General features: G+C 68.4%; 218 protein-coding genes, 4 tRNA genes, 1 other RNA gene and 7 pseudogenes (2 of these 230 only partly in view). 139 read left to right on the plus strand and 91 right to left on the minus strand.

Annotated features, from left to right (window positions below; translation table 11 throughout):
- The 3 genes in view from G6N25_RS11165 to G6N25_RS11175 are tightly spaced (at most 4 nt apart) and all read left to right on the plus strand, a layout consistent with a single transcriptional unit that may run on beyond the window.
- Nucleotides 1-14: the 3' end of an ABC transporter permease gene (locus G6N25_RS11165; RefSeq protein WP_083077463.1), read on the plus strand. It extends 673 nt beyond the left edge of the window; only the last 14 of its 687 coding nucleotides appear in the window; the start codon falls outside the window, past its left edge; the stop codon is at nt 12-14.
- Nucleotides 11-757: an ABC transporter permease gene (locus G6N25_RS11170; protein ID WP_083077461.1), complete on the plus strand. Its 747-nt coding sequence runs from the start codon at nt 11-13 to the stop codon at nt 755-757. Before G6N25_RS11165 ends, G6N25_RS11170 begins: the two co-directional genes overlap by 4 nt.
- A gap of 4 nt (nt 758-761) precedes the next feature.
- A complete protein-coding gene (locus G6N25_RS11175; RefSeq protein ID WP_083077459.1) occupies nt 762-1,361 on the plus strand; it encodes a putative glycolipid-binding domain-containing protein in 600 nt (199 codons plus the stop codon).
- Here G6N25_RS11175 and G6N25_RS11180 read toward each other — a convergent pair.
- Nucleotides 1,324-2,268, minus strand: coding sequence for a prephenate dehydrogenase (locus tag G6N25_RS11180; RefSeq protein ID WP_083077458.1), 945 nt, complete (start codon nt 2,266-2,268; stop codon nt 1,324-1,326). The genes G6N25_RS11175 and G6N25_RS11180 overlap by 38 nt on opposite strands.
- A gap of 143 nt (nt 2,269-2,411) precedes the next feature.
- On the opposite strand from G6N25_RS11180, the gene G6N25_RS11185 reads away from it, so the two are divergent.
- The 6 genes from G6N25_RS11185 to G6N25_RS11210 all read left to right on the plus strand — a co-directional run bounded on the left by G6N25_RS11185 (nt 2,412) and on the right by G6N25_RS11210 (nt 5,724).
- Nucleotides 2,412-2,933, plus strand: a complete 522-nt coding sequence (locus G6N25_RS11185) for a tRNA adenosine deaminase-associated protein (protein ID WP_083077457.1) — start codon at nt 2,412-2,414, stop codon at nt 2,931-2,933.
- A 163-nt stretch (nt 2,934-3,096) separates the two neighbouring features.
- Entirely contained in the window at nt 3,097-3,555 is a 459-nt protein-coding gene (locus G6N25_RS11190) for a nucleoside deaminase (RefSeq protein ID WP_142272892.1), read from the plus strand.
- A gap of 29 nt (nt 3,556-3,584) precedes the next feature.
- Nucleotides 3,585-3,674 (plus strand) — tRNA-Ser (locus tag G6N25_RS11195).
- Between the two features lie 146 nt (nt 3,675-3,820).
- Nucleotides 3,821-4,033 (plus strand): hypothetical protein, encoded by a 213-nt coding sequence (locus G6N25_RS11200; protein WP_083077452.1) that lies wholly within the window; start codon nt 3,821-3,823, stop codon nt 4,031-4,033.
- Nucleotides 4,030-4,824 carry a hypothetical protein gene (locus tag G6N25_RS11205; RefSeq protein WP_083077450.1) on the plus strand — a complete coding sequence of 265 codons (795 nt, stop codon included), beginning with the start codon at nt 4,030-4,032 and terminating at the stop codon, nt 4,822-4,824. The genes G6N25_RS11200 and G6N25_RS11205 overlap by 4 nt, the downstream gene beginning before the upstream one ends.
- A gap of 282 nt (nt 4,825-5,106) precedes the next feature.
- Entirely contained in the window at nt 5,107-5,724 is a 618-nt protein-coding gene (locus tag G6N25_RS11210; protein ID WP_142272890.1) for a DUF6088 family protein, read from the plus strand.
- A 206-nt stretch (nt 5,725-5,930) separates the two neighbouring features.
- Here G6N25_RS11210 and G6N25_RS11215 read toward each other — a convergent pair.
- Nucleotides 5,931-7,246: pseudogene (locus G6N25_RS11215) on the minus strand (IS256 family transposase).
- Between the two features lie 128 nt (nt 7,247-7,374).
- Between G6N25_RS11215 and G6N25_RS11220 the strand changes: the two are divergent.
- Nucleotides 7,375-8,220 carry a nucleotidyl transferase AbiEii/AbiGii toxin family protein gene (locus G6N25_RS11220; RefSeq protein WP_083074956.1) on the plus strand — a complete coding sequence of 282 codons (846 nt, stop codon included), beginning with the start codon at nt 7,375-7,377 and terminating at the stop codon, nt 8,218-8,220.
- A 51-nt stretch (nt 8,221-8,271) separates the two neighbouring features.
- Here G6N25_RS11220 and G6N25_RS11225 read toward each other — a convergent pair whose 3' ends face one another.
- The 3 genes from G6N25_RS11225 to G6N25_RS11235 all read right to left on the minus strand — a co-directional run bounded on the left by G6N25_RS11225 (nt 8,272) and on the right by G6N25_RS11235 (nt 10,994).
- The gene (locus G6N25_RS11225; RefSeq protein WP_083074955.1) at nt 8,272-9,429 is read right to left on the minus strand and encodes a cellulase family glycosylhydrolase; all 1,158 of its coding nucleotides are present in this window, start codon (nt 9,427-9,429) and stop codon (nt 8,272-8,274) included.
- A gap of 276 nt (nt 9,430-9,705) precedes the next feature.
- The gene (locus tag G6N25_RS11230; protein ID WP_083074953.1) at nt 9,706-10,527 is read right to left on the minus strand and encodes a class I SAM-dependent methyltransferase; all 822 of its coding nucleotides are present in this window, start codon (nt 10,525-10,527) and stop codon (nt 9,706-9,708) included.
- On the minus strand, nt 10,524-10,994 hold the full coding sequence (locus G6N25_RS11235) for a GbsR/MarR family transcriptional regulator (RefSeq protein WP_083074951.1): 471 nt from the start codon (nt 10,992-10,994) through the stop codon (nt 10,524-10,526). The genes G6N25_RS11230 and G6N25_RS11235 overlap by 4 nt, the downstream gene beginning before the upstream one ends.
- 210 nt (nt 10,995-11,204) lie before the next feature.
- Here G6N25_RS11235 and G6N25_RS11240 point away from each other — a divergent pair, with 210 nt between their 5' ends.
- On the plus strand, nt 11,205-11,591 hold the full coding sequence (locus G6N25_RS11240; protein WP_083074950.1) for a DUF2237 family protein: 387 nt from the start codon (nt 11,205-11,207) through the stop codon (nt 11,589-11,591).
- Here G6N25_RS11240 and G6N25_RS11245 read toward each other — a convergent pair.
- Nucleotides 11,581-12,480, minus strand: coding sequence for an IclR family transcriptional regulator (locus G6N25_RS11245; protein ID WP_083074948.1), 900 nt, complete (start codon nt 12,478-12,480; stop codon nt 11,581-11,583). The two genes, G6N25_RS11240 and G6N25_RS11245, sit on opposite strands and share 11 nt — an antisense overlap.
- Before the next feature lie 54 nt (nt 12,481-12,534).
- Here G6N25_RS11245 and G6N25_RS11250 point away from each other — a divergent pair, with 54 nt between their 5' ends.
- The 5 genes from G6N25_RS11250 to G6N25_RS11270 are packed head-to-tail and all read left to right on the plus strand — an operon-like array spanning nt 12,535 to nt 17,337.
- A complete protein-coding gene (locus tag G6N25_RS11250) occupies nt 12,535-13,815 on the plus strand; it encodes a sulfotransferase family protein (protein WP_083074947.1) in 1,281 nt (426 codons plus the stop codon).
- A gap of 27 nt (nt 13,816-13,842) precedes the next feature.
- Complete coding sequence (locus G6N25_RS11255; protein WP_232065767.1) at nt 13,843-15,099, plus strand: MBL fold metallo-hydrolase; 1,257 nt, start codon at nt 13,843-13,845, stop codon at nt 15,097-15,099.
- Nucleotides 15,096-15,845 (plus strand): SDR family NAD(P)-dependent oxidoreductase, encoded by a 750-nt coding sequence (locus G6N25_RS11260; protein ID WP_083074945.1) that lies wholly within the window; start codon nt 15,096-15,098, stop codon nt 15,843-15,845. Before G6N25_RS11255 ends, G6N25_RS11260 begins: the two co-directional genes overlap by 4 nt.
- A gap of 20 nt (nt 15,846-15,865) precedes the next feature.
- Nucleotides 15,866-16,354 carry a VOC family protein gene (locus G6N25_RS11265; protein ID WP_083074944.1) on the plus strand — a complete coding sequence of 163 codons (489 nt, stop codon included), beginning with the start codon at nt 15,866-15,868 and terminating at the stop codon, nt 16,352-16,354.
- A gap of 11 nt (nt 16,355-16,365) precedes the next feature.
- The gene (locus tag G6N25_RS11270; RefSeq protein ID WP_083074941.1) at nt 16,366-17,337 is read left to right on the plus strand and encodes an LLM class flavin-dependent oxidoreductase; all 972 of its coding nucleotides are present in this window, start codon (nt 16,366-16,368) and stop codon (nt 17,335-17,337) included.
- Between the two features lie 18 nt (nt 17,338-17,355).
- On the opposite strand, the gene G6N25_RS11275 is transcribed toward G6N25_RS11270, so the two are convergent.
- Nucleotides 17,356-18,006 (minus strand): GntR family transcriptional regulator, encoded by a 651-nt coding sequence (locus G6N25_RS11275; protein WP_142272717.1) that lies wholly within the window; start codon nt 18,004-18,006, stop codon nt 17,356-17,358.
- Between the two features lie 69 nt (nt 18,007-18,075).
- Between G6N25_RS11275 and G6N25_RS11280 the strand changes: the two genes are divergently transcribed.
- Genes G6N25_RS11280 through G6N25_RS11290 form a run of 3 tightly spaced genes read left to right on the plus strand, consistent with a single transcriptional unit; the run spans nt 18,076 to nt 21,551 of the window.
- A complete protein-coding gene (locus G6N25_RS11280) occupies nt 18,076-19,443 on the plus strand; it encodes an LLM class flavin-dependent oxidoreductase (protein ID WP_083074938.1) in 1,368 nt (455 codons plus the stop codon).
- A complete protein-coding gene (locus G6N25_RS11285) occupies nt 19,436-20,620 on the plus strand; it encodes a CaiB/BaiF CoA transferase family protein (protein WP_083074936.1) in 1,185 nt (394 codons plus the stop codon). Before G6N25_RS11280 ends, G6N25_RS11285 begins: the two co-directional genes overlap by 8 nt.
- A gap of 19 nt (nt 20,621-20,639) precedes the next feature.
- Nucleotides 20,640-21,551 (plus strand): HpcH/HpaI aldolase/citrate lyase family protein, encoded by a 912-nt coding sequence (locus G6N25_RS11290; RefSeq protein WP_083074935.1) that lies wholly within the window; start codon nt 20,640-20,642, stop codon nt 21,549-21,551.
- Here the strand turns inward: G6N25_RS11290 and G6N25_RS11295 are convergent.
- The 4 genes from G6N25_RS11295 to prpD are packed head-to-tail and all read right to left on the minus strand — an operon-like array spanning nt 21,548 to nt 28,530.
- Nucleotides 21,548-24,931 (minus strand): pyruvate carboxylase, encoded by a 3,384-nt coding sequence (locus G6N25_RS11295; protein WP_083074933.1) that lies wholly within the window; start codon nt 24,929-24,931, stop codon nt 21,548-21,550. The genes G6N25_RS11290 and G6N25_RS11295 overlap by 4 nt on opposite strands.
- Before the next feature lie 26 nt (nt 24,932-24,957).
- Nucleotides 24,958-26,094 (minus strand): bifunctional 2-methylcitrate synthase/citrate synthase, encoded by a 1,137-nt coding sequence (locus G6N25_RS11300; RefSeq protein WP_083074932.1) that lies wholly within the window; start codon nt 26,092-26,094, stop codon nt 24,958-24,960.
- Nucleotides 26,095-26,122: 28 nt separating this feature from the next.
- Nucleotides 26,123-27,025, minus strand: coding sequence for a methylisocitrate lyase (gene prpB, locus G6N25_RS11305; RefSeq protein ID WP_083074930.1), 903 nt, complete (start codon nt 27,023-27,025; stop codon nt 26,123-26,125).
- Complete coding sequence (gene prpD, locus G6N25_RS11310) at nt 27,025-28,530, minus strand: 2-methylcitrate dehydratase PrpD (RefSeq protein ID WP_083074929.1); 1,506 nt, start codon at nt 28,528-28,530, stop codon at nt 27,025-27,027. The genes prpB and prpD overlap by 1 nt, the downstream gene beginning before the upstream one ends.
- 110 nt (nt 28,531-28,640) lie before the next feature.
- On the opposite strand from prpD, the gene G6N25_RS11315 reads away from it, so the two are divergent.
- The gene (locus G6N25_RS11315; RefSeq protein WP_083074927.1) at nt 28,641-30,065 is read left to right on the plus strand and encodes a short-chain fatty acyl-CoA regulator family protein; all 1,425 of its coding nucleotides are present in this window, start codon (nt 28,641-28,643) and stop codon (nt 30,063-30,065) included.
- Between the two features lie 23 nt (nt 30,066-30,088).
- Here the strand turns inward: G6N25_RS11315 and G6N25_RS11320 are convergent, their stop codons facing one another.
- From G6N25_RS11320 to G6N25_RS11330, 4 genes and pseudogenes are all read right to left on the minus strand, one after another.
- Nucleotides 30,089-30,694, minus strand: a complete 606-nt coding sequence (locus G6N25_RS11320; protein ID WP_083074926.1) for a TetR/AcrR family transcriptional regulator — start codon at nt 30,692-30,694, stop codon at nt 30,089-30,091.
- A pseudogene (locus G6N25_RS11325) lies at nt 30,691-30,912 on the minus strand (SDR family oxidoreductase); the annotation flags it as partial. The gene G6N25_RS11320 and the pseudogene G6N25_RS11325, both read right to left, overlap by 4 nt.
- A pseudogene (locus tag G6N25_RS23845) lies at nt 30,911-31,044 on the minus strand (VOC family protein); the annotation flags it as partial. The pseudogenes G6N25_RS23845 and G6N25_RS11325, both read right to left, overlap by 2 nt.
- A 14-nt stretch (nt 31,045-31,058) precedes the next feature.
- Complete coding sequence (locus tag G6N25_RS11330) at nt 31,059-32,141, minus strand: NAD(P)H-dependent amine dehydrogenase family protein (protein ID WP_083074924.1); 1,083 nt, start codon at nt 32,139-32,141, stop codon at nt 31,059-31,061.
- A gap of 155 nt (nt 32,142-32,296) precedes the next feature.
- On the opposite strand from G6N25_RS11330, the gene G6N25_RS11335 reads away from it, so the two are divergent.
- From G6N25_RS11335 to G6N25_RS11350, 4 genes are read left to right on the plus strand one after another with little or no spacing between them, the layout of a single operon-like run.
- Entirely contained in the window at nt 32,297-33,652 is a 1,356-nt protein-coding gene (locus tag G6N25_RS11335; RefSeq protein ID WP_083074922.1) for a WS/DGAT/MGAT family O-acyltransferase, read from the plus strand.
- Between the two features lie 17 nt (nt 33,653-33,669).
- Nucleotides 33,670-34,155, plus strand: a complete 486-nt coding sequence (locus G6N25_RS11340; protein WP_083074921.1) for an NUDIX domain-containing protein — start codon at nt 33,670-33,672, stop codon at nt 34,153-34,155.
- 2 nt (nt 34,156-34,157) lie between these two features.
- Nucleotides 34,158-35,063, plus strand: a complete 906-nt coding sequence (locus G6N25_RS11345) for a haloalkane dehalogenase (protein ID WP_083074919.1) — start codon at nt 34,158-34,160, stop codon at nt 35,061-35,063.
- Nucleotides 35,064-35,093: 30 nt separating this feature from the next.
- Nucleotides 35,094-36,326, plus strand: coding sequence for a cytochrome P450 (locus tag G6N25_RS11350; RefSeq protein WP_083074918.1), 1,233 nt, complete (start codon nt 35,094-35,096; stop codon nt 36,324-36,326).
- 88 nt (nt 36,327-36,414) lie between these two features.
- On the opposite strand, the gene G6N25_RS11355 is transcribed toward G6N25_RS11350, so the two are convergent.
- A complete protein-coding gene (locus tag G6N25_RS11355; protein WP_083074917.1) occupies nt 36,415-37,503 on the minus strand; it encodes an ATP-dependent DNA ligase in 1,089 nt (362 codons plus the stop codon).
- 37 nt (nt 37,504-37,540) lie between these two features.
- Between G6N25_RS11355 and ligD the strand changes: the two genes are divergently transcribed.
- Nucleotides 37,541-38,581 carry a non-homologous end-joining DNA ligase gene (gene ligD, locus G6N25_RS11360; protein WP_083074915.1) on the plus strand — a complete coding sequence of 347 codons (1,041 nt, stop codon included), beginning with the start codon at nt 37,541-37,543 and terminating at the stop codon, nt 38,579-38,581.
- Between the two features lie 77 nt (nt 38,582-38,658).
- Here the strand turns inward: ligD and G6N25_RS11365 are convergent, their stop codons facing one another.
- The 3 genes from G6N25_RS11365 to G6N25_RS11375 form a co-directional block, all read right to left on the minus strand.
- Nucleotides 38,659-39,021, minus strand: a complete 363-nt coding sequence (locus G6N25_RS11365; RefSeq protein ID WP_083074914.1) for a DNA-binding protein — start codon at nt 39,019-39,021, stop codon at nt 38,659-38,661.
- On the minus strand, nt 39,009-39,248 hold the full coding sequence (locus G6N25_RS11370; RefSeq protein WP_232065771.1) for a hypothetical protein: 240 nt from the start codon (nt 39,246-39,248) through the stop codon (nt 39,009-39,011). The genes G6N25_RS11365 and G6N25_RS11370 overlap by 13 nt, the downstream gene beginning before the upstream one ends.
- A gap of 211 nt (nt 39,249-39,459) precedes the next feature.
- Nucleotides 39,460-40,311, minus strand: a complete 852-nt coding sequence (locus G6N25_RS11375; RefSeq protein WP_179961664.1) for a rhomboid-like protein — start codon at nt 40,309-40,311, stop codon at nt 39,460-39,462.
- A 234-nt stretch (nt 40,312-40,545) separates the two neighbouring features.
- Between G6N25_RS11375 and G6N25_RS11380 the strand changes: the two are divergent.
- A pseudogene (locus G6N25_RS11380) lies at nt 40,546-43,811 on the plus strand (helix-turn-helix transcriptional regulator).
- A gap of 10 nt (nt 43,812-43,821) precedes the next feature.
- On the opposite strand, the gene G6N25_RS11385 reads toward G6N25_RS11380, so the two are convergent.
- The gene (locus G6N25_RS11385; protein WP_083074910.1) at nt 43,822-44,382 is read right to left on the minus strand and encodes a PaaI family thioesterase; all 561 of its coding nucleotides are present in this window, start codon (nt 44,380-44,382) and stop codon (nt 43,822-43,824) included.
- 94 nt (nt 44,383-44,476) lie between these two features.
- Between G6N25_RS11385 and G6N25_RS11390 the strand changes: the two genes are divergently transcribed.
- Both G6N25_RS11390 and G6N25_RS11395 read left to right on the plus strand, forming a co-directional pair.
- The gene (locus G6N25_RS11390) at nt 44,477-45,064 is read left to right on the plus strand and encodes a TetR/AcrR family transcriptional regulator (protein ID WP_083074970.1); all 588 of its coding nucleotides are present in this window, start codon (nt 44,477-44,479) and stop codon (nt 45,062-45,064) included.
- 142 nt (nt 45,065-45,206) lie between these two features.
- Nucleotides 45,207-46,412, plus strand: a complete 1,206-nt coding sequence (locus G6N25_RS11395; RefSeq protein WP_083074909.1) for a cytochrome P450 — start codon at nt 45,207-45,209, stop codon at nt 46,410-46,412.
- A 3-nt stretch (nt 46,413-46,415) separates the two neighbouring features.
- Here the strand turns inward: G6N25_RS11395 and G6N25_RS11400 are convergent, their stop codons facing one another.
- Nucleotides 46,416-46,970: a TetR/AcrR family transcriptional regulator gene (locus G6N25_RS11400; protein WP_083074968.1), complete on the minus strand. Its 555-nt coding sequence runs from the start codon at nt 46,968-46,970 to the stop codon at nt 46,416-46,418.
- 138 nt (nt 46,971-47,108) lie between these two features.
- On the opposite strand from G6N25_RS11400, the gene G6N25_RS11405 reads away from it, so the two are divergent.
- Nucleotides 47,109-47,495, plus strand: coding sequence for a PPOX class F420-dependent oxidoreductase (locus tag G6N25_RS11405; protein WP_083074907.1), 387 nt, complete (start codon nt 47,109-47,111; stop codon nt 47,493-47,495).
- Here the strand turns inward: G6N25_RS11405 and G6N25_RS11410 are convergent.
- From G6N25_RS11410 to G6N25_RS11420, 3 genes are all read right to left on the minus strand, one after another.
- The gene (locus G6N25_RS11410; protein WP_083074906.1) at nt 47,479-48,642 is read right to left on the minus strand and encodes a zinc-binding dehydrogenase; all 1,164 of its coding nucleotides are present in this window, start codon (nt 48,640-48,642) and stop codon (nt 47,479-47,481) included. The two genes, G6N25_RS11405 and G6N25_RS11410, sit on opposite strands and share 17 nt — an antisense overlap.
- Before the next feature lie 236 nt (nt 48,643-48,878).
- Nucleotides 48,879-49,865, minus strand: coding sequence for an SDR family NAD(P)-dependent oxidoreductase (locus tag G6N25_RS11415; RefSeq protein WP_083074904.1), 987 nt, complete (start codon nt 49,863-49,865; stop codon nt 48,879-48,881).
- Between the two features lie 19 nt (nt 49,866-49,884).
- A complete protein-coding gene (locus G6N25_RS11420; protein WP_169924621.1) occupies nt 49,885-50,571 on the minus strand; it encodes a cutinase family protein in 687 nt (228 codons plus the stop codon).
- A 110-nt stretch (nt 50,572-50,681) separates the two neighbouring features.
- On the opposite strand from G6N25_RS11420, the gene G6N25_RS11425 reads away from it, so the two are divergent.
- Together G6N25_RS11425 and lipL are read left to right on the plus strand one after the other, a co-directional pair.
- Nucleotides 50,682-50,834, plus strand: a complete 153-nt coding sequence (locus G6N25_RS11425) for a hypothetical protein (protein ID WP_163672320.1) — start codon at nt 50,682-50,684, stop codon at nt 50,832-50,834.
- 84 nt (nt 50,835-50,918) lie between these two features.
- Nucleotides 50,919-52,208 (plus strand): esterase/beta-lactamase LipL, encoded by a 1,290-nt coding sequence (gene lipL, locus G6N25_RS11430; protein WP_083074903.1) that lies wholly within the window; start codon nt 50,919-50,921, stop codon nt 52,206-52,208.
- A 7-nt stretch (nt 52,209-52,215) separates the two neighbouring features.
- On the opposite strand, the gene G6N25_RS11435 is transcribed toward lipL, so the two are convergent.
- Nucleotides 52,216-53,274 carry an NAD(P)H-dependent amine dehydrogenase family protein gene (locus tag G6N25_RS11435; RefSeq protein ID WP_083074901.1) on the minus strand — a complete coding sequence of 353 codons (1,059 nt, stop codon included), beginning with the start codon at nt 53,272-53,274 and terminating at the stop codon, nt 52,216-52,218.
- 122 nt (nt 53,275-53,396) lie between these two features.
- Between G6N25_RS11435 and G6N25_RS11440 the strand changes: the two genes are divergently transcribed.
- Nucleotides 53,397-53,774 carry a hypothetical protein gene (locus G6N25_RS11440; RefSeq protein WP_083074965.1) on the plus strand — a complete coding sequence of 126 codons (378 nt, stop codon included), beginning with the start codon at nt 53,397-53,399 and terminating at the stop codon, nt 53,772-53,774.
- A gap of 19 nt (nt 53,775-53,793) precedes the next feature.
- Nucleotides 53,794-54,534: an enoyl-CoA hydratase/isomerase family protein gene (locus G6N25_RS11445; protein ID WP_232065773.1), complete on the plus strand. Its 741-nt coding sequence runs from the start codon at nt 53,794-53,796 to the stop codon at nt 54,532-54,534.
- Between the two features lie 7 nt (nt 54,535-54,541).
- Here the strand turns inward: G6N25_RS11445 and G6N25_RS11450 are convergent, their stop codons facing one another.
- A complete protein-coding gene (locus tag G6N25_RS11450; protein WP_083074898.1) occupies nt 54,542-55,315 on the minus strand; it encodes a hypothetical protein in 774 nt (257 codons plus the stop codon).
- 114 nt (nt 55,316-55,429) lie between these two features.
- A tRNA-Ser gene (locus G6N25_RS11455) sits at nt 55,430-55,518 on the minus strand.
- Nucleotides 55,519-55,583: 65 nt separating this feature from the next.
- Here G6N25_RS11455 and ffs point away from each other — a divergent pair.
- From ffs to G6N25_RS11470, 3 genes are all read left to right on the plus strand, one after another.
- Nucleotides 55,584-55,678, plus strand: an RNA gene (gene ffs, locus G6N25_RS11460) — signal recognition particle sRNA small type.
- Nucleotides 55,679-55,782: 104 nt separating this feature from the next.
- Nucleotides 55,783-57,075: an aminotransferase class I/II-fold pyridoxal phosphate-dependent enzyme gene (locus tag G6N25_RS11465; RefSeq protein ID WP_142272713.1), complete on the plus strand. Its 1,293-nt coding sequence runs from the start codon at nt 55,783-55,785 to the stop codon at nt 57,073-57,075.
- 181 nt (nt 57,076-57,256) lie between these two features.
- Nucleotides 57,257-59,098, plus strand: coding sequence for a DNA polymerase III subunits gamma/tau (locus G6N25_RS11470; RefSeq protein WP_083074964.1), 1,842 nt, complete (start codon nt 57,257-57,259; stop codon nt 59,096-59,098).
- Between the two features lie 9 nt (nt 59,099-59,107).
- On the opposite strand, the gene G6N25_RS11475 is transcribed toward G6N25_RS11470, so the two are convergent.
- Nucleotides 59,108-60,418, minus strand: a complete 1,311-nt coding sequence (locus G6N25_RS11475) for a class I SAM-dependent methyltransferase (RefSeq protein WP_197745676.1) — start codon at nt 60,416-60,418, stop codon at nt 59,108-59,110.
- Nucleotides 60,415-61,818 (minus strand): FAD-binding oxidoreductase, encoded by a 1,404-nt coding sequence (locus G6N25_RS11480; RefSeq protein ID WP_083074961.1) that lies wholly within the window; start codon nt 61,816-61,818, stop codon nt 60,415-60,417. The genes G6N25_RS11475 and G6N25_RS11480 overlap by 4 nt, the downstream gene beginning before the upstream one ends.
- Nucleotides 61,819-61,890: 72 nt before the next feature.
- On the opposite strand from G6N25_RS11480, the gene G6N25_RS11485 reads away from it, so the two are divergent.
- On the plus strand, nt 61,891-62,328 hold the full coding sequence (locus G6N25_RS11485) for an SRPBCC family protein (protein WP_083074895.1): 438 nt from the start codon (nt 61,891-61,893) through the stop codon (nt 62,326-62,328).
- Here G6N25_RS11485 and G6N25_RS11490 read toward each other — a convergent pair.
- Complete coding sequence (locus G6N25_RS11490) at nt 62,325-63,086, minus strand: Rv3717 family N-acetylmuramoyl-L-alanine amidase (protein ID WP_197745677.1); 762 nt, start codon at nt 63,084-63,086, stop codon at nt 62,325-62,327. The two genes, G6N25_RS11485 and G6N25_RS11490, sit on opposite strands and share 4 nt — an antisense overlap.
- A 98-nt stretch (nt 63,087-63,184) precedes the next feature.
- Here G6N25_RS11490 and G6N25_RS11495 point away from each other — a divergent pair, with 98 nt between their 5' ends.
- From G6N25_RS11495 to G6N25_RS11505, 3 genes are all read left to right on the plus strand, one after another.
- Nucleotides 63,185-63,526: a YbaB/EbfC family nucleoid-associated protein gene (locus tag G6N25_RS11495; RefSeq protein WP_083074892.1), complete on the plus strand. Its 342-nt coding sequence runs from the start codon at nt 63,185-63,187 to the stop codon at nt 63,524-63,526.
- A gap of 12 nt (nt 63,527-63,538) precedes the next feature.
- Entirely contained in the window at nt 63,539-64,150 is a 612-nt protein-coding gene (gene recR, locus G6N25_RS11500) for a recombination mediator RecR (RefSeq protein WP_083074890.1), read from the plus strand.
- A 99-nt stretch (nt 64,151-64,249) separates the two neighbouring features.
- On the plus strand, nt 64,250-65,080 hold the full coding sequence (locus G6N25_RS11505; RefSeq protein ID WP_083074889.1) for an endonuclease domain-containing protein: 831 nt from the start codon (nt 64,250-64,252) through the stop codon (nt 65,078-65,080).
- On the opposite strand, the gene G6N25_RS11510 is transcribed toward G6N25_RS11505, so the two are convergent.
- Together G6N25_RS11510 and G6N25_RS11515 are read right to left on the minus strand one after the other, a co-directional pair.
- The gene (locus tag G6N25_RS11510) at nt 65,077-65,781 is read right to left on the minus strand and encodes a type 1 glutamine amidotransferase (RefSeq protein ID WP_142272716.1); all 705 of its coding nucleotides are present in this window, start codon (nt 65,779-65,781) and stop codon (nt 65,077-65,079) included. The genes G6N25_RS11505 and G6N25_RS11510 overlap by 4 nt on opposite strands.
- 4 nt (nt 65,782-65,785) lie before the next feature.
- On the minus strand, nt 65,786-67,015 hold the full coding sequence (locus G6N25_RS11515) for a Mur ligase family protein (RefSeq protein WP_083074886.1): 1,230 nt from the start codon (nt 67,013-67,015) through the stop codon (nt 65,786-65,788).
- 208 nt (nt 67,016-67,223) lie between these two features.
- Between G6N25_RS11515 and G6N25_RS11520 the strand changes: the two genes are divergently transcribed.
- The gene (locus G6N25_RS11520) at nt 67,224-68,216 is read left to right on the plus strand and encodes a DEDDh family exonuclease (protein WP_083074884.1); all 993 of its coding nucleotides are present in this window, start codon (nt 67,224-67,226) and stop codon (nt 68,214-68,216) included.
- Here the strand turns inward: G6N25_RS11520 and leuA are convergent, their stop codons facing one another.
- Nucleotides 68,217-70,022 carry a 2-isopropylmalate synthase gene (gene leuA / locus G6N25_RS11525; RefSeq protein WP_083074882.1) on the minus strand — a complete coding sequence of 602 codons (1,806 nt, stop codon included), beginning with the start codon at nt 70,020-70,022 and terminating at the stop codon, nt 68,217-68,219.
- Nucleotides 70,023-70,308: 286 nt separating this feature from the next.
- On the opposite strand from leuA, the gene G6N25_RS11530 reads away from it, so the two are divergent.
- From G6N25_RS11530 to G6N25_RS11540, 3 genes are read left to right on the plus strand one after another with little or no spacing between them, the layout of a single operon-like run.
- Entirely contained in the window at nt 70,309-71,574 is a 1,266-nt protein-coding gene (locus G6N25_RS11530) for an aspartate kinase (RefSeq protein ID WP_083074880.1), read from the plus strand.
- Nucleotides 71,575-72,621, plus strand: coding sequence for an aspartate-semialdehyde dehydrogenase (locus G6N25_RS11535; RefSeq protein ID WP_083074879.1), 1,047 nt, complete (start codon nt 71,575-71,577; stop codon nt 72,619-72,621). It abuts the gene before it with no gap.
- Nucleotides 72,622-72,662: 41 nt separating this feature from the next.
- Entirely contained in the window at nt 72,663-73,772 is a 1,110-nt protein-coding gene (locus tag G6N25_RS11540) for a DUF4185 domain-containing protein (protein WP_083074959.1), read from the plus strand.
- Nucleotides 73,773-74,042: 270 nt separating this feature from the next.
- Here G6N25_RS11540 and G6N25_RS11545 read toward each other — a convergent pair whose 3' ends face one another.
- From G6N25_RS11545 to G6N25_RS11560, 4 genes are all read right to left on the minus strand, one after another.
- Entirely contained in the window at nt 74,043-75,317 is a 1,275-nt protein-coding gene (locus tag G6N25_RS11545; protein ID WP_142272712.1) for a hypothetical protein, read from the minus strand.
- A gap of 1,039 nt (nt 75,318-76,356) precedes the next feature.
- Entirely contained in the window at nt 76,357-76,674 is a 318-nt protein-coding gene (locus tag G6N25_RS11550) for a hypothetical protein (RefSeq protein ID WP_083074876.1), read from the minus strand.
- Nucleotides 76,675-76,863: 189 nt separating this feature from the next.
- Entirely contained in the window at nt 76,864-78,078 is a 1,215-nt protein-coding gene (locus G6N25_RS11555) for a hypothetical protein (protein ID WP_142272711.1), read from the minus strand.
- Nucleotides 78,079-79,700: 1,622 nt separating this feature from the next.
- A complete protein-coding gene (locus G6N25_RS11560) occupies nt 79,701-80,921 on the minus strand; it encodes a hypothetical protein (RefSeq protein ID WP_142272710.1) in 1,221 nt (406 codons plus the stop codon).
- A gap of 1,410 nt (nt 80,922-82,331) precedes the next feature.
- On the opposite strand from G6N25_RS11560, the gene G6N25_RS11565 reads away from it, so the two are divergent.
- The 9 genes from G6N25_RS11565 (at nt 82,332) to egtE (ending at nt 90,114) form a co-directional block, all read left to right on the plus strand.
- Nucleotides 82,332-82,724, plus strand: coding sequence for a hypothetical protein (locus G6N25_RS11565; RefSeq protein ID WP_142272709.1), 393 nt, complete (start codon nt 82,332-82,334; stop codon nt 82,722-82,724).
- Between the two features lie 171 nt (nt 82,725-82,895).
- Nucleotides 82,896-83,354, plus strand: a complete 459-nt coding sequence (locus G6N25_RS11570; RefSeq protein WP_083074871.1) for a hypothetical protein — start codon at nt 82,896-82,898, stop codon at nt 83,352-83,354.
- An 82-nt stretch (nt 83,355-83,436) separates the two neighbouring features.
- Nucleotides 83,437-83,865, plus strand: coding sequence for an organic hydroperoxide resistance protein (locus G6N25_RS11575; protein WP_083074870.1), 429 nt, complete (start codon nt 83,437-83,439; stop codon nt 83,863-83,865).
- Between the two features lie 10 nt (nt 83,866-83,875).
- On the plus strand, nt 83,876-84,523 hold the full coding sequence (locus tag G6N25_RS11580) for a sensor domain-containing protein (RefSeq protein ID WP_083074868.1): 648 nt from the start codon (nt 83,876-83,878) through the stop codon (nt 84,521-84,523).
- A gap of 156 nt (nt 84,524-84,679) precedes the next feature.
- Nucleotides 84,680-85,957, plus strand: a complete 1,278-nt coding sequence (gene egtA, locus G6N25_RS11585) for an ergothioneine biosynthesis glutamate--cysteine ligase EgtA (RefSeq protein ID WP_083074867.1) — start codon at nt 84,680-84,682, stop codon at nt 85,955-85,957.
- A gap of 44 nt (nt 85,958-86,001) precedes the next feature.
- Entirely contained in the window at nt 86,002-87,297 is a 1,296-nt protein-coding gene (gene egtB, locus G6N25_RS11590; RefSeq protein WP_232065942.1) for an ergothioneine biosynthesis protein EgtB, read from the plus strand.
- Nucleotides 87,297-88,010: an ergothioneine biosynthesis protein EgtC gene (gene egtC / locus G6N25_RS11595; RefSeq protein ID WP_083074864.1), complete on the plus strand. Its 714-nt coding sequence runs from the start codon at nt 87,297-87,299 to the stop codon at nt 88,008-88,010. The genes egtB and egtC overlap by 1 nt, the downstream gene beginning before the upstream one ends.
- Complete coding sequence (gene egtD / locus G6N25_RS11600; protein ID WP_083074862.1) at nt 88,007-88,972, plus strand: L-histidine N(alpha)-methyltransferase; 966 nt, start codon at nt 88,007-88,009, stop codon at nt 88,970-88,972. Before egtC ends, egtD begins: the two co-directional genes overlap by 4 nt.
- 47 nt (nt 88,973-89,019) lie before the next feature.
- The gene (egtE, locus tag G6N25_RS11605) at nt 89,020-90,114 is read left to right on the plus strand and encodes an ergothioneine biosynthesis PLP-dependent enzyme EgtE (RefSeq protein WP_232065943.1); all 1,095 of its coding nucleotides are present in this window, start codon (nt 89,020-89,022) and stop codon (nt 90,112-90,114) included.
- A gap of 70 nt (nt 90,115-90,184) precedes the next feature.
- Here the strand turns inward: egtE and G6N25_RS11610 are convergent, their stop codons facing one another.
- Nucleotides 90,185-90,874: a class I SAM-dependent methyltransferase gene (locus G6N25_RS11610; RefSeq protein ID WP_083074859.1), complete on the minus strand. Its 690-nt coding sequence runs from the start codon at nt 90,872-90,874 to the stop codon at nt 90,185-90,187.
- Nucleotides 90,875-90,892: 18 nt separating this feature from the next.
- Nucleotides 90,893-92,377 carry a glutamate--cysteine ligase gene (locus G6N25_RS11615; RefSeq protein ID WP_083074858.1) on the minus strand — a complete coding sequence of 495 codons (1,485 nt, stop codon included), beginning with the start codon at nt 92,375-92,377 and terminating at the stop codon, nt 90,893-90,895.
- Nucleotides 92,378-92,559: 182 nt separating this feature from the next.
- Here G6N25_RS11615 and G6N25_RS11620 point away from each other — a divergent pair.
- Both G6N25_RS11620 and glpK read left to right on the plus strand, forming a co-directional pair.
- Nucleotides 92,560-92,688 (plus strand): annotated as a pseudogene (locus tag G6N25_RS11620) (type II toxin-antitoxin system VapC family toxin); the annotation flags it as partial.
- Between the two features lie 11 nt (nt 92,689-92,699).
- Nucleotides 92,700-94,226, plus strand: a complete 1,527-nt coding sequence (glpK, locus tag G6N25_RS11625; protein WP_083074856.1) for a glycerol kinase GlpK — start codon at nt 92,700-92,702, stop codon at nt 94,224-94,226.
- Nucleotides 94,227-94,364: 138 nt separating this feature from the next.
- Here the strand turns inward: glpK and G6N25_RS11630 are convergent.
- A pseudogene (locus G6N25_RS11630) lies at nt 94,365-95,076 on the minus strand (PadR family transcriptional regulator).
- Nucleotides 95,077-95,252: 176 nt separating this feature from the next.
- Here G6N25_RS11630 and G6N25_RS11635 point away from each other — a divergent pair.
- Nucleotides 95,253-95,636, plus strand: a complete 384-nt coding sequence (locus tag G6N25_RS11635; protein WP_083077164.1) for a hypothetical protein — start codon at nt 95,253-95,255, stop codon at nt 95,634-95,636.
- Between the two features lies 1 nt (nt 95,637).
- Here the strand turns inward: G6N25_RS11635 and G6N25_RS11640 are convergent, their stop codons facing one another.
- Nucleotides 95,638-96,519, minus strand: a complete 882-nt coding sequence (locus tag G6N25_RS11640) for an RDD family protein (protein WP_083077166.1) — start codon at nt 96,517-96,519, stop codon at nt 95,638-95,640.
- A 77-nt stretch (nt 96,520-96,596) separates the two neighbouring features.
- Between G6N25_RS11640 and G6N25_RS11645 the strand changes: the two genes are divergently transcribed.
- Nucleotides 96,597-97,598: a stage II sporulation protein M gene (locus tag G6N25_RS11645; protein ID WP_083077167.1), complete on the plus strand. Its 1,002-nt coding sequence runs from the start codon at nt 96,597-96,599 to the stop codon at nt 97,596-97,598.
- Between the two features lie 70 nt (nt 97,599-97,668).
- Here G6N25_RS11645 and G6N25_RS11650 read toward each other — a convergent pair whose 3' ends face one another.
- The 5 genes from G6N25_RS11650 to G6N25_RS11670 are packed head-to-tail and all read right to left on the minus strand — an operon-like array spanning nt 97,669 to nt 102,995.
- A complete protein-coding gene (locus G6N25_RS11650) occupies nt 97,669-98,991 on the minus strand; it encodes a DUF58 domain-containing protein (RefSeq protein WP_083077169.1) in 1,323 nt (440 codons plus the stop codon).
- Nucleotides 98,992-99,001: 10 nt separating this feature from the next.
- Nucleotides 99,002-100,099 carry an AAA family ATPase gene (locus tag G6N25_RS11655; RefSeq protein ID WP_372506754.1) on the minus strand — a complete coding sequence of 366 codons (1,098 nt, stop codon included), beginning with the start codon at nt 100,097-100,099 and terminating at the stop codon, nt 99,002-99,004.
- A complete protein-coding gene (locus tag G6N25_RS11660) occupies nt 99,994-101,145 on the minus strand; it encodes a DUF4350 domain-containing protein (RefSeq protein WP_232065777.1) in 1,152 nt (383 codons plus the stop codon). Before G6N25_RS11660 ends, G6N25_RS11655 begins: the two co-directional genes overlap by 106 nt.
- Nucleotides 101,145-101,798 carry a DUF4129 domain-containing protein gene (locus tag G6N25_RS11665; protein ID WP_083077174.1) on the minus strand — a complete coding sequence of 218 codons (654 nt, stop codon included), beginning with the start codon at nt 101,796-101,798 and terminating at the stop codon, nt 101,145-101,147. The genes G6N25_RS11660 and G6N25_RS11665 overlap by 1 nt, the downstream gene beginning before the upstream one ends.
- A 24-nt stretch (nt 101,799-101,822) precedes the next feature.
- Complete coding sequence (locus G6N25_RS11670) at nt 101,823-102,995, minus strand: hypothetical protein (RefSeq protein WP_276004647.1); 1,173 nt, start codon at nt 102,993-102,995, stop codon at nt 101,823-101,825.
- Between the two features lie 127 nt (nt 102,996-103,122).
- On the opposite strand from G6N25_RS11670, the gene G6N25_RS11675 reads away from it, so the two are divergent.
- The 5 genes from G6N25_RS11675 (at nt 103,123) to G6N25_RS11695 (ending at nt 106,326) form a co-directional block, all read left to right on the plus strand.
- The gene (locus G6N25_RS11675; protein ID WP_083077178.1) at nt 103,123-103,587 is read left to right on the plus strand and encodes a GatB/YqeY domain-containing protein; all 465 of its coding nucleotides are present in this window, start codon (nt 103,123-103,125) and stop codon (nt 103,585-103,587) included.
- A 95-nt stretch (nt 103,588-103,682) separates the two neighbouring features.
- Nucleotides 103,683-104,669: an LLM class F420-dependent oxidoreductase gene (locus tag G6N25_RS11680; RefSeq protein ID WP_083077179.1), complete on the plus strand. Its 987-nt coding sequence runs from the start codon at nt 103,683-103,685 to the stop codon at nt 104,667-104,669.
- 84 nt (nt 104,670-104,753) lie between these two features.
- Entirely contained in the window at nt 104,754-105,308 is a 555-nt protein-coding gene (locus tag G6N25_RS11685; protein WP_083077181.1) for a type 1 glutamine amidotransferase domain-containing protein, read from the plus strand.
- Nucleotides 105,309-105,421: 113 nt separating this feature from the next.
- Complete coding sequence (locus G6N25_RS11690; RefSeq protein ID WP_083077203.1) at nt 105,422-106,111, plus strand: HemK2/MTQ2 family protein methyltransferase; 690 nt, start codon at nt 105,422-105,424, stop codon at nt 106,109-106,111.
- Nucleotides 106,108-106,326 carry a CDGSH iron-sulfur domain-containing protein gene (locus G6N25_RS11695; protein WP_083077182.1) on the plus strand — a complete coding sequence of 73 codons (219 nt, stop codon included), beginning with the start codon at nt 106,108-106,110 and terminating at the stop codon, nt 106,324-106,326. The genes G6N25_RS11690 and G6N25_RS11695 overlap by 4 nt, the downstream gene beginning before the upstream one ends.
- On the opposite strand, the gene G6N25_RS11700 is transcribed toward G6N25_RS11695, so the two are convergent.
- The 6 genes from G6N25_RS11700 to G6N25_RS11725 are packed head-to-tail and all read right to left on the minus strand — an operon-like array spanning nt 106,323 to nt 111,941.
- Nucleotides 106,323-107,342 carry an iron-containing redox enzyme family protein gene (locus G6N25_RS11700; protein WP_083077184.1) on the minus strand — a complete coding sequence of 340 codons (1,020 nt, stop codon included), beginning with the start codon at nt 107,340-107,342 and terminating at the stop codon, nt 106,323-106,325. The two genes, G6N25_RS11695 and G6N25_RS11700, sit on opposite strands and share 4 nt — an antisense overlap.
- Nucleotides 107,343-107,394: 52 nt before the next feature.
- Nucleotides 107,395-109,611, minus strand: a complete 2,217-nt coding sequence (locus G6N25_RS11705; RefSeq protein ID WP_083077186.1) for a SpoIIE family protein phosphatase — start codon at nt 109,609-109,611, stop codon at nt 107,395-107,397.
- Nucleotides 109,608-110,234 carry a SpoIIE family protein phosphatase gene (locus tag G6N25_RS11710; RefSeq protein WP_083077187.1) on the minus strand — a complete coding sequence of 209 codons (627 nt, stop codon included), beginning with the start codon at nt 110,232-110,234 and terminating at the stop codon, nt 109,608-109,610. The genes G6N25_RS11705 and G6N25_RS11710 overlap by 4 nt, the downstream gene beginning before the upstream one ends.
- A complete protein-coding gene (locus tag G6N25_RS11715) occupies nt 110,227-110,646 on the minus strand; it encodes an anti-sigma regulatory factor (protein WP_083077189.1) in 420 nt (139 codons plus the stop codon). Before G6N25_RS11715 ends, G6N25_RS11710 begins: the two co-directional genes overlap by 8 nt.
- Nucleotides 110,636-111,025, minus strand: coding sequence for an STAS domain-containing protein (locus tag G6N25_RS11720; RefSeq protein WP_083077190.1), 390 nt, complete (start codon nt 111,023-111,025; stop codon nt 110,636-110,638). Before G6N25_RS11720 ends, G6N25_RS11715 begins: the two co-directional genes overlap by 11 nt.
- Before the next feature lie 22 nt (nt 111,026-111,047).
- A complete protein-coding gene (locus tag G6N25_RS11725) occupies nt 111,048-111,941 on the minus strand; it encodes an STAS domain-containing protein (RefSeq protein ID WP_083077192.1) in 894 nt (297 codons plus the stop codon).
- 174 nt (nt 111,942-112,115) lie between these two features.
- Between G6N25_RS11725 and G6N25_RS11730 the strand changes: the two genes are divergently transcribed.
- Both G6N25_RS11730 and G6N25_RS11735 read left to right on the plus strand, forming a co-directional pair.
- A complete protein-coding gene (locus G6N25_RS11730; protein ID WP_142272866.1) occupies nt 112,116-112,478 on the plus strand; it encodes an STAS domain-containing protein in 363 nt (120 codons plus the stop codon).
- 94 nt (nt 112,479-112,572) lie between these two features.
- Nucleotides 112,573-112,791, plus strand: a pseudogene (locus G6N25_RS11735) (DUF6328 family protein); the annotation flags it as partial.
- A 9-nt stretch (nt 112,792-112,800) separates the two neighbouring features.
- On the opposite strand, the gene G6N25_RS11740 reads toward G6N25_RS11735, so the two are convergent.
- Nucleotides 112,801-113,514 (minus strand): HAD family hydrolase, encoded by a 714-nt coding sequence (locus G6N25_RS11740; RefSeq protein ID WP_083077195.1) that lies wholly within the window; start codon nt 113,512-113,514, stop codon nt 112,801-112,803.
- Nucleotides 113,515-113,731: 217 nt separating this feature from the next.
- On the opposite strand from G6N25_RS11740, the gene G6N25_RS11745 reads away from it, so the two are divergent.
- The 3 genes from G6N25_RS11745 to G6N25_RS11755 all read left to right on the plus strand — a co-directional run bounded on the left by G6N25_RS11745 (nt 113,732) and on the right by G6N25_RS11755 (nt 116,153).
- Nucleotides 113,732-114,034: a DUF4193 domain-containing protein gene (locus tag G6N25_RS11745; RefSeq protein WP_083077196.1), complete on the plus strand. Its 303-nt coding sequence runs from the start codon at nt 113,732-113,734 to the stop codon at nt 114,032-114,034.
- 44 nt (nt 114,035-114,078) lie between these two features.
- Entirely contained in the window at nt 114,079-115,458 is a 1,380-nt protein-coding gene (locus G6N25_RS11750) for a cytochrome P450 (protein ID WP_142272867.1), read from the plus strand.
- Nucleotides 115,459-115,550: 92 nt separating this feature from the next.
- A complete protein-coding gene (locus tag G6N25_RS11755; RefSeq protein WP_083077198.1) occupies nt 115,551-116,153 on the plus strand; it encodes a restriction endonuclease in 603 nt (200 codons plus the stop codon).
- 1 nt (nt 116,154) lies between these two features.
- On the opposite strand, the gene G6N25_RS11760 is transcribed toward G6N25_RS11755, so the two are convergent.
- The 4 genes from G6N25_RS11760 to ponA2 all read right to left on the minus strand — a co-directional run bounded on the left by G6N25_RS11760 (nt 116,155) and on the right by ponA2 (nt 120,836).
- A tRNA-Pro gene (locus G6N25_RS11760) sits at nt 116,155-116,228 on the minus strand.
- Nucleotides 116,229-116,288: 60 nt separating this feature from the next.
- Nucleotides 116,289-117,395, minus strand: coding sequence for an L-cysteine desulfhydrase Cds1 (gene cds1 / locus G6N25_RS11765; protein ID WP_083077199.1), 1,107 nt, complete (start codon nt 117,393-117,395; stop codon nt 116,289-116,291).
- Nucleotides 117,392-118,351: a metallophosphoesterase gene (locus G6N25_RS11770; RefSeq protein WP_083077201.1), complete on the minus strand. Its 960-nt coding sequence runs from the start codon at nt 118,349-118,351 to the stop codon at nt 117,392-117,394. Before G6N25_RS11770 ends, cds1 begins: the two co-directional genes overlap by 4 nt.
- A 55-nt stretch (nt 118,352-118,406) precedes the next feature.
- Entirely contained in the window at nt 118,407-120,836 is a 2,430-nt protein-coding gene (gene ponA2, locus G6N25_RS11775) for a transglycosylase/D,D-transpeptidase PonA2 (protein ID WP_163672436.1), read from the minus strand.
- Between the two features lie 372 nt (nt 120,837-121,208).
- Between ponA2 and G6N25_RS11780 the strand changes: the two genes are divergently transcribed.
- Nucleotides 121,209-121,559: a WhiB family transcriptional regulator gene (locus G6N25_RS11780; RefSeq protein ID WP_083073784.1), complete on the plus strand. Its 351-nt coding sequence runs from the start codon at nt 121,209-121,211 to the stop codon at nt 121,557-121,559.
- Between the two features lie 214 nt (nt 121,560-121,773).
- On the opposite strand, the gene G6N25_RS11785 is transcribed toward G6N25_RS11780, so the two are convergent.
- Together G6N25_RS11785 and G6N25_RS11790 are read right to left on the minus strand one after the other, a co-directional pair.
- The gene (locus tag G6N25_RS11785; RefSeq protein WP_083073783.1) at nt 121,774-122,919 is read right to left on the minus strand and encodes an ArsA family ATPase; all 1,146 of its coding nucleotides are present in this window, start codon (nt 122,917-122,919) and stop codon (nt 121,774-121,776) included.
- Nucleotides 122,916-123,941: an ArsA-related P-loop ATPase gene (locus G6N25_RS11790; RefSeq protein WP_083073782.1), complete on the minus strand. Its 1,026-nt coding sequence runs from the start codon at nt 123,939-123,941 to the stop codon at nt 122,916-122,918. Before G6N25_RS11790 ends, G6N25_RS11785 begins: the two co-directional genes overlap by 4 nt.
- Nucleotides 123,942-124,010: 69 nt before the next feature.
- Here G6N25_RS11790 and G6N25_RS11795 point away from each other — a divergent pair, with 69 nt between their 5' ends.
- Genes G6N25_RS11795 through G6N25_RS11805 form a run of 3 tightly spaced genes read left to right on the plus strand, consistent with a single transcriptional unit; the run spans nt 124,011 to nt 125,435 of the window.
- Nucleotides 124,011-124,172 (plus strand): DUF4177 domain-containing protein, encoded by a 162-nt coding sequence (locus G6N25_RS11795; protein WP_142272602.1) that lies wholly within the window; start codon nt 124,011-124,013, stop codon nt 124,170-124,172.
- Between the two features lie 10 nt (nt 124,173-124,182).
- The gene (locus G6N25_RS11800) at nt 124,183-124,638 is read left to right on the plus strand and encodes a RidA family protein (protein ID WP_083073781.1); all 456 of its coding nucleotides are present in this window, start codon (nt 124,183-124,185) and stop codon (nt 124,636-124,638) included.
- Nucleotides 124,639-124,643: 5 nt separating this feature from the next.
- Nucleotides 124,644-125,435 carry an MBL fold metallo-hydrolase gene (locus G6N25_RS11805; RefSeq protein ID WP_083073780.1) on the plus strand — a complete coding sequence of 264 codons (792 nt, stop codon included), beginning with the start codon at nt 124,644-124,646 and terminating at the stop codon, nt 125,433-125,435.
- Between the two features lie 99 nt (nt 125,436-125,534).
- On the opposite strand, the gene crp is transcribed toward G6N25_RS11805, so the two are convergent.
- Together crp and G6N25_RS11815 are read right to left on the minus strand one after the other, a co-directional pair.
- Nucleotides 125,535-126,209 (minus strand): cAMP-activated global transcriptional regulator CRP, encoded by a 675-nt coding sequence (gene crp, locus G6N25_RS11810; protein WP_083073779.1) that lies wholly within the window; start codon nt 126,207-126,209, stop codon nt 125,535-125,537.
- A 98-nt stretch (nt 126,210-126,307) separates the two neighbouring features.
- The gene (locus G6N25_RS11815) at nt 126,308-126,703 is read right to left on the minus strand and encodes a hypothetical protein (protein WP_083073778.1); all 396 of its coding nucleotides are present in this window, start codon (nt 126,701-126,703) and stop codon (nt 126,308-126,310) included.
- A gap of 173 nt (nt 126,704-126,876) precedes the next feature.
- Here G6N25_RS11815 and nth point away from each other — a divergent pair, with 173 nt between their 5' ends.
- From nth to marP, 4 genes are read left to right on the plus strand one after another with little or no spacing between them, the layout of a single operon-like run.
- The gene (gene nth / locus G6N25_RS11820; protein ID WP_163672608.1) at nt 126,877-127,557 is read left to right on the plus strand and encodes an endonuclease III; all 681 of its coding nucleotides are present in this window, start codon (nt 126,877-126,879) and stop codon (nt 127,555-127,557) included.
- Between the two features lie 18 nt (nt 127,558-127,575).
- Entirely contained in the window at nt 127,576-128,250 is a 675-nt protein-coding gene (locus tag G6N25_RS11825) for a TlpA family protein disulfide reductase (RefSeq protein ID WP_083073777.1), read from the plus strand.
- Nucleotides 128,247-129,017 carry an NUDIX hydrolase gene (locus G6N25_RS11830; protein ID WP_083073776.1) on the plus strand — a complete coding sequence of 257 codons (771 nt, stop codon included), beginning with the start codon at nt 128,247-128,249 and terminating at the stop codon, nt 129,015-129,017. The genes G6N25_RS11825 and G6N25_RS11830 overlap by 4 nt, the downstream gene beginning before the upstream one ends.
- 8 nt (nt 129,018-129,025) lie before the next feature.
- On the plus strand, nt 129,026-130,219 hold the full coding sequence (gene marP / locus G6N25_RS11835) for an acid resistance serine protease MarP (protein ID WP_142272609.1): 1,194 nt from the start codon (nt 129,026-129,028) through the stop codon (nt 130,217-130,219).
- Here the strand turns inward: marP and G6N25_RS11840 are convergent.
- Together G6N25_RS11840 and G6N25_RS11845 are read right to left on the minus strand one after the other, a co-directional pair.
- Nucleotides 130,212-131,177: an alpha/beta fold hydrolase gene (locus tag G6N25_RS11840; RefSeq protein ID WP_083073774.1), complete on the minus strand. Its 966-nt coding sequence runs from the start codon at nt 131,175-131,177 to the stop codon at nt 130,212-130,214. The two genes, marP and G6N25_RS11840, sit on opposite strands and share 8 nt — an antisense overlap.
- Nucleotides 131,178-131,693 (minus strand): phage holin family protein, encoded by a 516-nt coding sequence (locus G6N25_RS11845; RefSeq protein WP_083073773.1) that lies wholly within the window; start codon nt 131,691-131,693, stop codon nt 131,178-131,180.
- A 468-nt stretch (nt 131,694-132,161) separates the two neighbouring features.
- Between G6N25_RS11845 and G6N25_RS11850 the strand changes: the two genes are divergently transcribed.
- Complete coding sequence (locus G6N25_RS11850) at nt 132,162-132,857, plus strand: S1 family peptidase (RefSeq protein ID WP_142272600.1); 696 nt, start codon at nt 132,162-132,164, stop codon at nt 132,855-132,857.
- Nucleotides 132,858-132,880: 23 nt separating this feature from the next.
- Here the strand turns inward: G6N25_RS11850 and acs are convergent, their stop codons facing one another.
- Nucleotides 132,881-134,833: an acetate--CoA ligase gene (gene acs / locus G6N25_RS11855; RefSeq protein ID WP_083073772.1), complete on the minus strand. Its 1,953-nt coding sequence runs from the start codon at nt 134,831-134,833 to the stop codon at nt 132,881-132,883.
- A 170-nt stretch (nt 134,834-135,003) separates the two neighbouring features.
- Between acs and G6N25_RS11860 the strand changes: the two genes are divergently transcribed.
- Genes G6N25_RS11860 through G6N25_RS11880 form a run of 5 tightly spaced genes read left to right on the plus strand, consistent with a single transcriptional unit; the run spans nt 135,004 to nt 140,881 of the window.
- Complete coding sequence (locus G6N25_RS11860; protein ID WP_083073771.1) at nt 135,004-136,653, plus strand: peptide ABC transporter substrate-binding protein; 1,650 nt, start codon at nt 135,004-135,006, stop codon at nt 136,651-136,653.
- Nucleotide 136,654: 1 nt separating this feature from the next.
- Nucleotides 136,655-137,581: an ABC transporter permease gene (locus G6N25_RS11865; protein ID WP_083073770.1), complete on the plus strand. Its 927-nt coding sequence runs from the start codon at nt 136,655-136,657 to the stop codon at nt 137,579-137,581.
- Nucleotides 137,574-138,449, plus strand: a complete 876-nt coding sequence (locus G6N25_RS11870; RefSeq protein ID WP_083073769.1) for an ABC transporter permease — start codon at nt 137,574-137,576, stop codon at nt 138,447-138,449. The genes G6N25_RS11865 and G6N25_RS11870 overlap by 8 nt, the downstream gene beginning before the upstream one ends.
- The gene (locus tag G6N25_RS11875; protein WP_083073798.1) at nt 138,446-140,104 is read left to right on the plus strand and encodes a dipeptide ABC transporter ATP-binding protein; all 1,659 of its coding nucleotides are present in this window, start codon (nt 138,446-138,448) and stop codon (nt 140,102-140,104) included. Before G6N25_RS11870 ends, G6N25_RS11875 begins: the two co-directional genes overlap by 4 nt.
- Before the next feature lie 6 nt (nt 140,105-140,110).
- Nucleotides 140,111-140,881 carry an oxidoreductase gene (locus tag G6N25_RS11880; protein WP_083073768.1) on the plus strand — a complete coding sequence of 257 codons (771 nt, stop codon included), beginning with the start codon at nt 140,111-140,113 and terminating at the stop codon, nt 140,879-140,881.
- Between the two features lie 439 nt (nt 140,882-141,320).
- On the opposite strand, the gene G6N25_RS11885 is transcribed toward G6N25_RS11880, so the two are convergent.
- Entirely contained in the window at nt 141,321-142,178 is an 858-nt protein-coding gene (locus G6N25_RS11885) for an HAD-IB family hydrolase (RefSeq protein WP_083073767.1), read from the minus strand.
- A 492-nt stretch (nt 142,179-142,670) separates the two neighbouring features.
- On the opposite strand from G6N25_RS11885, the gene ssd reads away from it, so the two are divergent.
- Genes ssd through G6N25_RS11920 form a run of 7 tightly spaced genes read left to right on the plus strand, consistent with a single transcriptional unit; the run spans nt 142,671 to nt 147,140 of the window.
- Complete coding sequence (ssd, locus tag G6N25_RS11890; protein ID WP_083073797.1) at nt 142,671-143,720, plus strand: septum site-determining protein Ssd; 1,050 nt, start codon at nt 142,671-142,673, stop codon at nt 143,718-143,720.
- Complete coding sequence (locus G6N25_RS11895; RefSeq protein WP_083073765.1) at nt 143,717-144,880, plus strand: TadA family conjugal transfer-associated ATPase; 1,164 nt, start codon at nt 143,717-143,719, stop codon at nt 144,878-144,880. The genes ssd and G6N25_RS11895 overlap by 4 nt, the downstream gene beginning before the upstream one ends.
- Nucleotides 144,877-145,677, plus strand: coding sequence for a type II secretion system F family protein (locus tag G6N25_RS11900; RefSeq protein ID WP_083073764.1), 801 nt, complete (start codon nt 144,877-144,879; stop codon nt 145,675-145,677). Before G6N25_RS11895 ends, G6N25_RS11900 begins: the two co-directional genes overlap by 4 nt.
- Nucleotides 145,674-146,264, plus strand: a complete 591-nt coding sequence (locus G6N25_RS11905; protein ID WP_179961666.1) for a type II secretion system F family protein — start codon at nt 145,674-145,676, stop codon at nt 146,262-146,264. Before G6N25_RS11900 ends, G6N25_RS11905 begins: the two co-directional genes overlap by 4 nt.
- Before the next feature lie 27 nt (nt 146,265-146,291).
- Nucleotides 146,292-146,483: a DUF4244 domain-containing protein gene (locus G6N25_RS11910; RefSeq protein ID WP_142272606.1), complete on the plus strand. Its 192-nt coding sequence runs from the start codon at nt 146,292-146,294 to the stop codon at nt 146,481-146,483.
- 35 nt (nt 146,484-146,518) lie between these two features.
- Complete coding sequence (locus G6N25_RS11915) at nt 146,519-146,809, plus strand: TadE family type IV pilus minor pilin (RefSeq protein ID WP_142272607.1); 291 nt, start codon at nt 146,519-146,521, stop codon at nt 146,807-146,809.
- 31 nt (nt 146,810-146,840) lie between these two features.
- Nucleotides 146,841-147,140: an Rv3654c family TadE-like protein gene (locus tag G6N25_RS11920; protein ID WP_308204525.1), complete on the plus strand. Its 300-nt coding sequence runs from the start codon at nt 146,841-146,843 to the stop codon at nt 147,138-147,140.
- Here the strand turns inward: G6N25_RS11920 and G6N25_RS11925 are convergent.
- Nucleotides 147,137-148,174, minus strand: a complete 1,038-nt coding sequence (locus tag G6N25_RS11925) for a PAS domain-containing protein (RefSeq protein ID WP_083073761.1) — start codon at nt 148,172-148,174, stop codon at nt 147,137-147,139. The genes G6N25_RS11920 and G6N25_RS11925 overlap by 4 nt on opposite strands.
- A 152-nt stretch (nt 148,175-148,326) precedes the next feature.
- Nucleotides 148,327-150,651, minus strand: a complete 2,325-nt coding sequence (locus G6N25_RS11930; RefSeq protein ID WP_083073760.1) for a DEAD/DEAH box helicase — start codon at nt 150,649-150,651, stop codon at nt 148,327-148,329.
- A gap of 259 nt (nt 150,652-150,910) precedes the next feature.
- On the opposite strand from G6N25_RS11930, the gene cspA reads away from it, so the two are divergent.
- The 3 genes from cspA (at nt 150,911) to topA (ending at nt 154,898) form a co-directional block, all read left to right on the plus strand.
- Nucleotides 150,911-151,114 (plus strand): cold shock protein CspA, encoded by a 204-nt coding sequence (cspA, locus tag G6N25_RS11935; RefSeq protein ID WP_007166602.1) that lies wholly within the window; start codon nt 150,911-150,913, stop codon nt 151,112-151,114.
- Between the two features lie 182 nt (nt 151,115-151,296).
- Nucleotides 151,297-151,896, plus strand: coding sequence for a hypothetical protein (locus G6N25_RS11940; protein ID WP_083073759.1), 600 nt, complete (start codon nt 151,297-151,299; stop codon nt 151,894-151,896).
- 194 nt (nt 151,897-152,090) lie between these two features.
- Nucleotides 152,091-154,898, plus strand: coding sequence for a type I DNA topoisomerase (topA, locus tag G6N25_RS11945; RefSeq protein WP_083073758.1), 2,808 nt, complete (start codon nt 152,091-152,093; stop codon nt 154,896-154,898).
- On the opposite strand, the gene G6N25_RS11950 is transcribed toward topA, so the two are convergent.
- The gene (locus tag G6N25_RS11950; RefSeq protein WP_142272599.1) at nt 154,895-156,541 is read right to left on the minus strand and encodes an adenylate/guanylate cyclase domain-containing protein; all 1,647 of its coding nucleotides are present in this window, start codon (nt 156,539-156,541) and stop codon (nt 154,895-154,897) included. The genes topA and G6N25_RS11950 overlap by 4 nt on opposite strands.
- Nucleotides 156,542-156,654: 113 nt before the next feature.
- On the opposite strand from G6N25_RS11950, the gene G6N25_RS11955 reads away from it, so the two are divergent.
- Complete coding sequence (locus G6N25_RS11955; RefSeq protein ID WP_083073795.1) at nt 156,655-157,872, plus strand: DNA polymerase III subunit delta'; 1,218 nt, start codon at nt 156,655-156,657, stop codon at nt 157,870-157,872.
- Nucleotides 157,873-157,917: 45 nt separating this feature from the next.
- Nucleotides 157,918-157,993: transfer RNA gene (locus G6N25_RS11960), tRNA-Thr, on the plus strand.
- An 80-nt stretch (nt 157,994-158,073) separates the two neighbouring features.
- Here the strand turns inward: G6N25_RS11960 and G6N25_RS11965 are convergent.
- The gene (locus G6N25_RS11965) at nt 158,074-159,900 is read right to left on the minus strand and encodes a hypothetical protein (protein ID WP_232065779.1); all 1,827 of its coding nucleotides are present in this window, start codon (nt 159,898-159,900) and stop codon (nt 158,074-158,076) included.
- Between G6N25_RS11965 and G6N25_RS11970 the strand changes: the two genes are divergently transcribed.
- The gene (locus G6N25_RS11970) at nt 159,866-160,810 is read left to right on the plus strand and encodes an NAD-dependent epimerase/dehydratase family protein (RefSeq protein WP_083073793.1); all 945 of its coding nucleotides are present in this window, start codon (nt 159,866-159,868) and stop codon (nt 160,808-160,810) included. The two genes, G6N25_RS11965 and G6N25_RS11970, sit on opposite strands and share 35 nt — an antisense overlap.
- Before the next feature lie 30 nt (nt 160,811-160,840).
- Here the strand turns inward: G6N25_RS11970 and G6N25_RS11975 are convergent, their stop codons facing one another.
- The 3 genes from G6N25_RS11975 to G6N25_RS11985 are packed head-to-tail and all read right to left on the minus strand — an operon-like array spanning nt 160,841 to nt 163,166.
- Nucleotides 160,841-161,188 carry a DUF2304 domain-containing protein gene (locus tag G6N25_RS11975; protein WP_083073756.1) on the minus strand — a complete coding sequence of 116 codons (348 nt, stop codon included), beginning with the start codon at nt 161,186-161,188 and terminating at the stop codon, nt 160,841-160,843.
- Nucleotides 161,185-161,883, minus strand: a complete 699-nt coding sequence (locus tag G6N25_RS11980; protein WP_083073755.1) for a glycosyltransferase family 2 protein — start codon at nt 161,881-161,883, stop codon at nt 161,185-161,187. Before G6N25_RS11980 ends, G6N25_RS11975 begins: the two co-directional genes overlap by 4 nt.
- 23 nt (nt 161,884-161,906) lie before the next feature.
- Entirely contained in the window at nt 161,907-163,166 is a 1,260-nt protein-coding gene (locus G6N25_RS11985; protein ID WP_083073754.1) for a hypothetical protein, read from the minus strand.
- A 135-nt stretch (nt 163,167-163,301) separates the two neighbouring features.
- Between G6N25_RS11985 and G6N25_RS11990 the strand changes: the two genes are divergently transcribed.
- A complete protein-coding gene (locus tag G6N25_RS11990; protein WP_083073753.1) occupies nt 163,302-164,369 on the plus strand; it encodes a DUF475 domain-containing protein in 1,068 nt (355 codons plus the stop codon).
- A gap of 135 nt (nt 164,370-164,504) precedes the next feature.
- Here G6N25_RS11990 and G6N25_RS11995 read toward each other — a convergent pair whose 3' ends face one another.
- The gene (locus G6N25_RS11995) at nt 164,505-164,993 is read right to left on the minus strand and encodes an inorganic diphosphatase (RefSeq protein ID WP_083073752.1); all 489 of its coding nucleotides are present in this window, start codon (nt 164,991-164,993) and stop codon (nt 164,505-164,507) included.
- 115 nt (nt 164,994-165,108) lie between these two features.
- Here G6N25_RS11995 and dacB point away from each other — a divergent pair, with 115 nt between their 5' ends.
- Genes dacB through hpt form a run of 4 tightly spaced genes read left to right on the plus strand, consistent with a single transcriptional unit; the run spans nt 165,109 to nt 169,175 of the window.
- Complete coding sequence (dacB, locus tag G6N25_RS12000) at nt 165,109-166,494, plus strand: D-alanyl-D-alanine carboxypeptidase/D-alanyl-D-alanine endopeptidase (protein WP_083073751.1); 1,386 nt, start codon at nt 165,109-165,111, stop codon at nt 166,492-166,494.
- Entirely contained in the window at nt 166,491-167,573 is a 1,083-nt protein-coding gene (locus tag G6N25_RS12005) for a zinc-dependent metalloprotease (protein WP_083073792.1), read from the plus strand. The genes dacB and G6N25_RS12005 overlap by 4 nt, the downstream gene beginning before the upstream one ends.
- Nucleotides 167,552-168,520: a tRNA lysidine(34) synthetase TilS gene (gene tilS, locus G6N25_RS12010; RefSeq protein WP_083073750.1), complete on the plus strand. Its 969-nt coding sequence runs from the start codon at nt 167,552-167,554 to the stop codon at nt 168,518-168,520. The genes G6N25_RS12005 and tilS overlap by 22 nt, the downstream gene beginning before the upstream one ends.
- Nucleotides 168,521-168,563: 43 nt before the next feature.
- Nucleotides 168,564-169,175 carry a hypoxanthine phosphoribosyltransferase gene (hpt, locus tag G6N25_RS12015; RefSeq protein ID WP_083073749.1) on the plus strand — a complete coding sequence of 204 codons (612 nt, stop codon included), beginning with the start codon at nt 168,564-168,566 and terminating at the stop codon, nt 169,173-169,175.
- A 7-nt stretch (nt 169,176-169,182) separates the two neighbouring features.
- On the opposite strand, the gene G6N25_RS12020 is transcribed toward hpt, so the two are convergent.
- The 5 genes from G6N25_RS12020 to G6N25_RS12040 all read right to left on the minus strand — a co-directional run bounded on the left by G6N25_RS12020 (nt 169,183) and on the right by G6N25_RS12040 (nt 174,776).
- On the minus strand, nt 169,183-169,914 hold the full coding sequence (locus G6N25_RS12020; RefSeq protein ID WP_083073748.1) for an SIMPL domain-containing protein: 732 nt from the start codon (nt 169,912-169,914) through the stop codon (nt 169,183-169,185).
- A 12-nt stretch (nt 169,915-169,926) separates the two neighbouring features.
- Nucleotides 169,927-171,540, minus strand: coding sequence for an HNH endonuclease signature motif containing protein (locus tag G6N25_RS12025; protein WP_083073747.1), 1,614 nt, complete (start codon nt 171,538-171,540; stop codon nt 169,927-169,929).
- 73 nt (nt 171,541-171,613) lie between these two features.
- Nucleotides 171,614-172,627, minus strand: a complete 1,014-nt coding sequence (locus G6N25_RS12030; RefSeq protein ID WP_083073746.1) for a zinc-binding dehydrogenase — start codon at nt 172,625-172,627, stop codon at nt 171,614-171,616.
- A complete protein-coding gene (locus G6N25_RS12035) occupies nt 172,627-173,814 on the minus strand; it encodes an LLM class flavin-dependent oxidoreductase (protein ID WP_083073745.1) in 1,188 nt (395 codons plus the stop codon). Before G6N25_RS12035 ends, G6N25_RS12030 begins: the two co-directional genes overlap by 1 nt.
- Entirely contained in the window at nt 173,811-174,776 is a 966-nt protein-coding gene (locus G6N25_RS12040) for an alpha/beta fold hydrolase (RefSeq protein WP_083073791.1), read from the minus strand. The genes G6N25_RS12035 and G6N25_RS12040 overlap by 4 nt, the downstream gene beginning before the upstream one ends.
- 390 nt (nt 174,777-175,166) lie before the next feature.
- Between G6N25_RS12040 and ftsH the strand changes: the two genes are divergently transcribed.
- The 17 genes from ftsH to G6N25_RS12125 all read left to right on the plus strand — a co-directional run bounded on the left by ftsH (nt 175,167) and on the right by G6N25_RS12125 (nt 191,714).
- On the plus strand, nt 175,167-177,554 hold the full coding sequence (ftsH, locus tag G6N25_RS12045) for an ATP-dependent zinc metalloprotease FtsH (RefSeq protein ID WP_083073744.1): 2,388 nt from the start codon (nt 175,167-175,169) through the stop codon (nt 177,552-177,554).
- Between the two features lie 15 nt (nt 177,555-177,569).
- Nucleotides 177,570-178,190, plus strand: a complete 621-nt coding sequence (gene folE, locus G6N25_RS12050; RefSeq protein WP_083073743.1) for a GTP cyclohydrolase I FolE — start codon at nt 177,570-177,572, stop codon at nt 178,188-178,190.
- A complete protein-coding gene (gene folP, locus G6N25_RS12055) occupies nt 178,187-179,020 on the plus strand; it encodes a dihydropteroate synthase (RefSeq protein WP_142272597.1) in 834 nt (277 codons plus the stop codon). The genes folE and folP overlap by 4 nt, the downstream gene beginning before the upstream one ends.
- Complete coding sequence (gene folB, locus G6N25_RS12060) at nt 179,013-179,414, plus strand: dihydroneopterin aldolase (RefSeq protein ID WP_083073741.1); 402 nt, start codon at nt 179,013-179,015, stop codon at nt 179,412-179,414. The genes folP and folB overlap by 8 nt, the downstream gene beginning before the upstream one ends.
- Nucleotides 179,411-179,929 carry a 2-amino-4-hydroxy-6-hydroxymethyldihydropteridine diphosphokinase gene (gene folK, locus G6N25_RS12065; protein WP_083073740.1) on the plus strand — a complete coding sequence of 173 codons (519 nt, stop codon included), beginning with the start codon at nt 179,411-179,413 and terminating at the stop codon, nt 179,927-179,929. Before folB ends, folK begins: the two co-directional genes overlap by 4 nt.
- Nucleotides 179,929-180,405, plus strand: coding sequence for a DUF3180 domain-containing protein (locus G6N25_RS12070; protein WP_083073739.1), 477 nt, complete (start codon nt 179,929-179,931; stop codon nt 180,403-180,405). The genes folK and G6N25_RS12070 overlap by 1 nt, the downstream gene beginning before the upstream one ends.
- Nucleotides 180,406-180,504: 99 nt before the next feature.
- Nucleotides 180,505-181,818, plus strand: coding sequence for a DUF6779 domain-containing protein (locus tag G6N25_RS12075; RefSeq protein ID WP_083073738.1), 1,314 nt, complete (start codon nt 180,505-180,507; stop codon nt 181,816-181,818).
- 116 nt (nt 181,819-181,934) lie between these two features.
- Nucleotides 181,935-182,846, plus strand: a complete 912-nt coding sequence (locus G6N25_RS12080; RefSeq protein WP_083073737.1) for a Rossmann-like and DUF2520 domain-containing protein — start codon at nt 181,935-181,937, stop codon at nt 182,844-182,846.
- Nucleotides 182,843-183,781, plus strand: coding sequence for a pantoate--beta-alanine ligase (gene panC / locus G6N25_RS12085; protein WP_083073736.1), 939 nt, complete (start codon nt 182,843-182,845; stop codon nt 183,779-183,781). Before G6N25_RS12080 ends, panC begins: the two co-directional genes overlap by 4 nt.
- Entirely contained in the window at nt 183,781-184,212 is a 432-nt protein-coding gene (gene panD / locus G6N25_RS12090; protein WP_083073735.1) for an aspartate 1-decarboxylase, read from the plus strand. The genes panC and panD overlap by 1 nt, the downstream gene beginning before the upstream one ends.
- 2 nt (nt 184,213-184,214) lie before the next feature.
- Complete coding sequence (locus G6N25_RS12095) at nt 184,215-185,039, plus strand: type III pantothenate kinase (protein ID WP_083073734.1); 825 nt, start codon at nt 184,215-184,217, stop codon at nt 185,037-185,039.
- Between the two features lie 141 nt (nt 185,040-185,180).
- Nucleotides 185,181-186,698 (plus strand): lysine--tRNA ligase, encoded by a 1,518-nt coding sequence (gene lysS, locus G6N25_RS12100; RefSeq protein WP_083073733.1) that lies wholly within the window; start codon nt 185,181-185,183, stop codon nt 186,696-186,698.
- Nucleotides 186,699-186,821: 123 nt separating this feature from the next.
- A complete protein-coding gene (lsr2, locus tag G6N25_RS12105) occupies nt 186,822-187,160 on the plus strand; it encodes a histone-like nucleoid-structuring protein Lsr2 (protein WP_083073732.1) in 339 nt (112 codons plus the stop codon).
- Nucleotides 187,161-187,445: 285 nt separating this feature from the next.
- Nucleotides 187,446-189,980 carry an ATP-dependent protease ATP-binding subunit ClpC gene (clpC1, locus tag G6N25_RS12110; RefSeq protein ID WP_083073731.1) on the plus strand — a complete coding sequence of 845 codons (2,535 nt, stop codon included), beginning with the start codon at nt 187,446-187,448 and terminating at the stop codon, nt 189,978-189,980.
- Between the two features lie 148 nt (nt 189,981-190,128).
- Complete coding sequence (locus G6N25_RS12115) at nt 190,129-190,356, plus strand: CbtB domain-containing protein (RefSeq protein WP_083073730.1); 228 nt, start codon at nt 190,129-190,131, stop codon at nt 190,354-190,356.
- 9 nt (nt 190,357-190,365) lie between these two features.
- Nucleotides 190,366-191,157 (plus strand): CbtA family protein, encoded by a 792-nt coding sequence (locus G6N25_RS12120; protein WP_083073729.1) that lies wholly within the window; start codon nt 190,366-190,368, stop codon nt 191,155-191,157.
- Nucleotides 191,154-191,714 carry a histidine phosphatase family protein gene (locus G6N25_RS12125; protein ID WP_083073728.1) on the plus strand — a complete coding sequence of 187 codons (561 nt, stop codon included), beginning with the start codon at nt 191,154-191,156 and terminating at the stop codon, nt 191,712-191,714. Before G6N25_RS12120 ends, G6N25_RS12125 begins: the two co-directional genes overlap by 4 nt.
- Before the next feature lie 12 nt (nt 191,715-191,726).
- Here the strand turns inward: G6N25_RS12125 and G6N25_RS12130 are convergent, their stop codons facing one another.
- Nucleotides 191,727-193,100 carry a serine hydrolase gene (locus G6N25_RS12130; protein WP_083073727.1) on the minus strand — a complete coding sequence of 458 codons (1,374 nt, stop codon included), beginning with the start codon at nt 193,098-193,100 and terminating at the stop codon, nt 191,727-191,729.
- Complete coding sequence (mhuD, locus tag G6N25_RS12135) at nt 193,075-193,395, minus strand: mycobilin-forming heme oxygenase MhuD (RefSeq protein ID WP_083073726.1); 321 nt, start codon at nt 193,393-193,395, stop codon at nt 193,075-193,077. Before mhuD ends, G6N25_RS12130 begins: the two co-directional genes overlap by 26 nt.
- 144 nt (nt 193,396-193,539) lie before the next feature.
- Between mhuD and G6N25_RS12140 the strand changes: the two genes are divergently transcribed.
- The 8 genes from G6N25_RS12140 (at nt 193,540) to G6N25_RS12175 (ending at nt 201,776) form a co-directional block, all read left to right on the plus strand.
- Nucleotides 193,540-194,310, plus strand: a complete 771-nt coding sequence (locus G6N25_RS12140) for an alpha/beta fold hydrolase (protein ID WP_083073725.1) — start codon at nt 193,540-193,542, stop codon at nt 194,308-194,310.
- A gap of 107 nt (nt 194,311-194,417) precedes the next feature.
- Nucleotides 194,418-194,753: a lsr2/espR transcriptional regulator gene (locus G6N25_RS12145; RefSeq protein WP_083073724.1), complete on the plus strand. Its 336-nt coding sequence runs from the start codon at nt 194,418-194,420 to the stop codon at nt 194,751-194,753.
- A gap of 5 nt (nt 194,754-194,758) precedes the next feature.
- Nucleotides 194,759-195,238: an NADH-quinone oxidoreductase subunit B family protein gene (locus G6N25_RS12150; protein WP_083073723.1), complete on the plus strand. Its 480-nt coding sequence runs from the start codon at nt 194,759-194,761 to the stop codon at nt 195,236-195,238.
- Nucleotides 195,239-195,276: 38 nt separating this feature from the next.
- Nucleotides 195,277-197,211: a proton-conducting transporter transmembrane domain-containing protein gene (locus G6N25_RS12155; RefSeq protein WP_083073722.1), complete on the plus strand. Its 1,935-nt coding sequence runs from the start codon at nt 195,277-195,279 to the stop codon at nt 197,209-197,211.
- A 5-nt stretch (nt 197,212-197,216) separates the two neighbouring features.
- On the plus strand, nt 197,217-198,167 hold the full coding sequence (locus tag G6N25_RS12160) for a respiratory chain complex I subunit 1 family protein (protein ID WP_083073790.1): 951 nt from the start codon (nt 197,217-197,219) through the stop codon (nt 198,165-198,167).
- Entirely contained in the window at nt 198,164-198,835 is a 672-nt protein-coding gene (locus G6N25_RS12165) for a hypothetical protein (protein WP_083073721.1), read from the plus strand. Before G6N25_RS12160 ends, G6N25_RS12165 begins: the two co-directional genes overlap by 4 nt.
- Nucleotides 198,835-200,301 carry a proton-conducting transporter transmembrane domain-containing protein gene (locus tag G6N25_RS12170; RefSeq protein WP_083073720.1) on the plus strand — a complete coding sequence of 489 codons (1,467 nt, stop codon included), beginning with the start codon at nt 198,835-198,837 and terminating at the stop codon, nt 200,299-200,301. The genes G6N25_RS12165 and G6N25_RS12170 overlap by 1 nt, the downstream gene beginning before the upstream one ends.
- A complete protein-coding gene (locus G6N25_RS12175; protein ID WP_083073719.1) occupies nt 200,298-201,776 on the plus strand; it encodes a hydrogenase large subunit in 1,479 nt (492 codons plus the stop codon). Before G6N25_RS12170 ends, G6N25_RS12175 begins: the two co-directional genes overlap by 4 nt.
- 11 nt (nt 201,777-201,787) lie before the next feature.
- Here G6N25_RS12175 and G6N25_RS12180 read toward each other — a convergent pair whose 3' ends face one another.
- Nucleotides 201,788-202,684 (minus strand): HhH-GPD family protein, encoded by an 897-nt coding sequence (locus G6N25_RS12180; protein ID WP_083073718.1) that lies wholly within the window; start codon nt 202,682-202,684, stop codon nt 201,788-201,790.
- A gap of 30 nt (nt 202,685-202,714) precedes the next feature.
- Between G6N25_RS12180 and G6N25_RS12185 the strand changes: the two genes are divergently transcribed.
- Both G6N25_RS12185 and G6N25_RS12190 read left to right on the plus strand, forming a co-directional pair.
- Entirely contained in the window at nt 202,715-203,332 is a 618-nt protein-coding gene (locus G6N25_RS12185; RefSeq protein WP_083073717.1) for a carbonic anhydrase, read from the plus strand.
- 105 nt (nt 203,333-203,437) lie between these two features.
- A complete protein-coding gene (locus tag G6N25_RS12190; RefSeq protein WP_142272595.1) occupies nt 203,438-204,247 on the plus strand; it encodes a hypothetical protein in 810 nt (269 codons plus the stop codon).
- 6 nt (nt 204,248-204,253) lie between these two features.
- Here G6N25_RS12190 and disA read toward each other — a convergent pair whose 3' ends face one another.
- From disA to G6N25_RS12205, 3 genes are read right to left on the minus strand one after another with little or no spacing between them, the layout of a single operon-like run.
- Nucleotides 204,254-205,327 (minus strand): DNA integrity scanning diadenylate cyclase DisA, encoded by a 1,074-nt coding sequence (disA, locus tag G6N25_RS12195; RefSeq protein ID WP_083073715.1) that lies wholly within the window; start codon nt 205,325-205,327, stop codon nt 204,254-204,256.
- Nucleotides 205,328-205,353: 26 nt separating this feature from the next.
- Nucleotides 205,354-206,754: a DNA repair protein RadA gene (gene radA / locus G6N25_RS12200; protein ID WP_083073714.1), complete on the minus strand. Its 1,401-nt coding sequence runs from the start codon at nt 206,752-206,754 to the stop codon at nt 205,354-205,356.
- 52 nt (nt 206,755-206,806) lie between these two features.
- Complete coding sequence (locus G6N25_RS12205) at nt 206,807-207,370, minus strand: hypothetical protein (protein WP_083073713.1); 564 nt, start codon at nt 207,368-207,370, stop codon at nt 206,807-206,809.
- A gap of 301 nt (nt 207,371-207,671) precedes the next feature.
- On the opposite strand from G6N25_RS12205, the gene carD reads away from it, so the two are divergent.
- From carD to G6N25_RS12235, 6 genes are all read left to right on the plus strand, one after another.
- Nucleotides 207,672-208,160, plus strand: a complete 489-nt coding sequence (carD, locus tag G6N25_RS12210) for an RNA polymerase-binding transcription factor CarD (RefSeq protein WP_007166539.1) — start codon at nt 207,672-207,674, stop codon at nt 208,158-208,160.
- A complete protein-coding gene (ispD, locus tag G6N25_RS12215) occupies nt 208,111-208,851 on the plus strand; it encodes a 2-C-methyl-D-erythritol 4-phosphate cytidylyltransferase (protein ID WP_083073712.1) in 741 nt (246 codons plus the stop codon). Before carD ends, ispD begins: the two co-directional genes overlap by 50 nt.
- The gene (ispF, locus tag G6N25_RS12220) at nt 208,848-209,327 is read left to right on the plus strand and encodes a 2-C-methyl-D-erythritol 2,4-cyclodiphosphate synthase (RefSeq protein ID WP_083073711.1); all 480 of its coding nucleotides are present in this window, start codon (nt 208,848-208,850) and stop codon (nt 209,325-209,327) included. Before ispD ends, ispF begins: the two co-directional genes overlap by 4 nt.
- 155 nt (nt 209,328-209,482) lie before the next feature.
- Nucleotides 209,483-210,889 carry a cysteine--tRNA ligase gene (gene cysS / locus G6N25_RS12225; RefSeq protein ID WP_083073710.1) on the plus strand — a complete coding sequence of 469 codons (1,407 nt, stop codon included), beginning with the start codon at nt 209,483-209,485 and terminating at the stop codon, nt 210,887-210,889.
- Nucleotides 210,890-211,819: a 23S rRNA (guanosine(2251)-2'-O)-methyltransferase RlmB gene (gene rlmB, locus G6N25_RS12230; RefSeq protein WP_083073709.1), complete on the plus strand. Its 930-nt coding sequence runs from the start codon at nt 210,890-210,892 to the stop codon at nt 211,817-211,819.
- A gap of 5 nt (nt 211,820-211,824) precedes the next feature.
- On the plus strand, nt 211,825-212,796 hold the full coding sequence (locus G6N25_RS12235; protein WP_083073708.1) for a glycerophosphodiester phosphodiesterase: 972 nt from the start codon (nt 211,825-211,827) through the stop codon (nt 212,794-212,796).
- A gap of 115 nt (nt 212,797-212,911) precedes the next feature.
- Here G6N25_RS12235 and G6N25_RS12240 read toward each other — a convergent pair whose 3' ends face one another.
- The 3 genes from G6N25_RS12240 to G6N25_RS12250 are packed head-to-tail and all read right to left on the minus strand — an operon-like array spanning nt 212,912 to nt 215,836.
- Nucleotides 212,912-214,153: an SLC13 family permease gene (locus tag G6N25_RS12240; RefSeq protein ID WP_083073707.1), complete on the minus strand. Its 1,242-nt coding sequence runs from the start codon at nt 214,151-214,153 to the stop codon at nt 212,912-212,914.
- 13 nt (nt 214,154-214,166) lie between these two features.
- A complete protein-coding gene (locus G6N25_RS12245; protein WP_083073706.1) occupies nt 214,167-215,084 on the minus strand; it encodes an MBL fold metallo-hydrolase in 918 nt (305 codons plus the stop codon).
- Nucleotides 215,078-215,836 carry a LamB/YcsF family protein gene (locus G6N25_RS12250; RefSeq protein ID WP_083073705.1) on the minus strand — a complete coding sequence of 253 codons (759 nt, stop codon included), beginning with the start codon at nt 215,834-215,836 and terminating at the stop codon, nt 215,078-215,080. Before G6N25_RS12250 ends, G6N25_RS12245 begins: the two co-directional genes overlap by 7 nt.
- Before the next feature lie 116 nt (nt 215,837-215,952).
- On the opposite strand from G6N25_RS12250, the gene G6N25_RS12255 reads away from it, so the two are divergent.
- On the plus strand, nt 215,953-217,032 hold the full coding sequence (locus G6N25_RS12255; protein WP_083073704.1) for a LacI family DNA-binding transcriptional regulator: 1,080 nt from the start codon (nt 215,953-215,955) through the stop codon (nt 217,030-217,032).
- 13 nt (nt 217,033-217,045) lie between these two features.
- Here the strand turns inward: G6N25_RS12255 and kstR are convergent, their stop codons facing one another.
- Nucleotides 217,046-217,645 carry a cholesterol catabolism transcriptional regulator KstR gene (gene kstR, locus G6N25_RS12260; protein WP_163672610.1) on the minus strand — a complete coding sequence of 200 codons (600 nt, stop codon included), beginning with the start codon at nt 217,643-217,645 and terminating at the stop codon, nt 217,046-217,048.
- Nucleotides 217,646-217,958: 313 nt separating this feature from the next.
- On the opposite strand from kstR, the gene G6N25_RS12265 reads away from it, so the two are divergent.
- Nucleotides 217,959-220,100, plus strand: coding sequence for an acyl-CoA dehydrogenase (locus G6N25_RS12265; RefSeq protein ID WP_083073702.1), 2,142 nt, complete (start codon nt 217,959-217,961; stop codon nt 220,098-220,100).
- Nucleotides 220,101-220,108: 8 nt separating this feature from the next.
- Here G6N25_RS12265 and G6N25_RS12270 read toward each other — a convergent pair whose 3' ends face one another.
- Nucleotides 220,109-220,642: a hypothetical protein gene (locus tag G6N25_RS12270; protein ID WP_083073701.1), complete on the minus strand. Its 534-nt coding sequence runs from the start codon at nt 220,640-220,642 to the stop codon at nt 220,109-220,111.
- Nucleotides 220,643-220,702: 60 nt separating this feature from the next.
- On the minus strand, nt 220,703-221,785 hold the full coding sequence (locus tag G6N25_RS12275; protein WP_083073700.1) for a ferredoxin--NADP reductase: 1,083 nt from the start codon (nt 221,783-221,785) through the stop codon (nt 220,703-220,705).
- A 158-nt stretch (nt 221,786-221,943) separates the two neighbouring features.
- Here G6N25_RS12275 and hsaA point away from each other — a divergent pair, with 158 nt between their 5' ends.
- The 4 genes from hsaA to hsaB are packed head-to-tail and all read left to right on the plus strand — an operon-like array spanning nt 221,944 to nt 225,472.
- The gene (hsaA, locus tag G6N25_RS12280; RefSeq protein WP_083073699.1) at nt 221,944-223,128 is read left to right on the plus strand and encodes a 3-hydroxy-9,10-secoandrosta-1,3,5(10)-triene-9,17-dione monooxygenase oxygenase subunit; all 1,185 of its coding nucleotides are present in this window, start codon (nt 221,944-221,946) and stop codon (nt 223,126-223,128) included.
- Nucleotides 223,129-223,131: 3 nt separating this feature from the next.
- Nucleotides 223,132-224,004, plus strand: coding sequence for a 4,5:9,10-diseco-3-hydroxy-5,9,17-trioxoandrosta-1(10),2-diene-4-oate hydrolase (gene hsaD / locus G6N25_RS12285; RefSeq protein WP_083073698.1), 873 nt, complete (start codon nt 223,132-223,134; stop codon nt 224,002-224,004).
- On the plus strand, nt 224,004-224,906 hold the full coding sequence (gene hsaC, locus G6N25_RS12290) for an iron-dependent extradiol dioxygenase HsaC (RefSeq protein ID WP_083073697.1): 903 nt from the start codon (nt 224,004-224,006) through the stop codon (nt 224,904-224,906). Before hsaD ends, hsaC begins: the two co-directional genes overlap by 1 nt.
- Before the next feature lie 2 nt (nt 224,907-224,908).
- Nucleotides 224,909-225,472 carry a 3-hydroxy-9,10-secoandrosta-1,3,5(10)-triene-9,17-dione monooxygenase reductase subunit gene (gene hsaB, locus G6N25_RS12295; RefSeq protein WP_083073696.1) on the plus strand — a complete coding sequence of 188 codons (564 nt, stop codon included), beginning with the start codon at nt 224,909-224,911 and terminating at the stop codon, nt 225,470-225,472.
- Nucleotides 225,473-225,671: 199 nt separating this feature from the next.
- On the opposite strand, the gene G6N25_RS12300 is transcribed toward hsaB, so the two are convergent.
- Nucleotides 225,672-226,115 (minus strand): YybH family protein, encoded by a 444-nt coding sequence (locus G6N25_RS12300; RefSeq protein WP_083073695.1) that lies wholly within the window; start codon nt 226,113-226,115, stop codon nt 225,672-225,674.
- A 110-nt stretch (nt 226,116-226,225) separates the two neighbouring features.
- Between G6N25_RS12300 and G6N25_RS12305 the strand changes: the two genes are divergently transcribed.
- On the plus strand, nt 226,226-226,621 hold the 5' end (the start) of the coding sequence (locus tag G6N25_RS12305) for an arylamine N-acetyltransferase family protein (protein ID WP_083073789.1). 447 nt of this gene lie beyond the right edge of the window; only the first 396 of its 843 coding nucleotides appear in the window; it begins with the start codon at nt 226,226-226,228; its stop codon lies off the right edge, out of view.

The raw sequence follows: 226,621 nt of genomic DNA on the forward strand, positions 1-226,621 counted from the left end.
GCGGCGCCCGATGAACTTCGTGCAACACGCGGTCTCCTACCTGCTGACCGCCGACAACTGGACCGGACCGGTCGGCCTGGCCGCGCGCACCCTGGAGCATTTGGAATACACCGCGATCGCGGTCGGCGCGTCGGCGCTGATCGCTGTGCCGGTCGGGCTGATCATCGGGCACACCGGCCGCGGCACGCTGCTGGTGGCGGGCGCGGTCAACGGCCTGCGCGCGCTGCCGACGCTCGGGGTGCTGTTGCTTGGGGTGCTGCTGTTTGGGCTGGGCGTGGGCCCGCCCCTGGTTGCCCTGATGCTGCTGGGCATCCCGTCGCTGCTGGCCGGCACCTACGCCGGCATAGCCAATGTCGAGCCGACGGTGGTCGACGCCGCCCGGGCGATGGGCATGACGGAGGCGCAGGTGCTGCTGCGCGTCGAGGTGCCCAATGCGCTGCCGTTGATCCTGGGTGGCCTGCGCAACGCGACGTTGCAAGTGGTCGCCACCGCGACCGTGGCCGCCTACGCCAGCCTCGGCGGGCTGGGCCGCTACCTCATCGATGGGATCAATGAGCGCCAATTCCACCTCGCGCTGGTCGGTGCGCTGATGGTGGCCGCGTTGGCGCTGATCCTCGACGGCCTGCTGGGGCTGGCCGTGTGGGTGTCGGTGCCGGGCACCGGCCGGTTAAGCAGGGCCGTTGCCGGGCGCAACCACGTGACGCCGACCGCACTTGCCGACAAACGCGTCGCCGCCGATGGACACGTCCTACGGTAGAAGAGTGAACGCAGCCCCCTCTGATCCCGCCCGGCGCGTGTGGCCGGCGATGTTGACCTGGCGCGCACAGGACGTTTCCCGCATGGAGTCGGTGCGAATCCAATTGTCCGGCAAGCGGATCCGGGCTAATGGACGCATCGTGGCCGCGGCCACCGCGGCCAACCCGGCGTTCGGCGCCTACTACGACGTGCAGACCGACGAGACCGGTGCCACCAAGCGGCTCGGATTGACCGTGACGTTGGCCGAGCGCGAACGCGTGCTCTCCATCGCCCGGGACGAGGAAAACATGTGGTTGGTGACCGACCACCAGGGCGAGCGGCGCGCCGGGTACAACGGCGCCCTCGACGTCGACGTCGTGTTCAGCCCGTTCTTCAACGCGCTGCCGATCCGGCGCCTCGAGCTGCACGAACGGGCCGACATGGTCACGTTGCCGATGGTTTATGTGAACGTGCCGGACATGTCGGTCACCGCGGCGACCGTGAGCTACGCCAGCGAGGGGCGTCTCGACGGGATCAAGCTGCGCTCCCCGGTCGCCGACACCACCGTGAGCGTCGACGAAGACGGGTTCATCGTGGACTATCCGAGCTTGGCAGAGCGGATCTGATCACCCCGCCGGCCCGCCCCGCGGCGGCCAGTTCCTCGCGCCAGTTCTCCGCGCCGACGACGACGGTGAAGATGTCGGAGCGCGGGAAGCTGTCATAACGCGTTCGCGCGGCGTGGCCCGCGTCGACGAGCTCGGCCACCGAGTCGTGGCCGGCCAGCGACTCCCGGGCATGGCTGAGCAGCTCGATGGCGCGGTCGACGGCCGGCAGCAGCTGCCCGGAATTGCCCTCGCACATCGCCCGCACCAGGTCCGGGGCGGTTGCCGCCACCCGGGTGCCGTCGCGGAACGAGCCCGCGGCAAGGGCGAAGGCCAACGGGACTTCTCCGGCGGTGACGGCCAGCGCCTCCGCGAGCAGGTGGGGCAGGTGCGAGATGGCGGCCGCGGCGGCGTCATGCTCGTTGGATCTGGCCGGTACCACAAACGCGCCGCAGTCCAGCGCCAGCGTCGTCACCATCGACCACACCCGGGGGTCGACGTGGTCGTCCACGCTGACCACCCACGGGGTCCTGGTGAACAACCCGGCGTAGCCGGCGGCCCACCCCGACTGCGCGGTGCCGGTCATTGGGTGCCCGCCGACGAAGCGTTCCAGCAGGCCGGCCGCGGCGACCGCGTCGAGCACCGCGCTTTTGACACTGGTGACGTCGGTCAGCGGGCAGCCGGGGGCCAATTCGCTGATGTGGGCGAGCATGCTCCCCAGCGCGGGCATCGGCACGGCCAGGACGATCAACGCGCCGGTGTGGGCGGCACGGCTGAGAGTGTGGGTGAGATCCGTCGTGGCGTCGAAGCCGTCGGCGACGGCCGCTTGGGCGCCTTCCACCGAGCGGTTGTAGCCGAACACCTCGCGGCCGACCGCCTTGGTGGCCCGCATTATCGAGCCGCCGATCAGGCCGAGCCCGAGCACGCACACCGGTGTGTGAGCGACGGGGCGAGTAACGGGGCGAGCCACAGTCCAAGGTTGGCATAGTTTGCGGGCCGCGACGCTTTCAGGTGCCGCGCGTCGGCTGTGCGCATCTGGTCAGGGGGCCTGGTCAGCGACTAGCGTAGGCGCCCATGGGAGCACAGCGGGCGTCTGCGCAAGACCCGTCCGCGGACACACCGGATGGTTTCGGTGTTGCGGTCGTGCGTGAAGAGGGCCGATGGCGCTGCTACGCGATGGCCCCGAAGTCGCTGACGAGCCTCAGGGCCGCCGAGACGGAGCTGCGCGAGCTGCGCAGCGCGGGTGCGGTCTTCGGGCTTCTCGACATCGATGACGAATTCTTCGTCATCGTGCGTCCGGCACCGTCCGGAACGCGGCTGCTGCTGTCGGACGCGACCGCGGCGCTGGACTACGACATCGCCGCCGAAGTGCTGGACAACCTGGACGCTGACATCGATCCCGAGGACCTCGAGGACGCGGAACCCTTCGAGGAAGGCGACCTCGGGTTGCTGTCCGACATCGGGCTGCCCGAGGCGGTGTTGGGCGTCATCCTCGACGAGAGCGACCTGTACGCCGACGAGCAATTGGGTCGCATCGCGCGGGAGATGGGCTTCGCCGACGAGCTGTCGGCGGTGATCGACCGCCTCGGTCGGTGACCGCAAGCGCGGCCGTGGCGATCGCAAGCGCGGCAGAGCCGGGCGCAGCGGGTCGCCACAAGTGACCGAGCCGGGCGAAGCGGGTCGCCGCCATCAGGCTCGGTCGGTGAACGCAAGCGCGGCGGAGCCGGGCGAAGCGGGTCGCCGCCATCAGGCTCGGTCGGTGATCATGGATGAAGAGCTGATCCGTGCCGCGCTGTCGGTCGCCGCGACGGCGGGCCCGCGTGACGTTCCGATCGGCGCGGTGGTCGTCGGCGCGGACGGAACCGAGCTGGCTAGGGCGGTCAATGCCCGTGAGGCGCTCGGCGATCCGACCGCCCACGCCGAAATCCTGGCGATGCGGGCGGCGGCCGGTGTGCTCGGCGACGGGTGGCGGCTGGAGGGGACGACGCTGGCCGTGACCGTCGAACCATGCACCATGTGCGCGGGTGCGCTGGTGCTGGCGCGCGTCGCGCGGCTGGTGTTCGGGGCGTGGGAACCCAAGACCGGAGCGGTCGGGTCGCTGTGGGACGTGGTCCGCGACCGCCGGCTCAATCATCGCCCGGCGGTGCGCGGCGGTGTGCTCGCGCGGGAGTGCGCCGCGCCGCTGGAGGCTTTCTTCGCCCGGCAGCGATTGGGGTGAGCGCCAGCTGGTTCGGTAAGCTTTCCGGCGGTGGCGTGTCCGAGCGGCCTAAGGAGCACGCCTCGAAAGCGTGTGACGGCTAACACCGTCCGAGGGTTCAAATCCCTCCGCCACCGCCAAAGCCCTGATACCTGCGATGCAGGTCCAGCGGGCCGGTACGGCGTTCTTGGAGATCAGTCCACCTGGCGGTTGCACGTGAATGCCGCTGCCGCGATTTGTCTAGGCAAACTGGACTTGATGTGTCTAGCTTGCCTAGACTAATCTGGTGACCAAGCGTCGGGACATCCTAAAGAAGCTCCGGAATGGAGCTAAGGACGCCCATGTCCACGTCGAAGAGAAAGAAGGCGGTCGTCACACACTGTTGATTTTCGACGGGCTGCGCATACCAGTGCCGCGCCATAACGACATCCCTGACAGGGACGCGCAGAAGATTTACAAAGAGGCAGAGCCCAAACTCGGAAAGGGCTGGTGGAAGTGACTGAATACAAAGCGATCGTCACGCGGTCGGACCCTGGCTGGTCCATCTATGTCCCCGAGGTTGATCGGCACACGTACGCGGCTCACCTTCGCGAGATCGAATCAATGGCTCGCGACCTCGTTCAAGTTATGACCGACCTTCCTCTCGAAGACATCACTGTGGCCGTCCAGTTGCCTCCCGACCTAGCCGACGCAATAGCAGCAATGCGCAACGCTCGCGATGGTCTTACGGCTGCAGAGACCGCGGCGCGCACAGCACAGCAGACTGCAGCGGCAGCCCTACGCAAAGTCGGCGCGCCGCTTCGCGACATTGCTTTGACCCTTGGTGTGTCACACCAACGAGTGCATCAGGTCTTGGAAGAGGCGGATGAACGTAGTCGACAGCTTGAGCAGTTTCGACGTGAGGTAGATCTGAACCTGGAGCGCGGTGCGCTTGTAGATTTTGAGCTACCAGTCACGGGTGACGATGGCGGCTTCCCCATTGTTGTCGTGTTTGCCGATGAGCCTGTATCAACGCTCACCGCACATATTCAAGCGGCCGGCGGTTACGCAAACGTCTTCGTTAAGGATAGCCGGGGTGTTGTGCACTTCGTCTCTGTTATCGAAGAAGCCTGCGCCATCGGTGATCCTGGCGACAGGATGGTTGGCGATGAAGCGCCCGGAGCCACCTCGACGGTTGGCATGCTTCTCGCCTACGTCGAGCGGCACCCCAACGGAGTCACCATCTCAGCGGCGCTGGGGCATCCCGCGTGCGCACGTGATGCCCGTAAGGTCGAATTCCAGCCCTCCTAGTCGCGCATCGTGACCACGTTCTGCCCACAAGCTGCCCACAGTTACAGATATGTGGACTGAACTACATTGACGAGTTTTAGCAGCTCAGCAGGGTGCCAGCACGTCGGTGGTCCCTGAAATCAGGGTTCAAATCCCTCCGCCACCGCCACAGCTCCCGGCGAGGAATCGCCGGTAGTAGTACACGGTGATTCGGAATTGTGCCGACTGCGTCGAGTCCCGCCATCACTTCATGACGGAAACCTCAGTGCGCTTTGTGACAGGTTCTCGACATACTTTTATGTCATGGTGGATGTTGTAGAGATGAGTCCAGGCAGGGCGCTTGCGGAGATCCCAAGCGGCACCTTCGTGCGCCCTGGTGATTTGCCCGGTACCCCAGGAGCTAGGAGTTCCGCGCTGTCGCGTGCGCAGAAGGCAGGAAATGTCCTGCGCATCCGCAAGGGCCTCTACTTCAAAGGGGTCAAAACCCGGTACGGCATGACGCGACCAATGTCCGAGGAGGTTGCAGCTGAGATACTTGGCAAAGAAGGCGTCGGTCCTTCCGGTGTGTCGGCCGCGCGCGCACTCGGACTAACTACCCAGGTTCCGGCCCAGCCGGCCCTCACCGTGGCTGGACCGGTTCCTACGGGCGTTCCGGGTGTGAAGATTTCCAGGCGCAATAACATGCGCCGACGCGGTCTGCAGTACACCGAAATCGCGCTGTTGGAATTGCTGCGCGGCGCTTGGGAGACGTCGGTAGACGGAGGCTGGCCGGCGCTGGTCGCAGCCTCTGATACGGCGGTTCGAACACAAAAGATTCGACCTGAGAAGATCCAAGAGGCCATCGGATGCGAACCGCCAGCTGCACGGAATTACTACGGGCGGCTCCTGGCGGAATTACGCGATCGAGGCGTGCTTATCTAATGGCGCTACTGCGCGAAGCGCGGGATGATCTGCGTGCCCTGATCGGTGCAACGGCAGCCCATCTGGGTATAGACCAGATTTTCGTAGAGAAAGATTTCTTGGTGACAGAGGTGTTGCGTGCTGCCACAGTGCCTGTGGACGTGGTCGATCAGGGTGGCGCCCGGCACGCGGTTGAGAAATTGTCAAGACTTGTGGATCGGGGTTTTTCAGGCGACCTCCGTTCCGGTGTGCTGGTCGCTGTCTGAGGACGGTGTCGGTGGGGTGATGTCGGTGGGGCGTTCGAGCAGTTTGCCTTTGTGGAAGACCGCTCCGGCGCGCACCAGGGCGACCAGGTGCGGGGCGTTGACGGCCCGCCAGCGGGCCTGGGCGGCGTCGATCAGCTTGTAGGCCATGGCAATACCCGCCGCGCGTGATCCCGGCCCCTTGGTCACCTTGGTCCGCAGCCGCACCGTGGCGAACGTCGATTCGATCGGATTCGTCGTCCTCAAATGGATCCAGTGTTCGGCCGGGTACTTGTAGAACTCCAGCAAGGTGTCCAGGTCGTCGGTGATCTTGGCGACCGCCTTGGGGTACTTGGCGCCGAAGTCGGCCTCGAAGGCCTTGACTGCGACTTGGGCCTTGTCGATGTCCTCGGCGTTGTAGATGTCCTTGAGCGCCGCCAATGCGCTCGGATGCGCTGACTTCGGCAGTGCAGCAAGGACATTGGCCTGCTTGTGAAACCAGCAGCGCTGCTCCTTGGTGGCCGGGAAGACTTCCCGCACGGCCTTCCAGAATCCGAGCGCACCGTCACCGACCGCGAGCACCGGGCGGCCATCCCGCGGCGGCGGCAATCACGCAGCAGATCAGCCCACGACTCGCCCGACTCCCGATACCCGTCGGTGAGCGCGACGAGTTCCTTGCGGCCATCAGCACGCACACCGATCATCACCAGCAGGCACAGCTTGGTCTGCTCGAGGCGGACCTTGAGGTGGATGCCGTCGACCCACAGGTAGACGTAATCGGTGCCGGACAGATCGCGGCGGCCGAACGCGGCGGCTTCGTCTTGCCACTGCGCGGTCAGGCGGGTGATCGTCGAGGCCGACAACCCCGCGCCCGAGCCGAGGAACTGCTCCAGCGCCGAGGTGAAGTCACCGCTGGACAGCCCATGCAAGTACAGCAGCGGCAACACCTCGCTCATCTGCGGAGACTTACGTGCCCACGCGGGCAGGATCGCCGAGGAAAACCGCTGCCGTTCACCCGAATCGGGATCGACACGGCGGTCGTTGACCCGCGGCGCTTTGACCTCGACAGCGCCAGCCGCGGTCAACACCTTACGGGCCTGGTGATAGCCGTTGCGCACCACCAGCCGGCGGCCGTCCCCGTCGCACTGATCGGCGAACTGCTCCACATAAGCAGCGACCTCGGCGGCCAGCGCCGCGGCCAGCATCTGCCGGGCACCATCGCGGACAATCTCATCCAACAACGACCGCCGGCCGGCCTCGTTGCCGTTGGCCTCTACGGCATCGTGAACTACGGTGAGCATGGGCGTACCTTCCCAACCAGCGCGCCAACGCCGGTCTTGATCAGAGCTACTGGACTTTCAGATCATCCTCGGGAAGGTGCGCCCACTTTCACGCCCCCACACCGAGGCTCATCCACAAGTTCTGATCATTGCTCCACGCGGTTAACGCGATCTTCAAGGGCGGCACCAGCTTAAGCCGCGTTTACGGTCTGATCGAACGCTTCTCCGAAGACGTTGATTTGCTGATCCGTTTTCCTTCGGCCACTATCGGGAAAGGCGCCCGGGACAAGGTTCTGAAACACATCCGCGATGTGGTGGCGCAACATCTCCAGCTCGACTCGGAGAACGTCGTACAGCTGGAAGCTACAACGGGTGTGAAACGCAATGTGCGCTACTCATATCCCACTTTTGAACGCCGGCAGAGCAGCATAATCGCCCCAAGTGTGTTGTTGGAGATGGGATGTCGCGGCGGTACACATCCAACGCATCGGAACGAACTGCGATCGATGGTTGCCGAGTTCGCTATCGATGAACTGGGTGAGGCGCCAGGAACGTGGGATGAGTTCGCGGCAGTGTCCGTGGAGGTCCTAGCTCCCGAACGCACTCTACTTGAAAAGCTTGCGTTACTGCATGATTGCGCCGTCCGTCAGCTAGACGAAAGGACCAGCGAGCGATTACGAAAGGCGGGCCGGCATGTCTATGACGTGCATTGCCTTCTTCGCCCGGAGCGGGTCACCGCGGTTCTCAACGAGCTTGGTCCGGCGGGGATTGCCGAATTGTGCGCTGATATCGACGAACACAGCACCGACGCGGGATTCCCCTCTACACCCCGTCCGTCTGGCGGGTATGGCGACAGTCCTCTGCTAGATCCGTCTGCCCCATGTCAATCTTTGCTCGGGGAAAGCTACCAAGTTGCGATGCAGTTCGTTTATGGCCATCGGCCAACCATCGAGGAGTGCCTCCAGACGATTCGCGACAGCACCAGCCGGCTCTGACCGTCGGCGCCGCGACAGTGTCCATCGCGGCCGGGCTTAGATCTGCTGGTTTTATGTGGGCTGCCGGCCGCCCAGCGTCCGGACCGCTTGGAATTCACTGTCCCGATAGGGCCGCCCGTCGGGTTGTAGCAGGTCGTGAAACCACACCTTCGGGGGCGCCGTATACGGGTGATCCCACGAGTCCCACGGGAAGTAGGTTTGGGTCTTTCCGGCGACCAGCCCCCAGTTGAATGCGCCGACGTTGTGCCGCTTCGCGACGGGCAGGATCCCCTCGACGGTGCTGCCCTGGGTCCGAGCCATGTACTCGGTGCAGATGACCGGTCGTCCCAGCGGGGCCAGCTCGGCGATCCGGGACTCAAAGCCCGCGGGCTCGGCGTAGGAGTGGAAGGTAATCACGTCGGCGTTGCTCAGTTGGATATCACTGATCGGGCTGCGGCCGGCTTGTTCTCCCTGGTCGCCGCCGCGCCACACGCCACTCGTCAGCGGTTGACTGGGATCGACTGCGCGCGCCCACCGGAACACTTGGGGGAGCAGGTCCGCGACGCGCTCCAGCTTGTCCTTCCGCTCCACCTTGGCGTAGACGCGCGCGGGGTTGTCGGGCTCGTTCCACAGGTCCCACCCCAAAACCCGGTTGTCGTTGCGGAATTGGGTCAAAACGCTGGTGACGTAGTCCTGCAGGATGCGGGCGTAGCGGGGATCGCCAAGGTGTTCGGCCCCGGGGCTCTGCACCCAGCCCGAGTTGTGGACGCCGGGCCTCGGCGCGCGCTGCGGCCCCGGTTTGGGGAGCGGGTCCCAGCAGGAGTCGAAGAAGACGAGCAGCGGCTTGATGCCGTGGTTGGCCGCGATCCCGACAAACTGCGCGAGGCGGCTCTGGAAGCCGCGCGGGTCCTGAGCCCAGAGCTGATCGTGCAGGAAGACCCGCACGCTGTTGAGCCCGTACGAACGGGCCCAGCCCAGCTCGGTGTCGATGCGCCGGGGATCGTAGGTGCCCGGCTGGAACATCTCGAGCTGGTTGATGGCGTTTGCGGGTATGTAGTTCGCGCCGACGAGAAATCCTTGCGCTTGATACCAGCGGTTGGCGCGGTCGGCCGACCACCGGGTTATCTCCCCGGAGGAGCGGGGTGGTCCCGCGGAGGCGCGAGGCGCGTGGGCCAGAGCCGAGCCCGCTGCCAGCAGCAGGGGTAGCTTCAGGGCCGTTCGACGGTGCACAAAATGACGATAAATTTCCCGGGGCGTTGTCCCCGGCATTTGCCTGGCGCGTCGCGCCGGCTTGGGGTGGGAATTGTTATCTCGTTGTCACCCGGCGGCATTCAGCGAGTTGGATCACGGTCAGACCGGGTTTGGTGCGCCCCTGGGGCGCGGGGGTGGATCAGTACGATAGGAGGCCGGTCCTCCCGGGTTGGCCAGCGGCACGGTTCCGCCTGGAGTCGGCACCCGATCAGCTTGGCGGTCAACGACGTTCGCGTTCCCCATGGGCCGCGCGACTTAGAACGCGAAGCGGTTGAGCACGTCGTAATTCCGCATCGGCGTGGCGGAGATCAGCCGCCACAGCCGCCGCACCGGCGCCGAGGGGATGCGTTCGTAGAGCGCCCCCGCGGGGGACCGCTCGAGGAAGCGCAGCCGCGGGTTCCATCGCTCGATGTCGCGGGCGTCACGGATGCCCCACTTGGTGATGCCCTTGGTGAGCACCTTGGACAGCCGCGGCCCCATCGGCGACACGGTGTCGAAGAGGAGCTCGCCGCCGCCGAACCGATCCGTGAGGCGCTGCAGCAGCGTGCGCACCTCGGGCTCGGTGAGATACATGACCAGTCCCTCCGCGACCATCAGCGCCGGACGATCGGTGGGTATCTCGTCCAGCCACGCGCCATCGGTCACCGACGAGCCGATCATCCGATAGCCGTCGCGGTCGTCGTAGAGCTTGCGCCGCAACGCGATCACGTTCGGTTGGTCGACGTCGAACCACTGCACGGTGTCCGGTGGATGCAGCCGGAACGCCCGGGTGTCCATGCCGCACCCGAGGTGCAGCACGACGGCGTTCGGGTAACGGCGCAGGAAGTCGGCGCTCCAGTCGTCGAGCTGTTTGGCGCGCATGGTGACCAGGTACTGATTGGACCCGGGCCGCATGGCGCGACGCATGCGGGCCCAGTCGTATTCGATGCGGTCCACCGCCTCGGTGGCCGCCGTGTCCCCGAGAATCGGTGTCGACGAACGGCTTTCGTATGCCCGTAGGTAGAGCGTGCACAGGTTCGTCCATTCCACCGAGCCCCACCGCACATCGGTGAAGTCGACCTTGTCTGTCGCGGTCATGGCTGTCTCCTTTTCGCCCGGTATTCGGTCCACATCCGCATGAGCTGGTCGCGGTAGGCCTGGGTGCAGAACTCGCAGAAATCGCGGAAGTCCTCGACGCGCTCCCGCTGTTCGGCGCGGTCCTCACCCAGCACGGACAGTGCGAACTCGGCGGGCTCGATCCCCAGCCGCATCAGCGACAGCTGCGTTTCCAGAACGCTGGTGAACCCGCCCGACCTGACCCGGTAGAGGTGTTGGCGGTTCGGGCTCGGCAACCGCTCCACCATGCCGCCTTCCAGCAGCTGCCGGGCAACGGTGCTGATCGACGCCTTGCTCACCGACAACGCGTCGGCCAGCTGGGTCAACGACTGCTGCGGCGGATCGCAGATCAGTAGCCACCCATACGCGCGGCCCATCGTGCGGGTGGCGCCGAGGAGCTCGAAGAACAGGCCCAGGCGGTCGACGAACTCGGCCTCTTCCGGCGACACACCAGCCTCCTCGCCAGTACGTTCAGTACAAACTGAACGTACTTTACATCAACCGCAACGGCTCACGGAATGGCGCCGGTGGGTTCCGCTCGGCCGCGCGTTGCGCCGCCGTGCGGACGCCGCGGAACTGATAGCCGGCAGCAAACTTGCCGCGACGCGATTTCGCGAAGTTCCTTCAAACTTCGTGCCGAGGGGCGCAATACTGAACGCGTGCCCGATCGCAACGTGCTGGGTGGCCCGCTGGAACCGTGCGGCACGGACCCCCTCACTGGTTACTATCGCGACGGTTGCTGCTCGAGCGGGCCCGAGGACCGCGGCCGGCACACCGTATGCGCCGTGATGACCGCTGAGTTCCTGGAGCACCAGCGTTCCATCGGCAACGACTTGTTGACGCCGGTCCCCGAGTACCGGTTTCCCGGCCTGTTACCCGGCGACCGCTGGTGCGTCACCGCGCTGAACTGGCTTCGGGCCCACCACGACGGTTGCGCCGCACCCGTGGTGCTGGCGTCCACGCACGAGCGCACCCTCGAGGTGGTGCCCCTCGAGGCGCTTCTGGAACACAAAGTCGACGTTCCCGACGACCTGGCTAACTTGTAGAGCTCGCGAGCTGCGCCTCGATCCGTCGCGCGGCGGCTCGTACCTGCTCGCCCAGCCGCTCGACCCCGTCGGCGGCGAGGGTGGCGAACGGCGCGGCGCTGATCGACATCGAGACGACCCCGTCCTCATCGAGGATCGGAGCGGAAACGGTGGCGACGCTGTGCGTGCCGTTTTCGGTCAGCTCCGCGCGCAGGACGTCGATCACCGTGAGGTCGGCGAGCGCGCGTGCGAGCCGGGCGGTGATGGCGTCGGGCTCCGCTTCTCCCCCGAGCGCCCGCAGCGCCGTGTAGACCCGAACGTATTCGCGGCTGAGCCGCTCGATGGCATATCCGCGTTCCCTGATCTCGTTGATTACCAAGTCGATTCGGCGGGATAGCGTGGCGGACGGCTTGCCGATGCCCTCCAGCCAGGCCCGCTGGGCGCCGGGGGCGCTCCACGCGATGTAATCGCGGCCGAACGGCGCGACCAGCGGCATGCGCAGTCCGCGGTCGATTCGCATTCCGGACGCCGACTCGCCGGCGCTGTCGACGACGACGATCGTGTTGGCATCGCGGCGTGCCAAAAAGACCTGTGTCGCCGTGGATTCGGCGAGCTGCCGAAGTATTCCGTGAAAGATCCGGTCGCTGGCCGGATTGGCCAACGACGCGATGCCCGGTCCCCAGCAGTACGCGGCCGTCGCGGTGTCGCGCACCACCCAGTGATGGGCGACCAGCGTCGTCAGGATCGCGTGGCCGGTGGCCCGGCTGATTCCCAATTCGCGGGTGATCTCCGCGAGGGAGAACGCGCGCGCGGGATGCGACCCGAGCAGCCGCATGATCGAGACCACGCGTTCCGTCGGTGGGGAAGTGGCTTGACGAGGGGTCTCGAGCCGGTCTAGCGTCTGTGTCACATTTCGAACACTACGTCGAATATTCGACACAGTAAATGTCGAGGAGGCGGTCGCGTGGGTTCTGCGGGCCTCGGCCTTACCGACGTGGACGACATCGACTTCGACGATCTGACATCACCCAGGCTGACCGACGTCCAGCGGCAAATTCTGGAATTCACCGAGGCCAAGCGCGTCGACTTCGACGTCGATCGGATGCTCGCCGAGGCGATCGAGCAGGCCGGTGTGGACGACCTCGACGACACCGACGGCTTCGGTGACCGGCTGGGCGCGCACCTGGCGGCGATCGAGGCGGACACGGGACTGACCCAGCTCACCCGCTCCTCGCTGCGGCAACGGGTGGTTCGCGTGCTGCGCAACCGGCTGTCGCTGACCGACCTCATCAAGCGATACCCCGAAATCGAGTCGACCCCGATCGAGGCGCCTTTCATCGTCGTCGGGATGCCGCGGTCGGGCACCACCCATCTGGTGAATCTCATTGCCGCCGACCCGCGCCGGCGGGCGCTGCCGTACTGGGAGAGCCAGGAACCGATACCCGCGCGCGGAGAGGGGCCCGGCATCCTCGGGGTCGATCCCCGCTACGCGCGAGCCAAGTCCGAGCACGACGCGCTCATGGCCAGCGCCCCCGTGGTGGCCGCCATGCACGACCGCTTCCCGGAGGCGATCGAGGAGGAAGTCGAGCTCCTTGACCTCGACCTGGCCGCCTACGTGCTGGAATGGCATGCGCGCGTGCCCGATTGGCGTGACTACTACTTGGGCCTGGACCAAACCCGGCACTACGCTTACATGAGAAAAGTGTTGCAGGCGTTGACATTCCTGCGCGGCCCGGGGACCTGGGTCCTGAAGAGTCCGCAGCACTGTGAGCAGCTCGGCCCGCTGATGGCGACCTTCCCCGACGCGACGGTGGCGTTCACGCACCGCGACCCGGTCGCGGTGATCCAGTCGGCGATCACGATGATGGCCTACTCCGATCGGCTGCGCCGGACGAGCATCGAACCCGGCTGGCTGCTGGACTACTGGAGCGACCGCGTGCGCCGGCTGCTCAGCGCCTGCGTGCGCGACCGCGATCTGGTTCCGGCCGAACGAAGCATCGACATCGGCTTTCATCACCTCAACGGCAACGAAATGCCTTGGTTGGAAAAGCTTTACGAGGTCGGCGGGGTCGAAATGACACCGAAGGTGCGCAAACGCTTCCAGCAATACCTGGACGGCAATCCGCGCGGCAAGCACGGCCGCATCCGCTACGACCTGCAGCGGCACTTCGGCATCTCGGCCGGCGAACTGCGCGGGCGGTTTGACTTCTACTTCGACAGGTTCGACGTCCGCCCCGAGACCTAGCCCACCCGAACGGAAGAGACGTCAGCGATGACCACCGATGCGCAACGATTCGAACCGGTCTATCGGAGCAGGCCGGGCGCCGACGCCATGCGCCCGGCGGCCGCCGAGAAGGCCGAGCCGATCGCCCCGGGGCTCTGGTGCTCGCCGGGCCTGTCGAATGCCTACCTGCTGACCACCGACGAGGGCCGGGTGATCGTCAACACCGGCATGGGCTTCGAGGGCCCGGTGCATCGCGCCAACTTCGACGCCGTCGACACCTCACCGGTGCGCTACATCATCTTCACGCAGGGCCACGTGGACCACGTCGGCGGCCTGGACAGCGTGCGCGACCCCGATACCACGGTTGTCGCACAAGCGAACTGGACCACCTGGCGGGACGACAACGAACGCCTCATCCCGTACCGCGCCGCCCGCAGCGCGTTCGCCTTCAAAGACACCCTGGCGACGGGAATCCACGCCATTCAGCGGCGCCTGGGCATCACGCGGCTCCCCGGCCAGAGCGTTCCCGTCGTCGACGTCGACTTCGAGGACACCCTGACCCTGGATGTCGGCGGCCGGCGGATGGAGCTGATCTCGGTGCCCGGCGGCGAGACTACCGATTCGCTGGTGGTGTGGCTGCCGGAGGAGCGAATCTGCCTGTGCGGAAACACCTTCGGCCCGTTGTTCGGGCACATTCCCAACCTTGTCACCATCCGCGGCGACCGGTACCGGGACGCCTTGACGGCCATCGCGTCGGTGGAGCGGGTGCGCGATCTGCGGCCCGAGCTCCTGGTGACCGGCCATTTCGACCCGATCGCGGGCGCCGACCGCATCGATGCCGAGTTGACCCGGCTGCGCAACGCGATCCAGTACATCCACGACGAGACGGTGGCCGGCATGAACGCCGGCAAGGACGTCCGGACCCTGATGCGCGAGATCGCCTTGCCACCCGAATACGACGTGGGGCAGGGGTATGGAAAGGTCGCCTGGGACGTGCGGGCCATCTGGGAGAACTACTCGGGTTGGTTCCACCACCGGTCGACCACCGAGCTCTATCCGGTCGGATTCGACGCCATCGCCGCCGACGTGGTCGAGCTGGCCGGCGCCGATGCGCTGGTGGACCGGGCGCGGGCGCACCTGGACGCGGGTCGCCCGCTGCAGGCCATCCACCTTGCCGAGCTCGTTCCCCGCGACCATGCGGGGGCGCGCGACGTGCTGAAGGCGGCCCATGAAAGGCTGCTGGCAGGCAGCACCAACTTCTGGGAAAGCGCCTGGCTGCGGCGCCAACTAGCGAGGAACTCATGACGGCGCGAGCCAGCTTCGATTTCACCGGGACCGCGGCGCTGATCACCGGCGGCACCAGCGGGATCGGGCATGCCATCGCGACGCTGTTCCGGGATGCCGGCGCCGAGGTCACCATCACCGGAACCAAACCGGCCGCAAAAGATTACGACGCCGACCTGTCCGGCATGGACTATCGCCGGTTACAGATCACCGACCACACATCGGTGGACGCGTTGGCGGCAAGTTTCACCCGCCTCGACGTGCTGGTGAACAACGCCGGCGCGAATTTCCCTGGAGGCCTTGATGAGTCGAAGCCCGAGGGATTCGACGCGTCGGTCGCGCTCAACCTCACGGGACCGTACCGGTTGACGGTCGGTCTCTATCGCGCATTGAAATCGTCGACCGCGCCCGGCGGTGCCAGCGTGGTGAATCTGGCGTCGATGTCCGCGCTGCGAGCCGTCCCGCTGGTCCCCGGGTACGGCGCGGCGAAGGCCGGGATCGTCTGTCTGACAAGAAACCTCGCCGTCAAGTGGGCGGGCAAAGGAATCCGGGTGAACGCGGTCGCGCCGGGGACGATCGACACCCCGATGACCGCGCCCATGCACGGCGCGGCCGAACTGGTGGAATCCGAGTTGGCTCACATTCCCTTGCGCCGCTTCGGATCCGCGAGCGAGATCGCGCCGACCGTCGCCTTCTTGTGCACCGAGCACAGCAGCTACACCAGTGGAGCGGTCTTCGTCGTCGACGGCGCGTCGGACTGCATCTGAGATCGCAAAGGACATCGACCATGGCATCGCTTGTTTCGGGGGCACTACGACCCGAGGACTTCTACCACACCGGGATCGTCGTGCCCGACCTCGACGCCGCGATGGCCCGCCTGAGCGCACTGGCCGGCTACCGGTGGATCACCCCGATGAGCTACACCCTGCCGTTTCGCACCGCGACCGGAACCCGCGAACTCACCTCGACGTTCGTCTACTCCCTGCAGGCCCCGCATGTCGAACTGATCCAGGAGGTGCCCGAAAGCCCGTGGACGGCGGCGCCCGGCAACTCCATCCATCACCTCGGCTACTTCACCGACAACCTCGCCGACACCGCCCGGGCGCTCGAGGACAACGGCTTCGCGTTCGAGGCCACCGCCGACGTGTCCAAATCGGATCTCGCGCTGTTCGCCTACTACATCGACGCGTTCGGCACCCGCATCGAGATCGTCGACCGCGCGCTGTTTCCCGACTTCCCCGCGTTCCTCAAGTCGGCGGCGCCGACCGAAACCTGACGGAGCCGAACATGTTACTGACGGTGCTGCGCTTCAACTTCGCCTCCCCACATGGCGAGCCCCGCACGCAGGGCGAGTTGATCCGTGCCGCACTCGAGCTGGCGCAGTGGGGCGAGTCCCACGGCATCACCTCGATCAGCGTCGACGAGCATCACGCCACCGGGCACGGGTGGAGCTGCAACCCGATCATGACCGCGGCGATGTTCCTGGCCCGGACCTCGACGCTGATCGCCAGCGTGGACTGCGCGCTCGGGCCGCTGTGGAATCCGGTCCGGCTCGCCGAAGACATCGCGCTCGTGGACAACATGAGCCGCGGTCGGCTGCACACCACGGTGGGCCTGGGCTACCGCACGGTCGAATACGACTCGCTGGGAATCGATTTCGGCCGGCGCGGCGCGCTGATGGACGCTCTCGTCGAGCGGATGCTGTCGGTGTGGTCGGGCGTCGATTCGGGTGCGGGGGTCTGCACCGGCACGTGGACCCGGCCGCACCCGCCGCTGTACGTCGGCGGCGGCGCGCGCGCCACGGCGCGGCGCGCGGCGCGTTTCGGGCTTCCGCTGAGCCTGGCCGATCACCTGCCCGACATCGCCGCCTACTATCGCGAGTTGTGTTCCGACGCCGGCATCAAGCCGCTCATCCTCATGCCCGGGCCGGTCAATCGCGGGATGATCTTCCTGCACGAGGACCCCGACCGGGCGTGGGCGGAGCTCGGTGAGCACATCCTTTGGGAGGCAGTCACTTACGGCGAATGGTCAACGGACCAACGTTCGCTGATGCACCTGCCCGGGGTCCAGACGCTGGACGAGGTCAAAGCCTCGGGCCGATACCGGTTCCTGACCCCGGACCAACTCATCGCCGAGGTCCGCGACGCCGACAACTACGGGCCGCTCGTCATGCACCCGCTGGTCGGCGGCATGCCCGTCGACGAAGCGTGGAAGTCGGTGCAGCTGCTCACCGACAAGGTCCTGCCCGCGCTGAGCTGATTGGGCGCGGGTCGGGCCTCAAGCGGTGCGAAGTTGCTGCAGCCACTCCGCGAGCGAGCGCCCGGCGTCCAGGACATGTCGCTCGGCGATCGCGCGGGCCCGCTCGGCGTCTTTGTCGCCGAGCGCATCGAGCAACTCTTGATGCTCATCGAGCGAATGCTTCTCGTGCTCGGGGAACAGGGTGAGGAAGTTGCTCGGCACCACGCGGGCCGCCTGTTTGATCTGGGTCAACAGTCGTGGGGAGTGCGCGGCGCGATGGATCCCCTGGTGGAAATGCCAGTTTGCCTCGCCGATGCTGTCGTCGCCGGATCGCGCTGCGACATCGGCGGCGAGGGCGCGCAGCATGTCGAGCTCGTCCGGGCCGATGCGTTCGGCCGCCCACGCCGCGGCCTGTCCGGTCAGCACGCCGAGAATCGTGAAGCTGTCCAGCACATCCTCGGGGCTGATGCCGATCACGGTCACGCCACTTCTCGGGGCGACCCGAACCAGGCCTTCGAACGAAAGCTCGAGCAACGCCTCGCGCACCGGGGTCCGGCTGGTGGCGAATTCCGCGGTGATGGCGTCCAGGTCGACCCGCGATCCGGCGGGCAGCGCGCCGGTGAGGATGCGGTCCCTGAGTTCGCGGGCGGCGCGCTCGCGCACCGTTCCGGAGATGTCGATCGCAGACATTGAAGCCATCCGGCAACCGTACCAAATGAAGCATTTGAAATCTGATATATCAGATGTTAGATTTTGCGGATGGGAGATCGGCGAACCGACAGGATGGCGCTCGTCGCGTTCATGCAGGCGGGCAGCACTTCGGTGTACGCGGGGTCGTGGCGGCATCCCGCGACCGAACACCGCTACCTCGACGCGTCGTACTACGCCAAGATCGGGCGGCAGCTCGAAGAGGGCTGCTTCGACCTGATGTTCTTCGACGATCGCCTGGCGATGCCGGGCGTCTACGGCGGCTCGGTGTCGGAGGCGGTGTCCTACGGCGCCCGCCCGGTCAAGCTGGACCTCGGCGTGGTGCTCGGGGTGCTGGCCCAGGCCACCTCGCGGATCGGGCTGGGGGCCACCTACTCGACGACTTACTACGCGCCGTTCCACGTCGCCCGAACCTTCGCCACGCTGGACCACCTTTCCGGTGGCCGGGCGGCCTGGAACGTGGTCACCTCCGTCAACGACAGCGAGGCGCAGAACTTCGGCGTGGACGCCCACCTGGGGCACGACGAACGCTACGACCGCGCCGATGAGTTCATGGACGTGGTCACCGGCCTGTGGGACACGTGGGAGGATGACGCGATCCTGCATGACCGGGCGTCCGGTCGCTACGCCGACCCCGCCAAGGTGCACGAGCTGGGACACGCCGGCCGGTATTTTTCGGCGCGCGGGCCGCTGACCGTGCCGCGTACCCCGCAGGGCCGCCCCGTCATCATCCAGGCCGGGTCGTCGGGCCGGGGCCGCGAATTCGCCTCGCGCTGGGCCGAATTGATCTTCACCGGGGATCCCGGGATCGAAATAGCGCGCAGCCACTACGCCGATCAAAAAGACCGCATCGCCGATGCGGGACGCGATCCCGCCGCGGTGCGGATCTGCCCGATGGCCTACGCGGTGGTGGGCGAGTCCGAGGCCCACGCCAAGGACCGCGAAGCCCTGTTTCTCAACGAGCTGGTGCACCCCATGGCGTCGCTGACCCTGCTGTCGGAGCTGATGAATTACGACTTCGCCCAACACGATCTCGACGATCCCGTCACCGACGAGCTCATCGCGTCGGCCTCCGGCATTCGCGGGCTGGTGCAGAACCTGCGCGCGCATATCGGTGGGGACACTGTCACCGTGCGCGATCTGGCCGGTCATCGCGCGACCCTGCTGCAGGGGCCCCGTTTCGTCGGCACCGGAGAGCAGGTCGCCGAACAGATGGCGGACTGGTTCCACAGCGGTGCCTGTGACGGTTTCGTGCTGGCCGCAACGCATTTGCCCGGCGCGTTCGAGGACGTCGTCCGCATGGTGGTCCCCGAACTGCAACGACGCGGCCTGTTCCGCACCGAATACGAGTCGGCGACACTACGGGGACACCTTGGGCTGCAACGACCTTCGAACGCACGCGTCGGGGCCCATGCTTGACGGGCTGCGGGTGCTCGACCTCGCAACGCTGGCGGCCGCTCCACTGGTCGCGACCTATCTGGGTGAGTTCGGCGCCGACGTGATCAAGGTCGAAGAACCCCGGCACGGCGATCCGATTCGCGCATGGGGTAGCCAGCGCGACGGCGTCGGGCTGATGTGGAAGTCCATCTCGCGCAACAAGCGATCGATCACGTTGGACCTGCGCTGTGCGGAAGGTCAGGCGCTGGTGCGCCGCCTGGTCGAGCGCGCCGACGTCGCCATCTTCAACACCCGGCCGCAGACGTTGCGCAAGTGGGGGTTGGACTACGAGAGCCTGCGGGCGGTCAACGACCGGATCGTGATGCTGCACATCACGGGTTACGGGTTGACCGGGCCGAAGAGCGAGCGCCCGGGCTTCGGCACGCTCGGGGAAGCGATGAGCGGGTTCGCCCATATCACCGGGCAGGCCGGCGGACCGCCGACGCTGCCGCCGTTCATGTTGGCCGACGGCGTCGCGTCGCTGAACGCCGCGTACGCGGTGATGATGGCGCTCTACCACCGTGACGTCCACGGCGGACCGGGGCAACTGATCGATGTTAACCTCATCGACCCGCTGGCGCGGCTGCTGGAGCAGACGCTGCTGGGCTACGACCAATTGGGATTGGTGCCGGAACGGGACGGCAACCGGTGGGACATTTCTGCCCCCCGCAACACCTACCGCACCGCGGACGGAAGGTGGCTGGCCATGTCCGGCAGCTCGCCCGCGTTGGCGCTACGGGTGTTCCGCGCGATAGGCCGCGACGACCTGCTGCGGGACGCCGACTTCCTGGACCCGCAGCGGCGGCTGGCGCGGGCCCGCGACGTCGACGCCGCGGTCGCGGATTGGGTTGCCACCAAGACGCTTTCGGAGGCGATGGCGGTCTTCGAAGCGCACGAGGTGGCCGCGGCGCCGGTCTATGACATCAGCGATTTGGTCGGCGACGAGCAGCTCGCGCATCGCGGGGTGTTCGTCTCGGTCGACGACCAACAACTCGGGCCCATGACCGTGCAGGCCCCGGTGCCGCGCTTCTCCTCAGCAGCCGGGACGGTCGACCGTTTGGGTCCCCGCCTCGGGGAACACAACGCCGAGGTCTATGGCGATTTACTCGGTTTGGCCGCCAACGAGATTGATGACCTGCGCGCTCGGGGCGTGCTGTAGCAGAAGGAACTTCGTACCGATGACCCCTCTTCTTCGCCGCTCCGAGCTGGCCGTGCCGGCGAGCAACGACGACATGTTCGACAAGGCCGCCGGGTGTGGCGCCGACCTGGTTTTCCTCGACCTCGAGGACGCGGTGCCCGCGGCGTTCAAGGAGGAATCGCGCGCCAAGGCGATCGGTGCGCTCAACGACATCGATTGGGGTCGCACCGCGCGCGCCGTGCGAATCAACGGCCTGGACACCCCGTGGTGCCACGACGATCTCATCGAAGTGGTGACCAAGGCCGGCGAAAATCTTGACACGATCATCGTCCCGAAGGCCCGCACGGCCCGCGACGTCTGGTGGGTGGACGTGCTGCTCAGCCAGCTTGAGTCAAAGCTCGGCCTGGGTAAGCGCATTCGGCTCGAAGTCCTCATCGAGGAGGTCGAAGGCCTTGCCAACGCCGAGGCGATCGCGGCGTCCAGCCCCCGGCTGGACGCTTTGATCTTCGGGGTGGGCGATTTCTCCTTGTCGCAGGGTGCGCGGGTGGACACGAACTTCGTCCCGCTCGGCGAATATCCCGGTGATTTCTGGCAGTACGCGCGCAACAAGGTGATCGTGGCGGCGCGTATCGCCGGCATCGACGCGATCGACGCGCCCTACCCCGACTTCAAGGACCTGTCGGGCTATGAGCGCGACGCCCGTCGCGCCTCGCTGATGGGATACACCGGAAAGTGGGCGATTCACCCCGGCCAGGTTCCCGTCGCCAACACGGTCTACTCGCCGACCGCGGACGAAATCGCGCGCGCCGAACGAAATCTCGCCGCCTACCGGGAAGCCGAGGCCAAAGGACGCGGCGCCGTCGGAGTCAACGGCGTCTTGGTCGATGCCGCGCACGTCAAGATGGCGCAGCAGACACTTGCGCGCGCCGCATTGATCAACGGCAGTTGTTAGCCGATCACCACCAAGAGGTCGCCGCCTTCGACCTGGGCGGTGCGCGCCACCGCGATGCGCGTCACCTTTCCGGCCTTGGGCGCGGTAACGGCGGCTTCCATCTTCATCGCCTCGATGGTCGCGATGGCCTGACCGGCCTCGACTTCCTCGCCGACATCCGTGGTGACGGTCACGACGCCGGCAAAGGGTGCCGGGATGTGGCCGGGGTTGGTGCGGTCGGCCTTCTCGGCGGTCGGCACGTCGGCGGCGATGCCACGGTCGCGAACCAGCACGGGGCGCAGCTGCCCGTTGAGAATGCACATCACGGTGCGCATCCCGCGCTCGTCGGGATCGGAGATGGCCTCCAGGCCGATCAGCAATTCCACGCCGCGCTCGAGTTCGACGCGATGTTCCTCGCCATGGCGCAGCCCGTAGAAGAACTGATTGGCGCTGAGCCGAGAGGTGTCACCATATGTCTCGCGGTGGGCCGCCAGCTCGTTGGCCGGTCCGGGAAACAGCAGCCGATTCAGCGCCGCCTGGCGGGTGGCTCCGGGCGCCGCCAACGAGCCTTCGTCCTCGACCGACAGCGTCTGCTCGGGCTTCGCGGGCCCACGGCCGTGTAATGCCTTGGTACGCAGTGGCTCCGGCCAGCCACCGGGTGGATCGCCGAGCTCACCGCGCAGGAAGCCGACCACCGAGTCCGGGATGTCGTAACGCGCCGGGTCGGCCGCGAAGTCCTGCGCGGTGATCCCGGCACCGACCAGGGCCAGCGCCAGGTCTCCGACGACCTTGCTCGACGGCGTCACCTTGACGAGATGCCCGAGGATGGCGTCGGCACCGGCGTAGGCATTTTCGATGTCTTCGAACCGGTCGCCGAGACCGAGTGCGATGGCCTGTTGCCGCAGGTTCGACAATTGACCGCCGGGGATCTCGTGGCGATACACCCGCCCGGTGGGGGCCGGTAGCCCGGATTCGAACGGCGCGTACACCTTTCGCAGCGCCTCCCAGTATGGCTCGAGGTCGCACACCGCGGCCAGCGACAAACCGGTGTCATAAGGCGTGTGGGCGGCGGCGGCCACGATGGAGGACAGCGCCGGCTGGCTCGTTGTCCCCGCGAGTGGGGCCGCGGCGCCGTCGACGGCGTCGGCCCCGGCTTGCCAGGCCGCCATGTAGGTCGCCAGTTGGCCACCCGGGGTGTCGTGGGTATGCACGTGCACCGGCAGGTCGAATCGCGATTTGAGCGCCGACACCAGGGTCGCGGCGGCCGGTGGGCGCAACAGTCCCGCCATGTCCTTGATCGCCAGCACGTGCGCGCCCGCCATGACGATCTGCTCGGCCAGCTTCAGGTAGTAGTCGAGCGTGTAGAGGTTCTCGGCCGGATCGCTGAGATCGCCCGTGTAGGACATCGCGACCTCGGCCACCGCCGTTCCGGTTTCCCGGACGGCGTCGATCGCCGGGCGCATGGAATCGACGTTGTTCAGCGCATCGAAGATCCGGAAGATGTCGATCCCGGTTTGCGTGGCCTCCTCCACGAACGCCGAAGTGACGATCCGCGGATAGGGCGTGTAGCCCACCGTGTTTCGACCGCGCAGCAGCATCTGCAAACAGATGTTGGGCATCGCCTCACGCAACGCGGCCAGGCGCTGCCAGGGGTCTTCCTTCAGGAACCGCAGCGCCACGTCGTAGGTCGCCCCGCCCCAGCATTCCACCGACAACAACTGAGGCGTCGTCCGCGCGACGTAGGGCGCCACCTTGAGCAGGCCGGTGGTGCGAACCCGGGTCGCCAGCAGCGACTGATGCGCGTCCCGGAACGTCGTGTCGGTGACTCCCAAGGCCTTTGATTCCCGCATCCAGCGCGCGAACCCTTCCGGCCCCAGCTCGGTCAGGCGCTGTTTGGACCCCGGTGGCGGCGGCACGGACAGGTCGAGGTGCGGCAGCTTGTCGTGCGGATACACCGTCGAGGGCCGGGGACCGTGCGGCTGGTTGACCGTCACGTCGGCCAAATAACTGAGGATCTTGGTGCCGCGGTCGGCGCTGGAGTGCGCCGTCAGCAGCTGCGGGCGTTGGTCGATAAACGAGGTCGTCGCCCGGCCCGCCACAAAATCGGGGTCGGCGAGCACCGCCTGCAGGAATGCGGTGTTGGTCGTCACTCCGCGGATGCGGAATTCGGCCACCGCCCGTCGGGCCCGGCGCACGGCGGCCGCGAAATCCCGGCCGCGGCAGGTCAGCTTGACCAACATCGAATCGAAATGTGCCGATACTTCCGCACCCAAATGCGCGCCGTCGTCCAATCGGACGCCCGCACCACCGGGTGTGCGGTAGGCGGTGATGCGCCCGGTGTCCGGTCTAAAGCCGTTGGAGGGGTCCTCGGTGGTGATCCGGCATTGCAGTGCGGCCCCGTGCGTGGTGATCGAACGCTGGCTCAAACCGAGATCGCTAAGGCTTTCGCCGGAGGCGATGCGTAACTGGCTCGCCACCAGGTCGACGTCGGTGATCTCCTCGGTCACCGTGTGCTCCACCTGGATGCGTGGATTCATTTCGATGAACACGTAACGGCCACGTTCGTCGAGCAGGAACTCGACGGTGCCGGCGCAGGTGTAGCCGATGCGCCGCGCGAACGCCACCGCGTCCGCGCAGATCCTTTGCCGCAGTTCAGGATCGAGGTTTGGCGCCGGCGCGATCTCGATGACCTTCTGGTGCCGGCGCTGCACGCTGCAGTCCCGCTCGTAGAGGTGGATGACGTTGCCGTGGGCGTCGGCCAGGATCTGCACCTCGATGTGGCGCGGATTGGTGACCGCCTGCTCCAGGAACACCGTCGGATCGCCGAAGGCCGACTCGGCTTCCCGCGATGCCGCCTCGATCGCCTCGGCCAGATCGGCGGGATCAGTCACGCGGCGCATCCCCCGGCCACCGCCCCCGGCGACCGCCTTGACGAACAGCGGAAACTCCATCGACGCGGCCGCCGACACCAATTCGTCGGTCGACGATGACGGTGCTGACGACGCCAACACCGGCAGCCCCGCCGCACGCGCCTCGGCTACCGCCCGCGATTTGTTTCCGGTCAGTTCGAGCACCTGCACCGAAGGGCCCACGAACGTGATCCCGGCCGACGCGCAAGCCGCCGCCAGCGCCGGGTTTTCCGACAAGAAGCCGTAACCGGGGTAAATCGCGTCGGCACCACAGGCTTTCGCCGTGGCGACGATGTCCTCGACGTTGAGATAGGCCCGGACGGGATGCCCGATCTCACCGATCTGATACGACTCGTCGGCCTTTGCCCGATGTGCCGAGTTGCGGTCCTCGTCGGGATAGACCGCCACGGTGCCCATGCCCAACTCGTAGGCGGCACGGAACGCCCGGATAGCGATCTCACCCCGGTTAGCGACCAGAACCTTGGAGATCATTAGCAATCACTGGCCCGGTTGGAACATCAGCGGGTCGAGGGGAGTTCGCGCTGCGGTGGGCCGACATACTCGCTCAGCGGGCGGATCAAGGCGTTGGACGCGGTCTGCTCGATGATGTGAGCCGTCCACCCGGTGATTCGGCTCATCACAAAAATCGGTGTGAAGGCGCCGATGTCGAAGCCCATCAGGTAGTAGGCGGGCCCGGTCGGGAAGTCCAGGTTCGGCTTGATTCCGTTGGCTTCGGCCATCCCCTTCTCGAGCACCTCGTAGATGTCAAGCCAGTTCTGGCCGTCGCGGGCGGCGGCGACTCGCTTGAGGGCTTCCTTCATCGTTGGCACCCGGGAATCGCCGTTCTTGTAGACCCGGTGACCGAAGCCCATGATCTTGTCTTTGCGAGTCAGCTTGCCCTGCAACCATTCCGACGCCTTGTCGGCGCTGCCGATCTCGATCATGTCGTGCATGACAGCCTCGTTGGCGCCGCCGTGCAGCGGGCCCTTGAGCGCCCCGATGGCCGCGGTGACCGCGCTGTAGATGTCCGACTGGGTGGAGGTGACCACCCGCGCGGCGAATGTGGAGGCGTTGAAACTGTGCTCGGCGTAGAGGACCATCGACTGCTCAAACGCGTCCACAACCACCTGCTCGGGGACGTCGCCAAAGCACATGTGCAGGAAGTTCTGCGCATAGTTCATGTGGCTGTGCGGGGCGATCGGGGCCAGGCCGCGCCGGCGGCGCATGTCGGCGGCCACGATGGTGGGCAGCACCGCGTACATGCGCAGGGCTTTGGCGTAGTTCGCCGCTTCGCTGCTGTCGTCCTCATCGGGGTCTTCGGCACCCATGAAGCTGATCAGGGTGCGCACCACGTCCATCGGATGGCAGCTGGTCGGCAGCTTCTGCAGCAGGTCCATCATCGAGCGGTTCAGCCGGCGCGCGGCGCGTTCCCGCTGGGTGAACAGCGCCAGCTGTTGGTCGTTGGGCAGTTCGCCGTGCCACAACAGATAGGCCACCTGCTCGAAGCTGCACTGGGTGGCGAGGTCCTGAACGGCGTATCCGCGATAGGTCAGGGAGTTGGTCTCCGGGACCACCTTGGAGATCGCGGTGGTGTCGACGACCACGCCGGCCAGACCCTTGTAGATGCGGGGCTTGTCTTCGATGTTGCTGCTCATGGCGTGACTCCTTCAGAGGACGAAAGTTTCAAATCGCGAAGTTGTAGACGTCGGAATCGAATTGGTTGTAGTCGGCGTAGCGGAGCAGTTCATACAGCCTGCTGCGGTGTTGCATCTGGTCCAGCAGTCCGGATTGCGTTCCGCTGTCGGCAATTTCACGAAGGCCGACCTCGACGGCGTACATGGCCAACCGCAGCGTGGTCACCGGGTAGATCACCATGTTGTAGCCGATGTCGGAAAGCTGCTTGGCCGCCAGCAGCTGTGACTTTCCGAACTCGGTCATGTTGGCGAGCAACGGTGTATCCACCGCGGCGCGGAATTGCTCGAATTCGGCTGGCGTGTGCAGGGCTTCGGTGAAGATCAGGTCGGCGCCCGCGTCGGCGTAGGCCTTGGCCCGGTCGATCGCCGCGGGAATTCCTTCGATGCCCGCGGCATCGGTGCGCGCGCAGATGATGAAATTCGGGTCCCGCCGGGCGGTTACGGCGGCGCGGAGGCGTTTGACCATCTCGCTCGTCGGCACCACCGCTTTCCCGTCGAGATGCCCACAGCGCTTGGGGTTTTCCTGGTCCTCCAGGTGGCAACCGGCCAGCCCGGCGTCCTCCAGCACCGTCACCGTGCGCGCGGCGTTCATCGGTTCGCCGAAGCCCGTGTCGGCGTCGATCAGGGTGGGCAGGTCGGTTGCCGAGGCGATCTGGCCACCACGGGCGCTGACTTCGGTCAACGTGGTCAATCCGATGTCGGGCAGGCCGAGATCGGCGGAGAGCGCCGCGCCGGACACGTATACCCCGTCGAAACCGACGTCGGCCACCAGCTTGGCCACCAGAGGCGAGAAGGCACCCGGAAGCCGTTGCAGCCGGCCACTTTCCAGCGCGGCCCGGAATCGGGCCCGCTTGTCGGCCGCCGGCAACGCGCCGCCGATCAGTCCACTCATCAGAAGATCCCGGGCGGAATCGTGGGCGCCTTGTCGAGCACCGAGGGATCGACGACGATGTTGAGCGCACCGAGGGCGCCGGCCTCCAGTCCCGAAAGGCCCTCGACCGCCGAGAGGAACCGCTGCTGCTCGGTGTCGTGAACCACGCCGTCGGCCAGCTCGGTGAACTTTCCGACGTACTGTTTGCGCTCAAATGGCCGGGCGCCCAGCGGGTGGGCGTCGGCGACCGCGATCTCGTCGACGATCACCTCGCCGCTCTTGAGGGTGACCTCGGCGCGGCCGCCGAATGCCTTCTCCGCCGGATCGGTGGAGTGGTAGCGCCGGGTCCACTCCGGGTCTTCGCGCGTGGAGATCTTGTGCCACAGCTCGACGGTGTCGGGCCGGTGCGCGCGCTCCGGTGCGTAGGACCGCTCGTGGTGCCAGGTGCCGTCCTGCAACGCGACCGCGAAGATGTACATCACCGAGTGGTCCAGCGTCTCCCGCGAGGCGTCCGGGTCGAACTTCTGCGGATCGTTGGAGCCCGTGCCGATCACGTGGTGGGTGTGGTGACTGGTGTGCAGCACGATCGTGGCGATCTGGTCCAGGTCGCCGATGCGCTCGCGCAGCCGACGGGCCAGGTCGATCAGCGCCTGGCTCTGGTATTCCGCCGAGTGCTCCTTGGTGTAGCTGTCCAGAATGGCGCGCTTGGGCTCGCCCGGTTCGGGTAGTGGGACGTGATAGGTGTGGTCGCGGCCCGACAGCAGCCAGGCGATCACCCCGTCCTCGCCTTCCCAGATCGGCGCGGGTGAGCCTTCTCCTCGCATGGCGCGGTCGACGGCCTCGATAGCGACCTTGCCGGCCCAGGCGGGCGCGAACGCCTTCCAGCTGGAGATCAGCCCCTTGCGGGACTGCCGGGTGGACGTGGTCAGGTGCAGCGCCTGGCCGATCGCGGAGTAAATGGTCTCCTTGTCCAGACGCAGCATGGTGCCCAGGCCCGCGGCCACCGACGGACCCAGGTGCGCGACGTGGTCGATCTTGTGCTCGTGCAGGCAGATTCCCTTGACCAGGTCGATCTGAATCTCGTAGCCGGTCGCGATGCCGCGGACCAGGTCCGCGCCGCCGATCCCAAGGTGCTGGGCGACGGCCACCAGGGCGGGGATGTTGTCGCCCGGATGGGAGTACTCCGCCGCGAGAAACGTGTCGTGGAAGTCCAATTCCCGCACCGCGACGCCGTTGGCCCAGGCCGCCCATTCCGGCGAGTAGCTGCCGCCGACGCCGAAGACCTTTGCGCCCTTGAACGAGTTGGGGTGCGCCAACGCCTGGGCTCGGGCGGCGGCTACCGGACGGCGGATGACCGAGGCGGCGGAGACGGCGGCGTTGTCGATGATGCGGTTGATCACCATCGCCTCGGTCTCCGCGGGCACGGCGACCGGGTCCGCGGCGACCTCGGCGATCTTCCAGGCCAGGTGCTCGCTACGGGGGAAGTCTTCGGCGCTGCGCCGAGTTCGAACGTCATGGATGCGCATAAGCCGCACGGTACGCAGACCGATTTGGGGAGTAAATCCCCTGTAAAAGCGTAATTTTGTGTCCTTATACGCACGATTTTGCGAATGTTGTGAAAGGCACTGGGCGTAGTGTGGGGCGGGTGGCGAAAACGTTCGCCGGCGCGCGGTTGCGGCGGTTGCGCGAGGAGCAGGGGCTAACCCAGGTGGCGCTGGCGCGCGTCCTGGGACTGTCGACCAGTTACGTCAACCAGCTCGAAAACGACCAGCGCCCGATCACCGTCCCGGTACTGCTGACCCTGACCGAGCGCTTCGACCTACCGACCCAGTACTTCGCTCCAGACTCCGACGCCCGCCTGATTTCGGACCTGCGGGAGGTCCTCGCCGAGACGTCCGCGACGGCCGGACAGGTCGAGGAACTCGTCGCCCGGATGCCGGCGGTCGGTCAGACGCTGGTCAACTTGCACCGGCGGTTACACGACGCCACCGCCGACCTCGAGGCGCTGCACAGCCGCGCCAACGTCGACGTATCGGCGGTCTCCCAGCAGCCGATGCCCTTCGAGGAGGTCCGGGACTTCTTCTACGACCGCAAAAACTACATCGGCGAGCTGGACGTCGCGGCCGAGGAACTGTTCGACCGCAACCGTCTGCGGATCGGCGGGCTCGACGGCCAGCTGGCGGAGTTCCTCGACGGCGAGCTCGGCGTCACCGTCGTCATCGACGACGGCCAGGTGTTAAATCCCAACTCCAAGCGCCTGTTTCGCGCCGACTCGAAGACGGTGTACCTCGCTCGCTGGCTGCATCCGGGCCAGCGCGCCTTTCAGCTCGCGACTCAGATCGCCCTGCTCACCCAGGCCGAGTTGATCGCCGGCATCATCGCCGGCGACGACCAACTCAGCGACGACGCGCGGGGCGTGGCCCGCATCGGCCTGGCCAACTACTTCGCCGGCGCACTGCTGTTGCCCTACCTGAGGTTTCTCGACGCCGCCGAGAGCGCCCGCTATGACATCGACCAATTGGCGCGACGATTCGAGGTGGGTTTCGAAACCATCTGCCACCGGCTGTCCACCCTGCAGCGCCCGAGCGCGCGCGGAGTCCCCTTCATCTTCGTTCGCACCGACAGCGCGGGGAACATTTCAAAGCGCCAGTCCGCCACGGCATTTCACTTTTCCCGCGTCGGCGGGAACTGTCCGCTATGGGTGGTCCACCATGCCTTTTCCCGGCCCGGCCAGTTCCTGACCCAGGTGGCGCAAATGCCCGACGAGCGCACCTATTTCTGGATCGCGAGGACCACGACGGCCGAGCCCAGCCGCTACCTCGGCCCGGATAAGAGCTTCGCCATCGGGCTCGGGTGCGATGTGGGCCACGCCGAGAAACTGATCTACTCGGTGGGCATCGACCTGACTGACATCGGGGCGATAGTACCGATCGGCGCCGGCTGCAAGATTTGCGACCGACCCTCCTGCCCGCAACGCGCGTTTCCCTACCTCGGTCGCCCGGTGCGCGTCGACCCGCACTCCAGCACCGATCTGCCGTACCCGCCGGCAATCACGCCTTAGTGGTCTGATCGGCCGATGCGCCTCTAAGGCTTGGGTTTCCTTTTCCAGTGGGGACTCTTGACCGCGTCGAGGGCCTCGGTGACGTAGCGGTCCAACGGCCAACGGTCGCCGGAGTGGCGCACCCACCGCTGAAAGCCGAAATCGGCTGCCGCAAAGGCGAGTTGGACCAGTAGGCCGGGACGCATGTCGACGTCGGGATTGGCGCCCATGCGTTCGGCGATCAGCTTCATCGTCCGTTCCTTGTCGGCGGGCGTGTGGATCGTGACCTTGTCGAGCAGGTCGGGCGCGACCAGCAGGGCCTTGCGCCACTCCTCGCAGTCGGCCCGGTCGAACGAGTGGGTCCGCGTGACGATGGCATCGATCAGCGCGACGTCGGGCGATTCGCTGGCCGGCCGGTCTTCGAGGAGGCCGACGATCGCGGCGCCGCCGTAGCGAACGGGCGCGAGAAGCAGCTCCTCCTTCGTCGGCACGTGCCGGAAGAAGGTGCGCGGTGAAACGCCTGCGGCGGCGGCGATTTCCTCCGTGGTCACCGCGTCGTATCCGCGCTCGACGAACAGCCGGAACGCCGCGCGCCGAATGTCGGCCCGGATCTGTGCGCGCTGCCGATCGCGCAGCGACTGCCCGGTCATCGGAAACAGCCGATTCCGCCGTCGACGTGAATGGTCTGCCCGGTGATGAACGTCGCGTCGCTGCCGAGCAGGAACGCCACCAGCGCGCCCACGTCCGCCCGAACATCGCCGATGCGCTTCATCGGAACGCGCCCCACCGCCTTCGCGTAATCGTTGGGCGCGAACTGCTTCCACAGTCTGACGCCGTCGAATTCGGCGAAGGGGCATATGACGTTGTCATTCGACGGGTCCCATTCGAAGCGGGACGCCGCGGTGCATCTCATAGGTGCTGCGTGCGCCGCCGGGAAGCTCCCGTCCGGGTCCTTGACGAAAAACATTCGGACTCCGCCGATCTCGAAGGGTTCTTGGTCGGCGGTGAGGACGGTCATGACGTTTCCGCAAGTTCGGGAGCCGGTCGCCCGGCGAACAGCGGCAGGTCGAGGTAGGTTTTGATGCCGGGCTCGGCGGCGCAGACGTCGGGGATGGCGTTGATGCAATGGTTGGCGGTGGCTACGACTCCCGGATTGCTTTGCAGCCCTTCGGCGATCGACGGTGGTTGAAGTCCCTTGAAGGTGAGGCTCACGGTGGGGTCGCCGGTGATCTCGACCTCGAAGCGTTCGCCGCGCCCACCGAAGTTCCATCCCGGATCCAGGTTTTCCTCGCCCATCAGCCAGTTGACCGCCGCCGTGATCACCGGCTCGCCGTCGGCGAGGGCCTGCCATCGGAACCTGCGTGCGGCCACGGTTCCCGCCGTGATCGGGAATGGCTCGTAGTCGATGTCGGAGGTCGCCACGGCGATCTCCTGGATGGTCCTGATATTGGGGTCGATGCGAAATCCCATGTGGTCGGCGACCATTCGCACGGACATCTTGAAGCCCGATTCGAGCAGGCCGGCCATCGGTCCCTGCATGGCTTCCTCGGGGGTGCCGCCGAATCCCATGATGTGGCGCACGACGTCCGGGGCGTTGTAGGTGCGGATGTCGGAGAACTCCTCGGCGCGCACGTGCGTGACCGCCGACGAAAGCGACGACAGCATGAGGGGGAATCGCTCGGTGATGCCGCCCGGGTGGATCCCGGAACCGTGCAGGGTTACCCCAGCCTCGAGTGCGGCGTCGGCGATGGCCTTGTGCCGCGGGTTCCTCGGGTCCGGGTACACCCAGCCGACCGGGGTGACGACGTTCTTGCCGGACCGCAAAATCGCGACGACCTCTTCGTCGTTGGGGATCAGGGGGCTGTACATGACGCAGTCGGCGTTCAGGGCCAGGACTTCGTCGATGCTGTTGGTGGCGGTGACACCCAGGTCCCGAGTTCCGATGATCCGACCGACGTCGACGCCGTTCTTGTCCGCGCTGTGCACCCAGCAGCCGGCCAGCTCGAGCTGCGGATGATTGAGCACGCATTCGATGGCCGCCTTGCCCACACCCCCTGTCGCCCATTGGATAACGCGAAGCTTGGACCGGCTACTCATCGATGACCTCCCGAGTGGATGGAGCGCGGCAGGGACCACGCATGGCACAGTATGACTGGTCGACAGTCACTGTCAACAACGCGCCGGCGGCGATGGTCGACCCCGCGACGTTCACGTGCTGGCGGGTTGCTTCCCGGCCGGGGTGTAATTGGTGGATGGACCTGATGCTGCCCACCGACGCGATCTTTCTACTGGGGGAATCGCGCGAGCATCCCCTGCACGTGGGCGGGTTGCAGTTGTACGAGCCACCGCCCGGCGCCGGCCCCGGCTTCGTCCGGGAATTCTACGACGGGCTGGTGGCCCAGCAGGATTTCCAGCCGATCTTCCGCAAGCGTCCGGCGACGTTCCTGGGCGGAATCGCGAATCTGGCCTGGACCTATGACAAGAACGTCGACATCGACTACCACGTCCGGCGCTCGGCTCTGCCCTCGCCGGGGCGGGTCCGCGATCTGCTCGAGCTGACCTCCCTGCTGCACAGCAGCCTGCTCGATCGTCACCGCCCGCTGTGGGAGGCGCACGTGATCGAGGGGCTGAAGGATGGCCGCTTCGCGGTGTACACGAAATTCCACCACGCCTTGATCGACGGCGTTTCGGCGCTCAAGCTGATGCAGCGGGCCTTGTCGAACGATCCGGACGACAAGGAGATTCGGGCGATCTGGACCCTGCCCAAACGCAAGCGCAAGCCCAGCCCCACCTCCCGCTTGGGCTCGCTGCTGAAGACGGCGGGATCGGTTGCCGCGCTTGGTCCGTCGACGGTGTCGCTGGCCCGTGCGGCGCTGCTCGAGCAGCAGCTGACTCTGCCTTTCGGGGCCCCGCGCACCATGTTGAACGTCAAGATCGGGGGCGCCCGCCGGTGCGCCGCGCAGTCATGGTCGGTGGACCGCATCAAGAGCGTCAAGCGGGCCGCGGGGGTCACCCTCAACGATGTCGTCCTGGCGATGTGCTCGGGTGCGCTGCGCTACTACCTGCTCGAGCAGAACGCGCTGCCGGACGCACCGCTCGTCGCGATGGTCCCGGTGAGTCTGCGCAAGGAGGACGAGGACGACGCCGGCGGCAACCTCGTGGGAGCCATCCTGTGCAACCTTGCCACCGACACCGACGATCCCGAGAAGCGACTGCAAACCATCAGCGAGTCAATGCGCAACAACAAGAAGGTGTTTTCCGAATTGCCGCGGATCCAGGCGCTGGCGCTCTCGGCGGTGAACATGGCGTCGCTCAGCCTCGCGGCGGTTCCGGGCTGGGTGGCGTCCACCTCGCCGCCCTTCAATCTCGTCATATCGAACGTGCCCGGACCCCACGAGCAAATGTATTGCGGGGGAGCGCGACTCGACGGCAACTACCCCCTGTCCAGCGTGCTGGACGGGCAAGCGCTGAACATCACCCTGGTCAGCAATGCCGGCAACCTCGACTTCGGTCTGGTCGGATGCCGTCGCAGCGTTCCGCACCTGCAGCGCCTGCTCGCGCACCTGGAATCGTCGCTCAAGGACCTGGAACGCGCCCTCGGAGCCTGAAAAGCCTTGGAAGACTGATGCCCAAACTCAGCGCGGGTGTGCTGTTGCACCGGACCCGCGACGGCGTCGTGGAGGTCCTGATCGCGCATCCGGGCGGCCCGTTCTGGGCGCGCAAAGACGACGGGGCCTGGTCGATTCCCAAGGGCGAATACGACGACGGCGAGGACCCCTGGACCGTCGCGCGGCGCGAGTTTTCCGAGGAGCTGGGGCTGCCGGTGCCGGCCGGGCCGCGCATCGAGTTGGGCGCGCTGAAACAACCCAGCGGCAAGGTAATCACGGCCTTCGCCGTCCGCGGCGACCTCGACGTCACCGACGCGCACAGCAACACCTTCGACATGGAGTGGCCGAAGGGATCGGGCACGATGCGGGAATTCCCCGAGGTCGACCGCGTGGGCTGGTTCGCGGTGGCGCAGGCGCGCGCGAAGCTGCTCAAGGGGCAGCGTGGTTTTCTTGATCGATTGTTGGCGCACCCCGAGTTGGCGGGGTTGAGCGAAGGGACTTGAAAATGCAGACAGTGCGCACCCCTGACGATCGGTTCGACGACGTTCCCGACTTTCCTTATGCGCCAAGGTATTGCGAGATACCCGACGGCGAGGGCGGTGCGCTGCGGGTCGCGTGGGTCCAGGACGGCCCGGAAGGCGCCGATCCGGTGCTCATGCTGCACGGCGAGCCATCGTGGTCGTACCTGTACCGCAAGATGATTCCGATACTGGTCGCCGCGGGGCATCGAGTCGTGTGCCCCGACCTGGTCGGGTTCGGCCGCTCGGACAAGCCGACCCGCCGCGAGGACCACAGCTATGCGCGCCACGTCGAGTGGATGCGGGCCCTGGCCTTCGACGTCCTCGACCTGCGCAACGTGACGCTGGTCGGCCAGGACTGGGGCGGGCTGATCGGATTGCGGCTGGCCGCGGAGCATCCCGAACGGTTTGCCCGCCTGGTCGTCGCCAACACCGGCCTGCCCAACGGGGAGCAGCCCATGGCCGAGGTCTGGTGGCGCTTCCGCGAGGCCATCACCACGGCGCCGAAGCTCGACATCGGCTGGTTCGTGCAGGGCGGGTGCCGCCAGCAACTCAGCGACGAGGTGCGCGCGGGCTATGACGCCCCGTTCCCCGCCGATGAATACTGCGCCGGGCCGCGCGCCATGCCCGGCCTCGTGCCGACCACACCCGACGATCCCGCGGCGGCGGCCAACAAGGCGGCGTGGGCGAAGCTCTCGGTGAGCCCGACGCCCATGCTGGTCGCCTTCAGCGACAGCGACCCCATCACCGGGCCGATGGCCGCGATCTTCGCGCGCGAGATGCGTGGCGCGCAGGGCATCGACCACCCGACGATCCGCGGCGCCGGGCACTTCCTGCAGGAGGACGCCGGCGAAGAACTGGCCAACCGCATCGTGGAGTTTCTGCGCCGCTGAGCCGGTCGGCGGTGCGGGCAGAATGTGGGGATGACGACCGCACCCGCGCAAGCCGAATCGCAAGGCCTGCTGCTGCAGCTGCTGGACCCGGCCAACCGCGCCGACCCGTACCGGCTCTGCGCTCAGTTCCGTGACCTCGGAGCCCTGCAACTGCCCGAGGCCAACCTGGCTGTCTTCGCGACGTACCGCGACTGCGACGACGTCCTGCGGCACCCGTCGTCGAGCAGCGACAACAGCAACTCGACGGTCGCCAAGCGGCAGATCGAGGCCGGCTTGGTGCAGCCCCGGCAGGCCCCGCCGGGATTTTTGTTTCTCGATCCGCCCGACCACACGCGGCTGCGCAAGCTGGTCGGCAAGGCGTTTGCGCCGAAAGTGGTGACCGCACTGCAACCCGAAATCGGCGCGCTGGTGGACGGATTGCTTGGTCGGATCGCCGACAAGGGCCGGTTCGATGTCGTCGAGGACTTCGCCTATCCGCTGCCCGTGGCGGTGATCTGCCGGCTGCTCGGTGTGCCGCTCGACGACGAGCCGCAATTCAGCCACGCGTCGGCGGTGTTGGCGCAGGCGCTGGACCCGTTTTCGACGATCACCGGCGTGCCACCCGACGTCATGGATGAGCGGATGCAGGCCGGCACGTGGCTGCGCGACTACTTCCACGATCTCATCGGCCGGCGTCGATCACGGCCCGGCGACGACCTGCTGTCGGCCCTGATCGCGGTGGACGAGTCCGGCGATCAGCTGACCGAGGAGGAAATCGTCTCCACCTGCAACCTGCTGCTGATCGCCGGACACGAGACCACGGTCAACCTCATCGGGAACGCCGTCTTGGCCATGCTGCGCGACCCCGTTCAGTGGACGGCCCTGGGCGCGGACGCCGGGCGAGCGCCGGCCGTCGTGGAAGAGACCCTGCGTTATGACCCGCCCGTGCAACTCGTGGGGCGAATTGCGGCGGCCGACATGACGATTGGGGGCGTCGACGTGCCGGCCGGTGACGTGATGATGCTGCTGTTGGCCGCGGCGCAGCGTGATCCGGCCGAATTCGACCGGCCCGACACCTTCGACCCGGATCGGGGGACGGTGCGGCACTTGGCGTTTGGCCGCGGGGTGCACTACTGCCTGGGCGCGCCCCTGGCGCGGCTGGAAGCCGGCGCGGCGCTGTCGGCGCTCACGGCGCGCTTCCCGGACGCGCGACTGGCCGGCGAGCCGCAATACAAGGCCAACGTCACGCTGCGCGGCCTATCGGAGCTGTCTGTCGCGATCTGACCTTTGGCGCGGCTCCTCCGGCGAGTGTGCGTGTTTGTACGGCGACACGCCGGTCGCGGCGTACAAATGCGCACCTTCGCGGGTTGTGTCAGCCGCGGTTGTCGCCCAGGCCGGGCACGATGTCGCCCAGGCTGAAGGTCACCGGCTGTTCGAGTTGCGCGTAGGTGCACGAGCGCGGGTCACGGTCGGGGCGCCACCGGCTGAACTGGGCGGTGTGGCGGAACCGCGCACCTTCCATGTGGTCGTAGCGGACCTCGACCACCCGCTCGGGTCGCAGCGGGACGAAGGACAGATCCTTGCCGACGTTCCAGCGGGAGAACTCGTTCTTGCGCGGCGTTCGTTCGCCGGCCTCGTGGGCGGCCCAGTTCCACGGATGGTCCTCGAAACTGGTGACCAGCGGCTGCAGCTCGGCGAACAGCCGCCGCCGCTCGGCCATGGGGAAAGCGCCGATCACGCCGACGGAGGCGAGCTGGCCCGCGGAAGGGCCCGAGTCCTGGTAGAGCCCCAGCAGCAGCGAGCCGATCGCCTCGTCCCCGGACTTATGTATCCGATAGCTGGCGACCACGCAGTCCGCGGTCCGCTCGTGCTTGATCTTGAACATGACGCGCTTGTCCGGCTGATAGGTGATGGTCAGCGGCTTGGCGACCACGCCGTCGAGGCCGGCTCCCTCGAACTCCGCGAACCAGCGCTGCGCGGTCCCGAGGTCGGTCGTTGCCGGCGTGACGTGGACCGACGGCCCGGAGGTCCCCAGGGCGCCGACCAGGGCGGCGCGCCGCTCGTTGAAGGGCCGGCCGGTGTAGTCGTCGCCGCCGAGGGCCAGCAGATCGAACGCGATGAACGAAGCCGGTGTCTTCTCCGCGAGCATCCGCACCCGCGAATCGGCCGGATGAATCCGCTGTTGCAGCGCCTCGAAGTCCAGGCCGTGGTCGGTGGCGACGACGATTTCACCGTCGATCACGCAGCGTTGCGGCAGCTCGGCCTGCACCGCCGCGACCAGCTCGGGGAAGTAGCGGGTCATCGGGCGCTCGTTGCGGCTGCCCAGCTCGACTTCACCGCGGTCGCGGAAGCAAATGGACCTGAATCCGTCCCACTTGGGCTCATAGGACGCGTCCGGCGGGATCGTCTTGACTGACTTGGCCAGCATCGGCGAGACCGGCGGCATGACGGGTAAGTCCATGGGTTCATTCTGGCGCCCGGCATGTTGGAATCCTGATATGGCTGCTGCAGCGGAAGAAATCGACGTCGACGGCATCGCGGTGCGGCTGACCAACCCGGACAAGGTGTACTTCCCCGCGCTGGGGTCGAACGGGACCAAGCGACGGCTCGTCGAGTATTACCGGGCCGTGGCCGGCGGCCCGATGCTGACCGCGCTGCGCGACCGGCCCACCCATCTGCAGCGCTTCCCGGACGGCATCGACGGCGAGGAGATCTACCAGAAGCGGATACCGCAGCACCATCCCGACTATCTGCAGACCTGCCGGGTGACGTTCCCGTCGGGACGCACCGCCGACGCGCTGAAGGTGACCCATCCCGCGGCGATCGTGTGGGCGGCGCAGATGGGCACGGTCACGCTGCACCCGTGGCAGGTGCGCTGCCCGGACACCGAGCACCCCGACGAATTGCGCATCGACCTGGATCCGCAGCCCGGCACCGGCTTCGAGCAAGCGCGGGCGGTTGCCGTCGGTGTGTTGCGGCCGCTGCTCGACGAACTCGGCCTGGCCGGGTACCCCAAGACATCCGGGGGCCGCGGGGTCCACGTGTTTCTGCGGATCGCCACCGACTGGGACTTCGTCGAGGTGCGCCGGGCCGGCATCGCGCTGGCCCGCGAAGTGGAGCGCCGCGCCCCGGACGCGGTGACCACCTCGTGGTGGAAGGAAGAACGGGGCGAGCGCATCTTCATCGACTTCAACCAGAACGCCCGCGACCGCACCATGGCGTCGCCGTACTCGGTGCGGCGCACCCCGATCGCGACCGTGTCGACGCCGCTGACGTGGGACGAGCTGGCCGGCGCCGATCCCGACGACTACACCATGGCGACGGTGCCCGACCTCGTGCAGCGCCGGGAGGACCCGTGGGCCGGCATGGATGCCGTGGCCCAGTCGATTGCTCCGTTGCTGCAGATGTCCCGGGCCGACGAAGAGCGCGGGCTTGGCGACATGCCGTACCCGCCGAACTACCCGAAGATGCCGGGCGAGCCGAAGCGGGTGCAGCCAAGCCGGGATACGGATCGGACCAGTAAGAACAAGCCGAAATGACGCCGTGCGCCCACGCTCATCCAGTGCTCGCGACGCGCCTTCGGCTGGTCCTTATCCGTGCGGCTATGCGATGGTCGTCAAGCCGTCTCGCGGTTGACGAACTCGTCGAGGACCTGCCGCGACAGCTTCGACACGCTCATCTTGCGCGCCTTGGCGATCGCCTCGAGCTTTGTCCGGGTGATCTCCGAGACGCGCACTTGGACTACCGGCGAGTGCTTCTGGCCGCCGGACAGTGACTTGCCGCCGGGGATCAGGCCGGCGGTGCGGGCTGTGCGGGTTTGTTCGGCCTCCCGGGCGGCGATGTCGCCCAGCTCCGCGGCGCGGGCCTCGGTGAGCCGTTCGCCCTTGTGGTAGATCTCGCGTTCGTCGAGATCGGCATCTTCGATGGTGGCGTCGGGTCCGATCACGTAGTCGGCTGGGTTCTTCTTCATCGTGTCCATTCCATGGGTTGTGCGTGGATGATGACGAGCACGGCCGAGCCTTCGACGGCTTCAATGACGGCGATTTCGGTGAGGCGGCCGGTAGCGTCGCGGCCGGTGTAGAGCATGCTGCCGCTGGGCTGGATCTCCGGGATGCCCGAGTTACGCATGGCGGCGATGGCGTTGCGTTTGTTGACGCCATGCTTGCGCCGAGCCGAGGCGGTGAGGATGATCGTCTGCTGCGGCACACAAACGAGCATAGATGACATGCCCGCTAAGCCAAGCCAGCATGCAATACATACCCGTATGCTACGTAGGCGGTGCACGGCAGTCAAAGGGCGGCCGGCGGATTTTTTCCTTAAATCCCGAGCCGCTGGTCACCGGCCAGCCGTGCGGCATGTTGCCGATACATGCGGGCGCACAACTCGGCGCGCCCAAATCATTTTCCGAGTGAGGCGGCTACGACAGCGCCGCTTGCGGCGCAAACGCGGGTTGCCTCGCGGGCGTGCGTCCCTCGCCGTCGCGAGGCTGCGATAGCCGGTCGGCGAGGAGCGCCACCAGCGCGCCGGTCAGTCCGCCCACCGTCGCCGGAACCGATGAGCCCGACAGCACCACATAGCCGAATGCGGCACCCACGGATAGCAAACCGAGCCGGATGGGACTCCAGCCGACCGTGGCGGGCAGCCGGAAGGACAGACCGATGCCGAGCAGCAGCGCCATAACGTGCCCGACGGCGGTGAAGTCCGCCCCCACGGCCGCCGTCGCCGCGATGCCAAGCCACCAACCGACCCACGCGAGCCGCCAGCGCGGTGGTATCGATGCCGTCAGCGCGCCCAGTACACACACCGCGCCGTAACTGACCCCGACGTCGCTCGCCCGTGCGACGGAGAACGGCAGCCATCCCGCCTTGAGCGCGGCGACCAGCCCCACCGCGACGATCAACGTGGCACCGATGTGGCCGACCGTGAACGCGATGATCAAACCCCTACCGCGCCAAAGCAGTTCGCCCAAAGCCAGCAGGCACGCCAGCCCCGGCAGCCAAACACAGACATCGCCGCCGTCGTCGACGAACGCGCTGCCGACCAACGTGCTCAGGCGGCCGTGCGCCAGATTGTGCAGGTTGGTGCTCATGCGACTCACCACGACCTCGCGTGCGTGCGGACCAAGCGCGGTGAGCATGAGTGAGACGGCGGCCAGGACGACGGCGTATGCCGCAGTGACGCGCACCGACGCCGCGGCGGACAACGTTCGCGCGGCGACGGCTGCCCAACGTCCGGTCTCGTCGCGGGTAGTCTTCGCGAACGGCGTCATGCAACCACGATGCTGGGGCGATCCGGGATCGGCCACCTTCTTAACGAAGCTTTCACACGCGTGTGATTAATCTTCACGGTTTTGCGCGCGGCGGCCTCTGAAGTCCGCGTTTCTGGCGCGCAATCTCCGCGTTTTCGCTGATGTTTCGCCGTCCGTGGCCGTTGCATGCTGGTTAACATGAGCGAGATTGATCCACGCGTGGACCTGCCGTTGGTGGACTGGAGCGATCTTGGCGTGAGCGGGCTTTTGCCGACGGGCACGGTGACGCTGCTGTTGGCCGATGTCGAAAACTCCACCGGGTTGTGGGAGAGCCAGCCCGAGCAGATGACGACGGCGTTCGCGCGGCTGGATCAGGCGCTGTCGGATCTGCTGGCCGCGTATGGCGGGGTGCGCCCGGTGGAGCAGGGTGAGGGCGACAGCTTTGTGGTGGCCTTCGCCCGTGCCAGCGACGCGGTGGCGTGTGCGCTGGAGTTGCAGCGCGCCCCGCGTTGGCGCCGATCAGCTTGCGGATCGGCGTGCACACCGGCGAGGTGCGGTTGCGCGATGAAGCCAATTACATCGGCCCGACCATCAACAAAACGGCGCGTTTGCGCGACCTGGCCCATGGCGGCCAGACGGTGCTCTCGGGCACGACCGAGGCATTGGTTGCCGACACGCCGCTCCCCGACACCTGGCTGACCGATCTGGGCACCCACGAGCTGCGCGGTGTTCCCCGTCCTGAGCGGGTCGTGCAACTGTGCCATCCCGATCTGCGCAACGACTTCCCGCCCTTGCGCACGGTCAAAAGCGTTGCTGTGCACCATTTCCCGGTGCAATTCACCAGCTTTGTCGGCCGCGGTCCACAGCTGGCCGAGGTGCGCAAGCTGTTGGCGGAGGGCCGGTTAGTCACCTTGACCGGGGCCGGCGGGGTGGGGAAAACGCGGCTGGCAGTACACGTTGCGAGCCAGTTAGCGAGCGAATATGCCGATGGTGTCTGGTATGTGGACCTGGCACCGATTACCGACCCTGATGTGGTGCCGGTGGTGATGGCCCGGGTGCTGGGCCTGCCCGACCAACCCGGCCGCTCCACCATGGACACATTGCTGCGGTTCGTTCGCGACCGTCAACTGCTGGTGGTGCTCGACAACTGCGAGCATCTGCTGGATGCGTGCGCGGCGCTGGCCGTCGCTCTGCTGGGTGGGGCGCCGGGGCTGAGCGTGTTGGCCACAAGTCGTGAGCCGATCGGTGTCGGTGGCGAGGCGATGTGGCGGGTGCCGTCGCTTTCGGTTTCCGATGAAGCGATCGAGTTGTTCGCCGATCGGGCTCGCCATGCCCGGCCCGATTTCGCCGTCACCGACGACAACACCGCTGTGGTCGCCGAGATCTGCCGGCGCCTCGACGGCATACCGCTGGCCATCGAGCTGGCCGCGGCGCGGGTGCGGGCGTTGTCGCTGGCCGAGATCCTCGACAGCCTGCATGACCGGTTCCGGTTGTTGACCGGGGGCGCGCGCGCCGCGGTGCGCCGCCAGCAGACCCTGCGCGCCTCAGTGGATTGGTCGCATGCGCTACTGACCGAACCCGAGCGGGTGCTGTTTCGTCGGTTGTCGGTGTTTCTGGGTGGATTCGACCTCGACGCTGCGCAGGCGGTCGCCGGCGCCGATGGGCTGCAGCGTTACCAAGTCCTCGATCAGCTCACTCTGCTGGTCGACAAATCGTTAGTCGTCGCCGAAAATGCCTGGGGCCGAACGCGATACCGGTTGCTGGAAACGTTGCGCCAGTACGTGCTGGAAAAACTCGGCGAGTCCGGCGAGGCGGACGCCATGCGTACACGTCACCGTGATTACTACACGGCGATGGCGGCCCTACTCGACGTCCCGGCGGGCAGTGATTATGAGCGACGCGTCGAGCAGGCCGAAATCGAGATCGACAACCTGCGCGCCGCGTTCGCGTGGAGCCGGGAGAACTCCGACGCCGAGTTTGAGTTGGAGCTGGCGTGTTCGCTGAACCCGCTGTGGCAAGCGCGAGGACGCATCCGGGAGGGATTGGCCTGGCTGGACGCCGCCCTCACAGATCTCGACTTGCGCGACGCCCGCGACACTGGAGTGGCGGCCGCGGTGCGCGCGCGGGCACTCGCCGACAGGGCCCTGCTCGCCGTCTTCATGGGTGCCGCGGACAGTTTCGACCAGGCTCGGCAAGCCCTGGCGATCGCGCGCGAGGTCGACGATCCGGCCCTACTGCTCCGGGCGCTGACCGCCTGCGGCCCTATCGCCGTCATCAGCGCCGAGCCGGCGGGGCCGTACTTCACCGAGGCGATCGGCCTGGCCCGGGCATTAGGCGATCCGTGGAGGTTGAGCCAAATCCTCGCCTGGCAGGCGCGCACGGCAACCACGGCGGGCGACCTGATCGCGGTCCGCGCAGCCGGTGAGGAAGGACGCGATCTCGCCGAGGCGATCGGCGACCGGTTCGCCTCGCGCCAGTGCCGCTGGTGCCTCGTCGTGGCACAGCACTTCCAGGGCGATCTGGCAGACGCCACCGCACAATTCGGCGCCGTGGCCGCCGAGGCCGAGGCAGCTCACGACGTGACCTATCAGGCGTATGGCTTGGCGGGACAGGGCATGGTGCTGGCCGCGCAGGGTGAGGTGTACGCGGCCCGGGCTGCCGCCGATGCGGCCGTTGAGGCTGCCGCCGAGCTGGGCGGGCTTGCCGCGGGCCTCGCCTACATGGCGTCGGCTTCCGCAGCCCTGGCCGCCGGCGATGCTGCGACGGCCCACGACGCGAGCGAGAAGGCCTGGCAGCACTGGCGTCTCCTGCCCGCGCAGGCTGCATGGCAGCGCGTGTTCCGTGCGCAGGCCGCGCTGGCGGGCGGGGATCTAGACGCGGCCCGCCGTGGCGCCGACGAGGCCGTCGCGACAACGACCGGCTGGTGGCTCATGGGCGCGCTGACCACGCGGGCCCGGGTGGCGATCGCGCGGGGGGAGCCGGCGCAGGCCGAACGCGACGCCCACGACGCGCTCGCACGCGCCGCTGACATGCAGGCCCGCACAGGCGTTGCCGACATTCTCGAGTGCCTCGCCGCCCTGGCCGGAGACGCCGGTAGTCACTGCGAAGCCGCTCGGCTGTTCGGAGCGGCACACGCCATCCGGCAACGTATCGGCGAGGTCCGCTTCAAAATCTATGACGCCGGCTACGAAGCGTCACTGGCTGCCCTGCGAGAAGCCTTGGGCGAGAAGGACTTCGAAACTGCGTGGGCCGAGGGCGCGGCCCTGTCCGCCGAGGAGGCGATCGCCTACGCGCAACGCGGTCGCGGCGAACGCAAACGACCCAGCAGCGGCTGGGCCTCACTCACGCCGGCCGAGCGCGACGTCGTGCGACTGGTGAGCGAAGGGCTCGCGAACAACGACATCGCCGCACGGCTTTTCGTCTCACCGCGCACCGTGCAAACCCATCTCACGCATGTCTACGCCAAGCTGGGTCTGACTTCCCGGGTGCAGCTGGCCCAGGAGGCGGCCCGTCGCGCATGAACGTGGAATCCTATGCGGCGCCAGGTAAATCGAAGATCAGCAGCGTGCTGCTGGCGGTGGCGACGAGCGCCCCCGATGCGTCGGTGACCGTCGCTTCGGTGAATCCGATCCGCGAACCCGCTTTGACGACCGTGCCCACCGCGGTCAGTGGGCCGCTGGCCGCGGTGACCGCCTTCAGGTAGTTGACCTTGATTTCGACCGACGTGTACCCGACCCCTTCGGGCAGCGTGGTGTGCAACGCACAGCCGGTCACGGTGTCCAACAGGGTGCACAGCATGCCGCCATGAACCATCCCCAGCGGGTTGTACATGGACCCGTCGGGCATGCAGCCGAAGGCGATTCGCCCGTTCTCGACGTCGAGAATGCTCATTCGCATCAGCTCGCCGATGGGCGGCGGCGGCAAGTGTCCGTCGGCGACCGCCTTCCAGTACGCGAGGCCGGACATCGACGCGGCGGTGGCCTTCGTGGTGTGCGGGTCGCGCCAGGTCACCAGCCGTGATTCCGCTTCACCCCAACCCGCCGTGTGTGCGACCCGAGTGTCACCGGCGGGAGCGCCCGGAGAAGCCGTCATGAGTCGACCTTTCGGGAAACTGGTCGGTTTACTTTACTGACCTAACATAGCGCCGCTCTCGCCGCTTGTAAACCGGTCGGTGTACTATCCGAATGTGAACGATGCCACCTCCCGGGCGCGTCCACCCGGTGGGCGGGGGGCGCGGGAGCGCATCGAGCGCGCCGCGGCCCGGCTGTTCTACCGCAACGGAATCCACGCGACCGGCGTGGAACTCATCGCACACGAGGCCAACGTCTCCAAACGCACGCTCTACCAACACTTTCCCAGCAAGAACGACCTGGTGGACAACTACCTCCGCGGCATCGCGGCTCGAGGCGGCCTGCCCACCGAGAAGCGCCTCGACGACACCGAGCTACCCGCCCGCGAACGCCTGCTGGGGATTTTCGACCTGCGCCGCTCCGACGTCGTGCGCGGCTGCCCCTATCACAATGCCGCCGTCGAATCGGCCGGGTCGCTGGCCAGCACCGACGAGATCGTGCGGACCCACAAGCAGGAATTCGTCCGCCGCCTCATCGCCGTCGCGCGCGAGGCGGGCGCCGCTGACCCCCACTTGCTGGGCCAGCAGCTCGCCGTGCTGTTCGAGGGCGCCACCGCGATGGCGACCTCGCTGAACGACACCGCACCCGTCGTGCACGCCCGTGCGGCGGCGGCCACGCTGATCGATGCCGCCCTGAGCCCTTGACGCGCTCCTCGTGATGCTGCTACACATGGCGTGCGCCACTAATTTGGGCGATCGCCCAAAAACTGGTGGGTGGAGGTGGCCGGATGGACGGCAAGGCGGCGTTCGTGACCGGCTCGGCGCGCGGACGGCAAGGAAAGCATCGATGACTGTCACAAACGACACCGACGTCTACTACGACCCCTACGACGTCGGCATCAACGCCAACCCGTATCCGACCTACGCGCGGCTGCGCGAGGAGGCGCCAATCTACCACAACGAGCGGTACGACTTCTGGGCGCTGTCACGGCATTCCGACGTCGAACGGGCATTGGCCAACTGGGAGGCCTTCTCCAACAAGCGCAGCGACATCCTCGAGCTGATCCAGTCCAAATTCGACATGCCCGGCGGCGTCATGATGTTCCAGGATCCGCCCGAACACTCGAGGCTGCGCGGCCTGATGTCGCGCGTGTTCACGCCGCGCCGGATGGCCGCCCTCGAGGATCAGATTCGGCAATACTGCGTGCGGTGCCTGGATCCGCTCGTCGGTTCGCAAGGCTTTGACATCATCGCCGAGCTCGCGTCGATGATGCCGATGCGCGTGATCGGGATGCTCCTCGGAATCCCCGAGTCCGAACAGATCTCGGTCCGTGACGCCAACGACGCCAACCTGCGCACCAAGCCCGGCGCGCCTCTTAAGGTCGCCGACGCCGACTCCATCGCCGACGGCCGGATCTACGCCGACTACGTCGAATGGCGATCCAAGAACCCGTCGGACGACCTGATGACGACGCTGCTCAACGTCGAGTTCGACGACGAGGATGGGGTGCACAGAAAGCTGACCCGCAAAGAGGTGCTGCATTACACCCAGGTGGTCGCCGGTGCGGGCAACGAGACGACCGGCCGGCTGATCGGCTGGCTCGCCAAGGTGCTCGCCGAGCATCCCGACCAGCGCCGGGAGGTCTACGAGGATCGGTCGCTGCTGAGCCGCACCGTCGACGAGACGCTGCGATTCGAACCCACGGGACCCCACGTCGCCCGGTGGCTGGCAAGGGATTTCGAGTGTTACGGCACGACGATTCCGGCCGGCAGCGCCATGCTGCTGCTGTTCGGCTCCGCTAACCGCGATCACCGCCGCTACGCCGACCCGGACACGTTCAACATCCATCGGGATAACATCTCGCACATCACCTTCGGAAAGGGCGTGCATTACTGCCTTGGCGCGAACCTGGCACGGCTCGAGGGCCGCGTCGCGCTGGACGAGATGCTCAACCGCTGGCCCGAATGGGACATCGATGACGACACGGCGCAATTGGCGTCGACGTCCACCGTCCGGGGCTGGGAGCGGCTGCGGGTCGTGCTGCCCACGTAATGGTCAATCGCGCCGGCTTTTCGGTGTCGGCATCTCGAACCGATCCAGGAATCGATTGACCAGCGCGACGGCCTCTTCGTGGCCGCTTTTGGTGCCGAGTGTCTGCTCGAGAATCAGGGTCCGCCCGACCGCGGCGATGATGACCGCGATGCCCGCGGGCGGGAATTGGCCTGTGTCGAGGCCGTGTTCGCGGACGACGAAGTTCAGGGCGGTGATCTGCATCTCGCGCCACCGCTCCTGCCAGGCCGCGATCTCGGCGCGAATCTCCTTGCGATGGTTGGCAAGTCCCATGAACTCCAGCAACAGTCGAGCGTCCTTGGGCTCGATCAGGGTGCCCCAGAAGGCGTGCAACGGTCGGTCGGAGGCCAACGCTTCTTGTTGCCGTTCCAGGTAGGCGGCCGCTCCGCGGCGGAAAACGTTGCGGTAGAGCTCGTCCATCGTCGGGAAGTAGTAGTGCACCAATGCCGGCTTCACACCGGCTTCGGCGGCCACCCGCCGCGACGTGGCGGCGGCATAGCCCTCGTCGACCATGATGCGAATAGTCGCGTCGATCAGCATGTCCCGAGTGGCGGAGTCCTTGGCCATCAACGGACCCTAAATTGGGCGTTCGCCAAAAATCAACCGCCCGCCACGATAGACACGTGACGGCTTGACCCCCGGGGTTAGGAAGTCCCGTCAACGGGGAACTATTCTGCCGTGCCTCTCCGCTTCCAGGACGTCATCACGTCCAAGTACCTGCTCCTGACCACCTTCACCCAGGATGGCCGACCCAAGCCGACACCGATCTGGGGGGTGCCGGACGGCGACAAGCTCCTGGTGATCACCGACGACGGATCGTGGAAGGTCAGGCGGATCAACAACACGCCCCGGGTGACGATCGCCCGCAGCGCGGCGCTGGGCAAGCCCAAGAGCGAATCGGTCGAAGGAATCGCCCGGGTACTGCCGAAGTCCGAGACGCGGCGGGTCTACAACGCCGTGCTCAAGCGGTACTGGTACCACGCGTGGTGGTTCTACGCCCACTCGATCGTGCGAGGCGGCATCGACAAGGTGCACGTGGGCCTGGAGATCACGCCGGCTGCGTAGCGTCGCTCTGGGGATCGATCAGGATCTTCGCGTGCGCCTCGGGATCACCGAGCGCGTCGAACGCGGCCTCGACGCCGGACAGCCCGACCGTCCCGGTGATCAGCGGCGTGACGTCGACCTTGCCGTCGGCGAGCATGTGCAGCGTGTCACGGAACTCGAGCGGCGTGTAGCCAAGCACGAACCGGAGGTCGATCTCCTTGTTGATCGCCATCGCCGGCCGGATGCGGTCCGAGCCCATGCAGACGCCAACCACGACGACGCGCGAGAACAGCGGCGCGCCCGCGATGATGCCGTCGACAATGCCTGGGACGCCGACACATTCGAAGATGACGGGGTGCTTTGGCGTTGCGGCGCCGGCCTTTTCGGCGGCGCGCCATATGTGCCACCAGGGCAACCGCAGCCTTTGCAGCTTCTCGATGGTGCCGACCGCCAGGTCGAACGCCTCGAGGATGCCCGCCAGGTGCTTGCGGCTCGCGTCCGTCGTGTAGGGCGACTCCTGCGCGGGATCGACGACGATGTCGGCCCCGCAGGCGGTCGCCAGCGCGCGCCGGCCCGGCGAGAAGTCGCTGGCGATCACGGTGCGCACCCCGTGCGCCTTGAGCATGCAGATCACCGCGAGGCCGATCGGCCCGCAGCCGATCACGATCGCGACGTCGCCCTTGCCCACCTCGCCGCGCCGGACTGCGTGCCACCCGACGGCCATCGGCTCGGTCAGGGCGGCGATCTCGGGGGACAACCCGTTGGGGACGGCAAGCGTGAGCGACTGCTCGACCAGGAGCCGCTCGGCGTAGGCGCCCGGCGCCATCGTCGACAACCCGATCCCGTGCACCTCCTTGCCGCGCCGCAGCAGCGGCAGGGCGACGACCGGGGTGCCGCGCCGCGGGGCCTTGCGCGTGCCGGGGCCGTAATCGAGCACCTCGCCGCAGAATTCGTGACCGAACACGACGTGCTGATCCGATCGCATGAAGGCGTCGTACCCCGATTCGGCCATCACGTCGGCGAGTTCGTCGCAGTGGTGGCGCGCGTGCAGGTCCGATCCGCAGATGCCGCACCTCAGAACCTGGATCAGCAACTGCCCCTTGGCCGGAACCGGGGTCGGCCGGTCGACGACCTCGAGCTTTGCGTTGGTGCAGGTGACGCTCTTCATCTATCGATCCTAGGCCCCCGCCGCGGCCGTCACGAAAGTGCAACTGGCAACGCATTTCCCAAGAACGGACGTCGGTAGTCGCACTTTCGCGGCCAAGGGCGGCACAAGCGCCCGCTCGTTCGACTGATGGGCAAGTTTCCATCGTGATAGCACCGGCGCTATCAGTTTGGGGAATCACCTTGGGGCCGGACCACGGTGCTCGCGTGGCTCATGTGATTGTTGATGCCGTCGATTGGCTAAGGGCCGGCAGCGCGAAGTGCCTCGAACGTGTCGGCCACGGTTTCCCGCGGCTCCCGATAGGTGATGCCGAGTTCTCGCTCGCTGGGCGAATCATCGGATGCCGGCATCTGCGTGTAGTACTGCATCCCCGCCGAGGTGAAGGGTGTGCCGAAGGGCAGAAACCGGCCCGCCCTGTCCAGGACAGCCCCCGCAACGCGCAGCGCGGTGTCCGGGATGGGGACGGCGACCATCGGAGTCCCCGCGACTCGACCGAGCATCGTCGCGAGCTCGGCCGCGGGCACCCGATGACCACCCGCGGTGTAGCGGCGCGGCCCGTGCCCCGGCTCCAAGAGCGCCGCGTGCAGCGCGGCCAGATCGCGGACGTCGACGACCAGCCATGCCGCGCTCCGCCCCGGGATCGCGTGCATCTGCAACGCCGCCCTCACGCCCTCGCCGGCCTCACCGAATTGGTCGCCGACCGGGGGACCGAGGACCATGCCGGGATAGGTGATGTTCACCGGTGCGCCGGCGTCCTGCAGCCCACGAGCATAGATTTCGACCTGCGCCTTGGACGTTCCGTATCCGTCCGCCCCACCGACCACCGGTAGGTCCGCCGTCAGCATCGCCAGGCCCGGATGAAATAGCGCGGTGAAGCTCGACACGTGGACGATCGGGTCCCGGCCCAGCTCCACGGCCTGGCCGAGGACGTTCTGCGCGCCCTGCATGTTCGTGGTGAGCATCTCGTTGGTCTGACGGGGGTCGACCGCCACCAGGGCGGCGCTGTGGACGACGGCGTCGCACCCGCGCAACGCGTCCCGTACCGAAACGCGATCGGTGATGTTCCCGACGGCGAAGTCCGACACGTCGACGTCCAGCTTGGCGACGGAGGTCTGCAGCCGATCGGGATTTCGCACCAGGAACCGGACGGAGTGTCCGACGTCGGCGATGGCCTTGGCGGTCCAGCCGCCCACGAATCCTGTACCGCCCGTGACCAGAACGCGCATGCTGCGATTCCGCAACGGACTACAGGTGACCGGCAGCGTAGGTCGCGGCCTCGCCCGTCATGCCGTTCGCGGAATACAAGGTATGCGCGGCAGGGCTGCCACCGTCGCTGCAGATCGGGTCGCCGGGAGCGCACAACTCGAGGGTCTTGGGCTGATACAGCGGGCCGATGACGAGCACGGGCGCGTGGTATTTCTCCAGGAAATCACCCGAGGGCGTTCCGAACAGCGTGACCGCGGCGACGTGGTTCGCTATGTCCGGCGGCATGGGCGGGGGTACCGCTGCAGCGGGCACGCCCGGCGGGACGGCGGCCGAGGTGACGTAACCGGCCACGGCGGCGCCCTGCGAGTATCCGCCGAGCACCTCCCTGGTCTTCGGGCAGTTCGCCGCCATCGACTCGATGTGTGAGGCGGCGTCACGGATGCCGTCGATGACGGTCACGGGGAAGTCGGGGTTCTGGAAGTCGGTGCTGGCTTGATAGTTGACCGGATACACGCCGAGCGACCGGGCACCAATCTGCCCGCGCAACGCGTCGACGAATGATCCGCCGATGCCGCCGAGGCCGGGCGGCTCACCGGAGCCGCGGGCGAACACCACCTCGACGTCGGGACACGGATCGGCAGGCGCCGAGGGGGCGGGCACGCTCACTAGGGCGGCGACGCCCGTCACCACCGCCGCCGCGAGCCGGCGCGTTCCGTTGAACCTCACTTGTCGACGCCGCTCATGATTCCTGCCCTCCTGCCGGTTCGGTGTGCTGGTTAACTACCCGTCGGCGGGCGATCCTGAAACCCGGGACCCGATCGGCCATCATGGACTTCGTGAGCACCGCAATCGTGGTGGCAATAGTGGTGGTGCTGATGCTGCTCGGCATCGGCATGGTGGTCAACCAGCTCATTCGGCTGAAGAAGTGGTTGAACGCCGCGCCCCCGGACCACGCGCCCGGCGACGACGCTCTCCCGCCCCCGGAGTGATCCGCCTGGACTTTGTTGGGGGCTTCGACCGGCTGATAGCTTCACTCTTGTGATGGCACCGAGCGCACGGGGCGTCACGGCACCGTGAAGCCGTCAACGCTTCTGGTCACCGACGACGGCTTGCCCCGCGGCGTGTCCGGCGCCGCCGACGCCCATTTCGCCAACGTCGTCAGGCTGTTCTCGAGGCTGTTCCCCGGCCGCCGGTTCGGCGGCGGAGCCCTGAGCGTCTACGTCGACGGCGTGCCCGTCGTCGACGTCTGGACGGGCTGGTCGGACCGGGCCGGCACCCAGCGCTGGACCGCCGACACCGGCGCGATGGTGTTCTCGGCGACCAAGGGTGTGGCGTCGACGGTGATTCACCGGCTGGCCGATCGGGGCCTGCTGTCCTATGACGACCCCGTCGCCGAGCACTGGCCCGAGTTCGCCGCTAACGGCAAGGCCGACATCACGGTTGGCGACGTGCTGCGGCACCGGTCCGGGTTGTCGCATCTGCGGGGCATCACCAAGGCGGAGTTGATGGACCACCTCCTCATGGAGGAGCGCCTGGCCGCCGCGCCCGTCGATCACCTGCGGGGGGTGCAGGCATACCACGCGCTGACCTACGGATGGCTGCTGTCCGGTCTCGCCAGGGCGGTGACGGGCAAGGGCATGCGGGAGCTGATCCGCCAGGAGGTCGCGCGCCCGCTCAACACCGACGGGTTGCATCTCGGCCGTCCCCCCGAAGGCGCCCCGACCAAGCCGGCGCAGATCCTGATGCCGCAGGCAAAGCTGCGCGCCCCGGTATTCAATTTCATCGCACCGAAACTGGCCGGCCTGCCCTTCTCCGGCGCGCTGGGGGCGATGTACTTCCCCGGCGTCGTATCCCTGATCAAGGGCGAGACCCCGTTCCTGGACGGCGAGGTGCCGGCGGCCAACGGCGTGGTGACCGGTCGCGGCCTCGCCAAGATGTACGCCGTGTTGGCCAACGACGGCCGGATCGACGGCAAAAAGTATCTGTCCAAGGAGTTGGTGCGCGGACTGACGGGGGAGTCGCGACGCAAGTGGCCCGACGCAAACATGGTGGTGCCCATGCCTTTTCACCTGGGCTACCACGAATCGCCGGTTCCCGGCCTGCTCAAGGGGTTCGGTCACGTGGGCCTGGGTGGAACCCTGGGATGGGCCGACCCCGAATCCGGCAGCGCCTTCGGGTTCATCCACAACCGGCTCTTGACGCCGCTGCTGTTCGACATGGGGTCGTTCGCGGGATTGGCCGGTCCGCTGCGCAGCGCCATCGACGCCGCCCGTCACCAGGGTCCGCTCGAGGTGCCCCCGCTCGGGGCGGCCTACCCCAAACCCGCTCGGCGACAGGCGAAGGCGGCGTCGGGCGGCGGTTAGCCGAGGGTTAGCCGACCTTGGCGTAGCCGCGGGGAAGTGTCAGCGGCAGATCGGCGTAGGTGACGATGCCCGGCGGCGCGGCGACGACGGCCGGGATCGCGTTGAGGGTCGGCATGGCCGTCATGATGTGCCCGAGCGTCATGAAGTCGGCGATCGTCTCGGCCTGGAAATACGGCGGCGGCAGAAAGCCGACTTTGGTTGTTACGGTGGGCTGCCCGTCGATCTGGATGACCCAGCCGTCCTGGTCGATCTTCCAATCGGGCTCCAGTGTCTGGCCCTTGCGCCACCGGACGTTGAGGTCGATCAAGGTCTTGCCGCCGACGATGCCCCGCCAGCTCGCGTAGACGCCCGCCACGCATCCCGCGGCTATCGTCCAGGAGCCGAGATCGAGATCGGCTGTCGTCTCGGCATATTCGGCCACGCACCGCACGTCGTCGAGCTCGACGCCCAGCGCGTCGGCCACCAGCCGGACCGCCTCGCCGAAGATGGCCGTCCCGCGCGCGGTCATCGCCTGCAGTTCCGGGTGGTCGATCGGCTGGCCGAAGCCCACCGGCTTTTCGGTCGCCGGTGAGTCGTAGAACGTGGTGTCGGCGGCTTCGGTGACGGTCACCTTGTCGATCCGATTGCACACCATCGCCGACACGATCGCCAACAGCTCGGCAAAGCCCGGGCTGACGCCGGATCCGAAGATCGTCGACCCACCTTTGCGGCAGGCTTCGGCGATTCGGTCGCGGCCATCGCCCAGGTTGTGCCCGGTGATGAAGGACGCCGTCGTCACCACGTTGACCCCGGCCGACAGGATGCGAACCAGCTCGTCGACGTCGATCCACATGGGGTTGTAGACGACGCAGTCCGGTGTGAGGGCGAGCAGCGCGTCGACGTCATCGGTGGCCGCCACCCCGAGCGGCGAAATGCCGGCCAGTTCGCCCGCGTCGCGGCCGACCTTTTCCGGCGACCAGGCATAACACCCCACCAGGTCGAGCGCGGGGTTGTCGGCGATGGATTGCAGCGAGCTCTTGCCGACGTTCCCGGTGTTCCATTGGACGACGCGATAGTTGTTTGGCACTCGCTCAGCATAGGGAATGCTGCGCGGCCGAGCGCCACCTCATGGGCGCCGGTACCGACCTGCCCCAATTTGTCGTCGAACCGGTAGGCTGCGTCGACACGGCCCACGAAGGGAGACAGGCGATGGCAGGCGTCCAATGGCTGGAAAAGCCTGAGGCCCACGACTTTCCGGCGGCGGCCGACTACCTCGCCTTGCTCGCGGACGCGCAGTCCGTCAAGAAGTTGACGAACAAGTTGAAGGCCGGAACCGTAGCGCACAAGAAGGCCAAGGACATTCTGCGGGCGGCGCGGCTGAGGTTGCTGGACGTCGACAATCCGCACGTCGCCGCGGATCTGTCCAAGATCAAGAAGGGCCAACCGTTGTCGCCCATCCTGCTGGTGCGCGGCGACTTCGCAAAGGGGGTTCCGCTGCAGATCGCCGACGGCTATCACCGGGTGTGCGCGAGCTATCACACCGATGAGAACACCGACATTCCGGTCGTTATCGTGTCGTCGAGCTGACCAAAGGGAGCGTGTCGCCGTGATTGATGTCCAAACCGTCGGGGCGGTGCGGGTGCTGACCCTGTCGTCCGGGCGCGTCAATGCCCTCGATGTCGAGCTGCTGGCCGAGCTGACGGGCGAGCTTCGCGAGCTGCGGAGCTCGGGCGCCGAGGCGCTCGTCATCACCGGCGCCGGCCGGGTTTTCAGCGCCGGCGTTGACCTCGAGAGCGTGGTGCAAGGCGGTGCGGGCTACACCGACCGGCTGGTTCCGGCGCTGTCCGAGGCGTTCGAGGCGATGTTCGGCTACCCGGGCCCGACGGTGGCCGCGATCAACGGCGCCGCCATCGCGGGCGGGTGCGTGCTCGCCTGCGCCTGCGACCGCCGGCTGATCAGCCCCGAGGCCCAGATCGGGGCGTCCGAGGTCCGCGTCGGAGTGCCCTTTCCGGTCGCCGCGCTCGAGGTGATGCGCTACGCGTGCGGGGACCATGCCGAGCGGGTGCTGCTCGACGGGCGCACCCACCGGGGGGCCGACGCCGTCGTCAACGGACTCGCCCACCGCGTTGTCGCCGAAGATCTTGTGGAGGCGGCGGTGGCGGAGGCCTCCGACCTGGGCGGCATCCCGGTCGACGCGTATCGCCATACGAAGGCCCAGCTGCGGGCGCCCACGCTGGCGCGGATGCGCGAGGCCGCCGCCATCGACGGCGAGGTCCGCCGGCTGTGGGGCGCGGACCAGACGCAGCGGCGCCTCGCCGCCTACCTCGAGGGCCTGCGGCGCCGCTAAGGCTGGTTTATTCGTCGAGCGCGACCCCGCCGCCGCGGGTGCGCCTGCGCCGAAGCCGATGAGACCCCTTCCCCGTCGGGCGGCGGTTACGCAAGCCACCCCGGGACTCCTCGGTGTCGTCCGTGGCCTCGGCGTCCTGTGTCGTCGGCGCTTCCTCGGTGGCCGGTTCGGCTGCTGCCGCCGGCTCGGCGTCGGCAGCAGTGGGCTCTTCCTCCGCCTGGTCCGGCTCTTCGGCCTCTTCGGTTTCGGTGGCTTCCTCAGCCTCTTCAGCCTCTTCAGCGCCCGCCTCGTCGCCCTTCTTGCGGCGAAGGCGTCGCCGTTTGGGCTTCTTCGCCTTGATCGGTTTCGGCGGTGGCGGCGGCAACTCGGCCACGAACGACAGATAAAACGCGAAGAACCCGAGCAGCCCGATCGCCGCGGCCGCGCCGTAGATCCCGAACAGCCACCGGCCGGCGGCGTCCAGGCTGAACCAGATCTCGCTGATCGCGGTGCCGATGATCAGCACGCCGGCCAGCACATGGGCCACGATCGACCAGACCCTGATGGACAGGGCCAGCTGCGGAGTCCCCAGCTCCGGCTTGCGGGTGCGCAACAGGGTGAACACGACGGGCAGCGCGGCCAGGCCGGTCAGCGCGCCCGCCACGATCCGAAGCGTCGTTCCCAACGAATGCGTGGTCTCGCCCATCAGCTCAGGCCAGCGGGGCAACACGAAATAGAAGTAGAGGACGCCGGCGGCAATCGAAAACGACGCGTGCCACGGTATGGCGACTTTGCGCCCCATACGCCTCCTCATGCTGGTGGTGAGCCTTGCTGGCTGGTACGCCAGCCTAAAGGCCGCCTAAACCGATTCCAAACGACGTCGCTGGTTGGTCGCGCCCCAATCGAGTACGACCAATGGCGGAGGATGCGGGATTTGAACCCGCGAGGGCTATTAACCCAACCCGCGTTCCAGGCGAGCGCCATAGGCCACTAGGCGAATCCTCCGTGGCCATGGTAGCCGAGTGTCCCGCGGCCGCCGCCGGTCGCTTCGGGCCGGGTATTACACTCGCGATGGACCCCGCGCGGCGTCTATCCTGTGAACTCCCCCAGGGCCGGAAGGCAGCAAGGGTCAATGGGCTCTGTCGGGTGCGCGGGGTCCCCTAGGCTTGACGAGTGGCGACCCGCAGCGCCCGGCTCCGCCGCGCTTGCGATCACCACCAGGGTTGGGCCGTGCACGATCCCCAGCGTTCAACAGCGAAAGGGCCCATGGTGTCGTTCGATTCCCTCAGCCCTGACGAGCTGGCGGCGGTCCACGCACGCAACCGGCAGGATTACGCGGAGCTCCAGGCCAAGAAGCTCGCTTTGGACCTGACCCGCGGCAAACCGTCCCCGGAGCAGCTCGACCTGTCCAACCAGCTGCTGAGGCTGCCCGGAGACGAGTACCGCGACGCCGAGGGCACCGACACCCGCAACTACGGCGGCCTGCACGGCCTGCCCGAGCTGCGGGCCATCTTCGCCGAACTGCTCGGCCTGCCGGTGCAGAACCTGATCGCGGGCAACAACTCCAGCCTGGAGCTGATGCACGACCTCGTCGCCTTCTCGATGCTGTACGGCGGCGTGGACTCGCAGCGGCCCTGGAAGGACGAGCCGGCCGTCAAGTTCCTCTGCCCGGTCCCCGGCTACGACCGGCACTTCGCCATCACCGAGACGATGGGCATCGAGATGATCCCGGTCCCGGTGCTGCAGGACGGGCCGGATGTCGACCTGATCGAAGAGCTGGTCGCCGTCGACCCGGCGATCAAGGGGATGTGGACGGTGCCGGTGTTCGGCAACCCCACCGGCGTCACCTACTCCTGGGAAACGACCCGCCGGCTCGTCCAGATGCGAACGGCGGCGCCCGACTTCCGGTTGTTCTGGGACAACGCCTACGCGGTGCACACCCTGACGCACGACTTCATCCGCCAGGTCGACGTGCTCGGGCTCGCGGCCGCGGCCGGCAACCCCAACCGGCCCTACGTCTTCGCGTCCACCTCCAAGATCACCTTCGCCGGCGCCGGCGTCAGCTTCTTCGGCGGATCGCTGGGCAACATCGCCTGGTATCTGCAATACGCGGGGAAGAAGTCGATCGGCCCGGACAAGGTCAACCAGCTGCGGCACCTGCGCTTCTTCGGCGACGCCGACGGGGTACGCCTGCACATGCTGCGCCACCAGCAGATCCTGGCGCCGAAGTTCGCGCTGGCCTTGGAAATCCTGGATCAGCGGCTGAGCGAGTCCAAGATCGCGTCGTGGACCGAGCCCAAGGGCGGCTACTTCATCAGCCTCGACGTGTTGCCCGGCACGGCGCGGCGGACCGTCGCCCTGGCCAAGGACGCCGGGATCGCGGTGACCGAGGCGGGCGCGTCGTTCCCCTACCGGAAGGACCCGGACGACAAGAACATCCGGATCGCGCCCACGTTCCCGTCGTTGCCGAACCTGCGCGACGCGGTCGACGGGCTGGCGACCTGTGCGCTGCTGGCGGCTTCCGAGTCGTTGCTCGTCTCCCCCGCATCGAGTGTGAGCTGATGGCGTCGAGTGTGTCCTGAGGGCGGAGAATCGCGCGGGATCCCACCCTGGACGCACACTCGATGCCACAGACGCACACTCGATGCCAGCCGCGCTCTAGCCACCGCGCCTACCGTCCGGCTCCTCAGCGGGACCTGCGGTGCCCGCATCGTCGTCGGACGGCGCCGGTAGCCTGCTGACCGTGGCCCTCTACCGCAAGTATCGACCGGCAACCTTCGCCGAGGTGGTGGGGCAGGAGCACGTCACCGAACCGCTGTCCATCGCGCTGGAAGCGGGCCGGATCAATCACGCGTACCTGTTCTCCGGGCCGCGCGGCTGCGGAAAGACCTCGTCGGCGCGCATCCTGGCCCGGTCGTTGAACTGCGCGCAGGGGCCGACGGCCAATCCGTGCGGGGTGTGCGACTCCTGCGTGGCGTTGGCCCCCAACGCTGCCGGCAGCATCGACGTGGTGGAGCTCGACGCGGCCAGCCATGGCGGCGTGGACGACACGCGCGAACTGCGGGACCGCGCGTTCTACGCTCCGGCGCAGTCGCGCTACCGGGTGTTCATCGTCGACGAGGCGCACATGGTGACCACCGCGGGGTTCAACGCGCTGCTCAAGATCGTCGAGGAACCGCCCGAGCACCTCATCTTCATCTTCGCCACCACCGAACCGGAGAAGGTGCTGCCGACGATCCGGTCGCGCACCCATCACTACCCGTTCCGGCTGCTGCCGCCGCGCACCATGCGGGCGTTGATCGGGCGGATCTGCGAGCAGGAGGGCGTCGTCGTCGACGACGCGGTGTACCCGCTGGTGATCCGGGCGGGCGGCGGTTCGCCGCGCGACACCCTCTCGGTGCTCGACCAGTTGGTGGCCGGAGCCGAGAACGACCACGTGACCTATCAGCGGGCGCTGGGCCTGCTGGGCGCCACCGACGTCGCACTGATCGACGACGCCGTCGACGCCCTTGCCGCGTCGGATGCCGCCGCGCTGTTCGGCGCGGTCGAGTCGGTGATCGACGCCGGCCACGACCCGCGGCGCTTCGCCATCGATCTGCTGGAACGGTTCCGCGATCTCATTGTGCTGCAAGCGGTTCCGGATGCCGTGAGCCGCGGCGTGGTCGACGGGCCGGAAGACGTGCTGGACCGGATGCGCGAGCAGGCGGCCCGAATCGGCACGGCGACCCTGACGCGGTACGCCGAGGTGGTGCAGGCGGGGCTGGGCGAGATGCGCGGCGCGACGGCGCCGCGCCTGCTGCTCGAAGTGGTTTGCGCGCGACTGCTGCTGCCGTCGGCCAGCGACGCCGAGTCGGCGCTGCTGCAGCGCGTCGAACGGATCGAGACCCGGCTGGACATGTCCATCCCCGCCGCCCAGGCCGCAGTCGCCGCGCCCCCGCCCAGGCCCGCGGTCGCGGAGCCGGCGGCGGCTCCCGCCCGGCCCCGCAAGGCGGCCGCCGAGCCCGTCCCCAAGCCCGAGCCCGGGCCCGTCGCCAAGCCCGAGCCCGTCGCCAAGCCCGAGCCGGTGCCCGAACCGCCGTCGGTGCCGGCCCCCGAACCCGAATCCGCTTCTGCCCCTGGCGAACTCAACGCGGCCGCGGTGCGAACCATGTGGCCGACGGTGCGCGACAAGGTGCGCCAGCGCAGCCGCACCACCGAGGTGATGCTGGCGGGCGCTACCGTCCGGGCGATCGAGGGCAACACCTTGGTGCTGACCCACGCGTCCGCGCCGCTGGCCAAGCGGCTGTGTGAACAGCGCAACGCCGACGTCATCGCCGAGGCGCTCCAAGACGCGCTGGGGGTGAGCTGGCGGGTGCGGTGCGAGGTCGGCGCGGCGGAACCCGCGCCCAGCGCCCCGCCGCCCGTCAGGCGGGAAGCGCCTCCCGACGAGCCCGCCGAGCCGGATTCGGCCCAGCGGGACGAAGAGGAACACATGCTTGCCGAAGCCGGCCACGGCGAGCCCTCGGGGCCGCGGCGCGACCCCGAGGAGGTCGCACTCGAGCTGTTACAGAACGAGTTGGGTGCCCGCCGCATCGACGGCGGCTAGCCGATCGGGCTACGGCTGCCACCACGGCCGCAGCGGCAGATTGTCGTCGCCCCGCACGTCGACCTTGGCCGCCAACACGTGGTGCAGCTGAAGGTTGTTCTGCTCGAAGGCCACCCGTGAGGCCGCCATGTACAGGCCCCACACCTTGGCGGTGGCCAGGCCGACCTCGGCGACCGCTTCGTCCCAGTGCTCGACCAGGTTGCGGCACCAGTCGCGCAGCGTCATCGCGTAGTGATGGCGGAAGTTCTCCTCGTGCAGCACCTCGAAACCGACGTCCTGGATCTCGGTGACGATGCGTCCCGAGCCGGTCAGCTCCCCGTCCGGGAAGACGTAGCGGTCGGTGAATCCGCCGGCGAACGAGGCCGATGTGTTGTCGTGGCGGGTGATGCAGTGGTTGAGCAGCAGACCGCCGGTGCGCAGCCTGGATTTGAGGAAGCCGAAGTAGGCGGGGTAATTCCTGACGCCGATGTGCTCTGTCAACCCGATGGACGAAACGGCCTCGAATCCCGCTTCGCGCACGTCGCGGTAGTCGGAGTGCCGCACTTCAGCAAGGTTCGTCAACCCTTCGTCCTCGATCGCCTTTTGCGCCCACTTGGCCTGTTCGGCCGACAGCGTGGCCCCGATCGCCCGGACGCCGCGCCGCGCCGCGTAGCGCACCATGCCGCCCCAGCCGCAGCCGACGTCGAGCAGCCGGTCGCCCGGCCGGAGCCTCAGCTTCTCGAAGATCAGCCGGTACTTGTTCTCCTGGGCCGCTTCCAGCGTCGCGTCGGCGCTGGGGTAGACCGCGCAGGTGTAGGCCATCGACGGCCCGAGCACCCGCTCGTAGAAGGTGTTGGAGACGTCGTAGTGGTGGTGGATGGCCTCGGCGTCGCGGGTCTTGCTGTGCGTCAGGCCGGCGGCGATCCGGCGCCACCTGGGCGGCGTTTCCTGGGGCGGCGGCGCGACCGGAACCAATCGCTCCAGCCCGATCGAGCGGACCACACTGGCCAGCACCCGCGCCGACGGCCGCTTGAATTGGACCCGGTCGGCCAGCGTCTTGAGCAGCTCGTAGGGATCGCCGGGATGCACGCCGTACGTCTGCAGGTCGCCCGACACGTACGCGCGGGCAAGGCCGAGTTCGCCCGGGGCCGTGGCCAGGTAGGTGGCGCCCCGGGGCGTTCGAAGGTCCAGGCCCAGCACGGCGTCCTCGCTGCCGGCGGTGCTGCCGTCGTACGCGGTGAACTTCAGCGGCTGCCGCCCGGTGGCGGTGAAGATCTCCAGGATCTCCGCCATGCTCAGTTTGCCCGTCGGGATGTGCTTGGGCTCTTTGGTCGTCGTCATCGCCGTTGCACCGCCTTTGCATAGAGGTCGAGGAGACGTGAGTCGGGGTCGTAGGTTTTCTTGATTGTCTTGTAGGCCTCGCCGCCGTAGAGCTCGTCAAACTCCTCGCGGGTGTAAAAGGAGTCGGAGTACAGCGACTTGTGCCCGTCGAGCTCGCTCACCTTGGCCTCGATCGCCCGGTTGGTTACGCCCTCGGTGGCGCCGGCCGGCACCGACGACCAGAACCCGACGTTGACGTAGGTGTGGTCCGGCCGCATCGGATACAGCGGCCAGCCGTCGCGGTCGCGTAGCCGCAGCGGGCACAACCAGATTGGCGTGATCGGCACGTTGCCCAGGAACCACTCCAAGAATTCGCAGGTCCGTTCGACGGGTACCTCGATGTCCTGCACCACCCGCTCGTGCAGGGGGCGGTCAGGCGGACGAATGCTGCGTGTCTCGATCCGGTCGGATATGCCGAAACGGTGGTCCACGCCGACGAGCTTGGAATAGACGCTGCTGCGCCGATAGCGGCGTGGCCACCAGCGCCGCAGCCGTGGGTTCTGCACGCCGAACGCGCGTGAGCACCAAAACCAGTCGGTGTCCCAGCGCCAAAAGTAGTCGTGAATCGTCAGCCGGTCGTCTTTGGTGGCGTCCGCGCCAACGGAATCGTGCCGAATTGATTGGTAGTAAATGTTTTTCCCGGTGTAGTCGCTGACCGGCCCCGGGGTCGTCGTCCGCCTGCCGACGCACAGGTAGCTTTCGTCGGCGCTGAAAACCACGCCGTCCAAATAGTCCACGGGGGTGCCGCCCTGCCCACCCGTATCGACGATGCGTTCCATCGCCGCGACCATCTCGGGCAGCGAATGGAACCGGACGTGTCGCATCGCCACAAACGGCGCAACGGGCTCCAGTTCGATCCGAAGCCTGGTTGAATAGCCCAGCGTCCCATAGGAATTCGGGAAGGCGCGAAACAGGTCGGAGTGCTGGCCGCGGGATGCGGTGAGCAATTCCCCAGCGCCGGTGAGGATATCCATCTCCAGCACCGATTCGTGGGGCAGGCCGTTGCGAAACGACGCCGACTCGATGCCCAGGCCGCTGACCGCACCGCCGAGGGTGATGGTCTTCAGCTGCGGGACCACCAGCGGCGAAAGGCCGTACGGCAGCGTCGCGGCCACCAGGTCCTCGTAGGTGCACATGCCGGCCACGTCGGCGGTGCTGGTTTCGGGATCGACGCCGAGGACACCGGTCAGCCCCGAGGTGTCCAGCCCGCGCGCATCGCGTTTGGTGCGGGCGCGGAACAGGTTTGAGGTCGGCTTGGCGAGCCGGACCGCGGACGTTGCGGGGATGGATCGATAACTCGCCATCAACCGGTCAACGCCCGCTGCGTGAGCCGAGAGTGCAGATCCACGGACAGGCACCACATATACCCTAGTCTTCGGAAACAGCCCGTGCACCCGTGCGCGGGAGACATCAAAAACAGGAGTCGCACCCCTATGGGACAGGTGAGCGCAGCCAGCACGATCTTGATCAACGTCGAGCCCGCGGCGACCCTTGCCGCCGTCGCGGATTACCAGAAGGTGCGCCCGAAGATCCTCTCCCCGCAATACAGCGCATACCAGGTGCTGCAGGGCGGCCAGGGGGCCGGCACGGTCGCCCAGTGGAAGCTGCAGGCCACCAAATCGCGGGTTCGCGACGTGCAGGTCAACGTTGACGTGGCCGGTCACACCGTCATCGAGAAGGACGCGAACTCGTCCATGGTCATCAACTGGACCGTCGCCCCCGCCGGAACCGGGTCCAGCGTCACGGTGAAGACCACCTGGAACGGCGCGGGCGGCATCAAGGGTTTCTTCGAAAAGACCTTTGCGCCCTTGGGGCTGAAGAAGATTCAGGCCGAGGTCCTGGCCAACCTGAAGAAAGAACTGGAAGGCTAGCGCGCCTGGCCCTGGGTGGCCAGGAAGCCCGCGACGCCGCGGACCAGCGCGTCGGCGTATTTTTGCCGGCCATCCGCGGACTCCATCAGCGCCGAATCCACGGGGTTCTTCATGTTGCCGCACTCGACCAGGATCGACGGATACTGCGCCAGGTTCAGGCCGGCCAGGTCCGAGCGGCCGTACAGGCCGTCCTGGCCGATGTAGTTAGCGGGCGGAATGCCCGAGGCCTGCAACTGGTCGCGCATGATCCGGGCGAACTGTACCGCCGGGCCGGCCTGCGCCTGGTTGAGCGGCGGGGCCGAGTAATTGACGTGAAATCCCCGCCCGGACGGCGGGCCGCCGTCGGCGTGGATGCTCAGGATCGCGTTGGGGCGCAAGGAGTTGGCCATGTTGGCGCGCGCGTCGACGCACGGCCCCAGCCCGGTGTCGTTGCCGCGTGACAGCGCGGTGCGGACGCCCAGGGCGTTCAACGCGGCGCGGACCCGCAGCGCGGTGTCCCAGGTGAAGGTGTGCTCCATGTAGCCGGTGTTGGTCGACGTCCCGGTGGCCTGGCAGTCCTTGGTCCCGCCGCGACCGGTGGGCACCTGGCGGGAGATGGAGGCGTCATTGGAGCCGTTGTGGCCGGGATCGATGAAAACGACCATCCCGGCGATGTTGGAGGGGGTCGCGGTCGCGGTCGGGATGATCGCCGCCGAGGCGGCAATCAGGACACCGATCGCCATTCTGAATCCGACACGCCTGCTCACTCGTAGGTCCACGGCGCTAAGGTAACCTCGCGCGGTCTACGCTGGGTGTTTCGAATCGCCCGACATCCACAGGCGAAACCAACTCGAGACCAAGATGCGAGGGGATTGTCATGCAACCCGGAGGCGACATGTCGGCGCTGCTCGCCCAGGCGCAGCAGATGCAGCAAAAGCTACTGGAAGCCCAGCAACATCTCGCGAGCGCTGAGGTGCACGGTCAGGCCGGTGGCGGTTTGGTCAAGGTCGTCGTCAAGGGCAGCGGCGAGGTGATCGCCGTGACGATCGATCCCAAGGTCGTCGACCCCGGGGACATCGAGACCCTGCAGGACCTGATCGTCGGGGCCATGGGCGACGCTTCCCAGCAGGTCACCAAGATGGCGCAGGACCAGCTGGGGGCCCTGGCCGGCGGCATGGGCGGCCCGCCGGCGCCACCGACTCAAATGCGGGGGCTGTGACGCCATACCGCCATGTTTGAGGGACCCGTCCAGGATCTGATCGACGAGCTGGGCAAGCTGCCGGGCATTGGACCCAAGAGCGCGCAGCGCATCGCGTTCCACCTGTTGTCGGTCGAGCCGCCGGATATCGACCGGCTGACCGCGGTGCTGGGCAAGGTCCGCGACGGCGTGCGGTTCTGCGCGGTGTGCGGCAACGTCTCGGACGACGAGCGTTGCAGAATTTGTTCTGATACGCGTCGAGACGCATCTGTCGTGTGCGTCGTCGAGGAGCCGAAGGACATCCAGGCCGTCGAGCGCACCCGCGAATTCCGGGGCCGCTACCACGTGCTGGGTGGCGCGCTGGATCCGCTGTCCGGGGTGGGCCCCGACCAGCTGCGCATCCGCGAGCTGCTGAGCCGCATCGGCGAACGCGTCGACGACGTCGACATCGCCGAGGTGATCATCGCCACCGACCCCAACACCGAGGGGGAGGCGACCGCCACCTACCTGGTGCGGATTCTCCGCGACATCCCCGGCCTGACCGTGACGCGTATCGCGTCGGGCCTGCCGATGGGCGGCGACCTGGAGTTCGCCGACGAGCTGACGCTGGGCCGCGCGCTCACCGGCCGCCGGGCGATGGTCTGATTTCGCCGAGCCTGTAAATCTGGCGGCCCCTACTCGCACTTCCTCGGCAGATTTACAGGCTCGGCGAATTGTCGGTCCCCGGTGCCACCATTGCGGGCCATGGCGATGGCGTTCATCGGTAGCGGGGATGTGACCCGGCATGAGTTGCGACGTTGGTACCGCCCCGTCTATCCGGGTGTGTACGCGCCGAAGGGCGACAGTTGCTCATTGCGCGACCGGACCGTAGGTGCCTGGTTGTGGTCGCGGCGCCGCGCCGTGATCGCTGGCATCGCCGCATCCGCACTGCATGGTGCGCAATGGGTCGACGACGACATCCCGATCGAGCTGATCTGGGCCAACACCAGGCCGCCGCGGGGACTCGTGGTTCGCGACGAGGCCCTGGGCGATGACGAGATCACCCGCGTCGCCGGCCTTCCTGTCACCACGCTAGCGCGGACCGCGTACGACCTGGGCCGGCGCCTGCCGCGGGGGCAGGCCGTTGCACGGCTCGACGCGCTGATGCGCGCCACGCCGTTCTCGACCGAAGACGTGCTGCTCTTGACCAAGCGGTATCCGGGCGCCCGCGGCCTGCGGCGGCTGCGGACGGCGCTTCCGCTGGTCGACGGCGGCGCGGCGTCGCCCAAAGAGACCTGGCTGCGGCTCCTGTTGATCGACGCCGGGTTGCCGACCCCGGAAACACAGATACCGGTGAATGAGAACTGGCGGTCGGTTGGCGTGCTCGATATGGGTTGGGAGCAATTCAAGGTGGCGGCCGAGTATGACGGCGACCAACACCGCACCGACCGCCGCAGGTATGTCAAAGACCAGTGGCGGCGGCGGAAGCTCACCGAGTTGGGCTGGATCGTCGTCCGGGTGATCGCCGAGGACAACCCCGACGAGGTCGTCGCCCGGGTGCGTAGCGCGCTGCGCGCCAGGGGCTGGCGGCCCTAGCGCGCCGCGAGCCGTTCGCGGCGCAGCGCGTCTACCTCGGGCATCGTCAGCGGCGCCAGCTCGCCCACCACCTTGCTCAGCAGCAGGTCGGCCAGCTCCGGGTTGCGGGCCAGGCAGGGGCCGTGCATGTAGGTCGCGACCACGCTGCCCTGCACCGCGCCGTCGAAGCCATTGCCGGGGGGGTCGGCGCGGTTGCCCGCGCCCTTGACCACCGCGCCCAGCGGTGCCGCCGCCGGCCCCAGGACGGTGCCGCCGCGGTGGTTCTCGAAGCCAGTGAGCTGTTGGGTCAAGCCGGTCAGCAGCGGCGTGGTCACCAGCTCGCCGATGGTGCGCTTGTCTTGCGGCGACGTGGTGGCATCCAGCATGCCCACTCCGTCGACCCGTTCGCCCGACGACGTCTCGTACCACTGGCCGAGCACCTGGACGGCCGCGCAGATCGCCAGCACGGGCGCGTCCCGCTCCGCCGCGCGCTGCAGGCCCGGGTACCGGAGCAGGTGCCTGGTGGCCAGCCGCTGCGCGTAGTCCTCGGCGCCGCCCAGCGTGTAGAGGTCCAACGACTCCGGCACCGGGTCGGCCAGCGTGACCTCGACGATCTCGGCGGCGATCCCGCGCAGCCGCAGCCGCTGGCGCAGCACCAGCGCGTTGCCGCCGTCGCCGTAGGTGCCCATCACGTCGGGCAACACCACCCCGATCCGCACCACAGAGTCAGCCATGGCGCGCCAACGCTCGCTGCAGCTGAAGGAACGCGGTGTAGTTGGCGACGACCTCCACTCGCCCGGGCGGGCACGACGCGATGGCCGCCACGGTGTCGTGCACCAGGGTGTGCTCGACGCCCGCATACCCCAGCCGCACCGCCAGGTCGGTCCCGCGTTCACCGGCGGCGACGACTGCCGTGTTCTCGAGCCGCTCGAAACGCACGTCCCACAGCCACGACAGGTCCTCGCCGTCGGGCACCTGCCCGTTGACCGAAATGACCACCCCGGCCGCGCGCTCGTCCACCATCGACAGCGCCTCCTGCCAGCCGGCCGGGTTCTTGGCCAGCAGGATCCGCGCCTCGTGCGCGCCGACGCGGACGGTGCGGTAGCGCCCGGCGACCTCGTCGACCTTGGAGGCCGCCGCGACGGCTTTCGACGGCTCGGCGCCCAGCGCGACGGCGGCGGCGACGGCCTGGGCGGCGTTGCCGCGGTTCACCGCTCCCGGCAGCGCCAACCTCATCGGCAGGGCCAGGCCGTCGGGCCCATACAGGGTGTCGTCATCGAACCACCACTGCGGGCTGGGTCGCTTGAAGTCGGCGCCGGTGGAATACCAGTGCCCCTTGTCGCGGACGATGACCTCGCCGCTGCGCGGGCAGCTGACCGAGTCGTTCGCCCACGCGCCGCCCGCGGCCACCCACACCACGTTGGGGCTGTCGTAGGCGGCCGAGGTCATCAGCACGTCGTCGCAGTTGGCGACGACGACAGCCTTCGGGTGCCGGGCCAGGCCCGCCCGCAGCGTGCGCTCGATGATGTTGATCTCGCCGACCCGGTCCAGCTGGTCTCGCGACAGGTTGAGCAGCACGACGACGGCAGCGTCTACGGCATCCAGGACGTGCGGGACGTGCATCTCGTCGACCTCCAGCGCCGCCAGCCCGGCCTGTCTATCGGCGGCCAGCGCGGCCACCAGGCCGGCGTCCATGTTGGCGCCCTCGGCGTTGGTCGCGACCGCGCCCAGCGTGCCTAGGGCGGCCGCGGTCATGCGGGTGGTCGTCGACTTGCCGTTGGTGCCGGTGACGACGACGGTGCGCCGCCCGGCCCCGAGCTGGCGCAGCACCGAGCGGTCCAGGGTCATCGCGACCAGGCCGCCGATCATCGCGCCGGCCCCACGCCCGGTGACCCGTGACGCCCAGCGTGCGCTCGCCCCCGCGGCGAGGGCCAGGCGTGCGCGGGCGGTAACCACCCGCGCAGTTTAGGGCGATCGCAAGCGCGGCGCTGAGCGCCGGGCGCGGCGGGTCGCCCTGGTGGGTTCAGGTTCGATCGCAAGCGCGGCGCTGAGCGCCGGGCGTGGCGGGGCTGTGTGCCGGGCGCGGCGGGGGCGTGGCGAGTTAAGTTCCGACACGACGGCGCAGCGACCGGGTGATGTCGGTCGGACGTGCCATTCTCAGTTCATGAACCGGGTGTCCTGGGGTCGGCCGGCCGGCGAGCCGGACGGCGGTTGGGCCGTCATCGACGTCGAGACCTCGGGTTTTCGCCCGGGTCAGGCGCGGATTATCAGTGTTGCCGCGCTCGGCCTCGACGCCGCCGGGCGGGTCGAGCAATCCGTGGTCAGCCTGCTCAATCCCGGGGTCGACCCCGGCCCCACCCACGTGCACGGCCTCACCGCCGCCATGCTCGAGGACCAGCCGCAGTTCGTCGACATCGTCGGTGACGTGGTCGAGGTGCTGCGCGGCCGCACGCTGGTGGCGCACAACGTCGCGTTCGACTACGCGTTCCTGGCCGCGGAGGCCGAGCTCGCCGAGGCCGAGCTTCCCGTCGACTCCGTCATGTGCACGGTCGAGCTGGCCCGGCGGCTGGACCTCGGCGTCGACAACCTGCGGCTGGAGACGCTCGCGGCGCACTGGGGCGTGACCCAGGAGCGGCCGCACGACGCCTTCGACGACGCGTTGGTGCTGACTGGCGTGTTGGCGTCGGCGCTCGAGCGGGCGCGCGAACGCGACATCTGGCTGCCGGTGCGCCCGGTGACCCGGCGCCGCTGGCCGAACGGCCGGGTGACCCACGACGAGCTTCGCCCGTTGAAGGTGCTGGCTTCCCGGATGCCGTGCCCGTATCTCAACCCGGGGCCGTATGTCCGCGGCAGGCCGCTGGTCCAGGGCATGCGGGTGGCGCTGGCCGCCGAGGTGGCGCGCACCCACGAGGAACTCGTCGAGCGGATCCTGCACGCCGGGCTGGCCTACAGCGACGCCGTCGACCGCGAGACCTCGCTGGTGGTCTGCAACGATGTCGCCCCCGAGCAGGGCAAGGGCTATCACGCCCTGCAGCTGGGGGTCCCGGTCGTGTCCGACGCGCAATTCATGGACTGCGTCGGCGCCGTCGTCAGGGGGACCAGCATGGAGGAATTCACCGACGTCACCGCGGTCGACCGGCAGCTCGCGCTGTTCTGATCAGCCACGCGATGCGCGGTTGACCGCCGAAACCACGGCGCGCAGCGACGCGGTGGTGATCGACGGAGCAATCCCGACACCCCACACCGTGCGGCCACCCACGGAAGCCTCGACGTAGGCCGCGGCCTGGGCTTCCTCGCCGGAGCTCATCGCGTGCTCAGAGTAGTCCAGGACGGATACGTCGAACCCGGCATGGCCCAGCGCGTCGACGAAAGCGGCGAGTGGGCCGTTGCCGGTGCCGCTGATCTCGGTCTCCGTCCCGTTGATCTTGACGGTCGCGGTGATGCGCGTGGCGCCGGTGTCCTCCTCGGAGGCGTCGACCCGTTGCTTGATGCGCTCCAGCGGCCACACCGGGGCGAGGTACTCCTCGGAGAACGCGTCCCACATCTCTTTGGGGGTGACCTCGCCGCCCTCCCCCTCGGTGATCTTCTGGATGGCCTGGGAGAACTCGATCTGCAGCCGTCGCGGCAGGGCCAGGCCGTGGTCGGCCTTCATGATGTAGGCCACCCCACCCTTGCCGGACTGCGAATTGACCCGGATCACCGCCTCGTAGGTGCGCCCGACGTCGCGCGGGTCGATCGGCAGATACGGAACCTGCCAGAGCATGTCGTCGATGTCGGCGCCGGCCTCGTCCGCGGCAATCTTCATCGCGTCCAGGCCCTTGTTGATCGCGTCCTGGTGGCTGCCCGAGAACGCGGTGTAGACCAGGTCCCCGCCGTAGGGGTGGCGTTCGTGCACCGGCAGCTGGTTGCAGTACTCGACGGTGCGGCGGATCTCGTCGATATTCGTGAAGTCGATCTGCGGGTCCACGCCGCGGGAGAACAGGTTGAGCCCCAGAGTCACCAGGCAGACGTTGCCGGTGCGCTCCCCGTTGCCGAACAGGCAGCCCTCGATGCGGTCGGCGCCCGCCTGGTAGCCCAATTCGGCTGCGGCGACGGCGGTTCCGCGGTCGTTGTGCGGATGCAGGCTCAGGATCACGGATTCCCGGTTGGCCAGGTTGCGGCTCATCCACTCGATCGAGTCGGCGTAGACGTTGGGGGTGGCCATCTCCACGGTGGCGGGCAGGTTGAAGATGATCGGGTTGTCCGGCGTCGGCGCGATGATCTCGCCGACGGCGTCGCACACCTGCCTGGCGTATTCGAGCTCGGTGCCCGTGTAGGACTCCGGCGAGTACTCGAATCGCCACTGCGTGCCCGGGTACTTGGCGGCCTCCTCGACGCACTTGCGGGCGCCCTGCACGGCGATCTCCTGCACCGCGGGCCGGTCGGCGCGGAACACCACGCGGCGCTGCAGGATCGACGTCGAGTTGTAGAAGTGCACGATGGCCCGCGGCGCGCCTTCGCACGCCACAAAGGTGCGCTCGATCAACTCCGGTCGGCACTGGGTCAGCACCTGGATGGTGACGTCGTCGGGAATGGCGCCGTCGGTGATGATCTCGCGGACGAAGTCGAAGTCGGTCTGGCTGGCCGACGGGAACCCGACCTCGATCTCCTTGTAGCCCATGCCAACCAGCAGGTCGAACATGCGGCGCTTGCGGGCCGGGCTCATCGGGTCGATCAGCGCCTGGTTACCGTCGCGCAGATCCACCGCGCACCACAGCGGGGCACGAGTGATGACGCGGTCGGGCCAGGTGCGGTCGGCTACGCGGATGGGCTCGACTTCGTCCGCGAACGGCCGGTACCGGTTGACGGGCATCGACGAACCGCGCTGGGGATTCCAGTCGGGTTGGTCGGGCCCGGGCGGCCCGGACGGTTTGACGATGGCGCGCGCTGACGTATAGGAGTCGGGGGAATCAGGATTGGTCACGGTAGTTGCTCCGGGGATGTCAGAAGGAACCTCAGACCGGCGCATCGCGAACCCCCGCGACGGGAAGCCGGTCTGGATCAGACCCCGTCGCGGCGTCCGAGGAGGAGCACCCGCTGCACGCACTGAACTCTACCGCCAGCAGCCCCGAGGCCAAAACCGCGAACGTGCGTGTTTGTACGGCGACACGCCGCGTGAGGTGTACAACTGCGCACGCTCGCGCCAAAAAAACCGAGATGCACCGGCACGTATTCTGTTGTGGACCTAACCGCAGTGGGGAAGAGAAACAGTGGCGCTCGTAGTGCAGAAGTACGGCGGATCCTCGGTGGCCGACGCCGACCGGATCCGCCGCGTTGCGGAGCGCATCGTCGCGACCAAGAAGCAGGGCAATGACGTCGTCGTGGTGGTGTCGGCGATGGGCGACACCACCGACGACCTGCTCGACCTCGCGCAGCAGGTCTGCCCGGCCCCGCCGCCCCGGGAACTCGACATGCTGCTGACCGCCGGCGAGCGCATCTCGAACGCGTTGGTGGCCATGGCGATCGAATCGCTCGGCGCGCAAGCCCGGTCGTTCACCGGTTCGCAGGCCGGCGTGATCACCACCGGCACCCACGGCAACGCGAAGATCATCGAGGTCACGCCGGGACGGCTGCAAGCCGCGCTCGACGAGGGGCGCATCGTGCTGGTCGCCGGGTTCCAGGGGGTCAGCCAGGACACCCGGGACGTCACCACGCTGGGCCGCGGCGGCTCGGACACCACCGCGGTCGCGCTGGCCGCGGCGCTTCGCGCGGACGTCTGCGAGATCTACACCGACGTGGACGGCATCTTCAGCGCGGACCCGAGGATCGTGCCCAACGCCCGCAGGTTGGACACGGTGACGTTCGAGGAGATGCTCGAGATGGCGGCCTGCGGCGCCAAGGTACTGATGCTGCGCTGCGTGGAATACGCTCGGCGCCACAACATTCCGGTGCACGTTCGATCGTCGTACTCGGACAAACCCGGCACCCTCGTTACCGGATCGATCAAGGACAAAGCCATGGAAGACCCCATCCTGACCGGAGTCGCGCACGACCGCAGCGAGGCCAAGGTGACCATCGTCGGGCTGCCCGACATTCCCGGGTATGCGGCCAAGGTGTTCCGGGCCGTCGCCGAAGCCGACGTGAACATCGACATGGTGCTGCAGAACGTCTCGAAGGTCGAGGACGGCAAGACCGACATCACCTTCACGTGCTCGCGGGACAGCGGGCCCACCGCGGTGGAAAAGCTGGACTCGCTGAAGGACGAGATCGGGTTCACCCAGCTGCTCTACGACGACCACATCGGCAAGGTGTCGCTGGTGGGGGCGGGCATGCGCAGCCACCCCGGGGTCACCGCGACCTTCTGTGAGGCGCTGGCCGCCGTGGGCGTCAACATCGAGCTGATCTCCACCTCGGAGATTCGCATCTCGGTGCTGTGCCGCGACACGGAACTGGACAAGGCGGTCGTGGCGTTGCACGAGGCGTTCGGGCTCGGCGGCGAGGAGTCGGCGACGGTGTATGCGGGGACGGGCAGATAGATGGTTGCCATCGGCGTCGTGGGTGCCACCGGTCAGGTGGGCCAGGTGATGCGCAGGCTGCTTGACGAGCGTGACTTCCCGGCGACAACGGTGCGGTTCTTCGCGTCGGCCCGCTCCCAGGGCCGCAAGCTGGCCTTCCGCGGCCAGGAGGTCGAAGTCGAAGACGCCGAGACGGCCGATCCCAGCGGCCTGGACATCGCGTTGTTCTCCGCCGGCTCGGCGATGTCGCGGGTGCATGCCCCCCGGTTCGCGGCGGCCGGGGTGACGGTGATCGACAACTCCTCGGCGTGGCGCAAGGACCCCGACGTGCCGTTGGTGGTCTCCGAGGTGAACTTCTCCCGCGACGGGCATCGCCGACCCAAGGGCATCATCGCCAACCCCAACTGCACCACCATGGCCGCGATGCCGGTGCTCAAGGCGCTGCACGACGAGGCCCAACTGGTTCGGTTGGTGGTTTCGAGCTACCAAGCGGTGTCCGGTAGCGGGTTGGCCGGGGTGGAGGAGCTGGCCAGGCAGGCACGCGCCGTCATCGACGAGGCCGAGCAACTGGTGCACGACGGCGGCGCGGTCGAGTTCCCGGCCCCCAAGACCTATGTCGCGCCCATCGCGTTCAACGTGGTGCCCCTGGCCGGATCCCTGGTGGACGACGGCTCGGGGGAGACCGACGAGGACCAGAAGCTGCGCCACGAGAGCCGCAAGATCCTGGGCATCCCCGACCTGCGGGTCAGCGGCACCTGCGTGCGGGTCCCGGTGTTCACGGGGCACTCGCTGTCCATCAACGCCGAATTCGCCCGGCCGCTCCCGCCCGAGCGGGCCCGTGACCTGCTCGATGGCGCTCCGGGCGTCAGGCTGGTCGACGTGCCGACGCCGCTGGCCGCCGCCGGAGCCGACGAATCGCTGGTCGGCCGGATCCGGCAAGACCCGGGGGTGCCCGACGGCCGCGGCCTGGCGCTGTTCGTCTCGGGGGACAACCTGCGCAAGGGTGCGGCGCTCAACACCATCCAGATCGCCGAGCTGCTGGCCGCCGAAATACGCCCGGCATTGTGATTCCGCGGGTACGTTCCGCCCGCTTGTTGTGCGCCGTTCTGATGGTGTGTTCGCTTGTGCCACAGTCCGTTTGGCGCGTACACGCCGATCCTCCCGCGCCGGCTCCCGAACCCATCCTGCAGCCGCTGGCGCCGGGCCAGGTGCTGCGGATCGGTCCTACGGCCGGAACCGGCACTCCCACAGGGGATTACGGCATCGGCGCCACCGACCTGTGTGAGTTCGTCGAGTTCCCCACCGAGCTGCTGCAGGTGTGCGGCGACAGTTTCGCCGGCCAGGGTGTCGGGTTCGGCGGCTGGTACTCGCCGGTCGCGCTGCACGTCGACACCGCGTCGGTCGACGACCCCGCCGGGGTGCGCTACACCGGCGTCACCGGCATCAGCAAACCGCTGCTGGCCGACCCCACACCGACCGGGGATTCTCAGCTGCCCGCCGGGGTGGTGCAGATCAACCGGCGCAACTACCTGATGGTGACGACGACCCGCAACCTGGTGCCGCAGAGCTCGCGGCTGGTGACGCCGGAGCCGGCGCATGGCGGCTGGAAGACCGTTGGGGGGTCCCGCCGCGACGCGTCGTACCAGGGTGGCTCGCAGACGCAGATCAGCGGCTACTACGACCCGATCCCCAGCGCCGATTCGCCGACCGGCTGGGTCTACATCGTGGCCAACAGCTTCACCCGCCAGGACCCGGTGCTGCTGTACCGGGCCACGCCGCAAACGTTCACCGACCGGTCCCGGTGGCAGGGCTGGGCGTCGGGACCCGAGGGCGGGTGGAACAAGCCGCCGACGCCCCTGTGGCCCGACCAGGTGGGCGAGATGTCCATCAGGGAGATCGACGGCAAGGCGGTGTTGTCGTATTTCAACGCCAGCACCGGCAACATGGAGGTCCGGGTGGCCGATGACCCGACGGAGCTGGGCACCGCGCCCGTGACGACGGTGGTGCAACACGACGAGTGGCCCGAACCCGCCGAAAGCCTGCCGCCGCCCTACGACAACCGGCTCGCGCAGCCGTATGGCGGCTACATTTCGCCCGGCTCCACCCTCGATGAGCTGCGGATTTTCGTCAGCCAGTGGGACACCCGCGCGCGGGTGGCCGCGCCGTACCGGGTGATTCAGTTCGCGGTCAACCCGTTCAAGCCCTGGTCGGAGCCCTAATTTTCGCTCTGTCCGCAGTGCGTCCGCAGTAGATCCGAGAGACTGGGTGTTCAGTTTGCTCAGGTATTCGACGGCCTGGTGGCTAGCACCCGCGCCGTCGATGGTGGCGGCCAGACGGTGATTCGCGGCGGATAAACCACCTCCTCCAGAGGACTCAAACTCCCTAGCAAATGCCTATGCTGGCGCATAGCGAATCGGCCCCCTCCGCCTAGGGAAGGGGGCCGATTGCCGTTGGCAGTCACCGGCTCGCAACGGCGACCACCGCCGGAGTCAGAGCAGCTTGAGCAGGTTCACAAGCAACACGCCGAGCTGGCTAACGAATCCACTTGCCGCCCCGACCAGGCCGTTCAGCGCTGCTGGCAGGGCAGTAGGCAGGCTTTGCAGCATTGCAGTTAACTGAGTGGGCACACCAGCGAGGTAGTTGCCCAGCGCGGGCCAGCCTTGGGTCAGCGTGTTGACGAAGGTCGTCCCCGCGTTCGCGAGGCTGCCGCCCTGCAGGATGTTCTGAGCACCTGGAGTCACCAGGACACCCGCGAGTTGCTGAGGCACGGTAACCCCAAAATTCTTGAACAGGCCAGCTGAGTTGTTGCCTACGGCGCTGATCAAACCGCCGTTGAGCGGAACATTCTTCGATAAAAATGTGCCGTTGACGATCTGATCGGCGATCAAGCCGGGCGCGTTGATGATATTGGTCGCAAGCCCCGACGGATCCCCGGCCGCGAACGAAGTGAAAATGTTTTGAAGGGCCGTACCGACCGCACCCTCAATCGTACCGGGTGTCAGGATGCCAAAGGTAGCACCCGCTTGGACCAAAAATCCGTTCGTCGCGTAGTTAACCGTGTTCGCCATGTTCTGCGCGATTTGTGCAAGGATCGGTGGAATCTTTTCCAGCGGCTCCCCTATTTGCACGAAGGGAGATGAAAAAAATGCACTGTAAAGATCAGTGACAACTGTCGAAACTTGCCCTTTTTGCATCGCCTGCATCGCGTTGCTGATGAGCGGCCCGAAATTACCCGGTTTTGTCCCGGTGAAGTAGGCCACGGCGGCGGTTGCGGCGCTGTGATACGGGGTCACGTACTCATTCCCGTACTGCAGCCAGTTGGCGCCGATCTGGTTAGCCACCGGGAACGGGTATACAGCCCATTTTTGAGCAAGCCACGAGAGGTTGTTGCTGGCGTGGTTGGCAAAGGCGTTCCACGTTTGGATCGGAAGCCACGACTCGACGCTGTTGAGAACGTTGGCGGGCACCGCTGCGGTGATCGCCGAAGTCCCGAACGACTGAAGTGCGGGCTGGACTACACCCGGGATCGATGAAAGTTCATTTCCCACCGTAGTCACCAGCGACGCGAGCTGACTTGCGACACCAGCGAACAGATCGATCGTACTGCTGGCGTCGGTGAGCTGGATGTCGGACACGCTCACCTGGGGGAGCTGTTGGGCCAGGTGAAGGTCGGGCAGGTGCTGGGTGGCTGGGGCGACGGCGATGACGGCGGCGCTGGCTAAGGCGACTCCAGCGGTGATGTGGGGGCGGGCTGCGAGGTCCACGACCATCTCCTTATGTACAATTCTGAATAATGGTGTGCTAAACGTACTCCTGAAATATGTTGGGCGAATTGTGGCGACAAAATAGACAATTAACTGTAGCGGTATATCCATGTAGCAAAAGACCGCGCTAAGTGCACGGAGGACTATGGTTGACTTAGAGCATATTGACCGCCCCGAAAATCATTTATTGGCAGCGTTAGGATTAGTCAGTAAGAGCGTGACATGGTGTCGGTTGGCCTGGCGTCGACAAAGCCTGACTGTGAGCGTCTCGATCCGCTTACAACCAGGCAGGTCGCTTTCGCTCAATGTGCCGGTGGATTTCACCAAGCGCCACCCCAGCAGGATGACGCGTGCGGGCGGTGAAAACAGTCGTGCGGCTTGTCCGCACCGCCACGACACGAGGAGATCACCTTCGGTGAAGCCAGACACAACCAACGAGGGCCAACGCACACCAGCACGACCAGCGCCGGTGTGTGCTTGTGGCACAAGCCAATACCGATCACGACCGGCGGCTTACCACCAGTGGGGCACGGCGGGGCACGGCACACCCACCACCGACCTTGGGGTGAACCCTCAAACGATCCGTACGCAGGTGGCTCCGGCGGTGAGGGCGGGGTGATCGCCGAAGGGGTCGGCCCACTCCGGGCAGAAGTGGGCCCGGTGGGTGCGGGGTAGCTTTTCCTCGCTGGCCGACACCGGACTGTCGCAGATCAGTTGACCGGAGATCAGGGTGCGTCGCGACGCTATTGCGCGCCGCGTGCCACGACGGATCGCAGCGCCTCGGCGACGAGTACGGCTGGGCCGCGTCGGTGTCGGCGGTGAAATGCTATCCCTCAGCAAATATCAGAGTGCTCTCTATTTCCTGGCAAACGATCGTATTGTTGTGACGATAGCTATCCGAAGCGCGGCGGTGAATGCATCGCGGTTCACCACCGATCAGTAATTTCACTTTTAATCATTTCAGCGGCATACGCGGTTTGCTGCAGCACGCAGGCAACTCGGCCACCAGGAGTTTCTCAATCCAACGGTGATTGCGGAGCTACACGTTTCTGAAGCGATCACCCAAAGCCACCCGAAAACGCCACGGGCCCAGGTTCTTCAGGAATATGTCCAGCTCGCCTGGCCTGCCTGACGTCGGCTCCAACCCGTTCAAGCCCTCGTTTTTTCGTTCCAGCATCCTGGTTAGCACCTTCCGCAGATGAGTCCGCCGAGCCGCGACGGCGTCGTAGAGATGGCGGGGCGGGACGTGCACGCCGCCATGCTCGTCGGTCAACACGACGAATTCCTCCATCGTGCGGCCAGCCTCGCCAACGACGCCCCGTTTGTCCTGGTTCATGTAGAGGGCCAGCATGGTCATTCCGGCTTTCCGCTCGTGCGGAGCGTCTAGCGTGCCCGACGGCCGCGATATCGTGTGGATATTGTGGTCGTCCCGAACCGTTGTACGCCCGGCTGAGAAGCGCGCCATACACAAACGATGGGCCCCTTCTTGTGAAGGGGCCCATCGCCGTTGGTGGTCACCTGCTCGCATCGGCGACCACCAACGGAGTCAGAGCAGCTTGAGGAGGTTGGCGATCAACAGCCCCACCTGGCCTGACACGAATCCGCCGACTTTGCCCAGGATCGACGGAAGATTCGCCACGATCGATGGGATGCTATTGAGCACTTGAGTCAATCCAGCGCTGAGATCGTTCACGACAGGAGTCAGGGACGGCCAGCCATTGGTCAGCGTGTTCACGAATCCCTGGAATGCGGCCTGAAGGCTTTGGCCGCTCATGATATTGGCCGCGTTGGGAGCGACGATGTTCGTCGCGACGTTCTGGAGAACCTTTATCCCAATCGTTTCAACGGGGCCAAACGAGAGCCCACTGCCCTTTGTGCTGATCAAGCCAAATTGACCAGCTGCATTGCCATTGAGGACGGCATTCGTGACTGCCCCGGGGATATTGAGCAGGTCAGTCACTGCCACCACCGGATCTTCCGCATTCCACGCATTAAGAGCTGCCTGGAGGCTAGCGGAAAAAGCAATTCCGGGCTGGTTGACGAAATTGAGAAGACTGAGTCCAATCTGCGACACGCCTGAAGTCGCATTGGTATTCAGCAGATAATTGGTCGCGTTAGAGAGGTTCTTTGTGATGTCAATCGGGATGCCAAGGATACGATTGAGCGGCTGGAATATCGCTGTAAATGGATAATTAACAAAGGCCGACCAAAGGTTGGTATATGCGCCCGTCAAGTTACCCGCGTTGAGGTCGGCCAAGGCCGTATTGAGAACCCGCTGAAAACTCACCCCAACGGGCGTGGTGAAGTATTTAACAGCGGCATTGGCGGCAGCCTGATACGTCCCGACGTAGAGATTGCCGTAGGCGATGTCGTTAGCGAGAACCTGCTGCAAAAGCGGGGCAGGAATCGCGCTCCACTGGTTGTACAGAGTCTGCAGGTTGGCGCCCGCCGTCGAGAAAGTCTTCATCCACGTCTGGATGATCAGGTTCTGCGTCGGATCGAAGGCCGCGCTGGCCAGGCTGGCGGGCAAAGCAGCCGCGGATGCCCCATCGACGATTGAAGCGAGCTCGCTCTCCACGCCGGAGAACAGGTCCAGAGCGCTGCTGGCGTCGGTGAGGTTGATGTCGGACACGCTCACGGCGGGGAGGTGTTGGGCCAAGTGAAGCCCGGGTAGGTGTTGGGCCATCGGCCCGGCGGCGAGGACAGCCGCGCTGGCCAGGGTGATGCCAGCGGTGATGTGGGGGCGGGCTGTGAGGTCCACGACCATCTCCTTTGCGCATTCTGGATAATGACGAGTTGAATGTAGCTGTGAAATATTGCGAATGAATCCTGACAATAAAATAGACAATTAACCACGGAGATATGTGTGTGCAGCAAAAAGCTGCCCGAAATGCGCAAAAATCATTACCCGAATTGAGCTAAATGGAAGGCCCCACTCAAATCATTTGTTGACGGCGTTGAAGTAGTGTGACGCGGCGTCGTTGCCGGATGTTGGCAACGCCATGATCGGAGGGTCTCGATCTGCTCGTATCCCAGCCCCGTCAACGTGCCGGTGGATTTCATCGCGCGACGCCACAGCATGCTGACGGAGGCGTGCGGGAAAGCAAGTTGTGTGGCTTGTCCACGCCGTCACGGCATAAAGAGGTAGCCGTCAGTGGGTTCGGAGACGGCCATGGGGGATCAGAGCCGAGAGTGCCGGTATGTGCTTGGGGCACAAGTCAATACCGGGCACGTTGGGTGACCGGGTATACCTACGCCCATCACCTCTTTTGGGGTGGGCTGTAAAACGGTGCGCACGGAGGTGGCCCTGCCGGCGATCACGGCCAGGTGATCGTCGGCGGGTCAGCCAACCCGGAGCAGCAGTGGGGCCCGGTAGGTGCGGGAGGGGTTGTCGTCGCCGACCGTTAGTTGGCTGTCACAGATCGGGTGGCCGCAGATCGAGGTGCATCGCGAGGCCATCGTGGCGCGGCGTGTAGCGGCGGTGATCGGGCGGCGCCGCGGTGACCAGCGCGGCTTGGCGGCGTCGGTGTCAGCGCTGAAGCGTTATCCGCTAGCAAACAGGATAGCGTTTACTATGCCCTGGCAAGCAATTGGATTGCCGCGGTAATAGCTACCTTTAGCGCGGGTGTGAATGCGACCCGGTCTGTTACTGATAGGTAGTTTCATATTTAACTACTATATCTGGATAATGGTTTGCTATCTGTGTGCCAAAATGGGGTCTAACAGTAGTTTCTCTGCTTCATGAGGATTGCGGGGCGACGCATCCTTAAACGGATCGAACAAAGCTTCTCGAAAGTGTCACGGGCTTAGGTTCTTCACAGGTACGCCCAGCTCAGGCGCCTGTCTGACGTCGACTCCACACCGCGCCCACATGCCCGACCAGCTGAGCAAGAACCTCACCTCCCTGGGCCCCTCACCCACCGCGAACTACAGGTGCTCGAGGAACTTAGGCGGACTCCGCGTCGCAAGGCGTTCGTCGAGACACTCGGCGCCGTGGCATGGGCCGTGCACCAAATCGACGCCGGTGCGGCCACCAAGAAGCTCCAGCTTGCTCGCTTCCGGACTCGGCTCAGTCGTCACAACCGATCTCGCAGATGTGGAACGTCACGGTGCCGTTCTCGAGGCGTCTTGGCACGACAATGGCATCTACGCGACTGGCTACAAACGCCGAGGTGCCGGTTCGCGGTGTCCAGGTACTCAGTCCGACCGGCGCAGAATGGCGGCCAGGCGGTGATTCGCAGCGGGGTAAACCACCCCCCCTCGAGAGGACCCGAACTTCCTAACAAATTCCTATGCTGGCGTACAACGAATCGTCCCCCTTCTTGCGGAAGGGGGACGATTCGTTGGCAAGTCACCGGCTCGCAACGGCGACCTGCACCGGACTTAGAGCAGCCGCAGGATCGCGGAGATCCACGCCCCGGCCTGGGTGGCGATCATTCCGCCGAGGTTGCTCAGCGTCGAGGGGAGGTTCGCCAGCACTGACGGGAGGTTTTGCAGTGCCGCGGTCAATTGCGGACCAAGGTGGCTAATCTGCGACATGACATAGCTGCCCAAAGGCGGCCACCCGTTGATCGCCCCGTTCACGAAATTCTGGAAATAAGTTGGGAGATTAACGCCAGCGCCAGTTTGATAATTGACGAGAATATTGGGTGCGCCAGGAGCAACAATAACGTTGGCGAGCGCTTTGGGGATTTGTATCCCGAAGAGTTGGAGAATGCCCCCGCTCCTTGTGAAGGTTAGCGAGCCAGCGTTGTTCGAGGCGAGAACATCGAACGCGATCTGCCCGGGGGTATCGAGCAGGTAGGTCATCGCCGGCAACAGGTTGCCCGAGGCGAGCTGCGTATAAGCGTTTCCTAGACCGGTCGCGACACCCAGTTCGAATCTGCCAGGGGTCCCCAAAACGACGTTGAGTCCAATGGAGAGCAGGCCGCTGCCCGTCAGATAGGTGGTCGCGTTCGAAAGATTCGCTAGCATCTCTGCGGGGATGTGCGGGATCTGTTCCAACGGCTCTAGGACCTGGGTGAATATACTAGAGTAGAGCGCGCCCCACACGTCGTTGATCCCGGTGGTGACGTTGCCCGCCTGGAAGGCGGTCAATGCGTTCTGCAGATTCGGGATCAAGTGGCTTCTCGTCGTCAAGGTCGCGTAGTTGAAGAGCCCATTCGCTGACTGCTGGAACTGGCTGACGTAGAGATCCGCATAGGAGACGTCATTGGCAAGAACCTGCTGCAAAAGCACGCCGGGAGCCTGGTTGTATGCCGCCCAAAGCGTCTGCAGGTTCGCTTCTGTCGTCGAGATAGTCTTCATCCACGTCTGCACGATCAGATTCTGGGTCGGGTCGAGGGCGGCGCTCGCGAGGCTTGCGGGCACGGCGGCCGCGCTTGCTCCGTTGGCAAGCTGAGCGAGGTCGTTTTCCACACCGGCGAACAAATCGATCAGGCCACTGCTAACGTCGGTGAGCTGAATGGTGGACACGCTCACCTGGCGGAGCTGCTGTGCCAGGTGAAGGTCGGGTACATGCTGGGCTATTGGTCCGGCGGTGAGGACAGCGGCGCTGGCCAGGGCGACTCCAGCGGTGATGTGGGGGCGGGCTGCGAGGTCCACGACCATCTCCTTTGCACAATTCTGAATAATGGTGTGCTAAACGTACTCGTAAAATATATTGGGTGAATTATGGCGACAAAATAGACAATTAACTGCAGCGATATATCCATGCAGCAAAAGACCGCGCTAAGCCCACGGAAAACTATGGCTGGCATAGAGCACATTGACTGCCCCGAAAATTATTTATTGGCGGCGTTGGAATAGTCGGCAAGAATGTGACGTGGTGCGGTTGGCCTGCGTTGACAACGCCATGTTGTGAGCGCCTAGATCTGCCCATAAACCAGGCAGGTCACTCCCCCCTCAACGTGCCGGCGGATTTCACCGCGCGGCACCCAACACGACGACGCGACCGGGTGGTGAAAACAGTCGCGCGGCTTGCCCGTACCGCCACGGCATGAGGAGACCACCGTCGGTGGGTCGGAGACGACCAGGAAGGGGCAGCGCCCGCTAGACCGGCGGCGCCGATGTGCGCTTGTGGCACAAGTCAATACCGATGACGACTGGCGACTCGCCACCAGCGCTCACCCGGGGCAAGGTCGGGCACAGCACACCCACCACTCTCGTGGGTGGACTGTGAAACAGTGCGCACGGAGGTGGCCGGGCGATCACGGCGGGCTTATCGCCGAATGAATCGGCCAACTCAGAGCAGCAGTGGGCCAGTGGGTGCGGGATAGGTTTTCCTCGCTGGCCGACACCGGGCTGTCAGAGATCAGTTGGGTCGAAGATCGAGGAGCCTCGCGATGTCGTCGTGCGCGGCGTGTCGCTGCAGACCGTAGCGCCTCGGCGACGCGACCGCCTGGCTGCGCCGGTGTCAGCACTTAAGCACTATCCCTCAGCAAATATGACAGCATGCTGTATACCCTGGCGAACAATCGTATTGCCGCGGCAATAGCTATCTGAAGCGAGGCGGCGAATGCGGCACGGTGTACTACCGATAGGTAATATCGTTTTCAACTATTTTAACGGCAGACGTAGTTTGTTACAGAACGCAAAAAACGTTGCTACCAGCAGTTCCTCAAGCCTGCGGCGATTGCGGAGCTACACGCTCCTGGAGCGATCACCCAAAGCCACCCGAAAACGCCACGGGCCCAGGTTCTTTACGAATATGTCCAGCTCACGTGGCCTGCCTGACGTCGGCTCCAACCCGTTCAAGCGACCAGCCTCGCCAACGACGACGCGTTGTCCTGGTTCATGTGGAGGGCCGGGGTTGATGGGCCTGGTCATTCCCGGCTTTCCGCTCGTGCGGAGCGCCTAGTGCGCCCGACGACCGCGATGTCGGTGGATGTGTGTCGCGGCGTCGTCAAAGAAGGACAACGCGAAGGGCATGCCGGTTATCGGCTACGGCGCGGTCTGGGCTCACAGCTGTTACTTAAGTAGCGCATAGCCACAACTGTTGTTAACGCCCGCATCATGTGTCTCATGAGTGAAACATCAGACACCCCGACTGTGCGGACTTCTACCGCAACAGCACCCGCGCCGGCGGCAGCGCCGGTGCTGCACAGGACCCCCAGGGTCTTTCAATTCGCGGCCTGGGTCGCGATCGTCGCCGGGATCGTGTTCATCGTCGCGGTCATCTTCTTCACCGGCTTCACCCTCGGCAGGCACGCCGGTCACCACGGCGGCTTCCACCACCACCACAAGCACCACGCGATGATGATGCATCCGCACCGCTTCGGTCCGGGTGGCCCCGGTGGTCCGGGCGGTCCCGGGGCGATCCAGGGCGGTGGGGCGGCCTCCGTAGCCCCCGGCGCCCCCGGACCCAGCCAGATTCCGTCGTCGGTCTCTCCCAGCCGGACGCCCTAGGCGCTCGCGGAGTAAACGGGACCCCGGCGTGCCGTTCACCCCACAACCAGTGGCCCGGCGCTCGACTGAGCGCCGGGCTGCGTGTCGTTTGACAACCGATAGGGCAATTCACAGCAACATTTGTCGCGCGGACCTGTTATGCGGGTTGGTGGCGGGGGCAGTATTCAAGGCATGACCGAAACACCCGAACCGTCAGCACAGCCGACTTCCGCCGCCGCGGCTCCGCCGCCACCGCCAGCGTACGAGCGGGTCAAGCCGCCCAAGCTCTATGTGGCCGCAGCGTGGGTGGTGATCGTCGCCGGGATCGTCTTCATCCTCTCGACCGTCTTCTTCGCCGGCGCGATGGTCTTTGGGCTCAGCCATCACTGCTATCACCGCTATCACCACGACATGATGTACAAGCCCGGCGGCCCCTGGGGCCCGGGCGGCGGGCCGTGGCAGTTCGGCGGCCCGGGGGGCCCGGGGATGGCTCCCCCGTTCGGTCCAGTTGGCCCGCCACCGTGGCTCGGCCCGGGCGGCCCGGGTGGTCCGCCGGTCTTCGGCCCGGGTGGTCCGGGTGGCCCCGGCCAGCCGCCGACGACCAGCGCCCCCGCGCCGGCCCCGAACACGCCGGGCAATCCGCGCCCATAGCTTTCCTTGATCCGTACCAAAAGAGTGCGCTGGCGTGACGCTCGCTGGAGAGCGGCTGGCCATATTGGCATGATCGAAAACCATGACCATTGAAGTCGTATACACCACGGAATCCACGGCGACGGGCGGCGGCCGCGACGGCCACGTGAAGTCGGACGACGGCCGCATCGACCTTGACACCCGGCCGCCGACGGCGATGGGCGGCAACGGCGAGGGCACCAATCCCGAGCAGCTGTTCTCCGCGGGTTATGCCGCCTGCTTCCTGGGCGCGCTGCGCCTGGTGGCCGGCAAGTCAAAGGTCAAGCTCGACGACGGCACCAACGTGACCGTGCAGATCGGGTTCGGCAAGGATTCGGCGGGCGGCTTCGGGCTCACCGGAAAGATCGTCGGGTACCTGCCGGGCGTGGAGCAAAGCGCGGCGGACGACCTGGTGCGCCAGGCCCACCAGGTGTGCCCGTATTCCAAGGCCACCCGCGGCAATGTCGACGTCGACGTCTCGGCCAAGGTTTAGCCCAGTAACGATGCGGATCTCCGCCGCGGTGGTGACCGTCGGTGTGGCCGTCGGGGGAGCGTTGGCGATCCCCGCCGCACACGCTCACCCGTCGGACCCGGGAGTGGTCAACTACGCGGTCCTCGGCAAAGGATCCGTTGGCAACATCGTCGGCGGGCCGATGGGCTGGGAGTCGCTGTTCACCCAGCCGTCCCAGACCTATTCGGTCGATCTTCCGGTGTGCAACAACTGGGCCGACATCGGGCTGCCCGAAGTCTACGACGACCCGGACCTGGCGTCGTTCAACGGAGCCACCACGCAGACGTCGGCCACCGACCAGACCCATTACGTCAAGCAGGCGGTCGGGGTGTTCGCGACCCCCGACGCCGCGGGCCGGGCCTTCCATCGGGTCGTGGACAGGACCGTTGGTTGCGCGGGGCAGACCACCGCGATGCACCTGGACAACGGGATCACGCAGGTGTGGTCGTTCGACGGCGGGCCGGCGACGGGCACCGACGCGAGCTGGACGAAGCAGGAGGCGGGCACTGACCGCCGGTGCTTCGATCAAACCAGGCTGCGCGAAAACGTGTTGTTGCAGGCCAAGGTCTGCCAGTCTGGCAACGCGGGTCCCGCGGTCAACGTCTTGGCCGGGGCCATGCAGAACTCGCTGGGTCAGTAGCGTGGACCCACGCACTCGGGTCGGTCGCGCCTGGAAGATCCGGCGGGACGGGAATATGTCGGGGCAATCTGCTAGATGAAGTAGTGGCGACTATTTTTCCGTTAGCTGCGCAACAAGCGGTCCGCGCCTGGTGCCCGGGCCCGAAGGGATCGTGATATGGCGTTCGCGGCTGTCAGCGCCGCCCAAGCGGAAATGGCCGACTCCTCGGCCGCCGCGCAGTACATAGCCGACACCTGCCTGCTAGACGCGCCGCTGGGGTCTGTCGGTCTCGAGATGGAAGGGCATTGCCACGACCCGGCCGACCCGTACCGCAGGCCGGGCTGGGACGAAATCACCGACGTTATCGACGATCTCCCCGCTCTGCCCAGCGGCAGCGCCGTCACCGTGGAACCGGGCGGCGCCGTCGAACTGTCCGGCCCGCCGGCCGACGGCCCGGTGGCCGCCATCGACGCGATGAATCGCGATCAGGCCGTGCTGCGATCGGCCTTCGCCGACGCCGGGCTAGGCCTGGTCTTCCTGGGGGCGGACCCGCTGCGGCCGCCGAAGCGCATCAACCCGGGCGCGCGTTATGACGCCATGGAGCGGTTCTTCGCCGCCAGCCGCTCCGGGGAGGCCGGCGCGGCGATGATGACGTCCACCGCATCCATCCAGGTCAACCTCGATGCCGGGCCGCGGGACGGGTGGGCGGCGCGGGTGCGTCTCGCGCACGCCCTGGGACCCACGATGATCGCGATCGCCGCCAACTCCCCGGTGCTCGGCGGCGAGTTCACCGGCTGGGTTTCCACGCGGCAAAGGGTGTGGGGCGATATGGACTCGGCGCGCTGCGGGCCGATCCTGGGTGCCAGCGGCGACGACCCGGGCACCGACTGGGCCCGCTACGCGCTCAAGGCTCCGGTGATGCTGGTGCGCCACCCGGACGCCGCAGAACTCACGGCGGTCACGCGGTGGGTGCCGTTCGCCGACTGGGTCGACGGCCGGGTCCTGCTCGGCGACCGCCGCCCGACCGTCGCCGACCTGGAATACCACCTGACCACGCTCTTCCCGCCGGTACGCCCGAGGCGGTGGCTGGAAATCCGCTACCTCGACAGCGTGCCGGACGCCTTCTGGCCGGCCGTGGTGTTCACCCTGGTGGCGCTGCTCGACGACCCGGCGGCCGCCGACGCCGCGGCCGAGGCCGTCGAACCGGTGGCCACCACCTGGGACACCGCGGCCCGGGTCGGCCTGCGCGACCGGCGGCTGTACGAGGCGGCCAACGCGTGTGTGGCCGTGGCCGCCGAGAAGGCGCCCGCGGGGCTCAGCGACTCGATGCAGCGGTTGGTCCGCAGCGTCGAGCAGGGCCGATGTCCCGGCGACGACTTTTCCGACCAGGTGATCGAGCACGGGATCGCGGCTACGGTCTCGGAGGCCGCGCGATGCTCGCAAGGGGGCTTGTGACTTCCGCTGACGATTCCGACCCCCGGCGCCCGGCTGCGCCGCGCTTGCGATCGTCATCCCGGGAGAGGCTTGCCGACGATTTGGCGCGGGCGCGGGCGCGAACGCTGCGGTTGGTCGATTTCGACGACGCCGAACTGTACCGGCAGTACGACCCGCTGATGAGCCCCCTGGTGTGGGACCTGGCGCATATCGGCCAGCAGGAAGAGCTGTGGCTGTTGCGAGGCGGCGACCCGGATCGTCCCGGGATCTTGGCGCCGGCCGTCGAGGGCCTCTACGACGCGTTCGAACACTCCCGGGCCAGTCGCGTCGAGTTGCCGCTGCTGTCGCCCGAGCGGGCGCGATCGTATTGCCGGACGGTGCGGTCCGCCGCGCTGGACGCCCTGGACGCCCTGCCCGACGACGGCGACGGCTTCGTCTACGGGCTGGTGGTCAGCCACGAAAACCAGCACGACGAAACCATGCTGCAGGCGTTGAACTTGCGCGCCGGCGCGCCGCTGCTGCCCGACGCTGCCGCCGTGCCCGCGGGCCGGCCGGGATTGGCCGGAACGTCGGTGCCGGTGCCGGGCGGCCCGTTCGTGTTGGGTGTGGACGCCGCCAGCGAACCGTACTCGCTCGACAACGAACGCCCCGCCCACGTCGTCGACGTCCCCACGTTCCGGATCGGCCGGGTGCCGGTCACCAACGGTGAATGGCAACAGTTCATCGACGACGGTGGTTACCGCGAGCCGAGGTGGTGGTCGACGCGCGGCTGGCGGCACCGTCGCAGCGCGGGCCTGACCGCGCCGCAATTCTGGAGCTCCGACGGCAGAACGCGCACCCGATTCGGCCACATCGAAGACATTCCCCCCGACGAGCCCGTCCAGCACGTCTCGTACTTCGAGGCCGAGGCCTACGCGGCCTGGGCCGGCGCCCGGCTGCCCACCGAGATGGAATGGGAGAAGACCTGCGCGTGGGATCCGGCGACCAACACCCGGCGCCGCTACCCCTGGGGTGCGGCGGATCCCGCGGAAAACCTCGCCAATCTGGGCGGCGCGGCGCTGCGCCCGGCGCCGGTCGGCGCCTATCCGGCCGGTGCCTCGGCCTACGGGGCGGAGCAGATGCTGGGCGACGTCTGGGAGTGGACCTCCTCGCCGTTGCGTCCGTGGCCGGGCTTTGTCCCGATGATCTACGAGCGCTACTCGCAGCCCTTCTTCGACGGCGACTACCGGGTGCTGCGCGGCGGCTCGTGGGCCGTGGGGCCCACCATCCTGCGGCCCAGCTTCCGCAACTGGGACCATCCGTACCGTCGCCAGATCTTCTCCGGCGTCCGCCTGGCGTGGTCCGTCGAGGATCGCGCCTGATGTGCCGCCACCTCGGCTGGCTGGGCGCCGACGTCACGGTCTCCTCGCTGGTGCTCGACCCGCCGCACGGCCTGCTCGTGCAGTCGTATGCCCCGCGCCGGCAGAAGCACGGCCTGATGAACGCCGACGGTTGGGGGATCGGGTTTTTCGATCGTTCTTTGGAAGGTGACACGCCGCGGCGCTGGCGCAGCCAGGCGCCGCTGTGGGGCGACGTCTCCTTCGGCTCGGTGGCGCCGGCGCTGCGCAGCCACTGCGTCGTGGCCGCGGTGCGCTCGGCGAGCGTCGGCATGCCGATCGAGGCCAGCGCGACGGCGCCCTTCACCGACGGCCGGTGGTTGTTGTCGCACAACGGCATCGTCGACCGCGCCGTACTGCCGCTCACCTCGTCGGCCGAATCGGCATGCGACAGCGCCATACTCGCGGCCACCATCTTCGCGCGTGGGCTCGACGCGCTGGGCGACACCATCGCCGAAATAGGAACGGCCGACCCACTCGCGCGGCTTAACGTGTTGGCCGCCAACGGCTCTCGGCTACTGGCTACCGTGTGGGGCGACACCTTGTCGATCCTGCGTCGCACTGACGGCGTGGTGCTCGCGAGCGAGCCATACGACGACGCGCCCGAGTGGGACGACGTGCCGGACCGCCACCTCGTCGAAGTCACGCCGCAGCGGGTCACGCTGACCGCGCTGAACGCCACGAAAGGATCTCGATGACGCTGACGCTGTCCAACCACCTCGCCGCCGACTCGGCGTATCGGGCATTGCGCCGCGACGTGTCAGAGGGCCTGCGCGGGACGCCGAAGTCGTTGCCGCCCAAGTGGTTTTACGACTCGGTGGGCAGCGACCTGTTCGACCGGATCACCCGGCTGCCGGAGTACTACCCGACCCGCGCCGAGGCCGAGATCCTGCGCGCCCGATCGGCCGAGATCGCGTCGGCCAGCGGGGCCGACACCCTGGTCGAGTTGGGCGCCGGAACGTCGGAGAAGACCCGGCGGCTGCTGGACGCTCTCCGCGATCGCGGGTCGCTGCGCGGATTCGTGCCGTTCGACGTCGACGCCGGCATGCTGTCCGCGACCGCGACCGCCATCCAGCGTGAATACCCGGGCGTCGAGATCCGAGCCGTCTGTGGGGATTTCGAGGAACACCTGACCGAGATTCCCGGCGGTGGGCGGCGGTTGTTCGTGTTCCTGGGGTCGACGATCGGCAACCTCACGCCGGAGCCGCGCGCGGAGTTCCTCTCGACGTTGGCAACGGTGATGCGGCCGGGCGACGGCCTGCTGCTGGGCACCGACCTGGTCAAGGACACCGGCCGGCTGGTGCGCGCCTACGACGACGCGGCCGGGGTGACGGCGGCGTTCAACCGCAACGTGCTCGCGGTGATCAACCGGCAGCTCGACGCCGACTTCGACGTCGGCGCCTACCAGCACGTGGCCCGCTGGAACGCCGAGGGGGAGCGCATCGAAATGTGGCTGCGCGCCGGCAGTTTCCAGCGGGTGCGGGTGGGCGCGCTCGACCTGACCGTCGACTTCGCGGCCGGCGAGGAAATGCTCACCGAGGTGTCGTGCAAGTTCCGTCCCGACGGGGTGAGCGCCGAATTGGCCGGCGCGGGACTGCGCCGCATTCGGTGGTGGACCGACGGCGCGGGCGACTTCGGGCTCTCCCTGGCCGTGAAGTGACCGACAGCGATTCGCTGGCCGACCGATGGCGGGCGGCCCGCCCGCCGATGGCCGGGCTGCACCTGGACAGCGCGGCCTGCTCGCGCCAGAGCCTCGCGGTCATCGACGCCACCGCCCGGCACGCGCGCAACGAGGCCGAACTCGGCGGCTATGTCGCGGCCGAGGCGGCCGCCCCCGTGCTCGACGCCGGACGCGTCGCCTTCGCCGCGCTGAGCGGCATGCCCGATGCCGAGGTGGTGTACGCCACCGGCTCGCTGAACGCGTTGGATCTGCTGCTGGGCAGCTGGCCGGCGGACCGAAGGACGCTGGCCTGCCTGCCCGGCGAATACGGTCCGAACCTGGCCATGATGGCCGCCCACGGATTCGACCGCCGGCTGCTGCCGACCCGCGATGACGACCGGCTCGCGCTCGACGACGCGGCGTTCGCCCTCGAGAGCGACCCGCCCGATTTGGTCCACCTGACCGCGGTGGCCAGCCACAGCGGTGTGGTGCAACCGCTTTCGATGATCGCGAAGCTCTGCGCCGAGTTGGGGCTGCCGCTGGTGGTGGACGCCGCGCAGGCGCTGGGCCAGGTGGACTGCGCGGTGGGTGCCGACGTCACGTATTCGTCGTCGCGCAAGTGGATCGCCGGCCCGCGGGGGGTGGGCTTCCTCGCGGTGCGGCGCGGTCTGATGGAGCGGTTGCGTCCGCGGCTGCCGGCACCGGAGTGGGCGCCGGAGATGACGGTGGCCCGGCAGCTCGAGTTCGGCGAGGCCAATATCGCCGCGCGCGTGGGTTTTTCGGTGGCGCTGGGGGAGCATCTGGCGTACGGGCCGCAGGCCGTGCGCGCACGGTTGGCTGAGCTGGGCGGCATCAGCAGGGCGGTGCTCGCCGATGTGCCCGGGTGGGCGGTGGTCGAAGAGGCCGAGGAGCCGAGCGCGATCACCACCCTGGCCCCGGCCGACGGCGCCGACCCGCAGGCCGTGCGGTCCTGGCTGCTGGCCGAGCGGCGGATCCTGACCACGTTCGTCGGGGCGCAGCGGGCGCCCCTGGAGCTCACCGCGCCGGTGCTGCGGATCTCGCCCCACGTCGACACGACGGCGGAGGATCTGGAGACCTTCGCCGAAGCGCTGATCGCCGCGACCGCGGCGACCTCCCCTTGACGCCGAGCGTCACGCCAGAGTGGCGGCGGGTGCCGAGAGTCACGCTAGCGTGACAGCGGCCAGGTAACCGTCAGCGCGCCTTGTGCGCCGTCAACAGGTAGGCCGGCAGCTTCATCCGGCCCTTTTCATCGCGGTCGTGCGGCGGAAACTCGAACGGCGCGTCCGAGACCTGGGGAATGTTCGCGTGGATGTGGGCGGGCCGGACCTCGTCGACCTCCCAGTACTTGCCGACCGCGGCGCGCAGCTCGTCCTCGTCGACCTCGTTGGGCTGGGGTTCCATCTCGGCGGGGAAGGCGCCCTTGGCGAACACCAGCACGAAGTAGCTGGCCCCCGGGGCCGCCGCGCGGTGTACCGCGCTCACATACCCGTCCCGGCCCTCGACGGGCAGCGAGTGAAACAGCGTGCTGTCGACCACCGTGGTGAACCGGCCCTCGGAACCCGGCGGGTAGCCGGTGAAATCGGTGATGTCGGCCTGCGCGAAGCTGGCGGTAGTCAGGCCGCGGTCGGTGGCCGCCCTGGTGGCCGCCGCGACGGCGGTCGGCGTGAGGTCGATGCCCACCACGGTGTAGCCGTCCGCGGCCAGGGCCAACGACAGCTCGGCGACCCCGCACCCGGCGTCCAGCACGTCGCTGCGAAACTTGCCGGCCGCGATCAGCGCCGCCAATTCCGGCTGCGGCTCGCCGATGTTCCACGGCGGCGGGCCCTCGAATCCGCCCTGCTCGCGGTACACGCTGTCCCAGTCCATGATTTCCGACGACATGGCTTCCCCTCCGCGCTGTTATGTGTCCCAGGTATGCACCGGTTCGTTGGCGTGCATGTGCCGGCAGTACCGCCGCAGCATCTCGGCCAACGCCTCGGCCCGGGTCATACCGCCGTCCTCCAGGGTACGTACCGTGGACACCTGCCAGGTCGAGCCGTTGCGCCCGGTCCTGGCGCGGCCCTCGATGACGCCCAGGAATCGGTCGCGCACCTCGGCGTCGACGCCCCAGCGGCGCAGCCCTTCGTGGGCGATCGGCAGCAAGGTGTCCAGCACCAGTTCCCGGGCCGCCACCTCGCCCAGGCCGGGCCAGTGCAACCGGGCGTCGATGCCGTGACGCGCCGCCTCGACGAAATTGGCTTGCGCCGCAGCAAAACTCATCCTGGTCCACACCGGATCCTCCTCCTCGGACAAGCTGCGCAGCATGCCGTAGTAGAAGGCCGAGTTTCCCAGCATGTCGATCACGGTGGGCCCGGCCGGCAGCACCCGGTTCTCCAGCCGCAGGTGCGGGCGCCCGACCCCGTCCTCTTCCAGGACGTCGTACACCGGCCGGTTCCACCGGTAGACGGTTCCGTTGTGCAGGCGCAATTCGGCGAGATGCGGGGTGCGCCCGGCGGCCAGTTCGGCGACCGGATCTTCGTCGGACACCTCGGGCAGCAGCGACGGGAAATAGCGAACGTTCTCGTTGAACAGGTCGAGGACGGAGGTGATCCACCGTTCGCCGAACCACACCCGCGGCCGCACACCCTGGGCCTTGAGCTCCTCGGGCCGGGTGTCGGTGGACTGCGCGAACACCTCGATCCGGGTTTCCGACCACAGCTGGTGGCCGAAGAAATAGGGCGAGTTGGCGGCCAGCGCCAGCTGCGGGCCGGCCAGCGCCTGAGCCGCGTTCCAGTTGGCGGCGAAATCGGCCGGCGCCAGCTGCAGGTGCAATTGCATGCTGGTGCAAGCGGATTCGGGCGCGATGGACGCGGCGCGCCAGCTCAGCGGCTCCGGGCCGTCGATGTTGATGGGGATGTCCTCGCCGCGGGCGGAAAAGATCGAGTCGTTGAGGGCCGCATACCGGGTCGACTCGCTCATCCACCCGTCGTCGAGGTGTTCGGGCATCAGCGAGGGCAGGATGCCGATCATCACGATGTGGGCCCCGCCCGAGTTCGCCTTGGTCTCGGCGTCGTTCAGGCTGGCCCGCACCTCGGCCTCCAGGTCGAGCCCGGTGTGTCCGGGTAGGGGCCGCGGTGGCACGTTGAATTCGATGTTGTAGGCGCCCAATTCGCTCTGGTAGGCCGGGTCCGCGATGGCGTCCAGCACGTAGCGATTCGACATGGCCGGCTGATAGTCGGCGTCGACGAGGTTGCACTCGATCTCCATGCCGGTGAGCGGCCGGCCCGAATCGAAGCGCGACTGCGCCAGCATCGTCTCGAAGACGTCCAGGCATAGCCGCACCTTGCGCCGGTATTCCTGCCGGTGTGCGCGGTCATACGTGGTGCGCTTGACCTCTTCGCCCACAACGCCGATGCAACAGGCTTACCGGCGGTAACGCAACCGGCCCGCGGCGGGCGACATCGGATGTCCGGTCATTTAGCATCCGATGCATGCGGACCACGATCGATCTCGACGATAAGGACGCGGTCTGGGCGGTCCTCGACAAGCCGGGCGAGACGGCTGGCTGAGGAGCCCGACAAGCCATCATGAGCGAAACCTTCGACGTCAACGTCCTGGTGCACGCAACGCATCGCGCCAGCCCGTTCCATGAACGGGCGAAGGCAGTCGTTGAGCGGTTCCTGGCCGGGCCCGGCCTCGTCTACTTGCGTCACCCCTAGGAGAGCAGTTGCCCGAGTTCGCAGAATTCGTCGCCGCCATCGACCAGGGCACCACCAGCACCCGCTGCATGATTTTCGATCACGACGGCGCCGAAGTGGCTCGCCACCAGCTCGAGCACGAGCAGATCATGCCCCGCGCCGGCTGGGTCGAGCACGACCCGGTCGAGATTTGGGAACGCACCTCGTCGGTGCTGACGTCGGTGTTGAACCGTGCCAACCTGGCGCCGAAAAATATTGCAGCCCTGGGTGTTACGAACCAGCGCGAAACCACGCTGGTCTGGAATAGGCGCACCGGGCGGCCCTACTACAACGCGATCGTCTGGCAGGACACCCGCACCGACCGGATCGCGTCGGCGCTGGACCGAGACGGCCGCGGCGCGGTGATCCGCCGCAAGGCCGGCCTGCCGCCGGCGACCTACTTTTCCGGCGGCAAGCTGCAATGGATCCTGGAGAACGTCGACGGGGTGCGCGAGGCCGCCGAACGCGGCGACGCCCTCTTCGGCACCGCCGACACCTGGGTGTTGTGGAACCTGACCGGGGGTCCACGGGGCGGCGCGCACGTCACCGACGTCACCAACGCCAGCCGGACCATGCTGATGAACCTGGAAACGCTGGACTGGGACGACGAGCTGTTGTCGTTCTTCGGTGTGCCGCGCGCGATGCTGCCGGCGATCGCGCCGTCGTCGCCGCTGCGGCCCTTCGGCGTCACGCTGGAGGCCGGGCCCGTCGGTGGCGAGGTGCCGATCACCGGCGTGCTCGGCGACCAGCACGCGGCGATGGTGGGTCAGGTGTGTCTGGGCGAGGGGGAGGCGAAAAACACCTACGGCACCGGCAATTTCCTGCTGCTCAACACCGGCGAGACGATCGTGCGATCCAACCACGGCCTGCTGACCACCGTGTGTTATCAGTTCGGGAACGCCAAACCCGTGTACGCGCTTGAGGGTTCGATCGCGGTCACCGGCTCGGCGGTGCAATGGCTGCGCGATCAGCTGGGCATCATCAGCGGCGCGGCACAGAGCGAATCGCTGGCCCGGCAGGTCGCCGACAACGGCGGGGTGTACTTCGTCCCGGCGTTTTCCGGGCTGTTCGCCCCCTACTGGCGCTCCGACGCGCGCGGCGCGATCGTGGGGCTGTCGCGGTTCAACACCAACGCGCACCTGGCCCGCGCGACGCTGGAGGCGATCTGCTACCAGAGCCGCGACGTGGTGGACGCGATGGCGGCGGATTCCGGTGTGCGCCTTGAGGTCCTGAAGGTCGACGGGGGCATCACGGCCAACGACCTGTGCATGCAGATTCAGGCCGACGTGCTGGGCGTGGACGTGGTGCGGCCGGTGGTCGCCGAGACCACCGCGCTGGGCGCCGCCTACGCCGCCGGGTTGGCGGTCGGCTTCTGGGCCGACCCGTCCGACCTGCGGGCCAACTGGCGAGAAGACAAGCGCTGGACGCCGACGTGGAGCGACGACGAGCGCGCCGCCGGCTACGCCGGCTGGCAGAAGGCCGTCCAGCGCACCCTAAATTGGGTCGACATCTCCTGACCCCTCCCTCCCGCCCCCGCCGCGAGCGTGCCTCTCGCCGCGAGCGTGCGTGTTTGTGCAGGGACACGCCGGTGTGGCCGGCATTCTGCGCACGCTCGCGGCGAGAGGAGGAGGAGGCGAGAGGAGGAGGCGGGAGGCTCAGTCCTCGCCGAGGATGCCGTAGACCTCGCGCCGCGCGTTGTTGATGATCTCGACGATGCGCTGCTGCTGCTCGGCGGTGGCGGTGTGCGCGGATTGCGCGACCGCGCCGAACAATTGGCCCATGGCCGCCCGCAGGTTGACGTGGCCCGGGTCGGCGCCCTCGGCGATCTCGTCCCACGGTGGGGTCTCGATCTTCTCGGCCGCCGCTCGACCCTCGTCGGTCAGCTCGAAAAGCTTCTTGCTGCCGTCGGTTTCGCTCGCGATGATCAGGCCTTCGTCGTCCAGCAGCTGCAGCGTCGGGTACACCGAGCCGGGGCTGGGCCGCCAGATTCCGTTGCTGCGCTCGGCGATCTGCTGGATCATCTCGTAGCCGTGCATCGCCCGCTCGGCCAGCAGCGCCAGAATGGCTGCACGCACGTCGCCGCGACGCCCCCCGGCCGGGGCCGCCGCGACGCCATCCGCCACGTCGGCCGCCCGGGCCGAAGCCGAAACCGAATCCCGGACCAAACCCGGGTCCGAAGCCCGGCCCGAAGCCGGGCCCGAAATCGCCGCCGCCGGCCTGCTCGTGGAGGTGTTCGAAGAACTCGCGGCGGGCCTGCCGCCTGGCGCCGTGCAGGGCGCGCCGTTGCGCGGGCCCGGGAACGAGGCCGAATCCGAACCCCGGCCGGTCGCCGAAAGGTCCCTCGGGTGCAGTGAATGGATTGCTCATGGTTTGTGTGTCCTTACGTGTCGCGGGATACGCGCCGGTCGCGCGTTCCGGAATATCACGATATATCGCAAACTAACGCGATGCAACGAAATGTTTCGCCAAAGGCCGGTTCGGGACGGCGTTGCCTGGGCCCGCGGGCCGTTTGCGCCCGGCGCGCGGCGGGTAGGGACTGAGGGATGAATGCTAATCACAACGTGACCGTCGGCAGCGGTGTCGATCGTTCGGCCGACGCGGCGGGGGACGGCCGCGGGCGAAGCGTCTGGCCGTGGGTCAACTGGGGGTTGGCCCTGGCGACGGTGCCGGCCGCGGCCATCGTCATGCTGTTTGCGCTCGGCGCCGTGATGAGTACCGACGGGTGCAGCGATCGCAATTGTCCCAACTTGGGCCGCGGCGGGATCGATTTCGGCGTCGCGTTCTACGGCGCGCCGGTGGTGGCCTTCGTGGTCATCGTCGTCTCGTTTTTCACGGCGAAGCGCCGCGGCGGCATCGCCGTTCCGCTGTGCGGGTGGGCGCTGTTGGTCGCCGACGTCGCCCTCATGGCGGCGAGCGTCTCCGGCTAGCTCAGTGCGGCGGCGAGAAGCCGCCAGCGCGCGGGCCCTGCGGCCGCTGTTGGGGCACTGCCACCGGTGGCGCGGTTCGCCAGGCCTGAGGCCCGGGATAGTGCGGAGGCGTCGGCCAGGGCGCAGGCCCCATCGGAGGGATCGTGGGGCGCATTCGGGCGAGTTCGCGGCGGTGTCGTTCGGCAAGCACGGCCGCGAGCACCAGCTCCGGCGGCGCGCCGGGTGGCGGCGGCGGGGCGATGCGGGCCACCACGTCCCCGGCGATCCGGTAGGCCATCTGATACCTTAAATTGTGATCGAGTTGTGGTGCGCGGGAAAGGAATTGGCGCGTGACTTCGGCCTGGCCCGCGTCCAATCCGGACAACTGCAGCGAGGACGCCCACCATGCCAGCGAAGGGGGCATCGCCGGCGGCGGCCCCAATCTCGGTCCCCGTTCACTGACCACGACCGTGCCGGCGAAGATGTCGCCGAGGCGTTTGGCCTTCGGCGACAAGATGCTGCAGATGACGGCGGGGCTTCCCGCGAGCATCCAAATCTCCACCACCGAAGCCAGTGCGCGAAACAGCGCCTGCCGGAAGCGTTCTGGACCGCCGTCGTCGGACACCACCCGCAGGCCCATCACGAACTTGCCGACCGACCGCCCGCGCGTGGCGGTTTCGAACGCCAACGGATACCCGACGATCACCAGCACCGTGAAGACGAGCAGGACGGCGGTGCTCAGCGCGCTGTCGAACCCGGTCAGGGTGGCCGCCCACAGCATCAGCCCGAGCACGTAGCAGACAAAAATCACCGTGATATCGATCAGCGCGCCCACCACCCGCACCGGCAACTGAGCGATCTGCACATCGAGCACGACCGCGTCCCCGGTCACCACCTCCGACATAACACCGAACGGTACAGGTTTTCTGGGTGCCACCGGTCGGACCCGGCAGCGCCGGAGATGCGATTAGGCTGCGCAGGGTGGACGTCGACGCATTCGTGCTGACCCATCGCGGTACGTGGGACCGGCTCGACCAGTTGGTCAAGAAACGCCGCTCTCTGACCGGCGCCGAGATCGATGAACTCGTCGAGCTCTACCAGCGGGTCTCCACCCACCTGTCGATGCTGCGGTCGGCCGGCACAATCGGGTCGGATTCGCTGCTGACCGGTCGGCTGTCGAGCCTGGTCGCGCGCGCCCGTTCCGTGGTTACCGGCGCCCACGCACCGCTGAGCGGCACGTTCGTCCGGTTCTGGACGGTGTCGTTCCCGGTGGTTGCATACCGCACCTGGCGCTGGTGGGCGGGCACGGCGGCGGCGTTTTTCGCCGTCGTGGTGGTCATCGCGCTGTGGGTGGCCGCCAATCCGGAGGTGCAGTCCGCCATCGGAACGCCAAGTGACATCGACCAATTGGTCAACCACGATGTCGCGTCGTATTACAGCGAACACCCCGCCGCGGCGTTCGCCCTACAAGTCTGGTTGAACAACTCGTGGGTTTCGGCACAGTGCATCGCATTGTCGGTCGTGCTGGGACTGCCCATTCCGGTCGTGCTGTTCAACAACGCCGCCAACCTCGGGCTGATCGCCGGGCTGATGTTCCAGGCCGGCAAGGGCGGCCTCCTGCTGGGTCTGCTGGCCCCGCATGGATTACTGGAGCTGACGGCGGTATTCCTCGCCGGGGCAACGGGAATGCGGCTGGGGTGGTCGGTGATTTCGCCCGGGGACCGGCCGCGCGGCCAGGTGCTTGCCGAACAGGGCCGCGGCGTCGTATCGGTCGCCGTGGGGCTGGTGGCCGTGCTGTTGGTCGCCGGATTGATCGAGGGGTTGGTGACGCCGTCGCCGTTGCCGACGTTCGTCCGGGTCGGCATCGGCGTGATCGCCGAGATCGCGTTCCTTTCGTACGTCGTGTACTTCGGTCGCCGCGCCGTGAAGGCCGGGGAGACCGGCGACATCGACGACGCGCCCGACGTGATCCCCACCCGCTGAGCCGCGAAAGTGCAACTACCGACACGTTTCGAGTGCGGGCGTCGGTAGCCGCACTCTCGAGGGATGAAAGTTACAGCCGCCCGGTGGCTTTCATCGCCAGATAGCTGTCCGCGAGGGCGGGCGCCAGTTCCGCGGGCAAAGCGTCGACGACCTCCACCCCGCCGCGTCGCAGCCGCGTCGCGATCGCGGCGCGGTCGTTGCGGGATCGTTCGGCGGCCGCGGCGTCGTAGACGGCGGCCGCATCGGTGCGCCCGGCCGCCATGTGGTCGACCCGGGGGTCGGCGACGGCGGCGACCAGCAGGTGGTGTTTGGCCGACAACTGCGGCAGGACCGGCAGCAGGCCCTCGTCGAGCGCGGTCGCGTTGAGGTCGGTCAGCAGGACCACCAGCGACCGTCGTCGAGTGCGCCGCACGATGGCGGCAACCATTGCGCGCCAATCGGATTCGACCAGCGCCGGTTGCAGTGGGGCCATCGCGTCGACCAGCTGGGCGAGCAGGTGGGTGCGCGACGCGCCGAACACACCGGCCCGGCTGACCCGGTCGTGGGCGAGGAAGTCGACATGATCGCCGGCCCGCGACGCGAGGGCCGCCAGCAGCAGCGCGGCGTCCATCGACCAGTCCAGCCGGGGCCATCCCGCGGGATCGGTGGCGGTCGGGTCGACACCGACCCGACCGGCCGCCGTGCGCCCGGTGTCGAGGACGATCACCACCCGCCGGTCGCGTTCGGGTCGCCAGGTGCGCACGACGACGTCGGCGCGACGCGCGGTTGCGCGCCAGTCGATCGAGCGCACGTCGTCGCCGACGACATACTCACGCAGCGAATCGAATTCGGTTCCCTGCCCGCGGATCAGCGTCGGCAACAGGCCGTCGATCTCCCGCAGTTTGGCCAGCCGCGACGGCAAATGCTTGCGCGACAGGAACGGCGGCAGCACCCGGACCTGACCCGGCACCGGCCGCGAACCCTGCCGTCCGGCCAACCCCAGCGGCCCGATCGACCGGGCCGTGACCGCGGCCGCGCGCTGGTCGCCGCGGCGAACCGGTCGCAGGTGAGTCTGGACGTGTTGACGCTGCCCGGCGGCGATGTCGACGGCGTGAATGCGCGGCTCGGCGCGCGCGCTGGGCGGCCAGGCGTCCCGGATCTGACCGCGGAACCGGCGACGGCCGTCGTTGTGAATCAGCAGGCCCACGTCGACCTGCTGCGCGAGCCGCGCCGAGGCATCCGGCGACCGGATGTAGCGCAGCCCGCGGGTGCTGGCCGCCAGCCCGGCATCGGCGACCACCAGCGCGGACAGCAGCACCAGCAATACCACGAAAACCCAAGAGGGCCACGGCGATACCGCGATGGGCAGCGCGCAGATCAGCGCCACCAACCCGGTGCGCCCGGTCAAGATCATGCGCAGATCACTAGCGGGGCACCGGGACCGACGCCAGGATTCCGTCGAGCACCCCGTCGGGCGTGGCGCCTTCGAGCTCGGCTTCGGGACGCAGCATCACGCGGTGCCGCAGCGTCGGGCGGGCCATGGCCTTCACGTCGTCGGGGGTGACGTAGTTGCGGCCGGACAGCCACGCCCAGGACCGGGCCGTGCCCAGCAGCGCCGTCGCCCCGCGCGGTGACACGCCCAGCTGCAGCGCCGGCGAGGAGCGGGTCGCGCCGACGATGTCGACGATGTAGCCCAGCACCTCGTCGGCCACCAGTACCTGTTGCATCGCGTGCCGGCCGGCCGCGAGCTCGGCGGGCCCGGCCACCGGCTTGATCGCGGACAGGTCGCGGGGGTCGAAGCCGTGCGCGTGGCGGCCGAGGATGGCGATCTCGGAGTCGCGCGACGGCAGCGTCACGTTCAGCTTGAGCAGGAAGCGATCCAGTTGCGCTTCGGGCAATTGGTAGGTGCCCTCGTATTCGATCGGGTTCTGGGTCGCGGCGACGATGAACGGCTCCGGCAGCGGCCTGGGTTCGCCGTCCACGCTGACCTGACGCTCCTCCATCGCCTCCAGCAGCGCGGCCTGGGTTTTGGGTGGGGTGCGGTTGATCTCGTCGGCCAGCAGCAGGTTGGTGAACACCGGGCCCGGCCGGAACACGAACGCGGCGGTGCGCGCGTCGTACACCAGCGAGCCCGTGACGTCCCCGGGCATCAGGTCGGGGGTGAACTGCACCCGCTTGAACTCCAATTGCAATGCGGCGGCCAGCGCCCGGACCAGCAGCGTCTTCGCCACCCCCGGAACGCCTTCCAACAGCACGTGGCCGCGACACAGCAGCGCGATCACCAGGCCGCTGACGACCCCCTCCTGTCCGACGACGGCCTTGGCCAGTTCGGCGCGTAACGCCAGCAGCGCCTCTCGGGCGGCTTCAGCGGTGGGGGTCTGGGCGGGATCCGCTTGCGGGGCGGAGGGGGACTGTGTCACGGGTGGGTGACCTGCCTTTCGATCTCGTCGAGCGCACGGGCAAGTTGTAACAGGTCGTTGTCGGTCGCCGGCGGCGGGCCGAACAGATGGTAGGAAACGAATCCCGGGTCGGCCCCACTGCGTTGGGCCACGGTCATCACCACCGCGGGCGCGGGCGCGCCCGGGCCCAGGCCCAGTCGCGGCAGCAGCCGCTGCACCGTGGCCGTGCGCAATGCCGCGGCGGCGCGGTCACGGGCCCGGCGGGACCGGTAAAGCCGGCCGCGGCCCTCGACGGTCTCCGACGCGCGCACCACGACCGGCAACTCCTCGGCCACCAGCGGGCCGGGGCGCCGCACCTTCCACAGGGCAACCAGCAGCACGACGACGCACAGCTGCCAGATCAGCCACGTCACGTTCTCCGGGATCAAGTCGAAAACCGATGCCGAAGAGGATGTTTCGCCCTCGACGCGGTGGGGTGCGTACCAGATGAGGCGGGGCCGGTCGCCCGCGAGATTCATCGCCAGCGCGGCGTTGCCGGCCTGCAACAGGCCGCCGTTGGTCATGAAGTCGGTGCTGCCGACCGCCGTGACGGTCCGCCCGTCGGCCCGATACCGGATCAGCGCCCCGTCGTAGCAGCTGGTCATTGCCCGGCCGTCGGTGGCGTGGTAGGTGTCGCTGAGTCCGAATTGAACCGTCCCGGCGCGAGTGGCCTCTCGCAGGGCGCAATTCGGGCTGCTGTCGAAGGCGGCGGTGGCCTTCGCCTTGCGCACCTCCGGCATCAGCGCTTCGCGGATTCGCGCCGTCGGTTCCACCAGGAGCAGGTCGCCGGGGGCCTTGGCCAGCCGGTCGAGCAGCGCGGTGTCGGTGAGATATTGACTCTGCGCCACCAGGATCAGCGTGTCCGGCCGCGCCGCCCGTTCGACGTCGGCGATGCCGTCGGCCACGACGACCTCGACGCCGCCGTCACGCAACAGCGTCACCAACGCGTGGGCGCCGTCCGGGCCGGTCGATTCCGGGTCCATCCGGGCGCCAAGCCGCGGCGCCGTCAGGTAGGCGCCGATGCCGGCGATCACCGCGAGGACGACGACGGTGAGGGCCACCCAACGCCATGACCGCCAGCGCCGCGCCACGTCGGTGGCGGCTCGTGGGCGCGCTCCGGCGATGGCCATCACCGGACCTGCGCCCATGACTCGGTCGCGGCGGGCTGCCCCGCCGCCGGCGCTACGGCCAATGATCGTGACCGCAGGTGGTCGTCGAGGTCGGCGATCATCTGGTACGCGGCCCGGGTGCCGGGCCGCTCGCCGTAGGTGACGTCGTTGAAAGCCGTTGCCGCCTGCGCTAATTCGCCTCCGAGGTGGGGTAGCGTCGCGCCGGCGGCGGAGGCCAGTTCGTTGGCGGTGCGGCCGGGGGCCGGCTCCAGGACGACGGTCTCCTCGAGCTGGCGGGCGACGGCACGCAACCGGTGCCGAATCGCCGAAGCCCAATCGCCTTGCGCGGCATAGCTTTCGGCGGTGGCACGATGCTGCGCCGCGGTGAGCTGGGTGGCTTCGAACAACAGGTGGTCGCCGCCGCGGCGGGTGCGCATCGTGCGCCGCGCGACGTGGACGGCGACCACCACCGCGATCGCCAGCAGAATGAAAAGCACCGTGGCCGTCAACCATCCGCCCGGGATGGAGGCGGTCTTTTCCAGCAGCCAGTCCAGCTGTTCGTTGACCCAGTCGGCGAATTGTTGTGCCGCGGAACCCTTGGAATAGATCGGCTTGCTCAGCTCGCTCTGCGCGGCCTGGTGCGCGGCATCGCGGTCGATGTCGATGGAAGGCATTGTCGGCTGGTCCTCGCTCGGCTCTTACAACGGCCGGGTCAGCCAGAGGTTGTCGGTGGACGCGACCGCGTAGGGTCCACCGGCGGCGCCGCTCTGCAGCACCAGGTCGAACGCCTCGGCGCGCATTCGGCGGTCGGTGTAGAGCAGCACGATGACCCCGGCGTTGAACGGCGCGGTGATGATCTGGCCGATGGCCCCCCCGATGGACACGATCGCGGTGCTCAACAGCACGGCTCCGGTGGACGTCTGCCCGGCCAGCATTACCTGGCCGACGATGCTGAACGGCGCCGCGACGGCGTTGGCGACGACGGATGCCACCAAGAACGTCAGCGCCCGGATCCCCAACACCCGCCAGAAGCCGTTGCGGACCAGCGCGAAGGATCGGGTGATCGCGTCGATGACGGGCAGCCTCTCCAGGACGATCAGCACGGGCGCGAACAACACCACGGTGTACAGGTACACCGCCAACGCGATCACGACGAGCACCAGCGGGAAGCCCAAGAGGACCGCCGCCGCCGCATTGCCGACCGCCGCCAACGCCCCGACTATCACGGCCACCAGCCCGAACAGAGCCGCCACCACGGCGGCTTCCAGCAGCGCCAGCCCGAGCAGGGGCAGCAGCCGTCCGCGAATCTTGGCCCAGGTTTCGCCGATCGTGATCGGCGACCCGAAGACCGCCCGCCCGACGATGACGGTGAGCATGCCGGACAGCAGCATGCCACCGAGCCAGGTGACCAGCAGGCCTGCGGCCATGGACGCCATCCAGGTGACCACCACCCCGCCGCTCGGTTCGTCCGGCCGATCGGTCGTCAACCGGCCGAAGGCGGTCAGCGGGCCGACGGTCGCGATCAGCGAGAGGATCTGCATCAGCACGACCACCGTCGCGGTCAGCCCCAACGTCGCCCTGGGATTGGCCCGGATGTAGCCGACCGCGCCGTTGAAGATCTCGCTCAGGGTCAGGGGTCGCAACGGGATGATTCCGGGCTTGGCGGCGCCGGGCATCAACTGGGGCTGGCCGCGTGGCGCGCCATAGCCCGGCGGCGGCCCGTAGTTGGGTGGCGCGGCGTAGCCGGGCGGGGGACCGTACCCGTGCGGCGGGCCATACGCCGGGCCCGGACCGTAGCCGGGTGGCGGGCCGCCATAGCCGGGTGGCGGAGGGACCGGATAACCAGACGGCGGCGCGTTCACCGTGCGCAGCGGCCTTCACAACCGGCTTGGCAACCAGCTCTGCGGCCGGGCCCGTCGTTCGTCATGGGGTCCATCCTGTCGGCGGTCCGGGTATTTCTCAATCATGACCGGTGTACCGGCGCGTAGCGTCTCAAGCATGGCGGAACTCAAATCCCGGCTCCGGGCGGACCTGACCCACGCGATGAAGACCCAGGACAAGTTGCGAACCGCGACCCTGCGCATGGTGCTGGCCGCGATCCAGACCGAGGAGGTCTCCGGTAAGCAGGCGCGCGAGCTCTCCGACGACGAAATCGTCAAGGTGCTGGCCAGGGAGTCGCGCAAGCGCGGCGAGTCGGCCGAGATCTACACCCAAAACGGCCGCGGGGAGCTCGCCGCCAACGAGCACGCCGAGGCGCGCATCATCGACGAGTACCTGCCCACGCCGCTCACCGAGGCCGAGCTGGCCGACGTCGCCGACACCGCGATCGCCCAGGTCGCCGAGCAGCTCGGGGAACGGCCGGGCATGAAGCAGATGGGACTGGTGATGAAGGCCGCCACGGCGATCGCGGCCGGCAAGGCCGACGGCTCCCGCCTGTCGACGGCGGTCAAGGAGCGCCTGTAGTTTCGATCGCCCTATACCGCCGGGGAACCGGCGGCCGCGCGTGAGCCGCGGCGCCCGGCGGTTTGCGCTCCACCCACCGGGGTACGTACAAGGGTATGACGAATTTTGGCTACACCCTGATGACCGAGCAGAGTGGACCCAAAGACCTTGTGCGGTACGCGATTTCGGCCGAGGAGTGCGGGTTTGACTTCGAGGTGTGCAGCGACCACTTCTCGCCGTGGCTGGCGTCGCAGGGGCACGCGCCCAACGCGTGGGCGGTGCTGGGCGCGGTGGCACACGCCACCGAACGGGTGGACCTCTACACCTATGTGACGTGTCCCACGATGCGGTACCACCCCGCGATCGTCGCGCAGCAGGCCGCCACCGTGCAGATCCTGTCCGATGGCCGGTTCACCCTCGGGCTGGGCAGCGGTGAAAACCTCAACGAACACATCGTCGGCAGGGGTTGGCCGACCGCCGAGCGCCGGCAGGACATGCTGCGCGAAGCCATCAAGATCATCCGCGAGCTGTTCGGCGGCCAGCTGGTGAGCTGGCGCGGCGACTACTTCCAGGTGGACTCGGCGCGACTGTGGGACGTTCCCGACGTCCCGGTCGGCATCGCGGTGGCGATGGGAGGGACAAAGGCCATCGACCGGTTCGCGAAGCTGTCCGATCACCTGGTCGCGGTGGAGCCCAACGGGGAACTCGTCCGCGAGTGGCACGCCGCCCGCCAGGCCGCCAACCTCGCCGGGGGTGGACGGGTGGTTGGGCAGATACCGGTGTGCTGGGATCCCGACCGCGACGCCGCCGTCGCACGCGCGCACGACCAGTTCCGCTGGTTCGCCGGTGGCTGGAAGGTCAACGCCGACCTGCCGACGCCGGCCGGTTTCGCCGGCGCGACGCAGTTCGTGCGACCCGAAGACGTGGCCGACAGCATCCCCTGCGGCCCGGACCTGGACGCGATCGTCGAAGCAGTCCGGCCGTACTGGGAGGCCGGGTTCACCGACGTCGCGCTCGTCCAGATCGGCGGAGACGCGCAGGACCCGTTCCTCAAGGAGGCCGCCCAGCCTTTGCTGGGCGCCCTGCGCGACGCATCAAGCTGATTACACGGCAAGGGCGTCCACGCCAGCAGGCGCCACGCCACCGGAGACCGCAACCCAACGAAACCTCGACAAGGGGGCATCGGGATGTCAAATGAATTGCAAGGCAAAAAGATCGCCATCCTGGCGGCCGATGGCGTGGAAAGGGTCGAACTCGAGCGACCCCGCGCGGCGCTGCAGGAGGCCGGCGCCCGGGTCGAGGTGCTCTCGCTGAAGGCCGGCGAAATCCAGGCTCGCAACCACGATCTCGAGCCCGCCGGGGCTTTCGCCGTCGACCGGGCGGTGTCGGATGCATCGGTGGACGATTTCGACGGCTTGGTGCTGCCCGGCGGGACGGTGAACCCGGACAAGCTGCGTCTCGACGATTCCGCGGTTTCGTTCGTCCGCGACTTCGTCGCATCCGGCAAGCCCGTCGCCGCGATCTGTCATGGTCCCTGGACGTTGGTGGAGGCCGGCGTGGTGGTGGGCCGGACGCTGACCTCGTACCCGAGTATTCGCACGGACCTGCGCAACGCGGGCGCCCACGTGGTGGACGAGGAGGTCGTCGTCGACGGCAATCTCATCTCCAGTCGCTCGCCAGCGGACCTTCCGGCGTTTTGCGAGACGATCGTCAAGCAATTCGCTCCTGCCACTGCGGGATAGCCGCGGTCGGAGTCCGTTGTCGGCGCGTTTTAACCCGGCAGTTTGCGGGCATTACCTAGGCCGAGCCGTGATTGCCACGGCGATCCTTGCACAGGCTGACCGAAGGGCCCACGTTGACAACCACCTATCCAGAACCCGCCATCTCGGTTGCGCACAATGTGTATCAGCCGCAGGAAGATTCCCGATTGCTGGTCGACGCGATGCACCATACCGCGCTCATTGCGGGGCGACGGGTTCTCGACCTGTGTACGGGCAGCGGATTCGTCGCGATCGCCGCGGCCGAAATGGGGTGCGCCAGCGTCGCCGCCTACGACATCTGCCCACATGCCGTGCGGTGCTCCCGCGGCAATGCCGCCCTGGCCGGCGTGGAGGTCGATGTCCGGGAAGGGTCGTGGATGGGGGCTCTCGACTGGGCGCCGTTCGACGTGGTTGTGGCGAATCCGCCTTATGTCCCAACCCCGCCCGGCGACGCCGCCGAGCTGATTTGCCCGAGCGCGGGACCGTCGTGGGCCTGGAACGCCGGCCCCGATGGACGCCTGATCCTGGATCCGCTGTGCAACTCGGCGTCAAACCTGGTGCGCGACGGCGGATCCCTGTTGCTGGTGCATTCGGCAATTGCCGGCGTCGAACAATCACTGGACCGGCTAAGATCCGCGGGTATGGTCGCCAGCGTCGTTGCCGCCAAGTGGATTCCGTTTGGTCCCGTCATGTCGGCGCGGGCGAAGTGGTTGGAGGATACCGGCCGGATCCCCCGCGGGCGGCGGGAAGAGGAACTCGTCGTGATCCGGGCCGACAAGCCATGACCGCCACCCGGGTCCATGTCGTTCCCAACGGCCCCGTGCTGGTGTCCGGGCCGGTGCGCATCGAGACGCCCGGCGGCGACGTCGTCGAATCGGACCGGTTCATGGTGGCCATCTGTACCTGCCGGCGCAGCAAGCTTTATCCCTTGTGTGACACCAGCCATCGGCGATGCCGGGCCCTCCAAGAAGGAGCCGCGCCGGTGCCTGATGCCGGCTAATCCAGCGGCCTGCGTAACGACGTCCGGCCCCGGTTCCATGACTCCATGAGCGTGTCCGCCATGCGGTTTTCGACCGCCGCGTGTGCGCGCATCCCGAAAACGACATCGGCGTCCAGCTGCGGTTCCCGGGCCAGGAGATCGCCGACGACGTCGAGGCGCACCACGTGCTCGTGCACCGCGTCGGCTTCGACGTGCTCGCGGTAGAACGCGATGCAGGCCTCCGGTGCCTCCATCGTCTGCAGTGCCTGGACCATCCGTCGGGACCCCGGCGGCGAGGTGATCTCGGTCGACGCGAAGTGCCCGACCGCGGCCCCCCGTAACGACCGGTGCAGTCCGAACAGCGACATGAGGTTCACGGCCGCCAACGATTCGCCGGGGACGGCGTCGAGGTAACCGAGATACGTCGGATCCAGGCCGGCCGCCGCCAACAGGTCGGCGAAGAGTTGTTGGTGCAGCCGCGGGCCCTGCCCGGCGCCGTACTCGTCGAACTCGACGGCCACGAATGCCGCCTTGGCGGTGCCCATCAGGCGCGGAATCGCCCACGCGTGCGGATCGCCCTCCTTCAGGTGATACAGCGATCGGTGCGCGAAGTACTCACGCATGTGCTGCCAGCTTCCCGTGTCGCGCAAGTAATACGACGGGCCGGTACCGTCGGCCGGCTCGACGGAAATCGCTTCCATTTCGGCCGTCGACGTCTGGCCGGGGTCGATGGGACCGACGTCGCGCCGCACCCCCGCCAAAAAGACGCGTTCCAGTTCGGCGCGCAACTGCAGCAGCGCGGGATTCCACTCCCAGGCGGGATCGACGCCCGCAAAACCCCGGTAGTGCAGCTCATAGCACATGCTCAACGCCAGCTGGAGATCCAGCCCGTAGGGGTCGGAGTCGCGGACGGACGCGCCGATGCGCGCCAGGTGGTCGCGTGAGGGCGGTCCGGTCAATGCCCGATGGACCGCCGTCGACAGGGGCCCGTGTGCCGCCGGCAGGGCGGGTTCGGTCGTGATAGATGCGCGGGTCACGCCGATGACTACCCGCGAATCGGGCCCGGCAAACGGTGCCCGGGTCGTGGGGTCACGTCGCGCCGGTCGGTAGTTGGAATGCGATGCCGACCGCGGTGCCGGTGGGGGTGCTGTCGAGTTCCATTGCGTCACTGAGCGCCCGCATCAGCACCAGGCCTCGTCCGCTGTTGCCCGGGTCGGCGGCCGGAGTCTTCCAGGAACCGGAGTCGGTGACCCGCGCCCGGACTTCGCCGTCGGTGATTTCGGCTTCGAGCAGCATCGTCCCGACGGGGTGCCCGCGGTACGCGTGCTCGACGCAGTTGGTGCACGCCTCGTTGACGACCAGCACGATGTCCGCGGCCAGCTCATCCGGGACGTCGGCGGCCCGCAGCCACGCGGCCAGCCGATGCCTGATGATGGCCAATTGGTCTGCGGTGGCCTCGCTTTCGATCCGAAGCAGCGTCGGCTGGTGCCGGTAGATCACCATCGCGACGTCGTCGTCATACCCCGACGCCGGGGCCAGGGCGCGAACGACGGCGGCCGGTGCGGCGTCCAAGGGCAACGTCATCGTGTCCACCAAAGCGTCTGTGGCGCGGCCGATTCCGACGTCGATGGACTCGTACTTCCGCTCGACCAGGCCGTCGGTGAACAACATCAGCGCCGAGCCCGGCGGTAGCACCCGGGAGGCTTGGGGGCGCGGTTCGTCCCGGCGAACCGCGAGTGGCACGGATGCGGCATCGGTCAACATGGCCGTCTGCCCGGGTACGGGCCCGGCGAGCACGGCGGGCATGTGCCCGGCATTGCTGTACTCCATGAACCCGGTTTCGGTGTCCAGGATCGCCAGGAAGACCGTCGTGCAGTACGCATTCGGAATGAGCGACGCCGCCGAGTCGAGTTGCTCGAGCAGCAACGCCGGTTGGGCGCCGGTGATCATGAGCGCGCGGGCCGAGCTGCGCAGCTGACCCATGATCGCCGCCGCCGGCAGACCACGACCCACGCAGTCGCCGACGACGATGCCGATGCGGTTATCGCCGATCGGCAGCACGTCATACCAGTCGCCGCCGATCTCCAACGGTGGGACCGCGGGTTCGTAGCACACGGCAAAACCCGGCGGTGGCTGCACCGGTGGCAGCATCGCGCGCTGCAAGGTCAGCGACGTCTCCCGGGCGCTCTCGAACTGGCGCACGTGCTGCATGGCCAGACTGAGGTGCCCGATGAGCACCGTTACCAGGAGCCGATCCTCCGCGCTGACCCAGCGGGGGGAGCGAAACTCCAACCACAGCGCGAGGTCCCCGCTGCCGGAGAGCACCCCGACCAATCCCTGTGCCTTGCCGGGGTTGTCGGGTCGGTCGACCGTCTTGGCCGTCAGCGGCAGCTGGTGGCGCGCGTCCTGTAATGTGCGCCGAAGCCACGGATCCAGTCTGCGCCAAGATGATTCGGAAGGTTCGCCGGCCACCTGGACGGTCGGCTCACCCTCGCCGCTGGGCCACGAAACGGCGATCACGCGTTGGACGTCGATCGCCGTCCGACACTCCTCGAGGGTGATCGACAGCAGCTCGGCCACGCTCTTGGCGACCGCCACGGCCGTGGCCAGGCGCAGGACCGCGCTTTCCCGGGCCGCGAACGCGCGTTCGGCGGTGACGTCCCGGAGCGTTCCCACGTAGACGTCCCGGTCGTTGCCGGTTTCCTTGACCGCGTTGATGCTCACCATCACCCAAGCGAGGTGGCCGTCCCGATGCCGGATCGGCGTTTCGTACTCGGCACTGCCGATGCTGCTGACGATGGATTGCTGTTCGCGCGCCCTCTTCTTGTCGACCAGCCACGGGTGCGGCCACCGGTAGGGCAGGCCTTCCGCGGGATAGCCGAGGATCTCGATGAAGGCGTTGTTCATTTCGATCACCGTGCCTTCATGGTCGGCGACGAAGAACCCCTCCTGCAGCGAATTCACCAGGGCGGTGCGGAATTTGTCACGGTCGGCCAGGCCCTCGGCGCGGGCGCGTTCTTCGGCGAAGCGCCGGGTGCCGTCGAGGAATCCGCGGGTCGCGACGTCGAGCGGGGCCAGCGTCTGCAACAGGAATTCGAGCGCGGTCGGCCTGTCGACCCCGATGTCCTCGGCGAGCCCCTGGACCAGTTGGAAGTGGTGCTCGACGATGTCGAGCATGCTGATTTGTTCCTGCAGGGCACGGCGTCCGAGCTCATAGCCGACGGCCAGCGTATCCTCATCGCGGGCGTCCAGGTGGGCGCGCAACGCGGCGAAGTAGTGGGCACGAAAGTCGTCGACGCCGCTCATGTCGAGGCTCCCCGGTGACGCGCGGCCAGCACCATCGCATCGTCGGTTTTCTTGGCGTACTCACTGACGATCTGCTCGGCGATGACCGCGGCGGAGGCCGCGAAGTCGATGTGCTCCAAGTGATCCTCGGCGATGCCGTCGCTGGTCAGCACGATCAGGTCGCCGGTGCGAATCGAAACCACTTGCGCCGGCCTGATTTCCGGTATGCGGTAGCCGACGATGCCGGCGGTCAGGCGCGCGCTGGATCGGACGTGGATACCGGTCGCCGCCTTGGAGACCAGGTTCGCGGCGACGTTACCCACCCCGGTCCACGCCAGCATGCTGGCTCCGAAATCCACCCGCGCCAACGTCATTGCGGCTCCCCGGGTGCCTCTCAGCACACGGTGGCACAGCTGGACGAGGACCTCGATGCGCTCGCCGGGCGCCTGCTTGAGCGTATCGACGGTGCGCAGCGCGGCCGTTGCCGCGGCCGGACCGTGGCCGAGCCCGTCGATGACGCCGAACAGCGCGGCGTCCTCGTCGATGCCGATCGCGATCGACTGGTCACCCGAGACGTGCTCGCCCGGCAGTGGTCGACCGGCGATCGCCCACTCGATCGGTCCCAGCCGGCCGTTCTCACGCACGCGCCGGCACCCATTTCCACATCTCTACGACCGTTCCGCGGCCCAGCGCGGAGTCCACGACCAATCGGTCCATCAGGCGGCGGGCGCCGGGCAGGCCCATCCCCAACCCGCGCCCGGTCGAGTACCCGTCCTCCATCGCGCGCTCGATGTCGGCGATGCCGGGGCCGGCGTCCTCCGCGCGCACCACCAGTGCCTTGCGGCCCTCCCGGTCGGCAACCGTGACGTGGACGGCGCCGCGGCCCGCGTAGCTGGTGATGTTTCGCGCGATCTCGGAGATCGCGGTGGCGATCATCGTGACGTCGGTCAGCGAGAATCCGAGGTCTAGGGCGAGCTGGTGGCCGGCTTTGCGGGCTGCGACGATGTCGTCGGAATTATCGATGTCGACGACCAGAATTTGCGGGTCACCCGCCACCGTCGCGCCCGATCGTCGGTTTCCCCACTCCCCGTTGGCGATTCAGCACGGCGAGGCCCTCTTCGAGATCCAACGCGGTATTCATGTCGTCGAACGCCAGGCCCAGTTGGACCATCGCGAAGGCCACTTCTGGCTGCAGACCCACGATCACGGTGTCGGCGCCGCGCAGCCTGGTCATGTGCGCGATGGTGCGCAGCGACCGGGCCGCGAACGAATCCATCACATCGATGGCGGTGACGTCGACGATGATGCCCTGCGCGCGGAACTTGCTGACCCGCTCCATGAGGTCGTAGCGCAACCGCTCGGCATCGGAGTCGGTGAGCGCCGCCTGGACCGAGGCGATGAGGATCGATCCCTGCTTCAGGATGGGTACTGGCATACGGTGTCCGTGCTCGTCGTGCTCATCCGGTCAGCTCACCGGTGCGACTGACCTCGTAGCCGAGCAGGCGCTCGGCTTCCTCGATACCGCCCTGCAGGTCGCCGACGGCGTTCATCTTCGACAGGTCCAGACCGATGGTCACCAGCGTCAGCGCGATCTCCGAGGACAGGCCGGTGATGATCACGCTTGCGCCCATCAATCCGGAGGCGTCGACCGTCTGTACCAGGTGGTTCGCCACCGTCGAGTCAATGGTGGGCACACCCGTGATGTCGATGACGACCACCTTCGCGCGGTTGGCGCGGATGGCCCTCAGCAGCTGTTCGGTAACCTGGCGGGCGCGCTGGCTGTCCAGCACGCCGATGATCGGCAGGATCAGCAGCTGCTCGCGCACCTGCAGCACCGGCGTCGACAGCTCGCGGATCGCCTCCTGCTGCTGGCGGATGATGCGCTCGCGTTCCTGAACGAAGCTGACGGCCACGGTGTTGGCGATGCGGTTGGCCGCCGGCTCGTAGGCGTCGAGAACCCGGTTGAGCATCTCGAAGTCGGTCTGGTACTTCTCGAACAGGGAGCGCGCGAGCACGTCACGCAGCAGCAGCACGATGCCGACCACCTCGTCGGTCTCCACGCCCCGCGGGATGATGCGTTCCGACAGGTCGCGCGCGTACGCCTGCAGCGCCTCGACGCTGCCGGTCTCGAGCACCTCGACATAGTTGTCGTAGACGGCGGTCGCTTCGGAGAAGAGCTCCTCCGGGGTCATCGCGGTAAGCAGTTCGGCCTCGGTGATCCTGCGGGCCCACTCCTCGCGCAGGACGGTCCTGTTCTGCCGCAGGTGCTGGACCAGCTGCGGGAGCAGACCCTCGCTGACCGTCTGCGCGGCGGTGGTGGTACTTCCGAAGTCCGACGGCAAATCTGACATCTGGCCTCCCGTGTGCCGCGTCGCGCTCCGCAGTGCGCAGTGCCTATGGGGAGACTAGCCTGGGCTATCGCGGCGGAGGTGTCGAGGGCTTATTCTTCTTGCAGCTCGCACGGCAAGTTAGGCTTGCACCACACTAAGGCCTGGGACAAAAGGCCTGGGACAAAAGGATCGCCATTGTCAGCTCCCGATTCGATTACCACCTTGGTTGAGGACCACGATGGGGTCTCTGTGGTTAGTGTCAGCGGCGAAATCGATCTGGTCACCGCTCCGGCCCTCGAACAAGCCATCGGCGCGGTGGTTGCCGACGGCCCGACCGCACTGGTCATCGACCTTTCCGCGGTGGAGTTTCTCGGCTCGGTGGGCCTGAAGATCCTCGCGGCGACCTACGAAAAACTCGGCAAGTCCACCGAGTTCGGGGTGGTGGCGCGCGGTCCGGCCACCAGGAGGCCGATCCACCTGACCGGCCTGGATAAGACGTTCCCGCTATACCCGACGCTGGACGACGCGCTGACCGCGGTGCGGGACGGCAAGCGCTGAACCGCTGACCACCCGAGTGCGGTGCCGCCGCTGCGGCAAGTGACCGCGTCACGAAGGCTGCCGCCCCGCCACGGCTGATGCGATGATCACCGCCATGGATGTCGATCGTCCGGAAGACGACCAGCGATGGGATCGCGGTCAGCGCGGCGAAACCGAAACCGAACGGCTGGACCGCAATTGGAACAGCCTGCTGCAGGAGCTGCGGGTGGTGCAGACCGGGGTGCAGCTGCTCACCGGGTTCCTGTTGACGCTGCCGTTCCAGCAGCGCTTCGACATTCTCGACCAACAGATGCGGATCGTGTATCTGGCGACGGAAGGTAAGTCAGGGGCCGGGCGCCAGCTCCGCGATGCGGGTGGATTCCAGATGCTCGAGGAGGTCCTGCGGGTCCGCGAAAATCGGTGACGCGCCGGCCGCCCCCAGTTCGGCGCGGGAGATGCCGCCACTCAGCAGCCCTATGCACGGCAATCCCGCCGCCGTCGCCGCGTGGGCGTCCCACACGGCGTCGCCGACGAACACGGCACGATCGGCACCCACGCCGGCCCGGTCCAGCGCAACCCGGACGATCCCGGGTTCGGGCTTGGCGGTGCCGACGTCGCGTGACGACGTCGTTTCGGCGATGACGTCGTCGCAGTCGAGCGCCTTGAGCAGGACCTGCAGTTCGTCGTCGGGCGCCGAACTGGCCAGCACCACCTGCAGTCCGAGATCGGCGACGCGACGCAGCAACGCGCGGGCGCCGGGCAACGGCGCCAACAGCGGTGTGGTGTCCCGGTAATAGCGGCTGTGCCCGTCGGCGAGCCGCTCCTGGACATCCGCCGGGGCTTCTCCGGACGGGGTGGTGGACAGGGCGCGCACCAACGCCGAGCCGTCCATGCCGATGCAGCGATGGACCTTCCATGCGGCGACGGGCAGGCGTTCGTCGTCGAAGGCGCGCTGCCAGGCGTAGACGTGCAAATAGTTGGAATCAACCAGGGTTCCGTCCACGTCGAACAGGACGGCGGAAGCGCCGCGGCCGCTTGTCTGCCGTCGAACCGTCATCTGCGCCGCATACCCACGCCCGGGCGGGCTGACACGGCGCGTCGGCAACCGCTTGCCCGGTCGGCTTCCCTCGAAACGCCGAGGGCGCAATTGTCATTGTCGTGCGGGCAATTTTTGCGCTCGACAGGTGTGGCCGGCGGCCGAACGGGGTACCGCCTGAGCCACGAGTGAGTGCAGGCAGCTGCGTCAACCCGTCATTCATCAGGAAGGAACGCCCATGGCGACCGCAAGCGACTACGACGCACGCCGCGCATCGGACGTCGACACCCAGGAACCGTCCGCCCTGCGCGAGATCGCGCCCGCCCTACCCGGGTCGTCCACGGCAATCGTCGACGACGACCCCAACGACATGCACTTCTTCGAGCTGCCCGGCGCCGACCTGTCCGGTGAAGAACTGTCGGTGACGGTGATTCCACAGCGGGCCGACGAGTTCACGTGCTCGAGTTGCTTCCTGGTCCAGCACCGCAGCCGGCTGCGCAGGTCGAGCCTGGGGCTTCCGATCTGCGCCGACTGCGCGTGACGCCGCGGTAGGCGCAGACGCGACCGGGGACCGGCCGCCGCACCTTGACCGACAGGTCATCGCGTGTTTCTGTCGTCAGCGTGGCCGCAGCCGCTAGCAGTCCGCCCGGCTTACCCGCCCCGCGCGTGTTCCGTTCGGCGTTCGCCGCGGCGTATGCGATCGCCTACCTCGTGGGTGGCGAGCGCAGGATGCTGCGGTTGATCCGTCGATACGGACCGATCATGACGATGCCCGTCCTCAGCCTGGGCAACGTAGCGATCGTGTCCGATCCGGAGCTGGCCAAACAGGTTTTCACCGCGCCGCCCGACGTCCTGCTCGGCGGGGAAGGCGTGGGCCCCGCCGCGGCCATCTACGGGTCCGGATCGATGTTCGTGCAGGAGGAGCCCGAGCATCTTCGGCGGCGCAAACTCTTGACGCCTCCGCTGCACGGCGCCGCGTTGGGCGGCTACGTGCCGATCATGGAGGCCGCCGCCCTCGCGGCGATGCACAGCTGGCCCGTTGACCGACCCTTCGAGATGCTGAGGGCGGCGCGCGCGCTGACGCTGGACGTGATCGTCAGGGTCATCTTCGGGGTTGACGATCCCGACGAGGTCCGGCGCCTCGGCCGGCCCTTCGAGCTCCTGTTAAACCTAGGCGTTTCAGAACAATTGACGCTTCGCCACGCGCTGCGTCACGTAGGCGGATTGCGGGTGTGGCCCCAGCGGGCCCGGGCCAACAGGGAGATCGACGAGGTCGTCATGCCGCTCATCGCGCGGCGGCGAAACGACCCGCGCCGCGGCGAGCAACCCGACATCCTGGCCCTGCTGACGTGTGCGCGCGGGGATGACGGAGAACCGCTGTCGGACAGCGAGATTCGCGATGACCTGATCACCCTGATGCTGGCGGGTCACGAAACCACGGCGACCGCGCTGGCCTGGGTGTTCGACCTGCTGCTGCATCACCCCGATGCGCTACGACGCGTGCAGGACGAAGCCGTGCGCGGCGAGGAGGCCTTCACGACCGCGGTGATCCATGAGACGTTGCGGATACGCCCGCCGGCCCCGTTGACGGCCCGCGTTGCGGCACAAACGTTTCCGGTCGGTGGCTACGACGTCGACGCCGGCACGCGAATCGTCGTTCATATCGCCGCCATCAACCGCAACCCGCGCGTCTACGAGCGTCCCAACGAGTTCCGGCCCGACAGATTCCTGGGGAGCCGACCCGAGACTTACGCATGGCTTCCGTTCGGAGGCGGTATCAAACGCTGTCTGGGCGCGGCCTTCTCGATGCGGGAGTTGATCACCGTGCTGCATACGCTGCTGCGCGAGGGGGAGTTCAGCGCCGTCGACGACAAGCCCGAGAAGATCGTGCGGCGCTCCATCATGCTGGCGCCCCGCCACGGCACCAGGGTGCGGTTCCGGCCGATCCAGGCGCGCATGCGATAGCGCTTTTCCCGCCCGCGCCGGATTGTCACCGCCATCGGCTATGTTGATCCGCGTCGGCAGCCCCGACGAATCGAACACCACCACGAGGGGTCATGGAGAAGCTACTCGGGTCCTCCGTCTTGTTCGGGTTCGCTCTCCCTTGGTATTTCACCCAGAAGGCCACCGGCAGCCCGCCGGCGGCCTTTTCGGCCGGGCTGGGCGGCCTCGTCCTGACGGTTGTCGCCCTGTTGTGGCTTTCCGCGCGACGGGACCGCTTCCAGGCCGAACGACAGCGACGCCGCGACCTTAAATACGTGATGTCCGACCTGGCGGCCATCGATCAAATGTCGGGTGTGGAGTTCGAGGAATTCGTTGCGGCACAGCTTCGAACCAGCGGTTGGGGCGTCACTCACACCGCCAGCACCGGTGACTACGGGGTCGACCTGATCGCCAGGAAGGAGGGCACGCGCATGGCGGTCCAATGCAAGAGGCTGGCAAAGGCCGTCGGAGTGGCCGCCGTCCAGCAGGTGGTTTCCGGTGCGCTGCACCACGGCTGTAATCGCACGGTCGTGGTGACGAATCAAGCGTTCACCAAGGCGGCTCGCCAGTTGGCCGCCACCCACGATTGCCGCCTGGTCGGGCGCGAGCAGTTGCAGATCTGGGCGCGGGCCGCGAGCCCGCACGCCCGGCCGCGCCGGCTGCAACCGGAGCAATGAGTCGGGGTGGCGGGATTTGAACCCACGGCCTCTTCGTCCCGAACGAAGCGCGCTACCAAGCTGCGCCACACCCCGCTTGAAGCCACGACAGCCTATCGCACCGCCCCATCGACTCGCCAAACCGCGGCCCGAGGGCTACGTCCACGCGCACGAGCGTTCGAATTCGACCAGCGCCCCGGCGGGACCGGCCGGGTCAAGCCCCTGGGCGTCGACCCATTCGTCGCTGAAGTAGGTGTCGGCGTAGCGGTCGCCGCTGTCGGCGAGCAGGGTGACCACCGACCCGCCGCGGCCCTCGACGACCATCTCGGCGAGCAGGCCGAAGGCGCCCCACAGGTTGGTGCCCGTCGACGGCCCCACCCGCCGCCCCAGGACGGCGCTGACGTGGCGGGCGGCGGCGATGGACGCCGCGTCGGGGACCGCGACCATCCGGTCGACGACGCCGGGCAGAAACGACGGCTCGACCCGCGGCCGACCGATGCCCTCGATGCGAGACGACGTGGCCATCACGATGTCGTAGCGGTCCTCGGCATAGGCCGGAAAGAACGCGGAGTTCTCCGGGTCGACGACGCATAGCCGGGTCGCGTGCCGGCGGTAGCGGATGTAGCGGCCGATCGTCGCGCTGGTTCCGCCGGTGCCCGCGCCGACCACGATCCATTCCGGGATCGGGTGCCTCTCGTCGCGCATCTGCTCGTAGATCGACTCGGCGATGTTGTTGTTGCCCCGCCAGTCGGTGGCGCGTTCGGCGTTGGTGAACTGGTCCAGGTAGTGCCCGCCGGTCTCCCGGGCCACGCGCTCGGCCTCGGCGTACACCTGACCCGAGTCCGCCACGAAATGGCAACGGCCGCCTTGTGATTCGATCAGCGCCACCTTGGCCGCGCTGGTCGACGCCGGCATCACGGCGACGAACGGCAGTCCCAGCAGCGCCGCGAAGTAGGCCTCCGACACCGCCGTCGAACCCGACGAGGCCTCGACCACCGTGGTGCCCTCGCCGATCCACCCGTTGCACAGCGCGTACAGAAACAGGGACCGCGCCAGCCGGTGTTTGAGGCTGCCGGTGATGTGCGTCGTCTCGTCCTTGAGGTACAGCGCGACGTCCACGTCCGCACACCACGCCGACGGCAGCGGGTACCGGAGCAGGTGCGTGTCGGCGCTGCGACGGGCGTCGGCCCGGATCAGCCGGATCGCGTTGTCGACCCAGCGCCGCGAGCGGCTGCGGACCGCGATCCGGGTCCGCTCGTTCAATGCACCGACGCGGTCGGCTGCGAACGGCTCAGGTCGCTGGTGGAATCCCGGCCGCCCATCGGCGCGGCGATCAACGTCAGCAGGGTCGCTTCGGGCCTGCAGCAGAACCGCACCGGCGCGAACGGCGAGGTGCCTACCCCGGCGGACACGTGCAGCTGCATGTTCGCGCCCCAACGGGACGGTCCCTTGGCCCGGGAGCGGTCCAGGCCGCAGTTGGTCACCAGGGCGCCGTAGAACGGCACGCACAGCTGCCCGCCGTGGGTGTGGCCGGCCATCACCAGCTGATAGCCGTCGGCGGCGAAGCGATCCAGCACCCGCGGCTCCGGCGAATGGGTCAGCCCAAGCCGCAGGTTCGCGGCCGGGCTGGCCGTACCCGCGATCGCGTCGTAGCGGTCCCGGTCGATGTGCGGGTCGTCCACGCCCGCGGCGGCGATGTGCAGGCCGGCCACCTCGAACTCGCGGCGGGTGTGGGTGAGGTCGAGCCAGCCGCGCTCGGTGAACGCCGCCCGCAGGTCCTGCCAGGGCAGCGGCTCGCCGCGGAGCCGGTGCGACGGGTTGGTCAGGTAGTTCAGCGGGTTCTTCAGGCGCGGGCCGAAGTAGTCATTGCTGCCGAAGACGAACACACCCGGCCGCGACAGCAGGTCACCCAGGGGCTGCACGACCGCGGGCACCGCCTTGGGGTGGGCCAGGTTGTCGCCGGTGTTGACGACCAGGTCGGGCTCCCAGCCGGCCAGTTCGCGCAGCCAGGCCTGTTTGCGGCGCTGGTTGGGCAGCATGTGGAGATCGCTGATATGCAGCACCCGCAGCGGCGTGGAGCCCGGCGTCAGGACGGGCATGGTGATCTCGCGCAGGACGAACGCGTTGCGCTCGACGAGCGCGGCGTAGCCGATGCCGGCAACGGTCGAACCGAGCGCAGCGGCGCCGGCGCGGATCAGGACGGGCAAAACGTCGGCCATGCAGGCAGCCTACTGCCGGTCGCGCGCCGAGGGCGCGATCCGGCGCCCTGCCGGCCTATGGGGGCGGCTGCCCCGGCGGGGGTGGCGGCGGGGCCAGTAGCGGAATGGTGATCGGCGGCAGACCCGGGATCTCGACGACCTGCGATCCGATCGGCGGCGGCGCGCCTTCCGGCGGTGGTGGCGGCGCCGGTGGGACGCCGTTACTGACTTGGATCGTGATGATCGACCCCGGAATCGTCTGCCCGCTGGGCGTCGTTCCGACCACCTCGCCCAACTTGGCGCTGCTGTTGACGGAGTTGGTTTGGTCGGCGACCTGGAAGCCCGCGTCCTTGAGGCGCTGCCGGGCCGCGTCGGTGTCCAGGCCGGCCACGCTGGGCACCCGCGAGGCGGGCGACCCGTCCACGTAGCGGGGGTCGGTGGGCGGCAATTGCACCGGCCCGAAGTTGGTGGCGATCGGTTTCATCGCCGTGAACCAGGTGCGCGCGGGCTCGTTGCCGCCGTACAAGTCGCCCTCGCCGCAGTGGCGCAGCGGGGCGGAGCACAGGTCCGTCGGGTTGGGTGAGTCGTCGTAGATGTAGTTCGCGGCCGCGTAGTGGCTGGTGAAACCCACGAAGCCGGAGGAGCGGTGGGCTTCGGTGGTGCCGGTCTTACCGGACACCGGCAGGTCCCAGCCCGCCGCGCCGGCCGAACCGGCCGCCGTGCCCCCTCCCAGCGCGTCCTTGCTCATCGCGTTGGCCAGCGTGTTCGCCAGCCCCTCGGGCACCACCTGGTCGCAGGTCTCGGTGGTCACCGCGACCTCGTTGCCGTGGCGGTCGATCAGCTTGTCGATCGGGCTCGGCGGGCACCACACCCCGCCGGAGGCCAAGGTGGCCGCCACATTCGACAGCTCCAGCGCGTTCACCTCGATCGGGCCCAACGTGAACGAGCCGATGTTCTGCCGCTTGACGAAGTCGGCGAGGCTCTCGTTGCTGTCGGGGTTGTAATCGCGCGCGGTGCCGGGGTTGGCGTAGGACCGCAACCCGAGTTTGATCGCCATGTCGACCGTGCGGGTCACTCCGACCTGCTGGATCAGCTTGGCGAACGCGGTGTTGGGCGAGGTGGCCAGCGCGTCGGTGACGTTCATCGAGCCCCGGTAGTTCCCGGCGTTGATCACGCACCAGGTGTCCTTGGGGCACCCCTTCGCGCCGCCGCTGCCCATGCCCTTGGCCTGGAACCGGCCCGGCACCTCGAGGGTGGCGTTGATGCCCATGCCCATGTCCAGCGCCGCGGCCGTGGTGAAGATCTTGAAGACCGACCCGGCGCCGTCGCCGACGAGGGAGAACGGCTGCGGGCGCATCGTTTGGCCGGCGTCGAGGTCCAGGCCGTAGGTGCGGTTGCTGGCCATCGCCATGACGTGGTGCGAGGTCTTGCCCGGCTCGATCACACTCATGACGCTCGAGATGCCCGGCAGGGTCGGGCTGGCGAACTTGTCGATGGCCGCCTTGACCGGCGTCTGCACGTCCGGGTCCAACGTGGTGCGGATCAGGTAGCCGCCCCTGGCCACCTGTTCCTTGCTGATCCCGGCACGGGACAGGTACTCCTGGACGTAGTCGCAGAAGAAGGCGCGGTCGCCCGCCGCGATGCAGCCCCGGGGCAGCTCATTGGGCTGGGGCAGAATCCCGAGCGGCGTGGCCTTCGCGGCGCGCAGGGCGTCGGCGTCCTGCGGCAGGTTCTCGATCATGGTGTCCAGGACCAGGTTCCGGCGGGCCAGGGCCCCGTCCGGGTTGGTGTAGGGGTTGAGCGTGCTGGTCGACTGCACCATGCCCGCCAGCAGCGCCGCCTGCTGCCAGTTCAGGTCGGACGCGTTGATGCCGAAGTAGGTCTGCGCCGCGTCCTGCACCCCGAACGAGTTGTTGCCGAACGAGACCAGGTTCAGGTAGCGGGTCAAGATCTCGGGCTTGGTGAAGGTCTTGTCCAGCGTCAGCGCCATCCGGATCTCGCGCAGCTTGCGGGCCGGGGTGGTTTCGACGGCCGCGCGCTTCTCGGCGTCGGTTTGGGCGGTGACCAGCAGCTGGTAGTTCTTCACGTACTGCTGTTCGATGGTGGAACCGCCGCGGGTGTCGACGTCGCCGGACGCGTAGCCGGCCAGCCCGGTCAGGGTGCCCTTCCAGTCCACCCCGTTGTGGTCAGCGAACCGCTTGTCCTCGATCGAAACGATCGCCAGCTTCATGGTGTTGGCGATCTTGTCGGTGGGCACCTCGAACCGGCGCTGCGAGTACAGCCACGCGATCACGTTGCCCTTCTTGTCGACCATCGTCGACACCGCCGGTACCTCCCCCTGGAGAAGCTGGGCGGAGCCGTTAGCGACCACTTCGGAGGCGCGATTGGACATCAGCCCGATCCCGCCGGCCAGCGGGAACATCAGCGCCGTGGCGACGACGCTGGCCAACAAGCAGCACCCGGCGAGCTTGAGAAGCGTGAGGGGGGCCGGGGGGCGGTCTGACATGGGTCCTAGGGTAGCGGCCCCGCTTCGGCCGGCCCATGCCGTAAATTGACCCGCGAATTGACTAAAGCCTCTAGTCGTCAATCACCAGCGAACTTAATATCGAGTTGAAATAAATTTGCGTCTCCGTCACTGGTCATCCACCCGGATGAAGTGCGCGGTCCTCTGGTTGGACCTATGCTTCGGGACGAGACTGCACGCGCGTCCCAAAAAAACCGTTATCAGACTGTTGCGCAATTGCCACCTGACCACCTAACTTAGACACACGGTGAGATTCAGATAACACCGAAGTGCACAGCGTGGCGTGGATCGCAGGAGGGATCTGCACCCGAGGAGGGCGGTCGTGAACAGCGGCCGGGAGGAAGGGAACAGTTCGTGTCAGATACGGGGCCGGCCGCGGATAGGACAAACATAGCGGCTGCACAAGGGGTACTGCGTAGCGTCGACGCCGAAGAGCGGATTAGTTGGGTCTCGAAGGCACTCTGCCGAACCACTGACCCCGACGAACTGTTTGTCCGGGGCGCTGCGCAACGCAAGGCGGCGGTCATCTGTCGGCACTGCCCGGTGATGCAGGAGTGCGGGGCGGACGCGTTGGACAACAAGGTCGAGTTCGGGGTTTGGGGCGGCATGACCGAGCGCCAGCGCAGAGCTCTGCTCAAGCAGCACCCCGAGGTCGTCTCCTGGTCGGACTTCTTCGACAAGCGCCGCAACCGCGGCGTCGGCTAGGCCCCGCCCACCCGCGCACGCGTGCTGGGCCGCCGTTCCTTCCCAGCGTTCTGAAAACCTCGATTTTCATGATTACGTTTCTGTTACGCGTTGCCCGCGCTTTTAATTAGACAGTGTCAAATAGCTAGCTGGCGCGTGTTGAATACGAACTAGCTTGTGTTGAATAAGAATTCGACAGCAACGAAATCTGCGTACCGTGCGGTGCCGATCCGTGTCAAATAAGAGCTGAGGAGCCGACCGCAGTGATCTGATCGGCGAGCGCGCGCAGCGCGTCCAGGTCCGAAACGTCGAACGGCAGCGACGGCACCCCGACTACCGGCACATGCGGGTGTGCCCCGGTGAATCGTGAGAGCAATCTGATTTCCCGCTTGGCGGTTTGCGCGCGGTCGGCATGAATCCTCAGCACGGCCGCGGCCAGCGCCGCGACCTCCGAATCCGGTTCGGCCTCTAGCGTTTCGCTTCCATCGATCGCGCGCTCGACCGGCAGGGAACACAGGGTCGGGTGCGTGCGATTCAGCACGAGACCCGCGAGCGGCATACCCTCCTGCGACAGCCGGTCGACGAAGAAGGCCGCCTCGCGCAGCGCGTCGGGTTCGGCGGCCGACACCACGACAAATTGCGTGCCGCGCCGTTTCAGCAGCGCGTAGGTGCGATCCGCCTTTTCGCGGAAACCACCGAAGGTGGCATCCAGCGACTGCACGAATGCCGCCGCGTCGGCGAGCATCTGGGAACCGAGCACGGTCGACATGGCCTTCATCGCCAGACCCATTGCGCCGGTCACCAACCGCCCAATGCCTCGGCCGGGCGCGAGCAGCAGCCGCCACAATCGGCTATCCATGAAGCTGCCCAGTCGTTTTGGCGCGTCCAAGAAATCCAGCGCGTTCCGCGACGGAGGGGTGTCGACCACCACCAGGTCCCAGCGGTCCTCGCTCAGCAACTGACCCAGCTTCTCCATCGCCATGTACTCCTGCGTGCCGGCAAGCGACGTGGCGACGGTCTGATAGAACTGGTTATCCAGAATCGATTGTGCCCGACCGGATCCAGAGTATTGGACCACCATTTCATCGAACGTGCGGCGCATATCGAGCATCATTGCGTGCAGTTCGCCGGAGACCTCTGGCGCCAGCGGCACGCGCTGCGGGGTGTTGCCGAGGTCATTGACTCCGAGCGCCTGCGCCAGCCGCTTGGCCGGGTCGATTGTCAAAACGCATACGGTCCGGCCATATTCGGCCGCGCGCATCGCGATCGCGGCCGCGGTGGTCGTCTTGCCCACCCCGCCGGCGCCGCAGCACACGATCACCCGGTTCGTTGTGTCGGCCAAAATCGCGGCCATATCGAGGGTTTTCGGCGCCGTACTCATCGAACACCCTGCTGTGCAAGCGATTCCGAGAGCTCGTATAGGCTACCGAGGTCGACGCCGTCGGAGATCGTCGGCAGTTCCAGCCGCGGCACCTTCAACGCGTCGAGTTGCTGGGCGGTCTCCGCGCGCGCCGTGATCAGGGTCGCATGCTGGATCGTTTCGGTCAGCAGGCCGGCGAAGTCGGTGTCGTTGAGCTTAATTCCGGCCATCTGTAACCCGGCCCGCACCGAATCCGCGTCGACGGCTCCCTCGGCGGCCTTAGCCAGGTCGCGCGGCTCCAGGAAGGACGGGATGTTGCGGTTCACGATCACACTGCCGATCGGCAGCTCCATCTCTGCAAGCTCCTCGATGGCTTCCAGCGTTTCCTGCACCGGCAACGCCTCCAGCAGCGTGACCAGATGAATGGCGGTCTGGTCGGAATGCAGCAGCTTCACCACACCCTCGCTCTGCGAGTGCACCGGGCCGCCCTTGGCCAGATCCGACACCGCCTTGGTGACATCCAGAAAGCGCGCGATCCGGCCCGTCGGTGGCGCGTCGACGACCACCGCGTCATAGACCGGGTTCTTGGCCCCCTTGTTGAGGCGCACCACCGACTCCTTGATCTTGCCGGTGAGCAGCACGTCGCGCAGCCCCGGCGCGATCGTCGTCGCGAACTCGATCGCACCGATGCGGCGCATCGCCCGGCCCGCGATGCCGAGGTTGTAGAACATGTCGAGGTACTCCAGGAACGCGGCCTCGATGTCGATCGCCAGCGCGTTGACCTGTCCGCCGCGCTCGGCCGTCGCGATCTTGAGCTCCTGATAGGGCAGGGGCGGCACGTCGAAAAGTTGCGCAATCCCTTGGCGGCCTTCGACTTCGACGAGAAGGACTTTGCGGCCGCCCGCCGCCAGGGTCAGTGCCAGCGCGGCCGCTACCGTCGACTTACCCGTGCCGCCTTTGCCGGTCACGAAATGTAAGCGGGCCTTCGACAGGCGCGATGGCCAGCCGACGGAACTACCGCCGCTCGAAGTGGATGCCACCATCGCATGCTAGCCCGAGCGTCCCTGGCCACCGGGCCGGAGCTGTTCAAATCCGACCGATAAGCTCGCGTCATGAGCCAACCCACCGCATGGGAATACGTCACCGTCCCGCTGCTGACGCACGCCACCAAACAGATCCTCGATCAGTGGGGTGCCGATGGCTGGGAACTGGTGGCCGTGCTCCCCGGGCCTACCGGCGAGCAACACGTCGCGTATTTGAAGCGCCCTAAATAGTGGTGCCCCGATGAGCGCTTCCGCCCGGCTGGGGCAACTTGGTGTCGCGCTTCCGGAGGTGGTCGCGCCGCTGGCCGCTTACGTACCGGCGGTACGAACCGGCAATCTGGTCTATACCTCGGGTCAGCTGCCCGTGGAGGCCGGAAAGCCGGCGCGGACCGGCAAGGTCGGCGCCGAGGTCAGCCCGGAAGAGGGCAGGGCGCTGGCGCGGGTCTGCGCGCTCAACGCGCTGGCCGCGGTGGACTCGCTGGTGGGCATCGACGCGGTGACCCGGGTGGTCAAGGTCGTCGGGTTCGTCGCGTCCGCTGCGGGTTTCATCGGCCAGCCGGGCGTCGTCAACGGGGCTTCCGAGCTGCTCGCCGAGGTGTTCGGCGATGCGGGCGCGCATGCTCGTTCGGCGGTCGGCGTGGCCGAGCTGCCCCTGGGCGCGCCGGTGGAGGTCGAGCTGATCGTCGAGGTCGGCTGACGGCCGTGACCGCGGCCGCCGAGTCGCCGACCCACCCCGTCTACGGCCGGTTGCGGGCAGTCACCGACACCGCGTCGGTGCTGCTGGCCGACAACCCCGGCCTGCTGACGCTGGAGGGCACCAACACCTGGGTGCTGCGCGGCCCGGGCAGCGACGAGTTGGTCGTCGTCGATCCCGGGCCGGAGGACGACGAGCACATCGCCCGAGTCGCCGGCGCCGGCCGCATCGCGCTGGTGCTGATCAGCCACCGGCACGGCGACCACACCGACGGCATCGACAAGCTGGTCGAACGGACCGGGGCGACGGTCCGGTCGGCGGGCAGCGGATTCCTGCGCGGCCTCGGCGGCGAGCTGGCAGATGGCGAGGTGATCGATGCCGCCGGCCTGAAGATCACGGTCATGGCCACCCCGGGCCACACCGCCGATTCGCTGTCGTTCGTCCTCGACGACGCCGTGTTGACGGCCGACACCGTGTTGGGTCGCGGCACCACCGTCATCGACAACGAGGACGGCAGCCTGGCCGATTACCTGGAATCGCTGCGGCGGCTTCGCGGCCTGGGGCGGCGCACCGTGTTGCCCGGGCACGGCCCGGAGTTGGCCGACCTGGAAGCCGTCGCGTCCGGATACCTGATGCACCGGCACGAACGCTTGGAACAGGTGCGCGCCGCCCTGCTGGACCTTGGCGGCGACGCCACCGCCCGCCAGGTCGTCGAACGCGTCTATGTCGACGTCGACGAGAAGCTCTGGGACGCGGCGGAATGGTCGGTTCAGGCGCAACTGGATTACCTGCGGGGCTGATCCGCGTCGAGCCTGCGCTGAGGGGCGTCGAAACTGCACACAGAGTGCCCCGGCGGGCCTTTGGGTAGCGCTGGGCGCAGTCTCGATGATCGGCCGCAGCTACCGAGCGCGGCGGGCCAGCCGTTCGGAGTCCGAGATCAGCACGCTCTTGCCCTCCAGGCGGATCCAGCCGCGGTGGGCGAAGTCGGCCAGGGCCTTGTTCACCGTCTCCCGGGAAGCGCCCACCAGCTGCGCGATCTCCTCCTGCGTCAGGTCGTGGGTGACGCGCATGGCGCCACCCTCCTGGGTGCCGAAACGCTGGGCCAGCTGCAGCAGCTGCTTGGCCACCCGGCCCGGCACGTCGGTGAAGATCAGGTCGGCCAGGTTGTTGTTGGTCCGGCGCAGCCGCCGGGCCAACACTCGGAGCAATTGCTCGGCGATTTCGGGACGATCGGCGATCCACGCGCGCAGCGCGTCGCGGTCCATCGACACGGCCCGCACTTCGGTGATCGTGGTCGCGCTGGACGTCCGCGGACCCGGGTCGAAGATCGACAACTCGCCGAACATGTCCGACGGGCCCATGATCGTCAGCAGATTCTCCCGGCCGTCCGGCGAACGCCGCCCGATTTTGACCTTGCCCGAGACGATGATGTACAGCCGATCGCCCGGCTCCCCCTCGGCAAAAACCATGTGTCCGCGCGGGAAGTCGACGGGTTGCAATTGCTTGGTCAGCGCGGTGACCGCGCTGGGCTCAACCCCTTGGAAGATTCCTGCCCTTGCCAGGATCTCGTCCACGTTGCCTCTTCAGCTTTCCAACGATGTGATATCGGCAGGCTAACCCCCTGCTCGCATCATGAGTCTAGGGGCCGGCCAATTATGTCCAACGTGCCACGCTACACACGATTGACATCTCTAGTCCCCCCGAATTGCGGATTGACACGCGTATGGGCGCGCATTCGCGTCGGCAATCCAAGCTCATTGCGGCCGTCGAAGTCGGCGGCAAACACCGGCGCAGCGTGACGCGGTCCGGCGTGGGCGGCGGGCGGCGGCGAACCGGTCAGCCGCTGAGCCTGCCGTCGGTGCAGGTATTCGAGCGCCTCGGGCATGCCTTCCCGGGCCAAAGTATGCACATCGACGGCCTCCGCGTGCTCGAGGAACTCGTCGACGTCGGTCCCCGTGACGGTCTCGCGGGCGAGTTCCCGCTCCAGGCGCCCCAGACCGAGCGTCGCAAGCATAAGCAGCCCCGGCACGCCGGCCACCAGCAACCATGACACAAGGAGAGTAAACATGGCCTTGAATCAACACGAGGTCTCGGTGAGATCACGAAATCAGTACTCTGTCGTAGGTGACAGCGGCAAAGTCGTCCGGGCGTTTGAAGTCCACACCGACCACGCCCGGCGGCGTCGTCGCCCGGCGCTGGGCGCAGGAAACCCGAGTTGGATTGGTGCGACGGGCGCGGCGGATGAATCGCACACTGGCGCAAGCATTTCCGGACGCGCACTGCGAGCTTGATTTCACGACGCCGCTGGAACTGGCGGTGGCCACCATCCTGTCGGCGCAGAGCACCGACAAGCGCGTCAACCTGACCACGCCGGCCTTGTTCAAGCGATACCGGTCGGCGCTGGACTACGCGCGAGCCGATCGCGCCGAGCTGGAAGGCCTCATTCGTCCCACCGGCTTCTTCCGTAACAAGGCGGCCTCGCTCATCGGCCTGGGTCAGGCCCTGGTGGAACGGTTCGACGGCGAGGTGCCGTCGACCATGGCCGAGCTGGTCACCCTGCCCGGGGTGGGACGCAAGACCGCCAACGTCATCCTGGGCAACGCCTTCGACGTCCCCGGAATCACCGTCGACACCCACTTCACGCGCCTGGTGCACCGGTGGCGCTGGACCGCGGAAAAGGACCCCGTCAAGATCGAGCACGCGGTCGGCGAACTGATCGAACGCGGCGAGTGGACCATGTTGAGCCACCGGGTGATCTTCCACGGCCGGCGGGTGTGCCACGCCCGCAAGCCGGCGTGCGGCGTCTGCCTGCTCGCCAAGGATTGCCCCTCGTTCGGCCTCGGTCCCACGGAATCCCTGCTCGCCGCGCCCCTCGTGCAGGGGCCGGAGGCCGGGCATCTGCTGGCCCTGGCGGGGCTGTAATACCGGGGCCGGGAAACCTTGACCGGGAAGGCCCGCTGGACCATTGCGATATTGGTTGTGGTGGCGGCGCTGACGGCGGCGCTGGTGGCCGAGCTGCGCGACGATCCGGCGACGACCTCGACGACCGAGACGCGCCCGGCGACGGCCGACCGCGAGCATCGCGACGCCGACACGCCGGCCGCGTTGGCGGGTCCGCGGGAGCGCGCCAACCTGCCGCCCTGTCCCGCCGCCGGCGGCGGTGTCGGCCCCGCGGCGCTCCGCGGTGTGGTCGCGGAGTGCGCGGCCGACGGTTCAACGGTCGACGTCGCCCGCGCCCTGGCCGGACACCGCGTGGTGCTCAACCTGTGGGCGTACTGGTGCGCGCCGTGCACGGCCGAACTGCCCGCGATGGCCGAGTATCAACGGCGGGTCGGGTCGGACGTGATGGTGGTGACGGTGCATCAAGACGAGAACGAGACGGCCGCGTTACTGCGGTTGGCGCAGTTGGGTGTTCGGCTGCCGACCCTGCAGGACGGTCGTCGCCGGGTGGCGGCGGCGCTGCGCGTGGTAAATGTGATGCCCGCGACGGTCGTCCTCCGGCCGGACGGTAGCGTTGCGCAGACGATGCCGCGGCCTTTCGCCACTGCCGACGAGATCGCGGCTGCGGTCGGCGACGATGCGGGCCAGGCGGTGGGAGGAGGGAGGCGGCGGTGAGTTCGGCTGTTCCGCTGGCGCCCGACGTCTGCCCGCCGTGGCTGCGTCCGCTGGTCGACAACGTCGCGCAGATCCCGGACGCGTATCGGCGCCGGTTGCCCGCCGACCTGCTGGCGATGGTGACCGCCAAGGCCGCGTCGTCGCCGTCGTCGGCACGGAGCCGTGGCCGCGAGGCCGCCGTTCTGGTGTTGTTCTCCGGTCCGCAATCCGGGCCGGCCGACGGCGGCATCCCCGACGATGCTGACCTGTTGGTCACCGTGCGGGCCTCGACGTTGCGCCACCACGCCGGCCAGGCGGCGTTCCCCGGCGGGGCCTTCGATCCCACCGACGCCGGACCGGTGGCCACCGCCCTGCGCGAAGCGCACGAGGAAACCGGGATCGACGTCGGTCGGCTGCACCCGCTGGCCACGATGGAGCGGACGTTCATCGCGCCGTCTCAGTTCCACGTCGTCCCGGTGCTGGCCTACTCGCCGGATCCCGGGCCGGTGGCGGTCGTCAACGAGGCGGAGACGGCGGTCGTGGCGCGAGTTCCGGTGCGCGCCTTCACTAATCCGGCGAACCGGCTGATGGTGTACCGGGGCGGTCTCGGCCGCCGTTGGGCCGGCCCGGCGTTTCTGTTGAACGAGATGCTGGTGTGGGGATTCACCGGCCAGGTGATCTCCGCGATGCTCGACGTCGCCGGCTGGGCCCTGCCCTGGGACGTCGGCGACGTGCGTGAGTTGGACGAGGCGATGGTGCTGGTCGGCGACCAAGGCGGGCCCCCCTGATGAATTCGATGACCCCGTCGCAGTGGCTGGATATCGCCGTCTTGGCGGTCGCCTTCATCGCGGCCATTTCGGGCTGGCGTTCGGGCGCGCTGGGCTCGCTGCTGTCGTTCGTCGGCGTGTTGCTGGGCGCGATCGCGGGCGTGCTGCTGGCGCCCCACATCGTCAGCCACATCGCCGCCCCCCGCGCCAAGCTGTTCACCGCGCTGTTTTTGATCCTCGCGCTGGTCGTCGTGGGCGAGGTCGCCGGCGTGGTGCTGGGACGTGCGGTTCGCGGCGCAATCCACAGCCGCGCAATACGATCCGTCGACTCGATCATCGGGGTGGGGGTCCAGCTGGTCGTGGTGCTGACGGCCGCCTGGTTGTTGGCGACGCCGCTGACGCAGTCGAAGGACCAGCCCGAGCTGGCCGCCGCGGTCCGGGGTTCGCGGGTGCTCGCCCAGGTCAATAACGTCGCACCGCCCTGGCTGAAGACCGTGCCCAAGCGGCTGTCGGCGCTGCTGAACACCTCCGGGCTGCCCGCGGTGCTGGAGCCCTTCAGCCGCACCCCGGTGATTCCGGTCGCGTCACCGGACCCCGCGCTGGCGAACAATCCGGTGGTGACGTCCATCGCGCCGAGCGTCGTCAAGGTGCGCAGCCTGGCGCCCAGCTGCCAAAAGGTCTTGGAGGGCAGCGGTTTCGTGGTGGCGCCCGACCGGGTGATGACCAACGCGCACGTGGTGGCCGGGTCCAATACCGTCCAGGTCTACGCCAGCGGCAATCCCCTTGATGCCACCGTGGTGTCCTACGACCCGTCGGTCGACATCGCCATCCTGGCCGTTCCGAACCTGCCGCCGCAGCCGTTGGCCTTCGCCCAGACCGAAGCGAAAACCGGCGCCAGCGTTGTGGTGCTGGGTTATCCCGGCGGCGGCAACTTCACCGCGACCCCGGCCAGGATTCGCGAGGCCATCAAACTCAGCGGCCCCGACATCTATCGCGACCCCGCGCCGGTCACCCGCGACGTGTACACCATCAGAGCCAGTGTGGAGCAAGGGAATTCGGGTGGACCGTTGATCGACCTCAACGGTCACGTGCTGGGTGTGGTGTTTGGCGCGGCCGTCGACGACCCCGACACGGGTTTCGTGCTGACGGCCGACGAGGTGTCCAGTCAGCTTTCGAAGCTCGGTGACACCCAACAGGTCCCGACCGGGGCCTGCGTCAGCTGACCCGGGGCGCGTGCACGTGCTCGAAGAACCTCATCAGGTGCCTGTTGATTTCGTCCGGCGCCTCTTCGTGGCTGAAATGCCCTACGCCCGTGACGGATATGTATCGTCCCTGCGGGGCGTAGCGCTGCGTGTGGTCGACCGGATCGGCCAGCACGTAGGGATCGGCTTCGCCGCGCAGGTGTAGCAGCGGCGTGCCGAGCCGTTGACACATTGATCTCATGAAACGCCGGCCCTCGCCGCGCAGCTGGCTGCGTACCGCCCAGCGCTGGTATTCGAGCGCGCAGTGCGCGGCCCCCGGAATCTGGATCGCCGTCCGCAGGTAACCGACGGTCTGGGAAAAATCTTCGGAGGCAACCCATTTGGCGCTGCTGCGGCTGCGGACGAGGCGTTCGATCTCCGCCGCGTTGTCCCGGGTCAGCAGGCGCTCCGGCCGGATCGGCATTTGGTACCGCAGCAACGTCGGCAGCAGCGCGTAACCCTGATCGCGGCGAGTCAAGGTGGATCGCCGCAACGCCGCCGGGTGCGGGGAGCTGATCAGCGCGATGGCGCGCACCAGCCGCGAGTGCAGCAGCGCGGTGGCCCAGCAGGCCAGCCCGCCGTCGGCGTGGCCGACCAGCGTCGCCGAGGTGTGCCCGAGCGCACGGATCAGCCCGGCGGTGTCGCCGGCGAGCGTCCAGCCGTCGTAGCCGCGGGGCGGCTTGTCGCTGCCACCGTAGCCACGCAGATCGACCGCGATCACCCTCGCCCCGGTCAGTCCGCGCAGCTGATGACGCCAGGACCACCAGAACGACCCGAAACCGTGCAGCAAGATCACCAGCGGCCGCGCCGTGGCGGGAACGCTCGGGTCCTCGCCCGCCCACAGCGCCTCGACGACATGGAACCGGATCCCGTTGGCGTGCACGTCAAAATGGCGCCATGGCCCGTCGATGCGGGTGACCGACGGATCTGGTGCGGGCATCTACCAACCCGAGGGATCGCCGGTAGCGGGGTCTTCCCGCTTGCCGTGGGGCTCGGGAGCGGGCTTGTCGTGGCCGGGGGTGAGCGCGGTGCGCGTCTCCTTGACCGATTCGATCGTCTGCCGCGGTCCGCGGATCCGGCGCACCTTCAGGAAACCCAAGAGCCCCAGCAGGGCCCCGACCACCACCATGGTCGCGAACACGATCAGGAATGCCACCCAGCGCCACAGCCAGGTGTCGAGTAGCTCGGCGAGGAAGAAGAAGAAAAAGAACGTGGAGTAAAACAACACCACCAGGGCGGCGATGAAGTAGACGCTGCCGGTGAAGCCCTTCTTGACGTCGCGGGTGATCTCGGCACGCGCCAGTTCGACCTCGGCGCGGACCAGGGTGGACACCTGGGCGGTCGCGTCTTTGATCAGATCACCGATCGACGGCTCGGCGGGCTTCGCGTGCGGGTCGGCCAACGGAATCGTGGTCAGGGTGCTGGGCACACCGTTCTTGCGATCCTCTTTGCTCACAGACGGTCCTCTCGCTTCGATTGCCCGGCTCCTCCTCGAGCCGTTGCCCGGCGCGCGTCGTCGCCGAGCCCGTTCGCTCGCGGTTTATGTTGCCATGCGGCGCGGTGCCAGACGAGGCCAGCCGCGGACCGGTGAGCGGCCGGGCGGGTCCCGGATGCGAGCCCCCGGTGAAGCCGACGGGGCCGGGCCGAACCTCGGCGTGAACTCACGCCGAACAGATGGCCTCCCGCGCGCCGCCGATCGAGACCGTTTCCGCGGGTCATTGTGCCGGTTCAGAAGTGGGGCCGCCTGGCCCCGTGGTGACGAGAAGCGAAGGCGCCCAACAGGATACGGAGCGGCCGGTCCCCTTGAGCACGAAGGGGACGGGAATGCGGTGTGGCTACGGCGTCGACCTCGGCGAACCGGCATCCTTGCCGACTAGACTGACCAGGCTGCTCGGGATGTCCGACCGTTGATGGGAGTGTCGCTTTGCAGACGGCCCACCGTTGCTACAACGCGGCGATGGTGGCCGTGCTGCTGACCCTAATCGGTTTGCCTGCCAACGCGGCCGCCGACGACAGGGTTCCGATGGGTGGCGGCGCGGGCATCGTCATCAACGGGGACACGATGTGCACCCTGACGACGATCGGGTCGGATGCCGCCGGTGAGCTGATCGGCTTCACGTCCGCGCACTGCGGCGGACCCGGGGCGCAGGTCGCCGCCGAGGCCGCACAGAACAAGGGCCCGCTGGGCACCATGGTCGCGGGCAACGACAACCTCGACTACGCGGTCATCAAGTTCGATCCGGCCAAGGTGGCGCCGGTGGCCAACTACAACGGCTTTGTGATCTCCGGGATCGGCCCGGACCCGGCCTTCGGCCAGATCGCCTGCAAGCAGGGCCGCACGACGGGCAATTCGTGCGGGGTCACCTGGGGGATGGGCCAGGATCCGGGCACCATCGTCATGCAGGTCTGCGGCCAGCCGGGTGACTCCGGGGCGCCGGTGACGGTCGACAACCTGCTGGTCGGGATGATTCACGGAGCCTTCAGCGACAACCTGCCGACGTGCGTCATCAAATACATCCCGCTGCACACCCCGGCGGTGGTGATGTCGTTCAACGCGATCCTGGCCGACGTCAACGCCAAACACCGGCCCGGATCGGGATTCGCGCCCTTACCGGCCTGAGGAACCGCCGGCCCGGCGCCGGCCTACTTTCCGGCCTTGATCGCGTCGAACACGCCGGGATCCAGCAGCGTCGACGTGTCACCCAACTCCCGGTTCTCGGCGACGTCGCGCAACAGCCTGCGCATGATCTTGCCGCTGCGCGTCTTCGGCAGCTCGGGCACCACGTGGACCTCACGCGGCCGGGCGATCGGTGAGATCTCCCGGGCCACCTCGACGCGCAACTCGTCGACGATGCCGTCGTGGACCCGGTAATCGGCGCACAACACGACGAACGCGCAGATGGCCTGCCCGGTGGTTTCGTCGGTCATCCCGACCACGGCCGCCTCGGCCACCGCGACGTGGCCGACCAGCGCCGACTCCACCTCGGCCGTCGAGAGTCGATGCCCCGACACGTTCATCACGTCGTCGATGCGGCCCACCACCCAGATATCGCCGTCGGCGTCGTAATAGGCGCTGTCGCCGGCGAAGTACCAGCCCTGCTCGGCGAACCTGGACCAGTAGGTCTCGACGTACCGCTCCGGGTCGCCCCAGATGCCGCGCAGCATGGACGGCCATGGCCGGTCCAGGACCAGGTAGCCGGTGAGGTGTTCGCCCCTGTCGGCGCCCGGCGGCAATTGATCGCCGTGGTCGTCGACGATCTTCGCCGAGATGCCGGGCAGCGGCGTCATCGCCGAACCGGGTTTGGCCGCAGCGACTCCCGGCAGCGGGGAGATCATCGCGGCGCCGGTTTCGGTCTGCCACCAGGTGTCCACGATCGGCAGGCGGTCGGCGCCGATCACCTTGCGGTACCAGCGCCACGCCTCGGGGTTGATCGGTTCGCCGACCGACCCCAGCAGGCGCAGGCTGGACAGGTCGTGCGCGTCGGGGATCTCGCGGCCCCACTTCATGAACGTCCGGATCAGCGTGGGGGCGGTGTAATAGATTGTCACGCCGTACTTTTCGATGATCTCGAAATGCCTGTGCTGGGTCGGCGAGTCGGGTGTGCCCTCGTAGAGCACCTCGGTGCCACCGTTGGACAGCGGACCGTAGACACCGTAGGTGTGTCCGGTGACCCAGCCGATGTCGGCGGTGCACCAGAACACGTCGCTTTCGGGCTTGATGTCGAAGACGTAGTAGTGCGTGTAGGAGGCCTGGGCGAGATAGCCGCCGCTGGTGTGGACGATGCCCTTGGGCTTGCCGGTGGTGCCCGAGGTGTACAGCAGGAACAACGGCTGCTCGGCGTCGAACGGCTCCGGGGTGTGCTCGGCGGGGGCGGAGTCGACCACGTCGTGCCACCACAGGTCGCGGCCGTCGTTCCATGACACGTCAATCCCGGTGCGGCGCACCACGATAACGTGCTCGACGGGGCTGTCCGGATCCGAGACCGCCTCGTCGGCCGCGTCCTTCAGCGGCGCCGGCTTGCCGCGGCGGAACTGCCCGTCGCTGGTGATCAGCAGCTTGGCCTGGGCATCGGCGATCCTGGCGCGCAGCGCCTTCGCGGTGAAACCGGCGAACACGACGCTGTGCATGATGCCCAGCCGCGCGCAGGCGAGCATCGCTATCACGGCTTCGGGGATCAACGGCAGGTAGATCGCGACCCGGTCGCCGGCGACCAGGCCGAGGTCGGTCAGCGCATTGGCCGCCCTGCACACCTCCGTCCGCAGCTCGGAATAGGTCAGGTTGCGGCTGTCGCCGACGGGCTCGCCCTCCCAGTGGATGGCCACCCGATCGCCGTGGCCCGCCTCCACGTGGCGGTCCACGCAGTTGTAGGCGACGTTGAGCTTGCCGTCGGCGAACCACGTGGCGAACGGCGCCCGCGACCAGTCCAGCACCTCGGTGAACGGCGTCGCCCAGGACAGCCGATTGGCCTGCTTGGCCCAAAACGCCAGCCCGTCCTCCTCGGCCTCACGGTACAGCTCCTCGCCGGCGTTGGCCCGCTCGGCGAACCGCGCCGGCGGCGGATACGACGACGGGCCTTCGGTGTGGGCGGCGGTCACCGGCTTCCTCCTACTGTCAAGGCTCGCAGACCGTCTGTGAGCCTAACGCCGCGAACGGGGGCGCCGCGCTTCAAGTCGGGCCGGAAAGCCCCCACGGACCGGATCATGACCGGTGCGCCGGGACCGCACCCTGCGGCAGCCGTGCGGCCGCAGGCCCTAGGGTCGCTGTCATGCGTGGGATGCGGGCGCTGGCCGCTGTGGCCGCCGGGCTTCTGGTGGCCGCGTCGCTGGCCGGCTCCCTGGCCGGTTGCGGCGGCGGCGTCTTGAGCCCCGATCTGGTGCTGGTCAACGGCGGGGAACCGCCCTACCCCCTGATCCCGACGAGCACCAACGACAGCAACGGCGGAAGGATTCTCGACCGGCTCTTCGCCGGTCTGATGTCCTATGACGCCGCGGGCAACCCTGCCAAGGAGGTCGCCCAGTCGATCGAGACCACCGACAACGTCAACTACCGCATCGTCCTCAAGCCGGGCTGGAAGTTCACCGACGGCTCGCCCGTGACGGCCCACTCGTTCGTCGACGCGTGGAACTACGGAGCGTTGGGCACCAACGCCCAACTGCAGCAAAGCTTTTTCAGCCCGATCGACGGGTTCGACGAGGTCTCCGGCGTGACGAGCGACGGACAGCCGGGCCCAAAGACGGAGCGGACCACCATGTCCGGGCTGCGGGTGGTCAACGATCTCGAGTTCACCGTGCGGCTCAAGGCGCCGACCATCGACTTCGTGTTGCGGCTGGGCCACAGCGCCTTCTATCCGCTGCCGGACGCCGCATTCCGCGACATGCCGGCGTTTGGCCGCAACCCGATCGGCAACGGCCCATACCGGCTGGCCGACGGCCCGGACGGCCCGGCCTGGGAACACGACGTCAAGATCGACCTGCGGCCCAACCCCGGCTACCACGGCAACCGCATGCCCCACAACAAGGGGCTGAGGTTCGAGTTCTACGCCAATCTGGACACGGCCTACGCCGACCTGCTCTCGGGCAACCTCGATGTGCTGGACACGATTCCGCCGAGCGCGCTGCCGGTCTACAAGCGCGACTTGGGCGATCACGTCACCAGCGGCCCGGTGGCGGTCAAACACAGCCTCGACACCCCGCTGCGACTGCCGCACTTCGGCGGTGAGGAGGGCCGCCTGCGCCGGCTCGCGCTGTCGGCCGCCGTCAACCGCCCGGAGATCTGTAAACAGATCTTCATGGGCACCCGCACTCCGTCGCGCGATTTCACCGCCCGGTCGCTGCCCGGTTTCGACCCGAACCTACCGGGCAACGACGTGTTGAACTTCGATCCCGATCGGGCGCGGCAACTTTGGGCGCAAGCCGACGCGATCTCGGCCTGGAGCGGCCAGTACGTGATCGCCTACAACGCCGACGCCGGAAACCAGGAATGGGTGGACGCCGTGGCCAACAGCATCAAGAACGTTCTGGGCATCGACGCGGTCGGCGCGCCCCAGCCCACCTTCGCCGGATTTCGCACCCAGATCACCAACCACACGATCTCGACCGCCTTTCGCGCCGCCTGGCAGGGCGATTACCCGTCGATGATCGAGTTCCTCGCCCCGCTCTTTGCCACCGGGGCGGGTTCCAACGATGTCGGCTACTCCAACCCCGAGTTCGACGCGGCGCTGGCGGCCGCCGAGGCCGCGCCCAGCCTGCAGGAGTCGGACGCCCTGGCCAACGCCGCGCAGCGGTTCCTGTTGCAGGACATGCCCGTTGTCCCGCTGTGGGACAACATCGGCGTGGTCGGCTGGTCGACGCAGGTCAAACAGGTCGGGGTCACATGGAACGGTCTGCCCGACTACGAGAACATCGTGAAGGGCTGAGATGGGCTGGTACCTCGCTCGCCGAATCGCCGTCATGGTGCCGGTCTTTCTCGGTGCCACCCTGCTGATTTACGGCCTGGTTTTCCTGCTGCCCGGTGATCCGGTGGCGGCGATGGCGGGCGACCGCCCGCTGAGTCCCGCGGTGGCCGCGGCGCTGCGCGCCCGCTATCACCTCGACGATCCCTTCGCGGTGCAGTACCTGCGCTACCTGGGCGGAATCCTGCACGGCGACCTGGGCCGCGCCTATTCCGGGCTGCCGGTCAGCGCCGTTCTGGCGCACGCGTTTCCGGTTACCATCAGGCTGGCGCTGATCGCGGTCGCGGTGGAGGCGGTGCTCGGCATCGGCTTCGGCGTGATCGCCGGCCTGCGTGAGGGCAGCGTCTTCGATTCCACGGTGCTGATCACCGGCCTTGTCATCGTCGCGATCCCGATATTCGTGCTGGGCTTTCTGGCGCAATTCGTGTTCGGGGTCCGGCTCGGAATCGCGCCCGTCACGGTGGGCGAGAGCGCGACCTTCGCGCGGCTGCTGCTGCCCGGAATCGTTTTGGGCTCGGTGTCGTTCGCGTACGTGGTGCGCCTGACCCGGTCCGCCGTGGCCACCAACGCGCACGCCGACCATGTCCGCACCGCGACCGCCAAGGGGCTGTCGCGGCGACGGGTGGTAACGGTGCACATCGTGCGCAATTCGCTGATCCCGGTGGTGACCTTCCTCGGCGCCGACCTGGGGTCGCTCATGGGCGGGGCCGTCGTGACCGAAGGCATCTTCAACATCCATGGCGTGGGCGGGGTGCTGTACCAAGCCGTCACCCGGCAGGAAGCGCCGACGGTCGTGTCCATCGTGACGGTGCTGGTGCTGGTCTATCTGATATCCAACCTGGTGGTGGACCTGCTGTACGCCGCCCTAGACCCCCGGATTCGTTATGGCTGAACGCATCCCGGACCGCCACGGCTTCTGGCGCGACACCGGGCGCACGCTGTGTCGGCGCCCGAAGTTCGTCGTCGCCGCCGTCCTGATCATCCTGATTGTCGTCGTCGCGATGTTTCCGGCGTTGTTCACCGGGATCGATCCCGCCTATGCCGATCCCGGCCAGAGCCTGCTTCCGCCCTCGGCCGCGCACTGGTTCGGCACCGACCTGCAGGGCCACGACATCTACGCGCGCACCGTCTACGGCGCCCGGGCCTCGGTCACGGTCGGGCTCGGCGCGACCCTGCTCGTGTTCGTCGTCGGCGGGGCGCTGGGCGCGCTGGCCGGCTTCTACGGCGGCTGGATCGACGCGGTCGTCTCACGCATCACCGATGTGTTCTTCGCGCTGCCGTTGCTGTTGGCCGCCATCGTGATCATGGGGGTCATGCATCACCGCACGGTGTGGACGGTGATCACCATCCTGGCCCTGTTCGGCTGGCCGCAGATAGCCAGGATCGCTCGCGGCGCGATGCTCGAGGTGCGGGCCGGCGATTATGTGCTTGCGTCAAAAGCATTGGGGTTGACGAACTTCCAGATCATGCTGCGGCATGCCCTGCCCAATGCCCTGGGTCCGGTTCTCGCGGTGGCCACCATCGCCCTCGGCGTGTTCATCGTCACCGAGGCGTCGTTGTCTTACCTCGGCGTCGGGCTGCCGACAACGGTGGTGTCCTGGGGCGGCGACATCAGCCTGGCGCAGAGCCGGCTGCGGTCGGGCTCGCCGATACTGTTCTATCCGGCCGGCGCGCTGGCGATGACGGTGCTGGCCTTCATGATGATGGGTGACGCGTTGCGCGACGCCCTGGACCCGGCCTCGCGGGCGTGGCGCGCATGAGCCGCACCGGCGAAGCGCCGCTGCTGTCGGTCGAGGGCCTGGAAGTCAGGTTCGGCGCCCGGGCGCCCGCGGTGCGCGGCGTGGACCTCACCGTGCCGCGCGGTCATACGGTCGCGGTGGTCGGCGAATCGGGATCGGGAAAATCCACCACGGCCGCCGCGGTCCTCGGACTGCTGCCGCCCGGAGGGCGAATCACCGCCGGACGCATCGTTTTCGACGGGCGCGACATCACCTCGTTCGATCGCAGGGCCGACCGCCGGCTGCTGCGATCGATCCGGGGGCGCGGCATCGGCTACGTGCCCCAAGATCCGATGACCAATCTCAATCCGGTCTGGAAGGTGGGCTTCCAGATCCGCGAAGCCCTGCGCGCGAACGCCGGTGGGAGCGGGGCGCGGCGACGCGCCCTCGAACTGCTCGCCGAGGCGGGCATGCCCGACCCGGCGAAACAGGCCGGCCGGTACCCGCATCAGCTGTCCGGCGGCATGTGCCAGCGCGCGCTGATCGCGATCGGATTGGCGGGCCGGCCCAAGCTGCTCATCGCCGACGAGCCGACGTCCGCGCTGGACGTCACCGTGCAACGCCAGGTGCTCGACCATCTGCAGCATCTGACCGACGAACTCGAAACCGCGCTGCTGCTGATCACCCACGACCTGGCCTTGGCCGCCGAACGGGCCGAGTCCGTGGTCGTGGTCCATCGCGGGGCGGTGGTGGAATCCGGTGCGGCACAACAAATCCTACAGGACCCGCACCACGAGTACACCCAACGACTGGTGGCCGCCGCCCCGTCGCTGACCGCGAGGAGTTCGCCCCGAACCCGGCCGCGGACCGCGAACGCACCCCGCGACGATATCCTCGTCGCGTCGGAACTCACCAAGGTGTATCGCGAGTCCCACGGGGCGCCGTGGCGGCGAACGGAGTTTTGCGCCGTCGACGCCGTGTCGTTTCGCCTGCGCCGGGCGAGCACCCTGGCGATCGCCGGGGAGTCGGGCTCGGGCAAATCGACACTGGCGCGGATGGTGTTGGGTCTGCTCCAACCCACCTCGGGCACCGTCGCTTTCGACGGCGTTGCCATCGGCGACCAGCTGGACCGCAAGCAGGCGTTGGCGTTTCGCCGACGGGTGCAGCCGGTGTTCCAAAACCCTTACAGCAGTTTGGATCCGATGTATTCGGTGTTTCGCGCCATCGAGGAGCCGTTGCGGATACATCGGGTGGGCGACCGCGGGCAGCGCGCGCGGGCGGTGCGCGCGCTTGTCGATCAGGTGGCGCTGCCGTCGTCGGTGTTGGGCCGGCTGCCACGCGAACTCTCGGGCGGCCAGCGGCAGCGCGTCGCGATCGCGCGGGCGCTGGCGCTGCGGCCCGAGGTGCTGGTGTGCGACGAGGCGGTCTCGGCGCTCGACGTTCTGGTGCAGGCGCAGATCTTGGAGCTGCTCACCGAGCTGCAGGCCGAACTGGGGCTGACCTACTTGTTCATCAGCCACGACCTGGCGGTGATCCGGCAGATCGCCGACGACGTCCTGGTGATGCGCGCCGGCCGGGTGGTGGAGCGGGCGCCCACCGAGGAGCTGTTCACCAGGCCCGGCCACGAATACACCCGCCGGCTGCTGGAGGCCATTCCACGCCCGCCGGCGCTCCGAAATAGTCCGAAGAGAGGGTGACAACCTGTGACGGCTGACCCGCTTGCCCCGTTGATGGACCTCCCCGGCGTCGCCGAGGCCAGCGACCGGGCCCGCGACGCGCTGGGCCGCGCCCACCGCCACCGCGCGAACCTGCGGGGCTGGCCGGTGACGGCCGCCGAGGCGGCGTTGCGGGCGGCGCGCGCCTCGTCGGTGCTCGAGGGCGGCCCGGTGCGGCTGGACGATCTCGCGGAGGCTGCCCTGCGGAACGGGGGAGTCAGCGATCCGGTGTTCGGCGGAGCGTTGCGAGTGGCCCAGGCGCTGGAGGGTGGCGGGGGACCCCTGATCGGCATCTGGCAGCGGGCCCCGTTGCAGGCGCTGGCCCGCCTGCACATGCTGGCCGCGGCCGAGCAGGTCGATGAAGGTCGGCTGGGCCGGCCGCGGGCCGATGCCGGGGTGGGGCCGCGCCTGGAGTTGCTGGCGCAGTTGGTGACCGGCGGCACGCGGGTGCCGGCGCCGGTGGTGGCCGCGGTCGCACACGGAGAATTGCTGACCCTGAAGCCTTTTGGCAGTGCGGACGGAGTGGTGGCCCGCGCGGTGTCGCGACTGGTGACCATCGCCAGCGGACTGGATCCGCACGGACTGGGCGTGCCCGAGGTGAGCTGGATGCGCCAGCCGGCGGACTATCGCGGTGCCGCGGGTGGATTCGCGGACGGCACGCCGGACGGTGTGGGCGCGTGGGTGGTGCTGTGTTGCCGGGCGATGCGAGCCGGTGCGCAGGAGGCCGTGTCGATCGCCGAGTCGCTATCGAGTCGGTAGCCGGCGGCCCGGAAAGGACGCCGGATAATCCGTCCGAATAAATGTAGAGCGGGCGGCGTCCCGAAATATTCGGTCCGCCGCCCGCTAGCACGGAACTCGGTTACCAAGCGTGCATTTCTGGGCTGCGTGGGTTGGCCTCGGCGATCTTGCGACGCATCCGGTTACAACCCCACCCAAAGGGCCGTCAACATCTTCCGCTTTTCGCAATTACGCAGGCCCGCAACACTTCTGCCATTATCGCGGCTATGACTCCGCGTGGGTGCCGGGTGCCGTGCCTAGGCGCCCGGATCGGGAGAACGACCCTTCTCTTCCGGATCGGTCTTGGCCTCACCGGGCTTCCGTGGTTCCTTTGTACTACTAGACCCCTAGCACAGCAAGGCCTAATTCCGAAGCAAAATCTATTGTCCGAGTGAAGTATTTGCTGACCGTCGCGCCCGGGCTAGAACGCGAAGCGGCGCAGCAACGAGTAGGTGACCGCGCCGGCGGCGAGCGCCGTGATGCCAACGGCGGCGGTGGTCGCGATCGCGGCACCCGACGGTGCCGGAATTCGGTCGCGCAACGACACCGGCCGGGAGAACGTCAAGACCGGCCAGCCACGCTCGTTGGCTTCTTTGCGCAAGCCGCGGTCGGGATTGACCACGCTGGGGTGGCCGACGGCGTCGAGCATCGGCAAGTCGGTGATCGAGTCGGAGTAGGCATAGCAGTGTTCCAGCGGGTAGCCCTCGCGCGCGGCCAGCTCGCGGATCGCTTGCACCTTGCCCTCGCCGTAGCAGTAGAACGCTATGTCCCCGGTGTACCTGCCGTCCTCGACGACCATCCGGGTCGCCATGGCATGGGTCGCGCCCAGCGCCCGGGCGATCGGCGCGACGATCTCCTCGCCGGACGCCGAGACCACGACGACGTCACGGCCGCACAGCTTGTGGGCGGCGATGAGGTCGGCGGCCTCGGCGAACACCAGCGGAGTCACGATGTCGTGCAGCGTTTCGTTGACGATCGACTTGACCTGCTCCACGTCCCAACCGGTGCACATGTTGGTCATGTGAATGCGCATCCGGTCCATCTGGTCATGATCGGCGCCGGAGAGCAGATAGATGAACTGGGCGTAGCTGGACTTGAGCACCGCGCGGCGGTTGAGCAGCCCTTGGTTGAAGAAGGGTTTGCTGAACGCCAGCGTGCTGGACTTGGCGATGATCGTCTTGTCCAGGTCGAAGAACGCGGCGGTCCGGGCGCGGGACGCGGTGGTCGAAGCTGTTTCGGGGGAGGTTTGCTGCGGAGCGGCCGGGTCGGGGACGGTCACCGACCCAGCATAGGTCGATGCCGCAACGCGCTGCGGCGTTGCGCGCAAAACGGCGGCTCAGCGGGGGTGTGGCAGGCGTGACGGCCGGTGTTTTTGCGGCTCAACGTGTTTTTTCGATAGAACAACTATTGCGTTAGTGCGGACTGTCATGTGTATAGTAAGCAGTACTCGGCCTGAGCCGAGGGTGTATCAGCCCGACCCCCCGGGGCTGATGCACGACGACCCTCGCCTCCTCCCCCCCTGGCGGGGGTCGTCCCTTTTGTGGGGTAAGTATTTTGCGGCGGCGGGGCGCCGAGCCCGTGGCCGCTGCCCGTTGCGGGGAACCCGTCCCCGCGCGCCGGCCGCGCCGCCGGCCGGCGCGTTTGTGCACACTTGCGTCTCTATCCACAAATCCGGCTTTGGCACTGGTGTGCCACCATTTGCGCCCCGCATGGTGAGGGGGTGACTGGCACCATCCGCACAAAAGCGTCGAGTTCCTTGGGCGTGTTGGCGGTGTTGACGGATCCGGAGTTACGCGACGAGCTCGACCGGGTGGCCGCGGCGGTCGGCGCCCGGGTGGTTCACGCGGGCGCGGGCGCGGTGAGCCGGAAGACGTGGTCGGCCGCCGCGGCGGTGGTGCTGGACGAGGCGGCGGCGGATCGGTGCGGGAAAGCGGCGCTGCCGCGGCGTGCCCACGTCAGCCTGCTGACCGTCGCCGAACCCGCGACGGCGACGTGGTCGTCGGCCGTCGCGGTCGGCGCCCAACACGTGCTGAGGCTGCCAGGGCAGGAGCGCGAGTTGATCCGCGCGCTCGCCGAAGCCGGCGAATCGGCGCGCGACGACGAGCCGCGCGGCGACGTCGTCGCCGTCATCGGCGGCTGCGGCGGTGCCGGCGCGTCGTTGCTCGCGGTCGCCTTGGCGCAGGCCGCCGCCGAAGCGCTCCTGGTGGACCTGGACCCGTGGGGCGGCGGCATCGACCTGCTGGTGGGCAGCGAGACCGCACCGGGCCTGCGGTGGCCCGATCTGGCGCTACAGGGCGGCCGGCTCAACTGGTCGGCGGTGCGCGAGGCGCTCCCGCGACATCGCGGAATCAGCCTGCTGTCCGGCACACGTCGCGACTACGAGCTCGAAGGCGCGCCGGTGGAGGCCGTCGTCGATGCCGGCCGCCGCGGCGGTGCCACCGTGATCTGCGATCTGCCCCGCCGCCTCACCGAGGCGACGCAAACCGCCCTGGATGCCGCCGATCTCGTCGTCGTGGCCGGCCGATGCGCCGTGCGCGCGTGCGCGGCGACCGCGGCAATGGTTCCGGTGCTCGCCGCGATCAATCCCAACCTCGGGTTGGTGGTGCGGGGTCCGTCGCCCGGCGGATTGCGGGCGGCCGAGGTCGCCGACATCACCGGCCTGCCGCTCCTGGCGTCCATCAAGGCGCAGCCGCAGCTCGCCCAGCAGTTGGAACGCGGTGGCCTGCGGTTGGGCCGGCGATCCGGGGTCGCGGTGGCGGCTCGCCGGGTGCTGGCCGTCCTGCCGCGTGCGGGGCGTGGCCGGATCGGCCGGGCGGCGTGAGCGGCTCGTTGATCGAGCGGGTGCGCGAGCGGCTGGCGGCCGAATCCGCCCCGCTGCGGCCCAGCGTGGTGGCCGACGCGATCCGGGCCGAGTCCGGCGGGATGCTCGGCGATACCGAGGTGCTTGCCAATCTTCGCGTCCTCCAGACCGAACTGACCGGAGCCGGCATCCTCGAGCCGCTGCTATGCGCGGACGGCACCACCGATGTCCTGGTCACCGCGCCGGATGCGGTCTGGGTCGACGATGGAAACGGTCTGCGGCGCAGCCGGATTCGCTTTGCCGACGAGGCGGCGGTGCGGCGGTTGGCGCAGCGGCTGGCGTTGTCCGCCGGCCGGCGTCTCGACGACGCGCAGCCCTGGGTGGACGGCCAGCTGACCGGCATCGGTGCCGGGGGGTTCGCGGTGCGGTTGCATGCGGTGTTGCCGCCGGTCGCCGCCGGAGGCACCTGCCTGTCGTTGCGGGTATTGCGGCCGGCCACCCAGGATTTGGCCGCACTGACCGCCGCCGGCGCGGTCGATTCCCGGGCCGCCGCGCTGGTCGCCGACATCATCGCCGCCCGGTTGGCCTTCCTCGTGTGCGGGGGCACCGGGGCCGGGAAGACGACCTTGCTGGCCGCGCTGCTCGGTGCGGTGCCGCCCGCGGAACGGATCGTGTGCGTCGAGGATGCCGCCGAGCTGGCGCCCCGGCATCCGCATCTGGTCAAGCTGGTCGCGCGGTGCCCCAACGTCGAAGGTGTCGGCGAGGTCCCCGTGCGCGAACTCGTTCGGCAGGCGTTGCGGATGCGGCCCGACCGCATCGTGGTCGGCGAGGTCAGGGGCGCCGAAGTCGTTGACCTCCTCGCGGCGCTGAACACCGGCCACGACGGCGGCGCGGGCACGGTGCATGCCAACAATCCGGGCGAGGTTCCCGCGCGGCTGGAGGCGTTGGGCGCGCTGGGCGGCCTCGATCGGGCGGCACTGCACAGTCAACTCGCCGCGGCGGTGCAGGTTCTGCTGCACGTCGCGCGGGACCGGGCCGGTCGGCGTCGGCTCGCCGAGATCGCCGTGCTGCGCCACAGCGACGGGCGGGTCCGGGCGGTCACCGTGTGGCATGCGGACCGGGGAATGACGGACGACGCGGGCGTTCTGGAACGCCTGCTGCGAAGCCGGATGTCGGCGTGAACGGCCTTACCCTTGCCGCCCTGTCGCTATCGCTTGCGCTGGTGGTGTTTCCGTCGCCGGCGCGGCACCGGATCGCGACGCCGGGTCGTGAACGCCGGCGGCTCGTCGTCGGGCCCCGTGGCATCGCCTGCATCGGCGCGTGCGCCCTCGTGGCGGCCGCCGTGCTGCTGCCGACGACGACCGTCCTCGCCGCCGCGGTGGTGGGCGCGACCGCGGGCGCGCGTTACCGGCGCCGGCGCCGGATGCGGCGCGCGTCGGACGAGGGGCGGGCGCTGGAGACCGCCCTCGACGTGTTGGTCGGCGAGTTGCGAGTGGGCTCTCATCCGGTGCGCGCGTTCCGCGTGGCGGCCGACGAAACCGTTGGGGCGGTTGCCGTGTCGTTGCGCACGGTCGCGGCGCGGGCCAGGTTGGGTGCCGACGTCAGGGCCGGCTTGCGCGCCGCGGCACGATCGTCGGCGCTGCCCGCCCATTGGGACCGACTCTCGGTGTGCTGGCAGCTGGCGAGCGACCACGGGTTGGCGATAGCCACCCTGATGCGCGCCGCGCAGCGTGATATCGCCGAACGGCAACGGTTTTCGGCGCGAGTGTCGTCGGGCATGGCCGGTGCGCGCGCCACCGCGGGGATACTGGCCGGCCTGCCGGCCCTCGGGGTGCTGCTGGGTCAACTCGTCGGGGCGCGACCGCTGAGCTTCTTGTTGGGCGGGCACGCGGGCGGATGGCTGCTGGTCCTCGGGTCGACGCTGGCCTGTGGCGGGCTGCTGTGGTCGGACCGCATCACCGATCGGCCCGCGTTGTGAGCGCGGCGGCGGTGTTGCTGGCCATGGCGCTGTGGGTCGGCCCCGGGCCGTCGGCGGTGCGGGCGCGCGCCGGAATACCGGCCCGCGTGCACCGGCCGCGGTCTCGGGCCGCGGCCGGCCCGGACCCGCTGGCGGTCGCATCCGGTCTCGACGCGCTGGCCGTGTGCCTGGAGGCGGGCATGGCGGTGGCGACCGCCGCGGCGGCGATCGCCCCGTCCGCACCACCGACGCTGGCGCGGGCGCTGCGCCGCGCCGCCGAGCTGCTGGCGGTGGGCGCCGATCCGTCCGTGGCATGGGCGATTTCGCCGGATCGACCGGCCGGCTCCGTCGACACGCACATCGACGCGCTGCTGCGGCTGGCGCGGCGTTCGGCGTCGTCCGGCGCGGCCCTGGCCGGCGGCGTCGCCGAATTGGCCGATCAGTCTCGTCACGAGGCCGCACACGCGGCCGCCGCGGCCGCCGAGCGGGCCGGGGTCTTGATCGCCGGACCGCTCGGGCTGTGCTTTTTGCCGGCGTTTGTCTGCCTGGGCGTCGTTCCGGTGGTGGCGGGGTTGGCCGGTGATGTCCTGCAGTCAGGCCTGCTGTGAAACGAAAGGAAGGCATTGGTGATCAACATGTTCCGCGCGTTCTTGGCCCGCATGGCCGTCGTGGCGAGCGACGAGTCGGGGATGTCCACCGTCGAGTACGCCATCGGCACCATAGCGGCGGCCGCCTTTGGCGCGATCCTCTACACCGTCGTCACCGGCGATTCCGTCGTATCGGCGCTGACCAAGATCATCGGTCGCGCGCTCAGCACCAAGGTTTAGCCGGGTGTGCGGGCGCGAGCACCGTTGAGGCGGCCCTGGGGATCGCCGCGCTGGTGGTGGTTCTGGTGCTGTGCCTGGCCGGTGTCACCGCAATGTCGATGCAGGTGCGTTGCGTGGACGCCGCCCGCGAGGCGGCCCGGCTGGCCTCGCGGGGCGACGAACGTTCGGCGGTCGACGCCGCGCGCCGCGTCGCGCCGGTCGGGGCGCGGATCCAGGTGCGTCGCGACGGTGACTTCCTGGTGGCCACGGTGGTCGCGCACTCAAAGCTGTTGCCCTCGTTGGATATTGCGGCCAAAGCGGTCTCCGCCGTCGAGCCCGGGGGCTGATCGGGGCTCGGCCACGCTGGTTGCGGTCGCGATGGTGGTTGTGCTGCTCTGGGTCGCCGGGGCGGGCGCGTATCTCGGCTCGGTGGTGGTGGCGCGTCATCGTGCACAGGCGGCGGCCGACCTGGCCGCGTTGGCGGCCGCGGCCCGGCTTCCGTCCGGGGTGGGCTCGGCCTGTGCCCGCGCGACGGCGGTGGCCCGCCAGATGCGGGTCGACGGCGCGCGGTGCGAGGTGGACGGTCTCGACGTGGTCGTCACGGTCCAGGTTGGCGTTGCCTTCGCCGGTGCGGCGCGGGCCGCTGCCCGCGCCGGCCCTGTCAGCCCGAGTGGTTAGGTCGTATCGCCTGGCGATTTCGGCAGGCCCGCGGCGGCGAGTTCTTCGTCGCTCGGCAGGCGCAGCGAAACCAGTCCGGCGAAGGTGTCCGGCTCGAGTTCCACCCTGTTGATCGTGACATGCACCGGCACCCAATCGTTTCCGTGACCGCGCATGCGCAGTACGCGACTGGTCGCCCCGCCAGCGAATTCCGTTGTCATAGATGACATTAGGGGCTCGTCTTCGGGATGGACCTTCGGCCTGTCCGTCTTGGCTCCCCGCCAGTCGTAGAAGGTGCAGGGCTCGTCGAGCCATTTCAGCAGCGCCCAATTGTGGAGATCGACGAGCGCCCGATGGACACCGGCCTGGGCCAGTCCGTGCAGGATGCGCTGCGCGAGGTCGTCCGTCGATACCACCGGGCCCTTGAGTTCGGCGCGCCAGTTCATCGCCCGCGCAATCAGGTGGTCCCGCCCGTCGGGGCCCGGCTCCAAGGCGGTGCATGCGACGAAACCTATCCGGATCGGGTTTCCCTGCCAATCGGTGAGATCCCAGGTGCTGCAGATCATTTGGTTGGGCTTGGCCTTCACCGCCATGGCAAGCACCTTGGTTTCGTTGGGGTTGAGTTCACGCGACGGAAGGTCTTCGGCGAAGGCCCTGCCGAAGGTGGCCTCGACCTCGGGGTTCTTGCCGCTGTTGGCCAGCGATTCCCGGGTATCGGTGGCCACGCCGAGGGTCAGGTCCCACTTCAGCGGCCCGGGGATCGGCCGTTCGGAGGGTTCGGCGTCGGCGGGGCCGGTCCACACGTGCACGCCGTGGGTGTGGCCGTCGGACATCACTACCGGTTCGGTGCGGATCACACGGTCGCGCTTGGTGGTGATGCTGGTCAGGCTCTGGCCGGTGTGCACCGACTCGGCGATCGCGGCGCGGACCGCGGCCAGGTGGGGACTGCGGCGCAGAAACGTCGTGATCGGCACGAGGTTTTTGAGTTGCCGCCCCTGCGCCACCACGGCGGGCTCGTCCCCCAGCGTCTCCACGAGCAACCAGTCGTGGGCCATGCGGCCGATTTTACCGGGCCGTTCGACGCCTCGTTGAAAGCGTGGGGACACCGCGCCGCCGACGTCAGCCGCGCGGCCGCACAACGTCATTGGCCGCAGCGAGCCGGCGCGATGCCCCGTTCCGGCGGGCGCCGGTGCGTCCCGGGCCCGGCTCAGGAGACCTGACCCAACTCCGCCAGCACCAGGCGCAGCACCAGCACCGCGCCCGCCTTGTCCAGTGGGTCGTTGCCGTTTCCGCATTTGGGGGACTGCACGCAGGACGGGCATCCGCTCGGGCATTCGCAGGCCTCGATCGCCGCGGCCGTCGCGGCCAACCAGGTGCGGGCCCGGCGGAAGCCGCGTTCGGCGAAGCCCGCCCCGCCCGGATAGCCGTCATAGACGAAGACGGCGGGCAGCCCGTCGGGACCGATCGCGGTGGACATGCCACCGATGTCGCCGCGGTCGCAGCTGGCCACCAGGGGCAGCAGGCCGATGGCCGCATGCTCGGCGGCATGCAACGACCCGGAAATTCGCGTCGCCTCAATGCCGCCGCGCGACAAGGCATCCGGGGTGATCGTGTACATGACCGCGGCGGTGGGCAGCACACGTTCGGGCATGTCCAGCTCGATGAAGTCGATCACCTCGCCGGAAAGCCGGCGGCGCAGGTAGCCCACGACGCGGTGGGTGACCTTGACCGGCACCAGACCCAGCGTGACGGGCCCAAACTCACGGCGCTCACCGACCCCGGTGACGGCGATGTCGGTGAGTTCGCGTGCGAACGTCGCATAGCCGGGGTCCTCGGCGTGGACGAAGGCGATCCCGTCCTCGAAGTCCAGCGAGTCGACGACGTACGTCTCGCCCCGGTGCAGATGTACCGCTCCCGGGTGGACCGACGCCGGGGCCTGATCCGCCCCGACGCTGCCCAGCAGCCGCCCGGTGTCCGCCTCGACGATGACGATCTGCCCGCCCGCCGACCCCCGGATGTCCACCGCGCCGTGCGGTTGTATGCCGGCCGCCGGGAAGTACCTGCCGCCGCGCCGTCGCAGCAGCCCGTCGTCGACCAGACCCTGGGCCACCTCCGTGGCGCCGAAATCCCGGACCTCGGTTTCCTCGAGCGGGAGCTCGGTCGCCGCACAGAGGAGTTGGGGGCCGAGGATGTAGGGGTTGGCGGGATCGATCACGACCCGCTCCACCGGCTTGCCCAGCAGCGCGGCGGGGTTGTGGACCAGATACGTGTCCAGCGGATCGTCGCGGGCGATCAGCACGACCAGCGCGCCCTGGCCACGCCGTCCCGACCGGCCGGCCTGCTGCCAGAACGACGCGACCGTCCCGGGGAAACCGGCGAGCACCACGGCGTCCAGCCCGGCGATGTCGACGCCCAACTCCAGCGCGTTGGTGGTGGCCAGGCCGCGCAGCCGGCCCTCGGCCAGCGCGCGCTCCAGCGCGGTGCGGTCCTCGGCGAGATAGCCGGCCCGATACGACTCCACCGTGCCCGCCAGCTGCGGGGCGACGTCGTCCAGCCGCGCCCGCGCGCCCAGCGCGGTCAACTCCGCCGCCCGGCGCGACCGAACGAACGTCAGGGTCTGCGCCCCCTCGGCGATCAGGTCGGCCATCACGCGCGCCGCCTCCGCACCGGCGGAGCGGCGCACCGGCGCGCCGTTCTCGCCGGTCGCGTCGGCCCGCAAGGCGGGTTCCCACAACGCCACCGTCCGCGCCCCCTGCGGCGAGCCGTCCTCGATGACCTCCTCGACCGGACGGCCGATGAGTTCGGCGGCCGTCGCGCCCGGGGAGTCCGTGGTCGCGCTGGCGAAGATCACCGTGGGCGCCTTGCCGGGTTGGGGGGCATAGCGCTCGCACAGCCGCAACAGCCGGCGCAGCACCATCGCCACGTTCGAGCCGAAAATGCCACGATAGTAATGACATTCGTCGACGATCACGAACCGCAGGCCGCGCAACAGGACGGCCCAGCGGGCATGGTTGCGCAGTATCGACAAATGGATCATGTCGGGGTTGGAGAACAACCATCGCGAGCGCTCGCGGGCGAAGCGACGCACCTCGGCGGGGCTGTCGCCGTCGTAGGCGGTGGGCGCGACGTCACGCAGCCGCGGAATCGCCGCGGTCAGTGCGTGGGCGGTGCGCAACTGGTCGTGGCCGAGCGCCTTGGTCGGCGACAGGTACAGCACCCGGGCCCGCGGGTCCGTCGCCAGCGCGTTGAGCGCGGGCAGCTGGTAGGCCAGCGACTTGCCCGACGCGGTGCCGGTGCTGACCACCACATGACGCCCGCCGTGTGCCAGCTCCGCGGCCGCGGCCTGGTGCGTCCACGGGCGGCTGATGCCGCGGTCGGCGAACGCGCGCACCACGTCGGGGTCGGCCCAGTCGGGCCAGCTGTCCCGCCGGCCGCCCCGGGCCGGCAGCTCCGCGACGTGGCGCAGCGGACGTTCCCCGGCCGCCGTACCGGCGAGGGCGACGGCGAGCAGGTCGCTGCCGAAACTCGCCACCTCACACCCTCCAAGAATCCGTCTTGTAATCGGTTAAAGACACAAGTCTGTCGCCGACGCCATGAACATGGTTGACTGTTTGCGGTCGCAGCTTCTGTGTTCGTGTCAAACTTTCGCAGGAACAACGTTGCGGCCGCGGTTCCTGCGAGGTTATCGGTCGGGTGAAGTTCCGGCGGCTCCGCGAGGTATGGCGGTCGTACGCGGCCCGGGGCATCGAAACGCGATGCCCCGCACCCAGAAGAAAAGGAAAGATCGAGAGATGCCACAGGGAACTGTGAAGTGGTTCAACGCGGAGAAGGGGTTTGGCTTCATTGCCCCGGAAGATGGTTCCGCGGATGTTTTTGTCCACTACACGGAGATCCAGGGTTCGGGCTTCCGCACCCTTGAAGAAAACCAGAAGGTCGAGTTCGAGATCGGCCACAGCCCTAAGGGCCCCCAGGCCACCGGAGTCCGCTCCGTCTGAGTAGAGCAGATTCTCCACGGAAACCCCCCGCGCAATCCCGCTTAAACGGATCCCGCCGGGGGGTTTTCGCCTTCTGTCTGGTCGCCCAACCAGCGGCGGGATGCCCGGCGCACCGTCGGCCCCGGGCCGCCGCGCCGAAAGCCTCAAAGCGCGGACGTGCGACCTGGCCTACTGTCGTTGGCGTGAGCCAGCTTTCCTTCTTCACAGCGGAGTCGGTGCCGCCCGCGGTCGCCGATCTCTCCGGGGTGCTGGCGGCCTCCGGCCAGATCGTCCTGGTCGGCGCTTCGGCCGAGAACCAGGTGCAGGGCGCTCGGCTTTCGGTCGTGGTGGACCAGCCCTGGCGGGCCGCGGCGCTGGCCGACATGATCCGCGAGGCGGGTCTGGTGCCCGAGATCAGCCGCACCGACGAGGACACTCCCTTGGTGAGGACAACGGTAACCCCCTCGTTGGTCACCCTCGCCGCGGAATGGACGCGCGGCGCGGTCAAGACGGTGCCCCCGCGCTGGCTGCCCGGGCCGCGCGAATTGCGGGCGTGGACGCTGGCGGCCGGTCACCCCGAGGGCGACCATTACCTGCTGGGACTGGATCCACACGCGCCCGACACGCATTCCCCCCTGGCGTCGGCCCTGATGCGGGTGGGGATCGCGCCCACCCTGATCGGCACCCGCGGCGGCCGGCCGGCTCTTCGTATCAGCGGCCGTCGCAGGCTATCGCGCCTGGTAGAGAACGTGGGAGACCCTCCCGATGGTCCCGACGCGCCGCCGCTGTGGCCCCGGGTTTAGCCCCGCGCCGGGACACGCGATTTGGCTAGCCGGTTTGCGAACGCCCGCCCAAGGGTGCGAAATTGTCAGGTGCCCTCAAGCGAAGGAACGCTGGCGTATCTGAATTTCACCGGAATTTCGGGCGCGGGCCTGTCATTCTTCCTGCAGGGCGGCCTCGCAGGGGGGCCGGGATAAGGGATGGAGCGTACGCGCAGTTGGCTAACCCGAAGCTAAAGGACCGCGTCAGCGGCGGAAATGGGAGCCGTCGGCGACTTGTCATCGTCGAGTCGCCGACCAAGGCGCGCAAACTGGCCGGCTACCTGGGCTCTAGCTACATCGTCGAGTCGTCGCGCGGCCACATCCGCGACCTGCCCCGGGCCGCGGCCGACGTGCCCGCCAAGTTCAAGTCCGAGCCGTGGGCCCGGCTCGGAGTCAACGTCGACGCCGACTTCGAGCCGCTCTACATCATCAGCCCGGAGAAGAAGAGCACCGTCAGCGAGCTCAAGGGCCTCCTCAAGGACGTCGACGAACTCTATCTGGCCACCGATGGTGACCGCGAGGGCGAGGCCATCGCCTGGCACCTGCTGGAAACCCTCAAGCCGAACGTCCCGGTCAAGCGGATGGTCTTCCACGAGATCACCGAGCCGGCGATCCTCGAGGCCGCCGAAAACCCCCGCGACCTGGACATCGACCTCGTCGACGCCCAGGAGACGCGCCGCATCCTGGACCGGCTGTACGGCTACGAGGTCAGCCCGGTGCTGTGGAAGAAGGTCGCGCCCAAGCTGTCGGCCGGCCGCGTTCAGTCGGTGGCCACCCGGATCATCGTGCAGCGCGAACGCGACCGGATGGCGTTCCGCAGCGCGTCGTACTGGGACATCGTCGCCCAGCTGGACGCCAGCGTGTCCGACCCGCAGGCCCAGCCGCCCACCTTCACCGCCCGGCTGACCAATCTGGACGGGCTGCGGGTCGCCACCGGCCGCGATTTCGACTCGCTGGGTCAGCTCCGCAAGGCCGACGAGGTGGTGATCCTGGACGAGGCCGGCGCGACCGGGCTGGCGACGGGATTGCAGGGCGCGCAGCTGTCGGTGGCGTCGGTGGAGGAGAAGCCCTACACCCGGCGCCCGTATGCGCCGTTCATGACGTCGACGCTGCAGCAGGAGGCCGGCCGCAAGTTGCGGTTCTCCTCCGAGCGCACGATGAGCATCGCCCAGCGCCTCTACGAGAACGGCTACATCACTTATATGCGCACCGACTCGACGACGCTGTCGTCCTCGGCGATCAACGCCGCGCGCACCCAGGCGCGTCAGCTGTACGGCGAGGAGTACGTCTCGCCGTCGCCGCGCCAATACACCCGCAAGGTGAAGAACGCCCAGGAGGCGCACGAGGCGATCCGGCCCGCCGGCGAGACGTTCGCCACCCCGGACGCGGTGCGCCGCGAGCTCGACGGCGACGAATTCCGCCTCTACGAGCTGATCTGGCAGCGCACGGTGGCCTCGCAGATGGCCGACGCGCGCGGCACCACGCTGAGCCTGCGGATCGCCGGCGCGGCGGGTGGTCCCGCCGGAGAAAGGCAGGTGACGTTCTCCGCCAGCGGGCGCACCATCACGTTCGCCGGGTTCCTCAAGGCCTACGTGGAAACCGTGGACGAGCTGGCCGGCGGCGAGGCCGACGACGCCGAGAGCCGGCTGCCGCACCTGACCGAGGGCCAGCGGTTGGCGGCCCTCGAGCTCACCCCCGACGGCCACGCCACCAACCCACCGGCGCGCTACACCGAGGCCTCGCTGGTCAAGGCGCTCGAGGAGCTGGGCATCGGCCGCCCGTCGACGTACTCGTCGATCATCAAGACCATCCAGGACCGCGGCTACGTGTACAAGAAGGGCAGCGCCCTGGTGCCGTCGTGGGTCGCGTTCGCCGTCACCGGCCTGCTGGAACAGCATTTTGGCCGGCTGGTCGACTACGGCTTCACCGCGGCGATGGAAGACGAGCTGGACGCGATCGCGTCGGGCAACGAGCAACGCACCAACTGGCTCAACAATTTCTATTTCGGCGGCGACCACGGCGTGCCCGACTCGGTGGCCCGCTCGGGTGGCCTGAAGAAGCTCGTCGGCGTCAACCTCGAAGGCATCGACGCTCGAGAAGTCAACTCCATCAAGGTGTTTGACGACGCACAGGGCCGTCCGATCTATGTTCGGGTGGGCAAGAACGGGCCCTACCTGGAACGGTTGGTGACCGGCGACGACGGCGAGCCCACGCCGCAACGGGCCAACCTCAATGACTCGCTGACCCCCGATGAGCTGACGCTGGAGGTCGCCGAACAGCTTTTCGCCACACCCCAAGAGGGACGCGTCTTGGGTGTGGATCCCGACACGGGTCACGAGATCGTCGCCAAGGACGGCCGCTACGGGCCGTACGTGACCGAGATCCTGCCGGAGCCGCCCGCCGACATGGACGGCGGCGAGCCCGCCAAGAAGGGCAAGAAACCCACCGGCCCCAAGCCCCGGACCGGCTCGCTGCTGCGCAGCATGGACCTGCAGACCGTCACGCTCGAGGATGCGCTGAGGCTGCTGTCGCTGCCCCGGGTCGTCGGCGTGGACCCGGCAACGGGTGAGGAGATCACCGCGCAGAACGGGCGCTACGGCCCATACCTGAAGCGCGGCAACGATTCTCGTTCGCTGGCGACCGAGGATCAGATGTTCGACATCACCCTCGACGAGGCGCTGAAGATCTACGCCGAGCCCAAACGCCGGGGCAGGCAGAGCGCTTCGACGCCGCCGCTGCGGGAGCTGGGGACCGATCCGGCGTCGGGCAAGCCGATGGTCATCAAGGACGGCCGATTCGGGCCGTACGTCACCGACGGCGAAACCAATGCCAGCCTGCGCAAGGGCGACGACGCGATGTCGATCACCGACGAACGCGCCGCCGAACTGCTGGCCGACCGGCGGGCCCGGGGTCCGGCGAAGCGGCCCGCGAAGAAGAGCACCCGCAGGGCGCCGGCGAAGAGGGCCGCCAGGCGGAACGGCTAGCCGCGTACCTCGCTGGAGACCTGTTCGCTGGAAACCTCTTCGAGGACAGCCAATTTCACCGGTCGGGCCAGTTGAGTGGGGGCGGCGCGGCCGCGCAGCTCGACCACCTCGCCGACGTCCCAGCACAACGCCTCGGCGTCCAATGCGCCGCTGACCGCGATCGCCGACGCGAGCACGTGGCCGGGCTCGAGTTTGGCCAGCTCGGTGAGCCGGGCGGCCTCGTTGACCGGGTCGCCGATCACCGTGTACTCGAAGCGGGCCTGCGCGCCGATGTGGCCGGCGATCGCCCTACCCGATGACACGCCGATGCCAAACTCCGCCAAGCCGATCACCGGGAGGAGTTCGTCGTGCAGTTCGCGGGCGGCGGCGAGCGCACCGCCGGAAGAGTCGGGGTGTTCGATCGGCGCGCCGAAGATGGCCAGCGCGGCGTCGCCCTGGAACTTGTTGACGAACCCCCCGTGCTTGCCCACGGTGTCCACCACCACCCGGAAGAATTCGTTGAGCAGGTGGACCACCTCGGCGGGCGGTCGCGTCGAAGCCAGCTGGGTGGAGCCGACCAGGTCCACGAACAACACCGCGACGTCGCGCTCCTGACCGCCTAACTCGGTCCCGCGTTCCAGGGCCCGGCGGGCCACGTCCTCGCCGACGTAGCGACCGAACAGGTCACGCAGCCGCTGCCGCTCGGACAGCTCACGCACCATGTCGTTGAAGCCGGCTTGCAGCAAGCCCAGCTCGCTGGCGTCGTAGATCTGCATGTGCGCGTTGTAGTTACCGCGCTGCACCTCGGCCAGCGCCCAGCGCAGCTGACGCAGCGGATCGGCGATCGACATGGCCACCAGCAGCGTGCTGGCCAGCCCGACGCACAGGGCCGTCACCGCCAGCAGCAGGATGGGGTTGAACAGCTTCTCGGGCGTGGCGTGCAGCAGGGAAGCCTTGTCGGACACCACGGCCAGCACGATCGCCAGCAGCGGCACCGCGGTGGACAGCGCCCAGGACAGCATCTGCCGCAGGATGACGCCGGGTGCCTTGACGTTCTCCGGCACGCCGCTGCGCAGGGCGGCGACCGCCACCGGCCGCAGCACGCGCTCGGATTGCAGGTATCCGATGATCGCCGTCGCGGCGGCGCCCAGCGCGGTGGCGACCGCGATGACGGGCGCCGTGTACTTGGCCACCGACCAGCTGGCGACGATGAACACCGCACCGCCGATGCACCAGGACACCATGCTGGTCAGCGCCCGGAAGTACGGCATGCGCAACGCGCGGCTGCGGGCCACTTCGGTGGCGGCCGGGTCGGCCTCGGCGAGCAGGTTGTCGCGGCGCTGCCACCGGAACACCGGCAGCAGCAGTTTGAGGTTGAACACGATCCCGGCGATGAACAGGCTGACCACGACGCTGATGAAGATCGCCAGGTTGACCGGCGGCAGATCCTGCAACTGGATGCGGTCCTGGGGCGGCAGGCCGTAGCGCAGGAAGCCCAGCACGAAGAGGCCGCCGATGATGTCGGCCTGCAGCATGCTCAGCGAGAACAGCGGCCAGGGGGTGCGCACCACCCACCGGACGAATGCGCTGATCCGCCCGGGCAGTGCTGCCGCGGTTGCCATCAAACCACCGTATCGGGCAACACGGACTTGGCGGAAAACCATGAGCGTCGCGGCAAGTCGCCGATAGCTGCCGAAACGGCCGGAAAGGTAACGGAATTGTCGCGATAAGGTGGCCGGTCGGTACCCGTCGGCCGGTGTCGCTACTGTTGCCGGTGATGTCCGGGGTGTTTACGCGGCTGGTAGGCCAAGAGGCGGTCGTGGCCGAGCTGCTGGCCGCCGCCCGGGCGGATCGCGGTGATTCGGCTCACAGCCGGGCCACCGGCGGGACTATGACACACGCGTGGCTCATCACCGGCCCCCCCGGTTCGGGACGCTCGATCGCGGCCCTGTGTTTCGCGGCCGCGCTGCAATGCACCTCCGACGGGGAACCCGGCTGCGGGCGGTGCCGCGCCTGCACGACGACCATGGCCGGAACCCACGCCGACGTGCGGCGGGTGATTCCCGAGGGCCTGTCGATCGGCGTGGACGAGATGCGCGCCATCGTGCAGATCGCGTCGCGCCGCCCGACCACCGGGCACCGCCAGATCGTGGTGATCGAAGACGCCGATCGGTTGACCGAGGGTGCCGCGAACGCGCTGCTGAAGGTCGTCGAGGAACCGCCGCCGTCGACGGTGTTCCTGTTGTGCGCGCCGTCGGTGGATCCCGAGGACATCGCGGTCACGCTGCGCTCCCGCTGTCGGCATGTCGCGCTGGTGACCCCGTCGACCGAGGCGATCGCGCGCGTTCTGCAGGGCGGCGACGGCCTGGACGCCGACACGGCGAACTGGGCGGCGGCGGTCAGCGGCGGTCACGTCGGGCGGGCGCGCCGCCTGGCCACCGACCCCGAGGCCCGGCAGCGACGCGAGCGGGCGCTGGGACTGGCCCGCGACGCCGCGACCCCGTCGCGGGCGTATGCCGCCGCCGAGGAGTTGGTGGCGGCGGCCGACGCCGAGGCCGTGGTGCTGACCGCGGACCGTGCGGAGGCCGAGACCGAGGAGCTGCGCACGGCGCTGGGCGCCGGCGGCACCGGCAAGGGCACCGCCGGAACGATGCGTGGCGTCACGGGCGCGCTCAAGGATCTCGAGCGTCGGCAGAAGTCCCGCCAGACCCGGGCGTCGCGCGATGCCCTGGACCGGGCGCTGATCGACCTGGCGACCTATTTCCGGGATGCGCTGGTGGTCTCGGCTGGGGCTACTTCGGGAGCCGGGGGGGTTCGGGCCAATCATCCGGATATGGCCGACCGGGTGACGGCGCTGGCCACCCATGCCTCGCCCGAGCGCCTGCTGCGCTGCATCGAAGCGGTCCTGGAGTGCCGGGAGGCCCTGGCGATCAACGTCAAACCCAAGTTCGCCGTCGACGCGATGGTCGCCACCATCGGTCAGGAACTTGGGTGAGTCCGCCCGCCTGCCGTAGACTCGTGCCGCCCGGCGTGAGGGTGTGCCGCCTTAGCTCAGTCGGTAGAGCGATTCACTCGTAATGAATAGGTCGGGGGTTCGATTCCCCCAGGCGGCTCCACGATTTCTTCTTCACCGACCGTCACGCGAGCGTGACGGTCGGCCTCGAGCGTCAGGCCAGCGTGACGCTGGGCCGCCTACTCAGGCCGGGGCTAAGAACCCCACCGGCCCCGACGCGATGCACAGCGCCAGCGCGGTGGTGTTGGCTCGCACGGTGATCGCGTCGCCGGCGCCCGGCAGCCGGGCAAAGACCCGGTTCAGTCCCGGACGCACCGGAACCTTGACGTCGGGCCCCTGCGTCAGCGACAAGGTCATCGAACCGTCGCTGTTGGCGAGGTAGTTGAGCTCGACGGTCCAGTCGGCGGGCAGCAGCGGCCCGTCCAGGATCAGCCGCGCCGGCCTATCCGGTTGCGCGAAATAGCCGCACCGCGGCATGGGCCCCGGCGCGATGGTCCGGATCCAGGTCACCCTCGCGTCGATCAGCCGGCCCGAGCTGTCGAGCATGCGCAATTGCGTTGTCGCCGCGGTGAATTCGGGCCTATCCCGCAGGAGGGCGAACATGTGGCTGGCCAGGTTCTCCGGGTAGGCCACCCGCTGCAGCACCAGCGGGTCGACCTCCTGATCCAGCAGTGGCGCCTTGGAGGCCGCCCGCGCGGCGGCCAGACCCGCGCGGGCGTTGACCAGGTAGGGCTGGGCGGGATTGTCCCGCCAGCTGGTCAGAAACGTCGCCGTCGAGTACAGGCTGCTGGCCACGAATGCCACCGCCAGACCCGCCGTCACCACGGCGCGTCTCGGCGAGGCGTCCAGCCAACGCGGCGCGGCCGGCCGGGTCGGGGCGCACAGCGCGACGGCGGCCAGCAACGCCAGCACCACGACGAGGTCCGGCAGATACCGCAGGGTCTGGGCGAGTTCCAGGGCGGTCTGCTTCGACGACCGCATCAGATAGATCGGCACCTGGCAGGCGACGGCGTACCCGGCCGCGGTGAGCCACACCGGCCCGGCGCGTCGCTTGCGGATCAGCGACAGCGCGAGCGCCCCGGCCAGCACCAGCCAGCCGAGCGCCATCACCGACGGCGGCGGCGTGGCCCACGGCGAGGCGGGCGCCCAGCGGTCCCAGTGCCACGGCCCGCCGGCCAGCCCCGGCACGATGCCGTGGGTGATCGACCGCCACAGCAGGTCCCACGTCATCGCCAGGTCGAAGCTCCACCGCTTTTGATTGACGACGGCCAGGTACAGCGCCACCCAGCCGGCGGTCAACGCCCCCGACGCGATCCACAGCCGCAGGCCGGCCCGCCACACCGTCCGCCACGCGGGCCCGTCACCCCGAACGTGGACCGCTTGCACGTTGCATAGAAGCGCGGCCACCGCGAAGGCGACGAACGGGATCACCGCGGCCTTCTCGAAGAACAGCAGCCCCCCGAGGTAGACCAGCGCGCCGGTCGCCGCGTAGCGCCGGTCGCCGGTGCGGACGAGCAGGATCGCATCGGCGCACACCCAGGCCAGCGCCGCCAGCATGGGCAGCGAGTTCAGCGCCGCCGCCCACCACGCGAAGCCCGGCACGGCCAGCGGCGTGAACAGGGCGAACGTCAACGGGATCAGCAGCGCCCACCGCCAGCCGAGGATGACGTGCAGCGCGCGCAGCAAAGCCAGCGAGGCCAGCAGCTGCAGCACCAGCAGGCTGATCGCCGGCCCGGTCCAGTCCAGCGGCGCCAGGCGGGTGATGGCGCCGGCGAGCAGGAAGGCGGCCGGCATCACGTGGCCGTCGTGGTCGTCGAACAGGTACGCCGGCGACAGCAGGCCCTCGGTGCCCGCCTTCCCGACGAGAATCAGGTCGTCCCAATAGAAGTAGCCGCCGAACGCCAGCGCCGCGCGGATCGCCAGCTGCGCGATGATCAGCGCCGCGGCGGCCGCCCCCACTCTGTATGGTGGGCCGGTGCGCGCACTGGTCACCGGGGCAGCCGGATTCATCGGGTCGACGCTAGTCGACCGCCTGCTGGCCGACGGTCACGCGGTGGTGGGCCTGGACAACTTTGCGACCGGCCGCGCGACCAATCTCGAGCACCTGGCCGGCAATCCCGCGCACGTCTTCGTCGAGGCGGACATCGTGACCGCGGACCTGCGCGCCATCCTCGACGAGCACCGGCCCGAGGTGGTGTTCCACCTGGCGGCGCAGATCGACGTGCGGCGCTCGGTGGCCGACCCGCAATTCGACGCCTCGGTCAACGTCGTCGGCGCGGTGCGCCTGGCCGAGGCCGCACGCCGGACGGGCGTGCGCAAAATCGTGCACACCTCGTCGGGCGGTTCCATCTACGGCACCCCGCCGCGGTACCCGACCAGTGAGGACGACCCGACCGATCCCGCTTCGCCCTACGCCGCGGGCAAGGTGGCCGGCGAGATCTACCTGAATACCTTCCGCCATCTGTACGGCCTGGACTGCTCGCACATCGCGCCGGCCAACGTGTACGGTCCGCGCCAGGACCCGCACGGCGAGGCGGGCGTGGTGGCGATCTTCGCCCAGGCGCTTTTGGAGGGCAAGCCCACCAAGGTGTTCGGCGACGGCACCAACACCCGTGACTACGTGTTCGTCGACGACGTGGTGGACGCCTTCGTCAAGGCCTCCGGGGACGCGGGCGGCGGGCAGCGCTTCAACGTCGGCACCGGAATCGAAACCTCGGACCGCCAACTGCATTCGGCGGTGGCCGCCGCGGTCGGGGGGCCCGACGACCCGGAGTTCCATCCGCCTCGCCTCGGCGACCTGAAGCGGTCCTGCCTCGACATCGGCTTGGCCGCAAGGGTGTTGGGTTGGCGCCCGCAGGTTCAGCTGGACGAGGGTGTGCGCCGGACGGTGGACTACTTCCGGCGGTCGCACGCCGGCTGACCACTTGACAATGCGGCCGATTTTTCGCCCTCAGTTCACGCTGGGCGCGGGTGGCTGCGCGCCCTCCAAAGCCACGGCCCGGGCGAGTCGCGCGTAGCGCAACTCCAGGTCCTTGAACCGCATGTAGGTGCTCAGCGTCGTGAAGCTGAACGCCATGATCAGCGCGTAGAGCATCAGGTCGGTGCCGCGGCGCACCCCGAACCAGTGCGCGACCACCGTCGTGTCGTCCGGCCGCAGCACGGCATAGATGCCGGCCAGCACGAACAGGATGTACCCGACCTTGACCCAGGCCTTGGAACGTGAACTGCGCCGCGACCGCAGCAGGTAGACCAGCAGCGCGATGATCGACCCGATCAGCAGCACCTGGATCCAGTTCATGATGTCCTCCCTCGCAGGAACCCGTCGAAGACGATGTTGACGCCGTTGAGCAGGGGCTGCCCCTTCGACTTCGAATACTCGGTGTAGAGCACCTCGACCGGCACTTCGGCCACGCGCCAATGGTTTTCGGCGATCAACGCGATGAACTCGTTGGCGTGACTCATGCCGCTCATGGTGATGTCCAGCCCGTCGGCGACCTTCTTGTTGAACACCCGCAGCCCATTGTTGGTGTCGGTCAAGCCGAGTCGGCGGCCGCGCCGGCTCAGCCGCGCGGCCGTTCGCAACACGACCCGCTTCAGAAACGGCGGCCGGTCGCCCCGCTGCGCGCCGAACCGCGTCCCGATGACGACGTCGACGTCACCCGCGCGGAGCCGGTCGATCATCGCGACCACGTCCGTGACGCGATGCTGGCCGTCGGCGTCGAACGTGGCGAAGACCTGCGCGCCGGGCTGCTTGCGGGCGTACTCCACGCCGGTCTGGATCGCCGCGCCCTGCCCCAGGTTGATGGGATGGCGCACCAGGTGGGCCCCGGCGCCCCTGGCGATCTCGCCGGTGTCGTCGGTGCTGCCGTCGTCGACGCAGACGACGTGGTCGAAGACCGAGCGCACGTCGGCGATCACCTCGTCAATGACGGAGGCTTCGTTGAAGGCGGGAACGACGATCCAGACGCCGGGGTGATGCGTTTGAGTGCCCATTAACCCCACAAGACTAGCCAGCATCAGCCGGTTAGGCGCCCGGCACGCGCCAGCGCCCACAGATGGACGCCGATGCCCACCAACGGGCCGCACAACAAGCCGACCACGGTGCGGGTCGGCAACGGCAGCGGCAACAACAGCAACAGTCCCGACGCCACCGTCGCCCCCACCCAGCCCAGCGCGTAGGCCCGGTGCAGCGCGGCCGCCACCGCGGCGGCACCGGTCAGGGTCAGCGCGGCGATCGCCACGGCGGCCGCCGTCAGCCAGGCCAGCAGCGCGCCACTGGCCTGGTACTGCGGCCCGAAGCCGACCCGCAGCAACCACGGGCCCACGACGCCCGCCGCCAGCACCCCGACCGCGCCGATGCCGCCGATGACCGCCGCCGGGGCGATCAGGGCCCGTAGCCGGTCGCCGCGCTCGTCGACGAAATGGGCGATGAGATTGCCCTGCATGGCGGTCAGCGGCACCAGCAGGGGAGCGCGGGTCAACGTCACGGCCAGGATGATCACGCCGCCCTGCGCCCCCAGCTCGCTGCTGGTCAGCTTGAGCAGCACCGGAAACCCCATCACCAGGATCGCGCTGGCCCCGGCCGCGGTGACGGAATGGGCGGCCCCGCGCAGGAACGCCGCGGTCCCGCCCGGCGTCAACAGGCGCGCCGCGGCGCGCGCCGCGGGCGAGGCCGCCAGCATGATCAGCCAGGCCGCCGCGCCCGCCACCGTCGCCCACAAGTACCCAGTCAGGCCCCACGCGGTCACGAACGTGGCCGCGGCGACCGCCACCCGGATGACCGCGTCGGTCACCATCAGCGCCCCGTACTGGGTCCACCGGTTGGTGCCGGCCAGCACGCCCAGCAGGGTGGCGTGCAGGCAAAACCCGGCCAGCCCGACGCTGAGCAGCCCCACCGACAACCAGCGCGCCTCGACGAATACCCGCGCGCTCCACAACGGCGAGCTGCCGGCGATCGCGAGGGCCGCGGCCGCGCCGACCATCGCGGCGACGCGCAGCGGATGGGCGCGAGCCCCGGTCACCGCGTCCGGGTCGCGGAGGTACTGCGTCGAGCGAACCTCGCGGGTGGCTTCCTGAAGCAGGCCGTTGGCGGCGCCGGTGACCAGGCCGAACGCCCCCCAGAACACGCCGAAAACCGAAAAGCCGCCCGGAGCCAAATCACGGGCGGCCAGATAGATCACCGCGTATCCGCACAGCGCGGTCACGGCCGTGGCGGTGCCGACCCGGGCCACGCTGCCCCGCGCGACCGGCCCCCGAGAGGCCCCGAGTTCGGTCACCGGGGCAGCGCTCTCGGCCGACCGCCCCGATGTACCGCCAGCATCGCCACAATTTGAAAATAGTAAGTGCGGCGGCGCCGACGGCCCGCGCTGGCGACGCGGTTCGCTATCGTGAGCGGCTGTCGGGAAGGAGCCATGGCCGCCATACGCGTCTTCGGCATCTCGCTGTTACTCACCGTGGCGGCCTTCGTGGCCGGATATGTCCACGGCGGGCCCAACGCCCTGTTTCTGCTCGTGGTGCTGGCCGTCCTCGAGGTGTCGCTGTCGTTCGACAACGCCATCATCAACGCGGCGATCCTGCAGCGGATGAGCCCGTTTTGGCGGCAGATGTTCCTCACGCTCGGGATCCTCATCGCGGTATTCGGGATGCGGCTCTTCTTCCCGCTGCTCATCGTGTGGGCGACCGCGGGCCTCGACCCGGTTCGCGCGATGATGCTGGCGCTGCGTCCGCCGCCGCACGGCGCGCTGGAATTTCCGGACGGCTCACCGAGCTACGAAAAGCTGATCATCTCCGCCCACCCGGAGATCGCGGCCTTCGGCGGCATCTTCCTGTTGATGCTGTTTTTGGATTTCGTCTTTCACGACCGGGACATCAAGTGGCTCAAGTGGTTTGAAATCCCGTTCGCCCGCATCGGGCGGCTCGGACAGGTGTCGGTGGTGGTGGCCGGCGTCGCGCTGGTCGTCGTCGGCACCCAGCTGACGCACTCCAGCGAGGAGCGTGTGGAGGTGCTGACGGCCGGGCTGCTGGGCCTGGTGGCGTATCTGGTCGTCAACGGTCTGAGTCGGGCGTTTCGTCCGCCGGACGTCAAGGCCGTGGGGGGCGCCCCGGCGGTCGGCACCGCCGGCCTGACCCTGTTCGTCTATCTGGAGTTCCTCGACGCCGCCTTCTCGTTCGACGGTGTCACCGGCGCCTTCGCGATCACGTCCGACCCGATCATCATTGTGCTCGGCCTGGGGCTGGTCGGGTCGATGTTCGTCCGGTCGATCACTGTCTACCTGGTCCACCAGGAGGCGCTGGACCGCTACGTGTACCTGGAGCACGGCGCGCACTGGGCGATCGGCGCGCTGGCCGTGATCATGCTGCTCTCCATCGAGCCGCGGTTCCAGGTCCCCGAGGTGGTAACCGCCTCGGTCGGCATGGTCTTCATCGGGGCGGCTCTGAGCTGGAGCGTGCTGCGCAATCGGCGCAACGCGCGAGGTTAGGCCTCGATCTGGCCGGCGATGCGCCGTTCGATGGCGGCCCGGGCCGGGGCCGGCAGCACGATAAGCCCGTCGAGCTCCAGGCGCCGTTCGGCCCGGCGCGGTTGCGCTGGCGGCGTCAGTACGCGTCAGGGCGCGTCAGTGTTCGGCGGCCTTGAACCGCTCCACGGAACGCTGCACCTCGGCCTCGGCCTCGGCGCGGTCCACCCAGTTGGCCGTCTTGACGAACTTGCCCGGCTCCAGGGCCTTGTATTGCGAGAAAAAGTGCTTGATCACATCCAGTTCGAACCCCGGAACGTCCCCGACGTCCTGGATGTGGTCCCAGCGGTGGTCGCCGGCGGGAACGCACAGCACCTTGTCGTCGCCGCCGTGCTCGTCGACCATGCGGAACATTCCCACCGGGCGCGACTCCACGATCACGCCGGGGAACACGGGCTCCGGCAGCAGCACCAGCGCGTCCAGCGGGTCGCCGTCCTCGCCGAGGGTGTCCTCGATGAAGCCGTAGTCGGTGGGATAGGCCATCGAGGTGTAGAGGTAGCGGTCCAGGCGCACCCGGCCGGTCTCGTGATCGACCTCGTACTTGTTGCGCTGGCCTTTAGGAATTTCGATGGTCACGTCGAATTGCACCGTGCCGGCTCCTTTATCAGGGGTAGGTCTAGGTAGTCAGTCGGGTCGGGCATCCACCCTAGTCGAGCGCGTTATGGCCGATTCGGCAGAATAGGTTCAAACAGTCAGGAGAGTGATGGGTCCTACTCGCCGGCGGAAATCCACCCAAGCGCTCATCGGGTTGGCCGTGCTGGCGTTTGTCGCCGCGGTGGTGGCGGCGGCAACGTTTTTCACCACGGGTGGCCACGGCGCCGGCGCCGCGCACGCCCCCGTGCCGCCGCCGCGCCCGCCGACGGTCAAGCCCGGGATGGTCCCGGTCGCCGACACGGCCGAGACACCCAGCCCCGGCGGGGTGGGGGCCGCGCTCGCGCCCGCGGCCGCCGATCCCAATCTCGGCAGGTTGGGCGGCCGGATCACCGACGCCAGCACCGGGAAAGAGCTTTGGCAGGTGGCCGACGACGTGCCGTTGGTGCCGGCGTCGACCAACAAGGTCCTGACCGCGGCCGCGGCGTTGCTGACGCTGGACCGTCAGGCCCGGATCAGCACCCGGGTGGTCGCCGGCGGCCCGAACCCCCAGGGCCCCGTCGTGCTGGTGGGCGCGGGCGATCCGACGCTGTCGGCGGCGCCGCCCGACGTGCCCACCTGGTATCGCGGCGCGCCGCGGATCAGCGACCTTGTCGAACAGGTTCGCCGCAGCGGCGTGACGCCGACCGCGGTGCAGGTGGACACCTCGGCGTTCAGCGGGCCGACGATGGCGCAGGGCTGGGATCCGTCCGACGTCGACAATGGCGACATCGCGCCGATCGAGTCGGCCATGATCGACGCCGGGCGCATCCAGCCGACCACGGTCAATTCGCGACGGTCGAGGACCCCGGCGCTGGACGCCGGGCGGGAGCTGGCCAAGGGGCTCGGCCTGGATCCCGCCGCGGTGACGATCGCGACGGCGCCGTCCGGCGCGCGGCAGCTGGCCGTGGTGCAGTCCGCGCCGTTGGTGCAGCGGCTGTCCGAGATGATGGACCACTCCGACAACGTGATGGCCGAATGCATCGGCCGCGAGGTCGCGGCGGCGATCAACCGGCCGCGAAGCTTCGCCGGGGCGGTCGACGCGGTGACCAACCGGCTGAGCACCGCGCACGTCGACACCACCGGTGCCGCGCTGACGGATTCCAGCGGGCTTTCGGTCGACGACCGGCTGACCGCCAAGACGCTCGACGGTGTGGTGCAGGCGGCCGCGGGGCCCGACCAGCCCCCGCTGCGCGCGCTGCTGGATCTCCTCCCGATCGCCGGCGGCAGCGGGACGCTGGCCGACCGCTTCCTCGACCCGGCCACCAATCAGGGCCCGGCGGGCTGGCTGCGCGCCAAGACCGGCTCGTTGACCGCCATCAACTCGCTGGTTGGGGTGCTCACCGACCGCAGCGGACGCGTGCTCACGTTCGCGTTCATCTCCAACGACGCCGGCCCGACCGGCCGCAACGCGATGGATGCCCTGGCCACCAGGCTCTGGTCGTGCGGCTGCGCATGACGCCGTCGTCGGGGGTGACCCTGGGCACCGCTGTCGACTGGCGATTCGCGGCCACCGTCGGCCAGCGGCTGGCCCGGCCGGGGCCGTCGGCCAGCGACTACACCCGGCGCCAGGCGATCGACGAGCTGACGAGCGCTGCGGCGAAGGCCGAACCGCCCGTGCGCGACGTCACGGGGCTGGTCACCGACGGCTTCGACAAGGGCTTTGACGAAAGCGACGTGCCGGCGGCCCGCATCGTCGACCGGCCCGAGTGGATCGGGGCGGCGGCCGAGTCGATGCGGGTGATGACCAACGGGGGCGATAAGCCGCATGGGTTCATCACCGGCCGTGTCACCGGGGCGCAGACGGGCGCCGTGCTGGCGTTCGTGTCGTCCGGGATTCTCGGGCAGTACGACCCGTTCGCCAGGGGCCGGGAGGCCACAAACGAGGGGAGCCTGTTGCTGGTGTATCCGAACGTCATCGCCGTCGAGCGTCAGCTTCGGGTCGAGCCCTCCGACTTCCGGTTGTGGGTGTGCCTGCACGAGGTCACCCATCGGGTGCAGTTCACCGCCAACCCCTGGCTGTCCGATTACATGTCGCGGGCGCTGGGGCTGTTGACCCAGGACGTGGGGGAGGACCTCGGCCAGGTGGTGAAGCGGCTCGCCGACTTCGTCCGCGACCGCGGCAGCGGGGCGTCCGACGACAACCCGACGGGCATCCTCGGCCTGGTGCGCGCCGTGCAATCCGAGCCGCAGCGCCAAGCGCTGGATCAGCTGCTGGTGCTCGGCACGCTGCTGGAGGGCCACGCCGACCACGTGATGGATGCGGTCGGGCCGCGGGTGGTGCCGTCGGTGGCCAGCATCCGCCGTCGATTCGACGAGCGTCGCCATCGCCAGCAGCCGCCGCTGCAGCGCCTGCTGCGCGCGCTGCTGGGGCTCGACGCCAAGCTGAGCCAATACACCCGCGGCAAGGCGTTCGTCGACCACGTGGTGGGCCGGGTCGGAATGGAGCGGTTCAACGCCGTCTGGTCGGGTCCCGAAACGCTGCCGCTGCCCGCCGAGATCGAAGAACCCCAGCGATGGATCGACAGGGTGCTGTAGGGCAGCTGCGCGCGGCTGTCGAGGCGTTCGCTCGGACTCATCTGGTCGCCGGGGACCGATGGTGCGTGGCGCTGTCCGGTGGCCCGGACTCGCTGGCGCTGACGGCGGTCGCGGCCCCGCTGCGGCCCACCACCGCGCTGATCGTGGATCACGGCCTGCAGGCCGATTCGGCGGCCGTCGCCGAGACCGCGCGGAAGCAAGCCCTCGCCCTGGGTTGTGTTGACGCACAAGTGCTTTGCGTGCAGGTGGGCCCATCCGGGCCCGGCGGCGGTCCCGAGGCGGCGGCGCGCACCGCCCGCTACACCGCGCTGAGCGAGTGCCGCGACGGCCCCGTCCTGTTGGCTCATACGCTGGACGATCAGGCCGAGACGGTGCTGCTGGGGCTGGGCCGCGGCTCCGGGATGCGCTCGATCGCCGGGATGCGCCCGCACGACCCACCGTGGTGTCGGCCGCTGCTGGGCGTGCGTCGCGCCGTCACGCACGCCGTGTGCCGGGAGCTGGGCCTGGCGGCGTGGCAGGATCCGCACAACAGCGACCGCCGCTTCACCCGGGCCCGGCTGCGCCTGGAGGTGCTGCCGCTGCTGGAGGACGTGCTGGGCGGCGGGGTGGCCGAGGCGCTGGCCCGCACCGCCACGGCGCTGCGCGAGGACACCGAGCTGATCGACACGCTCGCCGCGGCGGCGCTGCCCGAGGCGCGGGCGGGCTCGGGGCTGCAAGCCGGGGCCCTGGCCGCGCTGGCAGGCCCGGTTCGGCGCCGGGTGATCCGCAGCTGGCTGCTGGCCGGGGGCGCGACCGGGCTGACGGACAAGCAAATCCGCGGCGTGGACGCGCTGGTTACCGCGTGGCGCGGGCAGGGCGGGGTGGCGGTCGGGTCGAGCCTGCGTGGGGAGCGATTGGTCGCCGGGCGGCGCGACGGCGCGCTCGCGCTGTGGCGCGAGCCTGTGTAAACACGGGCTGCCGTTGGTTATTCGGCCGGTGGCGTGGCACTCTGTGGTCGTGGCCCAGACCTCCTCGGCGATCACCCCCGCGCAGCCCGTGGAGCTATACCCCGGGGACATCAAGTCGGTGCTGCTCACCGCGGAGCAGATTCAGGCCCGCATCGGCGAACTGGGCGAGGAAATCGGCAACCACTATCGCGACGTCAACACCGAGACCGGCCAGGATCTGCTGCTGATCACCGTGCTCAAGGGCGCGGTGATCTTCGTCACGGACCTGGCGCGCGCGATTCCGGTGCCGACGCAGTTCGAGTTCATGGCCGTCAGCTCCTACGGATCCTCGACCTCGTCGTCGGGCGTGGTGCGGATCCTCAAGGACCTGGACCGCGACATCAACGATCGCGACGTGCTGATCGTCGAGGACGTCGTCGACTCGGGCCTGACGTTGTCCTGGCTGCTGCGCAACCTGAAAACCCGCCATCCGCGCTCGCTGCGGGTGTGCACGCTGCTTCGCAAGCCCGACGCGGTGCGCGCCAACGTCGAGATCGCCTACGTGGGCTTCGACATTCCCAACGACTTCGTCGTGGGCTACGGCCTGGACTATGACGAGCGTTACCGCGACCTGTCCTACATCGGCACGCTGGACCCCAGGGTCTACGAGCAGTAGCCGAGACCTAGTCCAGCTCCCACACCGCGGTCACCGAGAAGCTCACGGTCTGCTGGCCGGGTTCGAGTGGAACCGCGGACATGCTGCGAGGCGGCGCGGGCGGCCCGCCGCCGGGGGTCTCCGAGAGGGAAAGGACCCTGCCCAGCCGCAGGCCGGACAGCTGGGCGTACTGGTCGGCACGGCTCTTGGCGTCGTTAAAAGCCCGCGCACGGGCGTCCTTGACCAGCTGCGAGTCGTCGGCGATGGAGTAGCTGACCGAGCTGATCCGGGTCGCGTCGCCGCCGCTGTCGACGATGACGGCCAGCATTCGCGACGCGGAGTCGGCCGGGTGGATCTTGACCTGGATCGCGTTGGTGGCGCGGTAGCCGGTGACGGTGGCGGTCCCGTTGGGCTCGGGGTTGCCGTACTGAGGTTGCAGCGTCACGGTGGTGGTGCTGATGTTTTTGCGGTCCAGGCCCGCGCCGACCAGCGCGTTGATCACGGCCTGCTGGCGATCGTTGGTCTGGTTCATCGCGGTGGTGACGTCGGGCGCGGTGAACTCGATGCCGGCGTCGGCGGTCAAAGTGTCTGGGACACCCTGAATTTGCCCCGAGCCGACCACGGTTACCTGACGCGGATTCGCCCCCGGCTGTGGTGAGTTGTGCTTGTCGCACGCCGCCAGCGCGGCGACGGCCAGGCCGGCGGCGGCGACAGCTATCGACCCGCGGACCAACCCCGGGGCGTTCATTGCGATCTGCATGTGTGGACCCTCTCAGAAGGGTGGGTCGTCGGGCAAGGGCGCCAGGGCCGGTTCGTCGGGGGTCCAGTCCGGTGGCAGCTCTTCGGCTTCGCGGGGGTCGTTCACCCATCTGCAAAACGGGCTGGTACTGGGTGCGCCCTTGAACGCAAACAGCATGTCGCGCATGTGGTTTCGGAATTTGCGGTCTGCGATTTCCTGCTTGCGGGCCCGTTCGAGCCGGACTCGAGCCTCGTTGATGGGCCGTTGCTCCCGATTGTGCTTGCGCGCCTGGGCAATCCGGGCGCTGCGCTGCTGCGAGCGGCTGCGTCTGCTGGGCGCCGGCGGCGCGCATGCCGGCCCGCGCGGCTGCGGGAAGAGGTCGGCACCCGCCGGAAACGTCCGATAGGTCCGCCCGGTGGGCGAGGTCCAAACGACCGTACCGTCGGTCAGTTGAGTATCGCGCCATCCGCCGAATGTCTTGAGCCGATGGTGTTGCCTACAAAGGCATTTGAGATTTTCGGCGACCGTCAACCCGCCCGCCGCCGGATTCTGGTGGTTGAACGGAATTGTGTGGTCGATGTCGCAGACCGTGGCCGGGCGGCTGCACCCGGGAAACCGACACGTCAGATCCCGACACCGCACGGCGCGTTCCAGTGCCGCCGACGGTTGATAACGCAGCGCCTCCACCGGACTGGTCGTCGGATTGGCCACCAGCACCGAGGCCGCGGCGGCCAACGCGCGAACCTGCTCGGCGTCGATGACCCCGTACCCCTGTAGATAACCGGGCTGACTGCTGTCGCCATACACGGTGTGGTCGCTGGCCACCACGTTGATCACCACCCGCGCCCCGCCCCGATCGGGCGGCGCTTCGTGCTCGCCGGCTTTGGTCGGGCAATCGGGTTGCCCGCAGGCGCACGCCAGGCGGCGGCCCTGGGCCAGCGCGGCCAACGCGTCGGCGCGGCGCTGATCCATCGTGCGTGGGTCGGCCGGGCACACCTGCGCGGCGAGCTGCGACAGCCGCCGGTCGAAGGTCGCCGCGGCCGCGGCGCCGACGGTGCCGTAGACCTCGGCCATCCCATTGTCGAGCGCGTTGATTCCGATGTGTCGGTCGTCCTCGGCGGCCACGCGGCGCTCCCGGGCAGCATCGGGATCGACGGTGCGCACCGCGGCGTCGACGGCGTTGACGATCCGCTGCCGTGACCAGCCATGCCAGTTGCCGATGCGCGCGGCCAGCGATTGGTCAAGCTTGGCGATCAGCCCGTCGTCGGTGACCAGATCGGTGCGGCTGATGATCAATCGCACGGTGCGCCAATCAGTTCGCCCCTCGGCCGACAGCGCCGCAACCTTGGGCAATCGGGTGTCCAGCGCCTCGGCATCCGACACCAGGCAACTGGCCGCCATCGGCGACAGGTTCATCGCGGCGGCCACCTCGGCACTGGTCTGCTCGAATCCGGTGATCACCGCATGCCCGCGCTGGGCTTCGGCCCGCTCGGCCGCGGCAACCCGATGCTGCAGCAATGCCGCCACCGCCGCCATCCGCCCCGCCACCAGCATCGATTCCTGCCGATGCGTGGACTCGACCGCCGCAATCAGCGCGTCGGGCTCCAGCCGGCGTATCGCCGCCGGATCGGGCAATGTATCGAACATGCATTCGAGTATAGCGGGCGGCGACGACAACTTTCCTGCCCGTTTCTTGCCCGTCGCCCCAACTACCATCGACCTACGGTGTGACGAGAATTTTGCAGTGCCGCTCGGGGTCGGCCAGGTCGTCGAAGGCCCGGCCGACCCCCTCCAGCCCGACCTCTCCGGTAATCAGCGGGGTGACGTCGATGTCGCCCTCGGCCAGCGCACGCAGCGATTCGCCAAACTCCTCCGGGTTGTAGGCCAGGACGAACTGCACGCTCATCTCTTTGGCGATCGCGAAGAACGGATGCACCGTGTCGGGCTGCATGCACACCCCGGCGACAACCAGGCGGCTTCCCGGCCGGGCGCGGAGCAACACGTCGTCGATGATTCCGGGCACCCCGACCGCCTCGAACACCACCGCCGGCTTGACGGTGTCGAACGGTGAACCCTGGGCCGGATCCAGCGCCCGGTGGGCGCCCATCGCGGTAGCAAGCTCGCGTCGCTTCGGCGAAAAGTCGCAAGCCACAATGGTTTCGACCCCGCGTAGCCGGAGCGCCGCGATGATGGCGATACCGATCGGACCGCAACCAAGCACCAGGGCCTTCTCCCCGGGCTGAATGTTCGACTTGTTGACGGCATGCAACCCAACCGCCATGGGCTCGGTCAATGCGGCGTGCTTGAAGTCCAGGCCGTTGGGGATGGGCAGCAGCAACGGCGCCGAGAGCAGCATCCGTTCGGCGTACCCGCCCATCGTGGTGTTGGAATAGACGATCGGCTCGAATCCTTTGGTAGACAGCAGGATCGGGAGCGAGGTCACCAGGGTTCCCGGTGGATGGGTTTCGGTCTCGGGTCCGGCCTCGAGAACCTCGGCGCTGAATTCGTGACCCATGAAGACGTCGCCGCCCAGGTCGATGTTCATGGTGCCGGCGTCGGCGGCGACCCGGGCGGTCATCGCCACCACCTCGGCTCCGTGGGCGGCGAAATGCAAATCGGAACCGCAGATTCCACACGCTCGGACACCGACCAGCACCTGACCCGGCTCGGGCACCGGATCCGGTACGTCGTCGCGGTAAACCATCCGGCCGTCTCGTAATACCGCAGCGCGCATCAGCTTCCCATGCCTTTCTGTTCGTCGACATGCTCGGTGATGGCCTTCATGACGGCCTCACCGGCGCGGCCGATCAATTGGTCGCGCTTTGCCCTGGCCCAATCGTGAGATGACCGCGATGCTTCGAGTTGTCCCTTGAAGTATGGAATCACCTTGCGGGCGACCAGGTCATAGCAGTGATACGTCGATTCGCGCGAGGCCCAGTCGTGACCCAACATCAGCAGCGTCCCAAAGCCGCCTGACCGTTCGAGCAGATCCTCAATGTGCGCGATCGCGTCGTCGGGCGTGCCGATGCAGCAATTTCCCTTGGCCGCATAGTCTTCGACGAACTCGTGCGGTGTCTGGGCGCCGTCGACGGTGTTGGACAGCGGGACGAACCCCGCCGCGCCAAAGTAATTGGCGAAATCCTGTAGCCCGTAGGTGCAGTCGTCGATCGCCTGCTCACGGCTGTCGGCGATATGCATGATGCTCAAAACGCGCCAGTCGGCCCGGTCCGGCTCGTCGCGGCCGACTTTGGCGGCCTGCTCGCGGACCACCTCCCAGGTGGTTTCCAGCGCGGCGAAACCGCCGGGCACCGACATCGACAGCGACAGCAATGACGTGCCCAGGGTACCGGCCAGGCGCGGCCCGGACGGCGAAATCATTGCCGCGGTAGCAACTTCGGGGTAGGGCCAGGTGTACGGGCGGATATGCAACTGCGCGTCGCGCAGCGTGAACCAGTCGGAGTGGCGGTCGATGCGCTCGGTGGGGCCGGCGCGGAACAGCGCCAGGATCGCTTCGAGCGACTCCTGCATCATGTGCCGTTGATCGACCGGGTCGATGCCCATCATGTACGCGTCCGAGGGCAGTGCTCCGGGACCGGTGCCGAACATGACCCGGCCGCGGGTCAAGTGATCCAGCAGCACCCAACGGTCGGCCACCATCAGCGGATGGTGGTAGGGCAGCGAGACCACTCCCGTGCCCAGCCGGATGTGCTTCGTCCGTTCCGCCGCGGCGGCGATGAACACCTCCGGGCAGGCGATCAGCTCGTAGCCACCGGAGTGGTGTTCGCCGAACCATGCCTCGTCAAAACCCAGGCGATCCAGCGCGACGACGCGTTCCATGTCGTATTCCAAGGCGACCGTGGGCGATTGGCCGATGGGATGAAACGGCGTGATGAAGACGCCGAAGCGTAGTGGCGCGCTCATCGCAGTTCCAGTCCGTTGAGGAACTCCAACAGGGCCGCGTTCACCTCGTCGGGCCGTTCCTGTTGCAGCCAGTGCCCCGCGCCGTCGATCATCACCTGGCGGTACGGCCCGGCGATCACCTCCGACGCGCGGTCGGCGCGGGTGAATGCCAGCACCGGGTCGGCCGTCCCCGCGATAAACAACGACGGCACAGCGATTTTCGCGCCGGCAAGTTCCGCGGTGGTCTCCCAGTTGCGGTCGAAATTGCGGTACCAGTTCAGGCCGCCGGTGAACCCGGTGCGGGAAAACTCGTTGACGTAATGGTCGAGTTCGTCCTGGCTGAGCCAGTCCGGCAGCCCGTCCGGCTCGGGAAGGCGGTCGACGAAACCCTCCGGACCGGGTGCCAGCATCCGCATCGCCGCGCTCTCGTCGAGCGCCGGCCGGCCGGCCATCACCCGGCGCATCGTGCGGGCGGGGTCGGCGTCGAGTTCGGCGTCGGCGACGCCTGGCTCCTGGAAATAGAGGATGTAGAAGAAGTTATCCCCGAACAAGGTGCGGAAGGCCTGCGTCGGCGGCACCTGCGGGCGCGGCAGCGGCGGGATGCTCAACGCGGTGACCGCCGCGACCCGGTCCGGGTGCAGCAGCGGCGCGTTCCACACCACGGCGGCGCCCCAGTCGTGCCCGATCCAGACGGCGCGCTCGGCGCCGACGTCGTCGAGCAGGCCGACCAGGTCCGCCGTCAGCTCGTGAATGTTGTAGGCCTCGATCGCGCCCGGGCGGGACGAGCCGCCGTAGCCGCGCTGGTCGGGCGCCAGCACGTGATAGCCGGCCTCGGCGAGGGCCGGTATCTGATGCCGCCACGAATAGGCCAGTTCGGGAAATCCGTGGGCCAGGATCACGACGGGCGCGCCGCGGTCTCCCGCTTCGATCACCCGCAGCTGCGCGCCATTGGTGTCTACTAACCGTTCGGTTGATGAGGGCACCACCTCACCAAATCACAACGGCCGCGGGCTGAGAAGGGCTTATTCTTCGCCGAGTTCTTCACCGAGCGTCACGCTGGCGCGGCGCTGGCCGCTCGACGCCACGCCAGCGTGACGCTCGGCGAAGGTCGTGGTTGCCACGTCGGGAACTGCCGGTCGTTGACTGGAACAGAGCGCGGCGCCCGGCTCTGCCGGAGCTGGCGATCGCACGGTGCTAGATGGTGGCGACCCGCTGCGCTCCGGCTCTGCCGGAGCTGGCGATCGCACGGTGCTAGATGGTGGCGACCCGCTGCGCTCCGGCTCTGCCGGAGCTGGCGATCGCCACGAGCGGTAGCCTGGACTTTTCCAGCTTCGTGTATCGGGGAAGGACCTGGCCGAAAAGGCCGATGATTGATGAACCGGAAAAACGTGATTCGCACCCTCATCGCGATCGCCGTCGTGGTGCTGCTGGGGTGGTCGTTCTTTTACTTTAGCGACGACACCCGCGGCTACAAGCCCGTCGATACCTCGGTGGCGATGGCACAGATCAGCGGCGACAACGTCAAGAGCGCGCAGATCGACGATCGCGAGCAGCAGCTGCGGCTGACCCTGAAGAAGGGCAACAACGAGACCGCCAATTCCGACAAGGTCATCACCAAATACCCCAGCGGATACGCCGTCGACCTGTTCAATGCGCTCAGCGCCAAGAACGCGAAAGTCAGCACGGTCGTCAACGAAGGCAGCATCCTGGGCGAGCTGCTGGTCTACGTGCTGCCGCTGCTGTTGCTGGTGGGCCTGTTCGTGATGTTCTCCCGCATGCAGGGCGGCGCACGGATGGGCTTCGGCTTCGGCAAATCGCGCGCCAAGCAGCTCTCCAAGGACATGCCCAAGACCACGTTCGCCGACGTCGCCGGCGTCGACGAGGCGGTCGAGGAGCTCTACGAGATCAAGGACTTCCTGCAGAACCCCAGCAGGTACCAGGCGCTGGGCGCCAAGATCCCCAAGGGCGTCCTGCTCTACGGGCCACCCGGAACGGGCAAGACCCTGCTGGCACGCGCCGTGGCGGGCGAGGCCGGTGTGCCGTTCTTCACCATCTCCGGCTCCGACTTCGTCGAGATGTTCGTCGGCGTCGGCGCATCCCGCGTAAGGGACCTGTTCGAGCAGGCCAAGCAGAACAGCCCGTGCATCATCTTCGTCGACGAGATCGACGCCGTCGGCCGCCAAAGAGGCGCCGGGCTCGGTGGCGGCCACGACGAGCGCGAGCAGACGCTCAACCAGTTGCTGGTCGAGATGGACGGCTTCGGCGACCGCGCCGGCGTCATCCTGATCGCCGCCACCAACCGGCCCGACATCCTCGACCCGGCGCTGCTGCGGCCCGGCCGCTTCGACCGGCAGATCCCGGTGTCCAACCCCGACCTGGCCGGGCGCCGGGCCGTCTTGAGAGTCCACTCCAAGGGCAAGCCGATCGCCCCGGACGCCGACCTGGAAGGCCTGGCCAAGCGGACCGTCGGCATGACCGGCGCCGACCTGGCCAACGTCATCAACGAGGCGGCTCTGCTGACCGCCCGGGAAAACGGCACCGTCATCACCAGCGCCGCCTTGGAGGAGGCGGTCGACCGGGTGATCGGCGGACCGCGCCGCAAGGGCCGCATCATCAGCGAGCAGGAAAAGAAGATCACCGCCTACCACGAGGGCGGGCACACCCTGGCGGCCTGGGCGATGCCGGACATCGAGCCGATCTACAAGGTGACGATCCTGGCCCGCGGGCGCACCGGCGGGCATGCGGTCGCGGTGCCGGAGGAAGACAAGGGCCTGCGGACCCGCTCGGAGATGATCGCGCAGCTGGTGTTCGCGATGGGTGGGCGCGCCGCCGAGGAGCTGGTGTTCCGCGAGCCGACGACCGGCGCGGTGTCCGACATCGAGCAGGCCACCAAGATCGCACGGTCGATGGTCACCGAGTTCGGCATGAGCTCCAAACTCGGCGCCGTCAAATACGGCTCCGAACACGGCGACCCGTTCCTGGGCCGGACCATGGGAACGCAGGCGGACTACTCCCACGAGGTCGCCCGCGACATCGATGACGAGGTGCGCAAGCTGATCGAGGCCGCGCACACCGAGGCCTGGGAAATCCTCACCGAATACCGCGACGTGCTCGACACCCTGGCCGGCGAGTTGCTGGAAAAGGAGACCCTGCACCGACCCGAGCTGGAGGGCATCTTCGCCGACGTCGAAAAGCGCCCACGGCTGACCATGTTCGACGATTTCGGCGGCCGCATCCCGTCGGACAAACCGCCGATCAAGACGCCCGGCGAGCTGGCCATGGAGCGCGGCGAGCCGTGGCCGCAGCCGGTCCCCGAGCCGGCCTTCAAGGCGGCCATCGCGCAGGCCAGCCAGGCCGCCGCGGCCGCGCAAGCCGAGGCCGACCGAAATGCCAATGGCGGCAACGGTTCTCACGATGTCCAGGAGAGCGGCAATCGTCAGGGCGCTACCCAGCCCGACTATGGCGCCCCGGCGGGCTGGTATGCGCCGGGATGGCCGCCGCAGCAACAGCAGCCGACGTACTGGTATCCGCCGCCGCAGCCCCAGCAGCCCCAGCAGCAGCCGTATTGGCCGCAGCCGGCGCCGAGTTATCCGGGCCAGCAGGGTCAGCCAGGTAATGCCCACCCCGCCCATCCCGCCCATCCCTCTTACCCGCCGTATCCGCCCTATCCGCCGCCCAATCAATCGGGCCCGGGTGTCGGAAAGCCTCCGGACAAGCAGGATGACGACGTGAGCCGGTCCAACCCGCCGGCCCACGGCTGACGAGCGGAGGATTCGATGGCCTTACCGGATTTGGGGCCGGATACCCGCCGGGCGCCCGGCCGCATAAGGGTGTTCGACCAGCAACGCGCCGAGGCCGCGATCCGCGAGCTGCTCCACGCGATCGGCGAAGACCCCGACCGGGATGGCTTGCAGGACACCCCGGCCCGCGTCGCGCGCGCGTACCGCGAGATGTTCGCGGGGCTCTACACCGATCCCGACACCGTCTTGAACACCATGTTCGACGAGGATCACGACGAGATGGTGATCGTCAAGGAGATCCCGCTGTACTCCACCTGCGAGCATCACCTGGTGTCTTTCCACGGGGTGGCTCACGTCGGCTACATCCCCGGCAAGGACGGCAGGGTCACCGGCCTGTCGAAGATCGCCCGGCTGGTCGACCTTTACGCCAAGCGGCCACAGGTGCAGGAGCGACTCACCAGCCAGATCGCCGATGCCCTGGTGAAGAAGCTCGATCCGCGCGGGGTCATTGTCGTGGTCGAAGCCGAGCACCTGTGCATGGCGATGCGCGGTGTCCGCAAGCCCGGCGCCGTCACCACGACGTCGGCGGTGCGCGGCCAGTTCAAAACCAGTGCCGCCTCTCGAGCCGAAGCGCTCGACCTCATCCTGCGCAAGTGAGTCCGGCGCCTGTGCAGGTTATGGGAGTCCTGAACGTCACTGATGACTCGTTCTCTGACGGCGGACGGTATCTCGACGTCGACGACGCCGTCGCCCACGGCCTGGCGATGGTCGCCGAAGGCGCGGGAATCGTCGACGTCGGGGGTGAGTCGACCCGGCCCGGTGCCACCCGGATCGACCCTCGCGTCGAGGCGTCGCGCGTGGTTCCTATCGTCAAAGAGCTTGCGGCTCAGGGTATTACCGTAAGCATCGACACCATGCACGCCGACGTCGCGCGCGCGGCTCTGCAGAGTGGCGCGCGGATCGTCAACGACGTGTCCGGCGGACGGGCCGATCCCGCCATGGCGCCGCTGCTGGCCGAGGCCGGTGTGCCGTGGGTGTTGATGCATTGGCGATCGGTGTCGCCCGACCGCCCGCATGCGGCGCCGCACTACCGCGACGTGGTGGCCGAGGTGCGCGCCGAGCTGCTCGCCGGCGTCGACGACGCGGTGTCCGCGGGCGTCGATCCCGACAACCTGGTGATCGACCCCGGGCTTGGATTCGCCAAGACGGGGCAACACAATTGGGCGCTGCTGCACGCGCTGCCGCAGTTGGTCGCCACCGGCATCCCGGTACTGTTGGGCGCCTCGCGTAAACGGTTCCTCGGTACGTTGCTGGCCGGACCCGACGGGTCGCCGCGACCGCCCGACGGGCGTGAGACGGCGACCGCGGTGATTTCCGCGCTGGCCGCCGTGCACGGGGCGTGGGGCGTGCGCGTGCACGACGTGCGTTCCTCGGTCGACGCCCTCAAGGTCCTTGAGGCCTGGAAACAGGGCTGGTCGCATGGCTGATCGAATCGAATTGCGCGGCTTGACGGTTCGTGGCCGGCACGGAGTCTTCGATCACGAGCGCGCCGACGGGCAGGACTTCGTCGTCGATATCACGGTGTGGATCGACTTGGCCGACGCCGCCGCCAGCGACGACCTGGCCGACACCTACGACTACGCGGCGCTGGCGCGGCTGGCGGCCGACGTCGTCGCGGGGCCCGCGCGCAACCTGATCGAAGCGGTCGGGGGTGACATCGCCGACCGGGTGATGGACGACCACCGCGTGCATGCCGTCGAGGTGGTGCTGCACAAGCCCCAGGCCCCGATCCCGCAGCGGTTCGCCGACGTCGCCGTGGTGGTTCGGCGGTCGCGGCGCGGCGGCCGCGGTTCGGTGATCCCGGCCGGTGGGGCGCTATGACCCGCATCGTGCTGTCCATCGGGTCCAACCTCGGTGACCGGCTGGCGCGGCTGCAGTCGGTCGTCGACGGGCTCCGGAAAACGCTGGTAGCGGTATCGCCGATCTACGAGACGGACCCCTGGGGCGGTGTGGAGCAGCCCCCGTTTCTCAACGCCGTGCTGATCGCGGACGACCCGGCGCGCGACGGGCAGGCCTGGCTGCGCCGGGCGCAGGAGTTCGAGCGGGCGGCGGGCCGGGTTCGCGGCGAACGCTGGGGCCCGCGCACCCTCGACGTCGACCTGATCGCCTGCTACGGCGAAACCGAAGTGATCGCCCGCGAGCCCGACCTGACGCTGCCGCACCCGCTGGCCCACCTGCGGGCCTTCGTGATGGTGCCGTGGCTGGCCATCGACCCGGACGCCCGGCTGACGGTGGCCGGCGGCCCGCGGCCCGTCGCGCAGCTGCTCGCCGAGCTGGACCCGGCCGACCGGGCCGGTGTTCGGCTTTCCAGTCAGACGCTCGAGCTCCAAACCTGATGGGACCGACCAGGAAACGTGACCTGACGGCCGCGGTGGTCGGCGCCGCGGTGGTGGGTTATCTGCTGGTTGTCACCCTGTATCAGTGGTTTCCGCCCATCACGGTGTGGACGGGGCTGTCGTTGCTCGCGGTGGCCGTCGCCGAGGCGCTGTGGGCCCGTTACGTGCGCGCCAAGATCAACGACGGCGAAATCGGCGCCGGGCCGGGTTGGCTGCATCCGCTCGCGGTGGCACGCAGCGTGATGGTGGCCAAGGCGTCGGCCTGGGTGGGTGCGCTGGTGCTCGGTTGGTGGGTCGGTGTCCTGATCTACTTCCTGCCGCGGCGGTCATGGCTGCGGGTCGCCGCCGAGGACACCACCGGCACGGTGGTGGCGGCCGTCAGCGCGCTGGCGTTGGTCGTTGCCTCGCTGTGGCTGCAGCATTGCTGCAAGTCCCCGCAGGATCCCACCGAGCACGGCGAGGGCGCGGAAAATTAGCGCCTCGCCGGTCACCGGCCGGTGCCTACGATAAACCCAGGTGAGAATCGCCGGAGCAGCGCGACACGCGGATTGACCTCGCGCAGGTACAGTCAGGCCATGACCGTTCTGTCCCGCGGCGCCCGGGTCCGGCGCGGCGGCCGCAGGCCGGGTTGGGTGCTCTTGACCGCGTTGCTGGTCCTCGCGATGGGGGCCAGTTCCGCACTGGTTTTCACCAATCGGGTGGAACTCCTCAAGCTCGCTGTCATCCTGGCGCTGTGGGCCGCGGTCGCCGGCGCCTTCGTTTCGGTGCTCTACCGCCGCCAAAGCGACGCGGATCAATCCCGTGTCCGTGACCTGAAGCTGGTCTACGACCTGCAGCTGGATCGGGAGATCTCGGCCCGGCGCGAGTATGAGCTGACCGTGGAATCCCAGCTGCGCCGCGAGCTGGCCTCCGAGCTGCGTGCCCAGGCCGCCGACGATCTGGCGACGCTGCGGGCGGAACTGAGCGCGCTGCGGACCAGCCTGGAGATCCTGTTCGACACCGACCTCCAGCACCGCCCGGCGCTGGAGACCAACGAGACCGAGGCGCCACCGGCGCGCGCGTACAGCGACTGGGATCGCAACGGCGAGGGCAACCCGGATTGGGTGTCCAGCGATCGGGTCACGTCGGTTTCCCGGGATCACCCGCCCGGCCGCGCCGACGAGACCGCGATCATCGACGTGCCCGAGGAACCGCTGTTGCCGCCCCGGCAGCCGCCCCCTCGGGAGCGCGTTCGGGGCCACTATGACGTTGCGCAAGACGTCGCCCAAGACGTTGCCCAAGACGTTGCGCAGGACGTCGCGCAGGACGCTCGGTACGTGGTTTCGCAGGAGCCCCCGTACATGACCCCGCCGCCACCGCCCCCACCGGAACCGCAATCGGAACCGCCGCCGAAACGGCGGGATTGGCAGCCGGCCGCCGCGGAAGGACAGTGGCCGCCGGCCGGGACACCGGACGGCCGCTGGGCCGGGGTCGATCCGACCGGAACGCCGGTCGGCGAGCCGTCGGGCGGGTGGCGCGCCCGGCATTCCAGCCCCGGCGAGCCCGTCGACGGGTCGCCCGTCGAGCCCGTGCCTTCGCCGCCGTATGGCGAGTCGGGTCGCCGGGCGCAGGCGCGCCATTCGGCGGAGTACCGCGACTACGGCATGCGCAACTTTGCGGCGATGAACGAGGCCCCGCCAGCGCCCGCGCCGCCACCACCGCAAATGGCTCCGCCACCGCCCGCGGAGCCCGCACCGCGGCACCGCGGCGCGGACCCCCTGTCCCAGGGGGTGGACGGGTCGGGAGACCCGCCAACCGGTGGCCAGTCGGTAGCCGACCTCTTGGCGCGGCTACAGGTCGAGCCGTCCGGCGGTCGCCGGCGACTAAGACGCGAGGGCCGCGAGGGCTGAGCTGGGAGCTTCCTCACATTGGGAGCCGCCGCCGAATCGACTAAAGTCTTGGTGACCGTCCGGTACCCGGGCATCGGGACTGGAACGAACGAAGAAACATGTGAGGGTCGTCTGCGATGGGGCAGTTCGACGGTTTGCGCCCGGCCAGGCTCAAGGTGGGGATCATCTCGGCCGGCCGGGTCGGCTCCGCGCTCGGTGTCGCGCTGGAGCGCGCCGACCACGTCGTGGTGGCGTGTAGCGCCATCTCCCGCGCGTCGCGGCAGCGGGCGCAGCGTCGGCTACCCGATACCCCGGTGGCATCGCCGCCGGACGTGGCCGCCGATGCCGAGCTGCTGCTGTTGGCGGTTCCCGACAGCGAACTCCCGGGCCTGGTGTCCGGGCTGGCCGCGACGTCGGCGGTGCGGCCCGGCACGATCGTGGCGCACACGTCGGGCGCCAGCGGGGTGGGCATCCTCGCGCCGCTGACCCGCGACGGCTGCACACCCCTGGCCATCCACCCGGCGATGACGTTCACCGGCTCCGACGAGGACATCGCCAGGCTGCCCGACACCTGCTTCGGGATCACCGCGGCCGACGACGTCGGGTACGCGATCGGGCAGTCGCTGGTCCTCGAGATGGGCGGGGAGCCGTTCTGCGTCCACGAGGACGCCCGCGTCCTCTACCACGCCGCGCTGGCGCATGCGGGCAACCACATCGTGACGGTGCTCGCCGACGCGCTCGAGGCGTTGCGGGCCGCGCTGCGCGGCAGCGAACTGCTCGGCCAACAAACCGTGGACGACCAGCCGGGTGGCCTCGCCGAGCGGATCGTCGGGCCGCTGGCCCGGGCGGCGCTGGAGAACACCCTGCGGCGCGGGCAGGCGGCGCTCACCGGGCCGGTCGCCCGCGGTGACGCCGCCGCGGTCGCCGGGCATCTGGCCGCGCTGGCCGAGGTCGACCCGCAGCTGGCTCAGGCCTACCGGGTCAACGCCCTGCGGACCGCGCGCCGCGCGCACGCCCCGGCGGACGTCGTCGAGGTGCTGGCGCCATGAAGGCACACAAGCCCGCGTTCAAACCGGGCGAACTCAACGTCTACTCGGCGCCGCGCGAGGTCACCGACGTCAGCCGCGCGCTGCGCCACACCGGCCGCCGGGTGATGTTGGTGCCCACCATGGGCGCGCTGCACGACGGGCACCTGGCCCTGGTGCGCGCGGCCAAGCGGGCCCCCGGCTCGGTGGTCGTGGTGTCGATCTTCGTCAACCCCTTGCAATTCGGCGCCGGGGAAGACCTCGAGGCCTACCCCCGGACCCTCGACGACGACCTGGCGCTGCTGCGCGGCGAAGGCGTCGAGATCGCGTTCGCGCCGACCGCCGCGGCGATGTATCCCGACGGCCTGCGCACCACCGTGCACCCCGGCTCGCTGGCCGCCGAACTCGAGGGCGCCGCCCGGCCAACACATTTCGCCGGCGTGCTGACCGTGGTGTGCAAGCTGCTGCAGATCGTGCGCCCCGACCGGGTGTTCTTCGGCGAGAAGGACTATCAGCAGTTGGTCCTGATCCGGCAGCTGGTCGCCGACCTGAACGTCGACGTCGCCGTGGTCGGCGTCCCGACGGTGCGCGAGACCGACGGGCTGGCGATGTCGTCGCGCAACCGCTACCTGGACCCGGTGCAGCGCGAGTTGGCCGCGGCGCTTTCGGCGGCGTTGACGGCCGGCGCGCACGCCGCGGCCGGCGGCGCCCGGGCCGCGCTGGACGCCGCCCGAACCGTGCTCGACGCCGTGCCCGGCCTCGCGGTCGACTACCTGGAGCTGCGCGACGCGCAGCTGGGCCCGGCACGGACCGACGCCCCCGGCCGGCTGCTGGTCGCGGCCAGGCTCGGCGCCACCAGGCTGCTGGACAACATTGCGATCGACGTGGGAATGACGCCGGCACCCGCGGGGGCCGGACGAACCCCGGATGAACACGCGCAATCACCGTGGAGGAATTGATGTTACGGACCATGCTCAAGTCGAAGATCCACCGCGCCACCGTCACGGAGGCCGACCTGCACTACGTCGGCTCGGTGACCATCGACGCCGACCTGATGGACGCCGCGGACCTGCTCGAGGGGGAGCAGGTGACCATCGTCGACGTCGACAACGGCGCCCGCCTGGTCACCTACGCGATCACCGGCGAGCGCGGCACCGGGGTGATCGGAATCAACGGTGCCGCGGCCCATCTCGTTCATCCGGGCGATCTGGTGATCCTGATCGCTTACGGCACAATGGAAGACGCCGAGGCCCGCGCCTACCGGCCGCGGATCGTGTTCGTCGACGCCGGCAACAAGCCGATCGACCTGGGCCACGACCCGGCCTTCGTGCCGGCCCTGGATATCGCGGGGGCGGCGGAGCTGTTAGACCCCCGGATCGGCGCGCGGTAGCCGTGCTGCTGGCCATCGACGTCCGCAACACGCACACCGTCGTCGGACTGATATCCGGATCGAAGGAGCACGCAAAGGTCGTGCAGCAGTGGCGGATCCGCACCGAGTCCGAGGTCACCGCCGACGAGCTGGCGCTGACCATCGACGGCCTGATCGGTGAGGATTCCGAGCGGCTCACCGGCGCCGCCGCCCTGTCCACCGTCCCTTCGGTGCTGCACGAGGTGCGGGTCATGCTCGACCAGTACTGGCCGTCGGTGCCGCACGTGCTCATCGAGCCCGGGGTGCGCACCGGCATCCCGCTGCTCGTCGACAATCCCAAAGAGGTAGGCGCCGACCGGATCGTCAACTGCCTGGCGGCGTTTCACAAGTACGGCAAGGCGGCCATCGTCGTCGATTTCGGATCCTCGATCTGCGTGGACGTGGTGTCGGCGAAAGGGGAGTTCCTCGGCGGCGCCATCGCCCCCGGTGTGCAGGTATCTTCGGATGCCGCCGCGGCCCGCTCGGCGGCCCTGCGTCGGGTCGAATTGGCGCGCCCCCGTTCGGTTGTCGGCAAGAACACCGTCGAGTGCATGCAGGCGGGCGCCGTGTTCGGCTTCGCCGGGCTGGTCGACGGTCTGGTCGGGCGCGTCCGCGAGGACGTGGACGGTTTCGCCACCGACCTGGGCGATCAGGTCGCGGTCGTGGCCACCGGGCACACCGCGCCGCTGCTGCTGCCCGAACTGCACACCGTCGACCACTACGACGAGCACCTGACGCTGCACGGGCTGCGGCTGGTCTTCGAACGCAACCGAGACGCCCAGCGCGGCCGGCTGAAGACGGCGCGCTGAGCGCCGGGCCGGGCGCGTCGACCCCGCGTCCACGGCGTCGAATGTGAAACCTGGCAGGCATTCGGCCCGAAACTCTCGCCCAGGGCCCACACCCAAAGCCCTGAGCGCACACCCGAGGGGCTGTCACTAAGCTGGCACGTCGTGAGTGCCGCCGATAAGGAAGTAGCCGACCTCCCCGAGCAGTTCCGGATCCGCCGGGACAAGCGCGCTCGGCTGTTGGCGGAGGGCCGCGATCCCTATCCGGTCGCCATCGAGCGCACCCACACCCTGGCCGAGGTGCGCGCCGCCCACGCAGACCTGTCGACCGACACCGCGACCGATGACATCGTCGGCGTCGCGGGCCGCGTCATCTTCGCGCGCAACTCCGGAAAATTGTGCTTCGCGACGCTCCAGGACGGCGACGGCACCAGCCTGCAGGTGATGATCAGCCTCGACAAGGTCGGTCGACAGGAGCTCGACGCGTGGAAGGCCGACGTCGACCTGGGCGACGTCGTCTACGTGCACGGCAACGTCATCAGCTCGCGGCGCGGCGAGCTGTCCGTCCTCGCCGACTCCTGGCGGATGGCGGCCAAGTCGCTGCGGCCGCTGCCCGTCGCGCACAAGGAGATGAGCGAAGAGGCGCGGGTGCGGCAGCGCTACGTCGACCTGATCGTTCGCCCCCAGGCGCGCACGGTGGCCCGCCAGCGAATCGCCGTGATCCGCGCGATACGCAACGCCCTGGAACGGCGCGGGTTTCTCGAAGTCGAAACCCCCATGTTGCAGACCCTGGCCGGTGGCGCCGCGGCCCGGCCCTTCATCACGCATTCCAATGCTCTGGACATGGATCTCTACCTGCGGATCGCGCCGGAACTGTTCCTCAAGCGCTGCGTCGTCGGTGGATTCGACAAGGTCTTTGAGCTAAATCGAGTGTTCCGAAACGAGGGAGCCGATTCCACCCATTCTCCGGAATTCTCCATGCTGGAGACCTACCAGACCTACGGAACCTATGATGATTCGGCGCTCGTCACCCGCGAGCTTATTCAAGAGGTGGCCGACGAGGCGATCGGAACGAGACAACTGCCGTTGCCAGACGGCAGTGTCTACGACATAGACGGCGAATGGGCTTCGATACAAATGTATCCGTCGCTGTCGGCGGCGCTCGGGGAAGAGGTCACACCCGCGACGACGGTCGACCGACTGCGCGCCGTCGCGGATCGGCTTGGCCTGGAGATTCCCGACGACCGCGACAAACCCTTCTATGGCCACGGCAAACTCGTCGAGGAACTGTGGGAGCACACGGTCGGCAATACGCTGACCGCACCCACCTTCGTCAAGGATTTCCCTGTCGAGACAACGCCTTTGACTCGCCAGCACCGCAGCATCGCTGGGGTCACCGAAAAGTGGGACCTCTACCTTCGCGGAGTCGAACTGGCCACCGGGTACTCCGAATTGACCGATCCGGTCGTGCAGCGCGAGAGGTTTGCCGCGCAGGCCCGGGCCGCGGCGGCCGGCGACGACGAGGCGATGGCGCTGGACGAAGACTTTCTCGCCGCGCTCGAGTATGGGATGCCGCCGTGCACGGGAACCGGAATGGGTATCGATCGGTTGCTGATGTCTTTGACCGGCCTGTCAATTAGGGAGACAGTTTTGTTCCCGATTGTTCGACCGCACTCCGGTTGAAAGCTCAACTGTACGCGCTGTGTCCGGATTGAGTATTCTGGCTTGTTATGGCAGATTGGTGATTGGGGAGTTCAATACCAACTGCTCAGCAAGCGCTCAGGGAAGAAACGCGAGGATAAGCTAATGGCGAAAAAAGTGACTGTCACCTTGGTCGATGATTTCGACGGCGGAGGCGCGGCCGACGAAACGGTCGAATTCGGGCTTGACGGGGTGGCCTATGAGATTGACCTTTCGGCCGAGAATGCCGCGAAACTGCGGGACGGTTTGCGGCAATGGGTCGAGGCGGGCCGTCGCATCGGCGGCCGGCGTCGCGGGCGTTCCGGCTCGAGCCGCGGACGTGGCGCGATCGACCGCGAGCAGAGCGCCGCGATCCGGGAATGGGCCCGCCGGAACGGGCACAACGTGTCGACGCGTGGCCGCATCCCGGCCGAAGTGATCGACGCATTCCACGCGGCGACCTAACCAAACCGCTTGCCGGCGCCCAGACCTGAGGGATCTGGGCGCCGGTGGTTTGTCATTTTCGCTGGCGGCGAAAAGATCGTCGATCCAGGCGGGAAACGCTTTGGTGGTTTTCCCCGTTTATCTGTTGTGCCTGTTGTTGTGACGGGGAGATGCGGCCTACACGAGGCACCGCAAGGTTAGGAACCCTGGCAGGCCGACCATTACAGTGGATGGCAGGTATGCGCTTCCGGTCCCACTGGCCGGCAGAGGGTTGTACCGATGGTGAGGGAGAGCAGGTAGCCACCGATGTTCGAAAGATTTACCGACCGTGCCCGCAGGGTCGTCGTCCTGGCGCAGGAAGAGGCCCGGATGCTCAACCACAACTACATCGGCACCGAGCACATCTTGTTGGGCCTGATTCACGAGGGCGAAGGCGTCGCGGCGAAGTCGCTGGAGTCGCTGGGGATCTCGCTGGAGGGCGTGCGCAGCCAGGTCGAGGAGATCATCGGCCAGGGCCAGCAGGCGCCGTCGGGACACATCCCGTTCACCCCGCGCGCCAAGAAGGTTCTCGAGCTGAGCCTGCGCGAGGCGCTGCAGCTCGGCCACAACTACATCGGCACCGAGCACATCCTGCTGGGCCTCATCCGCGAGGGTGAGGGCGTGGCCGCCCAGGTGCTGGTCAAGCTGGGCGCCGAGCTGACCCGGGTGCGCCAGCAGGTGATCCAGCTGCTCTCCGGCTACCAGGGCAAGGAGGCCGCGGAGGCCGGGACCGGTGGCCGCGGCGGCGAATCCGGCAGCCCGTCCACTTCCTTGGTGCTCGACCAGTTCGGGCGCAACCTGACGGCCGCCGCGATGGAGGGCAAGCTGGACCCGGTCATCGGCCGCGAGAAGGAAATCGAGCGGGTGATGCAGGTGCTGAGCCGCCGCACCAAGAACAACCCGGTGCTGATCGGCGAGCCCGGCGTCGGCAAGACCGCCGTCGTCGAGGGCCTGGCGCAGGCGATCGTGCACGGCGAGGTTCCGGAGACGCTGAAGGACAAGCAGCTTTACACGCTGGACCTGGGTTCGCTGGTGGCGGGCTCACGGTACCGCGGTGACTTCGAGGAGCGCCTGAAGAAGGTGCTCAAGGAGATCAACACCCGCGGCGACATCATCCTGTTCATCGACGAGCTGCACACGCTGGTGGGCGCCGGCGCCGCCGAGGGCGCGATCGACGCCGCGTCGATCCTCAAGCCCAAGCTGGCCCGTGGTGAACTTCAAACGATCGGCGCCACCACGCTCGACGAGTACCGCAAGTACATCGAGAAGGACGCCGCCCTGGAGCGCCGGTTTCAGCCGGTGCAGGTCGGGGAGCCGACGGTGGAGCACACCATCGAGATCCTCAAGGGGCTGCGCGACCGCTACGAGGCCCACCACCGGGTGTCGATCACCGATTCGGCCATGGTGGCCGCCGCCACGCTGGCCGACCGCTACATCAACGACCGGTTCCTGCCGGACAAGGCGATCGACCTGATCGACGAGGCGGGCGCCCGGATGCGGATCCGCCGGATGACCGCGCCGCCGGACCTGCGCGAGTTCGACGAGAAGATCGCCGACGCGCGCCGCGAGAAGGAATCGGCCATCGACGCCCAGGACTTCGAGAAGGCCGCCAGCCTCCGCGACCGCGAGAAGCAGCTGGTGGCCCAGCGGGCCGAGCGCGAAAAGCAATGGCGCTCCGGCGATCTCGACGTGGTCGCCGAGGTCGACGACGAGCAGATCGCCGAGGTGCTGGGCAACTGGACCGGCATCCCGGTGTTCAAGCTGACCGAGGCCGAGACCACCCGCCTGCTGCGCATGGAGGACGAGCTGCACAAGCGGATCATCGGGCAAGAAGATGCCGTCCGTGCTGTTTCTAAGGCCATCCGCCGCACCCGCGCCGGGCTGAAGGACCCCAAGCGCCCGTCGGGCTCGTTCATCTTCGCCGGCCCGTCGGGTGTCGGGAAGACCGAGCTGTCCAAGGCGCTGGCCAACTTCCTGTTCGGCGACGACGACGCGCTCATCCAGATCGACATGGGCGAGTTCCACGACCGGTTCACCGCGTCGCGGCTGTTCGGTGCCCCGCCGGGATACGTCGGCTACGAGGAGGGCGGCCAGCTCACCGAGAAGGTGCGGCGCAAGCCGTTCTCGGTGGTGCTCTTCGACGAGATCGAGAAGGCGCACCAGGAGATCTACAACAGCCTGCTGCAGGTGCTCGAGGACGGCCGCCTCACCGACGGCCAGGGCCGCACGGTGGACTTCAAGAACACCGTGCTGATCTTCACGTCCAACCTGGGCACGTCCGACATCTCGAAGCCTGTCGGCCTCGGGTTCACCCAGGGCGGCGGTGAGAACGACTACGAGCGGATGAAGCAGAAGGTCAACGACGAGCTGAAGAAGCACTTCCGGCCGGAGTTCCTCAACCGCATCGACGACATCATCGTCTTCCACCAGCTGACTCGCGACGAGATCATCCGGATGGTCGACCTGATGATCGGCCGGGTCGCGGGCCAGCTCAAGAGCAAGGACATGGCGATGGAGCTGACCGACAAGGCCAAGGCGTTGCTGGCCAAGCGCGGCTTCGACCCGGTGCTGGGCGCTCGCCCGCTGCGGCGCACCATCCAGCGCGAGATCGAGGACCAGCTCTCCGAGAAGATCCTCTTCGAGGAGGTCGGACCGGGACAGGTCGTCACGGTCGACGTCGACAACTGGGACGGCGAGGGGACCGGCGAGGACGCGGTGTTCACGTTCACCGGAACCCGCAAGCCGCCGGCCGAGCCGGACCTGGCCAAAGCCGGGGCGCACAGCGCGCCAGAAACGCAGTAGCGGCCGGTGATCGGCGGTCTACACTGACGATGTCCTGACGGGCAACGGAATCTGGTGGAACTCCAGAACGGTCGCGCCACTGTGCATAGTCAGACCCGGAGCTCGTCATCACCAGCGGGGACGCGGTCATCCCCGGAAGGAGTCGACCTTGCCGAACTTTCAGACGACGTCCAACCCCCGGCTAACCGGCACCAGATCGGTTGATCTGTCGGCAACAAGTGCCGCGCTCTGGCTGGCGGCGACCGCCTTCCTGGCGCTGCTGGCGATCTACTTTGTCGGCGTCGATCAGGGTGCGGTGTCGCTGCTCGGCAGCGACACCCACGTGCACGAGTTCGTTCACGATGCACGGCACCTACTCGGCTTTCCCTGCCACTGACGCCGCCACGTGGAGAAGCGTCTGATCGCCCGCGGTCTGTTGGCCGGCGCAATCGGAGCGGTGTTGGCGTTCCTGTTCGCCCGCCTGTGCGCCGAGCCGGTCATTGGCCGGGCGATCGCTTTTGAGGATGGCCGAACCGACGCCGAGAACGCGCACGGCGTGCACGAGCACGGCGTCGAGTTGTTCACCCGAGGAGTGCAGGCCAACGCCGGATTGGGTTTCGGGTTGCTGATTTTCGGTGTCGCGATGGGCGCGCTGTTCGCCGTGCTGTTCTGCGTCGTCTCAGCCCGCGTGAGAGACATTGCGCCGCGGCCACTTTCGCTTCTCTTGGCGGCGGGCGCGTTCGGTGCGGTGTACCTGGTGCCGTTCGTGAAGTACCCGCCGAACCCGCCGGCGGTGGGCCAGTCGGACACCATCCGGGCCCGCACCGGCTGGTATCTGGTGATGGTGCTGGCGTCGGTGGTGCTGGCGATCGCCGCGGTGTGGCTGGCACGCCGGCTTGCCGCCCGCTTCGGTGCGTGGAACGGGAGGCTGCTCGCGGTCGGGGCCTACCTGGTGGCCGTCGTCGTGGTGGCGGTGGCGCTGCCGACCGTGGATGAGACACCCGAACCGTTGCGCGACGCTTCGGGAGCGATCGTGTATCCCGGCTTTCCCGCCGACGTCCTCTACGAATTCAGGGTGCTTTCGCTGGCCACCCAGCTGGTCTTGTGGGCGACCATCGGCGTGGTCTTTGCGACGCTTGCCGGTCGGCTGTTGGGCGAGCGAGCCGAGAGCGGACGGGCACCGAGCATCGCCGCGTGACCGGGGTTGTCCGGCTGACCTTGGTGTCGCACGCGATGACCGACGCCATGGCGGCCGCGCGCTTTCCCGCCGACGAGCCGCTCAACGACCTCGGCCGTCGACAGGCCGAAGCCGTTGCGGCCCAACCCAGCCGCGACGCCCGTCCGGTCGCCGGACCCGAGCGGCGCGCCCGCCAAACCGCGCGGCTGCTGGGCCTGACGGCCACAACGGAGCCGCGGTTGGCCGACCTCGATTGCGGGCGGTGGCGCGGGCAGGCGCTCGGCGACCTGAACCCCGAAGACCTCGGGAGGTGGCTGGCCGAGCCGGCCCGGGCGCCGCACGGCGGTGAGTCGATCGTCGACCTGATCGGGCGGGTGGCCGGATGGCTGGGGTCGTTGACCGAAGAAGGGGCCGGCGACGCCTCGGCCACGGTGGCGGTGACGCATCCGGCGGTGATCCGGGCGGCGATCCTGCTGGCCCTCGACGTCCCACCGAAATCGTTCTGGCGCATAGACATCGCACCGGTCAGCAGCACCGTCATGCATTTCCGGAACGGCTGCTGGACGCTGCGGCTATAGCGGCCGTAGCGGCTAACGGGGCGCGATCAACGCGAAGACCTGCTTGGCGATCTGCAACATCCAGCCGGTCACCGTCGGTCCGTGGTCGCGCGGCCAGTTCAGCTGGAAGCTGACCACCCAGGGCTGCCGGGTCTTGTCGACGGCGTACCAGCTGAATGTGAGATCACCGGGCAGCCCACCGGCTTTCGCGCCGATATACGGCCAAACGTTGCGGTCCAGCTGGATGCCCGCCACCGCGGAAAGGATCTGTTTGACCGGTGCGGCCGCGCCGACCGCGTCGGCCTGCAGCGCCGCATGGACGCGGCAGATGTCCTCGGCGTTGCCGTACCACTCCGCGCCGTAGGTAGACGCCGGGGTGTGCGCGCGCGTCGGATCGGGTTGGTACGGAGCGGAATCCGCCTGGGCCAGCAGTTCGGCGCGGACCTGCGGGGAACCCTGCTTCCACCGGCTGCGCAGATCCGGATTGCCCCAGCCGATGGAGAACAGCTCATACATCGTGGGGAACGGAGTCATGCTGGCGGGGTCGTGATGGCCGGCCGTGGCGAGCGCTTGCTCGATCGCGTGGGTGCCCATCCGCCCGATGAGCAGGTCGGTGGCCATGTTGTCGCTGGTGGCGATCATCTTCTCGGCGGCCGTGCGAACCGAAACATGGGCTCCGGCGGGCAGTTCCAGGCCCGAGGAGCCAACCGCCCGGCTCTTGTCGGTGACGGTCAGCTGATCGTCCCAGGACACGGTTCCGTCCTTGACGGCGCCCGCCAGGGCATGCAGCACGTACAACTTGAAAATCGAAGCCAGCGGCAGAGATTCGCCGGTGTTGGTGCCGGCCACCGGGTCGCAGTGGCCTTGAACGGTCGGGTCGACCTTGGCGACCTGGTACGAGTAGCGGGCGCCGGTCTTGCCCAGCACGGCGTCGACGTCGTGCCACGAGGCGATCTTCGGCGCCTGGGTGTCGACGTCGAACCGATCGACCCGCCCGTCGTCGTCGGTGTGTATCCGGATGACTTGTCGCGCGCCGTAAGACGAGACGAGGCGCAGCGTGGCCGCGCTGGCGCCGATGTCGATGCCGTCGAGGGCGAAGGGGCGGTCCCACCAGAGCTCTTCCATGGTGTTTTCGACCGAACTCACCTTGTCGGGCGCGGCAAGGGTGCTGATGCCGACCGGCCCGATGGGCCAGTCCGAGTTGAGCATGTCCATGGTCTGCTGAGCCCGCAGACCGGGAGGAGTCCTGGTGTCGATCCCCCGGCCGGTGTTCGCCGCGTTCGCCTGCGGCGACGGGGGGGACGCGCAACCCGGCGCCAGGGCCACCACCAGTGCCGTGGCGGCGCCGAACGCCGCCACGCGGCGGGGCGCCGACCGTCCGCTAGGCAGTCTGGTCGTTCCCGGCAACGTCCAGCACGACCTCGAATTCCAGCAGCGACGCGCCCGTCGCCACCGGGTTGGCGCGGTGTCCGGCGTGGGCCTCGATGGCGGGGCCGCTCGCCCACGCCTGGAATGCTTCATCGGACTCCCAGTGCGTCACCACGAAGTAGCGGTCCTCGCCCTTGACCGGACGCAGCAGCTGGAAGCCGAGGAAACCGGGTTGGTTCTCGACGGCGTGCGCGCGGTGGGCGAACCGCTTCTCCAGTTCGGGGCCGGCGTCGGCGGGCACCTCGATTGCGTTGATCTTCACGACTGGCGGCATTCCGCTAATCTACCGCGCGTCTCCCCTTGTCAAACCCCCGGGCCGCCGCGCCGAGCGTGTTCTCAGGGTGAGATTTCGGGCGATTTCTCGCCCTGAGAACACGCTCGGCGGCCCGGGAGGCGGCGGGCCACGCAAGATGGTGCTATGCCCTCCGAGCTGTTGACCTGCCACGGCGGCCGCGGCCGACCGGTGGTGCTGGTGCATGGACTGATGGGCCGCGGCACCACGTGGTCGCGTCAGCTGCCGTGGCTGACCCGGTTGGGCACGGTGTACACCTACGACGCCCCGTGGCACCGGGGTCGTGACGTCGACGATCCGCACCCGGTCAGCACCGAGCGGTTCGTGGCCGACCTGGCCGGCGCGGTAAGCGCGTTGGGGGCACCGGCCAGGCTCGTCGGGCATTCGATGGGTGCCCTGCACTCGTGGTGCCTGGCCGCCGAGCGTCCGGATTTGGTTTCGGCGCTGGTGCTCGAGGACATGGCCCCGGATTTCCGTGGCCGCACCACCGGTCCCTGGGAGCCGTGGGTGCATGCCCTTCCCGTCGAATTCGACTCCGCGCGGCAAGTGTTCGACGAATTCGGGCCCGTCGCCGGGCGGTATTTCCTGGAGGCCTTCGACCGCACCGCCACCGGTTGGCGGTTGCACGGCCACGCCTCGCGATGGATCGAGATCGCCGCCGAATGGGGCACCCGGGACTACTGGGCGCACTGGACCGCCGTGCGGGCCCCGGCGCTGCTCATCGAGGCCGGCAACTCGGTCACGCCACCGGGCCAGATGCGCGCGATGGCCAAAACCGGTTCCCGGACAATCTATTTGCGCGTTGCCGAGGCCGGTCACCTGATTCACGACGAGGCGCCGCGGGTGTACCGCGACGCGGTCGAGTCCTTCTTGGCGGGGCTCGACCGGCGCTGCTGAGCGGCGCAACGTCGGGCTTCGCGCTCGCCCGCGAGCGGCGCGGCACCAGATGATAAATTCTTCAATTGGTCGAACATAGAAATTGTGGAGTCTTCAGGAGATCTGTCGTGTCGGAGCCGCTGTACCAGGTCAAGGCCGAGTTTTTCAAGACGTTGGGGCATCCGGCGCGGATCAGGATTCTCGAGCTCCTCGTGGCCGGCGACAAGCCGGTCGCCGAGCTGCTGTCCGAGGTTGGGCTGGAAGCGTCGAACCTGTCCCAGCAGCTGGGCGTTTTGCGCCGAGCCGGCGTGGTCGACGCGCACCGGGACGGCAACACGATGATCTACTCGATCGCCTCACCGGACATCGCCGAGCTGCTGATGGTCGCGCGCAAGGTTCTCACCGGGGTGTTCAGCGACCGCGTGGCGGTGTTGGCGGACCTGCGCGCCGGCAGCGCGCTGTAGCGTCCATGGGCTGGATTCGCAAAGCCTTCGGTGTCGGTCGGATCGCCGAACGGGCGGCGCCCGCACCGCGACCGGTGGTGAAACCGCCTGCCGGAGTGCGTGGTTCGCTTCAGATCCGGCACGTGGACGCGGGCTCCTGCAACGGGTGCGAGGTGGAGATCGCGGGCGCGTTTGGCCCGGTGTATGACGCCGAGCGGTTCGGTGCGCGCCTGGTGGCGTCCCCGCGCCACGCGGATGCGCTGCTGGTGACCGGCGTCGTGACACGCAACATGGCCGGTCCATTGCGGACCACCCTCGACGCCACCCCGCAGCCGCGGCGGGTGATCGCCTGCGGGGACTGTGCGCTGAACCGAGGCGTCTTCGGGGATGCCTACGGTGTGGTCGGCGCGGTGGGTGAGGTGGTGCCCGTCGACGTGGAAATCCCGGGCTGCCCGCCGACGCCGAGCCAGATCATCGCGGCTCTCAGATCGGTCACCGGCAAGTGACTGCTGAACCGATGACCCGTGCGGGTCCCGCGCCAAACATGTTGACCCGCAACGACGTCGGGCCCGCCCTGCTGGGCGTGTTGACGTCGACGCTCGGCGCGGGCGGGGTGTGGGCGGGCCTGCTGGGGATGTTCGGTTCCGTTCGCGCGGTGCGCATCGGGTGGTTGCTCCCCTTGTCCGGGGTGCAACTGAGCCTCGATCCGCTGGGCGGGTTCTTTATGACGCTCACGGGCGCGGTCGCGGTCGCGGTCGGGCTGTACGTGATCGGGTATGCCGGGCGCGGACACCTGAGTCGGGTCACGCTGTCGGTGTTGCCGATGTTTGTCGCGGCGATGCTGCTGGTGCCCGCCGCGGCGTCGGTGACCACGTTTCTGCTGGCGTGGGAGTTGATGGCCGTCGCGTCGTTGGTGTTGGTCCTGGCCGACCACACCCGCGCGCAGGTTCGTTCCGCCGCATTGGTGTACGCGGTGATGACCCAGCTGGGGTTCGCGGCGATCCTGGTCGGGCTGATGGTGTTGTCGGCGGGTGGCGGCGCGGACCGGTTCGCCGATTTGCGCCAGCTGCCGCAGGGCGCCCGCGCCGCGGTCTTTGTGTTGACGACGGCGGGGTTCGGGTCGAAGGCCGGTCTGGTGCCGCTGCACGCCTGGCTGCCGCGCGCGCACCCGGAGGCGCCCAGCCCGGTATCGGCGCTGATGAGCGCCGCGATGGTCAACCTGGGCGTGTACGGCATCTGCCGTGTCGATCTGCAGCTGCTCGGACCGGGTCCGCGGTGGTGGGGGCTCACCCTGATGGTTGTCGGCGGGGCGTCGGCGCTCTACGGCGTGGTGCAGGCTTCGGTGGCCACGGATCTCAAACGGCTACTTGCCTATTCGACGACCGAGAACCTCGGGCTGATCACGCTGGCGCTGGGAGCCGCGACCCTGTTCGCGGCCTCCGGCGCGTACGCCCCCGCGACGATCGCCGCCGTCGCGGCCATGCTGCACCTGATCGCGCATGCGGCCTTCAAAAGCCTCGGATTCCTGGCGGCGGGGGCGGTGCTGGCCGCCACGGGGGAGCGTGACCTCGACCGGCTGGGCGGCCTGGCCCGGCGCATGCCGGCGACCACCACCCTGTTCGGGGTGGCCGCGCTCGGGGCGTGCGGGTTGCCCCTGGGCGCCGGGTTCGTCAGCGAGTGGTTGCTGCTTCAATCGCTGATCCACACGGCCCGCGGGCATGCCACCGTCCTGGCCCTGACGACACCGCTGGCGGTGGGCGCGGTCGCACTCACCACCGGCCTGGGGGTTGCGGCGATGGTCAAGGCATTCGGGATCGGATTCCTGGCCCGGCCCCGGTGCGCGGAGGCCGCCCGGGCCCGCGAGGCGCCAGGCAGCATGCTGGCCGGCATGGCGATCGCGGCGGCGGCCTGCCTCGTGCTGGCGGTGGCGCCCTCGGTCACCGCGCCCGCCCTGCGTCGGGCGGTGGCCGCGCTACCCGCGGCGCGGGCGGTGGAGTTCACCGATCTCGGCGCCGTGGTGCGGCTGCCCGGTCTGCAGGGCTCGATCGCACCCGGGGTGATCGCCGCCGGCTTCGGGGTGTCCGTGATGGCGGCCGCCATCCTGGCGCGTTGGCGTCGTGGGCGGCGCCCGGCACCCGCCGCATTGCCGTTATGGGCTTGTGGCGCAAACGATCTCACCGCTCGCATGCAGTACACGGCCACGTCGTTCGCCGAGCCGCTGCAACGGGTCTTCGATGACGTCCTGCGTCCCGACACCGACATCGAGGTGACCCACGTCGCCGAGTCGCGGTACCTGGCCGACAAGATCACCTACCGCACCAGAATCTCCGATGCGATCGAGGAACGCTTCTACACGCCGGTGATCCGGACCGTGGCGGCCGCCGCGGCGATGATGCGGCGCGCCCACACCGGCAGCGTGCACCTGTACCTGGCGTACGGTGCGCTCGGCGTGCTGATCGTGCTGGTGATCGCCCGATGAACGCCCTGTCCTACGTCGCGGGCGCCGTGCAGATCGGCGCCGTGATGGTCGCGGCGCCGCTGGTGGTCGGCCTCACCCGCCAGGTACGCGCACGCTGGGAGGGCCGCGTCGGCGGCGGCGTCCTGCAGCCGTGGCGCGACATACTCAAACAGCTTGGCAAACAACAGATCACCCCGCTCGGCACTACGGCGGTGTTCGCGGCCGCCCCCGCCATCGTCGCCGGGTCGACGTTGCTGATCGCCGCGATCGCACCGCTGGTCGCCACCGGATCGCCACTGGATGCCAGCGCCGACTTGTTCGTGGTGGTCGGCCTGCTGTTTGTCGGCACCGTCGCGTTGACCCTGGCCGGCATCGACACCGGCACCTCGTTCGGCGGCATGGGGGCCAGCCGCGAGATCACCATCGCCGCCTTGGTCGAACCCACGATCCTGCTCGCGGTGTTCGCACTGTCGGTTCCGGCGGGATCGGCGAATCTCGGTGCGCTGGTGGCGAATACCATCACCCACCCGGGCCAGGTGATGTCGCTGCCGGCGGTGCTGGCGTTTGCCGCGCTGGTGATCGTGATCGTCGCCGAGACGGGACGGCTTCCGGTGGACAACCCCGCCACCCACCTCGAGCTCACCATGGTGCACGAGGCGATGGTCCTCGAATACGCCGGCCCGCGCCTGGCGCTGGTCGAGTGGGCGACCGGGATGCGGTTGACAGTGCTGTTGGCGCTGCTGGCAAACCTGTTCGCGCCGTGGGGTATCGCCGGCGGCTGGCCCGGCGCGGTGGACATCGTCGTCGGCGTCGCGGCGGTGGTGGCCAAGGTGGCCCTGCTGGCGGCCCTGCTCGCAACGGTCGAGGTGTTCGTCGCCAAGCTGCGGTTGTTCCGGGTTCCCGAGCTGCTGGCGGGGTCTTTTCTGCTGGCCCTGCTCGCGGTGATCGCCGCCAACTTCTTCACGGTGCCGACATGACGTACGACACTTTCGCGGTGTTGGTCGACCTCGCCGCCGGCGGGCTGATCTTGGCGGCGGTGCTGGTCGTGTGGCGCCGCGACCTGGTCGCCATCGTCCGCCTGCTGGCCTGCCAGGGCGTCGCGCTGGCGGCCATCCCCGTCCTGCGCGGCGCGTACGACGGCGACGCCGCGCTCATCGGCGTCGGCGTCGCGGTGCTGGTGTTGCGCGCCGCGGTGCTGCCGCGGCTGCTGTCCCGCGCGTTCGGCGCCGAGCCACGCACCCACCAGACCCGCCGCGAGGCCACCCCGCTGGTGAACACCGCGACGTCGCTACTGATCACCGCCGTGCTGACGCTCGCCGCGTTCGCCGCCACCCGACCCTTGGTGAACCTGCAGCCGGCGGCCTCGACCACCGCGGTCCCGGCCGCCACCTCGGTGGTGCTCATCGCGCTGTTCGTGATGGTGACGCGGCGGCACGCGGTGTCGCAGGCCGCGGGATTCCTCATGCTGGACAACGGAATCGCCGCGACCGCGTTTTTGCTCACCGCCGGGGTGCCGCTGATCGTGGAGCTGGGAGCGTCCCTGGACGTGCTGTTCGCGGTCCTCGTGATCGGCGTCCTGACGGGCCGGCTGTCCCGGACCTTCGGCGGCGCCGACCTGGACGCATTGCAGGAGTTGCACGACTGATGACCGGGTTACTGCTCGTCGCGATCCTCACGCCGATCGCCGCCTCGATCGCCACCCTGGTGGTCGGGTGGCGCCGGGCAACCGCCACACTGATCGTCGGATCCGCGGTAACGGTGCTCGGGTGCGGCGCGGCGCTGGGGCTGCGCGTCGGATCGGGGACCCGGTTCGCGTTGGGCGGGCTGCTGCGGGTCGACGCTCTGAGCGTCACGATGCTGATCGTCATCGGAGTCGTTGCCACGCTGGCCACGTGGGCCAGCGTCGGCTACCTCGACGCCGAATTGGCGCGCGGCCATACCGACCTCCGCGGCGCCCGGGCGTACGGCGCGCTGACCGCGGCGTTCCTGGCGGCGATGGTTGTCGCGGTGTGCGCCAACAACATTGGCGTCATCTGGGTCGCGATCGAAGCCACCACGGTGATCACCGCCTTTCTGGTCGGGCACCGCCGCACCCGCACGGCGCTCGAGGCGACCTGGAAATACGTCGTGATCTGTTCGGTCGGCATCGCGATCGCTTTCCTGGGCACCGTGCTGCTGTACTACGCCGCCGAGCATGCCGGCGCGCCGGCCGCCGCGGCCCTGAACCTCGACGTGCTCATGGCGCACGCGGGTGGGCTCGATCCGGGCACCGCCCGACTGGCGGGCGGGTTGCTGTTGGTCGGCTACGGCGCCAAGGCGGGGCTGTTCCCGTTTCACACCTGGTTGGCCGACGCCCACAGCCAGGCCCCGGCACCCGTTTCGGCGCTGATGAGCGGGGTGCTGTTGTCGGTGGCGTTCTCGGTGCTCATCCGCGTCAAACCGATCGTCGACGCCGCCGCCGCGGCCACCTTCATGCGGTCCGGGCTGCTGGTGGTCGGGCTGGCGACGCTGGTGATCGCCGCCCTGATGCTGACCGTGACGCCCGATATCAAACGGATGCTTGCCTATTCGTCGATGGAGAACATGGGCTTGATCGCGATCGCCGCGGCCGCCGGCACCACGCTGGCGATCGCCGCGCTGCTGCTGCACGTGCTCGCCCACGGGATCGGCAAGACGGTCCTGTTCTTGGCCAGCGGTCAGCTGCAGGCCGCCCACGACTCCACCGCCATCGCGGACATCACCGCGGTGCTGCGGCGCTCCCGCCTGGTCGGTGTGTCGCTTGCCGTCGGCGCGGTCGTGTTGCTCGGGTTGCCGCCCTTTGCCATGTTCGCCAGCGAGTTGGCCATCGTCCGTTCCCTCGCGGACGCCCGGCTCACCTGGGCCCTGGGGGTGGGCATCGCGCTGATCGCGGTCGCCTTCGCGGCGCTGGCGCGCAACTCGGGCCGCATCCTGCTGGGCCGGCCCACCGGCGCGGTAGAGATCGCGGTGCCACGCACGGTGGCGGCGGCCCTGTTGCTCGGTGTCGCGGCATCGATCGCCCTCGGTGTCACCGCCGGCCCGCTCACCGGCCTGTTCACCGCCGCGGCCGCCGACGTTGGGGCGCCCCGATGAGCCACGACTGGGTCCGCCGCAGGCTGTCCCAGGACGGGCTGACCGAGATGGCGGAAGACCTGCTGGACAAGGGCTTTCGGCTGGGCCTGATGGCAGCCCACGACGACGGCGCCACCTTGCGCGTCGTGTACCTGTTCCTCGCCGGCTGGCCCGATCGCCGCGTCGAGCTCGAATGCGTTGTGCCCAGCGCCGATCCGGCGGTGCCTTCGCTGGCATATCTCTCGTTCGCGGCCGGCCGATTCGAGCGCGAGATGGCCGACCTGTATGGGATCCGGCCCGTCGGGCATCCCAGGGTGCGTCGGCTGGTGCGACACGCCCACTGGCCCGAGGACTGGTATCCCATGCGCGGCGCCGCCGCGCCCGCATCGGAATTCGAAGGCGCCGCCCATTTCCCGTTCGTCACCGTCGAGGGGCCGGGAGTATACGAGATCCCCGTGGGCCCGGTTCACGCCGGGGTGATCGAACCCGGCCACTTCCGCTTCTCCGTCGCCGGCGAGACCGTGCTGCGGCTGAAGGCTCGACTGTGGTTCGTCCACCGGGGCGTGGAAAAGCTTTTCCAGGGCCGGCCGGCCGACGGCGCGGTCGACCTGGCCGAGCGCGTCAGCGGCGACACCTCCATCGCTCACGCCCTCGCCCACAGCCTCGCGATCGAAGACGCGCTCGGGGTCGAACTCCCCGACGACGCGCGGCGCCTGCGCGCGCTGCTCGTCGAGCTGGAGCGCCTCTACAATCACGTCGCCGACCTGGGCGCGCTGGCCAACGACGTCGGATTCTCCCTCGCCAACGCGCACGCGCAACGCATCCGCGAGCGACTGCTGCGAATCAACGCGGTGGTCACCGGGCATCGGTTGCTGCGCAACGCCATTCGCCCCGGGGCGGTCGCGCTGCGGGCGCTCCCCGACGCCACCGAGCTGAGGTCCGTTGCGGCCGACGTCGCCGAGGTCGCCGAACTGACCCTGCGCAACACGGTGCTGTACGACCGGTTCGACGGGACGGCCGTCCTGCACACGGAGGACGCTCACGCCCTCGGCTGCCTCGGCTACGTCGCGCGCGCCAGCGGAATGCGCACCGACGCCCGGCTCCAACACCCCACCACCGCGCTGCCCGTCACCGAGATCGGCGCCGCCGCGGGTGACGTGCTGGCGCGCTACACGGTGCGGCGCGACGAATTCGCCGCGTCCACCGAGTTGGCATGCCGGCTGATCGAAACACACTCCGGCCCAACCGAATACGCCGTCACCCCGGCGCCGCCGCGCACGGCCCGCAGCGGTATCGGCATCGTCGAGGGTTGGCGCGGCACCGTCGTCCATCGCGTCGAAATCGACGACGCCAACCGTATCACCCGCGCCAAGATCGTCGACCCCTCCTGGTTCAACTGGCCCGCGCTGCCCGTCGCGATGGCCGACACCATCGTCCCCGACTTTCCGCTGGCGAATAAGAGCTTCAACCAGTCCTACGCCGGCAATGACCTTTGAGAGACCTCTGATCAGCCGCGCGGCCGGTCCTCGCCCGGCAATGCGAACCGCCCGTCGGCCGTCGGCCTCACCAGGCCGTCGGCCAGCAACGAATCCAGCGCTCTGTCGCGCTGCTGGGTGTCGGTCAGCCAGGCCAGGTCCAGCTCCGCTCGCGTGACCGGAGAGTCGTTGTCGCGCAAGACGTCCAACAAACGGCCGCGCACCTGACGGTCGGTCCCGGCGTAGGCCTGGACGCGACGGGCCGGCCCCTGCGCGGGCGGATAGGCGGCTTGCCGCCACGCGCACGCGGCAACCGGGCACAACCCGCAGCGCGGCGCCCGCGCCGTGCACACGGTCGCGCCCAGCTCCATCAGCGCGACCGAAAACTCCGGCGCCACCTCGTCGTTCGGCAGCAGCGCCGCCACGTCGGCGTGGTCACGCGCCGCCGACGGCGCGCCGGCATCGGCCAGGCCGTGCACCGCGCGGGCCACCACGCGACGCACGTTGGTGTCCACCACGGGCACCGGCCGGCGATAGGCGAAGCAGGCCACGGCCCGCGCGGTGTAACCACCGACGCCCGGCAACCCCAACAGAGTGTCGACGTCATCGGGGACCACGTCGTCGTGGTCACGGGCAATGACGATGGCGCACTCGTGCAAGCGCTTTGCCCGCCTCGGATAGCCGAGCTTGCCCCAGGCGCGCAGCACGTCGGCGGCGCTGGCCGCCGCGGTGGCCGACGCCGTCGGCCACCGCCGCACCCAGTCCGGCCAGATCGACAGCACCCGGGCCACCGGCGTCTGCTGCAGCATGAACTCGCTGACCAGGATTTGCCATGCGCTGACGCCCGGCCCCCTCCAGGGCAGGTCACGGCGCGACCGGCCGTACCACGCCACTAGCTCGTCGGCCGGGATGCCCAGTTGACTAGGCATTCGAGGCCGCGGCACAGCACAATATTTGACATGCCCAATACCAGTCCGGTAACCGCGTGGAAAGCACTCAAAGAGGGTAACGAGCGATTCGTCGCAGGCAAGGCCGAGCATCCCAGCCAAAGCGTCGAGCATCGAGCCAGCCTGGCCGCCGTCCAGAAGCCGACCGCGGTGATATTCGGCTGCGCGGACAGCCGCGTCGCCGCCGAGCTGATCTTCGATCAGGGCCTGGGCGACATGTTCGTGGTTCGCACCGCCGGGCAGGTCATCGATTCGGCGGTGCTGGGGTCCATCGAGTACGCCGTGACCTTGCTCGACGTGCCACTCATCGTCATCCTCGGTCACGACAGCTGCGGCGCCGTCAAGGCGGCGCTGGGGGCGATCGAGGACGGCACGATACCCGGCGGCTTCGTGCGGGATCTGGTGGAGCGGGTGGCGCCGTCGATCCTGATGGGCCGCCGCGACGGCCTGACCCGCGTCGACGAGTTCGAGGAAAGGCACGTGCGCGAGACGGTGGTCCAGCTCATGGCGCGCTCGATGGCCATCGCCGAGCGGGTGGCCGCCGGCACCTTGGCCATCGCGGCCGTCACCTATCACCTCGCCGACGGGCGGGCGGCGCTGGTCGACCACGTCGGCGATATCGGAGAGTAACGGCCGGTTCGCTCGCCGCTCTTTACACGGCGGTCGGCCAGCGAACAGGGCGACACGCCGAGGCGGGTCAAACAAATCCGCGTGACCTGCGCCTACGGTGTGAATGTGCTGGATCTTGAACCGCGTGGCCCGCTACCCACCGAGATCTATTGGCGGCGCAGGGGCCTGGCCCTGGGCATCGCGGTCGTCGTGATCGGGATCGTGGCCGCCACGATCGTCGCCTTCATGGGCAACAGCGCGGGTGCCAAACCCGCCAATGCCGACAAACCCAACTCCGCGCAAAGCAAGCCGGGCTCGCCCGCGCCGCAGGCGCCGGCACCGCCGGGGCAGGAAGGCGTCACCCCGGTGCCGGCACCGCAGGGGCAGAACCCCGAGTCACCCACGCTGACCGCCGCGGTCCAGCCGCCGCCGGTGCTCAAGGAGGGCGATGACTGCCCCGATTCGACGCTGGCCGTCAAGGGCCTGACCAACGCGCCCCAGTACTTCATCGGCGACCAGCCGAAATTCACCATGGTGGTCACCAACATCGGGCTGGTGTCCTGCAAGCGCGACGTCGGGGCCGCGGTGCTGGCCGCCTACGTCTACTCGCTGGACAACAAGCGGCTGTGGTCCAACCTGGACTGCGCGCCGTCCAACGAGACCCTGATCAAAACCTTCACGCCGGGCGAGCAGGTGACCACGGCGGTGACCTGGACGGGAATGGGCTCCGCGCCGCACTGCCCGCTGCCGCGGCCGGCGATCGGGCCCGGCACCTACAACCTCGTCGTGCAGCTGGGAAACCTGCGTTCGCAGCCGGTTCCGTTCATCCTCAATCAGCCGCCACCGCCGCCGGGGCCGGTGCCGGGTCAGCCGGCGCTCGCGCCGCCGCCGGAGGCGCCGCCGGGGGTCGCTCCGGGCCCCGTTCCCGCGGGGTAACCGGACTCAGCTGAGCGGGTCGGCTATCGTCGACTCCGCCAGTTGCGACAACCCCTCCCGGATGTGACGGGCCCACATCGCGCCGATGCCGTCCACCGATTCCAGGTCGTTGGCGCTGGCCGCCAGCAGGCCCTGCAGGGTGCCGAACGCCCGGACCAACAGGTCCACGTGCGCGAACTGCAGGCGGGGGATGCCGGCCATCGCGCGGTAGCCACGCGGGCTGAGCGCCGAATCCTGCGCCTCGGTGGTCGTCGGGTATCCGAAAACCTTTGCCAGCGAAGTGAAGTCGAGCAGTTCGGTGTCCGACAGGGCATCGAGTTCTTCCAGGGTTGCGGTCATCTGCGCCGCGGACAGCGGCTCGGGGCTGGCGTGGTAGTCGCGCACGATCAGTTCCCGGGCGGTGTCGTTGCCGCCCAGCAGCTCCTCGAGCTGCAGCCGCAGTTGGCGCCCGTCGGTGCCGAGTTCCACGCAGTCATAGTCGATCACCAAGCCGATGCGCCGGACCAGCTCGAGCCGCTGCACCACCGTCATCACGTCGCGCAGCGTGACGAAGTCCTCGATCTCGGCCCGCGACAGTTGCCTGCTGACCTCGTCGAGCCTGGTCTTGTACCGCTCCAGGGTGGCGATGGCCTGGTTGGCCCGCGACAGGATGGTCGCGGAATCGGCCACCACGTGGCGCTCCCCGGCGGCGTAGACGGTGACGATGTTCATCGAGTGGCTCACCGAGATCACCGGGTAGCCGGTCTGGACCGCGGCCCGTTCCGCGGAGCGGTGGCGGGTCCCCGACTCGTCGGTCGGTATCGACGGATCGGGCACCAACTGGACGTTGGCCCGCACGATGCGGCTGCCGTCGGTGGACAGCACGACGGCGCCGTCCATCTTCGCCAGCTCGCGCAGCCGCGTCGGCGCGTACCGGACGTCGAGGGCGAAGCCGCCGTCGCAGATGGCCTCGACGTTCTCGTCGTTGCCGAGCACGATCAGCGCACCGGTGCGGCCGCGCAGGATGCGCTCCAGGCCGTCCCGCAGCCCCGTGCCCGGGGCCAGGCGGGCAACGGTCTCACGCAGCGTCGGACGGGTCACAGCGTGTCATTGTGCGGCCCTTTGTGCTACACGTCTAGCCGTTGCGGTCCGGGGTGCGCACCGGACCGGTGGTCGGCGATGTCGATCATGTGCTCCAGGGCGGCGACGATGGTGGGTGCGGTCAGCGGGCGCATGCCCGCGGGGACCCCGTCGCAACCCGGCGGGATGAGCGCGATGGTGAATCCCTGCCGTGCGGCCTCGATCAGGCGCCGTTCCATGCCGTTGACCCGGCGCAGATCGCCGGCGAGACCCACTTCGCCGATCATTACCGCCGTGGTGGGCAGCGGCAGATTCGCGTACGCGGAGGCCAGCGCGGTCGCGACGGCGAGATCCGAGGATGGGTCGGTCAACCGCATGCCGCCCACGGTCGACAGATAGATGTCGGTGGCGGCGATGGGCAGCTTGGCGTGCTTTTCCAGCACGGCCGTGATCATCGCGGCGCGGGAGTGGTCGATGCCGCTGACGGCGCGGCGCGGCGAGCCGCCGGACGGGGCGGCCAGCAGCGCCTGGACTTCGCCGATCAACGGCCGCTTTCCATCCAGCGTCACCGTGATCGCGGTCCCGGCGACCGGCGCCGGCCGCTGATCCAGGAAGAGGTGCGACGGGTCGGTCACGTCCTCGATTCCGTTGTCGTGCAGCATGAAACAACCGACCTCGTCGGCCGCGCCGAACCGGTTCTTGACGCCGCGGACCATGCGCAGCGAGCCGTTGCGGTCGCCTTCGAAATGCAGCACCACGTCGACGAGATGCTCGAGGGAGCGCGGCCCGGCGATGGCCCCGTCCTTGGTGACGTGGCCGACGAGAATCAGGGCGACGCCATCGGCCTTCGCGGCCGCGGTCAGCGCCGCGGTCACCGCGCGCACCTGCGTGACCCCGCCGGCGACGCCGTCGGCCTCGGTGGTGGACATCGTCTGCACCGAGTCCACGATGACCAGCGCCGGCCTGACCGTCGCGATGTGGTCCAGCACCGCGTGCAGGTCGGATTCGGCGGCCAGGTAGACCTCGTCACCGCCGCAGCCGGTCCGGTCGGCCCGCAGCCGGATCTGGCCCGCGGACTCCTCACCGGAGATGTACAGCGCCCGCCGGCCCGACTGGGCCCAGCGATGGGCGACCTTGAGCAACAGCGTCGACTTACCGACCCCCGGATCGCCGGCCAGCAGCGTGACCGAACCGGGCACCACGCCGCCGCCGAGCACCCGGTCGAGTTCGTCTACGCCCGTCGAGCGGTGCCGGCTGACATTGGGTTCGATGGAACTGATCGGGACGGCTCGCGAAGCCGGGTGCCGACGGCCGGCGCGACCGACCGCCGCGAGCGCCGGAACCTCGTCGATGGTGCCCCACGTGCCGCACTCCAGGCAGCGGCCCACCCACTTGGCCGTGACGTGTTGGCATTCCGAGCAGCGGTATTGGGAGCGTGCGTTTGCCACGCCGTGACCGTATCGGGCCGGTGTGACAAGCCCGGTGGGACAGGTCGGCCGGCTAGACCCGTTCGGGTCCCAGTCCGGCCGAAATCGGGACCATCACGCTGGCCTGCCCTGCCTTCTCGAAAGTGAAAGTGAAGTTGTAGGTGAGGCCGTTCGAGATGGGCTTGGCCAGGTCGACGGTCGCCTTGACGGCGTTGTTGGAGCCCAGGGGGCCCGGCGCCACGTTCTGGCCGTCGGGCGCGCCGATGAACAGGATGCCGCCGGCCGGCACCCGGCCGTCGCCGGTCACCGTCACCGGCCCGATGTCACTGGTGATGCCCACCAGCCTGTCCGCGACGTCGGGCGACTGGTTGACGGCCACCGCCACCAGGTTGACCGTTCGGCCCGGCTGCAGGAAGTCACCGGTCTGGACGGCCTGCATCCGGATGTCGCGCAGCGCGACGTTGTTGATCGTGACCCGGTTGCCGTTCACGGCCGGCTCCTGGGTGGCCATCTGCGAGATCTGACCGGCTCCGCAGCCGCTGAGCGAGGCGGCGGCGGCCAAGGCGGCCAGACCGACGGCGACCCGGGTGGCCGGGGCGGAACGTCGGATCGGGAGGCCGATCTTGAAGCGGTTCACTCGATGCCTCCTGCTCGGCTCGCGCCGTCATGACCCATCATGACGGTGGTTCAACTACGCAACTATGCACAGTAGTAGGAACGTTCTGCCAGCGGTAGCGGAGGGCACCGGACCAGCGCCGCAGGCTCCGGGTGGGGTGCCTGCGCGGGCCGAACAGCGGCGTTGGTAGTGTGTGCCCTTGCACGTCTTGCTCCGCCTGTCAACCCCTAATCTGCCCGCGTTGTGCCCCTGACCTGCATCGTTGCTTCGCACGCCTTGGGCCGCCGTGTTAGGATGAAGTAACGAAAGGGGCTCGAATCAGATGATCTTCAAGGTCGGCGACACCGTTGTCTATCCACACCACGGTGCTGCGTTAGTCGAGGCGATCGAAACCCGGACCATCAAAGGGGAACAAAAAGAGTATCTCGTCTTGAAGGTGGCGCAGGGAGACCTGACGGTTCGAGTACCCGCAGACAACGCCGAATACGTCGGTGTTCGCGACGTCGTCGGGCAGGAAGGCCTCGACAAGGTCTTCCAGGTGTTGCGTGCCCCCCACACGGAAGAGCCGACCAACTGGTCCCGCCGCTACAAGGCCAACCTGGAAAAACTCGCCTCCGGCGATGTCAACAAGGTGGCCGAGGTCGTGCGCGATCTGTGGCGACGCGACCAGGAACGCGGCCTGTCCGCCGGCGAGAAGCGGATGCTGGCCAAGGCCCGGCAGATCCTGGTCGGCGAGCTGGCGCTGGCCGAGAGCACCGACGATGCCAAGGCGGAGACCATCCTCGACGAGGTTCTGGCCGCCGCTTCCTGAAGGCCCTGAGGCTCTGGTGGTCGGGGGCACGGTTGTCGCAGTGGTCCCGGCCGCGGGGTCGGGGGAGCGGCTGGCCGCGGGCATCCCGAAGGCGTTCTGCGAACTCGACGGGCGCACCCTGCTGGAATGCGCCGTCGCCGGGCTGCTGGAGTCCGGGGTCGTCGATCATGTCGTGGTGGCGGTCCCCGCCGACCGCATCGACCAGGCCAAACAGTCCCTAGATGACCGGGCGACCGTCGTCGCCGGCGGGGCCGACCGCACGGAATCGGTGGGCCTGGCCCTGGCGGCTCTCCCCGGCAACCCCGACTTCGTGCTGGTGCACGACGCCGCCCGGGCGCTGACGCCGCCGTCGTTGGTCGTGCGCGTGGTCGACGCGTTGCGGGCCGGTCACGGCGCCGTCGTGCCGGCGCTGCCCTTGTCTGACACCATCAAGGCCGTGGATGCCAACGGGGCGGTCCTGGGCACGCCGGAGCGCGCCGGCCTGCGGGCGGTGCAGACCCCGCAAGGGTTCGCCACCGAGCTGCTGGTGCGCGCCTATCGGGCCTCTCGGGGCGCCGCCGGTTTTACCGACGACGCGTCCCTGGTCGAGCGTGTCGGCGGCCAGGTTCAGGTGGTCGACGGCGACCCGCTGGCGTTCAAGATCACCACCCGGCTCGATCTGCTGCTGGCCCACGCGATCGTGCGCCGATGACCGAGCTGCCACGCGTCGGTTTGGGCGCCGACGTGCACCCGATTCAACCCGGGCGCCCCTGCTGGCTGCTCGGCTTGCTGTTTGCCGGCGCCGACGGCTGCGCCGGCCACTCCGACGGGGACGTCGGCGCGCACGCGCTGTGCGACGCGCTGTTGTCGGCCGCCGGGCTGGGCGACATCGGCGCGGTATTCGGGGTGGACGATCCGCGATGGGAGGGGGTCAGCGGCGCCGACATGCTGCGCCACGTCGCCGGCCTGACGTCCCGGCACGGCTACCGGATCGGAAACGCCGCCGTGCAGGTGATCGGCAACCGGCCGAAGGTCGGCCCGCGACGCGCCGAGGCGCAGCGGGTGCTGTCGGACCTGCTGGGGGCGCCGGTGTCGGTGTCGGCGACGACCACCGACGGGCTGGGCCTGACGGGGCGGGGCGAGGGCCTGGCGGCCATCGCGACCGCGCTGCTAGTGCCCGTCGGCTAGGCCGACGCCGGCCCGCCGCCCCTCGAGCGTCACGCTGGCGTGGCACTCGGCGTCGACGGCCGCGCTGGCGTGACGCCCGCGGGCGGGGAGGTGTCCCCGGCCGCCACCCCTCGCCGTCGAGGGTCGCGGTAATTGGGCAGGTAAGCTGGCACGTCGTGACCGATCGCGCCCGCTTGCGGCTCCACGACACGGCGGCAGGTGCCGTGCGTGATTTCGTCCCGCTGCGCGACGGGCATGTCTCCATCTACCTGTGCGGCGCCACGGTTCAGGGGCAGCCGCATATCGGGCACGTCCGCAGCGGGGTGGCCTTCGACATCCTGCGCCGATGGCTGATCGCGCGCGGCTACGACGTCGCGTTCATCCGCAACGTCACCGACATCGACGACAAGATCCTCAACAAGGCCGCCGCCGCGGGCCGGCCGTGGTGGGAGTGGGCGGCCACCTACGAGCGCGCATTCAGCGCCGCCTACGACGCCCTGGACGTGTTGCCGCCGTCGGCGGAGCCGCGGGCCACCGGGCACATCACCCAGATGGTCGAACTGATGCAACGCCTGGTCGAGACGGGCCACGCGTACGCGGCCGGCGGCGACGTCTACTTCGACGTGCTCAGCTACCCGGAGTACGGTCAGTTGTCCGGGCACAAGATCGATGACGTCCATCAGGGCGAGGGCGTGGCCACCTGCAAGCACGACCAGCGCGACTTCACCCTGTGGAAGGCCGCCAAACCCGGCGAGCCGTCGTGGCCCACGCCGTGGGGCCGCGGGCGCCCCGGCTGGCACCTGGAATGCTCGGCGATGGCCCGCACCTATCTCGGCCCGGAATTCGATATCCATTGCGGCGGAATGGATTTGGTATTTCCGCACCACGAGAACGAGATCGCCCAGAGCCGCGCCGCCGGCGATGGATTCGCCCGCTACTGGCTGCACAACGGCTGGGTGACCATGGGCGGGGAGAAGATGAGCAAATCGCTGGGCAACGTGTTGGCCATACCGGCGATGCTGCAGCGGGTGCGGCCCGCCGAACTGCGCTACTACCTGGGCAGCGCCCACTATCGGTCGATGCTGGAATTCTCCGAAAACGCGCTGCAGGATGCGGTCAAAGCCTATGTCGGGGTGGAGGAATTCCTGCACCGGGTCCGCAGCCGGGTCGGTGCCGTCGAACCGGGCGAGTGGACGCGGAAGTTCGCCGAGGCGCTCGACGACGACCTGGCGGTGCCGATCGCCCTGGCCGAGGTGCACCACGCCCGCGCCGAGGGCAACCGGGCGCTCGACGCCGGCGACCACGAGGGCGCGCTCGCGCACGCCGGCGCGATCCGCGCGATGATGGGCATCCTGGGCTGCGACCCGCTCGACGAACGCTGGGAATCCCGCGACGAGACGTCGGCCGCCCTGGCCGCCGTCGACGTGCTGGTGCAGGCCGAACTCGAAAGCCGGGAAAAGGCTCGCCAACAACGCGATTGGGCGCTCGCCGACGAGATCCGGGAGCGGCTGAAAAACGCCGGGATCGAGGTCACCGACACCGCCGACGGGCCGCAGTGGACGTTGGGTGGTGACGGCAACTAGATGGCCGGCAACTCGCGACGCCGCGGGGCGGTGCGCAAATCCGGCACCAAGAAGGGCCCCACCGTCGGCTCGGGCGGCCAGCGCCGCCGCGGGCTGGAGGGGCGCGGTCCCACCCCGCCGGCGCACCTGCGCCCCAACCACCCCGCCGCCAAGCGCGCCCAACCACGGTCGCGCCGCCCGGCCAAACGCACCGATGAGACCGAAACGGTGCTCGGCCGCAACCCCGTGCTGGAGTGTCTGCGCGCCGGTGTCCCGGCGACCGCGCTCTACGTGGCGCTGGGCACCGAGGCCGACGAGCGGCTCACCGAATCCGTGGCCCGCGCCGCCGATTTGGGCGTCGCGATCCTCGAGGTGCCGCGCACCGACCTGGACCGGATGACCGCCAACCACCTGCACCAGGGCATCGCGTTGCAGGTGCCGCCGTACAACTACGCCCACCCCGACGACCTGCTCGCGGCCGCCACCGGCGCGCCGCCGGCGCTGTTGGTCGCGCTGGACAACATCTCGGATCCGCGCAACCTCGGCGCCATCGTGCGCTCGGTGGCGGCGTTCGGCGGCCACGGTGTGCTGATCCCGCAGCGACGCTCCGCGTCGGTGACGGCGGTGGCGTGGCGCACCAGCGCCGGGGCCGCGGCCCGCGTGCCGGTGGCGCGGGCCACCAATCTCACCAGGGCCCTGAAGGATTGGGCCGCGGGCGGGTTGCGCGTCGTCGGGCTGGACGCCGGCGGCGACACCGCGCTCGACGACCTGGACGGCGCCGACCCGCTGGTGGTGGTCGTCGGGTCGGAGGGCAAGGGGCTGTCCCGGTTGGTGCGGCAGACCTGCGACGAGGTGGTGTCGATCCCGATGGCGGGCCACACCGAGTCACTGAATGCCTCGGTGGCCGCCGGGGTGGTGCTCGCCGAAATCGCCCGTCAGCGTCGGAGTTAACGGCCGTGCCGGGCTGGCTCGCGCGCCTCGGCGCCGTGCTGGCTTGCGTTACGCTTCTCGCGCCGCCGCCGACGGCGTCACCGCAAGCCCCCGACTTCGATCTGCAGGCGCATCGCGGCGGCCGCGGCGAGACGACCGAGGAATCGCTGCGCGCGTTCGCCAAGTCGCTCGAACTCGGGGTCAGCACACTCGAACTCGACGTCGGCATCACCAAGGACGGCCAGCCCCTGGTGTGGCACGACCCGGCGATCGATGCGGAAAAGTGCGCCGACACGGGGCCGGCGTTCGCGGGCGACCCGGCGTATCCCTACGTCGGGAAGCTGGTGCACGAGCTCACGCTTGTCCAGATCCGCACGCTCGACTGCGGTAAGCGGCTCGCTGAATTTCCGGATGCTGAAGTGGTGCGCGGCAACAAGATAGCGACGTTGCCCGACGTGTTCGCGCTCACCGACTCCTATCACGCCGCGGTGCGCTTCAATATCGAGACCAAGGTCGAGGCCGACAAGCCGGGCGCCTCGGCGGAGCCGCAGGAATTCGTCGACGTGATACTGGCCGCGGTCAGGTCGGCGGGCAAGGTCGACCGCGTGGAGATCCAGAGCTTCGACTGGCGAACCCTGCCCATGGTGCGCCGGGTGGAGCCCTCAATCCCGTTGGTGGCCCTGTATGACGAGGAGACCTGGGCGCCGGGTTCGCCGTGGCTGACCGGCACCAACGCCGCCGACCCGATGATCGGTGCGTTGCTGGTGGGCGCCAACATCGTCTCGCCCAACTACGCCCTCGTCACCGGCAAACCGTATGTCGACCATGCGCATTCGTTGGGGCTCAAGGTCATTCCGTGGACCGTCAACGACGCCGAAGCCATGCGCGAGCAAATCGCCTACGGCGTCGACGGCGTCATCACCGACTACCCGACGCTGCTGCGCGGCGTGCTGGCCGAGCTCGGCATGCCCCTGCCGCCGGCCTACCGCCGCAGCTAGCGCGAGCTGGGGGCACCGCCGCAGCTAGCGCGAGCAGACGCAGAATCGCCCAATTCGCAACGCAAATAGGCGATTCTGCGTCTGCTCGCGCCGCTAGCGCGCCATTAGCGCGCCGTTAGGCGCCCAGCAGCCGCGCGGATGCCCACAGCGCGAGCACCGCCAGCGCCAGCGACGCGGGCACGGTGCACAACCCGAGGCGGGTGTACTCGCCGACGCCGGCATCGACGTCGTGCTGGCGCAGCACGCGCCGCCACAACAGATTCGACAGTGAACCGACGTAGGTCAGGTTGGGGCCGATGTTCACCCCGATCAGCACCGCGAGAATGGCCACCGGCCCACCGGGCGCGACCAGCGGCAGCAACACCAGCGTGGCGGGCAGGTTGTTGACGACGTTGGCCAACACGGCCGCTATCGCCGCGATCGCGAGCAACGCAAACAGTCCCGAACCGGACGGCAACACCGCAGACATCGCCCTGTCCATCCCGTCGAGCATGACCGCCCGCACCACGACGCCCAACGCCAGCACGAACACCAGGAACGATGCATGCGCCGAGCGCCCGATGTCCACCAGCGAGGTGTGCCGACGGCGCAGGCTGCGCACCGCCAGCACCGAGGCGCCGGCCAGGGCCACCCACGCCGGGGCCACCCCCACGGATTGGGCGACCGCGAACCCGCCGAGGGTCAGCCCGACGACCACCAACACGAACACCGGTGGCCGCGGCGCCGGCCCGCGTCGCTCCGGGTCGGGCTGGACGCGCAAGTCGCCGGCGAAAAACCGGCGAAAGACGACGTAGAGCGTGGCCACCGCGGCCAGCCACGGCAACGCCATCAACGACGTGAACTTGGTGAACGAGATGTTGGCGAGGTGAAAGGCCAGCAGGTTGGTCAGATTCGACACCGGCAGCAGCAGCGAGGCGCCGTTGGCCAAGTGAGCGGTGGCATAGGCGTAGGGCCGCACCCGGGTGCGCAGCCGGCGGACCGCGGCCAGCACCACCGGGGTCAGCAACACCACGGCGGCGTCGAGGCTCAGCACGGCCGTGATGACGGAGGCGATGACGAACACCCGCCGCAGCAGGCCGCCCGACCCGACGCGCCCACGGGCGATCACCGCGCCCGCCGCCTCGAACAGGCCCTCGTCGTCGCACAGCTTGGCCATCACCAACACCGCGCCCAGGAACGCGACCACCCCGGACAGGTCGGCGACCTCCTCGGCCGCCTCACGCAGCGGGATCGCGCCGACCGCCACCACGATGACGGCGGCCGGAACCGCCGCCGCGGCCTCCGGCCAGCCCCGCGGGCGGGCGACCGCGAAACCGAGCACAGCGGCAAGCAGCAACAGCGCAACGGTCAGTGCCAACGTCTAGACCACTTCACGCCCAAGGGTTTTCGCGTTGCCAGACCGTCGGCAAGTGCAGCGCGACACCGTCGCGCCCGGCCAGCTCGTCGAGGATCCGGATGGACACGTCCAGGTCGTCGCCCGCGTAGGGCAAGGCCCGCAGGGGCTTTGACAAGGGGCGAAAGAAGTCGTCCCAGTGGATGAGGATCACCCGGCGCGCGCCGACGGCGCGCACGGTCTCGGCCCAGTAGTCGACCAGATAGGACCGCGGCCGCAGGCCCAGCTGGCCGACGCCGAGGTAGACCGCATCGGCGCGCTGACCGGTCAGCGCCCCCTCGACGAAACCGGCGCTGCCCTGGATCAGCAGCCGCCGGCCCGACGGCCGGTGGTGCACCAGCGTCGACCACGCCTCGCCGCAGCGGTAGGCCGACGCCCTCGCCGGCGGGGTCAGCGGCGCGCCGATCACACCGGGAAACCGGTCCGGCGGGCAGTGGTGCGATTCCACCAGCGTCACGTCGTAGGCGCCCAGCCCGATCGGCTCACCGGACACCGCGACGACCAGCCGATCCTCGGGCAGCCCGTATCCCCGCCCGACGTTGGCCGCGGACTCACCGCCCACCAGCCGGGCGCCGGTGCGGTCGGCGACCAGCGCGGAGTCCAGCACGTGATCGATGTGGGTGTGCACCGGGATGACGGCCTCCAGCCGGGACACCCCGGCGCGGGCCAGGCAGCCGTCCACCCGGGCCGCCGACGGCGCCACCCTGCCCGCCGCGACCCGCGTCAGGCCGGGCCGCGAAAAGTAGCCGTCGGTCATCAGCGCGGACGACCCGTCGTCGAGCAGCAGCGTCGCCACGCCCATCCAGGTCACCGAGAGCGCATCGGCTTCGGCGGCGGGCACGTCGAATCGGTGCGAATGCCGCGCGAGATCGGGTCGGCCCAGTCGCATCAGCAGAACGCCCTGATATCGGTGCCGGCCGCCTGGAGCCGGTCGCGCACCGCGGTCGCGATCTGTACCGCGCCCGGCGAATCACCGTGCACGCAAACCGATTCCACGCTGACCGCGACCGGGGTGCCGTCGATCGCGGTGACCCGTCCCGAGGTCACCATGTTGACCACGCGGTCGGCGATCGCCGCCGGATCGTTTAGCACCGCGCCCGGTTCGCGACGGGACGCCAGCCGGCCGTCGGGCCGGTAGGCGCGGTCGGCGAACGCCTCGGCCACCGTGCGCAACCCGACGCGGCCGGCCTCGTCGAAGAACGCCGAACCGGCGATGCCCAACACCGGCAGCGTGGGGTCGGCCAGGCGCACCGCCTCGGCCACCGCGGCGGCCTGCTCGCGGTCGCCGACGATCGTGTTGTACAGCGCGCCATGGGGTTTGACGTAGCGCACCGAAGAGCCGGCGGCCGCCGCGATGCCCTGCAACGCGCCGATCTGATACACGACGTCGGCGACAAGATCTTCGGCGGCGACGTCGATGAAGCGCCGGCCGAAACCGGCCAGGTCGCGATAGCTGACCTGCGCTCCGATCCGTACGCCGCGGTCGGCGGCCGACCGGCACACCCGCAACAGCCCGGCGGGGTCTCCGGCATGGAAACCGCACGCCACGTTGGCGCTGGTGACGATCCCGAGCATGGCGTCGTCGTCCCCGAGGCGCCAGACGCCGAAGCCCTCGCCCAGGTCGGCGTTGAGGTCGATCCCTGCCACCCGCCCAGCTTATTGCGGGCCCACCGCCCACGACACCAATGAAAACCGTTTCCATTAGAAGGTGTCGGGCCAAGCCGCGTGTGGTCGACCGCCGGGCCGCTGTAGCCTCACCGAACGTGAGTCCCACACCGCGCCGGCGTGCGACTCTGGCGTCGCTAGCCGACGAATTGAAGGTCTCGCGCACCACGATCTCGAATGCCTTCAACCGACCGGATCAGCTCTCCGCCGACCTGCGTGAGCGGGTGCTCGCGACGGCGAAGCGGCTGGGTTATCCGGGGCCCGACCCGCTGGCGCGATCGTTGCGGACCCGCAAAGCCGGTGCGGTCGGCTTGGTGATGGCCGAACCGCTGACCTACTTCTTCAGCGACCCCGCGGCGCGGGATTTCGTTGCGGGAGTGGCGCAATCGTGCGAGGAGCTGGGGCAGGGGCTACTGCTGGTCGCCGTCGGGCCCAGCCGCAGCCTCGAGGACGGAACGGCGGCCGTGCTCGGCGCCGGCGTGGATGGATTCGTGGTGTATTCGGTCTGCGACGACGATCCCTACCTGCAGGTGGTGCTGCAGCGGCGGTTGCCGATCGTGGTGGTCGACCAGCCCAAAGGGCTCTCCGGGGTGTCCCGGGTCGGCATCGACGACCGGGCGGCGATGCGCGAGCTGGCCGACTACGTGCTCGGGCTGGGGCACCGCGAGATCGGGTTGCTGACCATGCGGCTGGGCCGGGACCGCCGCCAAGGTCTGGTGGACGCCGACCGGTTGCGGTCGCCGGCCTTCGACGTGCAACGCGAGCGCGTCATCGGCGTGTGGGAGGCGATGACGGCCGCCGGCGTCGACCCGGATTCGCTGACGGTGGTGGAGAGCTACGAGCACCTGCCGGAATCGGGCGGCGCCGCAGCCAAGGCCGCGCTGGAGGCCAACCCGCGGATCACGGCGCTGATGTGCACCGCGGACATCTTGGCCCTGTCCGCCATGGATTACCTTCGCGCACATGGCATTTACGTGCCGGGTCAGATGAGCGTCACCGGATTTGACGGCGTGCCCGAGGCGATCAGCCGTGGGTTGACGACGGTCGCGCAGCCGAGCCTGCAGAAGGGCCGCCGGGCGGGCGAATTGCTGCTGAAGCCGCCGCGATCGGGCCTGCCGGTCGTCGAACTGCTGGACACCGAGCTGGTTCGCGGCCGCACCGCCGGCCCGCCGGCGTAGGTCCGGCCGGACGCTAGGCGCTTTCCATGTCGCCGATCAACAACCGCATGGCCAGGTCCAGCCGCTTGCTGACGTCGGTCGCCGAGGCCCGCCGGGTCAGCCAGGCGAGCAGGTTCGACAGCCACACGTCGGAGATCACCCGGGCGATGTGGTACTGGTCCTCCGTCGGTTCGCCGTCGGCCATCGCGCGCGCGAACATGCTGTCGATGAGCTTCTCGACCTGGTCGACCTCACTGGCCGCCGAGGCGTCGGCGAAAACGTAGGCGCGCGCCATCGCCTCGGTCAGCAGCGGATTGCGCTGCATCGCGCGGTTGAGCTTGCCGACCATTAGGTTCAGGCGCTGGAACGGGGTGTCCCCGGCAACCGCCGGGCGGTCGGCCCTGGTGTCGATGCGGCTGAACTCGCGGCCCAGGGCCGAGACCAGCAGGTGCACCTTCGACGGGAAGTACCGGTACAGCGTCCCCACCGCCACGGCGGCCCGGTCGGCCACGGCGCGCATCTGGACCGCTTCGTAGCCGCCCTTGGACGCGATGGCCAGTGTGGCGTCCAGGATCCGCTTGCGGCGTTCCCGTTGCGCCTCCGAGCCGAGTTCGGACTCAGTGAGTACCGCCACGTTCATGACCTCGCGCGGCTGCGAGTCGGAAACGCCGGCCGGGTTCGGGTTCGCTGACGACATGTGAGGAGGTGCTCCTTTTTCAGGTGGTTTGTTCGCAAACGATACGCATGATGCGCGTAAATTTCCCACCTCCCCGCGGCAATGACGACCACGTGTACTGCTGTAATGACGTTCGACTTGACGTTCGATCGCTGGCACTATTAGAACACGTTCTAATCCATTTGTAAGGCGGATGTGTAGCAACTCGAGGTGGGGCCCCGCCGGCGGGGGACTCGGACATTCAGAATCAGGGACGCGGAGGGCACAAAGGGTGGTAGCGACCGTCACCGACGAACAGTTCGCGGCGCGTGCGCTGGTGCGCGACTGGGCCCGCAATCCGACGTCGGGGCCGGGCGGGACCGCGGCGATCCGCGAGGTCGAGCAGGGTAAGGCCGACGCCTGGCGGCCGGTGTTCGCGGGCCTGGCCGACCTGGGGCTGTTCGGGGTGGCGATTCCGGAGGAGCGCGGCGGGGCGGGCGGCAGCATCGAGGATCTGTGCGCGATGGTCGAGGAGGCGGCCAAGGCGCTGGTGGCCGGGCCGGTCGCGACCACCGCGCTGGCCAGCGTCGTCCTCTCCGAGGGCGGCTCCTCTCCCGAAGTGCTGGCCGCGCTGGCCTCCGGGGAACGCTTCGCCGGGGTGGCGCTCGAGGACCCGGAAGGCTCCGTGCGGTTCGACGGCGAGACCTCGCGGGCGTCGGGCACCCTGCCGTGGGTGCTGGGCGCGGCGGAGGGCGGCGTCCTGATCCTGCCCGCCGGCGGAAAGACGCTGCTGGTCGACGCGGACGGCGACGGCGTGCGGATCGAGCCGCTGGAGGCCACCGACTTTTCCCGGCCGCTGGCCCGGATAGTGCTGACGTCGGCGCCCGCAACGGTGCTCGCGGTCCCACGGCAGCGCGTCGAGGAACTGACCGCGACCGTGCTGGCGGCCGAGGCGGCCGGCTTGGCCCGGTGGTCGCTGGACACCGCGGTGGCCTACGCCAAGGTGCGCGAGCAGTTCGGCAAGCCGATCGGCAGCTTCCAGGCCATCAAGCACCTGTGCGCCGAGATGCTGTGCCGCGCCGAGCAGGCCGAGGTGGCCGCCGCCGACGCCGCCCGCGCGGCGGACTGCGACCCGGACCAGTTCTCGATCGCGGCGGCCCTGGCCGCGAGCGTCGGCATCGCCGCCGCGAAGGCCAACGTCAGGGACTGCATCCAGGTGCTCGGCGGCATCGGCTGCACCTGGGAGCACGACGCGCACCTGTACCTGCGGCGGGCGCACGGCATCGGCCGGTTCCTCGGGGGTGCCGAGCGCTGGCTGCGCCGCATCACGGCGCTGACCCAGGACGGCGTCCGGCGCCGGCTGGGCATCGACCTCACCGAGGTGGAGGGCCTGCGACCCGAAATCGCCGTGGCCGTCGCCGAGGTCGCCGCGCTGCCCAAGGAAAAGCGCCAGGTGGCCCTGGCCGAGGCGGGACTGCTGGCGCCGCACTGGCCGGCGCCGTACGGGCGCGCCGCGTCACCGGCCGAGCAGCTGCTGATCGATCAGGAGATGTCGGCGGCCGGCGTGGTGCGCCCGGACCTGGTGATCGGCTGGTGGGCGGCGCCGACCATCCTCGAGCACGGCACGCCCGAACAGGTCGAGCGCTTTGTGCCGGCCACCCTGCGCGGCGAATTCCTGTGGTGCCAACTGTTTTCCGAACCGGGAGCCGGCTCGGACCTGGCGTCGCTGCGGACCAAGGCCGTGCGGGGTGACGGTGGCTGGCTGCTCACCGGGCAGAAGGTGTGGACGTCGGCGGCGCACAAGGCGCGGTGGGGTGTGTGCCTGGCCCGCACCGACCCGGACGCCCCGAAGCACAAGGGCATCACCTACTTCCTGCTGGACATGCAATCGCCCGGCATCGAAATCCGGCCGCTGCGCGAGATCACCGGCGACTCGCTGTTCAACGAGGTCTTCCTGGACAACGTGTTCGTCCCCGACGAGATGGTGGTCGGCACGGTGAACGACGGCTGGCGGCTGGCCCGCACCACGCTGGCCAACGAGCGCGTGGCGATGGCCACCGGCACCGCGCTGGGCAACCCGATGGAAGAGCTGCTCAGGTTGCTGGGGGAGATCGATCTCGACGTCGCCCAGCAGGACCGGCTCGGGCGGCTGATCGTCACCGCCCAGACCGGCGCGCTGCTGGACCAGCGCATCGCCCAGCTCGCGGTGGGCGGCCAGGACCCCGGGGCGCAGTCCAGCGTGCGCAAGCTCATCGGCGTCCGCTACCGGCAGGCGCTGGCCGAATACATGATGGACGTCTCCGAGGGCGGCGGCCTCGTCGCCAATCACGCGGTATTCGACTTTCTCAACACCCGCTGCCTCACGATCGCCGGCGGCACCGAGCAGATCCTGCTCACGGTCGCCGCCGAACGGCTGCTGGGCCTGCCGCGCTAGGAGAACTCTCAGGAGAAGGTGGTCTGTGCGCAGGTGCTCGGTGAGGTGGTGTTGATCCCGCCGTAGACCACCTGGATGTGGGTGCACACGATGACGTTGACGTCGGTCTTGGGCTGGCCCGTCGACCAGTCGGTGGAATCGATGCGCCCGGTCGTCTGGTACTTGTCCGGCGGTCCCTCACCGAAGTACACGGTGGTGATCTCGTCACTGCCCATGGCCTTGTTCACCCGCTCGAACTGCCCGGCCGCGTGCGCATCGAGGTAGGCCATCCGATTCGACGAGCGGACCTCGGTGGTCTGGCGCGCCCACAACCCCGCCGGGAAGCCGGTCACCCCATCGGGCGTACGCACATCGGCCCCGGCGATGAAGTCACAGTGCCCATCGGCTTTAAAACAATTGAGGAAGGCATGCGTCTCCAACTGATTGGGGCCATCCAACGGAAACAAGGTGGTGGCGGTGTTGCTCGCCGCCACACACACCGGGGCGGACTGAAACGCCAACGCGCCCCCGACGATCGCAAACCCCGCTACCAGCCGCCTCATCCCGCTCACCCTATCCCTTTAGCCAGGTCCCGCCGCCAAAAGCAGACCTTAACTCCGCGACTACTCGTCGTAGGTGACTTCCACCGAATCAGATTCCGGGCGAGATTGACAGGCCAAAATCAGGCCTTCGTCGAGATCCTGCTGCTCCAGGACGTCGTTGACCTCCATGTTCACCTTGCCGCTGCGCAGGGTGCAGGCACACGCGCCGCAGTGACCCTCGCGGCAGGAGAACGGGGCGTCGAGCCCCTTGGCGAGCAGGACGTCGAGCAGCTTGGCGTTGCGTGGCCACGACACCGTGTGGGTTTCGCCGTCCAGCTGCACCACGGCGGTGGCCGGCGGCTCGTCGCCCTCGGCGGCATCCTCGAGCTTCACCGCCGCGAACGGATCGGAAGCCAGCGACTTGAACACCTCGATATGTATTTGCGGCGCGGGCACTTTCAGCGTTTCCAGCGCCTCGCGGGCCGCGTCCATGAACGGGCCGGGCCCACAGATGTACACGGGCCGGCCGGCGTAGGGGGCCGCCAGCTTCGCCAGCGCGGTGGCGCTGGGCAGTCCCTGCAGCGATTCCAGCCAGTGCACCACCGTGAGCCGGTCGGGATACTTGGCGGCCAGCTCGCGCAACGCGTCGGAGAAAATCACCGAGCGGTCGTCGCGGTTGGCGTAGAGCAGCGTCACCTGCCCGCCGCCCTCGGCGAGCGCCGACTTGCAGATCGACATGATCGGGGTGACGCCGCTGCCGGCCGCCATCAGCAGGAAGTCGTCGTCGAGCGTCTTGGGCACGAAGTTGCCCGACGGCGCCAGCACGTGGATGCGCATGCCTGCCTGCGCGTGGTCGCACAGCCAGTTGGACGCGTATCCGTCCGCGGTCCGCTTCACCGTGACGGTGAGCGCGTCGCCGGTGAACGGCGAGCTGCACAGCGAATAGCAGCGGGCCACCGAGCCGGTGCGCTCGCTGGGGACGCGCAGCGTCAGGAACTGGCCGGGCGCGTAGCTCAGCCGCCCCGGCGGGATGTCCGGATCGCCGGGCGCGTCGGGCACCGCGAAGACCAGCGATCGCGCCTCGTCGGTTTCGTCGACGACCTCGGCGATCTGCAGTTCAAGGACGTGGTCGCCGAGTGGCTCGTCGGGAATTGCCTCGGTCAAGCCCGGTCCTCCCTTATCATCACAACTAGAACATGTTACAGAAAAGCGGATTCCTACCGCTACCAGCCGCAGGAATACCCTGCTCGACACGAATCGGAACGTGTTCTAGTCTCTGGTGTAAGTCCACTGTGTAAGTCTGGCCCAGGAGGCAAACTTAAGTGACGTCCATTCAACAGCGTGATGCGCAGTCGGTTTTGGCTGGGATCGATGGTTTGCTTCCGCGGATTCGGGAGCGCGCTCAGGCGACGGAGGATCTGCGCCGCCTGCCCGACGAGACCGTTCAGGATCTCGAGGACATCGGGTTCTTCACCCTTTTGCAGCCAGAGCAGTGGGGCGGGTTGCAGTGCGATCCCACGCTGTTCTACGAGGCGGCGCGGCGGCTGGCGAGTGCCTGCGGTTCCACCGGCTGGGTGAGCTCGATCATCGGCGTGCACAACTGGCACCTGGCGCTGTTCGACCAAAAGGCCCAGGACGAGGTCTGGGGCGACGACCCGAAGACGCGGATCTCGTCGTCGTACGCGCCGATGGGCGCGGGCGTCGTGACCGACGGTGGCTACCTGGTCAACGGCTCGTGGAACTGGTCGTCGGGATGCGACCACGCGACCTGGGCGTTCCTCGGCGGCCCGGTCATCAAGGACGGCCGCCCCGTCGACTTCGGCAGCTTCCTGATCCCGCGCACCGAGTACCGCATCGACGACGTGTGGCACGTCGTCGGCCTGCGCGGCACCGGCAGCAACACGGTCGTCGTCAAGGACGTCTTCGTGCCCCGGCACCGGTTCCTGTCCTACAAGGAGATGAACGACCACACGGCGGCGGGTCTGCAGAACAACACCGCCCCGGTTTACAAGATGCCCTGGGGCACAATGCATCCCACCACCATTTCGGCGCCGATCGTCGGAATGGCCTACGGCGCCTACGACGCGCACGTCGAGCACCAGGGCAAGCGGGTGCGGGCGGCGTTCGCCGGGGAGAAGGCCAAGGACGACCCGTTCGCCAAGGTCCGCATCGCCGAAGCGGCCAGCGACATCGACGCCGCGTGGCGTCAGCTGATCGGCAACGTCGGCGACGAGTACGCCTTGTTGGCCGCGGGCAAGGAGATCCCGTTCGACCTGCGCGCCCGTGCGCGTCGTGACCAGGTGCGCGCCACCGGCCGGTCGATCGCCTCGATCGACCGGCTGTTCGAGGCGTCGGGTGCCACCGCGCTCGCCAATGACGCCCCCATTCAACGGTTTTGGCGGGACGCGCACGCCGGCCGGGTGCATGCCGCCAACGACCCCGAGCGCGCCTACGTGATCTTCGGGAACAACGAGTTCGGGTTGCCGCCTGGCGACACCATGGTCTAGTTCATGACCGCCACAGAGGAATTGACGTTCGAATCCACCTCGCGTTTCGTGGAGGTGGACGTGGACGGGCCGCTGAAGCTGCACTACCACGAGGCCGGGGTCGGCAACGAGCAGACGGTGGTGCTGCTGCACGGCGGCGGTCCCGGGGCGGCGAGCTGGACGAATTTCTCGCGCAACATCCCGGTGCTGGCTCGGCAGTTTCACGTGCTGGCCGTCGATCAGCCGGGGTACGGCCACTCCGACAAGCGTGCCGAGCACGGGCAGTTCAACCGCTACGCCGCCAGGGCGCTCAAGGGCCTCTTCGACGAGCTTGGTCTGAAACGCGTTCCGCTGGTGGGCAATTCGTTGGGCGGCGGCACCGCGGTCCGGTTCGCTCTGGACCATCCCGATCGAGCGGGGCGCCTGGTGTTGATGGGCCCCGGCGGGCTGAGCGTCAACCTGTTCGCGCCCGACCCGACCGAGGGTGTCAAGCGGCTGTCGACGTTCTCCATGTCGCCCACCCGCGAGAACCTTGAGGCCTTCCTGCGGGTGATGGTCCACGACAAGAGCCTGATCACCCCGGAGCTGGTGGACCAGCGTTTCGCCCTGGCCAACACGCCGGAATCGCTGACGGCGACCCGGGCGATGGGAATGTCGTTCGCCGGGGCCGACTTCGAGCTGGGCATGATGTGGCGCGAGGTGTACAAGCTGCGCCAACCGGTGCTGCTGATCTGGGGACGTGAGGACCGGGTCAACCCGCTGGACGGCGCGCTGGTGGCGCTGAAGACCATTCCGCGTGCGCAGCTGCACGTTTTCGGGCAGTGTGGACACTGGGCGCAGGTGGAGAAGTTCGACGAGTTCAACAAGCTGACGATCGATTTCCTGGGAGGTGCGTGATGAGCATCCGGTCGCTGGGCTACCTGCGCATCGAGGCCACCGACATGGCCGCCTGGCGCGAGTACGGCCTGAAGGTGCTCGGCATGGTCGAGGGCAAGGGCAACACCGAGGGTGCGCTGTATCTGCGGATGGACGATTTCCCGGCGCGCCTGGTGATCGTGCCGGGCGAGCACGACCGGCTCGTTGAGGCGGGTTGGGAATGCGCGAATGCCGAAGGCCTGCAGGAGATCCGGAATCGGCTCGAGGTGGAGGGCACACCGTACAAGGAGGCCACCGCCGCCGATCTGGCGGAACGCCGCGTCGACGAGATGATTCAGTTCTCCGACCCGTCGGGCAACTGTCTGGCTGTCTTCCACGGCGCCGCGCTGGAACACCGTCGGGTGGTCAGCCCGTACGGGCACAAGTTCGTCACCGGCGAGCAGGGCCTGGGGCACGTGGTGCTCACCACCCGCGACGACGCCGAGGCGTTGCACTTCTACCGGGATGTGCTCGGCTTCACGCTGCGTGACTCGATGCGGATGCCACCGCAGGTGGTCGGGCGTCCGGCGGACGGGCCGCCGGCGTGGCTGCGCTTCTTCGGCTGCAACCCGCGCCACCACAGCCTGGCGTTTCTGCCGCTGCCGACGCCCAGCGGGATCGTGCACCTGATGGTCGAGGTGGAAGAGGCCGACGACGTCGGCCTGTGCCTGGACCGGGCGTTGCGCCGCAAGGTGCCGATGTCGGCCACCCTGGGCCGCCACGTCAACGACCTGATGCTGTCGTTCTACATGAAGACCCCGAGCGGGTTCGACATCGAATTCGGCTGCGAGGGCAGGAAAGTCGACGACAACGACTGGATCGCCCGGGAAAGCACCGCCGTCAGCCTGTGGGGTCACGACTTCACCGTGGGCATGCCCGGCTGATCATGTCGTCGCAGATCGATCCGCGAGCCTTCCGGCAGGTGCTGGGTCAGTTCTGTACCGGGATCACCATCATCACCACCGTGCACGACGACGCGCCGATCGGCTTTGCGTGCCAATCGTTCGCGGCGCTGTCGCTGGATCCACCGCTGGTGTTGTTCTGCCCCACCAAGGTGTCGCGGTCCTGGAAGGCCATCGAGGCCAGCGGCCGGTTCTGCGTGAACGTGCTGACCGAGAAGCAGAAGCACGTCTCGGCGCGGTTCGGGTCGAAGGAACCCGACAAGTTCGCCGGAATCGATTGGCATGCCTCAGGACTCGGTTCGCCGATCATCGACGGTTCGCTGGCCTACATCGACTGCACGGTGGCGTCCGTACACGACGGCGGGGATCACTTCGTGGTGTTCGGCGCCGTCCAAAGCCTGTCGGAGGCCCCCAAGATCAAGCCACGGCCGCTGCTGTTCTATCGCGGTGACTACACCGGCATCGAACCCGACAAGACCACGCCGGCCCAGTGGCGCGATGACCTGGAGGCGTTCCTGACCACGACCACCCAGGACACCTGGCTCTGAGTTCCGCCCCGAGCGCGACGGCGCCAAATGTGTGGCGGCCCCGCGTTGTCGGGAATGCGTTGTGTCATGCGCTCACCGGCCGCGGCTGCCGTTCGACGATGGGGTCCGACCCGATGGCCGGCTGAGGGGGCGGGCCATCGGGTCGGTCCGTCTCCACCGGTTCCCCATATTAGACAGATATCAAACAAGCGACGGATCGCTAGTGCTCGTAGGTCGTCTCGGTGTTGGCGTCCTGGAACATCTCCGAGACGATGAGCCAGGATCCGTCGTCCTGCCGCTGAAGGGCGCGCAACGAGAAGTTGTCGCGGTCAATCGTTCCGCCGCCGACCAGTCCCTGGCCCTTCACCTTGAGATGTGCCGAAACGAGGACCACGTCGGGCATGAGCACCCGGAAACTCGTCTCCGGCGGGCCGGCGAGCTCGCCCCGGTTGAAGTTGTCGTCGCGGAACAGGCCGGTGAGGTAATCGACGATTTCGTCGCGTCCGTGTTTGACGGTGCCGAAGGCGTTCACCCAGTCGGCGTCGTCGGAGTACACGCCCCGCAGGGGTTCGGCGTCGCGATCGTCGAACGACTTCAACAACGTCAGCAGCGTCCTGCCGATCGCTTCCTGATCCGCAGGCGGCAGCTCTGAGAAGTCGGTCATGCGTAATCACCCGTCGCGGTGCCGTAGTCGTTGTGTGGTCGCTGGCCCGACTGAGGGTAGCGGCTCGAGACCTTGCGGCTATGACTTTTCGGCGAATGCAGAATGGCTACATGACCTTGGACCTGATCGGATACTTCGACCGCATCAACCATCGCGGCGCCGCGGAGCCGAGCCTCGCCGTCCTTCAAGACCTGGTGACCGCTCACACGCAAGCGATTCCGTTCGAGAACCTCGATCCGGTGATGGGGGTGCCGGTCGACGACCTGAGCCCCGACGCCCTTGCCGACAAGCTGGTTCGCCGGCGCCGGGGCGGCTATTGCTACGAGCACAACGGGCTGATGGGCTACGTGCTCTCCGAAGTCGGGTTCCGGGTGCGGCGACTGGCCGGCCGAGTGATCTGGATGCGCCCACCCGACGCCCCGACGCCGGCGCAGACGCACACGGTGCTGGCGGTCACGTTCCCCGGATCGCAGGGGTCATACCTCGTCGACGTCGGCTTCGGCGGC

The organism is Mycobacterium heidelbergense (assembly GCF_010730745.1).
GTDB classification, from domain to species: Bacteria; Actinomycetota; Actinomycetes; order Mycobacteriales; family Mycobacteriaceae; genus Mycobacterium; species Mycobacterium heidelbergense.

Coding starts and splice junctions, on each gene's coding strand:
- G6N25_RS11170 (WP_083077461.1), top strand. CDS start 11: ATGAACTTCGTGCAACACGCGGTCTCCTACCTGCTGACCGCCGACAAC.
- G6N25_RS11185 (WP_083077457.1), top strand. CDS start 2,412: ATGGGAGCACAGCGGGCGTCTGCGCAAGACCCGTCCGCGGACACACCG.
- G6N25_RS11210 (WP_142272890.1), top strand. CDS start 5,107: ATGGTGGATGTTGTAGAGATGAGTCCAGGCAGGGCGCTTGCGGAGATC.
- G6N25_RS11230 (WP_083074953.1), bottom strand. CDS start 10,527: ATGACCGCGACAGACAAGGTCGACTTCACCGATGTGCGGTGGGGCTCG.
- G6N25_RS11255 (WP_232065767.1), top strand. CDS start 13,843: ATGACCACCGATGCGCAACGATTCGAACCGGTCTATCGGAGCAGGCCG.
- G6N25_RS11260 (WP_083074945.1), top strand. CDS start 15,096: ATGACGGCGCGAGCCAGCTTCGATTTCACCGGGACCGCGGCGCTGATC.
- G6N25_RS11265 (WP_083074944.1), top strand. CDS start 15,866: ATGGCATCGCTTGTTTCGGGGGCACTACGACCCGAGGACTTCTACCAC.
- G6N25_RS11270 (WP_083074941.1), top strand. CDS start 16,366: ATGTTACTGACGGTGCTGCGCTTCAACTTCGCCTCCCCACATGGCGAG.
- G6N25_RS11275 (WP_142272717.1), bottom strand. CDS start 18,006: ATGTCTGCGATCGACATCTCCGGAACGGTGCGCGAGCGCGCCGCCCGC.
- G6N25_RS11280 (WP_083074938.1), top strand. CDS start 18,076: ATGGGAGATCGGCGAACCGACAGGATGGCGCTCGTCGCGTTCATGCAG.
- G6N25_RS11285 (WP_083074936.1), top strand. CDS start 19,436: ATGCTTGACGGGCTGCGGGTGCTCGACCTCGCAACGCTGGCGGCCGCT.
- G6N25_RS11290 (WP_083074935.1), top strand. CDS start 20,640: ATGACCCCTCTTCTTCGCCGCTCCGAGCTGGCCGTGCCGGCGAGCAAC.
- G6N25_RS11295 (WP_083074933.1), bottom strand. CDS start 24,931: ATGATCTCCAAGGTTCTGGTCGCTAACCGGGGTGAGATCGCTATCCGG.
- G6N25_RS11300 (WP_083074932.1), bottom strand. CDS start 26,094: ATGAGCAGCAACATCGAAGACAAGCCCCGCATCTACAAGGGTCTGGCC.
- prpB (WP_083074930.1), bottom strand. CDS start 27,025: ATGAGTGGACTGATCGGCGGCGCGTTGCCGGCGGCCGACAAGCGGGCC.
- prpD (WP_083074929.1), bottom strand. CDS start 28,530: ATGCGCATCCATGACGTTCGAACTCGGCGCAGCGCCGAAGACTTCCCC.
- G6N25_RS11320 (WP_083074926.1), bottom strand. CDS start 30,694: ATGACCGGGCAGTCGCTGCGCGATCGGCAGCGCGCACAGATCCGGGCC.
- G6N25_RS11330 (WP_083074924.1), bottom strand. CDS start 32,141: ATGAGTAGCCGGTCCAAGCTTCGCGTTATCCAATGGGCGACAGGGGGT.
- G6N25_RS11335 (WP_083074922.1), top strand. CDS start 32,297: ATGGACCTGATGCTGCCCACCGACGCGATCTTTCTACTGGGGGAATCG.
- G6N25_RS11340 (WP_083074921.1), top strand. CDS start 33,670: ATGCCCAAACTCAGCGCGGGTGTGCTGTTGCACCGGACCCGCGACGGC.
- G6N25_RS11345 (WP_083074919.1), top strand. CDS start 34,158: ATGCAGACAGTGCGCACCCCTGACGATCGGTTCGACGACGTTCCCGAC.
- G6N25_RS11350 (WP_083074918.1), top strand. CDS start 35,094: ATGACGACCGCACCCGCGCAAGCCGAATCGCAAGGCCTGCTGCTGCAG.
- G6N25_RS11355 (WP_083074917.1), bottom strand. CDS start 37,503: ATGGACTTACCCGTCATGCCGCCGGTCTCGCCGATGCTGGCCAAGTCA.
- ligD (WP_083074915.1), top strand. CDS start 37,541: ATGGCTGCTGCAGCGGAAGAAATCGACGTCGACGGCATCGCGGTGCGG.
- G6N25_RS11365 (WP_083074914.1), bottom strand. CDS start 39,021: ATGGACACGATGAAGAAGAACCCAGCCGACTACGTGATCGGACCCGAC.
- G6N25_RS11375 (WP_179961664.1), bottom strand. CDS start 40,311: ATGACGCCGTTCGCGAAGACTACCCGCGACGAGACCGGACGTTGGGCA.
- G6N25_RS11385 (WP_083074910.1), bottom strand. CDS start 44,382: ATGACGGCTTCTCCGGGCGCTCCCGCCGGTGACACTCGGGTCGCACAC.
- G6N25_RS11395 (WP_083074909.1), top strand. CDS start 45,207: ATGACTGTCACAAACGACACCGACGTCTACTACGACCCCTACGACGTC.
- G6N25_RS11400 (WP_083074968.1), bottom strand. CDS start 46,970: ATGCTGATCGACGCGACTATTCGCATCATGGTCGACGAGGGCTATGCC.
- G6N25_RS11410 (WP_083074906.1), bottom strand. CDS start 48,642: ATGAAGAGCGTCACCTGCACCAACGCAAAGCTCGAGGTCGTCGACCGG.
- G6N25_RS11415 (WP_083074904.1), bottom strand. CDS start 49,865: ATGCGCGTTCTGGTCACGGGCGGTACAGGATTCGTGGGCGGCTGGACC.
- G6N25_RS11440 (WP_083074965.1), top strand. CDS start 53,397: ATGGCAGGCGTCCAATGGCTGGAAAAGCCTGAGGCCCACGACTTTCCG.
- G6N25_RS11450 (WP_083074898.1), bottom strand. CDS start 55,315: ATGGGGCGCAAAGTCGCCATACCGTGGCACGCGTCGTTTTCGATTGCC.
- G6N25_RS11475 (WP_197745676.1), bottom strand. CDS start 60,418: ATGACGACGACCAAAGAGCCCAAGCACATCCCGACGGGCAAACTGAGC.
- G6N25_RS11485 (WP_083074895.1), top strand. CDS start 61,891: ATGGGACAGGTGAGCGCAGCCAGCACGATCTTGATCAACGTCGAGCCC.
- G6N25_RS11495 (WP_083074892.1), top strand. CDS start 63,185: ATGCAACCCGGAGGCGACATGTCGGCGCTGCTCGCCCAGGCGCAGCAG.
- recR (WP_083074890.1), top strand. CDS start 63,539: ATGTTTGAGGGACCCGTCCAGGATCTGATCGACGAGCTGGGCAAGCTG.
- G6N25_RS11505 (WP_083074889.1), top strand. CDS start 64,250: ATGGCGATGGCGTTCATCGGTAGCGGGGATGTGACCCGGCATGAGTTG.
- G6N25_RS11520 (WP_083074884.1), top strand. CDS start 67,224: ATGAACCGGGTGTCCTGGGGTCGGCCGGCCGGCGAGCCGGACGGCGGT.
- G6N25_RS11535 (WP_083074879.1), top strand. CDS start 71,575: ATGGTTGCCATCGGCGTCGTGGGTGCCACCGGTCAGGTGGGCCAGGTG.
- G6N25_RS11540 (WP_083074959.1), top strand. CDS start 72,663: ATGGTGTGTTCGCTTGTGCCACAGTCCGTTTGGCGCGTACACGCCGAT.
- G6N25_RS11550 (WP_083074876.1), bottom strand. CDS start 76,674: ATGACCATGCTGGCCCTCTACATGAACCAGGACAAACGGGGCGTCGTT.
- G6N25_RS11565 (WP_142272709.1), top strand. CDS start 82,332: ATGTGTCTCATGAGTGAAACATCAGACACCCCGACTGTGCGGACTTCT.
- G6N25_RS11570 (WP_083074871.1), top strand. CDS start 82,896: ATGACCGAAACACCCGAACCGTCAGCACAGCCGACTTCCGCCGCCGCG.
- G6N25_RS11575 (WP_083074870.1), top strand. CDS start 83,437: ATGACCATTGAAGTCGTATACACCACGGAATCCACGGCGACGGGCGGC.
- G6N25_RS11580 (WP_083074868.1), top strand. CDS start 83,876: ATGCGGATCTCCGCCGCGGTGGTGACCGTCGGTGTGGCCGTCGGGGGA.
- egtA (WP_083074867.1), top strand. CDS start 84,680: ATGGCGTTCGCGGCTGTCAGCGCCGCCCAAGCGGAAATGGCCGACTCC.
- egtC (WP_083074864.1), top strand. CDS start 87,297: ATGTGCCGCCACCTCGGCTGGCTGGGCGCCGACGTCACGGTCTCCTCG.
- egtD (WP_083074862.1), top strand. CDS start 88,007: ATGACGCTGACGCTGTCCAACCACCTCGCCGCCGACTCGGCGTATCGG.
- egtE (WP_232065943.1), top strand. CDS start 89,020: ATGGCCGGGCTGCACCTGGACAGCGCGGCCTGCTCGCGCCAGAGCCTC.
- G6N25_RS11610 (WP_083074859.1), bottom strand. CDS start 90,874: ATGTCGTCGGAAATCATGGACTGGGACAGCGTGTACCGCGAGCAGGGC.
- G6N25_RS11635 (WP_083077164.1), top strand. CDS start 95,253: ATGAATGCTAATCACAACGTGACCGTCGGCAGCGGTGTCGATCGTTCG.
- G6N25_RS11640 (WP_083077166.1), bottom strand. CDS start 96,519: ATGTCGGAGGTGGTGACCGGGGACGCGGTCGTGCTCGATGTGCAGATC.
- G6N25_RS11650 (WP_083077169.1), bottom strand. CDS start 98,991: ATGATCTTGACCGGGCGCACCGGGTTGGTGGCGCTGATCTGCGCGCTG.
- G6N25_RS11660 (WP_232065777.1), bottom strand. CDS start 101,145: ATGGCCATCGCCGGAGCGCGCCCACGAGCCGCCACCGACGTGGCGCGG.
- G6N25_RS11665 (WP_083077174.1), bottom strand. CDS start 101,798: ATGCCTTCCATCGACATCGACCGCGATGCCGCGCACCAGGCCGCGCAG.
- G6N25_RS11675 (WP_083077178.1), top strand. CDS start 103,123: ATGGCGGAACTCAAATCCCGGCTCCGGGCGGACCTGACCCACGCGATG.
- G6N25_RS11680 (WP_083077179.1), top strand. CDS start 103,683: ATGACGAATTTTGGCTACACCCTGATGACCGAGCAGAGTGGACCCAAA.
- G6N25_RS11685 (WP_083077181.1), top strand. CDS start 104,754: ATGTCAAATGAATTGCAAGGCAAAAAGATCGCCATCCTGGCGGCCGAT.
- G6N25_RS11695 (WP_083077182.1), top strand. CDS start 106,108: ATGACCGCCACCCGGGTCCATGTCGTTCCCAACGGCCCCGTGCTGGTG.
- G6N25_RS11705 (WP_083077186.1), bottom strand. CDS start 109,611: ATGAGCGGCGTCGACGACTTTCGTGCCCACTACTTCGCCGCGTTGCGC.
- G6N25_RS11720 (WP_083077190.1), bottom strand. CDS start 111,025: ATGCCAGTACCCATCCTGAAGCAGGGATCGATCCTCATCGCCTCGGTC.
- G6N25_RS11725 (WP_083077192.1), bottom strand. CDS start 111,941: ATGTCAGATTTGCCGTCGGACTTCGGAAGTACCACCACCGCCGCGCAG.
- G6N25_RS11740 (WP_083077195.1), bottom strand. CDS start 113,514: ATGACGGTTCGACGGCAGACAAGCGGCCGCGGCGCTTCCGCCGTCCTG.
- G6N25_RS11745 (WP_083077196.1), top strand. CDS start 113,732: ATGGCGACCGCAAGCGACTACGACGCACGCCGCGCATCGGACGTCGAC.
- G6N25_RS11755 (WP_083077198.1), top strand. CDS start 115,551: ATGGAGAAGCTACTCGGGTCCTCCGTCTTGTTCGGGTTCGCTCTCCCT.
- G6N25_RS11770 (WP_083077201.1), bottom strand. CDS start 118,351: ATGGCCGACGTTTTGCCCGTCCTGATCCGCGCCGGCGCCGCTGCGCTC.
- ponA2 (WP_163672436.1), bottom strand. CDS start 120,836: ATGTCAGACCGCCCCCCGGCCCCCCTCACGCTTCTCAAGCTCGCCGGG.
- G6N25_RS11785 (WP_083073783.1), bottom strand. CDS start 122,919: ATGAGTACGGCGCCGAAAACCCTCGATATGGCCGCGATTTTGGCCGAC.
- G6N25_RS11790 (WP_083073782.1), bottom strand. CDS start 123,941: ATGGTGGCATCCACTTCGAGCGGCGGTAGTTCCGTCGGCTGGCCATCG.
- G6N25_RS11795 (WP_142272602.1), top strand. CDS start 124,011: ATGAGCCAACCCACCGCATGGGAATACGTCACCGTCCCGCTGCTGACG.
- G6N25_RS11800 (WP_083073781.1), top strand. CDS start 124,183: ATGAGCGCTTCCGCCCGGCTGGGGCAACTTGGTGTCGCGCTTCCGGAG.
- G6N25_RS11815 (WP_083073778.1), bottom strand. CDS start 126,703: ATGTTTACTCTCCTTGTGTCATGGTTGCTGGTGGCCGGCGTGCCGGGG.
- nth (WP_163672608.1), top strand. CDS start 126,877: ATGAATCGCACACTGGCGCAAGCATTTCCGGACGCGCACTGCGAGCTT.
- marP (WP_142272609.1), top strand. CDS start 129,026: ATGACCCCGTCGCAGTGGCTGGATATCGCCGTCTTGGCGGTCGCCTTC.
- G6N25_RS11840 (WP_083073774.1), bottom strand. CDS start 131,177: ATGCCCGCACCAGATCCGTCGGTCACCCGCATCGACGGGCCATGGCGC.
- G6N25_RS11860 (WP_083073771.1), top strand. CDS start 135,004: ATGCGTGGGATGCGGGCGCTGGCCGCTGTGGCCGCCGGGCTTCTGGTG.
- G6N25_RS11865 (WP_083073770.1), top strand. CDS start 136,655: ATGGGCTGGTACCTCGCTCGCCGAATCGCCGTCATGGTGCCGGTCTTT.
- G6N25_RS11870 (WP_083073769.1), top strand. CDS start 137,574: ATGGCTGAACGCATCCCGGACCGCCACGGCTTCTGGCGCGACACCGGG.
- G6N25_RS11875 (WP_083073798.1), top strand. CDS start 138,446: ATGAGCCGCACCGGCGAAGCGCCGCTGCTGTCGGTCGAGGGCCTGGAA.
- G6N25_RS11910 (WP_142272606.1), top strand. CDS start 146,292: ATGTTCCGCGCGTTCTTGGCCCGCATGGCCGTCGTGGCGAGCGACGAG.
- G6N25_RS11920 (WP_308204525.1), top strand. CDS start 146,841: ATGGTGGTTGTGCTGCTCTGGGTCGCCGGGGCGGGCGCGTATCTCGGC.
- G6N25_RS11925 (WP_083073761.1), bottom strand. CDS start 148,174: ATGGCCCACGACTGGTTGCTCGTGGAGACGCTGGGGGACGAGCCCGCC.
- cspA (WP_007166602.1), top strand. CDS start 150,911: ATGCCACAGGGAACTGTGAAGTGGTTCAACGCGGAGAAGGGGTTTGGC.
- G6N25_RS11950 (WP_142272599.1), bottom strand. CDS start 156,541: ATGGTTTTCCGCCAAGTCCGTGTTGCCCGATACGGTGGTTTGATGGCA.
- G6N25_RS11955 (WP_083073795.1), top strand. CDS start 156,655: ATGTCCGGGGTGTTTACGCGGCTGGTAGGCCAAGAGGCGGTCGTGGCC.
- G6N25_RS11965 (WP_232065779.1), bottom strand. CDS start 159,900: ATGAATCCGGCTGCCCCGGTGACCAGTGCGCGCACCGGCCCACCATAC.
- G6N25_RS11975 (WP_083073756.1), bottom strand. CDS start 161,188: ATGAACTGGATCCAGGTGCTGCTGATCGGGTCGATCATCGCGCTGCTG.
- G6N25_RS11980 (WP_083073755.1), bottom strand. CDS start 161,883: ATGGGCACTCAAACGCATCACCCCGGCGTCTGGATCGTCGTTCCCGCC.
- G6N25_RS11990 (WP_083073753.1), top strand. CDS start 163,302: ATGGCCGCCATACGCGTCTTCGGCATCTCGCTGTTACTCACCGTGGCG.
- dacB (WP_083073751.1), top strand. CDS start 165,109: ATGGGTCCTACTCGCCGGCGGAAATCCACCCAAGCGCTCATCGGGTTG.
- G6N25_RS12005 (WP_083073792.1), top strand. CDS start 166,491: ATGACGCCGTCGTCGGGGGTGACCCTGGGCACCGCTGTCGACTGGCGA.
- tilS (WP_083073750.1), top strand. CDS start 167,552: ATGGATCGACAGGGTGCTGTAGGGCAGCTGCGCGCGGCTGTCGAGGCG.
- G6N25_RS12020 (WP_083073748.1), bottom strand. CDS start 169,914: ATGCAGATCGCAATGAACGCCCCGGGGTTGGTCCGCGGGTCGATAGCT.
- G6N25_RS12025 (WP_083073747.1), bottom strand. CDS start 171,540: ATGTTCGATACATTGCCCGATCCGGCGGCGATACGCCGGCTGGAGCCC.
- G6N25_RS12030 (WP_083073746.1), bottom strand. CDS start 172,627: ATGCGCGCTGCGGTATTACGAGACGGCCGGATGGTTTACCGCGACGAC.
- G6N25_RS12035 (WP_083073745.1), bottom strand. CDS start 173,814: ATGAGCGCGCCACTACGCTTCGGCGTCTTCATCACGCCGTTTCATCCC.
- ftsH (WP_083073744.1), top strand. CDS start 175,167: ATGAACCGGAAAAACGTGATTCGCACCCTCATCGCGATCGCCGTCGTG.
- folE (WP_083073743.1), top strand. CDS start 177,570: ATGGCCTTACCGGATTTGGGGCCGGATACCCGCCGGGCGCCCGGCCGC.
- folB (WP_083073741.1), top strand. CDS start 179,013: ATGGCTGATCGAATCGAATTGCGCGGCTTGACGGTTCGTGGCCGGCAC.
- folK (WP_083073740.1), top strand. CDS start 179,411: ATGACCCGCATCGTGCTGTCCATCGGGTCCAACCTCGGTGACCGGCTG.
- G6N25_RS12070 (WP_083073739.1), top strand. CDS start 179,929: ATGGGACCGACCAGGAAACGTGACCTGACGGCCGCGGTGGTCGGCGCC.
- G6N25_RS12075 (WP_083073738.1), top strand. CDS start 180,505: ATGACCGTTCTGTCCCGCGGCGCCCGGGTCCGGCGCGGCGGCCGCAGG.
- G6N25_RS12080 (WP_083073737.1), top strand. CDS start 181,935: ATGGGGCAGTTCGACGGTTTGCGCCCGGCCAGGCTCAAGGTGGGGATC.
- panC (WP_083073736.1), top strand. CDS start 182,843: ATGAAGGCACACAAGCCCGCGTTCAAACCGGGCGAACTCAACGTCTAC.
- panD (WP_083073735.1), top strand. CDS start 183,781: ATGTTACGGACCATGCTCAAGTCGAAGATCCACCGCGCCACCGTCACG.
- lsr2 (WP_083073732.1), top strand. CDS start 186,822: ATGGCGAAAAAAGTGACTGTCACCTTGGTCGATGATTTCGACGGCGGA.
- clpC1 (WP_083073731.1), top strand. CDS start 187,446: ATGTTCGAAAGATTTACCGACCGTGCCCGCAGGGTCGTCGTCCTGGCG.
- mhuD (WP_083073726.1), bottom strand. CDS start 193,395: ATGCCGCCAGTCGTGAAGATCAACGCAATCGAGGTGCCCGCCGACGCC.
- G6N25_RS12140 (WP_083073725.1), top strand. CDS start 193,540: ATGCCCTCCGAGCTGTTGACCTGCCACGGCGGCCGCGGCCGACCGGTG.
- G6N25_RS12150 (WP_083073723.1), top strand. CDS start 194,759: ATGGGCTGGATTCGCAAAGCCTTCGGTGTCGGTCGGATCGCCGAACGG.
- G6N25_RS12155 (WP_083073722.1), top strand. CDS start 195,277: ATGTTGACCCGCAACGACGTCGGGCCCGCCCTGCTGGGCGTGTTGACG.
- G6N25_RS12165 (WP_083073721.1), top strand. CDS start 198,164: ATGACGTACGACACTTTCGCGGTGTTGGTCGACCTCGCCGCCGGCGGG.
- G6N25_RS12170 (WP_083073720.1), top strand. CDS start 198,835: ATGACCGGGTTACTGCTCGTCGCGATCCTCACGCCGATCGCCGCCTCG.
- G6N25_RS12175 (WP_083073719.1), top strand. CDS start 200,298: ATGAGCCACGACTGGGTCCGCCGCAGGCTGTCCCAGGACGGGCTGACC.
- G6N25_RS12180 (WP_083073718.1), bottom strand. CDS start 202,684: ATGCCTAGTCAACTGGGCATCCCGGCCGACGAGCTAGTGGCGTGGTAC.
- G6N25_RS12185 (WP_083073717.1), top strand. CDS start 202,715: ATGCCCAATACCAGTCCGGTAACCGCGTGGAAAGCACTCAAAGAGGGT.
- carD (WP_007166539.1), top strand. CDS start 207,672: ATGATCTTCAAGGTCGGCGACACCGTTGTCTATCCACACCACGGTGCT.
- ispD (WP_083073712.1), top strand. CDS start 208,111: ATGCCAAGGCGGAGACCATCCTCGACGAGGTTCTGGCCGCCGCTTCCT.
- ispF (WP_083073711.1), top strand. CDS start 208,848: ATGACCGAGCTGCCACGCGTCGGTTTGGGCGCCGACGTGCACCCGATT.
- rlmB (WP_083073709.1), top strand. CDS start 210,890: ATGGCCGGCAACTCGCGACGCCGCGGGGCGGTGCGCAAATCCGGCACC.
- G6N25_RS12270 (WP_083073701.1), bottom strand. CDS start 220,642: ATGAGGCGGCTGGTAGCGGGGTTTGCGATCGTCGGGGGCGCGTTGGCG.
- hsaD (WP_083073698.1), top strand. CDS start 223,132: ATGACCGCCACAGAGGAATTGACGTTCGAATCCACCTCGCGTTTCGTG.
- hsaC (WP_083073697.1), top strand. CDS start 224,004: ATGAGCATCCGGTCGCTGGGCTACCTGCGCATCGAGGCCACCGACATG.
- hsaB (WP_083073696.1), top strand. CDS start 224,909: ATGTCGTCGCAGATCGATCCGCGAGCCTTCCGGCAGGTGCTGGGTCAG.
- G6N25_RS12300 (WP_083073695.1), bottom strand. CDS start 226,115: ATGACCGACTTCTCAGAGCTGCCGCCTGCGGATCAGGAAGCGATCGGC.